This window comes from Mesorhizobium sp. M0909, assembly GCF_040319515.1.
Taxonomy (GTDB): domain Bacteria; phylum Pseudomonadota; class Alphaproteobacteria; order Rhizobiales; family Rhizobiaceae; genus Mesorhizobium.
In genome coordinates this window covers 1-174,274 of the sequence record NZ_JAMYOA010000015.1, presented here as the reverse complement: position 1 = coordinate 174,274, position 174,274 = coordinate 1, and the positions used below count along the sequence as shown (strand labels likewise).

Sequence of the window (174,274 nt, the reverse complement as noted above, 5' to 3'; positions counted from 1 at the left end):
ATAACCGCCCTGGTGTTTTGGGGGGGGTGTTGAGCACCTGGTGAACTTGCCGCGGGCGGGGGGGGGGGGGTTTCTTTGGTGGGGGGCGGTCGCCCGCCCCCCCCCCCCCCCCACGCCGACATCCGCTATGTGTTGGAAGCCGCTGCGGATTCGGATGCACAAACTCCTGGGCAGCGTATCGTCCCAGACGCAGCACATGCCCGGCCGGCGCAGATGGGCCTGGCACTGGGGCTGAACCATATTCCGGGAAAGCCCTGAGATGAGGGTCGCGATCATCGACTACGGGTCGGGCAATCTGCGCTCGGCCACCAAGGCCTTCGAGCGTGCCGCGCATGAAGCCGGCATTGCCGCCGCGATTGAACTCACCGCCGATGCCGAGCGGGTCAGGACCGCCGACCGCATCGTCCTGCCCGGCGTCGGCGCCTATGCCGATTGCGCCGCTGGACTGCGTGCGGTCGCCGGCATGTGGGAGGCGGTCGAGGAGGTGGCGATCGCCAAGGCTCGGCCGTTCCTCGGCATCTGCGTCGGCATGCAGCTGATGTCGGAGCGAGGCCTGGAAAAGACCGTCACAAAGGGCTTTGGCTGGATCGCCGGCGACGTCAAGGAGATCACGCCGGCCGATCCGACGCTGAAGATCCCGCAGATCGGCTGGAACACGATTGACCTGAAGCGCAAGCATCCGCTGTTTTCCGGCATTGCGACGGGCGGCAAGGGACTGCACGCCTATTTCGTCCACTCCTACCATCTGGATGCACGGGAAGAGGATGAGGTGCTGGCGGTTGCCGACTATGGCGGCCCGATAACGGCCGCTGTCGTCCGCGACAACCTGGCCGGAACGCAATTCCACCCCGAGAAGAGCCAGGCGCTGGGCCTGGCGCTGATCACCAATTTCCTAGGCTGGAGGCCCTGAACCATGAGCAAGAAGGGCTATTGGATGGCATTGGTCGATGTCCACGATCCCGAGATCTACAAGCAGTACATCGAGGCCAATGCCGCGGCTTTCGCGAAATACGGCGCGAAGTTCCCGGTGCGCGCCGGGCGGTATACCAGCCCGGAAGGACCGACCGGCAATCGCCACGTGCTGGTGGAATTCGAATCCTATGAAATGGCGCTGGAATGCTACGGCTCGCCTGAATACCAGGAGGCCTTGAAGTACAGGCTCGCCGGCTCGACCGGGCACTTTGTCATCGTCGAAGGCGCCTGAAGGTGATCCTGTTTCCGGCCATAGACCTCAAGGACGGCAAATGCGTGCGCCTCCGGCACGGCGACATGGCGACCGCGACGATCTACAATGACGATCCGGCGGCCCAGGCGCGCGCCTTCGAAGAGCAGGGCTTCGAATGGCTGCACGTCGTCGACCTCAACGGCGCCTTCAAGGGCCAGAGCGTCAACAGCGCGGCGGTCGGCGGCATCCTAAAGGCGACGAGCAATCCGGTGCAGCTCGGCGGCGGCATCCGCACCCTGGCGCAGATCGAGGACTGGCTCGACCGTGGGCTTGCCCGCGTCATTCTTGGCACCGTAGCGGTGCGCGATCCGGATCTGGTCAGGCAGGCTTGCAAGGCATTCCCGGGCAAGATCGCCGTCGGCATCGATGCCAAGGGCGGCAAGGTCGCGGTCGAAGGCTGGGCCGAGGCCTCGAGTCTCGGCGTGATCGAACTGGCGAGGAAATTCGAGGGTGCCGGCGTCGCCGCCATCATCTACACCGATATCGACCGCGACGGTGTGCTGACCGGCATCAACTGGGACGCCACCATCGATCTCGCCGACGCGGTGTCGATCCCGGTCATCGCTTCGGGCGGGCTCGCCTCGATCGCCGACATCGTGCGCATGACCATGCCCGATGCCCGCAAGCTCGAAGGCGCGATCTCCGGCCGCGCGCTTTATGACGGCCGCATCGATCCGGCCGAGGCGCTGGCGATCCTGCGCGGCAAGCCCACGGCAGGGGCGTCATCATGAAAGTCTCGATTATCGTCGCCCCTTATGACAGCGGGCACCATCATGAAGGGTGCGGCCAGGGGCCGGACGCTATCATCGGCGGTGGGCTCGTCGAAGCCCTGACCGTGGCTGGCCATGACGTCACCGTCGAAGATATCGGCAAGGTGGGAGACGAGCAGGGGCGCGAAATCGCAACCGGCTTTGCCGTCTGCAACGCTGTCGCGACCAAGGTTAGCCTCGCCCGCGATGGAGGACGCTTCCCCATTATCCTTGCTGGAAATTGTCTGACCGCCGCCGGAGCGGTTGCCGGTGAAGCCGCGGATTCGATCATCTGGATCGACCAGCATGGCGATCTCAACACGTCGGAGACGTCGGCCTACGGCTTTCTCGACGGCATGGCGCTGGCGGCGACTCTCGGGCTCTGCTGGCGTCCGATGGCGGCAGCGATTCCGGGGTTCCGGCCGATAAACCCGGCGCGCTGCATGCTGGTCGATGCCCGCGACCTCGATCCCGACGAAAAGCGCCTGCTGGAAACCTTGCCAATCGTGCGCACCGAATGTGCCGGCGCACTCGATATGATCGGAAAGCTCACGGCGACAGGGACTGTGCGGGCGCATCTGCATCTCGACCTGGATGTTCTCGATCCGAATATGCTGCAGGTGAACCGCTACACGCACCCGGGCGGTCCGAGCCCGGAACAGTTACGGCAGCTTGCCTGCGGACTGGCCAGGTCCATCCCGATCGTGGGCGTTACGCTCTCGGCATACGACCCGGCCTTTGATTCCCAGTCCGAGGTTCCGCCCGTCGTCGGCCAGCTGCTCGTCGACTTTCTTGCGGCGATCGAGAGGATCTGATGCTGAAAGCCCGCGTCATCCCCTGTCTCGACGTCAAGAACGGTCGTGTCGTCAAGGGCGTCAATTTCGTCGACCTGGTCGATGCCGGCGATCCCGTCGAAGCGGCAAAAGCCTATGACGCGGCCGGCGCCGACGAGCTCTGCTTTCTCGACATCACCGCCTCGTCGGAAAACCGCGAGACCATTTTCGATGTCGTCGCCCGCACCGCCGAACAATGTTTCATGCCGCTGACCGTTGGCGGTGGCGTCCGTCAGGTCGCCGACATCAGAAAGCTGCTATTGGCCGGCGCCGACAAGGTGTCGATCAACACGGCGGCGGTGAAGACCCCAAATTTTGTCGCCGAAGCAGCGGACAAATTCGGCAACCAGTGCATCGTCGTCGCCATCGATGCCAAGAAAGTGTCCGCTGCGGGCGAGGCTGATCGCTGGGAGATATTCACCCATGGCGGCCGCGAGAAGACCGGCATCGACGCTGTCGAGTTCGCTCGGCGAGTGGTCGATCTCGGCGCCGGCGAGATCCTGCTGACATCGATGGACCGCGACGGCACCAAGGCCGGCTACGACATAGCACTTACCCGCGCCGTCGCCGACGCCGTACGCGTGCCGGTCATCGCTTCCGGCGGCGTCGGCACGCTCGACCACCTTGTCGAAGGCATTCGCGACGGCCATGCCGGCGCGGTGCTGGCGGCATCGATCTTCCATTTCGGCACCTACAGCATCGCCGAGGCCAAGCTGCATATGGCTCAGGCCGGACTGCCGATGCGGCTGGACTCGCCGGGTAATCGGTCCTAGAGCCTTTCCGGCTAAGAAGAGGCTGTGAACGCCGTCATGACCGAGTTCTCGCTCTCCGATCTGGAGAAGATTATTGGCGAACGCGCGCGTTCCGGCGATCCGGATTCGTGGACGGCCAAGCTCTTTCAGCGCGGCATGAGCAAGGCAGCGCAGAAACTCGGCGAAGAGGCGGTCGAAACGGTGATCGCAGCCGTCAGCGCCGACCGGGACGCGCTTGTTTCGGAAAGCGCCGATCTCATCTATCATTGGCTTGTCGTTCTCGGCATAGCGGAAATTCCGCTGAGCGATGTGCTCAACGAGCTTGAACGCCGCACCGGTCGTTCGGGCATCGCCGAAAAGGCGTCTCGGCTGGACCGGGGCTGATCGCTGCGGAGGAACTCGATGGACCAGCTCGCTCCTACCGAGAAGTATTCACCCTATCGTTTCTTCTCGGCCGAGCAATGGTCGCGGTTCCGCGCCGATACGCCGATGACGCTCACCGAGGACGAGATCCGTCGTCTGCGGTCGCTGAACGATCCGGTCGATCTCCACGAGGTCGAGCGCATCTATCTTTCGATGTCGCGGCTGTTGTCGGCTCATGTCGAAGCCAGTCAACTCCTGTTCAGGCAGCGCCAGGCCTTCTTCAACGCGCTGGACGCGGCCAAGACACCGTTCATCATCGGCATTGCCGGTTCCGTCGCGGTCGGCAAATCGACCACGGCGCGCGTGCTAAAGGAGCTGCTGGCGCGCTGGCCGTCGAGTCCCAAGGTCGACTTGGTCACCACCGACGGCTTCCTGCTGCCGAACGAAGTCCTGCGCCGCAACAATCTGATGGAACGCAAGGGCTTTCCCGACAGCTACGACGTCGGCGCGCTGCTGCGTTTCCTGTCCGGCATCAAATCGGCGCAGCGCAACGTCCGCGCGCCGGTCTATTCGCACCTGACCTATGACGTCATCCCGGGCGCGTTCCAGACCATCGACCGGCCCGACATCCTGATCTTCGAAGGCATTAACGTCCTGCAGCCGGGCAAGCTGCCGAAGGACGGCAAGATCGTGCCTTTCCTGTCGGATTTCTTCGACTTTGCCATCTACATCGATGCCGAGGAGGCGCTGATCCATCACTGGTATATCGCCCGCTTCATGCGGTTGCGCGAAACCGCCTTCCGCGACCCGGCCTCCTTCTTTCACCGCTATTCGCAACTTTCCGAGGATGCGGCCCGCGCCATCGCCGAGGGCCTGTGGACCAACATCAACCTGAAGAATCTGCGCGAGAATATATTGCCGACCCGCGCCCGAGCCGATCTCATCCTGCGCAAGGGCGCCAACCATCTGGTCGAGGAAGTGGCGCTCAGGAAACTGTAACGGCGCGGTTAACGGCGCCTTAGGCTATCCCGCCTAGTGTTCGATGGGCAATTCCAACGGATCTGTCGGGAGCAGTCTGTGATCAACGCGAGCAGTACCGGAGTTCGTGCGACGCAGCTCCGCTATTCCCTGGTCATTCCGATCTTCAACGAGGAGGCGGTTCTTCCACTCCTTATCCGGCGAATAGTCGCCCTGCTCGACGTGCTGGACGCACCGGCAGAGGCTATTTTCGTCGACGACGGCAGTACCGACACGAGTGTGATCTACCTGCGTGGGATGGTTGCCGAGGAGCCACGCTTCCGGCTGATCGAACTGTCGCGCAATTTCGGGCACCAGATTGCAATTACGGCCGGCATGGATGCGGCTGCCGGGGAAGCCGTGGTGGTCATGGATGCCGACCTCCAGGATCCCCCTGAAGTCGTTCTCCAACTGGTGGAAAAGTGGAAGGAGGGCTATGAAATCGTCTACGCGAGGCGTATGCGGCGCGAAGGCGAAACCTGGTTCAAACGGCTGACAGCCAGCATCTTCTACCGGCTGATGGAGAAGATGACTTCGGTCGACATTCCCCGCGACGTTGGCGATTTCCGACTAATCGGCCGCAAGGCTCTCGATACGTTCAAGCAGATGCCGGAGCGCAACCGTTTCGTGCGCGGCATGTTCGGTTGGATGGGATTCAAGCAGACGGCGGTTTCATTCGAGCGACCGGCGCGCGCCGCAGGTGAAACAAAGTATCCTTTCTGGAAGATGCTCCGCCTGGCTGTCCACGGGGTCATCGGCTTTTCGGAAAAACCATTGCGTATGGCGCTCTGGGCCGGGCTCGCTATCTCGGGGGTAGCCGCGCTGCTCGGGCTCTTCGCCGTGGCTTCCTGGGCATTCAGTTTCGGTGTTGTCCAAGGCTGGACGTCGACAGTTGTGATTGTTTCCTTCTTGTCCGGGATCAACCTGTTCATGACCGGTATCGTCGGCCTCTATGTCGGCGGGATCCACTCCGAGATCAAGCGCCGGCCGCTCTATGTCATTGATCGCCTTACTGGCTTCGAGGACGTGCTCCGGGCGGAAGTCGACAATCGAAACACCGAGGCGACGTTGTCGGCGTCACGCGACAGAAGGTTTGGTTGATGGCCGAACTCTTCGATCAATATCGCACCACCTATAACAGGACTGTCGACGACTCGATCAGCTTCTCCGGGCTGAAGCATGACTTCTTCCTGCACGCCAAGTTGGCCCCTCTCGCCGACCTGATCGCGACACGCGGTATCGCGAGGCGCGACGGCAGCGTTCGGGCGCTTGATGTCGGCTGCGGGATCGGCGCGCTGCATCCTTACGTGAAGCCGCTTTTTCCAGACCTTCACGGCTGCGACATTTCGAGGGAATCCATCGCCCGGGCGCGTCAGGAAAACCCCTGGGTCACCTATGCCGACTACACGGCTCCCGTGCTGCCTTACGCGGATGGCACATTCGACCTCGCATTCGCCGTTTGCGTCGTCCATCATGTGCCGCCTGAACATTGGCCGAGCTTTGTTTCCGAGATGCGACGCGTCGTCCGACCCGGTGGCGTTGTCTCGGTGATCGAGCACAACCCGTTCAATCCATTGACACGCCTGGCCGTCTTCCGCTGCCCCTTCGATGAAGATGCTGTCCTGATCAGTCGCCGCAAAGCCGGCCGTCTCCTGGAGGCGGCCGGCCTCACACAGGTTGCAGGCAGGCATTTCCTGATGTTTCCCTTCGCGAATTCCGTCGCGCGCAAGGTCGAGGGCTGGGTCTCGCACCTGCCGCTCGGGGCGCAATATGTGTGCAGCGGCCGTGTTTAGCGCCGGCTTCGGGTCCCGAATTGCTAGACGGCCGGCACGTTTCCTGATTATCGGCCTTGCCGCCACGCTGCTCTACGCACTGCTTGCCGCGGTATTTTCGATGGGGGACGCGGTGTCGATGCGGCCGGCTTCGGCCTCGGTGCTCGCGTATGCCATCGCCGCCGTCTTCTCCTATGCCGGGCACAAGTATTTTACCTTCGCGTCCAGCGGGGCGCACCGTTTCGAGGCGCCTCGCTTTTTCGTGCTGACATTGGTTGGTCTGGCGGTGTCATTTCTTCTGCCCGCCGTGTTGTCCGGGATTCTGGGCCTGCAGGCGCAGATTCCGATTGTGCTGACATGCCTCGTGGTCCCGCTCGTCAACTATGTGATGCTTCGCCACTGGGTATTCGCCAGTGGCTGCCTCGGCTTGCACGGTGGTTCAGGATGAGCGCGATCCAGGTCGGCTCCACATTGGCTGGCCGCTTCGTCAACGGCTGGGCTGAACGGCTTTGGCCGCTCGTCCTCTCGATGGCTATTCTGGCGGTGGCCGTCCCCTGGCAAGCCCGATGGGGCGTCATTCCCGACACCAGCTGGACCATCGCGCTGTGCGAGCGGCTGCTGTCGGGAAAGCGGCTTTACGTCGATCTGATCGAGGTCAATCCGCCGTTCAGCGCGTGGCTCTACCTGCCTCCCGTAGCGGCCGCCAGATTGCTGGGCATCGCTCCGGAAATCCTGGTTCGGGCGTGAACCTATCTTGCCGCCCTCGTTGGGCTGTCGTTTGCAGGTCTCGTCGTAAAGCGTGCGGGTTTTGCCGAAGCGATCTCGCTCTTTGCGCTGGCTCCCGCCTTTTGCGCGATGCTGGTGATCTTTCCCGGCAACGCCTTCAGCGAGCGGGAGCACATCGGCGTCGCGCTTTTCATGCCGCTGCTGGCGCTTCATGCCTGGCGTGCGCGCAAGGATCCAACGGCACAGCCGGGCTTCCGTCTTGCAGCCCTGGCCGGCCTTTCGGGCAGTGTGCTGCTGCTGGTCAAGCCCTATTACGCGGGCATGGTGCTGGCACCGGCGCTGGTCGTCGCGGCGCGCCGCCGCAGCCTGAAGTCGCTCTTTGCCGTGGAACACTGGATTATCGGCGGCCTCTGCATCGCTTATCTCGGTGCCGTGATGCTGATCCACCCGGAATTCCTGCGCGACGTCTACCCGCTGCTGGTAGACGTCTATGGGCGGATCCGCATCTTTCTGCCCATCGTGATCTGCTACGGCATTCCGTGGTGCTTTCTGCTGTTCCTGATATGGCGGTTGTGGCCGGCCGGCCACTTTCCGGACCTGGCGGCGGTGGCGCTTGCCGCATCGGTCGCAGGCCTGTTTCCGCTGTTCTATCAGGGCAAGGGCTGGGCCTATCATGCCTATCCCACCATCTTCTGTGCCGTGGCAGCCATTTTGTGCCTGCTGGCGCTGCCCAGGGCCGGGCGACGGTCGACAGAACCCCTTGCCGCCCTGGCAGCGGTCGTTTTTGCTTTTCTGCCCTACTGGAGCACCCAGAAACCGGACCCGGCGGTGGTTGCCGCCATCCGGGCCGCGACCGATCGGCCGACCGTCGCGCTGATCAGTCCGGATATCGCGACCGGACATCCGCTTAGCCGGATGATCGGCGGCCAGTTTGTTTCGACCACCGCCAGCGATTGGCTGGGAGCGTTCTCGTTCGTTCTTTCCGAGCGGGCAGCCCAGTCCGGCGATGCCGCCGAAGCCGCACGCTACCAGGCCCTCATGGTTGAATACATCGAAAGCAAGCGCGAAGAATTTACACGATTGCGCCCCGACGTCATCATCCTGGGGAAAGATGACTGGGCGAACCGGCTGAAGGAGCACTTTGGCTTTGACGCCATCCTGGCCCGTTACCGCGTTCTCGTCGAGGACGACGCCCAGCGCATCTACCTGCGCGACGACTATGCCCGCCCGGAGCGCGAAACGGCCGGGCAGCCACTGCCGGCTGAATAGCCCCAGGCTTGTGAAGCGACTATGTCGGCGTCGTCACCCGCCTCAGCGTCAGATTGATCCGCCCGCCGTTCTTCAACAAGGCTGAGGTCGAGGGGTAGATACGGTCGACGCCGTGAAAGCAGAGCCGCCCTTCGCCGCCGAGCACTACGACGTCGCCGCTTTTCAGCCTGAACGATTTGGTGGCGCCGTCGCGCGTCGTCTGGCCGACCCTGAACAGGCAATCGTCGCCGAGTGAGACGGAGACGACCGGCGCGGAGAAATCGCTCTCGTCGCGGTCCTGGTGAAGACCCATCTTGGCATCCTGCGAATAGAAATTGACCAGGCAGGCCTCCGGCGGGTGCCCATAGGCAGATACGTCCCGCCACAGATCGAGCAGCATCTCCGGGATCGGCGGCCAAGGCCTTCCGGTCACCGGGTGGGTCGGCTGGTAGCGATAGCCGTGCTCCTTGTCGGTGACCCAGCCCAGCGGGCCGCAATTGGTCATGCGCACGCTCATCTCCTTGCCGGTACGCGGCATTGCCGGCACGAACAGCGGGGCTTCCTCCACGACTTTCCTGATATCTTCCACCAGCACTTCCTGCATGGCGCGCGACAGGTGGCCGGGCATATGGCGGACGCCTTTGGGCAGTACGAGCATCGCGTCGCTTGATCCGTTGGTCTGGAAAATCAGAATGCCACCGTCAAACGAAAACGGCGACCCGAAAGCCGCCTCCGACAGTAGCTGCGCACTTTACGCCGGCGATCTGAGATCCGAAGCCGCTTCGGCTGTCACTCATCCTCAACCCGGCCGCGCATTTTCTTGATCGAGCCGCGCCCGGCCTTGCTCTTGAGCCGTCTTTCGACCGCGCCTTTGGATGGCCTGGTCTTTTTGCGCGGCGGTGGCGGTGGTTCGGCGGCCTTGGCAACCAGTGCCGTCAGCCGCGCCCGGGCGTCCGCCCGGTTCTGCTCCTGGGTGCGGAAGCGTCCGGCTTCGATGACGATGACGCCGTCCTTGGTGGCGCGCTGGCCGGCAAGCTTGATGGTCCGTTCGCGCACCCGCTCCGACAGGCCAGCCGCATTGGCGGCATCGAAGCGCAATTGCACTGCCGTCGCCACCTTGTTGACGTTCTGGCCGCCCGGGCCGGACGAACGGATGAAGTCCTCGTGCAGGTCGCCCGGATTAATCACCGCATCGTCGGTGATGATGATCTTGTCGTCGGCGTTCATGCCGCAGTCATGGCGCGGCAGGCGGAAAAAGAAAAGGCCCGATCGAAGCCGGGCCTTGAAGCATCACCAGGGGCGACGGCTATTCAGCCGCTACCTGCATGCGTGGTGCGGCGCCGAGCACGGTGGCGTCGACATGGGCTTCGAACTTTTCGAAATTGTCGACGAACATGCCGACCAGCCTTGCCGCCTGCCGGTCGTAGGCGGGCTTGTCGACCCAGGTCGATCTCGGGTCGAGAATGGCGCGGTCGACGCCGGCAACCGTCACCGGTACGTCAAAACCGAAATTGGCGTCGGTGCGGAAGTCGGCCGCTTTCAGCGAGCCGTCGAGCGCCGCCGCAAGCAGCGCCCGCGTTGCCTTGATCGGCATCCGCTTGCCGGTGCCGTAGGCGCCGCCGGTCCAGCCGGTGTTGACCAGCCAGCAATCGACACCGTGGCGGGCGATGAGCTCGCGCAGCAGATTGCCGTATTCCGACGGATGCCGCGGCATGAACGGTGCGCCGAAGCATGTCGAAAATGTCGCTTCGGGTTCGGTAACGCCCTTCTCGGTCCCCGCCACCTTGGCGGTATAGCCGGAGAGGAAATGATACATCGCCTGCGCCGGGGTCAGGCGCGCGATCGGCGGCATCACGCCGAATGCGTCGGCGGTCAGCATGATGATGTTCTTCGGGTGGCTGGCGCGCCCCGTCTTGCTGGCGTTGGGGATGAAATGGAGCGGGTAGGCGCAGCGCGTGTTTTCGGTCAGCCCGCCGTCGTCGAAATCCGGCACGCGGCCGGCGTCGAGCGCCACATTCTCTAGCACCGTGCCGAAGCGCTGGGTGGTGGCGAAGATCTCCGGCTCGGCTTCGGCCGAAAGCTTGATCGTCTTGGCATAACAGCCGCCTTCGAAATTGAAGATGCCGTGCGGTCCCCAGCCATGCTCGTCGTCGCCGACCAGCGTTCGCGACGGGTCGGCCGACAGCGTCGTCTTGCCGGTCCCGGAAAGGCCGAAGAAAACGGCCGCGTCGCCGGCGGGCCCTTCATTGGCCGAGCAATGCATCGGCATCACGCCTTTTGCCGGCAGCAGATAGTTGAGCACGGTGAACACCGACTTCTTCATCTCGCCGGCATAGGAGGTACCGCCAATCAACACGATCATGCGCGAAAGATCGACCGCGATCACCGTTTCGCCGCGCGTGCCGTGGCGGGCGGGATCGGCGCGGAACGACGGCAGGTCGATTATCGTCAAATCGGGCACGAAATGCTCGAGTTCGGCGGCTGCAGGCCGGATGAGCAGATTGCGGATGAACAAGGAGTGCCAGGCAAGCTCCGTGATCACCCTGGTCGGCAGCTTCAGTTCCTCGTCGGCACCGCCGACCAGGTCCTGCACGTAAAGGTCCTTTCCAGCCGCATGGGCGCGAAAATCGGCAAGCAGCCTATCGAACTGGATCGGCGAAATCGCCTTGTTGTTGTCCCACCATACATGCGGCGCGGTGCTTTCGTCGCGCACCACGAATTTGTCCCTGGGCGAGCGGCCGGTGTGTTGCCCGGTCTCGGCGGCAAGCGCGCCATGCGCGGTGAGTCGGGCCTCGCCACGGCGGATTGCCTCCTCATAGAGCGCGGCCGCGCCGAAATTATAGCGCACCACGCCAGTGGTTCTCAGGCCGATCCGATCGATTGCACATGCAGGATTGCGTTTGCCGGCTTCCGACATGGGTGTCCCTTCTTCGATTTACCGCGTCTTTACCGGCGAATTCCGGAAACCCCATTGCAGGAGCTAATAACGTCAAAACCAGAAAAGGCGAATGATATCAAATCATTAATCGATTTAAATATTTTGAAAGTTGTTTAAATCGTTTATATGTGCAAAAACACTGATGGTTGCCCAAAGGATTGGCGATGTTCATTCGTCCAATCCATATCGAGGTACAATTGTGGCCGCCGGCGTGCCGCGCGTGACAGCGGATAAAGCCTATGCCACATTTTGTACCTAATTTGTCCTGCAAAAGCCCCTTCTCGACGAAAGAAGGGACAGCTCATGAGGGAGCCGCTTGAAATGGCAACAATCGCGCTTGTCGACGACGATCGCAACATTCTGACTTCGGTTTCGATCGCCCTCGAATCCGAGGGTTATCGGGTCGAAACCTACACGGATGGGGCATCGGCGCTGGAGGGACTGGCGGCGCGCCCGCCGAACCTCGCCATCCTCGACATCAAGATGCCGCGCATGGACGGCATGGAGTTGCTGCGCCGGATGCGTCAGAAATCCGACCTGCCGGTGATCTTCCTGACCTCCAAGGACGATGAGATCGATGAACTGTTCGGCCTCAAGATGGGCGCCGACGACTTCATCCGCAAACCCTTCTCGCAGCGTCTTCTGGTCGAACGCGTCCGCGCCGTGCTGCGCCGCGCCAGCACCCGCGAGGCGGCGGCCAAGGCGCCCAACCAGCAGGCTCGGTCGCTTGAGCGCGGCCAGCTTGTCATGGATCAGGAGCGCCACACCTGCACCTGGAAGGGCGAGCCGGTGACGCTGACCGTCACCGAGTTCCTCATCCTGCATTCCCTGGCACAGCGACCGGGCGTCGTAAAAAGCCGTGATGCGCTGATGGATTCCGCTTATGATGAGCAGGTCTATGTCGATGACCGCACCATTGACAGCCACATCAAGCGGCTGCGCAAGAAGTTCAAGGCCGTCGATGATGACTTCGAAATGATCGAAACCCTTTACGGAGTCGGGTATCGGTTCCGCGAAGCATGAATAGGCAGTAGGCAGTAGGGAATAGTCGGTAGTCAGTTTTGAATGATGCGAGCGGCCACTCATGCATCGCCGCGATCTCAGCCAACCATTTCTCTATTCCTGCTGCCTACTCACTACTCACTAATTACCGAGCGGGAGCTGCTATTCGATGGCAGTGGAAGTAGAGCGAGTGAGACGGTCGGGCGCCGCCAGGCGCCCGCCGCGGATTCTGCCCGCCTTCGTGTCGAAAATTACGGTGCCGATGCGCCGGTTTCTCGGCCATCACATCTTTTCCAGCCTGACGCGGCGTATTCTCTTTCTCAATCTCGCCGGCCTTGCCGTCCTGGTCACCGGCATTCTCTACCTCAATACCTTTCGCGACGGGCTGATCGACGCCCGTGTCGAGAGCCTGATGACCCAAGGCGAGATCATCGCCGGCGCAATCGCCGCGTCGGCGACGGTCGAAACCGATTCGATCAGCATCGATCCGGAAAAGCTGCTTGAGTTGCAGGCCGGCGAAAGCCTCGGCCCGGGCTCCGACCAGCTCGACAATCTTGATTTCCCGATCAATCCGGAGCGCGTGGCGCCGGTGCTCAGGCGGCTGATCTCGCCGACGCGCACGCGCGCCCGCATCTACGACCGCGACGCCAACCTGCTGCTCGATTCCCGCCATCTCTATTCGCGCGGCCAGATCCTTCGCTACGACCTGCCGCCGGTCGAAGAGGAACAGCCGGACCTTCTGGAGCGCATCCAGAAATTCGTCTTTGATTTCTTCCGCAACAAGCAGTTGCCTGTCTATCGCGAGCAGCCGGGCGGCAACGGCGCTGCGTTTCCGGAAGTGGTCAAGGCGCTTACCGGCAGTCCGTCGACGATCGTGCGGATCTCGGAGCAGGGCGAGCAGATCGTTTCAGTGGCGGTGCCGATCCAGCGCTTCCGTGCCGTTCTCGGCGTGCTGATGCTGTCGACCGAAGGCGGCGACATCGACAAGATCGTCGCGGCCGAGCGCAAGGCGATCCTGCGTGTGTTCGGCATCGCCGCCCTGGTTACTGCCATCCTGTCGATGCTGCTGGCCTCCACCATCGCCAACCCGCTTCGCCGGCTTTCCGCGGCGGCGGTCAGGGTTCGCCGCGGCGTCAAGAACCGGGAGGAAATCCCCGACTTCTCCGACCGCCAGGACGAGATCGGCAATCTCTCGATCGCCGTGCGCGACATGACCAATGCGCTCTACGCCCGTATCGAGGCGATCGAAAGTTTTGCCGCGGATGTCTCGCACGAGCTGAAGAACCCGCTTACCTCGCTGCGCAGCGCTGTGGAGACATTGCCGCTGGCCAAGAACGACAATTCGCGGAGCCGGCTGATGGATATCATCCAGCACGATGTGAGGCGGCTGGACCGCCTGATCACCGATATTTCCGATGCCTCCCGTCTTGATGCCGAGCTGGCGCGGGAAGACGCGGGAACCGTCGACCTGAAGAAGTTCATCACCGATCTGGTCGCCGTCTCGCGCGAGGCCACGCGCAACAAGAAGGCGGTTGAGATCGAGTTCAAGGTCGCCAAACTGCCGCAGGGCGTGAAAGGCTACTTCGTCGTCGGCCATGATCTGAGGATCGGCCAGGTGATCACCAACCTGATCGAGAATGCCCGCTCGTTCGTTCCCGAAGATCGTGGCCACATCACCATATCGCTGGCACGCGCCGGCAAGTTCAACATCGTCACCGTCGACGACAATGGCCCCGGCATCCGGGCCGATAACATCGATCGCATTTTCGAGCGGTTCTATACCGATCGGCCGGCCGGCGAGGCGTTCGGCCAGAACTCGGGCCTTGGCCTGTCGATATCCAGGCAGATCGTTGAAGCCCATGGCGGCACGCTGAGCGCCGAGAACATCCCGGGCACCAAGCCTGGCGAGATCAAGGGCGCGCGCTTCGTGGTGACGCTGCCGGCGGAAGGCTGAGGGATGAATTCCAATCACACCTGGTCCTATTGTGCAGCCTGAACACATTCACGGCACCGCGATCCTGATAGGTGATCGCGGCATTCTCATCACCGGACCGTCCGGTTTGGGCAAGACGACGCTGGCGCTCGCCTTGATCGATCATTGCAGCCAACGTGGGCTGTTTTCCCGGCTGATCGGCGATGACCAGCTCTTTGCGGCCGATTGCGAGGGGCGGCTGGTCTGCCGCGCACCAGCCAGTATAGCCGGCCTCGTGGAGGTGCCGGGATTCGGCCCCAAACCGATACAGTTCGAGCCAAGCTGCGTGATCGACCTCATTATCCGGCTGGTGCCAGCCGGCAAAATGGCCCGTTTCCAGGAAGACTGCAGCGAACCCGTTGTCGGCGTGACAGTGCCGCGCATCGATCTTGCCGGGCGCAATGTCGCGGCCGCCTTGCCGGCAGTGATGTCGCGTCTGTCGATTGCGCCTTTCCTGTGATCCGATTTCGATTTTTTGCTGCAATGCGTCAAATTGGCTTGGGCCGGCGCAATTTTGGGCTTGTCAACGGGCCTTGCGTCGACAAGATAGCGCTCCCGCCGCCTGGAACGGTCGGCGAGCATAAAATGCGCCTGTGAAGCGGCGATGACGGGAGCCACCAAAGAATGATCGGACTCGTGCTTGTAACGCACGGTCAACTGGCCGCCGAGTTCCGCAATGCCGTGGAACACGTCGTTGGGCCACAAGACAATTTCGAGACCGTGGCGATCGGTGCCGACGATGATATGGAACAGCGCCGCCGCGACATTATCGACGCAGTCGGCCGCGTCGATACGGGATCAGGCGTCATCGTTTTGACCGACATGTTCGGCGGCACGCCCTCCAACCTCGCCATTTCCGTGATGGAATCCGGCCGCATCGAGGTCATTGCCGGCATGAACCTGCCGATGCTGATCAAGCTGTCCAGCGTTCGCAAAGGCGACAACATGACGGCAGCGCTGGATGAAGCGCAGGCTGCCGGCCGCAAATACATCAATGTCGCCAGTCAACTCCTGAGCAGCAAATGAGCGCGCTGTTGCCGGAAAAGGACAAGATCGTGCGCGACTTTCCGATCGTCAACCAGCGCGGCCTGCATGCGCGCGCCTCGGCCAAGTTCGTTCAAATTGCCAGCGGCTTCAATGCCACGGTCCAGGTCGAGAAGGACGGCGTCAAGGTCGGCGGCACCTCGATCATGGGCCTGATGATGCTGGCGGCGAGTCCCGGTTATTCGATCCGCGTCACCGCCACCGGCCCGGAGGCCGAAGAGGTCATCGATGCGCTGGAGCAACTGGTTGCTTCCCGTTTTGGCGAGGAATGCTGACGTGCTGATCGCTTCCGAAGACATGCACGGATAAAGATTTCTTTATATCCCATTGTCGTCCAACTCTCGATCTGCTAGTCAGGCCGGCAACTCGCGCCCTCCGACACGCTTTCGGGGCGGGCGCGTCCCGCAATCAATTCGCATCGGAGCACTGCCATGACGGGTAGCAAGGACTATGTGGTCGCAGACATCGCGCTTGCCGGCTGGGGCCGCAAGGAGATCGAGATCGCCGAAACCGAAATGCCGGGCCTGATGGCCTGCCGCGAGGAATTCGGCGACAAGAAGCCGCTCAAGGGCGCGCGCATCACCGGCTCGCTGCACATGACCATCCAGACGGCGGTGCTGATCGAAACGCTGAAGGCGCTCGGCGCCGATATCCGCTGGGCTTCCTGCAACATCTTCTCGACCCAGGACCACGCCGCCGCGGCCATTGCCGAGGCCGGAATTCCGGTGTTTGCCGTCAAGGGTGAGACGCTGGAGGATTATTGGGTCTACACCGACAAGATCTTCCAGTGGGCCGATGGCGGCACCTCCAACATGATCCTCGACGACGGTGGCGATGCCACCATGTACATCCTGATCGGCGCCCGCGCCGAGGCCGGCGAGGATGTGCTGTCCAATCCGGGCAGCGAAGAGGAAGAGATCCTGTTTGCCCAGATCAAGAAGCGCATGCAGGCATCACCCGGCTTCTTCACCAGGCAGAAGGAAGCGATCCGCGGCGTCACCGAAGAGACGACGACCGGCGTCAACCGGCTCTATCAGTTGCAGAAAAAAGGCCTGCTGCCGTTCCCGGCAATCAACGTCAATGATTCCGTCACCAAGTCGAAATTCGACAACAAATATGGCTGCAAGGAATCGCTTGTCGACGGCATTCGCCGCGGCACCGACACGATGATGGCCGGCAAGGTCGCGGTCGTCTGCGGCTATGGCGACGTCGGCAAGGGCTCGTCGGCTTCGCTCAAGGGCGCTGGCGCCCGCGTCAAGGTCACGGAGGTCGATCCGATCTGCGCGCTGCAGGCGGCGATGGACGGTTTCGAGGTGGTCACGCTCGAAGACGCGGCGCCGACGGCCGACATCGTCATCACCACCACCGGCAACAAGGACGTCGTTACCCTCGACCACATGCGCCTGATGAAGGACATGGTGATCGTCGGCAACATCGGTCACTTCGACAACGAGATCCAGGTTGCCTCGCTGCGCAACCTGAAATGGACCAACATCAAGCCTCAGGTCGATATGATCACCTTCCCGGACGGCAAGCGGATGATCCTTTTGTCGGAAGGCCGCCTGCTCAACCTCGGCAACGCCACCGGCCACCCGAGCTTCGTCATGTCGGCGTCCTTCACCAACCAGGTGTTGGCCCAGATCGAGCTGTACACCAAGCCCGGCCAGTACGAGAACCGGGTCTATGTCCTGCCGAAGCATCTCGACGAAAAGGTCGCGCGCCTGCATCTCGACAAGCTCGGTGCCCGCCTGACCGAACTGTCTGGCGAACAGGCCGCCTACATCGGCGTCACTCCGCAGGGACCGTTCAAGCCGGAACACTACCGCTATTAACCACGGCGAAACTTGCCACTAGATATTGAAGCCGGGCGATTGACTTTTCGCCCGGCTTTATTTTTGCGCTGATTGATTCTTCACGCCGATTCGCGCAAGCGCTATGGTGCTGATTCGCGGTCCGGGGACGAGGCCCGGGCGCACGCATCAGGGCGGTCTTGCATTCAGGCGGCGAAGAGGACCAAGACATGCCGGGGGATAACCCGCCTTGCGCGGGACAGGCCGTTTCCGGCGGCCATAACGATTCGATCACGGGCTCCGCTGCCAGAGGCGGCAGCCTTTTGTGGCGTGCCGGCACCCGTGTCGGGGTGCTGCTTGCTTCTTCCGCGCTGGTTGGTCCGCTGCTTGGCTTTGCTGCACATGCGCAAACCCGCGTGGCGCAAAAGGCCGGGCTGTCAGTCAGCACGGTCGAGGTCATGCAACTCGCCATGTTCGTCGGCGTCATGGGGGCGGCATTGCTGTCGGCCATCTTTCTGATCCGCGAACGGGCGCGCACCGCGGCGGAAAATGCCGAGCTCAGGACCCGTATCGCCGACGTCAATGCCGCGCTGCAGCGCTCCGAGGCGCTGCTCCATTCCCGCGATCAGCGCGTGGTCGTATGGGCGGCCGAAAACAAGAAGCCCGAGCTTGTCGGGACATTGCCGCTCGAGAGCGGCGCGCCGGAGGACCGGGCGGCCTTCCTGGCTTTCGGCCGCTGGCTTATGCCGCGTTCGGCGGCCGCACTCGAACATGCCGTCGCATCACTGCGGGACAAGGCAAAGCCGTTCGATCTGGTCATCGAATCGCAGGCCGGCCAGCCGCTCGAGGTTCACGGCCGCAAGAGTGCGGCGCATGTGCTGGTTCGCTTCGTCTCGCTTTCGGAGACACAGCGAAGCCAGGCCAGGCTGAAGATCGAGAACCAGCGCTTGGCCGCCGACCATGAGACGCTGATCGGTCTTCTGGATGCGCTCAAGATGCCGTCATGGCTGCGTACTGTCGACGGGCGGCTGAAATGGGTCAACCGCGCCTATGCCGAAGCGGTCGAGGCCGAGAATGCCGAAGCGGCGGTTCGTGACGGCAAGGAATTCCTCGGAGGCCAGGCGCGCGACACGATCGCTGAGCAGCACAAGTCGCACCCCGTCTTCGAACAGACGCTCTCCACGGTGATCGAAGGCGACCGCCGTATGTTTGCCGTGACCGATTTTGCCGGGGCGGATGGTTCGGCTGGTCTTGCCTGCGACATCAGCGCCATCGAGGCCATTCGCGCCGAATATGAGCGGACCGTGCAGAGCCACGCCGACACGCTCGATCAGCTCAACACCGCCGTGGCGATTTTCGATACCGACGAGAAATTGCGGTTTTTCAATCAGGCGTTCCAGAAACTATGGGGCCTCGACAGCGGCTTCCTGCACAGCGCGCCGGATAACGCCTTGCTGCTCGACCGCCTGCGCAGCGAAGGCAAGATCGCCGAGCAGCCCGAATGGCGGCGCTGGAAAGAGAGCCTGCTCGGCGCCTACCGCGCGGTTGAATCGCAGGAGCATTGGTGGCATCTGCCGGACGGCAAAACCATTCGCGTCGTCGCCAATCCGCAGCCCAAGGGCGGCGTCACCTGGGTGTTTGAGAACCTGACCGAGAAGATGGACCTTGAAAGCCGCTATCAGACCGCTGTGCGGGTCCAGGGTGAGACGCTCGACAACCTTGCCGAAGGCGTCGCTGTGTTCGGCCCCGACGGCAGGCTGAGATTGTCCAACCCGGCCTTCGCGGCACTGTGGGGGCTGGATGCCGATGCCTCAAAACCCAACGTCCATGTCTCGACGATCCGCGAACTTTGCGACCGCCGTGCCGTCGACAGTCCGTGGGGCGGGTTCGTTGCCGCCATCACAGGCTTCGACGACGAGCGCCGCGACCGCCACGGCCAGACCGAATTGAACAACGGCACCGTTTTGCGCTACGCCGTCATCCCTTTGCCCAACGGCCAGGTGATGATGACCTTCGTCGACGTTACCGACAGCGTCAATGTCGAGCGGGCGCTGAAGGACAAGAATGAGGCGCTGCAAAAGTCCGACCAAATCAAGAACGAATTCGTGCAGCACGTCTCCTATGAGCTGCGCTCGCCACTCACCAACATCATCGGCTTTACCGAGCTTCTTTCACTGCCGTCGACTGGTCCGTTGAACCAGAAGCAACGCGAATATATCGGGCATGTCGGCTCGTCCTCCTCGGTCCTGCTCACCATCGTCAACGACATCCTCGATCTGGCGACGGTGGATGCCGGCATCATGGAACTCGACATTTCCGAAGTTCACATCAATCGAACCATCACAGCCGCCGCCGAACTGGTCGCCGATCGGCTGGAGGAACATGCGATCAAGCTTAGGATCGACGCGGCTGCCGCGCCGAAGACCTTCCACGGCGACGAGATCCGCGTCCGCCAGATACTCTACAATCTGCTCAGCAATGCCGCCAATTACGCGCCGGAGGCGAGTACCATAACGCTCGCCTGCCGCCAGCTTGCCGACGGCGTGGAATTTTCCGTTCACGATGACGGCCCCGGCATGCCGCCGGACCTGCTTGAGTCAGTGTTCCGGCGCTTCGAGCCGCGCACCAATGGCGGCCGCCGCCGTGGCGCCGGGCTCGGCCTGTCGATCGTCAAGAGCTTTGTCGAACTCCATGGCGGCAGCGTCCGCATCGAGACCGGCAGGGATAAGGGCACGACAGTTGTTTGCGCCTTTCCCGACACGCCGTCGGGCATCCGTGCGGCGGCCGAGTAGCGCGGTCGATGGCGGTATTGGTGCTGGAGCGTTTTCTCGCCGACGAGGCTGCGACGGCAAGGCTCGGCGAGGATCTTGCCATGTCGCTGCGCATTGGCGACGTGCTCGCTCTCAAGGGCGATCTCGGCGCCGGCAAATCGACCTTGGCACGGGCGCTGATCAGGGCGCTGGCCGACGATGCCGGCCTAGACGTGCCGAGCCCGACCTTCACGCTGGTCCAGAGCTACGACACGCGTGTGCCGGTCCATCATTTCGATCTCTACCGCTTGGGCACGGCATCCGAGCTGGACGAGCTGGGCTTCGACGAGGCGCTGACGCAAGCGGCTGCGCTGGTTGAATGGCCGGAGCGGGCAGAGGCATATTTGCCGAAAACCTCGGTGCTGGTCGAACTTCTCCAGCAGGGCGACGGCCGACTGGCGAGACTGTCGGGGGAGGGCGCCGCCTTCGAGCGCGCGGCGCGATCGCTGGCAATGCGCGATTTTCTCGGGCAGGCCGGTTGGGGCGAAGCGCAGCGGCGATATTTCATTGGTGATGCCTCGGCTCGCTCCTACGAGATCGTCACGCTCGCCGGATTTCCGCCGCGCGTGCTGATGAACTCGCCAAGACTGGTGCTCGGACCGCCAATCCGCGACGGCAAACCCTATGCCGAGATCGCCCACACGGCGCAATCCGTTTCGGCATTCGTCGCCATCGACCGGGCCTTGCGGGCCGGCGGTGTCAGCGTCCCGGAAATCCATGCCCAGGATCTCGAGCAGGGTTTTCTTCTGCTGGAGCATCTCGGTTCCCAAGGCTTCCTCGACAAGCGCGGCCAGCCGGTGGCCGCGCGTTATGCGGCGGCGGCCGAACTGCTTGCCATGATGCACGGCAAAACATGGCCGGCCCGCATACAGGCCGGCCCCGGCGTCTTCCACGAGGTGCCGCCTTTCGACCGCGACGCCATGATGATCGAGGCCGAATTGCTGGTCGACTGGTATGTCCCGGCGATTTCAGGCGCTCCGCCAAGCGAGGCGCTGCGCGCCGGCTACCGCAGCGAATGGAATGCGGTGCTCGATCGGCTCGAGGGGCGCGAATACACGCTTATGTTGCGCGACTTCCATTCGCCCAACCTGATCTGGCGCGCTGACCGTTCCGGTCATGACCGCCTCGGCGTCGTCGATGTCCAGGATGCGCTGATCGGACCGTCCGCCTACGACGTCGCCTCGCTCGCCATGGACGCGCGCGTCACCATTTCACCTGAAATCGAAAAGCACACGCTCGCCGCCTATATCGCCGCGCGGCGCGCTGCCGGCGTCTTCGACGAGGACGAATTCCTCGAAACCTATGCAATCATGGCCGCACAGCGCAATTCCAAGGTACTCGGCATCTTCGTGCGGCTCGAAAAACGCGACGGCAAGCCTTATTATCTGAAGCATCTGCCGCGCATCCGCGACTATCTTCGCCGGGCGCTGGCGCATCCGGCGCTGGCCGGGCTGCAGGATTTCTACATCGCCCACGGCTTGCTGGAGGAACGCTCGATTTGACGGCTAAGGATTCAGGCCTGGCGGTGTCGGACGAGGGACCGATGCCAACGACCGCCATGGTGCTCGCCGCCGGGCTCGGCAAGCGCATGCGGCCGATCACCGACACCATGCCGAAGCCGCTGGTCAAGATCGCCGGCAAGACATTGCTCGACTGGGGGCTGGATTGCCTGGCCGAAGCCGGCGTCGCCAAGGCCGTCGTCAACGTCCACTACCTGCCGAAACAGATCGTGGACCATGTAGCCCGCCGCAATGCGCCGAGAATCGTCATTTCGGATGAGAGCAGCGGCTTGCTCGACTCTGCCGGCGGCATCGTCAAGGCATTGCCCTGGTTAGGGGCGCCCTTCTATGTGCTTAACGCGGACACCTTCTGGATAGACAGCGGCTTTTCCAATCTCAGGCGTCTTGCCCTTGCATGGGAGGGCGCGACAAGGGACATTCTGCTGATGCTTGCGGATCTCCAGTCGGCAACCGGACATAGCGGCGGCACCGATTTCCTGATGGCGCCGGATGGCGCCTTGCGGCGTGCGAACAACGATCCGGCCGGCCTGATCTATGCCGGCGCCGCAATCGTCCATCCGCGCATCTTCAAGAATGCGCCGGCCGGCCCGCTGTCGCTCAACGCCTATTTCGATGCGGCAATCGCCGCCGGCCGCCTGTTCGGCATGAAGATGCAGGGTCACTGGATCACTGTCGGCACACCTGACGCGATCCCGCGGGCGGAAGCAGCGGTCGCCGCCGCGCTTGCCGGCACGCCCAATGCTGTTGCTGAGGCACCCGGCGCTCTTACCGAGTCGAAATGAGCGGCTCCCGCCGCGTTTTCTCGATTCCGCCCGGAGCGCCGTTCCTGCCGACGCTGGCCGAGGCGCTGCTTGCAGGGCGCCTGGTTCCCGGCTTTGCCTATGATGGCGATCCGCTGATGCTGGCCGATCTCACCATCTATGTGCCGACGCGCCGTGCGGCGCGGGCGCTTCGCGGCGTCTTCGTCGATGCTCTCTCGCGCTCCGGAAGTCGCTCGGCGATCCTGCCGGTCATCCGCCCGCTTGGCGAGTTCGACGAAGATGAAGCGGCCTTCGAGGCAGGAGCTTCGGCCGCCATCGACCTTGCGCCGCCGATCGCCGCGGTAGAGCGCCTGCTGCTGCTTGCGCCGCTGGTGCGAGCGTGGAAACGCCGCCTGCCGGCACATGTCGCCGCATTGTTCGACGAGGAGATCGTCATCCCGGCCTCCGCCGCCGACGCCCTCTGGCTGGCGCGCGACCTGGCGCGGCTGATGGACGAGATCGAGACCGAGGGCACGGATTGGGCGAGGCTCGCCGACCTTGTGACCGGCAATCTCGCAGGCTGGTGGCAGGTGACGCTCGATTTCCTGAGCATCGTGACCGAGAACTGGCCGAAGCTGCTCGAGGAACGCCATCGCTCCAATCCCGCCGCGCATCGCAATGCCCTGATAAGGCTGGAGGCAGCGCGGCTCAGGCGCAATCCGCCGGCCGGGCCGGTGATCGCCGCCGGCTCCACAGGATCGATCCCAGCCACGGCCGAGCTGCTTGCCGTGATCGCCGGTCTGCCCAATGGCGCCGTTGTGCTGCCTGGGCTCGACCGGACACTGGACGAGCCGTCCTTTGCCGCCATCAGTGCACTCGGTGCGCGCCCGGCCCTGCTTGGCCACCCGCAATACGGCCTGGCAAAGTTGATCGGCAAGATCGGCGTGCGGCGCGCCGACGTCGAGGACCTTGCTGTTGCGCCGCGGCCGCTTGCATTGCGCGCCGCACTCGGCGGCGAAGCGCTTCGCCCGGCGGAGACTACCGAGCTCTGGGCCGAGACGCGCGCCCGCTTTACGGCCGGTGATGTTGCCGAGGCCTTCGCTGACGTGACGCTTCTCGAAGCCGCCAGCGAACGCGATGAGGCCGTGGCGATCGCCGTCGCGCTCAAACAGGCCGTCGAACGGCCCGGCCAGCGCGCCGCGCTGGTCACCGGCGATCGCGCGCTGGCGCGGCGCGTCTCGGTCGAGCTGTTGCGCTTCGGCGTCGCCGCCGACGATTCCGGGGGCACGCCGCTCATCAACACGCCAGCCGCCAGCCTGCTCAGGCTGGCGCTTCAGGCAGCCTTCCGGCCGGGCGACCCGGTCGCCTTGCTGTCGCTGCTCAAGCATCCGCTGCTTGGCCTCGGCCGAGAGCGGGCAAGCGTGCGCCATGCGGCCGAAATCGTCGAACTCGTGGCGCTGCGCGGTGGCACCGGGCGTCCGGACGTCGCGTCGCTGCCGCAGCTCTTCGGCACGCGGCTCCTCGAATTCGACGGCGGCGGCAATCGCCGCCCGCCTTTCTGGCGATCGCGCCTCTCGGTCAGGCGCATCGAACAGGCGCGCGAGCTGCTGATCCGGCTAGCGGCTGCGCTGGCGCCGCTGGTTGCTTTTCGCGGCGAGGAAAATGCCGATCTTGCCACGCTTGTGCGTGCCAGCGTCGTTGCGCTCGAAAGCCTCGGACGCGCCGCCGACGGCAGCCTGAGCGAACTCTATGCCGGCGATGCCGGCGAAAAGCTTGCCGAGCTCTTGCGCGGGCTGGTCGCGGCCTCGGTGTCGTTCTCCTTCGCGGCTGACGAATGGCCTGACGTGATGGAGGCGCTGATCGCGCCCGAGATGGTCAAGCCGGCGCAAGGCACCGACAGGAACATCGCCATCTGGGGTGTGCTGGAAGCGCGGCTTCAGGATGTCGACACGCTGGTCGTCGGCGGGCTCAACGAAGGCGTGTGGCCGCGCAAGCCGGAGAGCGACCGCTTCATGTCGCGGCTGATGAAGACCGGCATCGATCTTGAACCGCCGGAGCGGCGCATCGGCCTTGCCGCCCATGATTTCCAGATGGCCATGGGCGCCAAGAAATTGGTGCTGGCCCGCTCCGCCCGTTCCGGCGACGCACCGTCGGTGCCCTCGCGCTGGCTGCAGCGTATCCTTACCTTCGTCGGCGAGGACCATGCTACGGGACTTCGCCGGCGCGGCGATGAACTGCTTGCCTGGGCGCGTGTGCTCGATGCCGGCGAAAAGCAGGACTTTGCGCCGCGGCCGCAGCCGAAACCGCCGCTCACCGTACGGCCGCACCACTTCTCGGTCACGGAGATCGAAACGCTGCGTCGCGATCCTTATGCGGTCTATGCCAGAAGGATACTCGGCCTGATGCCGCTCGATCCGGTCATTCGCGATCCGGGCGCTGCCGAGCGTGGCACGCTGTTTCACGCAATTCTGCACCTCTTCTCAGCGAGGGTGGCCGACCCGCGCGCGCCGGAGGCGCTGGACGGGCTTATCGCCGCAGGCCGCTCCTGCTTTGCCGAGGCTGCGCTGCCCGCCGATGTCGAGGCGGTGTGGTGGCCACGCTTCGAAAAGCTTGCCGCCGGCATCATCGAATGGGAGCGCGGCCGGGCCGCAGCCGTGGCACGGCGGCACGCCGAGGAACGCGCCGAAAAGACCGGGGTCGGCCGATCCGGCGTAACCCTGTCCGGCTATGCCGATCGCATCGATCTGCTGGCTGGCGGAATGGCCGACATCCTCGACTACAAGACCGGCTCGTCGCCATCCAAAGCACAGGCGCACACGCTGCTCGCGCCGCAACTGGCGCTGGAGGGCGCGCTGCTCAGGCGCGGCGCTTTCAAGGAGCTTGGCGCATGCGAGCCGTCGCAACTGGCCTTCGTGCGGCTGAGGCCGAATGGTGAAGTGTTCGAGGAATCCATCCTCGAATACAACCGCAAGCCGCGAACCGCCGCCGATCTCGCCGAAGAAGCGTGGGCGCGGCTGGAAAAACTGCTGATCCACTACGCCGACCCCGCGACCGGCTATCTGTCGCGGGCGCTGCCGTTCCGCGAGGGCGAGACCGACGGCGACTATGACCATCTCGCCCGCGTGCTCGAATGGTCCGCCGGCGGCGACGCCGACGACGAGGGAGGGGAGGCATGAAAAAGGCCTACCCCATTCCAAGCGACACTGCCGCGAGCCAGGCAAGCGCGTCCGACCCGCGCAATTCCGCCTGGGTGTCGGCCAACGCCGGATCCGGCAAGACCCATGTACTCGCCCAGCGCGTTATCCGGCTTTTGCTGCGTGGCACCGATCCGTCCAAGATCCTGTGCCTGACCTATACGCGTGCCGCAGCCGCCAACATGTCGAACCGTGTGTTTTCCACCCTGTCGCAATGGACGACCTTGGGCGATGCCGAGCTCTCGACACGGATAGAGGCGCTGGACGGCCGCCAGCCCGACCGCGAAACCATGCGCCGGGCGCGGCGGTTGTTTGCGGAGGCGCTGGAAACACCGGGCGGGCTGAAGATCCAGACCATCCACGCCTTCTGCGAATCGGTGCTGCATCAGTTCCCGCTGGAAGCCAATATCCCGGCGCATTTCGAAATGCTCGATCCGCAAATGGAGGCTTCGCTGTTCGCCGCCGCCCGCCGCGACATGATTTCGGGCGGCGTTGCAGGCGATGCGGCATTGGCCGAGGCCTTCGCCACCGTGCTTGAGCGCGGCGGCGAACATGGGCTCGACGCACTGCTGGCCGAGATCGTGCGCAAGCGCGATGGTTTGCGTGCGTTCATCGCCGCGGCCGGCGGCGATGGTTTTCAGGCGCTGTTCGACGAGTTTCAGTTCCGCGCCGGCCAGACGCCCGAAGGCATAGCCGCCTCCGTCTGGCCGCTGCCCGGCTTCCTGCCGGATTATCTCGTCACCTTTTCGCGGGCGGCCGAGGCCGCCGATGCGCGCGTGGCGCTGAACAATATGCTGCCATACGCCCGTCTCGCCTTCGCCGAGGAGCATCCGGTCCGTCGCCTGAATTTGCTCTCCAAGGCTTTCCTGAGGGCCGACGGCGAGCCTTACGATCCGGCAAAGACGTTCAAAAGGGCATTGCTGGACCGGTTGCCCGATCTTGCTGAACGATATCTGGCGGCGGTCGACGCCATTCTCGAAATCTCCGACCGGCTGGCCTTGTTCAGGATGCTGGAGGGCACGCGTGCGGCGCTGACCATCGCCGACTGGCTGATCGCCCGCTACGAGCAATTGAAGCGCGCCCGCGGCTTCCTCGACTTCAACGACCTGATCACCCGCACGGTCCATCTACTGGCGCGGCCCGACGCCGGCCCATGGGTGCAATACAAGCTCGACCAGGGTATCGACCACATCCTCCTCGACGAGGCGCAGGACACCAGTCCCGACCAGTGGGAGGTGGTCAAGCGGCTGGCGGAGGAGTTCTTTGCCGGACTCGGCGCACGCGACGCCGTCCACCGCACCATCTTTGCGGTCGGCGACGAAAAGCAGTCGATCTATTCCTTCCAGGGAGCCGCCCCGGACTCCTTTGCCGACAGCCGGATTTTGTTTGCCGGCAAAGTAAGATCCGCCGCCGCCGCCTTCGCCGATCTCAAGCTGACCTGGTCGTTTCGCTCGACCGACGACGTGCTTGCGGCGGTGGATCGTGTCTTTGCCGACCCGGACGTGCGGCGCGGCATCAGCCACGATCCCGATCCGCTCGACCACAAGGCGATCCGCAACGATGCGCCGGGCTATGTCGAGGTCTGGCCCTCGCTCGGCGCCGACACCGTCGACGAACCGGACGACTGGACGCAAGCGGTGGATCACGCCCACGCACCGGCGGTGCGCGTTGCCGAAACCGTTGCAGCGACCATTGCCGGCTGGATCGGCGGCGGCGAGGTCATCGAAGGGCGTGGCAAGAAACTCCGGCCCGGCGACGTGCTGGTGTTGGTGCGCAAGCGCGACCGCTTCGTCCATGCCCTGACACGGGCGTTGAAGCGCCGCGACATCCCCGTGGCCGGCGCCGACCGGCTCAGCCTGCCTGGCCATATCGCGGTGAAGGACCTGATCGCACTCGGTCATTTCCTCATCCAGCCCGAGGACGATCTGTCGCTGGCCGCCGTGCTGCGCAGCCCGATCTTCGATGTCTCGGAAGAGCAGCTTTTCGCGTTTGCTGCGGAGAGGCCGTCGGGCGTCTCGCTGATCGCCTCGCTGCGCCGGCATGCCGGCGAAAGCGAGGCGTTGGCCGCCGTCGTCAGCCGGCTCGACACATGGTCGAACGAGGCCGCATTCAAGCCGGTGTTCGAATTCTATGCTGCAGCTCTCGCCCGCGACGGCCTGCGCAAGAAGATGATCGCGCGGCTCGGGCCGGAGGCCGGCGACATCCTCGACGAATTCCTGAATTTCTGCCTGGCCGAGGAGCGGACCGGCCTGCCGGGACTGGAATCCTTCCTGTCGACGTTGGAAAACGCCGGCCCCGAGATCAAGCGCGAAATGGACCAGACCCGCGACGAGGTTCGCGTCATGACCGTGCATGCCGCCAAAGGCCTGGAGGCGCCGGTGGTATTCCTTGTCGATGGCGGCTCCGCGCCGTTCAGCGACCAGCATCTGCCGAGATTGATGCCGTTCGAAGGCTCGGGCGACTGCTGGGAAGGCAAGGGTTATCTCTGGCGTTCAGCCAGCGATGTCGCCAATGGGTTTTCACGCGCCGCATCGGCCCGCGCCCGCGAGCTCGCCGACGATGAATATCGCCGGCTGCTCTATGTCGGCATGACCCGCGCCGAGGATCGGCTGATCGTCTGCGGCTACCATGGCAAACGGGCGCCGAATACCGGCACCTGGCATTCGATCGTCAGCCGCGCACTGGTAGGTGCCACGGAGAGCGAAGAACGCCGGCATCCCGCCACTGGCGAGACCGTGCATCGTTTCCAGGTGACGAAACTGCCGCCCATGCCACTGGCGTCCCTGGATGAGGCACGACAGGCTGAACGCTTTGCGCCATTGCCGGAAACCCTGTTCCAGCCTCTGCCGCCCTTCGAGGAATTGCCGCGGCCGCTCTCGCCGTCCGGCGCCTCGGTGCTGATCGACGAGGCGCGGCAAGCGGTAGCCGACAGGCGTTCGCCGGTGCTGGATGCCGACGCCGAGCCCGGCTTTGCCGTCGTGCGCGGGCTGGCGCTGCACAAATTGCTGCAGATGTTGCCCGGCATCGCCGAGGGGACACGCCAGGATGCCGCCGAACGCTATCTGGCAGCCGGCGCGGCATGGCCCGACGGCGAGCGCGACAAGGCCCTGGCTGGCGTTTTCAGAATTCTTGCCGACAGCCGCTTCGCGCCGCTGTTTGCGCCAGACTCGCGCGCTGAAATCGCCATCATGGGCAGCCTGGAGGTGAGGGGCAAACTGCGCTCGATTTCCGGCAAGATCGACCGGCTGGCAGTAACGCCGGACAAGGTTTCGATCGTCGACTACAAGACCAATCGGCCAGCGCCAGCTACGCTCGCCGAAGTGCCGCAAGCCTATGTTCTGCAGCTCGCACTCTATCGCGCGCTGCTTCAGCCGCTCTATCCGGGACGGGAGGTCTCGGCGGCGCTGCTGTTCACCGAGGCGCCGCGGCTGATCGATCTGCCGGCAGCGGCCATGGACGACGCGCTTGCTAGACTCACGGCAGCGTGACACAACACTTGCTTGAAGACGGACGCGATCACCACCACATTTGGTGCGACGAACAAATCGAAAGGATCTCAGCATGGCCACCGTCAAGGTCGACAAGAGCAATTTCCAAGCCGACGTGCTCAACGCCAAGGAGCCGGTCGTGGTCGATTTCTGGGCGGAATGGTGCGGCCCGTGCAAGATGATCGCCCCGGCGCTCGAGGACATCGCCATCGAACTCGGCAGCAAGATAAAGATCGCCAAGCTCAACATAGACGAGAATCCTGAGCTGGCCGCGCGGTTCGGCGTGCGCTCGATCCCGACGCTGATGATCTTCAAGGGCGGCGAAGTCGCCGACATGAAGGTCGGTGCTGCGCCGAAAACGGCATTGTCGCATTGGATCAACGGCAGCCTCGCCTGATCCGATCAAAATTTTGCAGAAAAGCCCGGCCTCGCGCCGGGCTTTCTTGTGGCGCCACCGATCCGCAGATCTGGCACTCGCCACTTGCCGTCTCATGCTCTTGTCTGGCTTAAAGCAGGAGGAGCGATATGACCGGATCCGCCAAGGCCACCGTCTTCATCGACAATGAGCGAGTCATTGTCACCGAATACCGCTTCGCCCCGGGCGACAACACCGGCTGGCACCGCCATGGCCACGACTATGTGATCGTGCCGTTGACCGACGGCAAGGTGAAGCTCCTGACCAAGGATGGCGAATCCTTTGCCGAAATGAAGAAGGGCGCGCCGTATTTCCGCAATGAGGGCGTCGAACATGACGTCATCAGCGCAAACGATGGCGAATTCGCCTTCATCGAGGTCGAACTGAAGTAGTCCACCAACCACCGGCTGCGCCGCTACAATTGTCCGGCGCGGCGCTATTCACCAATCCGCGATACGATCGCCGCCGAGGAATTGTGCGCTTTTCTCAGTGTATTCGAACAGTTCGATCTTCACGCCGTTGGGGTCGCGGATCCAGGCCTGGTAGGTGTCATCGCACGCGCGTTTCTTGGAAGTGACATCAACCCCCTTTGACCTCAGATGGGCGATCGCGGCGTCGATGTTTTCCACTTCGAGGCAGAAGTGGTTGATCTGGTTCAAGTCGCTATAGCTTGCGCCGTCTTTCTGGAACACCTCGACGTGGCTGCGGCTGCCGCAATTGAGGTAGAAGCCGAAAATCTTCCCGTCGCGCAGGAAATTGAACTGAGTGTCCATGCGGAGGACGTCCCGATAGAAGCTTCGCGTCATCTCCAGGTCATTCGCGAAAATGCAAACGTGTGCGAGCTGCTTTACCTTGATCATGACTGGCTCCTCGCGGTGATCTGACAGGTGTGGCGTCATCGCGGCCCGGGCGAACGCACGCCTCAGGTTGGCGGCGTGCCGTTTTCGGCCAGTACCGCGCCGGCCAGGTAAAGCGATCCGCCGATCAGGATGCGCGGCGGCGGTCCGTCCCATGTGTCGCGCAGCAGCATCAGTGCGCTTGCAACGGAACTAACCGGTTCGGCCGACAAGCCTGCCTCAATGGCGCGGGTCGCCAGTTCGTCGTTCGGCACGCCGGCGTCGCTCAGGCTCACCGGCACGGTGTAGACGTGCCGCACCAGCCCTTTGAAGGCCCGGAAATAGCCGCTCTGGTCCTTGGTGTTGATCATGCCCGAGATCAGGAACAGCGGCCGCGGGTTCTTTTCCTCCTGCTCGGCCAGCGCCTCAGCGACGACCACGCCGGCGCCGGGATTATGGCCGCCGTCGAGCCAGATGTCGGCGCCCTTCGGCGCCAGTTCGGCCAGCCGGCCTTGCGGCAGCTTCTGCATGCGGCCCGGCCAGGCGACATTCGCCATCGCCTTCTCGGCAGCGCGGTGGCTGATCTCGAAGCCGGCCGCCTTGACCGCCGCGATCGCCGCCGCTGCATTGGCGAATTGATGGCGCCCCGGCAGGCGCGGCGGCGGCAGGTCCATCAATCCATCTTCGTCCTGATAGACCATGCGGCCGTTTTCCTCAAAGGCAAGGAAATCCTGGCCATAGACGAAGGCGGGGCAGTCGAGCCGTTCGGCGGTTTCGATGAGCACCTGCTGGGCCGTCTCGCTTTCCTGCGCGCCGATGACGACCGGGCACCCGCGCTTGATGATGCCGGCCTTTTCGGCGGCGATCAGCTCGACGCGGTCGCCGAGATAGGCTTCGTGGTCGAGCGAGACCGGCATGATCACCGACACGGCCGGCTCGGCGATGACATTGGTGGCGTCGAAGCGGCCGCCGAGGCCGACCTCAAGGATGACGGCATCGGCCGGATGTTCGGAAAACAGGAGGAAGGTGACGGCGGTGAGGATTTCGAAGACGGTGATCTTCTGGCCTTGATTGGCCTCGGCGACCCGGGCGATGGCTTCGGCGAAGACCTTGTCGTCAACCAGCCTGCCGCCGCCATCGGCGGCCAGCCGGTAGCGCTCGTGCCAGTTCACTAAGTGTGGCGAAGTGTGGACGTGGACGCGGTAGTCGGCTGCTTCGAGCAGCGCCCGTGAAAAGGCGGCACAGGAGCCCTTGCCGTTGGTGCCGGCGATGTGGATGACCGGCGGCAGCTGGTCCTGCGGATTGCCGAGGCGTTCGAGCAGCCGCGAAATGCGGTCGAGCGAAAGGTCGAAGCCCTTCGGATGAAGCGCCATCAGGCTCTCGATTTCGCGGTCGGCGGCAAGCGTGGTCATGGGAGAATCCTAGGCGCGTGCGCAACGGCACACAACAGCCGCTCGCGCCGCGTGATGTCGCGTCAGGCGTGCGGCCGGGCTTCGGCCGGAATCAACGACGGCGGCAGGATCTCCGGCTCCTGCGGTTTTTGCTCCTCCGGCAGCTTGAGCAGCATTCTCAGCAGCCGCGCAATCGTCTGGCGCATCTCCAGCCGTGACACCACCATGTCGACCATGCCGTGTTCCATCAGATATTCGGCGCGCTGGAAGCCTTCGGGCAGTTTTTCCCTGATCGTCTGCTCGATGACACGCGGTCCGGCAAAGCCGATCAGCGCGCCTGGTTCGGCAATGTGCACGTCGCCCAGCATGGCGTAGGAGGCGGTGACGCCACCGGTCGTCGGGTTGGTCAGGACGACGATGTAGGGCAGGCCGGCCTCCTTCAGCCTGTCGACGCCGACCGTGGTCCGCGGCAACTGCATCAGCGACAGGATGCCTTCCTGCATACGCGCGCCGCCGGAGGCCGCAAACAGGATCAGCGGCCGCTTGCGCTGCAAGGCGACCTCGAAACCATGCACGATGGCGTCACCGGCCGCCATGCCGAGCGAGCCGCCCATGAAGGCAAAATCCTGCACCGTCACCACCACCGGAACGCCTTCGACCGTGCCCAGCGCATTGATGATGGCGTCTTCCATGCCGGTCTTGGCCTTGGCATCCTTCAGCCGGTCTACGTAGCGCTTCTCGTCGCGGAACTTGAGCGGATCCTGAACGACCTTGGGGTTTTCCAGCGTCTCGTATTTGCCGTCGTCGAGGAAGAATTTCAGCCGTTCCTTAGCCGATATCTTCATATGGTGGCCGGAGGACGGGATGACGAACTGGTTCTGCTCCAGATCCTTATGGAACACCATTTCGCCGGTCTCGGGATCCTTGATCCACAGGTTTTCCGGCATGTCGGTGCGGCGGCCGAGCATCGAATTGATCTTCGGGCGGACGTAATTGGTGATCCAGTTCATCGCTTCGGCTCCTGTCCCTTAAGAAGACGTAGGAAGATTATTCGGCGGCAGCAAGGCGAGCCGCGCGAACCCCTTGCGAAAGCCCGCTGACCAGCGTGGCGACGGCCTCGGCCGGATCGGCGGTCTTTTCGCCCTTCGGCCCGAGCACGTTGGCGACGGCATTGACAATCGCGGTGCCGACAACGACGCCGTCGGCCGACGCGCCGATGATGCGCGCCTGCTCTGCTGTCTTGACGCCGAAGCCGACGCAGACCGGCAGGTCGGTATGGCTCTTGATGCGCTTGACAGCTGCCGCCACCTTGCCGGTGTCGGCCAGCGCCGAACCGGTGATACCGGTCATCGACACATAATAGACGAAGCCGGAGGTGTTCTGCAGCACCTTGGGCAGGCGCTTGTCGTCGGTGGTCGGCGTCGCCAGCCGGATGAAATTGATGCCGGCCTTGAGTGCCGGGATACAAAGTTCCTCATCCATCTCCGGCGGCAGGTCGACGACGATCAGCCCGTCTATGCCGCTGGCCAGCGCGTCGCTCAGGAAGCGCTCGACGCCGTAGATGTAGATCGGATTGTAATAGCCCATCAAGACGATCGGCGTTTCACTGTCGCCGGCGCGGAATTCCGAGGCCATCTTCAGTGTCTTGACCAGTGTCTGGCCGCCCTTCAGCGCCCGCAGGCCGGCCGCCTGGATCGCCGGGCCGTCGGCCATCGGATCGGAAAACGGCATGCCGAGCTCGATGATGTCGCTGCCGGCGCCGGGCAGCGCCTTCATGATCGAGAGCGACGTGTCATAGTCAGGGTCGCCACCCATGAAATAGGTTACGAGTGCCGGTCGGCCCTCGGCCTTCAGCTTTGCCATGCGGCGGTCGATACGGGTGGCCATGATCAGATCTCCATGCCCAGCATATTGGCCACCGTATGCACGTCCTTGTCGCCGCGGCCGGACAGGTTGACGATGACGATCTGGTCCTTGTCCATGTCAGGCACGATCTTCACCGCCTGTGCGATGGCATGGGCCGATTCAAGCGCAGGAATGATGCCCTCGACGCGTGTCGTCAACTGGAACGCCTCCAGCGCCTCGCTGTCGAGGATCGGCACGTAGTCGACGCGGCCGGAATCGCGCAGCCATGAGTGCTCCGGCCCGACGCCGGGATAGTCGAGGCCGGCCGAGATCGAGTGGCCGTCCATGATCTGGCCGTCGGCGTTCTGCAGGAGGTAGGTACGGTTGCCATGCAGCACGCCGGGCGCGCCGGCACTCATCGAGGCGCAATGCTCGATGCCGTCGAGGCCGCGGCCTCCGGCTTCTACGCCGATGATGCGCACCCCACTGTCGTCGAGGAAGGGATGGAACAGGCCGATAGCGTTGGAACCGCCGCCGACGCAAGCGATGATGGTGTCAGGCAGCCGGCCTTCCTGCTCGAGGATCTGGGCGCGCGCCTCGGTGCCGATCACCGACTGGAAGTCGCGCACCAGCTCCGGATAGGGGTGCGGGCCGGCGGCGGTGCCGATCAGGTAATAGGTATCCTCGACGTTGGTCACCCAGTCGCGCAGCGCCTCGTTCATGGCGTCCTTCAGCGTGCCGTGGCCGGCCGTCACCGGCCGCACCTCGGCGCCCAGAAGCTTCATGCGAAAGACGTTGGGGCTTTGCCGGGCGACATCGGTCGCGCCCATATAGACGATACAAGGAAGCCCGAAGCGCGCCGCGACCGTGGCGGAAGCGACGCCATGCTGGCCGGCACCGGTCTCTGCGATGATCCTCGTCTTGCCCATGCGCTTGGCGAGCAGGATCTGGCCGAGGCAGTTGTTGATCTTGTGCGAGCCGGTGTGGTTCAGGTCCTCGCGCTTGAAATAGACCTTTGCGCCGCCCCCGAGGCCCTTTGCCAAGGAGACCTCACGAAGATGCCTGGTCAGGCCTTCGGCGAAATAGAGCTTCGACGGCCGCCCGGCGTAATGCGTCGAGAGATCGGTCAGTTCGGCCTTGAAATCCGGGTCGTTCTTGACCTCGTTCCAGTGCCGCTCCAGCTCGAGGATCAGCGGCATCAGCGTTTCGGCAACGAAACGACCGCCAAAAATGCCGAACATGCCCTGCTCATCGGGGCCGGTGCGGAAGGAATTCGGTATCGCCGGCTTGTCCATCGCCGATCTCCTGGTCTGAGGTTTGAAGCGTGGTCAGGCGGCGCGGTTGTCGCGTGCTGCCCCGACGGCGCGGAAAAATTGTTCGATCAGCGCCGGTTCCTTGACGCCGGGCGCGCTCTCCACGCCCGAGGAAACATCTATTCCGGGCGGGTTCGCCAGCCGAAGGGCGTCGCCGATATTGCCGGCATTGAGCCCACCGGAAAGCATGTAATCGACGCCAGCGTCAAGGCCGGCCAGAACGCGCCAGTCGAAGGCAAGGCCGTTGCCGCCCGGCAATTCCGAACCCTTAGGCGGCTTGGCGTCGAACAGGAAGCGGTCGGCAGTGCCGATGAAGGGTTTGACCCGCGCGAGATCGGCAGCCTCGCCGACCGGCAGCGCCTTCATCACCGGCAAGCCGTAGCGCGCTTTCACTTCGGCCACCCGCCCAGGGGTTTCGGCGCCGTGAAGCTGCAGCATGTCGGGCTGCATGTTGTCGACGATCTCATCCAGGAACACGTCGCTGGCGTCGACCGTCACCGCAACCGCCTTGGCCTTGCCGCGCGCCGCTTCGCGCAGGCGGCCGGCTTCCGCCGGCTCGACATAGCGCGGGCTTTTGGCAAAGAAAATGAAGCCGACATGGCTGGCGCCGCCGGCCAATGCCGCAGCCAGAGCCTTGTCGGTCTTCAACCCGCATATCTTGATGTCGAGCGCCATGGCGCGGGATTGGCACGAAACGGCCAAAGAGTCGAGAAAAAGCATCCTGTTTGCCGCCAGCGCGGAACGCGCTACCTTGCTAATGTAAGAGCGGAACGCGCTACCTTGCTGATATAAGAGCGCAACGCTACTTGCTCAGGCACAAAGGCGGGAGAACAAAGATCATGCCGGAAAAGACCGTCGCGGAACTCAGGCAAAAGCTGGCGCAGGCCCATGAAGTCATCGCTCATTTGATGGACAAGGCGGCTTTCAACGGAGCCGAGGCGCACCGGGCGCTGGCTTATTTCAGCAACGAGACCTTCGAGAAGGATTTTCTGCCCTGGCCCCGCCATGTCGATGAGGGGTTGCGGCCGGAGGAGTTGAACGCGGCAAATGACGATTGATCGGACAACTACTCGAACGCGATCGCCTGCAGCGCGCCGCCATTGCGCTTGAGCCAATCCTTGCAGCGCTCGGTATCCGGGCAAAGCTGCTCGCATAACTTCCAGAATTTAGGGCCGTGGTTCATCTCCTTGAGATGCGCCACCTCGTGCGCGACGAGGTAGTTTATCACCGGCCGTGGCGCCATCATGATGCGCCAGGAAAACGACAGATTGCCGTCCGACGTGCACGACCCCCAGCGGCTCGACGTATCCTTGAAGCGGATCGCCTTGGCCCGTTTGCCGATCGCCGCGCTATGCTTGGTCACCAGCGCCTCGATCTCGCGCTTGGCTTCGCGCTTGAGGAAATCAGCGATGCGGCGCGGCAGATGCACGCGCTCGCCATGCACGATCATCAGCGGCCCGCGCTCGTCACGCGACAGCGTGACGGTGCCGCGCTTCGACGGTTCGTGGACGATGCGATGCGGCACGCCGCGCACCGGTATCTTGATGCCGGGCCGCACCTGCGGCCGGTTGGGCACTTTGGCCAGCCTTTGCTCCAGCCAGTCCTGATGGCGGTCGAGGAATTTTTCCACCTCGCCGCGCCGCAGCCCCGGCGGCACGGTGATGCGCAGACCACGGCCGCCCGAATCGATGCGCAGCGTCAGGCGCCGCGCCCGGTCGTTCTCGACGATCTTGAGCGGCAGCGTGCGGCCGGCAACGCAATGCTCGCGCTCCACGACGGGCGTGGGCTTGGGTTTCGTCGGGGTGCGAAAGAAGCCGAAGGACATTCCGGGACGATACGTGATTCGAGGGAAACGACTAGAACAAAAAAGAAACGGCGCCGCTGACGCGACGCCGTTGGATTATCTATCCGCGCACGGGACCTTACTCGTCGAGCAGGCCTGGCGTCGAGTTGCCGCTGGGTTTGTTGTTCGTCGCCGACCCGGTCGTGGGGGACGTCGACTTGTTGCGATTGGCCATGAAGCGATCGAACTCTTCCTGATCCTTGGCGCGGCGCAACTCGCGGGCATATTCGTCGAACTCGCTCAGCATCTCGTCGAGCTTGCGGCGTTCCTCGGCAAGCCGCTCGAGTTCCTTTTCGCGCCAGTCATCGAAAGCGACGTTGCCGGTGCGGGCGGAGCCATGACCCCAGCGCGCGGCCTTGTCGGAACCGCGGCGGCAGCCGGCGAAGATGCCGTCGGTGGCGCGGTTGACGTCACGCTTGAAGCCGTCGAGCCGGTCGCCCCAGATGATGTAGGCGAGCATGGCCAAGCCGAGCGGCCAGAACACCATGAACCCGATCACCATCAACGCGATGGTCGCCGGCGTCCAGGCCGGACGGATCAATGCAGATGTGTTCATTTCTCCCAATCCTTCAGTTGGAGACAGCCAAATCCGGCTGCGTTGAATCGAAATGGGATGGAGAAAACGGCGATTCAAGACAGCGATAGCCAAAACCGGACAAGCGGCTGAAATGATTATCGCTTTTTGAGATTTTCGAGGAAAAGCACGACTAATCCGGCAATCAGCCCCCAGAACGCCGCGCCGACGCCGAACAGCGTCAGCCCCGATGCGGTGACGGCGAAGGTGACCGTGGCGGCCATCCGCTCGTCCTCGTCTTTCAAGGCGATCGACAATGCATTGGCGAGCGGCGCCATCAGCGCTAGGCCGGCGACCAGCGCGATCAGGCTCTGCGGCAATACGGCGAAGATCGCCACCAGCGAGGCGCCGAACAGGGCAAAGACGAGATAGGCCAACGCATAGAACGGTCCGGTCTTCCAGCGCTCGGCCGGATCGGGATGCACGTCGGGCCCGGTGCAGATCGCCGCCGAGATTGCCGCCAGATTGGTGGTCGAGGCGCCGAACGGCGCCGTCAGCAGCGAAAACAGGCCCGTGACGCCGATCAGCGGCCCGGGTTCGGGATGATAGCCGGCTGCCCTCAGCACGGCGAGGCCGGACAGGTTCTGCGAGGCCATGGTGACGAGGTAGAGCGGCAAGGCGAGGCCGATGATTGCAGTGGCGGTGAACTGCGGCATCACCAGCGTCAAGCTCGAGAGTTCCGGTGCCGGCAGACCGCCGACCCGGCCGGTGAGGAAGGCGGCGAGACCGCCGCCGATCAGCACCAGCAGCACCGACAGCGCCGGGTTGAACAGGCGGATGACGAAGAACGCCGCAACCAGCGGCAGGATCAGCCAGGGGTCGACGGGAACGGTCTTGACCGCATTGATGGCGAAGGTGACGACGATGCCGGCCAGCATTCCGGACGCGACGGACGCCGGTATTCTGGCGATCAGCTTGGTCAAGGGCCCGAACAGGCCTGTGGCGATCAGCAGGACCGCGGTGACGACGAAGGCGCCAACCGCCTCACCCATCGAAAAGCCGGTCGACGCGGCGATCAGCGCCACGCCTGGCGTCGACCATGCGGTGATGACTGGCATTTTTGTGCGCCAGGACAGCCACAGGCTCTCGATCGCCATCGCCAGGCAAAGCGCCGTCACCCAGCTTGCGGTCTCGACCTGCGTTGCGCCGACCGCCTTGGCGGCGGCAATGACGATGGCCAGCGTACCGCCGAAGCCGACGATCGCCGCGACGAAGGCGGACACCGGAATGGAAATGCGCATGCCTCTATCCCGCCTGCCGCACCATAGCGTCCACCGCCCGCACCAGCATGTCGAGATCCTGCGGTCGCGACAGGCGGTGGTCGCCGTCGGGGATGAGCGACAGCGTGACGTCGTCGGCCGGCAGCAGGCTGACCAGCTTCAACGCATGGCTCGACGGCACGTCGGGATCGGCCAGGCCTTGCAGGATGTGGACCGGACAGTGCGTGTCGATCGGCCCGGTCATCACCCGGTTGTTGCGGCCGTCCTCGATCAGTGCGCGCGTGTAGATGTACGGTTCGGCGGAATAGTCCGACGGCTCTTCGAAGAAGCCCTTTTTCCTGAGGTCGCGCTTCTGCGCCCCGGTCAGCACCGGCTCCACCAGTTCGAACGTGAAATCGGGCGCCGGCGCCAGCAGCACAAGGCCGGCGACGCTGTTCTCGCCCGCCTTGCGCAACTCCTGCATCATGCGCAGCGCGATCCAGGCGCCCATCGACGAACCGACCAGGATTTGCCTGCCCCGGGTGAAACGGCGGAAAACCGCCAGGCTCTCGCCCAGCCATTTCGAGATGGTGCCGTCGGCAAAGGCACCACTCGATTCGCCGTGGCCGGAATAATCGTGCCGCAGGAAGGCGAGGTCTTCTTTGCGCGTCCATTCCGACAACGTTTCAGCCTTGGTGCCCAGCATGTCGGACTTGTAGCCGCCAAGCCAGACGATGCCGGGCTCGGCACCTGCCGCATGCCTGACGGCGATGCTCGTCCCGTCGACGTCCAGGAAGATCGGGGTGGTGCTCATCGTGTATTCCCTCACGCCGGTCTTTTGGCACAAGCGGGGGTTCAACGAAAAGTGCTCTGCTACTTTCTTCGCTTGGTGCAGAGGAGCATTCATCGGGCAGGTGATTTCCTGAGAATGCTGTGCTATTGACTCCGACCGCGCGCTCACCACATTGCGCGTTCGCAATTCTGAATTGAAGAACCCCTTAACGAAACGGCTCAAGGAGACCACGACCATTCGCAGACCTTTCAAAGCAGCGGCGCCCACCAAGGAAGGCCCGCGCTCCAACCGTGACATCCGGGTTCCCCGGGTCCAGCTAATCGACGCCGAAGGCCAGAACCGCGGCGATGTCTCCATCAACGACGCATTGCTGCTCGCCGAAGAGGCTGGGCTCGACCTGGTCGAGATATCGCCCAATGCAGTGCCGCCCGTCGTAAAGATCCTTGATCTCGGCAAGCTGAAATACGCCAACCAGAAGAAGGCGGCCGAGGCGCGCAAGAACCAGAAGGTCATCGAGATCAAGGAGATCAAGATGCGCCCGAACATCGACAGCCACGACTACGAGACCAAGATGAAGGCTGTCCGGCGCTTTTTCGAGGAAGGCGACAAGGTCAAGCTGACATTGCGCTTCCGCGGTCGCGAGATGGCGCATATGGAACTCGGCATGCAGCTTCTGAACAAGGTTCGCGAGGAAGTGGCGCCCATCGCCAAGGTCGAAGCCGAACCGAAGCTCGAAGGCCGCCAGATGATGATGGTGCTGGCGCCCCGCTAAAGCGCGTTGCGCTTTGGTTCTGTTTTGTGCATGTCGTTGTCGCAAAACCGCTGCGCACTTTTGGGCGACGTGCATAAAATCCGCCTGAATCATGTTGCAAGGCGTCCCGGCGATCGGCGGGGCGCCTGTTTTCTTGGCCAGACGCTGCGATCGCCGGCGAGAACAAAGACGCTCTGGTTCCCTCGACGATCGGATTCCCGACATGGTCAATGACGTCAAGCATTCGGAAGCCAAATATGGGCTGGGCAGCTACCAGCACACGCGCAGGGTGGTGCTTGCCGTCGTCGTCGTCGTCCTGTTCGCGATGCTTTTGTTCGGGCAGTCGGTTTTTCCGCCCGATACGCCTGTGCATGAAACGATCGAAATGGTTGGCGTCGTGCTGATCTTTCTCGGCATCGTCGGACGCTTGTGGTCGACGCTCTATATCGGCGGTCGCAAATCCTCCGAAGTGGTGACCGGCGGCCCCTATTCGATCACCCGCAACCCGCTCTATGTCTTCTCTACTTTAGCTGCCGCCGGTGTCGGCGCACAGATCGGCTCGATCACCGCCACGATCGGCTTTGCAGCGCTCTGCGCTGGTGCCTTTTACATCGTTATCCTGCGCGAGGAGAAATTCCTCAAGGAGGTTCTCGGCGCGCCATACCAGGCCTACCTGGCGCAAGTGCCGCGCTTTTTTCCGAAGCTGTCGCTGTACCAGGAAGGCGACACCGGCGGCTTCAAGCCGCGCCTGTTGCGAACCACGCTGCTGGACGGTCTGGTCTTCCTGGTTGCCTTGCCGGCTTTCGAACTGATCGACGGCGCCCAGCAGTCCGGCATATTGCCGGTGCTGTTCCGTCTCCCCTGAGTGCAGTGTTGCTGAGTACAGTGTTGCTCGGTACGGGGTGTTGCGCGCCAGCCCGCTTTGACGTATAGGACCGCCGTTCCCAAAAAACCGCCCGGCAGGGCATGCCGTGGCGGTTTCATTTGCTTTTCGGGCTTTGGTCGGCCTGAAGCGAACAAGAAGCGCATTGGTGCGCATATAAACGGAGTAGCAAAATGCCCAAGATGAAGACCAAGTCGGCCGCTAAGAAGCGGTTCAAGATCACAGGTACGGGTAAAGTTCTGTCGGCTGCGGCCGGCAAACGTCACGGCATGATCAAGCGTTCCAACAAGTTCATTCGAAATGCCCGCGGCACGATGGTTCTGGCTGAACCGGACGGCAAGAAGGTCATCAAGAATTTTCTGCCGAACGGCCTTTAGAGCATTCGGCCTGGACAACGTTTAAGGAGATCATGACATGGCACGCGTAAAGAGAGGCGTCACCTCGCACGCCAAGCACAAGAAGGTCCTGAAAGCCGCCAAGGGTTTTTACGGCCGTCGCAAGAACACCATCCGGATCGCCAAGCAGGCGGTGGAAAAGTCGCTACAGTACGCCTATCGCGACCGCAAGAATCGCAAGCGTTCGTTCCGCGCGCTGTGGATCCAGCGCATCAATGCGGCGACGCATGAGCATGGCCTGACCTACGGCCGCTTCATCGACGGTCTCAACAAGGCCGGCATCGAGATCGACCGCAAGATCCTGTCGGATATGGCCATCCACGAGCCGCAGGCCTTCGCCGCACTCGTGGCCAAGGCCAAGGTCGCGCTCGAATATCTCAAGAACACCACGCCGAATGCTTTTGAAAGCGCTGTCGCTTAAGACCAGCGCTTCCCAAGCTATTCGACACTTGATTTGGGAAACCCGCGCTGGCAGGGCTGGCGCGGGTTTTTCTTTGCTTCCAATCGGATCTGGAACATGAGTGACATGGAAACTCTCGAACATTCCCTGATGGCCGAGATTGCCTCGGCCGCCGACGAGCAGGCGATCGAGGCGGTGCGTGTCTCGGCCCTCGGCAAGAAGGGCTCGGTGTCCGAGATGCTGAAGACGCTCGGCTCGATGAGCGCCGAGGAGCGCCAGGTCAAGGGCCCGGCGATCAACGGCCTCAAGAACCGCGTCACCGAGGCGCTTTCTGCTCGCCGCGCCGAGCTGAAGGACGCGGCGATTACGGCCCGTCTCGCCGCCGAGAAGGTTGACGTGACGCTGCCGGTCAGGCAATCGCCGGCCGAGCGCGGCCGCATCCATCCTATCAGCCAGGTCATCGACGAGATCGCGGCGATCTTCGGCGATCTCGGCTTTGCCATCGCCGAAGGCCCCGACATCGAGACCGACTATTACAATTTCACCTCGCTGAACTTCCCGGAAGGCCACCCGGCGCGCGAGATGCACGACACCTTCTTTTTCCAGCCGGACGCGCAGGGCGAACGCAAGCTTTTGCGCACCCACACCTCGCCGGTGCAGATCCGCACCATGGAGATGCAGAAGCCGCCAATCCGCATCGTCATTCCTGGCAAGACCTACCGGCAGGATTCCGATGCCACCCACTCGCCGATGTTCCATCAGGTCGAGGGGCTGGTGATCGACAAATCGGCCAATGTCGCCAACATGAAGTGGGTGCTAGAGGAGTTCTGCAAGGCCTTCTTCGAGGTGCCGAGCGTGAAGATGCGCTTCCGGCCGTCCTTCTTCCCGTTCACCGAGCCCAGCCTCGAGGTCGACATCCAGTGCGATCGTTCGCGGCCGGGCGAGGTGCGCTTCGGCGAAGGTTCCGACTGGATGGAGATTCTCGGCTGCGGCATGGTGCACCCCAATGTGCTCCGTTACGGTGGCCTCGATCCCGACGAATACCAGGGCTTCGCCTGGGGCATGGGCATCGACCGCATCGCCATGCTGAAATACGGCATGCCGGATCTGCGCGCCTTCTTCGACGCCGATGTCCGCTGGCTTTCGCATTACGGTTTTAGGCCGCTCGACATGCCAACGCTGTTCGGTGGCCTGAGCGCGTGACGAGCGGGCTGCAGCAGCAAATCCGCGGACAGCTCGCCTTCCTGCACATGTCGGACGCGCGGCCGCATAGCTTCAAGTGCAACGTGCCCAGACCAGACGGAACACAGTCATGAAACTCACCCTCTCCTGGCTCAAAGACCATCTCGAGACCGACGCCTCGCTGGCGGAAATCGTCGAGCGTCTCACCTCGATCGGCCTTGAAGTCGAGCATGTCGACGACCGGGCGAGCCTAGCCCCCTTCGTCATCGCCAAGGTGGTGACGGCGGTGCAGCACCCAGATGCCGACCGGCTTCGCGTGCTGACCGTCGACACCGGCGACGGCAAGCCGCCGGTGCAGGTCGTGTGTGGAGCGCCGAACGCCCGCGCCGGCCTGATCGGCGCCTTTGCAGCACCCGGCACCTATATCCCCGGCATCGACGTGACGCTGACCGTCGGCAAGATCCGCGGCGTTGAAAGCCACGGCATGATGTGCTCCGAACGTGAGCTCGAATTATCCGAAGAGCATGACGGCATCATCGACCTGCCGGCCGATGCGCCGGTCGGGACCAGTTTCGCCGCCTATGCCCATCTCGACGACCCGCTGATCGAGATCAATCTGACGCCGAACCGGCCGGATGCCACCAGTGTCCATGGTATCGCCCGCGATCTGGCGGCGAGCGGGCTCGGTACGCTGAAGAGCGCGCCGATAGAGCCGATCCCCGGCAAAGGCGCGACGCCGGTCAAGGTGACGATCGAAGCGCCGGAGCTCTGCCCCGGCTTTGCGCTGCGCCTGGTGCGCGGCGTCAAGAACGGACCGTCGCCGAAATGGCTGCAGCAAAGGCTTCTCGCCATCGGCTTGAGGCCGATCAGCGCGCTCGTCGATATCACCAATTACGTCACCTTCGATCGCGGTCGGCCGCTGCATGTTTTTGACGCTGGGAAGGTCACCGGCAATCTCACCGTGCGCCGGGCGCGTGACGGCGAAAAGGTGCTGGCGCTCGACGGCCGCGAATACACGCTGACGCCTGAGATGTGCGTGATCGCAGACCAGGACGGCATCGAATCGATCGCCGGCATCATGGGCGGCGAGCATTCCGGGTGTGACGAGAACACCACCGACGTGCTGATCGAGTCGGCGCTTTGGGACCCGATCGCCACCGCCCGCACCGGCCGCACGCTCGGCATCATCAGCGATGCACGCTACCGCTTCGAGCGTGGCGTCGACCCGGAAATGATGGTTCCGGGCGTGGAGCTGGCAACGAAGCTGGTGCTCGATTTCTGCGGCGGCACGCCGGCGCAAACCGAGGTCGTCGGCTATGCCGGCCATCGGCCGAAGATCGTCTCGTTCCCTTTGTCGGAAGTGAAGCGGCTGACCGGCATCGAAGTGCCGCGCTCGACGAGCTTCGACATTCTTGCCCGCCTCGGCTTCAGGCCGGAGGGCACGGGCGACGTCGTCAATGTAGCGGTCCCTTCCTGGCGGCCGGATGTCGACGGCAAGGCCGACCTGGTCGAGGAGGTCATGCGCATCCACGGCGTCGACAATATCGCGCCGCAGCCGCTTGGTTCGCACGATGCGGTCAACGGCAAAATCCTGACTGTGCTGCAGATCCGCACCCGCGCCGCCAAGCGGGCGCTTGCCGTGCGCGGCATGATGGAGGCCGTCACCTGGTCGTTCATTCCGGCAAAACACGCCGAATTGTTCGGCGGCGGCCAGCAGGCGCTGAAGCTTGCCAACCCGATCGCCGCCGATATGTCGGATATGCGGCCGTCGCTGCTGCCGGGGCTGATCGCGGCAGCGCAACGCAATGCCGACAAGGGCATCGGCGATGTCGCGCTGTTCGAAGTGTCTGGCACTTATGAGGGCGACGGCGCCGACCAGCAGCGGCGCGTTGCCGCCGGTGTGCGGCGCGGCACCGCCAAGCTCGAGGGCTCCGGCCGCCATTGGGCCGGCAACGCCGGCGCCGTCGGCGTCTTCGATGCCAAGGCCGATGCGATCGCAGCACTCGAAGCCTGCGGCGCGCCGGTCGAGCGGCTGCAGATCGAGGCCGGCGGCCCGGCCTGGTATCATCCCGGCCGCTCCGGCACGATCAAGCTCGGGCCGAAGGTCGTGCTCGGCACATTCGGCGAATTCCACCCGAAGACGCTGGAAGGGCTTGACGTCTCCGGCCCGCTCTGCGGCTTCGAAGTGTTCATTGATGCGGTGCCCGAGCCGAAGGCCAAGCCGACGCGGACAAAGCCAAGGCTCGATCTGTCCGCCTTCCAGGCGGTCAAGCGCGACTTCGCCTTCGTCGTCGACAAGGCGGTCGAAGCCGGCACACTCGTTCGCGCCGCCCTAGCCGCCGACAGGAAGCTGATTTCCGGCGTCTCGGTGTTCGATGTTTTCGAGGGTGCAGCCCTCGGCGCGGCGAAGAAATCGATCGCCATCGAGGTGTCGATCCAGCCGGTCGAAAAGACGCTGACCGATGAGGATTTCGAGGCGCTGGCCAAGCGCATCGTCGAGAATGTGCACAAGCAGACCGGCGGCGTGCTGCGCGGCTGAGGGGGTTGCGAGCGCCTGGCGAATCGCCCTCCAAAGGGCGATGAACCATCTGCGCTATTCAGGGCTGCCCTTCGAGGAACAGCGTGCAGTCTTTCTCGATATCGTCTCAGCCGATCCGATGGTCAGTGAGACGCTGTCGCGGGTGCGCACGCTCGACCTCCCCGACTGGCTGGTCGTCTCCGGCGCGCTTTACAACAGCGTCTGGAACCATCTGACCGGAAGACCTTCCGGGTACGGCATCAAAGATGTCGACCTGTTTTATTTTGACGAGAGCGATCTGTCCTATGAGGCCGAGGATTTGGTCATTCGCCGTGCGGCGAGGCATTTCGAAGGGCTGAAGCTGCCGGTCGAGGTGCGCAATCAGGCGCGGGTGCATCTGTGGTATCCGAGCAAGTTCGGGCAGGAATGCCCGCGCTATATGAGCGCTAGCGAATCGGTCAGCTATTTTGCGTCGAAGACGCATGCAGTCGGCGTGCGCTACGATGCCGAGGGGCGCCTCGATCTGGTGGCGCCGTTCGGGCTCGACGACATTTTTTCGTTCCGCATCACGCCGAATAGGGTGCTGGATAATCAGCGGACCCATGAGATGAAGGGCAGGCGGGCACAGGAGTGCTGGCCGGAGATTACTGTCGTGCCTTGGTAGAATGTCGGCGCGAGGCACCTGCCCTGCCGGGCATTTCCCCGCAAGGGGGAAGATCGGCAGTTCCAGCGCCCTGCCCGCCCTTCCGGCGCCGGTGATTGGCGAAAGCCGAGGTGACGTCCAATTTCCCTCCTTGAGGGGGAGATGTCCGGCAGGACGGAGGTCGCGCCAATTTCTCGCAATTATTTTGCACCGCTGCGGCATTCGAAACGGGGTGCCGAAACGCCCCGTTTCGATTGCGCTGTCGATTGCCGTTCACCCGTCGACCAGGGCCAGCAGCTCCTCGGTATAGCGCTTGCCCATCACCTTTTCCGGCGACAGGGCGTCGCCAATAGATGCCACTTCGGCCGGGGTCAGCACGATATCGGCTGCCGCCGTATTCTGTTCGAGATGTCGGATCTTGCGGGCACCGGGGATCGGCACAATGAAGTCGCCCTGATGCAGCACCCAGGCGAGCGCCAGCTGCGCCGGCGTCACGCCCTTCTCGGCTGCCATCTTTTCCAGCACGGCGACGACCGCCGCATTGGCCGCCATGGCGTCGGCCTGGAAGCGCGGCAAACCCCGGCGCCAGTCGTCGGGGCCGAGAACATCGGGCCTGGCGATCGTGCCGGTGAGCAGGCCGCGGCCGAGCGGGCTATAGGGGACAAAGCCGATGCCGAGCTCGCGGCAGACGGCAAACACCTCCTCCTCCGGATCGCGGCTCCACAACGAATATTCGCTCTGCACCGCGGCGATCGGATGCACGGCATGCGCCCGGCGGATGGTCGCCGCACTCGCCTCCGACAGGCCGAGCGCCCGCACCTTGCCCTCGCGTACCAGCTCGGCCATTGCGCCGACCGTATCCTCGATCGGCACGCTTGGGTCGACGCGGTGCTGGTAGTAAAGATCGATGATCTCGGTATCCAGCCGCTTCAATGACGCTTCGGCCACCGCCTTGACATGCTCCGGGCGGCTGTCGACGCCGGCCATGCGCTCGGTGCCGCTGCCTTCTTCGAGGATCTTGAAGCCAAATTTGGTCGCGATCGTCACACGATCACGCACCGGCTTCAGCGCCTTGCCGACCAGGATCTCGTTCTCGTAGGGGCCATAGACCTCGGCGGTGTCGAAGAAATTGACCCCGATCTCAACGGCGTGGCGCAGCGTGGCAATCGCCTCCGCCTCCGGCTGGCCACCATAGGCAAAGCTCATCCCCATGCAGCCGAGGCCGACTGGGTAGACGTCGAGTTCATTGCCGAGCTTGCGGGTTTGCATCACGTGTCTCCTTGTTGTGATGGTTGTGATGCCACAGAGATACCGTCTTGCGCAGCGTTCGATAATCGCCTCTTATTTGCACGGGCTGTTCCCAAAAATAGATCAATGAAGCGAACACATCTTTCACAGCTTGCCGTGCTGGCAACGGTCGCCCAATGCGGCAGTTTTCGCGGCGCCGCCAAGGAGCTGGCAATCGCGCCGTCGGCGGTCAGCCACGCGGTGTCCAGCCTGGAAGCGCGCCTCGGCGTGCGCCTTCTGGCGCGCAGCACGCGCAGCGTCGCTCCGACCGAGGAGGGCGCGCAGCTGCTCGAGCGCCTCAGGCCGGCGCTGTCGGAAATCGACCTGGCGCTGGAATCGGCGATCGAGGCGCGCGACCGGCCGGCGGGCAATCTCAGGCTGACCGTGCCGCGCACCGCCGCCCACCTGGCGCTGACGCCAAGGCTCGGCGCCTTTGCGGCTGCCTATCCCGACATCGTGCTGGAGATCGTCATCGATGACCGCTTCACCGATGTGGTCGAGGGCGGCTTCGATGCCGGTGTGCGGCTGGGCGAGAGCCTGCAGCGCGACATGATCGCAGTGCGCATCGGGCCGAACCTTCGGGGCGCGGTGGTCGGCACGCCATCCTACTTCGAGACCAGGCCCAAGCCGCAGCATCCGCGTGATCTCGCCGCTCACCGCTGCATCCGCTTCCGCTTCTCCAGCGGCATCATCTATCGCTGGGAATTCGAGAAAAACGGCGAGGAGATCGAAATCCCGGTGCAAGGGCCATTGATCCTCGACGAGGACCATCTGATTGCCAATGCTGCGGTTGACGGCGCCGGGCTCGCCTTCGTGTTCGAGGACTATGTCCGCGACCCGCTCGCCGCCGGCAAGCTCGTTCGCGTGCTCGAGGACTGGTGCCCGCCCTTTGATGGTTTCTTCGTCTATTATCCGAGCCGACGCCAGATGCGGCCGGCGCTCAGGGCCTTTGTCGATTTCTTCAAAGTGAGTACATAGCGGCACCGTCGGAACAGCGGAGGGCAATCTATTTCGGCGTGAATGCTCGTCTTACGGCCCTTGGCACCGGCAATTGGTCGTCTCCAAACATAAGTGGAAACCGCCTTTCCGGGATGGAAGAAAGCCGACCTGGCATTCGTTCACAGACCATGTCAGCACTGCCCAAACACCAGCCGACCGGCTACGGCTGGACAGCGATCATCCTTCACTGGCTGATCGCGGCGCTCTTTATCGGCCAGTTCGTGCTCGGCTTCGTCATGGTGCGGCTGTCCAGCCAGCGCACCGCCTTCGAGCTGATTCAGCTGCATAAATCCTTCGGTTTCCTGCTGCTTGGGCTGGTCATCCTGCGCATCGCCTGGCGCCTTGGCAGACCGGCCCCGCCGCTGCCGCGCTCAGTCGGCCCTTTCGAGCGCCGCATGGCGCCGCTTGTCCATCTTGCGCTTTATGCTTTTCAGCTCGCTCTGCCGCTGTCCGGCTGGGCGCTGGTCTCGGTCTCGGTGCTGGAGATCCCGAGCGTGCCGTTCAATCTGTTCGTCATGCCCAAACTGCCGCTTGGTGAATCGGACATGGCAGAAAGCTTCTGGGCAGCGACGCACTGGTATCTCGCTTATGCCGGCATCGGTCTTGTCGCTTTGCATCTCGCTGCTGCGCTGCGTCATCATTTCTGGCTGAGGGATACCGTGCTGACGCGCATGATCACGGCTTCGTCACATCGCGAGACGGAATAGAGCGGGCGGCTCATTCGTTCATGGGGCGAGGACGCAAGAAAGCGTTGCCTGCCAAGAGGACCATTTCCATGTACGCGCGCATCTTCGGATTTGCGGCAGCCGCCGCTTGTTTTGCCATGCCTGTTTTCGCCGCCGTTGCCCTTGGCGAGGCGGCCGGCAGCTATACGATCAGCCCAGGGAGTTCCAGCATCCACTTCTCCATCGCCAAGCTCGGCGGCGGCGGGCTCGACGGTGCCTTCTCCCGCTTCAAGGGCAATATCCTTATCGACAACAGCGATGTCGGCCGGTCCCAGGTCAATTTCACCATCTTCCCCGAAAGCGTCGGTACCGGCCAAAGCCGCATCGATGCCTTTCTCCGCTCGGACGCGGTTTTCGACGCGACCGACAATCCGGAGATCCAGTTCCGTTCGACCAGCGTCAAACGCACCGGCGACACGTCGGCCCTTGTCACCGGCCAGCTGACGGCGCGCGGCAAGACCTTTCAGGAAAAGTTCACGGCCGAGCTCGGCGGCTTCAAGGCGGGCACGATAAAGTTTCACGTCACAGGCAAGGTGTTGCGGTCGCGCTATGGCATGGATGTCGGCACGCCGATTTATTCCAACGTCGTCGAGTTCGACATGACGCTGACGGGTAGAAGGGGTTGAGCGGTTCTCCCTGCGGTTTCACCGTCGCTGCAGGACCTGGGTTCCTCTCCCCACTTCGCCCACTTCGTGGGGCGAGGAACCACGCTCCCGCATTGGCTTTTCCGTCGATTTCAGGCAAACCTCCAGGCCTGCAATCGAGAGGAGAAATCTGATGTTCCGATGGGGTGTTTTGTCGACGGCCAAAATCGGCCGCGAGCAGCTTTTGCCGGCAATCGTCGAGGCGGAGAACGGCGTGCTGTCGGCGATCGCCAGCCGCGATCTGTCGAAAGCTCGGGCGCTGGGCGAACGCTTCGGCGCGCGCCATGCTTTCGGCTCCTATGAGGAGTTGCTCGCCTCCAGCGACATCGACGGCGTCTACATTCCGCTGCCGACCTCGCAGCATGTCGAATGGACAGCCAAGGCGATCGAGGCCGGCAAGCATGTTCTGGTCGAAAAGCCACTGGCTCTCGACGCCAAGGACATTCCGCCACTGATCAAGCTGCGCGATGCCAGGAAGGTGCTGGTCTGCGAAGCCTTCATGGTCGTCTACCACCCGCAATGGATCAAGGTGCGCGAGCTGATCGCCAACGGCGCCATCGGCCGGCTGCGCCATGTCCAAGGCGCGTTCTCCTACTACAATGTCGACCCCAACAACATGCGCAACAAGCTCGATCTCGGCGGCGGCGCGCTGCCCGACATCGGCGTCTATCCGACGGTATCGACGCGCTTTTCGACCGGCAAGGAGCCGCTGCGCGTCCAGGCGACGATCGAGCGCGACAAGACATTCGGCACCGACATCTATTCCTCGATCCGCGCCGATTTCGGCGACTTCGAGTTGTCGTTTTACCTGTCGACACAGATGGCGGCACGCCAGGTGATGGTCTTCCACGGCGAGAAGGGCTTCATCGAGGTGTTCTCACCGTTCAACGCCGGACTCTACGACCATCACCGCGTCGAACTGCACAACCAGAACCACAGCGAGGCGCAGGTCTTCCGCTTTCCCGGCACGCAACAGTACCGGCTGGAAGTCGAGGCCTTCGCGCGGGCGGCACAGGGCGGCAAGGATCGTGTCTTCACCCTGGAAGAATCGGTGCTCAACCAGAGGGTCATCGATGCCATCTTCCGCGCCGGCGAGAAGGAAGGCTGGGAGGCAGTCTAGGCCGGCCGTGATCCTACAACGGGCCGGTTTTTGGACGAGATCATGGCGAAATAGATGCCCGACGATGCGGATGTGATCATTGTCGGCGCCGGCCTTGCCGGCTTTGTCGCGGCCGCCGAACTGACTGCGGCCGGCAAGAAGGCCATCATTGTCGAGCAGGAGCCGGAGCAGTCGCTTGGCGGCCAGGCACCCTGGTCGCTCGGCGGCCTCTTCCTCGGTGGGGTGAAACAAGCCCCGCCGGCGGCCGTTGCGCCAAGGTGGCGGTCGCACCGAACGGCCAACTTTCCCTGGAGCATTTTGCAGCCAAATGGAATCATTCGGCGCCCGCATAAATGCGGCAAAACAGATAGTTAGAGCGGGTTACCGGTTCCAGGAGAACCGCTCTAGGCGAAGGGCTGCAAATTGACGTCCTGAAGCTTGGAACCGGCAAGCAAAGCCTCGAGCACCTGCTTCTTGAGAAACAGGCACTGCGAACGGGCAAGTTTGACGATGCCGGAAACGTCGCCTGCCTCGCAGGCAAGAACCAGTTCCTTTTGCTGGGCGATGATCAACTGGGTGAAGTCGCGGGACTTGAACCCAAGGTGGAGAACCCGCGCCGACTGATCGAGTATCTGGTCCAGTAGATGCGCCAGTCGTAAATTTCCGGAGAGCTCCGCAAGGACCAGACGAAACGCACGATCAGCCGCCAGGAATGCAACGTGACTACGCAACGTCTCCGGCTTCAGCACTTTTTTCGCTGCCAGCCCGATGTCCTCCAGCCCGCGCTCGGTAATGTTCGATGCCGCCACCCTGAACACTTCCGGTTCGATCAAGCTGCGGACATCGAAGATCTCGTTGACGTCCCGCAGGCTGAGCGTTGCAACGACGTAGCCGCGGCGCGGCTCGCTCCTGACCAGACCTTCCTGCATCAGGCGGGCCAACGCCGCGCGGATGGTCGCCTTTTTGATCTGGTATCGATCGCCGATCTGTTTCTCGGTCAGCGCTTCGCCGGGGCGCAGCACGCAGACAATGATGTCGTTCCTCAGCTGCTCATATGCCTGTTCCCTGCGAAGGACGTCGGCGGCTGACAGTGCTGTCGCCTCGACCGTGGCCGGCCTTGCCGGTTCGGCGGTCAACTTCGTCGTTTTCATATTTTGTCCGTTTGGCTGTCCGGTTGACGCTGGCATCGGCAGTCGCTAGCGTGAGCACCTCAGGTTGAAAATCTGAGCATCTCAGGGAGGATAACTGATATGCCTTTGCCCGCCAACTCGCCTCTCTACGCTGTTGCCGATGATATCGTCAATGCCGCGAAGGGACCAGATCCCCTCGAAGCGGTAAGGACGGTCCTGGGCGACTACACCAACCGTTTTCACGCATCGGGAACACTCGCCCACGAAGAAGACGACGACGAGGTTCTTTTGCATGCGAGCCCGAACCTGACGATCTATCACATCACGCTGTCGCCCGGCCTGCAGTACCCGCCCCACAACCACCTGATGGATGCCTTGATCGGCATCTACAAGGGCAGCGAGACGAACTTCATCTATCCCGTTGCCGGCAGCGAACTCGATGTTCCCGAAAGGCAGGACATCGCAGCGCCTGCCGTCGTGCACATGGCGTCAAATACCGTGCATGCGGTTGCGAATACGGGCAGCGCGCGATCCGGTGCGCTGCATGTCTATCTCGGCGATCTCACACGAACCCACCGGCAGCTGTGGGGCCCGGACAGCAACCAGGCCGAGCCGTTTGACAATGATCGCTACCTGGCCGGCGCACGGCCCATTCAGCAGTCCGGGCACGAATGAGCAGAGGCGTCGCGGGCGGCGAATTTGGCCGTGATCAGCGAACCCGTCGGAATCGCGTCACACTTGTCACTCTCGCCAATCCGCTATCGCCCCTATCCTGGCTCATGACCAATCAGCAACACGTCGCGCCGGAAATGGTGCGACAACAGACCAGCAAGGGAGATGCACAATGACGGCACATCAGAATGGCACAGGCGAGCAGACGACGCGGCTCGCGATGAAGACACCACCGGTCGTTTCGCCTGATGCGTGGGAGGCCGCGCGCCAGCAGTTGCTCGTGAAGGAGAAAACCGTGACCCGGGCTCGCGACGCCTTGGCCGCCGAGCGTCGGCGGATGCCGTGGATGGCGGTGGAGAAGGCCTATACGTTCGAGGGCCCCAACGGAAAGGTGAGCCTGCTCGACCTGTTCGAAGGCCGCCGTCAGCTGATCGTCTACCGCGCTTTCTTCGAGCCCGGCGTATTCGGCTGGCCCGATCACGCTTGCCGCGGCTGCTCGCTGGGGGCAGACCAGGTCGGCAATCTTGCCCATCTGAACGCCCGCGACACCACGCTTGCCTACGCCTCGCGCGCACCGCAGGCCGACATTGCGCGGCTGAAGGCGCGGATGGACTGGAAGATGCCGTGGTACACCATCACCGACAGCTTCGATGCCGATTTCGGCGTTGACGAGTGGCACGGCCATAACGTGTTCATCCGCGATGGTGATCGCGTGTTCCGTACCTACTTCATCAACAACCGCGGCGACGAGGCGATGGGGACCGTATGGAGCTATCTCGACCTGTCGCCGCTCGGCCGCCAGGAGGTTTGGGAGGATTCGCCCGAAGGCTATCCGCAGACGCCGACGTACAAGTGGTGGAACTGGCACGACAATTACGGCGCCGAAACCGTTCCCGACAAAAAGTGGGTCGAGGTGTCGGACGCCGGAGAGGCCGCGTTCCGGAACCGCACCGAATAGAACGTTTGGCGTCGCGGAAATGCGGCTAGGACATTGGAGGAGCGGGATGCACGTTCATTCGACCGCATCCCGCTCCTTATGCAGGACTATGGCCATGAGCGAGATTCATGCAGGCGGATCCACCGGCGATGCGAGCCCGGCCGGCCTTGGCGCAGCCGATTGGCTGTCCTTTGCGGCCGCGCCGACCTTCGCAACCATGGCGCTGCTGACGTTTCTCGGCGGAGCGCCGGATATGATGTGCTCGACCGGGCAAGATGCGTCGCCGCTGGGCGGCATGGTCCCGATGTACTTGCTGATGAGCGCCTTTCATTTGGGACCTTGGTTGAGGCGGGTCTCCGGCCGCCGACGCCGCCGCAAGTAGAGCTCTAGCGGCCGATAAGGGCCCTTCGGGGCGAGGGCAGCCCTCACCAGATCCATTCGCCTTTCCCAAGTACCGTCACGGCATCGACAATCCGGGTAAAGCTCGAGCGGGCGCGGCCGGCCGTGTGCCTGGCTCTGAGATAGCCGTGCACCAGCCCCGGCTCCTCGAGCCACCAGGCACGTCCACCTGCGGCAACGACGCGGTCGCGGTAGGCTTCGCCGTCCGACGACAACGGGTCGCATTCGGCGGTGATCACGACGGTAGGCGGCAGATAGGCGAAATCGGCGTCCGCAAGCGGAGACAAAGTGATGTCGCCTGTGGCGTCCACTCCGCCCGTCCGGATGTTTTTATAGAACTCCAGATCGCGCATCGTCAGCATTGGCGCTTCGGCATGCGTGACATAGGAACCGCGTGAACGGTCGCCGCCAAGGCCAGGATAGATCAGCACCTGGCCGACCGGCTTTGTCACGTGGCCACGCGTCGCATGACTGACGGCACAGGCGAGATTGCCGCCGGCGCTGTCGCCGCAGAGCAGAACGGGGCATTCGTAAGTGGCGGTGGCCCATTCGAAGACGCCCATCACATCGTCGAAGGCGGCCGGGTGCAGATGTTCCGGCGCCAGCCGGTAGTCGACCGAGACCACCTCATAGCCGGTGCGGGCGCAAAGCTCGGCGCAGACATCATCATGGCTGTCGAGTCCACCGAGGATGTAGCCGCCGCCATGGACATAGAGCACCATCGCAGAGGCGTTCGGCGCCGCGCTGCGATAAATGCGGATCGGGACGTCCTGCGCTGGCGCGGCAATGACGGTGGTTTCAGCCGTCACGCCATCCGGATAGCCGGCAGAGAATTCGCGGCACATCCGGTCGTAGATCGCGCGCTGCTCGGTGATCGTGTAGTCGATCGTATCCGGCGGATAATACGAATTGGTCCGTTCGATGAAGGCCCAGGTCTCGGCGTCGATGAGTTTCTTGTAGTTGGTCATGGGAACGGAACGGATGGTAACGAATCCGCCTGAACACCCCCCTCTGGTACGGAACGCCGTCGTTCCAGGGACACTCACTATCTGCCCTTCCACACCGGATCGCGCTTTTCGGCAAAGGCGCGAAAGCCCTCGAGATTGTCCTCCGAGCCGTAGAGCGCGTCAACCGTCGGCAGTTGCCGGCGCGTCACCCGGTTCATGGCGTCCTGGAAGGTCAGCGATTCTGCGACCCGGGCCGTTTCCTTGATCGCGGCGAAGACCAGCGGCGGGCCGCTGGCGAGCAGCCGGGCGATCTCCCAGACGCGGTCCTCCAGTCTTTCCTTGGGCAGCACCTCGTTGACCAGGCCCCAGCGATGCGCCTCGGCGACATCCATCCAGCGGCCGGTGAACAAAAGGTCCATGGCGACGTGATAAGGGATGCGCTTCGGCAGCTTGATCGTTGCCGCATCGGCCAGCGTACCGGCGCGGATTTCGGGCAGCGCGAAGGAGGAGTGGTCCGACGCATAGATGAGGTCGCAGGACAGCGCCAGCTCGAAGCCGCCGCCGACCGCCATGCCGTTGACGCAGGCGATCACCGGCTTGTTGAGATCGCGCAATTCCTGCAGCCCGCCGAAGCCACCGACGCCATAGTCGCCGTCGACGGCATCGCCGCCAGCCGCTGCCTTCAGGTCCCAGCCGGCGCTGAAAAACTTGTCGCCGGCGGTCTTGACGATGGCGACGCGCAGGTCGGGGTCGTCGCGAAACCCCTTGAACGTCTCGCCCATCAGCCGCGACGTCTTCAGGTCGATGGCATTGGCCTTGGGCCGGTCGAGCATGACTTCGAGGATCGTGCCCTCGCGGCGGGTGGTGATGACGTCAGACATTTTTGTTCTCTCCCAGCACCAGCAGCGCGTCGGCGATCCAGGCGCCCTTGCCCTCGGTGCAGACGATCAGAGGATTGATGTCGAGCTCCTCGATCTCGCCGGCATTTTGCTGCACGAAAGCGGCAATGCCCGATATCGCATCGATTGCAGCTGCGACATCGGCCTTGGGCCGACCGCGATAACCGTCGAGCAGCGGGAACAGCTTCAACCCGCGCAAAGCGGCCTCGATGTCGTCACGGGTCGCCGGCAGCATCAGTGTGACGCTGTCGCGCAACAGCTCGACCAGCACGCCGCCGGTGCCTAGCGTCATTACCGCGCCAAACATCGGGTCGCGGGTGAAGCCGACCAGCAGCTCGGCGACGCCGTCGCGCACCATGCGCTCGACATAAAGGCCGGTGCCGAGGGGGCCGAGATCATGGGCGGCGGTGCTGACCGATTCGGCATCCCTGAGGTTGAGCCGGACCGCGTCGAGCTCGGACTTGTGGATGACGCCAAGAGCCTTCAGCGCCACCGGGAAGCCGAGCGCCATCGAGGAGATCACAGCTTCGACCGCGTTGCCGGCGCGCTCGCCCTTCGGCACGGGGAGCCCGGCCTCGATGAGCCGCGCCTTCGCCTCGGCCTCGTCCGGCGTGACATGGTCGCCGGCCGGCGCGCCGGACGCCGAAGTGTCGATCGGCTGCGCCTGCGGCTCGCGCCACGCCCAGCCGATGAAGGCTGCCGCCTGGGCGGCGTCCATGGCCTCGGAAATGCCGAACAGCGGCACCATGCCCCGCGCCATCAGGCCGGCAGTGTATTCCTCGGGGAGGTTTTCCGGCAGCGAGGAGACGATCGCGCCCTGCGCGCTGTTGGTCTTCAGCGCCGATTCGAAGGCGCGCAGCGTCGCCCACCAGTCCGTGTCCGAGCAGCGGTCGGGACGCGGAAAGTCGAGCACCAGCATATTGAGGTCGAAGCCGCCAGACACCATGGCGGTGAAGGTGGCGGTCATCGCCGGCTCGTTGTTCCAGATGAAGGTGTGGTAGTCGAGCGGATTGGCCACCGCGACCAGCGGCCCGAGCGTCGATTTGACCCGCGCGCGGTGCTCGGGGGTGAGTGGCGGAAACGTCACCCAGCGGCCTTCGGCGCTGTCGGCCATGACCGACGCCTCGCCGCCCGAGCAGCTCATCGAGGACAGCCGATAGCCGGGCAGGGGGCCGGTGACGTGCAATAGCTTGAGCGCCTCGATGAAGGCGGGAATTGAATCGATCCGGGCGATGCCGAGCCGCCTCAGGAAGGCGCCGGACGCCGCGTCCGAGCCGGCCAGCGACGCGGTATGCGAGACGGTCGCCTGCCGTGCCTGCTCGGAGCGGCCGACCTTCATGGCGATAACAGGCTTCTTCAACTCGCGTGCCCGTGCCGCCAGCCTTTCGAAGCCGGCTACCGAATCGAAGGCCTCGATATGCAGGCCGAGCGCGGTGACGCGGTCGTCCTCGATCAGGCCGAGCGCCATTTCGGAAAGCCCGGTCTGTGCCTGGTTGCCGGCGGTCATCAGGAAGGCGATCGGCAGGCCGCGTTTCTGCATCGTCATGTTGATGGCGATGTTCGACGACTGGGTGATGATGGCAACGCCGCGACCGCCTTCCGGCAGCCTGATGCCGCCATGCTGGTCGGGCCACAAAAGCGCGCCGTCGGCGTAATTGATCAGCCCATAGCAGTTCGGCCCGATGATCGGCATTTGGCCGGCCGCCTCGACCAGTTCGGCCTGCAGCCGCTCGCCGTCTTCGTCATAGGCCTCGGTTTCGAGAAAGCCGGCGGCGAAGCAGACCGCACCGCCGGCGCCGCGCTCCGCCAGCCCCTTGACCACTTCGATGGTCAAGTGCCGGTTGACGCCGACGAAAGCGGCATCCGGCGCACTGGGCAATTCGGCCACCGAGCGATAGGCCTTGCGGCCGGCGACCTCGTCCTTGCTCGGATGCACCGGCCAGATCTCGCCGGCAAAGCCCATTTTGATCGATTGCGCGACGACGGCCGCCGCCTGCGCACCACCGAAGACGGCGATCGATTTCGGCCGTAAAAGACGTTCAAGCCTGTGCATTGTCATCTTTTCGTCTGAGCATGATCTTTTCCAAAGACCGGATTCCACTTTTTGGGGTCATGCTTAGGCCTCGAACGGGCGCAGCAGCGCGCGCGAGATGATGTGGCGCTGGATTTCCGAAGTGCCTTCCCAGATGCGCTCGACGCGGGCGTCGCGCCAGATGCGCTCCAGCGGCAAATCGTCCATCAGCCCCATGCCGCCATGGATCTGGATCGCCTCGTCGGCGACGAAGGCAAGCATTTCGGTGGCCTTCAGTTTGGCCATGGCCATGTCCTGGTCGGTGACGGTGCCCTGATCGTACTTCCAGCCGGCTTCGAACACCATCAGGTCGGCGGCTTTCAACTCGGTCGCCATGTCAGCGAGCTTGAACGACACGCCCTGGAATTTGCCGATCGGCTGGCCGAATTGCTGGCGCTGCGCGGCGTATTCGATGGCATGGCCAAGCGCCCGCTCGGCACGGCCAAGGCAGGTGGCGCCGACTTGCAGGCGCGTTGCGCCGAGCCAGGAATTGGCGACCTCGAAGCCCTTCTGGACCTCGCCGAGTACCTGGCTCGCCGGCAGCCGGCAATCGTCGAATTCGAGAATGGCATTGGTGTAGCCGCGATGCGAGACATTGCGGTAGCCGTCGCGCACGGTAAAGCCCTTGGTGCCCTTGTCGACGAAAAAGGCGGTGATCTTCTTGCGTTTTCCACGCGAAGACTCTTCCTCCCCTGAGGCCATGAAGACGATGGCGAAATCGGCGAGGTCGGCGTGGCTGATGAAATGCTTGGTGCCGTTCAGCACCCAGTCGTCGCCGTCTTGCACGGCGGTTGCCTTCATGCCGCGCAAATCGGAGCCGGCGCCCGGCTCGGTCATTGCCAGGCAATCCCATTTCTCGCCGCGAATGCACGGGAACAGATACTTCTCGCGCTGCTCCGGCGTGCCGGCAAGGAGGATGTTGGAAGGTCGCGCCACGCAGGTCCAGTGCAGCGCGTAATTGGCGCGGCCGAGCTCCTTTTCATAGAGTAGCCAGGTCACCGTATCGAGCCCGGCGCCGCCGACTTCCGTTGGCATGTTGGCGGCATAGAGGCCGGCTTCGATCGCCTTGGCCTTGATCTCCTCGATCAGCTCGCGACGCAGCACACCGGTGCGTTCAACCTCGCGCTCATGCGGGTAAAGTTCGTTCTCGACGAAGGCCCGCGTCGTCTCGACGATGAGCTTCTGCTCCTCCGAAAGACCAAAATCCATGGTCTCAGCCTTTCTTCTTTTTCTTCGGCTTTTCAGCCTTGGCCTTTTCGGCCGCCCTGGAGGCGCTGGGCTTCTTCGTCGCAAGCTTGGCCAACTGCCTGGTGTAGTCCCTATGCAAGGCGCCGGCACCCCAGCCTTTGCCTTTGTTCTGCTTCGACAGTGCCTCCATGATGGCGACCAGATTGTCGTCGCGGATCTTTTCGAGATCGCGGATCGACAGACCGTGCGCCTGGTCGTCCGACTGGGTCGCGATCAGCTCGACCAGCTCGTCGTTGAACTCCGGCACGTCCATCAGCTTGGTCCAGGGCCATTTCAGGCACGGGCCGAACTGCGCCATGAAGTGGCGCATGCCGGCCTCGCCGCCGGCGACGCGATAGACCTGGAACATGCCCATCTGCGCCCAGCGCAGGCCGAAGCCATAGCGCATGATGTCGTCGAGCTCCTCGACCGTGCAGATGCCGTCCTTGACCAGCCACAGCGCCTCGCGCCAGGCGGCTTCGAGCAGGCGGTCGCCGACGAATGCCTCGATCTCCTTGCGGATCACCACCGGCTTCATGCCGATCGAGGCATACATCTCCTTGGCGACCTCGATCGCCTCGGGAAAGGTCTGTTCGCCGCCGACGATCTCGACCAGCGGCAGCAGATAGACGGGGTTGAACGGATGGCCGACGACCAGCCGCTCCGGATGCTTCTTCATCGCCACCTGCATGTCGGTCGGCTTGATGCCGGAAGTGGAGGAGCCGACAATTGCGTTGGCCGGCGCATAAAGGTCGATTTCGGCCAGCACGCGGTGCTTCAGGTCGAGCCGCTCCGGCACGCTTTCCTGGATTAAATCGGCATCGGCCACCGCCTCGGCGAGCGTCTTGGCGAAGGTGAGCTTGCCCTCTTTCGGCAAGCCGCCGGGCAGCATCTGCTTGTAGGCGCGTCGCGCTCCCTTCATCACCTCGCCGACCTTGCGTGATGCCTCGGGGTCGGGATCGAAGATCGATACGTCGATGCCGTTGAGCAGCAGCCGCGCGACCCAGCCGGCGCCGATCACGCCACCACCGATGGCGGCCGCCTTGTTGATGATGCTCATGCGGAAGCTCCGGTTCTTGTGCTGGCTGTTGCGGGGTCCGTGAGGGCAACGCGTTCGCCGGCACGGATCACGGACGCGTCATAGGCCTTGCGCGCGAACACTTCGAGCACGAAGGGCCGGAAGAAATCGATCGGCAATGTCTCGTAGTCGGGATCGAAGCTCGACTGATCCCAGCGTTCGCAAAACTCATCGCAATCGTCGAAGTAGATGTGCCCGGCGAAACGGTCGCGGGCGTGCCGATTGCCGCCGAGGTGATGGGCGTAATAGAGGCGCTGGAAATCGCCGTGCTTTTCCACCACCCAGGTGCATTGCTCGCGAACGAAGGGTTTCAGGATCGACGCCGCATACTCGTCGTGATTATAGGGCGCGTAGATGTCGCCGATGTCGTGCAGCAAGGCGCAGGCAATCCAGTCGGTGTCGGCGCCGTCGCGCCAGGCCCGCGTTGCCGCTTGCAGCGAATGACCGAGCCGGGTGATCTTGTAGCCCGAGAGACCCGCATCAAGCTGGACGAGCGCGTCGAGCAGCCGTTCGCCGGTCTTTGCCGCGTAGTCGATCCCGTGCTCGGTGAGGAAGGCGTAATCCTCGCGGTCGCCGTCCTTCATGGCGGTGAATTTCACGGTCTTCATCGGCGGCTCCTCCCAACCGATTCCCCGTTCAAAGCGGTGCGCGCTTCGTCAGGTTGAGCTTCTTGCGGACTTCGTCCGGGCCGATGACCCTGGCGCCCATATTCGACACGATGCTGACCGCCCGCTCGACCAGCTGCGCATTGGTCGCCAGCACGCCCTTGTCGAGCCAGAGATTGTCCTCCAGCCCGACGCGGACATTGCCGCCGGCGAGCACCGCGGCAGCGACGTAGGCCATCTGGTTGCGGCCGATGGCAAAAGCCGACCAGTTCCAGGTCGCCGGCACATTGTTGACCATCGCCATGAAGGTGTTGAGGTCGTCCGGCGCCCCCCACGGCACTCCCATGCATAATTGCACCAAGGCGTCCGGCTTCAGCACTTCTTCCTCGACCAATTGTTTGGCGAACCACAGATGCCCGGTGTCGAAAGCCTCGATTTCCGGCTTGACGCCGAGCGCCGTCATCATGCCGCCCATGGCACGCAGCATGCCGGGCGTATTGGTCATGACATAGTCGGCCTCGGCGAAATTCATCGTGCCGCAGTCGAGCGTGCAGATTTCCGGCAGGCACTGGCGGACGTGCTCCATGCGGTTGCTGGCACCTCCCATGTCGGTGGCTTTTTCGTTCAGCGGCAGCGGGTTTTCCGGCGGGCCGAACACCATGTCGCCGCCCATGCCGGCGGTCAGGTTCAAAACCACATCGACATCCGCCGCGCGGATGCGCTCCGTTACTTCGCGATAAAGGTGTACGTCGCGCCTGGGCTTGCCAGTTTCGGGATCGCGCACATGGCAGTGGACGATCGCCGCACCTGCCTTTGCCGCCTCGATGGCCGAATCGGCGATCTGCTTGGGCGAACGCGGCACATGCGGGCTGCGATCCTGCGAACTGCCGGACCCGGTCACGGCACAGGTAATGAAGACCTCACGGTTCATCGCTAACGGCATCGGACTCTCTCCCAATAGGACGTAGGGCAAGAATGCCTGACTTGCCGGAAACTGTTTTGCGTTTTACGAAGATCGTGTGACCAAAAACGAAAAACCGACGATCTTTCAGGCCGAGCGTTTGCCGCTCAAGGTAACGCTGCTGGTATTCTCCGGCTCATCGATCATGTGCGTCGCCTCAGCCGTCGATCCATTGCGCGCCGCAAACCGCATTGCCGGTGAGACGCTGTTCGATTTCAGGCTGGTCTCGGTGACGGGCGAGGCGCCGGTTACCACATGCGGCCTGCCGGTGGCGGTCAGCGGCCGCTTCGATGCGGCTGACCCAACCGACATGCTGGTCGTCGTCGCCGGATTCGGCACGCAGAACTATGCCACATCGGCCCTGCTGTCCGGACTGCGCCGGGCGGCGCGCGCGGCACGCGCCTGCGGCGGCGTCGAGGCGGGTACGTGGCTGGTGGCGCGCGCGGGCTTGCTGGAAGGGCGCAGCGCCACCACCCACTGGGAGGACATGGAGGATTTCTCGTCGGCCTTTCCCGGCGTCGACGTGCGCCCCGATCGCTACGTCATCGACGGCCCGGTGTTCACCTCCGGCGGCGCCTCGCCGACCTTCGACCTGATGCTGCATCTGATTCGCACGCGGCTCGGCATGGCCGTGGCGCTCGATGTCGCGAGCGTCTTCATCTACGACCAGGCGCGCGCCGCGACCGACGCGCAGCCGCTGGTCTCGCTCGGCCGTCTCGACGGCTACGATCCCAGGTTGGCGCAAGCCATCCGGCTGATGGAAGCGCATATCGACCAGCCGCTGACCATAGCCGCGGTGGCCAAGCGCGCCGGGGTGACGGCACGAACGCTGGAAAGTATCTTTCGCAAGTCGATCGGCGAAACGCCCGGCGCCTATTATCTCAGGCTGCGCCTCGGCGCCGCGCGCCGGCTGGTGGTCGACACGCGCGTGGCCATGGCCGATATTGCCGGGCGAACGGGGTTTTCGTCCGCCGCGGCATTTTCCAGAGCGTTTTCAAGAGCGTTCGGCGAAGCGCCGGTCAGGCTGCGTCGGGGATAATGCATGTCGCCCAAAAGTCCGTAGCGGTTTTGGGACAACGGCATGCATACACAAAGGTAGATCAGGCAGCGTCCTGGCGGTCGCTGTTGCCGTCGATCTGCGAGCGCATTTGTCTCGCAAGATGGGTCTCGAAGCGGCTGGCGACCGCGCGATCCCATTCGTTCGCACTCAGCGCACCCTGCTTCGGATGCGGCAGCGCCATCAGCCGGTCGATGATCGATCCGGCCTCGCCAGATGAGAGCAGGGCGTCGATTTCGCGTTCGTGCTGCATATCGTTTCGCCTCCTTCTTTCCGTTCCCGCCACGAACCACACTATAGGAGGTTCGTGACGGCTGTTTGAAGGCAAGAGCGAGGCGATTGATGGGCGGCGCCGGGCAAAGTTTTATCCGCCGCCGCCCATCTTGGGCACTATCGTACCAGTAGTCAGGCAGTGCTTCAGCCAAGCCGCATCGACAGCTCGACATCCTCGCTGAACGACGTGGACATGTAGCCGCTTCCGGTCGAGCGCACCCGCTCGAGGTATTCGGGGCAAAGATCGGCGTTGTCGGCAACGACGAAGGCGCCCGGCCTGAGGCGGCTTTCGACCAGACTCAAGATCTCTGGATAGAGCGCTTTGGCGCCGTCGAGCAGAAGCAGGTCGATGGTTTCGGGAAGATCGACGCTTAATGTTTGCACCGCATCTCCTTCTCGGATTTCCACCAGGTCGATGAGACCGCCTGCCGTCAGATTGTTCCTGGCGCGCGCCACCTTGGATGGCTCGAACTCACTGGTGATGAGGCGGCCACCGCCATTGTCCCGCAAGGCTGCGGCAAGGTGTAGGGTCGAGATGCCGAACGAGGTTCCAAATTCAACGATCGTCCTTGCGCTGCTGCCCCGTGCCAGCATGTAGAGCAGCGTGCCGGTCTCTCGCGAAACGGGAAGCCAGAGGTCCTTTAGCCGCCCATAGAAATCGAGGTATTCGGTCTTGCTTCGAACGAGGCGGCTCCGCTCCTCGGCGGAGAATTCCGCCACTGCAGGGCTCGTTGCCGCAGCGGCTTCCTCGAACAGGCGGTCCAGCAGGGGCGCAAGCGGCGGCGTCGTCAGTGTGGTCATATCGGTCTCCAGTCAGAATGGAATGTGTTCTTGTGCGGCATTCAAAATACGACTAATCATTCGCATTTACTAATCGCATTGGCGCGCCTCTCAATGAGCGATCACCGCAGTCCGCGGATTTCCTCGCGAAAACAGCCCAAGCAGGCCCGCTCGGGGGAGCTCGTTGCTGCGATTTTGCAGGCTGCTGTTCAGGTTTTGGCGAGGGAAGGCGCGCAGCGCTTCACCACGGCGCGGGTGGCCGAGAAGGCCGGTGTCAGTGTCGGATCGCTGTATCAGTATTTTCCGAACAAGGCGGCGATCCTGTTCCGGCTCCAGAGCGACGAATGGCGGCAGACGACCGATTTGCTGCGCGACATCCTCGAGGATGTCAGGAAACCGCCACTTGAACGGCTGCGCGCCTTGGTCCACGCCTTCCTCCGCTCGGAGTGTGACGAGGCCGCGGTGCGCGTGGCGCTCGACGACGCCGCACCGCTTTACCGCGACGCGCCCGAGGCGCAGGCGGCAAGGGCGTCCGGAGACCGCACCATCCAGCTCTTCATGCAGGAGGCGTTGCCCAACGCCGCGCAAGCGACTCGCGAATTGGCCGGCGACCTGGTCATGACGACGCTCAGCACGGTGGGGAAGCAGTTCTCGGAGTTGCCCCGAACCCCCGCGGAGATCGAAGCCTACGCCGACGCCATGGCCGACATGTTCTGCGCCTACCTGAGAGGCCTCGATCACGGCTAAGGCAAATGCCAGGCCCGGTCAGCAAGCAGACCGAAAGTTTCGCACGGGGCAAACCTTGTCGGTGTCAGCCCCGCGGAAAGTCGTCTTTATCCCGCGGCCGCTGAACAATGCGGCCGCGGGATGGTACGCCTCAGACGTACCGGTTGACGATGTTTTCGAGTAGTTCCTGGCGACCGGATCTGGGCTGCGGCTCGATCTTCTCCTTGACGACGCGCTCGGCGATTTCCTCCAGCGTGCGCTTGCCGGCAAGCATCGCCTTGGCCTCGGCCGAATCCCAGCCGGCATAGCGCTCGGCGAGCGGGGCGGACAGCGCCTTGTCCTCGACCATGCGCGCTGCCGCCTTGAGGCCGCGAGCGCAGCAATCCATGCCGCCGATATGGCCGATCAGCAGATCCTGCGGATCGAGCGACTGGCGCCTGAGCTTGGCGTCGAAATTGGTGCCGCCGGTCTTGAAGCCGCCGGCCTGCAGCACCTGATAGTAGGCGAGAGCCATCTCCGGCACATTGTTGGGGAACTGGTCGGTGTCCCAGCCCGACTGGTAGTCGTTGCGGTTCATGTCGATCGAGCCGAAGATTCCCAGCGCATTGGCCAGCGCCAGTTCATGCTCGAACGAATGGCCGGCCAGGATGGCGTGGCCCTGCTCGATGTTGAGCTTGACCTCATTCTCCAGTCCGAAACGCTTGAGGAAGCCATAGACGGTGGCGACGTCGTAATCATACTGGTGCTTGGTTGGCTCCTGAGGCTTCGGCTCGATCAGGATGGTGCCTTCGAAGCCGATCCTGTGCTTGTAATCGACGACCAGATTGAGAAAACGGCCGGCCTGTTCCTGCTCGCGGGCAAGGTCGGTGTTGAGCAGCGTCTCATAGCCCTCGCGGCCGCCCCACAGCACGTAATTCTCGCCGTTCAGACGCTTGGTGACGTCGATGCAGTGTTTCACCGTCGCCGCCGAATAGGCAAAGACGTCCGGATCGGGGTTGGTGGCGGCGCCCGACATGAAGCGGCGGTTGGAGAACAGGTTGGCCGTGCCCCACAACAGCTTGACGCCGGTCTGCTTCATCTTTTCCGAGAAATAATCGGCGATCTCATCGAGCCGCGCCTTACTTTCGGAAAAGTCCCGGCCCTCCGGCCGCACGTCGGCATCGTGGAAGCAGAAATAAGGCGCGCCCAGCAACGAAAACATCTCGAAGGCGACGTCGGCCTTGAGTTTGGCCAACTCCATGGTGTCGGTGCTGCCGGCCTTCGGAAACCACGGCCGGTCAAATGTCTGGCCGCCGAACGGATCGCCGCCCGGCCAGGCAAAGGAATGCCAATAGGCGACGGCAAAGCGCAGATGGTCTTCGAGCCGCTTGCCGGCGACGATCTCGTCGGGATTGTAGAACCGGTAGGCCAGCGGATTGGTCGAATCCGGTCCCTCGTATTTAATCTGTTGGATGTCGCCGAAAAAACCGCTGCTCATGTTCTTTTCCTCTCGCATGGTTCGGCCTGATTACCTCAGGCGTAATTGGTTTCGCGCTGGCGCTGGTCGAAAAGGCTCATGTCAAAGCCACCCAGCGAAGGAGACAGAACCATGACCGACCTCAACACCATTGCCGAAAACTACATCGCCGCCTGGAACGAGAGCGACGCCGCACGCAGGAAAGCCTTGCTCGAGGCGACCTTCACCGAGGACGTCGGCTACCGCGATCCGATCATGCAGGGCGACGGCCATGACGGCATCGCCGCGCTGATCGAAGGCGTGCAGCAGCGCTTTGCCGGCTTCAGGTTCTCGCTGAAAGGCAAGCCGGACGGCTTCGCCGATACCGTCCGTTTCTCCTGGAATCTCGGGCCGGAAGGCGTCGAGTCCGTCATCGAAGGCACCGATATCGGCGTCATCGAGAATGGCCGGCTGAAAAGTGTTACCGGCTTTCTCGACAAGGTGCCGGCACAGTGAGGCCTTCTCGGCAGGCCACGGCGAGGGCGGGAAACCGCTCACGCCGTGGCGCTCCTGATCGCCGGGTAAAGCTGGCGGTAGCGCTGATAGGCATCTGCATAGGCACCGCCGAGGGCGGCGACCGGCTCGACCGTGGCGTCCGTCGCCGGCGCCGTGCACACGGCGCGCGGATCGGCGCCGGTCGCCGCGATCAGGCCAAGCCGGGCGGCGCCAAAGGCGGCGCCGAAATCGCCCTCGGCTGGAATATCGACTGGCAGGCCAAGCGCTGTGGCGATGGCCTTCAGCCAGTAGCGCGAACGCGAGCCGCCGCCGATCGCCGTCACCCGGGTCAGCGTCGTGCCGGCTTTGGCCAGGGCTTCGAGGCTGTCGCGGAAGGCGAAGGCGACGCCTTCGAGCACGGCCCGGGTCAGCGCCGCGCGGCCGGACTCGTGGGCAAGCCCGCTAAAGGCGCCCCGAATGACGGAATCATTGTGAGGCGTCCGCTCGCCTGACAGGTACGGCAGGAAGGAGACACCGGTCGGCGCCTGCAGCGCATCACCGAGTTCGGCGGTCAACTCGACGGCGCTTTTTCCCGCAATTGCCGACAGCCAGTTGAGTGAATCGGTTGCCGACAGGATGACGCCCATCTGGTGCCAGGTGCCGGGCAGTGCGTGGCAGAAGGTGTGCACCGCACTTTCCGGATTGGGCAGATAGGACGCGTTGGCGGCAAAAAGCACGCCCGATGTGCCGAGCGAGACGAAAGCCTGGCCGGCGCCGACCGTGCCCATGCCGCAGGCCGAGGCCGCGTTGTCGCCGGCGCCGCCGGCGATCGGGATGCCCGTCTGGATGCCCCATTTCGCAGCCAGTTCGCCGCGCAAGGCACCGGCCTTGGCCGTGCCTTCGACCAATGACGGCATCTGCCTTTCGTCCAGCGACGTCGCTGCTAGCAGTTCGGAGGACCAGGCGCGTTTGCCGACGTCGAGCCACGACGTGCCAGCCGAATCCGACATTTCCGAAATATGGTCGCCGGCGAGCCAGAGCCGCAAAAAGTCCTTCGGCAGCAGGACCTTTGCCACCTTGGCAAAAACAGCCGGTTCGTTGTTTTTCACCCAGGCGAGCTTTGGCGCGGTGAAGCCGGGAAAGACGATGTTGCCGGTCAGCTTGCGAAAGCGTGGGTCGGCATCGAGTGCAGCCGCCTCGGCGTGGCTGCGTGTGTCGTTCCACAGGATGCAGGGGCGCAGCACCTGGTCGGCGGCATCGAGCAGGGTGGCGCCATGCATATGGCCGGAAAGGCCGATGCCTTTAACCGCCGCGAGCTCCTTCGCATGCATGGACCTCAGCTCGGCGATCGCCGCTTCGCAGGCGCGAATCCAGTCGGCCGGGTTCTGCTCGGACCAGCCGGGATGCGGGCGCGACACATCGAGCGGCGCATGGCCGGAGCCGACGATGCCCTGCCTTGCATCGATCAGCAGCGCCTTGACGCCCGACGTGCCGAGATCGAGGCCGAGATACATGCTTCCTCCCATATCCGTCAGGCCTGGCGGCGACGGTCTTTCTTGCTCCCCGGCCCAGTCCTGCGACACGGACGGCGAAGATATCCCGGCAATCGTGCTGCCGGAAAAACGCTCCAGTCAACACGCGAAGATTTTTTCGACACTCGAAAAAATCTGGCCGGGGCAGTTTTTAAGGCAAGATTTAATCTTGGTCAATTCGCCGTGAGAGCGATTGCGCGCCGTGAAAACAGTGCCGACAACGGGCTGTCCGGCCGTGCCAGCGCGCGTTCCGCCGCCAGCGCCCTTGCCAGCGCGCCATCACCGGAACGCAATGCCGCCTCGATCAGCGTCAGGTCGATGACGTCGCGTTGGGCGTGGCTGCCGCCGAAGCGGTGGGCGATCGCCCGGATCGGCCGGATCAGGCGTATCGTCCCGGCATAATTGCCCTCGCCGAATGCCTTGATGGCGAGCGTCAGGGGATGGCCGACATCCCGGGTGAAAGCGGCGTTGTCGTCTTTGCCGCGCATCGCCTCGCGCTGCGCCTCGAGCAAGCCGCTGGCCGGCGCGTCGAGGCCGGCACCGACAAACGCCATCATTGCGTGGGCGTCGTTGAAGGCATAATGGCCGGCGCTGGCCTTGGGCAACCAGTTGGCGGCGAGCGCCGCCCAGCGGCTGCCGACATCGACGCCGCCGAGATGCAGCCGCCACAGGATCGCCGAGGCATCGACCATGTTGAGCGCCAGCGTCGAGCGCTCGCCATAGATCGGCCCGTCATAGAGCGCCAGCACCTCGTCGATTTCGCCAAGATCGTAGTGGAACAGCGCCAGGTGCCACCAATTGTGCACCTGCAGGAAACTTTCCCGCGTCCACGCTTCGGGATTGGCGCGCATCCACAGAATGCCGTCCTTTTGCCGGCTCTGCATCTCCATGACATGGGCCACCGCATGCTGAGCCCAGCCATCGCGCGGCTCGAGATCGACCGCCGTGCGGCCAAGTTTTTCGGCGCGCGCGTAATCGCCCATTTCCTCCAGGCCAAAGGCCTGCATGCCGAGTATGGCGTGATAGCCCGGCATGCCGCTCTGCCAGGACGGCAGCGCGCGGCCGATGCGGTCGCGCAGCATGCGCGCATTGCCGGTGAAGAAGTCGATCTGGTGCCCGGTCTGCAGCGCCAGCGCATCGAGCGGAAACTCGATGGCGATATCCTCCAGCACGCGGGCGGCCTCATGCCAGCGTCCCTCCGCAAGGTGGCCAAGGGCGGCGACATGCGCCTGCTCGCGTGTCGTCGCGGCAAGCGGCAGCGCCGCCTCGTGACATGCCTTGGCCACCGCCGTCGCCTCACGCTCGGTGGCGAGGCCAAAGAGATAACCCTTGAACACCTGCGCCATGACGAAGCCGGGATCGTCGGCGATTGCCCGGTCAATGGAACCGACCGGATCGCCGATGAAGCACTGCAATTCGCGCACGGCCCGGCTGTAGGACAAAAACCCGGCCTCCGTCGCACCAGACAGTGTCAGGCCCAATGCATCCCTGACCGCCATGGCGTGTCCTCAGTTACCCGATCGCATCGCCACCGTGGCGATGCCTGCGCCGACCAGCAGCGTGCCGCCGGTGCGGTTGAAGATGCGGATCGCCTTTGGATTGCGCACGACGTTGCGCGCCCTTGCGGCGATCAGCGCATAACCGAAGGCGTTGGCGAAGGCGAGCGTCAGGAAGGTCGTCTCGAAGATCAGCATCTGTGTCCAGAAATCCGCATGCCGGTCGAGGAACTGCGGCAGGAAGGCGACGAAGAAGGTGATGCTTTTCGGATTGAGCGCAGTAACCAGCCAGGCATGCGCCGCCATTTTCGCCGATGACACCGCATCGGTGCGCGGTTCGGCCCGGAGCGCGCCGCCGGCGCGAAACAGCTTGATGCCGAGATAGATCAGATAGCCGGCGCCGATCACCTTCAGCACCGTGAATACGGTGGCCGACGCCGCCAGCAGCGCGCCGATGCCCAGCATCGACAGTGTCATCGCGGTGAAGTCGCCGAGCGCCACGCCGACTGCCATCGGCAGCGCGGTGCGCCAGCCTTGGCCGAGTGCATAGGAAACCACCAGCAGGATGGTCGGGCCTGGAATGACCAGAAGGACTGCCGAGGCGGCGGCAAACGCGGCCCAGTTTTCGAAGGACATTTTCTTCTCCTTGAGCTTAAAGAAGAGGATAAATCCTTGGCCTCGCGCAGATGTAAAGAGGCAAGAATCGAAAAAGCCCCTCGTTAACGCCAGGCGGCTGGCCTTCACGCTTTTTCAACCATGATTGGTGAAAATGCCTGCTATCCGGCCGGACCGTGTTTCCCGCCGACAGCGTAGGGTTTGGGTAAATGCGTGACTTGCCGCACGGTCTGTCGCTGCCGCATAATGGCGACGCAATCGAAACCGAACTACAGCTTTCCCGCCGCACGGTGCTGTCCGGCGCCGGCGCGCTGGCGCTGCTCGGCATTGCCGGCTGCAGCCAGACGCTGGATCTGCCGTCGCTCCAGCTCGACGACGTCACTACCGGCTCGATCCGGCCGGTCCGTCCGAGCATCAGCGTCGACAAGAACATCACCAGCCCCGACGTGATGTACGCTTCGCTCACCGACGGTGGCTTCAACGTGCCGGAAGTGCCCTATCTGAAGGTCAAGCCGGAGTTTCGCCGCCAGATCGTCGTCGATCCGACCGGCGAGCAGCCCGGTACCATTGTCGTTCACTCGCAGGAACGGCTGCTCTATCTGGTGCAGCCCGGCGGCGAGGCGATCCGCTACGGCGTCGGTATCGGCAAGGACGGATTCCGCTGGTCCGGCCGCGCCAACATCCAGTACGGCAAGGAATGGCCGGTCTGGACCCCGCCGCCCGAGATGATCGCCCGCAGGCCGGAACTGGTGAAGTGGCAAGGCGGACAGCCGGGCGGCCTCGACAATCCGCTCGGCGCGCGTGCCCTCTACATCTATCAGAACGGCAGCGACACCGGTTATCGCATCCACGGCTCGCCCGAATGGTGGAGCATCGGACAGGCGATGTCGTCGGGTTGCGTGCGCCTGATCAACCAGGACATCATCGACCTCTACAGCCGCGTCTCCAAGAAAAACCCGGTCGTCGTCGTCTGAACGGCGGCTTCGCCTTCAGCGATCACTCTGCCGTTGCGCGATGCCGCAAGACAGGCGAATGTGCCTGCGATTTCATCGCCCGGGAGACGTGAACAATGGCCGGAACTTTTGTCATCGCGCAGGGCGGCGGCCCGACCGCCGTCATCAACCAGACCGTGGTGGGTGCTGCGCTCGAAATCCGCAAGCGGCATCCCGGCGCCAAGGTGCTGGGATCCATCCACGGCGTGCGCGGCATTCGTGACGGCAATTACGTCGATCTTTCCGCCATCCCCGAGGACCGCCTGCGGCTGATCGCGGCGACGCCGAGCGCCGCGCTTGGTTCGACGCGCGACAAGCCGGATGCCGCCTATTGCGACCTCATCCTCAATGGCTTGAAGAAAGCCGGCGCCGACGCCTTCATCTATATCGGCGGCAACGACACCTCGGGCACGCAGCAGATCCTCACCGACGCCGCCGGCGGCAAGATCGCCTTCGTGCATGCGCCGAAAACCATCGACAACGATCTCGAGGAGAACGATCACACGCCCGGCTTCATGTCGGCGGCCGAGTTCGTCGCTGGAGCATTCCTTTCGGTCGATCTCGATTTCCGCGCTCTGCCGGGCATCTATGTCGGTATCGTCATGGGGCGGCATGCCGGTTTCCTGACGGCCGCATCCGCGGCCTGGCAGCTCGACCAGGACAGCGGCCCGCATCTCGTCTACGTGCCGGAGCGGCCGTTCTCGGCGGCCGGTTTCATCGACGACGTGCGCGCCACGCTCGACCGCCACAAGCGCTGCATCGTTGCCGTCTCCGAAGGCGTCAGCACCGCCGACGGCAAGGCGCTGGTCGAAAGCCTGGTGCCGCCGGAAAGGCTGGAGCGCGACCAGCACGGCAACGTCAAGCTGTCGGGCAGCGACCTGCCGGCAGCCTTGGAGCGCGCGCTCGCCGAAGGATTGCCGGGCAAGCGGGCGCGCGTCGATGCGCTCGGCTACATGCCGCGCGGCTATGTCGGCGCCATCAGCGCGGTGGACGCGCAGGAGGCCTTCGATGCCGGCGCCTTCGCCGTCACCGTGGCCGACGAGGGCGGCGGTTCGGTGGCGCTGCAATATGACGGCAAAAAAACCGTGCTGAAGAAGGTGCCGCTGAAGAACGTCGCCGGCAAGACGCGCCATATGCCGGATGATTTCATGCTGCCCGACGTCAACCGGCTGTCCGATGCGGGCATGGCCTATCTGAAGCGGCTGGTTCCGCGAAAGTACAAGGTCGGCAAGCCGTTCGTCTGATGCCGGCCTTGATCTGATGGACAGCTGGTTCAGCAAAACCATCGTCGACGCCAAGACGATGATGCTGACCGAGCCCTTCGTGCATGATTTCGTGCGCGCCAACATCTGGCATGTGCGCGGCCGCGATGTCGACCTGCTGGTCGACACCGGCATGGGGATCTGCCCGCTGGCGCCGCAGATCGACACGCCGGCCGGCAAGCCGCTGCTCGTCGTCGCCACGCATATCCATCTCGATCATGTCGGCTCGCTGCACGAGTTTCCGTTGCGGGCAGGTCCGCGCCACAGCGCCACGCAGTTCGACAGCATGGACGAAGCGGTGACCTACGCCTACATGTTCCATGATCTGGAGGGCGCCGTCTCCAGACTGCCGGCAAAGGGCTGGAAAGCGGCCGATTACAGGATTCCACCGGCGCCGCTGGACCGGACCCTGGACGAGGGCGATAGGATCGACCTCGGCGACCGGCAATTCCGTGTCCTGCACCTGCCCGGCCACTCTCCGGATTCGATCTCGCTGTTCGATGAGACAGACGGCCTGTTCTTCGCCGGCGACGCCATCTATGACGCCACGCTGATCGACGACCTGCCGGATTCCGATCGTGCCGCCTATCGCCGCACCATGCAGCGGCTGCTCGACCTGCCGATCCGGATCGGCCATGGCGGTCATGGACCGAGCTTCGACGGCAGGCGGATGCGCGAGATCGCCTCGGCGTATCTCAGGCGAACGGACGGGACAGCGGCATAGAAGCCTTGGCGGGGCAGTGAGGGGCGGCCTGAAGCGATTTGGCTTGGGCAGCTATTTTGTTCTTGCTTTGTGCCGGCAGCTATGCTAGTAATTTGGCTATGGTGCTGATTTGCCCCAACGACCCGCCGCAAGGCGGGTTTTTGTTTTCGGGTTTCGGCGCCAGCCCGGCACGGCGGTTGCCAGCCGAAAATTAAATCTTCGTAACATTATCTGGAAACCATGATCGGCGCCCTAGATGCGGGGCTGTCGATCCGGTCGGCTGCCTGACAGGCGAGACAGGCAAGGCCGACGACCGACGCGCCGATGAATTGTTCCGGTGACGGAACGTTAGGGCGCTTCACCAATCTCTCGCCCGGACAACGGCCATGTCACCAATCCAGACCCTTCGCAGACATCGCGTCGCCGCTCTGCTGGGCGCAGCGCTGATCGTCAGCCCTTTCGCCCTGCCTCTCGCTCCCAGGCTGAATGATGTCCTGGCGGCAACGGTCACCCCTCCCGTCACCGGCATGACGGCGCCGAGCGGCTCGTTCGCGCCGGTCGTGGCGGCCGATAAACCGGCGGTGGTGACCATCACGACGGTCATGAAAGTACAACAGCCCGACACCATGAGCGACGCCTCTCCCTTTGGCGGAACCTCCCCTTTCGACGACTATTTCCGCCATTTCTTCGGTGACCAGGGATTGCCCGCTCCCAAAACACCGCCGGAACAGGCGCCGCGCACCGAGGCGCTCGGTTCAGGCTTCATCGTCGCCAGCGACGGCACCATCGTCACCAACAATCACGTTGTCGATGGCGCCCAATCGATCAAGGTGACGCTCGACGACGGCACCGAGCTTCCCGCCAAATTGATCGGCCATGACGCCAAGAACGATCTTGCCGTGCTCAAGGTCAAAGCCGGCAAGCCCTTGCCGACCGTCAGATGGGGCGATTCCGACAAGCTCATGCCGGGTGACCAGGTGCTCGCCTTCGGCAATCCGTTCGGCCTTGGCACCACGGTCACGGCCGGCATCGTCTCGGCGCGCGGCCGCGACCTGCACAGCGGGCCGTTTGACGACTTCATCCAGATCGACGCACCGATCAACCGGGGCAATTCCGGCGGCCCGCTGACGGATGTGAACGGCAATGTCGTCGGCATCAACACGGCGATCTTTTCGCCGAATGGCGGCAGCGTCGGCGTCGGCTTCGCCATCCCCTCGGACCAGGCGCAAAAGGTCGTCGCCAAGCTGATGAAGGGCGGCTCCATCCAGTACGGCTACCTCGGCGTCCAGATCCAGCCGGTGACGCCTGATATGGCGAGCGCCATCGGCCTCGATCACCCCGCCGGCGTGCTCGTCGCGCAGGTCAGCGACGGATCGCCGGCCGCCAAGGCCGGCATCGAGACCGGCGACGTCATCACCAGCTTCGCCGATCGCGACATAAAGGACCCAAGGGACCTGTCGCGCGCTGTCGCCGACGTTGCGCCCGGCACGAGGGAAACCCTCAATGTCTGGCGCAAGGGCCAAAGCCTGCAGATCTCCGTCGAGATCGGGCGCAACGAAGACGACATGGCAACGGGATCGGTGACCGGCGATCAGGGTCAGCCGTCGACGGAGCAGGGCCTCCGTTCACCGGCGCTCGGTCTCCGCCTGATGGATGTCACCCCGGATGTACGCCAGGCAATGAACCTGGCAGGCAACCAGCACGGCGCACTGGTCGAGCGCGTCGACCCGAACAAGGCGGCATCGGCTTCCGGCATCCAGCCCGGCGATATCATCGTCGCCGTCGACCAGCATCCGGTGAGAAGCGCCAGGCAGGCTAACCAGGCGATTGTGCAGGCTGCCAAATCCGGCAAGAAATCGGTGCTGCTGCTTGTCCAGCGCGGCGACGCCCAGATGTTTGTCGCCGTCCCCTTCGCCAGTGGCTGAGGCAGGCGCCGCGCTGCCAAGATCGATGGAGGGCATTGCCGGCCGAGCCAAGATTTCGGTTGCCCGCGCGCGCGTCTTCGAGAAAACTGACAAAGGTCGATTGGACCTTGCGCAAACGGATATTCTCGATGGCTACCCGAGGTTTCTCTTCCGGACGAAAGCCGCCGACAGATACGGGTGCACGTATCCCGCCGGGGCAATATCTCGAGCAAGGTTTCCCGGTCCTGTCGGCCGGCCCGACGCCGCATGTGCGCACCGAGGATTGGTCGTTCACGCTTAAGCACGGGCCGCGGCCGATCAAGAAGTGGAACTGGGCCGAGTTCAACGCGCTGCCCCTGACCAAGATGACGCGCGACATCCATTGCGTCACCGCATGGACCAAGTTCGACACGGCCTGGCAGGGCGTGCTGGTCGACGACATCCTTGCCGACGCCGGCATCGAGCCGCCCACCGCCTTCACGCTGGCGTTGGGTTTCGACGGCTATTCCACCAACGTGCCAACGAAGGATCTTACCGGCGGCAAGGCGATGGTGGCGCTGCTTTACGAGGGCAAGCCGATCACCCCCGACCATGGCGGCCCGGCGCGGCTGCTCGTTCCGCATCTCTATTTCTGGAAATCGGCCAAATGGCTGAACGGGCTGCAGTTCACCGAGCGTGACGAGCCGGGTTTCTGGGAGTTGCGAGGCTATCATATCTATGGCGACCCGTGGCGCGAGCAGCGCTACACGAACGATCCATGAGCGACGCACCGGCGGCGCAGTCGCCCTGGCAGATAGTCACCATCACCCGCATCCAAAAGCGCACGCCGCGCGTCACCCGCTTTTTCCTGCAGCCGTCGCGGCCCTTCGCCTACCGTGCCGGACAGCATGTCGATGTCAGGCTGACGGCGCCTGACGGTTATCAGGCGCGGCGCTCCTACTCCATCGCCTCGGCACCGGAGACCGGCGAGACCATCGAGCTGGCGATTGAAAAACTCGAGGACGGCGAGGTCTCGCCGTTCTTTCACGAGATCGCGGCGGTGGGCGACGAGTTCGAATTGCGCGGGCCGCTCGGCGGCCATTTCGTCTGGTCCGACGGCGATGGCGGACCGCTCCTGCTCGTCGGCGGTGGGTCGGGCGTGGTGCCGTTGATGTCGATGGTCCGTCACCGGGCGATGCGGGGGTCGCTGGTTGCCGCCGCCCTGGTGGTTTCGGCGCGGGTCTGGGACGAGGTGATCTTTCGCGATGAGCTGATCGACCTCGCCGAGCGCCGGGATGGCTTCGACCTGGTGCTGACGCTGACGCGCGAGCCGGCCCGCCGTCCGGCGGATTATGCGCGGCGGGTCGACGCCGCGATGATGGTGCAAGCCATGACCAGGTTGCCCGCGCCGCCGAAGCTGGCCTTTGTCTGCGGCTCGAACGCATTCGTGACGGCCGCCGCCGAGGCACTGATCGATGCCGGGGTGCCTGCGGCTCTCATCCGCACCGAACGCTACGGGGTCTGACCCGGTTCTGCTTGCCCGGTTGCTGCCTTTGCCGGCCGGCCTAAACGGGCCGAAAACCGGCAGAACGGCGAGGCCGCGCTTGGCTGAAATGGTTAACGATTCGACAAACAACCCCGGCTGCGACTTTTATCGGTTTAAAAAATCGAACCGAACGGTTCGTTTCTGTTGACAATGCGTGCAGGACGCTGTGAACGCTGCCTTCCAAGTCCCCTTGCAGTCAGACCGAGGCGATGGGCTATCTTGTTGACATTAAACGGTAAAAATGTGGCGGAGGGAGTCCGTGGCACAATTTCAAGGTGTAGATTCTTGGTCCACACCAAACAACTTCGTGATTGGAAACTGGCCATTGGCTTTCCCACATCGGGGCGGTCCGAACGACGCGAACTCCTCCCAAGACACGCCGCTAGACGGACTGAGACTAAGATACTGGAGTACTAAAAATGAAAAAGATCGCTCTTGCCGCCGTCGCCGTTTTGGCCATCACCGGCAGCGCCTTCGCCGGCAGCGACAATTATGGTTCCAATGGTGCGAACCAGCCTGCCGCCTCGGGCGACAGCTCGTACACGGCTTCCATTCAGAAGCCGGCTGATGCTGACAAGCAGCCTGTCCAGGGCGCCGACCGGAACCTCTTCGGCAATAACTAACAGCCGATCCCAGCATCAGGGCGGCGGGCATATCCGCCGCCCGGGATCTGAAAAAATTCAGGAGTATTGAAATGAAAAAGATCTTTCTTGCCGCCGTCGCCGTTTTGGCCATCACCGGCAGCGCCTTCGCCGGCAGCGACAATTATGGTTCCAACGGAGCCAACCAGCCGGCTGTCGCGGTCGACAGCTCGTACACGGCCTCCCTCAAGAAGTCAGATCAGGCTGAAAAGCAGCCGGTCGGCCAGGGCGCCGATCGCAACCTCTTCGGCAACAACTAACAGCCGATCCCACCATCAAGGCGGGCGGGCATGCCCGCCGCTTTGATCCGAAAATCCAGGAGTATCCAAATGAAAAAGATTGTTCTTACTGCCGCCGCTCTCTTGATTGCCGCCGGCGGCGCCTATGCCCAAAACGACAATGTCGGCGGGACCGACATCAATAAGCAGTCGACCGTCAATGTCGACAAGACGCAGACATATTCGGTGCGTAACAGCAACTCGCCGATCTACAAGTTGCTGAATTCGTCTGGCGATGGGCCCAAGTCCGCGCCTCAGGGCGCCGACCGCAACCTCTTCGGCAACAACTAACAGCCGAACCGGAATTAGAAACAAGAGCGGCGGGCCATGCCCGCCGCTCTTGTCTTTTGCGTGGCGGAAAAACGCCTGCCTCAAGCCGCCTTTGCTTCTGCTTCATGGAGCGCGAAGGAGTGTCCGTCCGCGTCGAAAATATGCAGGTCGCCGGCATCCGCCGTCAGCCGCATCGACGCCCCGCGCTTGACCTCGACATTGCCCGGCAGCTTGGTCACCAGCGGCAGGTCGGCGCGGCCGATGTCGACATAGACGAGTTGGACCTCGCCGAGCTGCTCGACATAATCGACCGTCCCTTCGAACAAATAGTCGGCGCCGGCTGCGATCATCAGATCCTCCGGCCGCACCCCGAAGCTCACCGCAGCGCCTTTCGCTGAGGCAGGCGTTGCGATCGGCACCGTTGCCTTGCGGCCGCCGACATGGCTGACGACCGTCGGGTTGCCGGTCCTGTCGATCGTCGCCGGCAGGATGTTCATCGCCGGCGAGCCGATGAACTGGGCGACGAACAGATTGCCGGGCCGCTTGTAGAGCTCCATCGGCGTGCCGACCTGTTCGATATGGCCTTCCTTCAGCACCACGATGCGGTCGGCCAGCGTCATGGCCTCGACCTGGTCGTGGGTGACATAGATCATCGTTGTGGCCGGCATCGATTCCTTGAGCTTGGCGATCTCGATGCGAGTGGCGACGCGCAGCGCCGCATCGAGGTTGGATAGCGGCTCGTCGAACAAGAAGACCTTGGGATTGCGCACGATGGCGCGGCCGATGGCGACACGCTGGCGCTGGCCGCCCGACATCGCCTTGGGCAGGCGGTCGAGATATTTGGTCAGCTGCAGGATCTCGGCCGCCTGGCGCACCCGCTTGTCGATCTCGGCCTTGCTTTCCTTGCCGATCTTCATCGAGAACGCCATGTTGTCGTAGACGGTCATGTGCGGATAGAGCGCATAGGACTGGAACACCATCGCGATGCCGCGCTTTGACGGCGGCACGTCGTTGACAATCTCGCCGTCGATCTTGAGCTCGCCTGAGGTGATCTCCTCCAGCCCGGCGATGCAGCGCAGCAAGGTGGACTTGCCGCAACCAGACGGACCGACGAAGACGATGAATTCGCCCGACTTTATGTCGAGGTCGACGCCGTGCAGAATGTTGAGATTGCCATATGATTTCCTCACTTGCCTTAGCGTGACATCGGCCATGGTACTCTCCAGTTCTTCCTTGAATTCAGTCGATACGCCCGAACCAGGCGCCATAGCCGCCGAGGCGGATAGTGCCGGCGCCAGTCTGTCCCGAAAACCCGTGTCCCGGCAAGGGCTGCAGTGAGCGGCCGCCAAGATCGACCTTGGCCGGCTTTGCGCCGAGATTGAAGGCGCAGACGATCTGCTCGTTGCCTTCGCGGCGTGTGAAGGCGACGGTGTCGCCGTCGCTTTCGATGAACTCGATATCGCCCTTGGCCAGTGCCGGATGAGCACGGCGGAAAGCCAGGAAGCGCCGGTAGTGCTCGAGCAGCGAGCCGTCGTCGCCCTGCTGCACATTGACCGCTTGCGCAAGATGCTTGGCCGGCACCGGCAGCCAGGGCTTTGCCGTCGAGAAGCCGCCATTGCGGGCAGCGCCGTCCCAAACCATTGGCGTGCGGCAGCCGTCGCGGCCCTTGAATTCGGGCCAGAAGCGGATGCCGTATGGGTCCTGCAGATCCTCGAAGCTGAGTTCGGCCTCGCTGAGCCCGAGCTCCTCGCCCTGATAGATACAGACCGAGCCGCGCAACGACATCAGCAGCGCCGAGATGACCTTGAGGTACGCGGTCGGGTCCGGCTCGGCGGCTGCCCAGCGCGAGGCAGGGCGCATCACGTCATGGTTGGAGAAGGCCCAGCACGACCAGCCATCGCTGGCCACCTTGCCGAACGTTTCCAGCACCGAGCGCACCTTTGCCGCGCTGATCTTCTCCGGCGCCAGGAAGTCGAAGGAGTAGCACATATGGACGCGCTTGCCGCCGGCCGTATAGGCCGCCACGACTTCCAGCCCACGCTGCGAATCGCCGACTTCGCCAACCGCGGCCGTCGCCGGATATTCATCGAGCAGGGCGCGGAAGCGTTCGAGGAAGCCCAGGTTTTCAGGCCGGCTCTTGTCGTAGAGATGGTCCTGGTAGTTGTAGGGGTTGACGGCCGGCGCCGTCTGGTCGTTGCGCTGCTCGGGCGGCAGCGGCGGATTGTCTTCCAGGCCTTGGCTGTGGAAGTAGAAATTGATGGTATCGAGGCGGAAACCATCGACGCCGCGCTCCAGCCAGAAGCGGGTGACATCGAGCAGCGCGTCCTGGACCGCGCGGCTGTGGAAATTGAGGTCGGGCTGCTCGGCCAGGAAATTATGCAGGTAATATTGCTGGCGGCTGGTGTCCCACTGCCAGGCCGAGCCACCGAAGATCGACAGCCAGTTGTTGGGCGGCGTGCCGTCCGGCTTGGCGTCCGCCCAGACATACCAGTCGGCCTTTGGATTGCTGCGGCTGGAGCGGCTCTCCTTGAACCAGGGATGGACGTCGGCGGTATGCGAGAGCACCTCGTCGATCATCACCTTGAGGCCAAGCCGGTGCGCCTCGGCGGTCAGCGCGTCGAAGTCCGCCAGCGTGCCGAACATCGGATCGACACCGCAATAGTCCGACACGTCGTAGCCAAAGTCCTTCATCGGCGATTTGAAGAACGGCGAGATCCAGATGGCGTCGACGCCGAGCGAGGCGATATAGGGCAGCCGGCCGATAATGCCTCTGAGGTCGCCGATACCGTCGCCGTTCGAATCCTGGTAGCTGCGCGGGTAAATCTGGTAGATCACGGCACCTCGCCACCAGTCGCGATCGATAGCGAGATCGGGCTTCGGTGTGGCCTTCAAAGCGGATTGCATGAACTCAACCTCCTTTCACCGAGCCGGCAAGCAGCCCGCGGACGAAATAGCGCTGCAGCGAGAAGAACACGATCAGCGGCACGATGATGGTAACGAAGGCCGACGTCGTCAGGATCTCCCAGTCGCCGCCGCGCGAGCCGAGCAACGCATTAAGCTTGGCGGTCAGCACGATCTGGTCGCCCTCGGTACCAAGGAAAACCATTGCCACCAGCAGATCGTTCCACACCCAGAGAAACTGGAAGATGGCGAACGAGGCCAGCACCGGGAACGACAAGGGCAGCACGATCTTGACGAAGATCTCGAAATCGCTGGCCCCGTCGATGCGCGCCGACTCCATGATCTCGCGCGGCAGGCCGGCAATATAGCTCCTCAACAGATAGATGGCGAAAGGCAGGCCGAAGCCGGTATGCGCCAGCCAGATGCCGAGATAGGTCTTCGACGGCACGCCGAAGAAGCTGCCGACGCCGTTATAGAGCTTCAACAGCGGGATCAGCGACATCTGCAGCGGCACGACCAGGAGGCCGATGATGACGGCGATGAGCAGAGCCCGGCCGGGAAAGCGCATCCAGGCCAAAGCGTAAGCGGCGAACGCGGCGATCAGGATCGGGATGACGGTCGCCGGAATGGTGACGGTCAGCGAGTTCATGAAGGAGCGGCCGATGCCTTCCGAAAACAGCACCGTGTCGTAATTGTCGGTGGTGAATTTCGGCGGCGCCGAGGAGGCGTAATAGACGCGCTGGCCGCGTTCGCTTTCAAAAGCCTTCGGCGAGGTCATGACGAAACTGCCGTCGGCATTGAGCTGCAGGGTCACGCCGTCGCCGAGATCGGCTGTCGTGCCGGCGGGATATTGCGTCGGCGCTGCCGACTTGACGCCGAAGGCGCTGATGTTGCGGGCAGGGCCGTCGCCGAAGATATTGCCTTGCAGAACGAACTTGCCGTCCTTCTCGACCTGCGCCGACGCGGGCGGCAGCCGTCCGGCTTCCGTCTGGCTGGAACTGGTGAACGAGTTCCACCAGCCCGAAGCGATGATCTGGTCCTTGTCGCGCAGCGACGAGACCAGAATGCCGAGCGTCGGGATCGTCCAGATCGCAACGAATATGAAGACGGCGATATGGACGCCGAAACGGCTGACAAAGGACTTTCCGGTCGAGACAGTCATCTCAATGCCCTTCCGTCTCTTTGTTCGCCTGGCGGATGTTCCAGACCATGATCGGAATGACCGCTATCATGATGATGATGGCGATGGTGGCGCCGCGGCCGAAATCGCCACCGCCGCGGAACATCCAGTCGAACATCAGATTGGCCAGCACCTGGCTGTTCCACTGGCCGTTGGTCATGGTCAGCACGATGTCGAAAACCTTCAGCACCAGGATGGTGATGGTGGTCCAGACGACGGCGATGGTGCCCCAGATCTGCGGCACCATGATCTTCCAGAAGATCTGGAAAGGGTTGGCGCCGTCGATGACGGCGGCTTCCAGCGTCTCTTCCGGAATGCCGCGCAAGGCCGACGACAGGATGACCATGGCAAAGCCGGTCTGGATCCAGATCAGGATGACCATCAGGAAGAAGTTGTTCCAGAACGGCAGCGATATCCAGACCTGCGGCTGGCCGCCGAAATACTGGATGATGGCGTTGAGCAGGCCGATCTGTGTCTGGCCCTCGCCGCGATATTCATAGATGAATTTCCAGATGACGCTGGCGCCGACGAAGGAGATGGCGAGCGGCAGGAAGATCAGGCTCTTGGCGATGGTGCCCCACCAGATCTTGTCGGTGAGCACGGCGATGATCAGGCCGAGGAAGGTGCAGGCGGCTGGCACCACCGCCAGCCACAGGATGTTGTTGAGGATCGAATTGCGGAACTCACGGTCGCCGAACGCCCATTGATAGTTGGCCAAGCCGACGAAATGGGCGCCGCCGCGATCGAGGAACGACAGCCTCAGCGTCTCCACCACCGGGTAGATCAGATAAATGGTCAGGATGATCATCGCCGGGCCGACGAACAGCCAGGGCCGGATCACCCCCTGCCGGCGCAGATTGTCGATCGCCGCCTTGCCCGAAACGCCGCGTGCCGGAAAGATCGTGTCGAGTGCCTTGTTGGCACCCCAGAAATAGGCGACGCAGCCGCCCACGCCGATGATGATGACGAATATCGCCGAAAAAATCTGAGCCGCCATGGGTCCCTCCCCCTGCGCACGGATCCGCCAGTCGAGAATGGCTTTGGCGACGGGATCATGCGCCGATTCAGTTGTCTGGAGCGCGACCAGCCGAAAAGCAGGTCACTGGGCGCGCGTCATGCCGGAATGCGTCGTGCTCACGACAATCGACGCGACGCCGAGCACCGAAGAAGGTCCGGGCAGTTTGAGGCCCGGACCGCATCACATGGGACTCGAGCCGGCCGCTTACTTGATCGCGTCCCAGCTTTTCTGGATGTCGGTGGCGACGTCCTGGGCGGACTTGCCACCGACCAGGTCGATCATGCCGGTCCAGAACGCGCCGGCGCCGATCTTGCCCGGCATCAGGTCGGACCCATCGAAGCGGAAGGTCGAGGCGTTGGCCAGGATCTCGCCCTGCTTCTTCAGCGCGTCGCTGGCATAGGCGTCCTTGTTGACCGACTTGAACGGCGTCACGAAGCCGCCCTGTGCCATCCAGATCTCATGAGCGAGCGGCAGCTTCAGGAATTCGATGAAGGCGCGGGCACTCTTGCTATCTTTGGTGATCATGGCAAGCGTGCCGGCGCCGAGCACCGGAGTGCCGAGCTCGGGCTTGGAGGCGTAGGGCGGGTAATAGAAGAAGTCGGCATCCTCGCCGATCTTGGTGCCTTGCGGGAAGAAGGTCGGGATGAACGATGCCTGGTGGTGCAGATAGCATTTCGGCGGCACCGAGAAGAGGCCCTTCGGGCTGTCGCGGAAATCGGTCGCCGCAACCGCCTTGGCGCCACCCTCGACCATCTTGTCGTCGGTCGCGATTTTGCCGAAAATGTCGATGGCGTTGACCACGGCCGGATCGTTGAACGGAATTTCGTTCTTCACCCATTTGTCGTAGGTCTCGGGCGTCTGGGTGCGCAGCATGATGTCTTCGACCCAGTCGGTCGCCGGCCAGCCAGTGGCGCCGCCCGAACCAAGCCCGATGCACCATGGCGTGCCGCCGTCGGCGATGATCTTTTTTTCGAGCTCGGCAAGCTCTTCCTGCGTCTTCGGCACCTTGTAGCCGGCTTCCTCGAAATTGTCCGGCGAGTACCAGACCAGCGATTTCACGTCGGCCTTATAAGGAAAGGCGAAGAAGCCGGGCTTGCCGTCCTTGTCCTTGAAGGTGCCGAGGTCGACCCAGGATTGGCCGGCGCCGTAATTGTCCTTGACCCAGTTGGCTGTGTCGTCGCCGAGCGGCGTCAATAGGCCCTTCGATGCCAGATCCTGGATCAGGCCCGGCTGCGGCAGCACGGCGATGTTGGGCGGGCTGCCAGCCTGCGTGTCGATGACGATCTGCTGCTCGTAATTCTCCGACGAGGAATACTTGATCTCGGCGCCGGTGGCTTCGGAGAAATAATCGAGAACGGTGCGGATCAGCCCTTCGTCCTCGCCGCGCCACGGCCCGAAGATTGTCAGTGTCTCGCCCTTGAGGTCGACCTTCTTGAGCTCTTCGTAGTTGGCCCAGTTGAAACGTGGATCTTCGCCCGGCTTGAACTTCAGTTCGGCTTGCGCGGGCATGGCCAGGGCGAGCGTGGCAAACGCAGCGCCCAGCAGAAGCATTTTTTTCATCGGTATTCCCTCCCAGTGGTGACAAACACCGAACGAAACCTCCATTCCGTCCGCCGGCGCCGCAGGACTGTGACTCAGTCGGAAAGGAACTGCAACCTTTCGTGGAGTCTTCCAAAGCGCTTTGGTCATTTTGATCTCGCCACTGAATTGAGCACGAGTCAATAGGAAGCCAGGCTAATCGATTTAATTTTTGCGACTGGGTGCTGGTAAAAGTGCGTTGCAGCACAGTTTTCTGGCGGTGCAGCAGCAAATTCGGCTTCAAACCGGTCCGAACCGTGCGTATGGTCACTGCGCTCGGCAACGCGGTTCGTAGGGCCAGATCGTTTCAGATTAAAAGCGCTTTGAGGTTTGGAGGCCTCCGGTGAACCTCAAGCAGCTCTCCCACATGCTGGCGCTTTCGCAGACCACGGTGAGCCGCGCATTGAACGGCTACCCGGAAGTCAACGAGGAAACGCGCCGGCGGGTGGTCGATGCCGCCAAGCGTCATGGCTATCGCCCCAATCCGAGCGCCCGCCGGCTGGCGACCGGCAAGACCGGCATGATCGGCTATGTGCTGCCGACGGGAGCGACCGTCGATATCGACCCGCATTTCGTCGAGTTCCTGTCCGGCCTCGGCGACTATGCGCGTTCGCACGAACTCGACCTGGTGCTGTCACCGGCCGATGCCGACGACCAGGAGACGACCTACCGCCGCATTGTCGCCAACCGGCAGGTGGACGCGGTCTATATCTCCTCCCCGAGACCGGCCGACCGGCGGGTGGCGCTGGTCAACACGCTCGGCATTCCCTTCATCGTCCATGGCCGCAGCGAAGGCTTCGATTTCGACTACCCCTTCACCGACATCGACAATGAGGGCGCCTTCCACGAGGCGGCGCGGCTTCTCGTGCAGCTCGGTCACAGGCGTCTGGCGCTTATCAATGGCGACGATCGCGAGACCTTCGCCATACATCGCGAGCGCGGCGTGCGGCGCGCGCTTGCGGCAAGCGGCCTGGTGCTTCGTGATCAGCATGTCTGTTCCCTGACAATGACCGAGGAGAACGGTTATCGCGCCGCCAGGCGTCTGCTGGAACAAAGCGACGCGCCGACGGCGATCGCCTGCTCCAGCCTGATTATGGCGCTCGGCGTGGTGCGCGCGGTGCGCGACCTCGGCCTGACCATTCCGGGCGACCTGTCGCTGATCGCCCATGACGACGTCTTTCCCTGGCTGAAGCCGGAAAATTTTTCGGTGCCGCTGTCGACGACACGTTCGTCGATCCGCCTGGCGGGCGCACGCATCGCGGAACGGCTGGCGGCGCGGATTTCCGGCCTGGAGGAGGGCGCTCGCGGCGAGGTCTGGCCGGTCGACCTGGTGGTCAGGGGATCGGTCGCCGGCGCCCCGGCCTAGGGATCAAAACTTAATTACCCTGAGCGACCGAGTTCGAACCCATATCGGTTATTTGAGGTAAACCGGCCGATTGAGTTTTGCCCCCAATATCTGATGCCCAACATTATGCAGCGGCTTCGGGAGACCGGCATGCACAAATGCAGAAGCGTTAGAGCTTTGGACTTATTCCTTGGCCGCCTCGGCCGCTTTGGTGTCCAGCAGGCCAAAACCGAAATCATTTATCGCGGCCCTTGGGGCCGAGGTCCCTTGCCGTGGCGGCCAGTGCTTTCTCGACCCAGTCGGCGGAGCGATCGGGCGCCGCATGCAACAGATTGCCGGCGATCAGTCCGTCGACCGAAGTGCCGTGGTCGCGCGCCTTGATCGGCACGTCGGGCATGGCATTGAACTGCCTGATACCGGAGAGCGCCGGATTCTTATCGTCGATGCCGGTGTCGATGACGCCAACGCGCACATTCTCGCCGCTGGCTTCGTTGGCGTCGAGCGCGATGCGTTCGAACGCATAATTGACGGTGCTGGCCGCCTGCTGCAGCGAGTAGACATGGTTGGCCTCACGCCGCAAAATGCGGCCGTCGGCGGCAAGCTGTGCCTCCATGACGCCGACCGGGCAGCCATCCGGAATGCCCAAGCGTCAAGCCCGGAAGAACACCGCGCCGGTCGTTCCATGAGCCGGCGCTTTTCCGCCATCCTTCACGCCGCCGCCATCCTTGGCGCAGTCGGCGTTGGCGGCACTTCCCCGGTTCAGGCAGTAGATCTCCGCCTGGGTGAGGTTAGGATCGTTGGTTTGTGCGACGGCAGACGTGGCGAAAATTGTCATCGCCGCCGTCAATCGAATGACCGCCTTAGCCGCCATCAGCCGGTTTCCTTCCCTCCAGGGCAGCTTCGGTGAAAGGCTGGGCGGCAATAAGGCCAAGCAGTTTCTGATAGTCGGCGGCGGTCTTGGCCGGAACGCCGAGCCGGAAAACGCCGTCGGCGGTAGGCCCGCCGGCGATCGTCAACTGGTTCTGGTCGAGAAAAGCGACGATGTCGGACAGCTTCGCATCCGGTTTGAACTTCACAAGGGCAAACGGCATTTTGGCCAGATCGTCGTCCGATCCGGCAATCTCGAAATCGCCATCTCTGTTGCCGGTCTGCACAAAGGATTGCGCGACGACCAGGGCCAGCAGCACCGCGGCCGCGGCCCAGGCAATGCCGGCGGGCACCGCCAGGAAGCGGCTCCAGGCCTGCGCCAGCCAGGACGATGCCGCCGGCCCGCGGGCGGGGCCGGCCTCGGCATCGAGCGCCTTGGCAAAGCGGCTGAGCGCATCGGCAGGCGGGCGGATTGCCTCGTTTGCGGCAGCGGTGCCGGAGAATTCGGCCTCGGCCTCGCCTAGTGCGGCCATCGCCGCCGGATCGCTTGCCAGCCATTCCTCGATGGCTTCGAGCTCGGTGCCCTCCAGCGAGCCGTTCAGATAAAACGGCAGCAGCATTTCCATTTCGTCGCGGCGCGACATCTTTTCAGCGGCGCTCATGGCCACCCCCTGTCGTAACCGGCGGCCTTGGGGGCTTCGCCGAGTTCCTTGCGGGCGTAGAACATCCTGGTCTTGACCTGGCGACCGGGATGCCGAGTACCTCGCCGATCTCGCTCACCGATTGCCCGTGATAATAGGCAAGGTCGGTGCTCTTCCGGCATGGCATCGATGAAGCATCGCAAGGCAGCGCCCTTGTCTTCTTTCATCGTCACGACTTCCGGCGTGTCGGCGCCGTCGGCGACCTGGGCCGCGTCATCGTCGTCGATCCAGTCTTCCTTCTTCTTGCGCAGCAGGGACAGCGCCTTGAAGCGGGCTATGCCGAGCAGCCATATCGAGACCTCCGAGCGGCCCTCGAAGGCCGGCGCCTGCCGCCAGAGTTCAAGGAATACCTCGTTCGCAATATCGTCGGCCATCAGTTCCGATCCCGTCTGGCGTGCCGCGAAGCGGTAGAGCCGCGCGTGGTGGCGCATGAACAGGAGCCGCACGGCGGCACGGTCGCCCTTCGCGACGCGCTCGACGAGCGCGCGATCGGTCTCCGCGGCAGTCATCGCCGGTCGAGCCGCCTGGCTCCTGCCTGCTCTGTCGCTGATCGGCCCAAAAAGGTTCACCGGCATCCGCCGTATATTTGCGGAGGCTAACTGAAGAGCGGGAGCGTTGCCAGAGGGAGAAGAGGGCGCGCTCAACTCAGGAACGGCTTTGCCTTCATGGTGACCGGCACCGGCACGCCGAGGCGCGCAAGCACTGTCGGCGCGAGCTGCAGCTGATCGAGCAGCGTATTGGCCTCCGGGCCTTCGCCGGATCCGAAGTAATAAAGTGCGAAATCCTGCATCTCTTCGTCGTGGCCGCCATGATGGCCGCGATCGGTCTGGCCATGATCGGCGGTGACGATCACCTCGTAGCCGGCCTCCCGCCAGCGCGGCAGGAAGCCGGCGAGCATGGCGTCGATTGCATAGACGGCATGATCCATCTCGCGGCAGTCATGGCCGAAGCGGTGGCCCATGGAGTCCAGCGTGCAGCTGTGCAGGATGCCGTAGTCGATGCCGTAGCGCCTGGTCAGCATGGTCAACGTCGCGAACAGGTCGACATCGCTCGGCGTCATCTGGTTGCTGGCGTTGTAGCCGGTCATGGTGTGGAACCGGCCATGGCTGATCGGCCTGCCCGGCTGGTCGAACTCTATGTCCTCGACCAGGTCGAACGGATAGGCCCGGAAGAATTCGGACCAGTAGGAATGGGTGACCGCACCCGTCTTACCGCCGGCCCTGCTGACTTCGGAAAAGATGTCCGGCTGTTCGACGCGAAACCGGTTCTCGTTGGACAGGATGCCGTGCACTTGAGGCGGCACGCCGGTGTGGATCGAGGCATAGCAGGATGCCGAGGTCGACGGCAGCACGGAGCGCATCTTCCACACGCGCGCGTCGCCGGATTGCACCCAGCCTTCGAGATTGCCCATCAGCCGTCGCCAGTTCCGGTAAGGCACGCCGTCTAGGATGATGAGCAGAAGTTTTGTGTTGAGCGCCAAGGGCGCCTCCATGCGGCTTGATCGGAAAAGTCAGGGCGGGCCTGCCGTTCAATCCACGCCCGGACAGGATCGTCGGGCGCAAGGGGCAGCCCGCTAGTTCCCCGCGCTGGCCATGCGCCGTCCCTTGATCGCTTTCTCTAACCAGCCAATCTCCATTTCGGGCACCGACGACAGCAAAAGGTCTGTGTAGGCGTCGAACGGCGGCGTCAGAACCTTGCTCTTGGGGCCGTAGCGCACCACCTCGCCGCGATACATCACCGCGATCGAATCGGCGATCGACTTCACTGTTGCGAGATCATGAGTGATGAACAGATAAGCGACGTTTTCCTCTTTCTGCAGCTCGAGCAGCAGCTCCAGTATGCCGTGGGCCACCAGCGGGTCGAGCGCCGATGTCACCTCGTCGCAGATGATCAGCTTCGGCTTGGCGGCGAGCGAACGAGCGATGCAGACGCGCTGCTTCTGGCCGCCCGAAAGCTCGGCCGGATAGCGGTCGACATAGCCCTTACCCATCTCGATCTTGTCGAGCAGTTCGGCGACCCGTTTGTCGCGCTCGCGCCCGCGCATACCAAAATAGAATTCCAGCGGCCGGCCGATGATGGTGCCGACCGTCTGGCGCGGATTCATCGCTACATCGGCCATCTGGTAGATCATCTGCAGCTGGCGCAGATCCTCCTTCGGCCGGTCGGCAAGCCGGTTGGCGAGCGGCCGTCCGTCGAAGGTGACGGTGCCTTGTTCGGGCGGCAGGAGGCCGGTGATGGCGCGCGCCAGCGTCGATTTGCCGGAGCCGGACTCGCCGACCACCGCCAGCGTCTGGCCCGGGAAAATATCGACCGAGACGTTCTTCAGCACCTTGATGTGGCTGCGGCCATAGGCGGCGGTGATGTTCTTGACCGACAGGAACGGGCTCGTGCCGGGCTTCTGCTCCTGATGTTCGATCTCATGCACCGAAACCAGCGCGTTGGTGTATTCCTGGCGCGGCTCCTTGATGATCTGGCGCGTGCCGCCCCATTCGACCAGCCGGCCGTGGCGCAGCACCATGATCTCGTCCGAGACCTGGGCGACGACGGCTAGGTCATGGGTGATGTAGAGTGCCGCCACATGCGTGTCGCGGATGGCATCCTTGATCGCCGCTAAGACGTCGATCTGCGTCGTCACGTCGAGCGCCGTGGTCGGCTCGTCGAAGACGATCAGGTCGGGTTCCGAGCACAGCGCCATTGCCGTCATCACGCGCTGCAGCTGACCGCCCGACACCTGGTGGGGGAAGCGCTCGCCGATGGTTTCGGGGTTCGGCAGGCTGAGCTTCTTGAACAGCGCCACGGCGCGCTTTTCGGCTTCGGCCCGCGTCGCGATGCCGTGCAGCAGTGCTGCCTCGACCACCTGGTCCATCAGCCTGTGCGCCGGATTGAAGGCAGCTGCCGCCGATTGCGCGACATAGCAGACCTCGCGGCCGCGCAATTTGCGAAATCCCTCCTTGCCGCTTTTCAGGATGTCGCGGCCATTGAGGATGACCTCGCCGCCGGTGATGCGCACGCCGCCGCGGCCGTAGCCCATCGACGACAGGCCGATGGTCGATTTGCCGGCGCCGGACTCGCCGATCAATCCGAGCACCTTGCCTTTTTCGAGCGTCAGCGAGACATCGTGCACCAGCACGATGTTCTTCGGCGCCTCGCCCGGCGGATATACCGTGGCCTCGATGCGCAGATTGCGGATGTCGAGCAGCACGCCGGACTTCGGTTGCCCGGGCTTCGGTTGCCCAGACTTCGGTTGCCCGGGCTTTGGTTGCTTGTCAGCCATTACCCGCGTCCTCCCTTCAGGCTTGTCGTGCGGTTGAGCACCCAGTCGGCGACCAGATTGACGGAAATCGCCAGCGCGGCGATCGCTGCTGCCGGGATCAGTGCCGCCGCTATGCCGAAGACGATGCCGTCCTTGTTTTCCTTGACCATGCCGCCCCAATCGGCGCTAGGCGGCTGCACGCCAAGGCCGAGGAAGGAAAGCGTCGACAGGAACAGCACGGCATAGATGAAACGCAGCCCAAGTTCGGAAACCAGCGGCGACAGCGCGTTGGGCAGGATCTCGCGGAAGATGATCCAGATGCTGCCTTCGCCGCGCAATTTGGCCGCCTCGACGTAATCCATGACGTTGATGTCCACGGCGACCGCCCGCGACAGGCGGTAGACGCGGGTCGAATCGAGAATGCCCATCACCAGGATCAGCGTCACCAGATTGGTTGGCAGCACCGAGAGCACGACGAGGCCCATGATCAGCGTCGGGATCGACATCAGGAGATCGACGAGGCGCGAAATCAGCGTGTCGAACCAGCCGCCGAAAACCGCCGCCGAGAAGCCAAGGATAGCCCCAAGCGAGAAGGACAGCGCGGTGGCCAGCACCGCGATGAACAGCGTGACGCGGGCGCCGTAGATCATGCGCGAAAGGAGGTCGCGGCCGAGATTGTCGGTGCCCAGCAAATGTGTCGCCGACATCGGTTCCCAAACGTCGCCAACGATCTCGCCATTGCCGTGCGGTGCAATCCAGGGCGCAAAGATCGCCGCCAGCACGAACAGCGCCGTCAGCACCAGTCCGATCAGCGCCGGGATGGGGATGCGTTTCATGACGAGCATACCCGCCCCCTCACTTCGGATGTCTGAGCCGCGGATTGGCGATGATCGCCGCTATGTCCGCAATGATGTTCAGGCTGATATAAACGGCGGCGAAGATCAGCCCGACCGCCTGCACCACCGGCACGTCGCGCTTGGTGACGTGGTCGACGAGATATTGCCCCATGCCGGGGTAGACGAAGATCACCTCGACGACGACGACGCCGACGATGAGATAGGCGAGATTAAGCATGACGACGTTGATGATCGGCGCAATCGCATTGGGGAAGGCATGCCTGCGTATGACCGCGAATGCCGAAAGCCCCTTGAGCTCCGCGGTCTCGACATAGGCCGACTGCATGACGTTGAGGATTGCGGCGCGCGTCATGCGCATCATGTGGGCGAGCACCACCAGGGTCAGCGCCGCCGTCGGCAGCGCGATCGCCTGCATGCGCTCGCCGAAAGGCATTCCGTCATAGACGGTCGAGATGCCCGGGAAGATCTGGTATTTCACGGCAAAGAAATAGACGAGCACATAGCCGATGAAGAATTCCGGAAACGATGTCGAGGCGAGCGCCAGTCCAGAGATCAGTTTGTCGACCCAGCCATTGCGATAACGCACCGCAATCAGCCCAAGGATAATCGCGAGCGGCACCGCCACGACCGCCGCCCAGAAGGCCAGGAACAGCGTGTTCCACAACCGCCCCTTGATCGAGGTCGCAATATCCTGTCCGCTCGACATCGCGGTGCCGAGATTGCCAGTGAGCACGCCGCCGAGCCAGCGAAAATACCTGATATAGGCCGGGTCGTTGAGACCGAGCTGCTCGCGCAGATTGGCGAGCGACTCCGGCGTCGCCGATTGTCCGAGGATGGCTTGCGCGACGTCGCCGGGCAGGATCTGGGTGCCGGCGAAGATCAGAACCGATACGGCCAACAGCAGGAGAATGCCCAGCGCAATGCGCTGGGCCACCAGTTTCACGATGGGTGAGGACATATCCGCAAGGCCGGGCTCAGGCTTCGAGCCAGCACTTTGCCAGAGCGTATCCGTTCATCAGTTCCTGATGCGGATCGTCCACCCAGCCGGCAACCTTGGCGCCCGTCGCGTCGATGAACTGGTTGAACATCGGCAGGATGAGGCCGCCCTCGTCGCGAACGAGCATCGCCATGTCGCGATACATCGCCTTGCGCTTGGTGTTGTCGAGCTCGGCGCGTGCCGCCAGCACCATCTTGTCGAAATCCGGACGCAGGAAACGCGTGTCGTTCCAGTCGGCCGTCGACAGGTAGGCGGTCGAATACATCTGGTCCTGGGTCGAGCGTCCGCCCCAGTAGGAAGCGCAGAAGGGCTGCTTGTTCCAGACTTCGTTCCAGTAGCCGTCGCCCGGCTCGCGCTTGATCTCCAGCGTGATGCCGGCCTTGGCCGCGCTCTGCTGATAGAGCTGCGCGGCGTCGACGGCGCCCGGGAAGGCGACGTCCGATGTTCTGAGCAAGATTGAACCGTCATGGCCCGACTTCTTGAAGTGGAACTTTGCCTTGTCGGGATCGTATTTGCGCTGCTCGATATCGTCGGAAAACAGCGGGTATGCCGCATTGATCGGGAAGTCGTTGCCGAGCGAACCGTAGCCTCTGAGGATCTTGTCGAGCATCTCCTCGCGGTCGATCGCCAGCTTCAGCGCCATGCGCAGATCGTTGTTGTCGAACGGGGCCGTGTTGCAGTGCATGATGAAGACGTAGTGGCCAGGGCCGGCATGGTTGCGGATGGTGACGCCGGGTAGGCGCTTGATCAGGTCGACGATCTTCGGCTCGACGCGGTTGATCATGTTGACCTGTCCGCCCTGCAGGGCCGCCGTCCGCGCCGTGGCGTCGTTGATGACGATGACCTCGACCTGATCGGCATGGCCCATCTTGTCGCCCTGCCAGTAATTGGCGAAACGCTCGCCGCCATGACGCACGCCAGGCTCGTTGGTAGTGACCTTGTAAGGACCCGCCGAGATACCGGCATCGGCCTTGTCCTTGCCGCCGTTCGGCTGGACGATCAGGTGGTAGTCGCTGAGCAGATAGGGCAGGTCGGCATTCGGCTCCTTCAGCGTCAGCACGACTTCCTTGCCGCTGGCCTTGATGGTCTCAATGCCTTTCATATAGCCGAGCGCGCCGGATTTCGACTTCTCGTCCGAATGGCGTTCGAGGGTGGCGGCCACATCCTCTGCGGTCACCTTCTTACCATTGTGGAATTCGACGCCGTCACGGATCTTCAGCGTCCAGGTCTTGGCGTCGTCCGACGAGCCGATCTCCTCGGCGATGCGGTTCTCGAGAGTGCCTTCCGGGGAAAGCTCGACGATCAGTTCGCCCCACATCTTGCCGAAGGCGAACGGCACCTGCGTCAGGAACAGCGCCGGATCGAGGCTGTCGGCCGAAGAGCCGCCGACCAGGCCGGCCTTCAGCGTGCCGCCCTTGACCGGGCCTGCGGCACGCGCCGCGCTTGAAAGCAGCGAATTGGCGAAGGTTGCGGTGACGCCGAGCGCTGCTGCCCGGCCGAGAAAATCGCGACGGCTCAGCTTGCCGGACGCAACGCGCCGGCTCAGATATTCCAGTTCGTTCGACATGTTAAGTTCCTCACTCTGTTGGTCCGACCTTATGGTCGTTTTTTCTCATTTCGATCGGGAGAATAATGACCGTAAGGGAAAGCGGTAAGCAAGACCGAATGCGACATGCCGTGGCGTAAATTGTGCGTCGCAATTGGACCAATCGCTATAAGCGCTCAAAGCAGTACGCGCGGGATTTTCTCCTTGAAGTTGCGCTCGAAGACCAGTTTTTCGCCTTCATAGGCTTCGATTCTGGCGCTAACCACGAAGCTTTGCGCGTCGGAGCGCATTTCGGCGAAGGTTTCGGTGCGCACCGACCATTCATTTCGCGACAGCGTCTGGGTCCAATGCGTCTTGCCCGACGCTGACAACGGATTGTCGGGATGGATCGCCCATGTCTCTCTGGCGATGCTCCCGTGGGCGAGGCCATGCTCCAGGTCGCGCACTTCGCCGAAATCGTCGACGATGGAAAGCGTGATCAGTCCGGTCTTTTCGTCGCGATCGACATGACGTTCGGAATTGGCGGGCCGAAGTGTCTCCGTTGCCCAGGGCGTCGCGCCTTCGGAGGCGGGGAAGGTGACCTCATCGCCTGTCGCCGGCGGGCGCAGCGGCAGCATCAATGTCGCGGCCGACAATTCCAGCCGGACCGGCTCCGGCGACGGCCAGATCATCGGCCAATAGCTGTTGGAGATGGCAACGCGCAAGCGGTGGCCGGCCGGCGCCCGATAGGCGCATTGGTCGAGCACCACCCGGGCGCTGACGGTTTCCCCTGGCACCAGCGCTTCGGGAAATTCGTGCGAGTTGCGATGCGTCAGGTTAAGCACGCCGTACGAGATCAGCTCCGACGCCCCGTCCGGATGGACGTCGCACAGCCGTACCGCGATGTTCGCCTGGCGGCGGTCCGACGAGACCCTGACCACAACTTCGGGAGCACCGACAATGTCGACCGTTTCGGTCAGCACCGGCTGGTCGAAGCACACCGACAGCGCATCGTCGGGGCGTTGGTCACCAGGCAGTTCCGGACCGAAGGTGAAGGGGAAATATTCGCCACCGGCAAGGCCGCAGTTTTGCGGCGAAGCGACGATAGCGTGATTGCCTTCAGCGATAAGCTCAACCTCTTGCGTCTTGATGTTGGGTGACGGCCATTCCGATTCAGCGACCCAGCGGCCCGGCCGCGCGGGATGCCAGCGCGCCGGACGCACGCTGTCCATGAGATAGGCGCGGTAGGCGGGGTCGGCCTCGACGCCGGTGTCGATGTCCTTGAGCCAGCGGTCCCACCAGCGCAAGGCCTCCTGCAGGAAGCCGATGCGGGGTTCGGGCGCGGCGTAATGCGGGTATTTGTGGATCCACGGGCCGACGATGCCCTTGACCGGCGCCTCGATGTTGGCGGCGAGGTGGGAAATCGTATTGCGATAGCCGTCATGCCAGCCACCGATCGACAGCACCGCGGCATGGATGGCGGAATAGTCCTCGCAGATCGAGCCGCGCTTCCAATAGGCATCGCGATGCTGGTGCTTCAGCCACAGCGGCGCCAGGAAGGGCTGGTTCTCCAGCCGGGTCAGCCACAGGTCGCGCCATCTGTTGTCACCGGCCAGCAACGGATCCGGCGGCCTTGAGGAATAGGACAGCATGGTCGAGGCCCAGCCGAAATTCTCGATCAGCAGGCAGCCGCCCTTGTAATGGATGTCGTCGGCATAGCGGTCGACCGTCGAACAGAGACTGATAACCGCCTTCAGCGCCGGCGGCTGCTTAGACGCTACCTGCAGGCAGTTGAAGCCGCCCCACGAAATGCCCATCATGCCGACATTGCCGTTGCACCAGGGCTGGTCCGCCGCCCAGGCGATGACGTCGCAAGCGTCCTGCAATTCCTGCTCGGAATATTCGTCGTCCATCAGCCCTTCGGAATCGCCATTGCCGCGCATGTCGACGCGGATCGAGGCGTAGCCGTGGCCGGCAAAATAGGGATGCGTCAGCTGATCACGATAGATCGTGCCGTCGCGCTTGCGATAGGGCAGGTGTTCGAGGATTGCCGGCACCGGATCGTCGGCAGCATCGGCCGGCATCCACACCCGCGCCGACAGCCGGCAGCCGTCCGGCATGATGATCCCCATATCCGGAAATTCGACGATCTTTCGTGGGAATTCAGTGACGATTTTCATGCGGGCGAACTCCAGGAGCGCCAGATGATGGAGTCCGTGAGAGCGCGTCGTGGGCCAGTCAACGAATTCGGCTGGTCAATCCGCGTCAATTCAGCGGAATGTCGTTTTCGTCCTTGCCGGCCTGATAGGCGGCGGACAATTCGTCATAGCGCGCTGATATTGTGCCGATCCGCGCTTCCAGCCGCTCGCGTTCGGTCTCAGGCAGCGATCGCACCAATTTGCGGATCGAAAAGCTCCTCCAGTAGGCATTCTCGGCATTGTAGCCGCCGGGATCGAGGGTGAAGACCTCCTTCAGGATCTTCAGATCGTGCGGGATATCGAAGCTGTCGCGCGAATCCTCATGGCTGAAAAGATAGTAGAAATTGTCGAAGCCGGTCCAGGTGATCGCCGACAGGCAGAGCGAGCAGGGTTCGTGCGTGGCAAGAAAGATCGCGTCCTTGGTATCGACGCGTTCGGCCTTAGGCATTTCGTAGAAGCGCTTCAGGCAGTGCATCTCGCCGTGCCAGAGCGGATTTTCGATCTCGTTGTTGGTTTCGGCAAGCACCAGCGAACGGTCGTCCTTGCGCAGGATCGCCGCGCCGAACAGTTTGTTGCCGTGCGCGACGCCTTCGACGGTCTTCGGCACGATGTCGTGCTCGATGACATCGAGCAGGCGATCGATCAGCGAAATGTCGGTCATCACCGGCTCCCGTCGGGAAGATGGATTTCGTAAGGGTGTGAGAAATGACACTCTTCGACGTTGGAGCCGTCGCCGCCGCGGTCGACGACCACAAAATCCTGGACATCGCCGATCGGCGTCAGCACGCCGTGCCACAGATTGCGCGGGTAGTTGACGCCTTGCCCGGGCGCCGTGATGAAGGCGTGCGGCTCGCCAGGTCCTTCCTCGCCATCATGGCAGACGACGACCAGGAACGGCCGTGGTGACAGCGGGATGAAGGCCTGGCTGCCGAACGGATGACGCTCCACCATGGTCAGCTTCAACGGCAGCTCATAGGGGGTGCCACGCACCATGGAGATCAGCACGCGCGCATTCGGTCCTCGTGCTTCCGCGGTGGCGAGGTCGTGGTAGCGCTCGGCCTTGCCGCCATTGATCGGATAATGGTTGTCGCCGCCCATGTCGATGACGTCGCCGAATTCGGCGAAATTCTCGCGGGTCAGCGGCCGCGCGACGATCCGCGTCATGGTGAAGGTCTCGCGACGCCGGCGCTGCCAAGCTTGGCGTGGCGGTTGACGTCCTTATAGAGGAGGTAGCGGAATTTGCCCGGCCCGCCGGCATAACAAGCCTGCGGGCAGAAGGCGCGCAGCCACATATAGTCGCCGGCTTCGACTTCGACCCAGTCCTGGTTGAGACGGTAGACCGCCTTGCCTTCCAGCACGTAGAGCCCGTGCTCCATCACATGAGTCTCGGCGAACGGGATGACCGCACCAGGCTCGAGCGTGACGATGGTGACATGCATGTCGTGGCGCATGTCGGCCGGATCAACGAAGCGCGTCGTCGCCCATCGGCCTTCGGTACCCGGCATCGGCGTCGGCGCGATGTCCTGTTCGTTGGCGAAGAACGCTTGCGGCTGGTCGATGCCGTCGACTGCGTCGTAAGTCTTGCGGATCCAGTGGAAGCGGACGGCGGCACCGCTTTCATTGCGCACCGTCCACCCGCTCGCCGGCGGCAGGAAGGCAAAGCCGCCCGGCCTTAAGCTATGTTTCTTGCCGGCAAGCGAAACGCATAGCTCGCCTTCGACCACGAACAGCGCACCTTCGGCGGCGGCGTCAAGCTCAGGGCGGTCGCTACCGCCGCCGGGCGCGAGCTCGACGATGTATTGCGAAAACGTCTCGGCAAAACCCGACAGCGGCCGCGACAGCACCCAGACCCGTGTCCCATCCCAGAACGGCAAAGCGCTGGTGACGATGTCCTGCATCACGCCCTTGGGGATCACGGCATAGGCCTGTGTGAACACAGCGCGGCCGGTCAGCAATTCACTCTGGCCGGGATGTCCGCCTTGCGGCGCATAATAGGTTCGTTCGGCCATTTTCATCATATCCATAAATTCAAGCCTGTTGCGGAAGCCAGGGCCTATCGCGGCAGCCAAAGCCCTATTGCGGAAGCATGTCCTTGAGACGGAGCAGCGCGATGCGCTCGACCTGTCTGCAGGCGGTTTCGAATTCGACGTCGTGGCTGTTGCCGATACGCGCTTCGAACTCGGCCAGGATCTCCGCCTTGGTCCTGCCTTTCACCGCGATGATGAAGGGGAAACCGAAGCTGGTGACGTAGGCGGCATTGAGTTTTGCGAACAGCTCGCGCTCCTTCTCGGTCAGCGCGTCGAGCCCTGCCGAAGCTTGCTCCTTGGCCGATTCGTCCGTCAACCTTCTAGCCTGCGCCAGTTTTCCGGCAAGATCGGGGTGGGCATTGAGCACGGAAAGCCGCTCGGCCTCGCTTGCTGCGCGAAACACGCGGCAGAGCGCATTGTGCAGGCCGCCGGCACTGTCATGGGCCGGGCCGAGCTCCAGCCCATAAGCGCGCTCGGCAACCCACGGCGAATGCTCGAACACGCCGCCGAATGTGTGGACAAAGGCCTCGAATTCCATTTTCGACGGGCGCAGCGCCGGCAACCGGAACGGATGCGTCTCCTGCCAATGTTTTGCAATGTCGATGCGCCGTGCCAGCCAGACCTTGTCGTGTGATTTGACGTAGTCGATGAAGCGCTTCAGTGCCGCGACCCGGCCCGGCCGTCCAACCAGACGGCAGTGCAGGCCGATATTCATCATGCGCGGCCGGCCTGCCTTGCCCTCGGCATAAAGCGTATCGAAACTATCCCTGAGATAGGCAAAGAACTGGTCGCCCGAATTGAAGCCCTGCGGCGTGGCAAAGCGCATGTCGTTGGCGTCGAGCGTGTAGGGGATGACCAACTGCGGCTTCGCCGACCCGTCCGGTGTCACATGCTCGAACCAGTAGGGCAGTTCGTCGTCATATGTGTCCGACACATAGTCGAAGCCGCCCTCTTCCGCCGCCAGCCGCACCGTATTGATCGAGGTGCGGCCGGTATACCAGCCGGTCGGCCGCGCCCCTGTGACCTCATAATGCAGCCGGATCGCCGCCTCCATGTCGCGGCGCTCGTCTTCCGGGGTATGGTCGCGGTAGTCGATCCATTTCAGCCCGTGCGAAGCGATCTCCCAGCCGGCCTCCTGCATCGCCGCAACCTGATCGGGCGAACGCGCCAGGGCCGCGGCCACGCCATAGCAGGTGATCGGCACCTGTGCCTCGCTGAACAGGCGCAGCAATCGCCAGAAGCCGGCTCGGGCGCCGTATTCGTAGATCGATTCCATGTTCCAGTGGCGCTGGCCGGGCCAGGGCGCGGCGCCGACGATCTCGGACAGGAAGGCTTCCGAAGCCTTGTCGCCGTGCAGGACGCAATTCTCGCCGCCCTCTTCGTAATTGACGACGAACTGCACCGCGACATGCGCCCCGCCGGGCCATTTCGGATCCGGCGGATTGGCTCCGTAGCCGCGCATGTCTCGTTCGTAACGCATTCTCGCTCCTGCCGGAAATTGTGATCAGGATAGTCCAAAGGAGTGCCTGCGCATTCCCCCGAAATTTTTGAAAGTGTTTTTGTCGCGCTCCGCTCGACCGGGACTTATGCATCGCCTTTAATTGGCGCACAATTCATGAATAGTGTTCGACCGTTCAGGGAATGGAGCAGCCAGTGGCGGAAACGTCGAAAGCCGAAGGCGGGCGCCTGACGACCCATGTCCTCGACACGGCGGCCGGCAAACCGGCGGCCGGTCTGTCGATCGAGCTCTATCATCTTGACGGGCAGGCCCGGACGCATCTGAAAACGGTTGTCACCAATGATGACGGCCGCTGCGATGCTCCACTGCTTGCCGGCGCGGAATTCCGCACCGGCGAATACGAGCTGGTCTTTGCGGCCGGCGATTATCTGCGCGGGCAAGGGACAAAACTGGCGGAACCGGCCTTCCTCGACCATGTGCCGATCCGCTTCGGTATGGCCGAGCCGATGCACTATCATGTGCCGCTGCTTCTGTCGCCGTACGGCTATTCGACCTACCGGGGAAGCTGAGATGGCCGGGATCAAGACACGCAACGAAATCCGCTTCATCCTCAATGGCGAGGACGTCGCGCTCGGCACGGTTGCACCCGACCAGACCCTGCTCGACTGGCTGCGGCTCGACCGCTCGCTGCGCGGCACCAAGGAAGGCTGCGCCGAGGGCGACTGCGGCGCCTGCACGGTGCTGGTCGGCAGGCTCTCGGCCGGCAGACTGGTCTATGAAAGCGTCAATGCCTGCATCCGTTTCCTTGGCTCGCTAGACGGCACGCATGTCGTGACCGTCGAGCATCTGCGCGGCGGCGCAGGAAAGCTGCACCCCGTGCAGCAGGCGATGGTTGATTTCCACGGCTCGCAATGCGGCTTCTGCACGCCGGGATTCGTCATGTCGCTTTATGCGCTGTGGATGCGGTCGCCGGAGCCGTCGGACGCGGCAATAGAAAAGGCGCTGCAGGGCAATCTCTGCCGCTGCACCGGCTACGAGGCGATCATGCGCGCCGCACGTGCCATCTCAAGCTACGGCAAGGCGGCAAAGGATCCGCTGGCGGCGGAGCGCAAGGCAGTTACGGCCAAGCTCGAAGCGATGAAGGACGGTTCGCGCATCGAGATCGGCTCCGGCAACAAGCGGCTGATCGTGCCGGCCAATGCCGACGATCTGGCCAGCGTGCTGGTCAAGGAGCCGGGCGCCACCATCGTCGCGGGTTCGACCGATGTCGGCCTTTGGGTGACCAAGCACATGCGCGATATTGCGCCGGCGATTTTCATCGGCAATCTCGATGGCCTGTGCGGGATTTCCGAGGACAAGGGCGTCATCTCGATCGGCGCCGGTGTCACCTATAGCGAGGCCTCCTCGACGCTGGCGAAACGCATCCCGGCGCTGGGCCCGCTGTTCGATCGCATCGGCGGCGATCAGGTGCGCAACATGGGCACCATCGGCGGCAATATCGCCAACGGTTCGCCGATCGGCGACACGCCGCCGCCGCTGATCGCACTCGGTGCCCGCCTGACGCTGCGCCGCGGCGACAAGCGGCGGACGATCCCGCTCGAGGATTTCTTCATCGCTTATGGCCGACAGGACCGGCAGCCCGGCGAATTCGTCGAGGCCGTGCATGTCCCGGTGCCGGCCGGCGAGACGAAATTTGCCGTCTACAAGATCACCAAGCGCCGCGACGAAGACATCACAGCAGCGCTGGGCGCGTTTTTCCTGAAGCTCGCCGAGGATGGCACGGTGGCGGATGTGCGCATCGCCTATGGCGGCATGGCGGCAACGCCGAAGCGCGCCTTTGGCGTCGAAAAGGCATTGCTGGGCAGGCCCTGGACGGAAGCGACCGTCGAGGCGGCGATGGCCGCGTACGCCGGCGATTTCACCCCGCTGACCGACATGCGGGCAAGCGCCGAATACCGGGCGCTGGCGGCACGCAACCTGCTGCTGCGCTTCTTTGCCGAAACCACCGGCACCCGGGCGCCGATCCAGCTATCACGGCACGAGGCGGCATGATGAACAAACACGCCACGCCAAACCTGAAGGCGCAAAAAATCGCCGGCGGCGTCGCCACTGACCAGCGCCACGATTCCGCGCACAAGCATGTCAGCGGCACGGCCGTTTACATCGACGACATGCCGGAACCGGCCGGCACGCTGCACGGCTGCCTTGGGCTTTCGACGGCGACGCATGCCACCATCACCAGCATGGATCTTTCGGCGGTACGCGCCGCACCCGGCGTCGTCGATGTGCTGACGGCGAGCGACGTGCCAGGCGAGAACGACATTTCGCCGACCGGCCGTCACGACGAGCCGGTGCTGGCCGACGGCAAGGTGCAATTTTTCGGTCAGCCGATCTTCTGCGTCATCGCTGAAACCCGCGAGCAGGCGCGCCGCGCGACAAGGCTGGCCAAGGTCGAACACGAGGAATTGCCGTTCGTCGCCGATATCGGCGAGCTCAATCCCGGGAAAGACAAGCTGGTCACGCCGCCGCTGACGCTGAAGCGCGGTGATGCAGCGGCTGCGATCAATGCGGCGCCGCGCCGGCTGAAGGGAAAAATGCGCATCGGCGGCCAGGAGCATTTCTATCTCGAAGGCCATATCGCCTTGGCCATCCCTGGCGAGGACCACGACGTCACCATCTATTCCTCGACCCAGCACCCGAGTGAAATCCAGCACATGGTCAGCCATGCGCTCGGTGTTCCGAGCCACGCCGTGACGGTGGAAATCCGCCGGATGGGCGGCGCTTTCGGCGGTAAGGAAACGCAAGGCAATCAGTTTGCGGCATTGGCCGCTATCGCCGCGAAGAAACATCATCGGGCCGTAAAAATCCGGCCCGACCGCGACGACGACATGATCGCCACCGGCAAACGCCACGATTTCCTCGTCGACTACGAGGTCGGCTTCGACGACGAGGGCAATATTCTGGGCGTAGATTTCATGTTCGCGGCGCGCTGCGGCTTCTCGGCCGACCTCTCCGGCCCGGTCACCGATCGCGCGCTGTTCCATTGCGACAACACCTATTTCTGGCCGGCGGTGCACGCGCAGTCGGCGCCGCTCTACACCAATACGGTATCGAACACCGCCTTTCGCGGCTTCGGCGGCCCGCAAGGCATGGTCGGCGCCGAGCGCGTCATCGACGAAGTCGCGTTTGCCGTCGGCAAGGACCCGCTCGAAATCCGCAAGAAGAATTTCTACGGCACCTCAGACCGCAACATCACGCCCTACCACCAGACGGTCGAGGACAACATCATCCACCGCATAGTCGCCGAGCTGGAGGCGAGTTCCAACTATGCGAGGCGCCGCCGCACCATCGATGCTTTCAATGCCAACAGCCGCTTCATCAAGCGCGGACTGGCGCTGACGCCGGTCAAGTTCGGCATCTCGTTCACCGCCACCCATTACAACCAGGCCGGCGCGCTGGTGCATGTCTATACCGACGGTTCGGTGCATCTGAACCACGGCGGGACCGAGATGGGGCAGGGCCTCTATGTCAAGGTGGCGCAGGTTGTGGCGGAAGAGTTCCAGATCGACCTCGATCAGGTCAAGATCACCGCGACGACAACCGGCAAGGTGCCGAATACCTCGGCCACCGCCGCGTCTTCCGGCTCCGATCTCAACGGCATGGCGGCGCAGAATGCCGCCCGCCAGATCAAGGACCGGTTGACCAATTTTGCCGTCGAGAAATACCAGGTGCCGCGCGACCAGGTGCTGTTCCTGCCCAACCGCGTGCGCATCGGCAACCAGGAAATCGCCTTCGCCGATCTCGTGAGGCAGGCCTATATGGCGCGCATCCAGCTTTCGGCGGCGGGTTTCTACAAGACGCCGAAAATCCATTGGGACCGCGACAAGGGCGAGGGTCGTCCCTTCTACTATTTCGCCTATGGCGCCGCGTGCTCGGAAGTCTCTGTCGACACGCTGACCGGCGAATATATCGTCGAGCGCACCGACATTCTGCACGAAACCGGTCGCTCGCTGAACCGCGCCATCGACCTCGGCCAGATCGAGGGCGGCTTCATCCAGGGCATGGGCTGGCTTACAACGGAGGAACTGTGGTGGGACGACAAGGGGCGGCTGCGCACCCATGCGCCATCGACCTACAAGATCCCGCTCGCGTCGGACCGGCCGAAGATTTTTAATGTGACTTTGGCCGACTGGGCGCAAGCAGCAGAACCGACGGTGTACCGCTCCAAGGCGGTCGGCGAGCCGCCATTTCCGCTCGCAATGTCGGTGCTGCATGCGCTGTCGGACGCAGTGGCGAGCGTTGCCGGCCACAAGATCTGCCCACGCCTCGACCCGCCGGCCACGCCTGAGCGTGTGCTGATGGCGATCGAACGGCTGAAGCGGGAAGCCAGGACCGGCGTTTGAATCCCGGAAACGTGCAATTCAGGCCGAAAAACTCTATATTTCCCGATAGGGAACACGAAATTATGAACGCGAAAGTGCAGAGCCTGAAAGCCTTTCTTGCCGGCGCCGGCCGGGTCGCCTTAGTTGAGGTGGCCGGGACAAAAGGTTCGACGCCGCGCGAGACGGGTGCCTTCATGCTCGTCTCAGGATCGGCCACTTTCGGCACGATCGGCGGCGGCCAGCTCGAATACATGGCGATCGATAAAGCGCGGCAGATGCTTTTCTCCCCCCTTGTGGGGGAGATGGCCGCGGAGCGGCCAGAGGGGGTCGTCTCAGAAGGCACCGCCGGTGCGTCGAGCACTACCGCAGCGACCCCACCCGGCGGCTTCGCCGCCACCCTCCCCTCAAGGGGGAGGGATACCCTCGACATCGCGCTCGGCCCGGAGATCGGGCAGTGCTGCGGCGGCAGGGTCGAACTGCTGATCCAGCTGGTCGACCCCGCGCTTGAAGCCAAGCTGGTTGCGGCGGCGGAAGCCGAGGAAGCGCAGCTACCGCATGTCTACATCCTCGGCGGCGGCCATGTCGGCCAAGCGCTGGCCTCGGCGATAGCCTTGCTGCCGGTGCATATCGTCGTTGTCGAGACACGAGCCGAGGCGCTCAAAGGCATGCCGGAAGCAGTCGAAGCCAAGCTGACGCCGATGCCTGAGGCGATGGTGCGCGAAGCCCCTGCTGGATCGGCCTTCGTCGTCCTCACCCATGACCATGCGCTGGACTTCCTGATCGTTGCCGAGGCTCTGAAACGCCGGGATGCCGCCTATGTCGGCATGATCGGCTCCAGAACCAAGAAGGCGACGTTCCGGAACTGGTTCCTGAAATCGGCGGACGGAAGCGAGGCGGAATTTGCCCGCCTCGTCTCGCCGATCGGCGGCGATGCCGTTAAGGACAAGCGCCCGCAGGTGATCGCCGCACTCGCCGTAGCCGAGATTATGACGGCGTTGGCCGGCCATGCGGCGGCACCGTCCGCTCAGTCCAAAGCCCCTCGCCGCAAGGCGATGGCCGGCTGACGTTTTGGCTATTCCTTCTCCTGCGTGTGCGCCTCAAGGAACCACAGCAATTTGTCGAGCGAGCGTGAATAGGCGGTGAAGATGTCGGCGGTGTCGGCATCGCCCGCGCCAGCCGCCTCGTCGATCGCCGCGCGTGCCCGCTTGGCGGTTGCGGCATAGCGGTCGATCAGCGCCGCCAGATGATCCCGGGTCTTGTGGATGTCGGTCGGATAGGCCTCGAGCATAGTCGCCTTCGACACCTCTTGCGATGTGCCGAGCGCCGTCCCGCCGAGTTGTACGGCGCGCTCGGCAATGGTGTCGACATGGCCGTCGATCTCCTCGCGGAACGTGTCGAGCATCTCGTGGATGGCGATGAATTGCGGTCCCTTGACGTTCCAGTGCGCCTGCTTGGTGATCAAGGCCAGATCGATGGCGTCGGCGAGGCGGGCATTGAGAAGATCGATACACTCTTTCTTGGCATTGGATTGCAGGTCGTTGCGGGTGGCGATGGCATCCATGATCGGCTCCTGTGGCGGTTGCGTCCGCTTGGTTTAAAAAGGGCGAAGTTTGTGGAAGGTCAATCGAACATGCGCGCAGACGCCCTCATCGCCGCGCGGCACAGCATGCCAAAACGGCGATCTCCGACTTTCGTTCCGCTCGTCGTTTACGCCGGCCTTTTCAAGCCCAGATGGTCGCGCAGCGTGCTGCCTTCATAATCCGTACGGAACAGCCCGCGCCGCTGCAGCTCCGGCACGACTAGTGTGGCAAAGGCATCGAGTTGGCCGGGAAAATAGGATGGCATGACGTTGAAACCGTCTGCCGCGCCGCCCTCGAAGCGTGCCTCGAGCTCGTCGGCGATCTGGGCGGGCGTTCCGATGACGCGCCAATGGCCGCGCGCGCCTGCGAAATGACGGGCAAGCTGGCGAATGGACAGCTTGTCGCGGCGTGATTGCTCGATGACAAGCGCCTGCCGGCTCTGCATGCCTTCGCTGGCCGGCAGCTCGGGCAGCAGTCCGTCGATGGGATAGCGCGCGAGATCGGATATGCTGAGATAGCTGGAAAGCAGCGCGACACCGACATCGTCCGGTATCAGCTCCTGCAGTTCATCATGTTTTGCCCGGGCTTCCGCTTCGCTTGCCGCGACGACCGGCGCGACGCCGGGCATGATCTTGACGTCCTCCGGCTCGCGCCCATGGGCCGCCAGCCGTCCCTTGAGGTCGTCGTAGAAGGCCTTTGCCTCCTCGAATGTTTGCGCCGCAGTGAACACCACATCGGCGGTCCGGGCGGCGAGATCGCGGCCCTCATCCGACGCTCCCGCCTGGACCATAACCGGTGCACCTTGTGGCGAGCGCGGCAGATCGAGCGGGTCACGCGCCGAAAAACTTCTGCCTTCGTGTCCACCCTGGCCTTGCCAAAGGCCAGCAACCACGGCAGCGAATTCGCGCGCGCGTTCGTAGCGGTCCGCATGTGGGCGCAGTCCGGTCGAGCCGAAATTGGCGGCCTCGATCTGGCTGGCCGAAGTGACAAGGTTCCAGCCGGCTCGGCCGCCGCTCAGATGGTCGAGCGACAGGAAGGTTCGCGCCAGCCCGTAAGGCTCGTTATAGCTCGTCGACGCCGTTGAGACGAGGCCGATGCGCTCCGTCTGCACCGCGAGCGCCGCAAGCAGGCTGATCGGCTCGAAGCCGATCGAGCGCGACGTTTGGCTGGCGATGTTGACATTGGCCTCGCGCACGCCGGCGGCGTCCTCGCAGAAGATCATGTCGAACTTTGCCGCTTCCGCCGTCCGCGCCAGCTGGATGTAATGATCGATGTCGATACCGGCCGTGACATGCGCCTGCGGATGGCGCCAGGCGGCGATGTGGTGGCCTGTCGCCCACAGGAAGGCGCCGAGCTTCATCTGGCCCCGACCGGCGCTCATTGCCGATCCTCCCCTGCAAGCCCGAGCTGGGCGCGCAGTGTCGCGGCGCTGTAGCCGGACCGGACAAGGCCGCGGCGGCGAAGCTCCGGCAGCACGAGACCGACGAAATCGTCGAGCGACGATGTGAACGGAATGGCGATGTTGAAACCGTCGCAGGCTTTCGAGCGAAAGCACTCTTCGAGCCTGTCCGCAAACAGGTCCGGCGCGGCGGTTGTTTCGGCGCTGCCGGTAACGTTCATCAGCACTTTCAGCGCCTCCGGCCTGCGCCCGAAGGCAAGCGCACGGTGCGTCAGATCGCCAGCCTTCGCCGGCTCGACCGATGGCTCATCCAGCAGGACGACATCAGCGGTGCGGGCGGCAATATCCATGGCGGGCTCGGACAGGCCGGACATGACCAGCACCGGCGTGTCCTGCGGCGACCGCGCTACGTTGAGCGGCCCGCGCACGGAAAAATATTCCCCCTTGTGGTCGAGAAGGTGCATCTTCTCGGGATCGAAGAAGCGGCCGGCAACTTTGTCGAACAGCAGCGCGTCTGCGTCCCAGCCTTTCCACAAACCTTGCACGATGCCGATGAATTCCTCTGCGCGCAGGCGGAAATCGTCGCCGGAAAAGCCTTCCGGCCGACTGAAATTGGCCGCCTCGCGCGGTTCGGGCATCATGCTCGCGTTCCAGCCGGCGCGACCATGGCTGATAATATCGAGCGAGGCGAAACGACGCGCGAGATTGTAGGGCTGGTGGGCGACCGTCGACGCTGCCGCGACGAGGCCGATCCTGCTTGTCACCGTAGCCAGCGCTGCCAGCAAGGTCGTCGCTTCGAAGCGCATTTGCCGGTTCGGCCCACTTGCAACCGGCGCGGAATCGCCGAGCAACACCATGTCCAGGCCGGCCGCTTCGGCTTCTTGCACGAACCGCGCCAGCAGACTGAAGTCCGGGCCGGCGCCGGGCAGATGGGAAGGGGCGGCTTCCGGAGACAGTGAAACGGCGAGACACATTGTGGCGCCGTTGGCCATCGCTTTTCCCTGTTGAGCGAGATTCCTTGGGAATTATCTCGTCGGCTGGACGGAAAGCAACCGGCCAGCCGGCGATCATTTGCCGGCCAGAATATCCCGGATCAGCCGCTGGCAGCGCTCGGCCATGAAATCGAGCAGCAGCCGCACCTTCGGATCCTGCAGCTTTTTGTGTGGGTAGACGGCGGCAAACTGCACCGGCGTCGGCGGCGTGTTGCTCAGGATCACCTTCAGCCGCTGGTCGCGGATAAACGGCTCGACCTCGAAGCGCGGTTTGTTGATGATGCCGCGGCCGGACAGCGCCCAGCCGGTCAGCACGTCGCCATCATCGGTATCGTAGGGGCCGTGCACCTCGAACTTTTGCGGCCCGTTCGGCGTCTGCAGCGTCCAGACATATTCACGCGCGCCGGAATAGCGCAGCATCAGGCAATCGTGCTTCTTGCCGATCAGTTCCTGTGGCTCTCTCGGTTCGCCGCGCGCCTCCAGATATTGTGGGGCCGCCACCAGCACGCGCTCGCATTCCATGATGCCGCGCATCCTCAGGCTGGAATCCTCGATGATGCCCAGCCGGAAGGCAACGTCGATGCCTTCCTTCATGATATCGACATTGTGATCGGAAAGCCGGAGTCGTACCTCGATATCGGGGTACCTGTCGTGGAAATCCGGGATGCCGGATGCTACCAGCCGCCGCCCGAGGCCGAGCGGCGCTGTCACCTTTATGGTGCCGCGCGGCTGGCCGGATAATGCGCTGACCGCCGCTTCCGCCTCGGTGACCGCCTCCAGCACCTGCTTGGCGCCGGAGTAGAACACCGTGCCGTGCTCGGTCGGCATCAACTGCCGCGTCGTACGGTTGAACAGCCTGACGCCCAGGTGCTTCTCGAGCTCCTTGATCCGGTTGGAAGCGACCGCCGGCGAAATGCGCATGTCGCGTCCAGCCGCCGACAAATTGCCGAGCTCGACGACACGGACGAAAACGGCGATGTTATCGAGATAGGCCATGCGGCTTTCGTGGCTCTCATGTGGCTGCGTATGATCAGCCTAGTATTTTCCAATTTTTTTTGAAAGTCATCGTGCGTCTCGGCCCTTTCCGTTTGCGCTCCAACCCGTAAAGTCAGCCGATCGGCAGGGACGATTTTTCATGATGGATTTCGCGATATTCTGGGATTGGCTGAGTTTCGCCGTGCGCTGGCTGCACGTCGTCACCGGCATCGCCTGGATTGGATCGTCCTTTTATTTCGTCGCGCTCGACCTTGGCCTGCGCCAGCGTCCGGGCATGCCTGCCGGAGCCTTCGGTGAGGAATGGCAGGTGCATGGCGGCGGCTTCTACCACGTGCAGAAATATCTGGTGGCACCGGCCGAAATGCCCGAGCACCTGACCTGGTTCAAATGGGAATCCTACGCCACCTGGCTGTCGGGTTTCGCCATGCTGTGCGTCGTCTACTATGCCGGGGCGGACCTGTTCCTGATCGATCCCAATGTGCTCGCCATGTCGGTGCCTACAGGCATCTTGCTGTCGCTGGCGACGATCGGCGTAGGCTGGGTGGTCTACGATCTCTTGTGCCGTTCACCGCTTGGCAACAGCGACACCGGCCTGATGCTGGTGCTCTACGGCGTGCTGGTGTTCATCGCCTGGGGGCTGACCCACCTGTTCACCGGCCGCGCCGCCTTTCTGCATCTCGGCGCAATCACCGCGACGATCATGTCGGCCAACGTTTTCATGGTCATCATCCCCAACCAGAAGATCGTTGTCGCCGATCTGATCGCCGGCCGTAAGCCCGATCCGAAATACGGCAAGATCGCCAAACAGCGCTCGCTGCACAACAACTACCTGACGCTGCCGGTTTTGTTCCTGATGCTGTCGAACCATTATCCGCTGGCGTTCGGCACAGAGTTCAACTGGGTCATTGCCTCGCTTGTGTTCATCATCGGCGTGCTGATCCGGCACTATTTCAACACCAGGCATGCGCGCAAAGGTAATCCAACCTGGACCTGGCTGGCCGCCGCCGTCCTATTCGTCGTCATCATCTGGCTGTCGACGGCACCGAAGCTGCTGACCGGCGAGGTCAAAACGTCCTCGGCGGCACAGGTCTACGTCGCCTCGGCGCATTTCCCCGCCGTGCGTGATACGGTGCTTGGCCGCTGTTCGATGTGCCATGCGGCGGAGCCGTCCTACGAGGGCATTTACCACGCGCCCAAGGGCGTGATGCTCGATACCGATGCCGGCATCGCCGAGCACGCCGGCGAGATCTACCTGCAGGCCGGACGCAGCCACGCCATGCCGCCCGCCAACGTCACCCAGATCACCGACAAGGAACGGGCACTGCTGGTAGCCTGGTTCGAAGGCGCGGGGAAATAGCATGACCAGCACGCTCCTGCGCGGCCGCACGCTGTCGTTTTTGCGCTGGCCAGAAACTATCGACGACCATTCCGCCTGGCGCTACGAGCAAGATGGCGGCTTGCTGATGCGCGACGGAAGGATCGTTGCCGCTGGCGCCTATGCCGAAGTCGAGAGAAAGGCGGGCGAGGGAACAAAAAAGATCGACCATAGGCCACATCTGCTGCTGCCCGGGTTCATCGATGCGCACGCGCATTTTCCGCAGATGCAGGTCATCGCTTCCTTCGGCGCCGAGCTGCTCGACTGGCTGAACACCTACACCTTTCCGGAAGAGACCAAGTTCCAGAACGCCCAGCATGGCCGCCGTATCGCCAGGCTGTTCCTGGATGAAGTGTTGCGCCACGGCACGACGACTGTCGCAGCCTATTGCTCGGTGCACAAGGAATCTGCCGAAGCGTTCTTTGCCGAGTCGCATGACCGCAACATGCTCAATATCGCCGGCAAGGTGATGATGGACCGCAACGCGCCGGAAGGCGTGCTCGACACGCCGCAATCGGGTTATGACGACAGCAAGGCGTTGATCGAGGAGTGGCACGGCAAGGGGCGCCAGCACTATGCCATCACCCCGCGCTTCGCCATCACCTCGTCGCCCGAGCAATTGGAGATGGCGGGCGCGCTCTGCCGCGAATATCCTGATCTGCACATGCAGACGCATTTGTCGGAAAACCATGCCGAGATCGCCTTCACGCAGCAGCTTCATCCGCAGGCGCGCGACTATACCGATGTCTATGAGCATTACGGGCTGCTCGGCCGCAGAAGCATGTTCGGCCATTGCATCCATCTCTCGGAACGCGAGGCGGACGCGCTTTCCGATAGCGGCTCGGTGGCGGTGTTCTGCCCGACTTCCAACCTGTTTCTCGGCTCGGGCCTTTTCGATTATCAGCGCTATCGCCGCCGCGAGAAGCCGCTTCGCATCGCCGCCGCCACCGACGTCGGCGGTGGCACCAACTATTCGATGCTGCGCACCATGGACGAGGGCTACAAGGTGATCGCGCTGAACGGCGAGAAGCTCAATCCGTTCCAGTCGTTCTGGCAATTGACCCGCGGCAATGCCGAGGCGCTGTCGCTTGCGGAAAAGATCGGCACTCTGGAGGAAGGCAGCGACGCAGATATCGTCGTGCTCGACGCCCGCGCCACGCCGGCGATGCGGCTGCGGGTCGAGACGGCGGACACGCTCGCCGAGGAATTGTTTCTGCTGCAGACGCTCGGCGACGACCGCGCCGTGCGCGAGGTCTATGTCGCCGGCCGCGCGGCCAAGACCGACATGGCGGTTTAGCTGTCGCATGCGACCGGCTTGACCGTGCGGCAGCCATCCGGCAAAGCGTGCGGCGAAGTTGACAGGGGAACGACATGGCCGTTGCGGACGACATCGCTCTGATCAAGAAACAGGAAGCCACGCTTGTCTTTTCGGCCTTCGATGAAGCCGTCGCTTTCGAGATCGGCTCGGCGATCCGCGACCGGGCTCTCAAGGAAAACCTGCCGATCATCGTCGATATCAGAACCTTCGACCGGCCGCTGTTCTATGCGGCAATGCCCGGCTCGAATGCTTCCAATCCGGATTGGGCGCGGCGCAAGATCAACGTGGTGCGACGGTTCTTGAAAAGCACCTACCGCATGGTGCTGGAGCAGCAGCGCCCCGACCGCAGCTTCAAGCCTGGCGAGGGACTGGATATTGCCGACTATGTGCTGGCCGGCGGCGGCTTTCCCATCACTGTCAAGGGCGCCGGCGTCATCGGCGTGATCGCCGTCTCGGGCCTGCCGGAGGGTGAGGACCACGGCGTGGTGGTCGATGCGCTGTGTGAGCATCTCCGCATCGACGCGCGCGAGCTGGCATTGCCGGCGGAAGCAAAATGACAGAGGTAGACCCCAAGCCCTTCCTCACCGCCATCTTCAACGCCGCCGTTGCCGCCGCCGATCCCCAGAGGACGATCAAAGATCATTTGCCGGCAAGGCCGAAGGGCCGCACGATCGTCATCGGTGCAGGAAAAGGCTCGGCGCAGATGGCGGCGGCTTTCGAGAAAGTGTGGGACCGGCCGATCGAAGGTTTGGTCGTCACCCGCTACGGCTATGGCGCGGCCTGCCGGCGCATCGAGATCATCGAGGCGGCGCATCCGGTGCCGGATGCCGCGGGGCTCGCAGCTTCCCGGCGGCTGCTCGAAAAAGTCCAGGGACTGACTGCGGACGACCTCGTCGTGGCGCTCATTTCGGGCGGCGGCTCGGCGCTGCTGCCGTCACCTGCCGAAGGTCTGACGCTGGCCGACGAGATCGCCGTCAGCGAGGCGCTGCTCGCCTCCGGCGCGCCGATCGCCGCGATGAACACCATCCGCAAACATCTTTCCACAATCAAGGGCGGCAGGCTGGCGGCCGCCGCATATCCAGCCAAGGTGGTCTCGCTGGTTGTTTCTGACATTCCGGGCGACGATCCGGCTCTGGTCGCTTCTGGTCCGACCGTACCGGATATAGGCAGTCGTAAGGACGCATTGGCGTCGATCGCTGCCTATGGCATGAACCTGCCGGCTTCGGTCATGGCGCATATCAATTCGCCGGCGGCCGATGCGCCACGACCGGACGACCCGCGTTTTATCCGCAACGAGGTGCATCTGATCGCTTCCGCCGGCGTCTCGCTGGAAGCCGCAGCGGCCGAAGCAAAGCGCCAAGGCATTCAGGCGGTCATTCTCTCCGATTCCATCGAGGGCGAAGCGCGTGAGGTCGGCGGCGTCCACGCCGCGATCGCGCGCGAAGTGGCGACGCGCAACCGGCCGTTTGCAAAACCGGTTCTGATCCTGTCCGGCGGCGAGACGACGGTGACCTTGCGCGCAAAAGGCAAAGGCGGTCGCAACTCGGAATTCCTGCTCGCCTTCGCCATTGGCATCAGCGGCATGGCGGGCGTGCACGCACTGGCCGCCGACACCGACGGCATAGACGGTTCGGAAGACAATGCCGGCGCCTTCGCCGACGGCTCGACGGTGTCGCGGATGCGTAAGGCGGGCGTCGATGCCAAGGCCATGCTTGCCGGCAACAACGCCTGGACGGCATTCAATGCCGTAGATGACCTTTTCGTATCCGGTCCGACCGGCACAAACGTCAACGATTTCCGGGCGATATTGATCAAATAGCTCAGGCGGCCATCAGCTTTTTCACCGCTCTCATATCCTGCAGGAACCGTTCGCGTTCGGCCTGCTTGTCCATCGGCTCGCGAATGCGCAGGATGAAGGACGGGTGGATGGTGACGAAGACACGCAAGCCATCGTCGCGCTCCACCACCGCCCCGCGCATCTTCATGATCGGCACCACCTTGCCGAGCAGCGCCTGCGCCGCCGTCGCGCCGAGCGCTACCGCCAGATTGGGCTTGATCAGATCGATCTCCTTGTCGAGCCACCAGCGGCAAGCCTGCACCTCGCCGGCATTGGGCTTCGAGTGGATGCGCCGCTTGCCGCGCGGCTCGAACTTGAAATGCTTGACCGCGTTGGTGACGTAGACTTTCAGCCGATCGACGCCCGCATCGTCCAGGATCGCGTCGAACACCTTGCCGGCCGGGCCGACGAAAGGCTTGCCCGCCAGATCCTCCTGGTCGCCCGGCTGTTCGCCGACGAAGATCACCTTGGCTTTATCAGGGCCTTCACCGAACACCGTCTGCGTGGCGTCGTGCCATAGCGGACAGCGGCGGCAGATCTTGGCCGTTTCGCGCAGTTCAGGAATCGTTCTGGCGTCGATTTCTGTCGTTTCCGGAGACTTGCTTGCAGGCAAGCTTCTTGCCTGCACCTTGGCATGGTGCGGCGTCGGGGTTGTCTGCATCCTGGCGATCATGACTAAGGCGGCCTTGTTCGCTCCTGCAATCAGACACGCAATGAGCAAAGCCCGCCGAAGGTTCCGCTGAAATTATTCCGCATGGGCCTTCGACGGCGGATGGCCGACGATGTGATGCCCTACACCTCGTGCAGATAGAGGTGATAATCCAGTTCGCTGACCGTGCGCGCCACGCGCAGATATTCCGATTGCTTGATCGCCACGAACGTCCGGTGCAGGTCTTCGCCCAATGCGCCCTTGAGGAAACTCGACGCCCTTGCCGCCTCGATCGCGGCACGCCAGTCGACCGGCATCGTCGTGCGCGTGACGGCCGATTCGTAGCCATTGCCGGTGGTTTCGGGACCGGGATCGAGGCCTTCGTCAAGGCCTTTGACGATGCCTGCCAGCACCGTTGCTGCCACAAGGTAAGGATTCGCGTCGACGCCCGATGGCCGGTGCTCGATGCGCCGATTTTTTGCGTCGCCGGCCGGCACACGCAATGCCACCGAACGGTTGTTGACGCCCCAGGTCGGCGCCACCGGCGCATAGGATTGCGAGACGAAGCGCCGCCACGAGTTGGCGTGCGGCGCAAAGACCAGCATCGATTCCGCCATCGTCTGGATCAGTCCGCCGAGGCCGCGCAGCAGCGGCAGCGACCAGCTTTCACCGCCGGTTTCGGCAAAGACATTCTTGCCGGCATCGTCCAGCAGCGAGACATGAAAATGCATGCCCGAGCCGGCATATTTCTCGATCGGCTTGGCCATGAAGCAAGCGGTGACACCATGACGGCGCGCCTGCGCCCGCACCAGACGCTTGAGCATGACGAGATCATCAGCCGCCCGCATCACATCCTTGCGGTAGTTGAGAGTCAATTCGTACTGGCCCGGCGCATATTCGGAAATGACCGTCTCGGCCGGGATGCCTTGCACCTTGGCTGCAGCATAGATGTCGGAAAACAGTGGCTCCATGCCGTGCAGATGGTCTACGGAATAGACCTCGGTCTTGGCCGAGCGGCGTCCGTCGAGCACCGCGTGCGCCGGCTGCACCTTGCCTTCGGCATCGCGCTCGTTGGCGAGCAGGAAGAATTCGAGCTCGAAGGCGCCGGCCGGATGCAGGCCCTTGGCCGCAAGGATATCTACCTGGCGGGCGAGCGCCAGCCGCGGGTCGGACGACATCGGCTGGCCGTCGAGATGGTACATCGCCATCAGCACCTGGCCGCGCGGCGGCTGTGTGCCGAACAGCGGCACCAGCGTGCCAGGGATCGGCCATGCCCGGAGATCGCCGTCGCCAGTCGTCCAGATCAGCCCGGTCTCGTGCACGTCCTCGCCGGTGATATCGAGGCCGAGGATCGAGATTGGCATGTGCCGGCCGTTCTCGAAGATGCTCGTCAGTTCGTGCCGGCGCACGATCTTGCCGCGCCCGACACCGTTGGCGTCGGTCAGCACGATATCGAAGGCTTCGATCTCGGGATGGGCCTCGAGAAAGGCTCGCGCCTCTGCCGGCGTGGAACCCGAAGGTGACGTCACTATGGAACTCAAATCTGGCTTGCGTGCTTCTCTCATGTCGCAAGCTTGTCTCACGCCGTGAGCCTGGCCGCAACCGCCGCGAAGGCGCTGATCAGCCGGTTCACCTGGGCCGCACTCGTGGCCGGGGAGATCAGCATCATGTTGTGGAAGGGCGCGATCAACACGCCGCGATTGACCAGCGCGACATGGATCGCCGCTTCGAGTTCGGGCGCATGGGCTGCTTCCGCTTGGCCGCCATTCCTCAGCGGGCCGGGCGCGCAGATGAACTCGACGCGGGCGCCGACACGTGAGACATGCCAAGGCAGCCGGTAGCGGTCGATGACGGCGGTCAGTCCGGCGTCGAGCCGCCGCGCCAAATGATCCGTCTGGCCGTAGGCCTCGTCGGTCATCACCTCTTCCAATGTGGCGCGCATCGCCGCGAATTGCAGCGGATTGCCCGACAGTGTCGTGCCCATGCCCGAATAGCCCGGCTCCTTTACCCTGTTATAGGCGGCATAGCGGGTCGCGACGTCCTCGCTCATCCCCCACACACTGGCCGGCACGCCGCCGGCGATCGGCTTGCCGAGCACGAACAGATCAGGCTCCAGCCCGAATTTCCTCGTATAGCCACCGGGTCCGGTCGAGATGGTATGCGTCTCGTCGATTAGCAGCAGCGTGCCGGTCGCACGAGTAAGACGCCGCAAGCCATCATGAAAGCCGGCTTCAGGCAGCACCATGCAGGAATTGGTCAGCACCGGCTCGGCGATGACGCAGGCGACATCGTTGCCCCGGAGTGCCGCGTCGAGCGCCGGCAGGTCGTTGAACTCGACGATCTCGGTCGCCCGCGTCAGGTCGCGGAACTCGCCGGTCAGTCCCGGTCGGTTCACCGCTTTCCCGGCGACCAGCCGCACCATCGTCTCGTCGACCGAGCCATGATAGCAGCCGTTGAAGACCAGTATCTTCTCCCGGCCGGTAACGGCGCGGGCAACCCGCAGCGCGAAGCGGTTGGCATCGGTCGCCGTCGTCGCGATCTGCCACAACGGCAAACCGAAACGCTGCTGCAGTAGCGGCCCGATGGCGAGCGCGTCCTCGGCAGGCAGCATGTAGGTCAGGCCGCGTCCGGCCTGCCGGCGGATAGCGCGGGCGACCGGCGGCGGCGAATGGCCGAACATCGAGCCGGTGTCGCCAAGACAGAAATCGTCCAGTCGGTTGCCGTCGATGTCGGTGATCGTGGCGCCCCTGGCGCTGTCGACCAGAATCGGGAAAGGCGTCGGCCAGTCGTTCATCCAGTGCATCGGCACGCCGCCGAAGAAGCCGGGCAAGCCATTGCCGATTATGGCCATCGATTTCGGCCGCGCCTGGCGGAAGACTTCTGCCTCGGTCTCGTACAACTCGGCGATCCGGGCCGGGCCGATGCCGCCGATAGAAGTCTTTGCATGGTCGATGACGTTCATGGCGGCCCCTCTCAGTTGCAGTTTAGACAATCGGCATCCGCCACCGCAATTGGCCGGGCGGCTGCCCTGTGTTGGGTCAGCGGTCATTTAAATGGAAACAGGCGCTTGACCGCGAGCCGCCTTCGGGCGCCAATGGTACTTCGGCCGGAGGGGACAAGATGGTGCGGGCGATCGTCTGCGCAGCAACGCTGCTGTCGTCGGTTGGTGCGGCTCTGGCATCGGGCGGCATCTGGTGTTCCGCCGAGGATGCAGCCGTCAAATTTCAGGTCGGTGCCGGGGTCACCAGAGGCATGGGCGGGCCGACCTTCAATTTTAGCGGCGAGCTCGAAATTCTGGGCAGGCCGGCTGCCGACAGTCTGCGCAAGACGGTGTTCGGGGATCAGAACCTCACGCAATATTGGCTCGACAACAAGGAACTGCGGCTGCTTGTCTACCACGAACGGCAGGTCGAAAATGCCTACGGCTATGTCGAACTGGCGATCCTGACCAAGGCCAGCGACGAAGGCGTCTATGACGGCCGCTATTTGCTCTCAATCTATGATGTTACGGCTGATGCCGAAAAGGACGGCAAACCGGATGAATTGACCGGCAAAGTATCTTGCGGAGCCGAGTAAGTAACAGGCTACGCCGAAATATCGATGACGCCGCAGTCGCCGGCAGCACTGCCGAAGACGACGCGGCGCTCTTGCCTGTCCCACATCATCGAGGTGACGGCGCCCTTGCCCGGCCGGCGCAAAAGCACTTCCCTGGCGTCGGCGAAACGCACCGCCATCACCATGCCGTCATCATAGCCGACAGCAACGACGTCCTGGCTCGGGTGACAGGCGACGGAGGTGACCATCGCATTGCCGCGCGTGCCGAGTTCCAGCGGCGCCTTGCCCATCGGCCCGTCCTTGCCTGAAAACGGCCAGACGATCGCCGCCGGCGCGCCGGAACTCGCCAGCCATTTGCCCTTGGCGCTCCACGACAGGCTTTTGACCTTGCCGGGGTAGCCGGACATCCGCATGTGCTTGCCGTCGGCGAGCTTCCAGCCATGCAGCGCGTTTTCCTGCATGGTGGTGACGACGAAGCCGCCGTCCGGCGAGAAGGTGATGCCGGTGTGGGCACCGGCCCATTCGAGTTCGACCGGCTTGCCGTCGGCGGCCGGGAAATGCAGCGTCGCGCCATTGTAGCGGGCAACGCCGAAGCGCATGCCCTTGGGCGAGAAGGCCAGCCCCTCGACCGAGCGCGGATGCGAGAATTCCCTGGTTTTGCCGTCGGCAAAGCGCACATAGGCAATCTTGCCCGAAGCATAGGCAGCAGCGCCTTGCGGCCCGGCGGCGACGCTGGTGATCCATTTTTTGCCTGCGGTCGCCAATTCCGCGGTATTGCCGCCAGCGGTCACGGCAAAGATCCTGCCGTCCTCACCACCGGTGATCAGCCGGTCGTTCGCCGCATCATGGAAGGCGGCGAGCATCCCGTCATTGGCCTGCACCGTCTTGTGGCCGTGGTCGAGCCGATGGATTGTGCCGTCAGCCAGCGCAAAGTGCGGCACGTCGCCGAGGAACACGGCGGCGAGGCAGTGGCCTTCGAGATCGAGCGGGGCGACTGTGGGCATGAGAGATAATTCCGTCCGAGGTTTCTGCTGCCTCACCCTTAAGGGGTTGAGCCGCCCGTCTCAACCCGTGCTTCGGATCGTCGTGAGTAGAGAGCGCCAGCGTTGCGGCTGCCCCTCCTCCCACAAGGGGGAAAAGGAAGAAGGTAGCTAAAATCAAGCGGCCTGGCAGGCCTCGAAGCTTGTCTTCAGCCGCTCGGCATCGAGTTCGCGTCCGATGAACACCAGCCGGCTCTCGTGTTTCTCGCCGTCCTTCCAGGCGCGCTGGTGGTCGCCCTCGATGATCATGTGCACGCCCTGGATGACATAGCGCTCGTCATCGCCTTTCAGCGCGATGATCCCTTTCAGCCGCAGGATGTTCGGGCCTTCCATCTGGGTGACCTTCTCGATCCACGGGAAGAACTTTTTCGGGTCCATCTCGCCACCGCGCAGCGACACCGACTGCACGGTCACGTCATGGATGTCGGAAGGGTGCGCATGATGATGGCCGTCATGATCGTGGTGATAATGGCCGTCGTGATCGTGGTGGTGGTGATCATGATCATGATGGTCGTGATCGTCATGCGCCTCGAGGAAGTGCGGATCGTTCTCCAGCGCCCGGGACAGGTCGAAGGCACCGCGATCCAGCACCTCGGACAGCGCCACGCTGGCGCGCGTGGTGCGATGGATTCGTGCCGCCGGGTTGATGGCGCGGATCGTTGCCTCCACCTTGCTCAGCTCTTCGGGGGTGACGAGATCGGTCTTGTTGAGCACGACGACATCGGCAAAGGCGATCTGGTCCTCGGCCTCGCGGGAATCCTTGAGGCGCAGCGGCAGGTGCTTGGCGTCGACCAGCGCCACCACCGCATCGAGCCTGGTCTTGGAACGCACGTCGTCGTCCATGAAGAAGGTTTGTGCTACCGGCACGGGATCGGCGAGGCCTGTGGTCTCGACGACGATGGCGTCGAAGCGGCCGGGCCGGCGCATCAGGCCTTCGACGACGCGGATCAGGTCGCCGCGCACGGTGCAGCAGACGCAGCCATTGTTCATCTCGTAGATTTCCTCGTCGGATTCCACGATCAGCTCGTTGTCGATGCCGATCTCGCCGAATTCATTGACGATGACCGCGTAGCGCTTGCCATGGTTTTCCGAAAGGATGCGGTTGAGCAGTGTCGTCTTGCCGGCGCCAAGATAGCCGGTGAGGACGGTTACGGGGATCTGCGTCTGTGCGTCGCTCATATTGTGCCTCGAATAGGGATTGTCGGCTCCATATAGGATGTGTGCTCGGCTTTTGCACCAGCCAAACCGGTGGACCAAAGAGAGGCTGGTATTGCCGAACTTTCCTCACATTGCCGAACTTTCATTGGCGCGGGTTGGCGGTGGGCTTAGATAGGCAAAAGGTCATTTCACGAGGGCTGTTCGCATTGAAGAGACGCCAGATGTCCGACAAGTCCTTGCCACTAAGCCGCCGGCAGGCGCTCCGTCTCGTTGCGGTTACCGCTGGCGGCATATTCCTGCCCGCCGGTGCAAGGGCCGGGAAGGTCTCGCCCTATGCCGGGCTTGCTTTGTTCGAAGCCGGTGCCGGCGTCTGCGCCATCACGCCTGAGGTCACCGAAGGGCCGTTCTATTTCGACCCGAAGCTCGAACGCGCCGATATCACCGAGGGCAAGAAGGGCATCGCCCTCAATGTGCGGCTGCAAATCGTCGACGCCGCCTGCCGGCCGCTTCCCGGCGCACGCGTCGACATCTGGCATTGCGACGCCCAGGGCGCCTATTCCGGCTATCCCGGACAGGGCGACGGGCAGGATATCGACACGTCCGGCCAGAGCTTTCTGCGGGGCTGGCAGAGAACCGATGAAAGCGGCATCGCTTCTTTCGCCACCATCTATCCCGGCTGGTATCGCGGCCGCACCACCCACATCCATTTCAAGATTTTCCCTGACGACCGCTCGGTATGACCGGCCAGATGTTCTTCCCCGACAGCCTCAGCGAGCAGATATTCGCCACCGTCGCGCCCTATAAAGATCGCCCCGGAAAACGCGATACATCGAACGCGCGGGACGGCATTGCGCGGCAGGCCGGGCTGCTGTCGCAGGCAGCGCTGCGGGAAATGGCGGACGCCTTTCAGGCCTTGATGGTGGTCGCGGTGAAGGCCGGTTGAGAACGCCTCGTCACGTCCCCATCCAGCCATTGCGGAAAGTCGTTTGTCATCTAACTGAAATAAACATCTGGCATTAGCCACGGCGAACACCGCGAAGCTTGCCGGCAAAGCTATTTTCCGAGCCGGAATGTTTTCGATGGTCATTGCCAACCGGCGGGCTGCTTTTATGCTGTCCGCACCGGTTCGGCCGAGGAGGGATGCGCATGGCCAAGGCGGACAAGACTGCAACAATGAGCCGGCTGCATTCGGCGGCGCGGCTGGCTCGCACGGCGCTCGCCGCCCGGCTTCTGGCGCATGGTTTCTATGCCGGCCAGGACCAGATCATGCTGGCGCTCGACCGCGAGGACGGGCAGACGCCCGGCAACCTTGCCGGCCGCCTCGGCGTGCGTCCGCCGACCATCACCAAGACCATCAACCGGCTGCAGGCGCAGGGTTTTCTGGAAAAGCGCGCCTCCTCCGCCGATGCCCGCCAGGCGCATATTTTCCTCACCGACACCGGCCGCGAAATCATCCACGCCATCGAGAAATCGGTGAAGAAGACCGAAAAGCAGGCATTGAAGGGTCTCGACAAGAAGGATCAGAAAGCGCTGTTCAAGCTGCTTGCCCGCGTCGAGGCGAACCTGTCGAACGGCGAAATGGTGCTCCCGGACGACGAACTGGATATCGAAGACAAGATGCTTGAATAGCTCACGCGTTCGCCGCTGACGGCCGCCGCGTCAGTGCCGACCAACGTCCCGGTGTGACGCCGAACGCCTTCTTGAAATGCCGATTGAAATGGCTTTGATCACTGAAGCCGGCGGCGATTGCGATTTGCGCCAGCGGCTCGTCGGCTTCGATCATCCGACGGGCTCGCTGAAGCCGGCGCATCAACAGGAACCGGTGCGGGCTGGTCGAGAAGGTCGCGCGAAAATGCCGCGACAGGGCATAACGGTCCAATCCGGTTATCGCCTCCAATTCGTCTGAACGTACAATCCGCGCGACATTTTCCTCCAGGTAGTCGCGCGCCAGGTTGGCGGCGCGCCACGCCGTTTTCGCTACCGGTTTCGCCGGCTGACCGGCGTGCCGGGCCAGGCTTTGCATAAGCTGCGTCATGAAATCGACGACAAACAGCTCGTCCAGTTGCTGATCCAGCGGCCCGAGCGCCGAAAGCAGCGTCGCGCGGAGATCGCGGTCTGTCACCACGGCATTCCTCACGAACGGCAGTGATCCGCCGCCGAGACAATCGAGCATCAGGGACGGCTCCAAATAGAGCATTCTGTATCGCAAGCCGTCTTCGGTGCCGGCACCGCCATCGTGCAGTTCGTCGGGATGAAGGATAATGATCTGGCCAGGCAGGCTCAGATGCATTTGGCCGCGATAGCGGAAGCGCTGCACGCCATAAAGCGTCACCCCGATCGCATAGGTGTCGTGGCGATGGAGATCGAAGGCGTTGCCGTGGAACCGGGCCTCGATGCGTTCCATGCCGGCAGCACGGGGTGCCGGTACGATGCAGTTTTCGGCTGCATCCACGCACAAACGTCCAAGACCCTGAAAGGCTTCCCCGTCTAGACCGTGCGGCATCGCTTTTCTCGCAGCCTCGGATTGGCCCCTTTCGGATTGGAAACTGTCGCATGTTCGATACGAAATTTGCAATCGTGCTCAAGGATGATCTTCCCGTCTGGCAAAAGCTCAATGTCACCGCCTTTCTGACCAGCGGCATCGTCGCGCAATTTCCCGACATTATCGGCGACCCCTACCGTGATCGCGCCGGCAATATCTACAACCCGCTGTCGATCCAGCCGGTCATCGTGCTTTCGGCGGACGGCCAGACGCTCGGCGCGATCCAGCGGCGGGCGCTGGAGCGTGGTGTGACGGTATCGCTCTATGTCGAGGAAATGTTTTCGACTGGTTATGATCTGGCCAACCGTGCCGTCTTTGCCGAATTTGCGCCGGAGGATGCCAAGGTGGTCGGCATCGCGCTTCGCGCCGAAAAGAAACTCGTCGACAGGATCACCAAGGGTGCCCGCATGCACGCTTGACTCGTCGGCCACCAGCAACAAAACCTTAGCCTGTCGTTGTGCCAGCCTCTTTTGGCTTGCCCGCAGGCGACAATTCCCGCATGGGTGAAGGACTGCCTTGCTTCCCGTCCGGCCTGAAATTGAATGCTTCCCCAAGACATGACGAAAGCGCGACATCGCCGGCGGCGATCCTGTGCATGCTTTCCGTCTATGTGTTTTTCACCTTCCTCGACACCAGCAGCAAGTACCTTGTCCTGGCCGGCGTCTCGGCGCTGATCGTCGCCTGGACCCGCTTCGCGGTCCATGTGCTGATCGTCGGCGTTTTTCTGCGCGGATGGCGTGAGCCGCTGCGCTTTCGTCCCGCCAACCTGCCGGCGCACATCACGCGCGGTCTGCTCCTGTTCGGATCGACGATGTTCAACATTCTGGCGCTGCGGACGCTGCAACTGGCGGAAACCACCTCGATCTACTTCTTCGGCCCGATGGTGATCACCGCGCTTGCCGGTCCGTTGCTCGGCGAATGGGCCGGCTGGCGGCGCTGGCTGGCGATCATGAGCGGCTTTGTCGGCGTCCTCATCATCACCCGGCCGGGTGTCGGCGTTTTTGGCGTCGGCCATCTCTTTGCGCTCGGCTCGATGCTGTCGAACAGTTTCTACGTCATCATGACGCGCCGCATGTCGGCTACGGAAACCTCCGAAAGCCTCATCCTGTTTTCGGCGCTGGCGCCGGCCGTGCTGCTTTTGCCGACACTGCCGTTTTCGCCTTCGCTGCCGCAGGATGGCTGGCACTGGTTCATATTGCTGATGCTTGGCGTCTTCGGCGCCATCGGTCATTGGCTTCTTGTGCAGGCCTATCGCCTTGCCACCACCACGGCCCTGGCTCCCTATCCCTATTCGCAGATGATCTGGATGATCATCTCCGGCCTGATCGTCTTCAACCAGTTTCCCGATCGGTGGACGCTGGTCGGTGCCACAGTCATCGTCGCCAGCGGCCTCTACATCGTTCACCGTGAGCACCGGCTTCGTTTGCGCAACCGCGCGACGCTGGACGCGGAGGCGGAAGCGCTGGCAAAAAAACTTTGATTTGCTCGGAATCGATGGCATAAGAGCCGGCCTTTAAACAGTTTAAATTGCTTCGGGAGCGCAGGGCGCTGGCACAGAAGATCAAGCTTTCGACCATCGCGGATGCGCTCGGCGTGTCCACGGCCACGGTCTCGCTGGCCTTGCGCGACAGCCCGCTGGTCGCCGGCGGCACCCGCGACCGCATCAAGGAACATGCCCGCGCCATCGGCTATATCTACAACCGCCGCGCCGCCAGCCTGCGCACCTCGCGCTCGGGCATAGTCGGCGTCGTCGTCCACGACATCATGAACCCGTTCTTTGCCGAGATATTGCGTTCGATAGAGAGCGAGCTTGACCGCAGCCGGCAAACCTTCATCCTGTCGAACCACTACGACCAGCTCGAGAAACAACGCACTTTCATCGACACGCTTCTGCAGCTCGGCGCTGACGGGGTCATCATGTCGCCGGCCATCGGCACGCCTCCCGAAGACATATTCATGGCCGAGGAGAACGGTCTCCCGGCAGTGCTGATTGCACGCACCGTCGAAGGTGCCGACGTGCCGGTGTTTCGCGGCGACGATGCCTATGGCACCGGGCTTGCCACCAACCATCTGATCTCGCTTGGCCACAAGCGCATCGCAATGATCGGCGGTACCGATCAGACGTCGACCGGCCGCGACCGCTATCAGGGATATGTCAACGCCATGGAGGCGGCGGGGCTTGAGGTCAGGCCGTCCTGGCGCATCGCCGGCCCGCGCACCAAGCAGGCCGGCTTCGAGGCTGCCGGGCAGTTCCTGGCGCTAAAGGACAGGCCGACCGCGGCCTGCTGCTGGAATGACCTCGTCGCCATCGGCCTGATGAACGGCATTGCCCGCGCTGGTCTGGTGCCGGGCATCGACATTTCGGTCACTGGTTATGACGACCTCGAGGAGGCGGCGATCGCGACGCCGGCGCTAACCACGGTCTGGAACGGCCAGCGTGAGGTTGGCCGCCGCGCTGCCAGCGCGCTGCTCGACAAACTCAACGGACAGACGGTGCGGCCGTCGCAGGAACTGATCAAGCCGGAACTGCATGTGCGCCAGTCGACCGGCAAACCGGTGGAACGTGCATGACAAAAACCGACCAGCAAGCTGTCACCATTCTGGTGCCGGGCCAGTTCAACGACCATGCGGTCGGCCGCATCGACGGGGCGTTCAGCCGCGTCCTGATCGAACGCGCCGATCCGTCGCTGGTCACCGACGAGATGCGCCTTACGGTGCGCGGCATAGCCGCCTTTGGCGGCATAAGCGCCGCGTTGATGGACGCGCTGCCAAAGCTCGAGATTATCGCCAATTTCGGCGTCGGCTATGATTCGGTAGATGTCCACCACGCCGCACGGCGCGGCATCATGGTCACCAACACACCGGATGTGCTGACCGAAGAGGTCGCCGACACGGCGCTCGGCCTGTTGATCAATACCATCCGCGAACTGCCGCGCGCCGAGGCCTGGCTGCGCGACGGAAGTTGGTTGCGCAACGGCAACTATCCGCTGAGCCGTCTGACTTTGCGCGGTCGCCATGTCGGCATCTTCGGCATGGGCCGCATCGGCCTCGCCATTGCCCGCCGGCTCGATGCTTTCGGACTGCCCATCGCCTATCACAACCGGCGCCGCGTCGAAGGCCTGTCCTATGACTATCACCCGACGCTGAAAGGTCTCGCCGAGGCGGTCGACACGCTGATCTCGGTGGCGCCCGGCGGGGCCTCGACGGACAAGGCCGTCAATGCCGAAATCCTCTCGGCTCTGGGGCCGAACGGCGTCTACGTCAATATCGGCCGGGGCAGCACGGTCGACGAACCAGCTCTTGCCGCCGCACTTGCCAGCGGCAGCATCGCCGCTGCCGGGCTAGACGTTTTTGCCGACGAGCCGAACGTGCCTGCGGCGTTGCTTGCCGCGCCCAACACCTCGCTTTTGCCTCATGTCGGCTCGGCCTCGCAGCACACCCGCCGCGCCATGGCGGACCTGTGCGTCGACAATCTGGTCTCGTGGTTTTCGCAGCGCAAGGCGCTGACGCCGGTGCCGGAGACGGCAAACGTCAAGGCGAGGCCGTGACCGCCCTATGTTAACTTCAGCTTAACCCTTCGGAATCATTCTGCCTCCTTGGCTAGTGTATGTCCCCTTGACAGCACATGGCAGCAAGATGAAGCGCGCCTCCTCCTGATGACATCGAACACGGCGCGCTTGAAATGCGCGGAGAAACAGGATGAAAACGCTTCCCGCATTGATGGCGATTGCTGCGCTGTTAGGCAGCGTCCAGCTGTTTTACGCCGGTAGCGGTCAAAGCCGCGCAGCCAGTGAACCAGCACCTTCGTCCAGCACCTACAGGCTGGTAGCCCATGGTGACGAGGCGTCTTGTGCGGTCACCCGTGGCGCCGAGATTTCGCAAGGCCTGTCGCTGTTGACGGTCGCCGCGAATTGCCGCCGGGTGTTGCCCGGTGTCGAGCAGGCGAAGTTCTGGCGAGAGCAGGATGACGGCACGGTCACATTCAGCGCCAACGGCAGCGATCCGATCGTCATGTTCTCGGTCGCCGATGGCGACGGTTACGAATCCTACGCGCCGGCGCTACCGCTACTGACCCTGGCGTCGGCCGGCAACTGACGAGCGCTATTCTGCCGCAGCGCGCGCACCCGATTTCGCCGCCTGATGCAGCCGCACCGCGTCGCCGAAAGCGCGAAATATCTTTACCGAGATGCTGTCCGATTTGACCCAGTATTCGGGATGCCACTGGACGCCGACGGCGAAAGCCCGTGCATCGCGCACCGAGACCGCCTCGACAGTGCCGTCGGCGGCGACCGCTTCGACCTGCAGCTTTGAGCCAAGCCGGTCGACAGCCTGGCGATGCACCGAATTGACCATGATGTCGCCGGCGCCGAAGACCCCGGCCAGGCAGCTGCCGGGTTTTATCGACACGCTCTGGCGGATGGCGAAGCGTTCGTCCTGATTGTCGCTTGCAGGCGCACGATGATCGAGCGAACCGGCGCGTTCCTGGATTTCAGTGGCCAGCGTGCCACCCAGCGCCACATTCATCTCCTGGATGCCGCGGCAGATCGCGAGCAGCGGTACTCCGCGCTCCACCGCCCTGCGGATCAGCGGCAGCGTGGTGGCGTCGCGGGCGGGGTCGTAGGGACCATTGGCTTCACTGGCGTCACCGCCGTAGAGCGAGGGATGAACGTTGGACTTCGAACCGGTGACCATGACGCCGTCGACGGCGGAAAGCAGTTCATCGAAGTCGAGCCGGTCGCCGAAGGACGGTACCAGCAGCGGGAACACGCCTGCCCCTGAAAGCGCCGCTTCAAGATATTGCTGCGGCGCGGCATGCCAGGTGTAATTGTCGAACTGGCGGACGTCGGTCGATATGGCGACGAGCGGCTGGTGCATTTGGTCCGGATCCCATCGGGTGCAACGAATTATCTGCCTGCAAAATAGGCGATCCGAAGGCGCATTTCCATGGCAAGTTTCGGCGTGTCGCGTAGACCAGTTAATCGACGTTAGACTATAGTTGCAAGATCTGGCCCAACGCCGTGAATTTCTCCGAAATGCGCCACTCAAACCGGGCTGCCGCGCTGGACTCGACTCCTTGCCTGTGTATTGTCGGCTCGAAGCCGATGCGGGCGCCGAAGCGTCCCGAACGTCGGTCAGTTGATCCAAACGGGAGGAACTTCATGGATCGTCGTTCGTTCATCCGCAAGGCCGGCACCACCGGTTTCGGCGCTGCGGCCGCTGCCGCGACACTTGCTGCGCCGGCCATCGCCCAGTCCAATCCGAAAGTAACCTGGCGGCTGGCGTCGTCCTTCCCGAAGTCGCTCGATACGATCTACGGCGGTGCCGAAGTGTTTTCCAAGATGCTTTCGGAGGCGACCGACGGCAACTTCCAGGTCCAGGTCTTCGCCTCCGGCGAACTCGTTCCCGGCCTGCAGGCCGCCGATGCCACCACAGCCGGCACGGTCGAGGCCTGCCATACTGTGGCATACTATTACTGGGGCAAGGACCCGACCTGGGCGCTGGGAGCGGCGGTTCCGTTTTCGCTCAACGCGCGCGGCATCAACGCCTGGCACTATCATGGCGGGGGCATCGATCTGTTCAACGAGTTCCTGGCGACGCAGGGTCTGTTCGGGCTGCCGGGCGGCAATACCGGCGTGCAGATGGGCGGCTGGTTTCGCAAGGAGATCAAAACGGTTGCCGACCTTTCCGGCCTCAAGATGCGCATCGGCGGTTTTGCCGGCAAAGTGGTGCAAAGGCTCGGCGTGGTTCCGCAGCAGATCGCCGGTGGCGACATTTATCCGGCGCTGGAAAAGGGCACGATCGATGCCGCCGAATGGGTTGGCCCTTATGATGACGAGAAGCTCGGCTTCTACAAGGTTGCGCCCTATTACTACTATCCCGGCTGGTGGGAAGGTGGACCGACCGTCCATCTGATGTTCAACAAGGCGAAATACGACGAACTTTCGCCGGCTTACAAGTCGCTGGTGCACACTGCCGCCCAAGCGGCCGATGCCAACATGCTGCAGAAATACGACTACCTCAACCCGGCGGCGGTGAAGCGGCTGGTTGCCGGCGGCGCCAAGTTGAGTCCGTTCAGCCAGGAGATCATGGCCGCCTGCTTCGAAAAGGCCAACGAGGTCTATGCCGAGATGGAAGCCTCGAACGCGCCGTTCAAGAAGATCTGGGACTCGATCAAGGCGTTCCGCAAGGAGCATTATCTCTGGGCGCAGGTGGCCGAGTACAACTACGACACCTTCATGATGGTCCAGCAGCGCAACAGCAAGCTCTGAACCTTGCTGCTCTGCGGCGCCGGCGTTCCTTCGGGACGCTGGCGCCGCAGCGCATTCCGTTTGCGATCAGCCGGGCACCACCAGAACCTTGACCTCGCCTGGCGCAGGCGGATTGGCGATCACTGCAGCTGACTCTTCAAGCGTGACCTGCCGCGATATCAGCCGGTCTACCTCCATTGCCCCCGAGGCGATAAGATCGGCGGCCCGGCGATGGGTAAAGGGATTGAGGAAGGAGCCCAGGACCTTCAACTCGCGGAACAGCAGGTCGAACGGTTCGAACGCCGCTTTCATGCCTTGCGGCATAACGCCGACGACGACAATTGTGCCGCCCGCTTTGGCCAGCCGCATCGCCTGCTCAACAGTGTCTTTCACGCCGGCGCATTCGAACACCACGTCGACGCCGCCCGGCATCAAACCCGACTGGCCGACGATCGCATCGGTGACATCGAAGGCGCTCGGATCGAGCGTCGCCGTTGCGCCAAGTTGCTCGGCAAGAGCCCGTCGCGAGGCCTGACGCGTCGACAGGATGATGGTGGTCGCACCGGCGAGCTTTGCCAGCTGAACGGTGAGCAGGCCGATCACGCCGCCGCCGAGCACCGCGACCGACGAGCCTGGTTTGATCGCGGCAAGGTCCACGCCATGCAGGCAGCAACCGAGCGGCTCGCAGAAAGCACCATGCGTAGGCTTCAGATCGCCTGGCAAGGCGAAGGCCTGTTTCTGCGGCAAGGGAAGATATTCGGCAAAGCCGCCGTCGCGATGGATGCCGATGGCACGCAGATTGCTGCAGAGATTGACTCGGCCCGCCTGACAATGCGCACAGCGCCCGCAGGCAATATTGGGATCGCCGGTGACGCGGTCGCCGACCGAAAAGCCGGATACCTCAGGTCCGATCGCCTCGACGATGCCGGAGAATTCATGCCCGAGCGTCACCGGCGGCGTGCACGGGAATTCACCGTGGAAAAGATGCCTGTCGGTGCCGCAGACGCCGCACGCCTCGATCCGCACCAGCAGCTCGTCTGGCCCGGCGGTCGGTTTCTCGACCTCGCACACGGCGAGGCCGCCCACTCGCTCCAACCGAACCGCCTTCATAGCTGCAGGGCCTTCCTCAGTTGAAACTCGCCTCAGTTGAAACTCGGGGGTTGCGACAGATCGATTGCCGGTGCCGCCGGCTTCGCGGGCGGCTTTTCGTCGAAGCTCGGCGGCTGCGACAAATCCGGTGTGGAAGGTGAGGCCGGGGCAGTGCCGCCGTTGGCCGGCGGCGTGCCAAGCGGCGACAAGCCGATGCCAGGCGTTTCCGGCACCTGGTAGTTGATGGTGCCTGGATCGACGACGGTGCCTTTGTAGTGCATCACCATCTGCGGGAAGGCGATGGTCAGGCCGATCATGATCACCTGGATACAGACGAAGGGCACTGCGCCCCAATAGATCTGCCCTGTGGTGACCGGCGCGATCTGCTTGCCGGTGAGCCGGTCGAGATAGGGCACGCGCGCGGCGACCGAGCGCAGATAAAACAGCGCGAAGCCGAAGGGCGGATGCATGAAGGAGGTCTGCATGTTGACGCCTAAAAGCACGCCGAACCAGATCAGGTCGATGCCGAGCTTGTCGGCCGCCGGCGCCAAAAGCGGCACGATAATGAAGGCAAGCTCGAAAAAGTCGAGGAAGAAGGCGAGCACGAAGACGAGGATGTTGACGCCAATCAGGAAACCGACTTCACCGCCCGGCAGCGAGGTCAACAGGTGCTCGACCCAGATGTGGCCATTGACCCCGTAAAAGGTAAGCGAGAACACCCGCGCGCCGATCAGAATGAACAGAACGAAGGACGACAGCCTGGTCGTCGAGGCCAGCGCCTGCTTGACCACGTCGAGCGACAGCCGCCCCTTCATCGCCGCCATTGCCAGCGCGCCGACGGCGCCCATGGCGCCGCCTTCCGTCGGCGTGGCAATGCCGAGGAAGATGGTGCCCAGCACCAGGAAGATCAGCGCCAGCGGCGGGATCAGGACGATGATCACCTGCTGCGCCAACCTCGACATCAGGTTGATCTTCAGGCGCTGGTCGACGATCGCCACGACATAGATGAAGATGACGCCAATAGTGGCGCCGAGGATATCGGCGTTGCCGCCATGGTTCGGCGCAAGGTAGCGATACGCCGCATAGGAAACCACCACCGCCGCCAGCACCGCCGCCAGCAGCGACAGCACGCCGTGGCCGAGCGTGCGGGCCTCCAGCGGCAGGGCCGGCATCGACTTCGGCCGGAAGATCGACATGAGCAGGATGTAGAGCATGTAGATGCCGGTCAAAATGAGCCCGGGGATCAGCGCTCCCTTGTACATATCGCCGACCGAGCGGCCGAGCTGGTCGGCCAGGACGATCAGCACCAGCGACGGCGGGATGATCTGGGCGAGGGTCCCGGACGCGGCAATGACGCCGGATGCCAGCCGCCGGTCGTAGCCGTAGCGCAGCATGATCGGCAGCGAAATCAGACCCATGGCAATGACGGAGGCCGCCACCACGCCGGTCGTCGCGGCGAGCAGCGCGCCGACGAAAATCACGGCATAGGCAAGGCCACCACGAACCGGTCCGAACAGCTGGCCGATCGTGTCGAGCAGGTCTTCGGCCATGCCGGATCGTTCGAGCACGATGCCCATGAAGGTGAAAAACGGGATCGCCAGCAGCGTATCGTTCGACATCACCCGGCTGCCATAGAAATTATCCGGCAACGCGTGCAGCAACGGCCAGGCAAGATTGATGGAGCCGCCCGAATAGGGCGACAGCAGCACGCCGATGAAGAAGAACATCAGGCCGTTGGCGGCAAGCGAGAAGGCGACGGGGTAGCCGATCAGCAGGAAGACGACCAGCGAGGCGAACATGATCGGCGCCATGTTCTGGGCGATGAACTCGATCACGAGCGCACCTCTTCCACGAGCGCCTTGGCTTCTAGCTCGGCCTGCTCATGCACCGATATGAACGGAGTGGGATCGTCCATCTGACCGCGCATGATGGCGATCTTCTTGATGATCTCGGAAATGCCCTGCAGCGCGAGCAGAAAAAAGCCGACCAGCAGAATCGCCTTCGCCGGCCAGATGATCAGCCCGCCGGAATTGTTCGACATCTCGCCGCTGCGATACGACAGCGACACATAGGGAACGAAATAGACGACCATCAACGTCACGAACGGCATCAGGAAGAAGACGTGACCGAAAAGGTCGATCCAGTGCTGCACGCGGCGCGAGAACATGCCGTAGACGATATCGATGCGGATATGGTCGTTCTGTTTCAGAGTGTAGGCGGCGGCCAGCATGAAGGCGGCGCCGAACAGATACCATTGCAATTCCAGCCAGGCGTTCGAGGACATGTCGAACACCTTGCGGATCACGGCGTTGGCGGCGCTTACCAGGATCGCCAGCAGGATCAGCCACGAAACCCATTTGCCGATGAATTCGTTCAAACGGTCAATGGCTCTGGAAAGAGCGAGAAGCCCTGCCATGCATTCCTCCCTTGTGTCGGAGCGCGCCGGTTCCCTGTCCGTCGCGTCGCTGTGGACCAACGGTATGCAGTGCGTGGTTCGGCGGGTCAACATCGGACAGCCCGCATAAACACAGTTGTGAGGTGGCCGCCGGCAAAATGCTGCCGCGTCCTTTGCATGTCCAAGGGGACATGTGGTTCATTCATCCAACCAAAGTCGGATGCGGCTCAGGCGATCTTTTGTTGGTCGCGGCCGGAGCCGATCAGCACAAGCATAGCGACGAGGAACAGGTACATCCAGCCGTCCCGCCATTCGAGCGGGAAATAGCCGGACCATAGCGATTCGGCCATGCCGAAAGCGGCGGCGCCTAGTGCCGCCCGCAAAGGCGAGAGATAGCCGCCCACTGCGGTCACGAACAGGATTTTCAACCCGTAGACCAACCCTGTGCCGAAGCTGATGTTGCCGTAGTAGAAGGCGGCGAGCACGCCAGCCATTGCCGCGCAAAGGCCGCCGAAAAGCACCGCACGCCGAAACACCGCGCGGACATCGACGCCGCACATCGCAGCGGCGTTTGGATCGTCGGATACGGCACGCCAGCTTCGGCCGAAGCTGGAATGTGTGAACCCCCACGCAGCCAGCGAAATAGCCGCCAGGACGGCGGCGCAATCGAGCAACTGAATCAGTGTCAACGTCGCCTTGAAGCTGGCATTCTGCGCGAAGACGATGGTCTGGGCCAGCATTGGCGGCAACCATAGGTCATGGGTATCGGCGGCGATGCGGCTGGCTTCCGACAAGACCAGCAATATGCCGAGCGTGGTCACCACGATGGCGTTGGGCGAGCGGGCGGCCAGCGGTTCGAAGATGCTTCGCGACAGGACATGGCTGAGCAGCGCCGCATAAAGGAATGCCGCCACTACGCCGAGCGCGACCGATGCAAACAGCGTCAACCACAGCGCCTGATAGCCGAACGCCGCGGTGAGGATCATCGTATGCCCGCAAAAGGCGAACAGCGCGCCATAGGCAAGATTGGTGCGGTGCAGGATGCCGTTGGTCAGCACGTAGCCGAAGGCAAGCAATGCGTAGAGCGCGCCCGAATGCAGCCCGTTCAGAACCTGCTGGAAGAAATAGAGCATGCAAGACCCTCGATGCATGCCCCACAATCGGGGCGGGGCTTGAGACGACGACATTCTCGATACGGCGATCGCCTCACTGACGAGCGTTGCACCCGGAATCTAACTTGTCAAACGCGATTTATCGGTTAGATTCGCGATATGACAGTATCCTGGACTCCGCACCGCTTCACCGGTGGCATGCTGGCGCTCGACACGGCGAATACCGTCGTTTTGCGGAACGATCCGGAGGAAACTTTCGACCGTTTCGACGATCCGGCCGAGATCGCTCGCTTTGCCGAAGCCGCGAGTGGCTTTCGCGCCACCGAGCTCGGCGGCAGGCGGCTCGTAGCGCCGGCGCCTGAAAAGATCGCACCGGTGGTGCTGTCGATTCGCGAGACGACCGATCGGCTGTTTCGCGGCGCGGTATCGAAAGGTGCGATCGACACCGCCGACATGCCTGAATTCCTGGAAGCCTGCGCCGATGGCCTCGCCCATGGCCACACCGAAATCGGCATGCCCGGAAAACCGTTCGGCGATCCGGCAACGCCGATCGCCTTCGAGGCGGCGCTTGCGGTCTCGGCGCTGTCGCTGCTGCGCAGCGACACCATCGCCAGGCTGAGGATATGTCCGAACTGCAGCTGGCTGTTTGTCGACAAAAGCCGCAATTCCAGCCGCCTCTGGTGCGATATGGCGGTGTGCGGCAACCGCCAGAAGGCAAACCGATACTATCGCCGCCGGACTGCGGCCAGAGAGGTCACCAATGCCTAAGAAATATTCGCGCGCGATGATTGTCGTCGCGGCGTTGTTCGCGGCGACCGCGCTCGGCGCCTGCCGTGATTCCGGCAAGGACCAGCTGTTCGCCATTTCCGGGAAGCTGTTCGAGTTCAACTACCGGCTGGGTATCGCCACCTACGTCATCACCCTTAATCCGCTGCGGCCGGTGGGTGAGGGGCAGGTCGCCGTGGTCTCCTTCCAGAACCCGGCCGGTGGTGATCCGATCATCGTCACCCAGAAAATATGGCCGAAGCTGCCGCATGTGACGCTCACCAGCCCGCCGCTCACCTGCGTTGTCAAGGACAAGCCCTATGCCGTGTCGATCCGCATCGAGGATTCCAGCGGCAAGTTGCTGCAGAGTTTCGAGACCACTCTGACGTCCTCGCTCGACCAGTCGGTCCTGCCCGACCGGCCCCTGGTGGTCGGGCCAGTCTACGAGCTCAACAAGGACTTGGCCGGCCATGTCGACGGCAAGCTGCCCGGTGAACCGAAGCCCAGTTGCCCAAAGGCTGCATGATGCATCACCAGCGGCACCGACCGCCGCCGGAGTTTTCGTGCTCGGCCATCCTCCCCGACAGGCGTTTCGTGGCGCCACACCGCCGCGCACCGATCGTTTGTTGCGGACCGCCTGGCACCTTCGATTTTGTTTGACCTCTCCGGCAAGGGAAGAAAGACTGTAGGCACTCGACTCCGACGTTGGCCGTGCACCTCCTGGCACGGTCTCCGCACAGGAAACGCCTGATGACGCTGCACAACGTCGCGCTCGACGATAAGTTCGACCTGGCAAAGGAGCGCATTTTCCTGTCGGGTGCCCAGGCAGTCATCCGCATGCTTCTGATGCAGCGCGAGCGCGACCGCCGGGCTGGCCTGAACACCGCCGGTTTCGTCTCCGGCTATCGTGGCTCGCCGCTCGGCGGCCTCGACATGCAGCTGTGGAAGGCCAGGAACCAGCTCGCGCAGTCGGACATCGTCTTCCAGCCCGGTCTCAACGAGGAGCTCGCCGCCACCGCGTGCTGGGGCTCGCAGCAGGCGGAATTGCTGGGCGAGGGTACCCACGACGGCGTTTTTTCGGTCTGGTACGGCAAGGGTCCGGGCGTCGACCGCTCCGGCGACGTGTTCCGCCACGCCAATCTCGCCGGGTCGTCGAAACATGGCGGCGTGTTAGCCCTGATGGGTGACGACCACATGGCCGAATCCTCGACCAACGCGCATGCCACCGAGTTCCTGTTCGTCGACACCATGGTGCCGATCCTCAATCCGGCCGGCGTCCAGGAGATCATCGACTACGGCCTCTACGGCTTTGCCATGTCGCGTTTTGCCGGCACCTGGGCGGCGATCAAATGCGTCAAGGACAACATCGAATCGACGGCCTCGGTCGATGCCGCGCTCGACCGGCTAGATATCGTCGTCCCGGACTTCGACATGCCGCCCGGCGGCCTCAACATCCGTAACGAGATCGACATGCTCGGCCAGGAGGAGCGGTTGCATGAATACAAGCGCGCCGCAGCTTCCGCCTTCATCCACGCCAATGGGCTGAACCGGATCGTCTATTCGGGCGGCACCAGCGCCAGGCTTGGCATCGTCACCATCGGCAAGAGTTATCTCGACGTTCGCCAGGCGCTGGAGGATATCGGCATCGACGAAGCGGCCGCCAATCGTATCGGCATCAGGCTGTTCAAGGTCGGCTGCCCGTGGCCGCTCGACCTGCAGCACGTCGCCGACTTTGCTCGCGGCCTCGATACCATCGTCGTCGTCGAGGAGAAACGCTCGCTGATCGAGGTGCAACTGCGCGAGAACCTTTACGGCACCGCGACGCAGCCGGTCATCGTCGGCAAGAAGGACGAGCGCGGCGACTGGCTGTTCCCGGCCAAGGGCGCGCTCGACCCCAACGACATTGCCATCGCGCTCGGCGAGAGGATTTTGCGAACGATCGGCCCGTCGGAGGAAATCGCCGCGCGGGTGGCGAAGTTGCGCCAGTTCCAGGCGATGCTGGCCGACACGTCAGACATCGCCTCGCGCACGCCGTTCTTCTGCTCCGGCTGCCCACACAATTCCTCGACCAAGGTGCCGGACGGCTCGCTCGCCGCCGCCGGGATCGGCTGTCATTTCATGGCGTTATGGATGGACCGCAATACGGTAGGCTTCACCGCCATGGGCGGCGAGGGCGCGCAGTGGGTCGGCCAGGCGCCGTTCTCGAAGCGCGAGCACATCTTCCAGAATCTGGGCGATGGCACCTACAACCATTCGGGCGTGCTGGCGATCCGCTTCGCGCTGTCGACCGACGCCAACATCACCTATAAGATCCTCTACAATGACGCCGTCGCGATGACCGGCGGGCAGCCGCACGAGGGCGGGCTGACGGTGGACATGATCGCAAGGCAGGTGCGCGCCGAGGGCGTCCAGCGCATCGCCATCGTCACCGACGAACCGGACAAATATACCGGCAAGGTGGAATTTCCCCCCGGCGCCACTGTCCATCACCGCGACGACCTCGATCTCGTCCAGCGCGAGTTGCGCTCGGTCAAAGGCGTCTCGGTGCTGCTCTACGACCAGACTTGCGCTGCCGAGAAGCGCCGTCGGCGCAAGCGCGGCACCTTCCCCGATCCCGACAAGCGTATCTTCATCAACGAGCTGGTCTGCGAAGGCTGCGGCGATTGCGGCGTGCAGTCGAATTGCGTCTCGATCCAGCCGGTCGAGACGGAATTCGGCCGCAAGCGCAAGATCGACCAGTCGAGCTGCAACAAGGACTTCTCTTGCGTCAACGGTTTCTGCCCGTCCTTCGTCACCGTCCACGGCGCCAAAATCAGGAAAGCCGAAGGCATAGCCGGCGCGGCCGACCCGCTCGCGGGTGTGCCGGCGCCGGCGCAATTTGCGCTCGGTGAACAAGGCTGGGCGGCGATCATCGACGGTGTCGGCGGCACTGGCGTCGTCACCATAGGCGCGGTGCTAGGCATGGCCGCACATCTGGAAGGCAAGGGCTGCGGCATGATCGACATGGCCGGCCTCGCCCAGAAGGGCGGCTCCGTGTTCACCCATGTCCGCATCGCCCGCACGCCGGACGACATCCACGCCATTCGGGTATCGGCCGGCAAGGCCGACCTCGTGCTTGGCTGCGATCTCGTCGTTTCGGGTGCCAAGAAGGTGCTGGCCGCGGTGCGCGAAGGCCATACCATCTTCCTCGCCAACACCGCCGAGATCATGCCGGGCGAGTTCGCCCGTTCGGCCGATTTCTCGCTGCCCGTCGAGCGGCTGAAGAAAGCGATAAGAACGGCCGCAGGCGACGACAAGGCGCATTTCTTCGACGCCACCCGCACCGCCACCGCGCTGTTCGGCAGCTCGCTTGGCGCCAACATGTTCATGCTCGGCTTCGCCTTCCAGCATGGCGGCCTGCCGCTGTCGGCGGAGGCGGTCGAGAAGGCGATCGAACTCAACGGCGAGGCGGTGGCGATGAATGTCGCGGCATTTCGCTGGGGCCGCCGCGCCGCCCACCAGCCGGATTTCGTGCGTGGCCTTCTCGCCCAGCCGGGCAAGGCCACGCAGCCTGCCGCCATTGCCGAGACGCTGGACGACATCATTGCCCGCCGCGTCGCCTTGCTGACCGCCTATCAGAACGCCGCCTATGGCAAGCGCTATGCCAACAGACTGGCGGCGCTGCGCAAGGCCGAAACCAATGCTGTGCCCGGGTCGACCGTGGTGACCGAAGCTGCCGCGAAGAACCTGTTCAAGCTGATGGCGATCAAGGACGAATACGAGGTGGCGCGGCTTTATACGGACGGCTCCTTTGCCGCAGAGCTCGCAAAGCAGTTCCAGAGCTACGGCAAGCTTGAATTCCATCTCGCACCGCCGATCATGGGCAGGCGCGGCAGTGACGGCAAGCCGAAGAAATCGAGCTTTGGCCCGTGGATGATGAACGGGCTCCGCCTGCTGGCGGCGATGAGGGGGCTGCGCGGCACCGCTTTCGACCTGTTCGGCTACAGCGCCGAGAGGCGCATGGAGCGGCAGCTTCTTGCCCTCTATGAAGCCGACCTGGAGCTTGTCGCCGGCGCGCTGGCGCCGGGCAAGATCGAGGCCGCTGCCGCGCTTGTTTCGGTACCGGCGCTCATCCGCGGCTTTGGCCACGTCAAGCAGGCCAGTGCCGAAAAAGCCGCCGGCGAACGCCAGCGTCTACTCGACCGCCTCTCGAGGGCGCCGCTGCGGCCGCAACTTCAAGCCGCCGAATGATTCCGCGCTCTGATACCCCTTGTTTACCTGAACTGTAGTTTCCCTACTTCCGCAGCGTCACCAATGGATGACGGCAGGGCTCGAAACGCCGCTCTAAACCTTTCTTAAGGCCAATGTGACACTGCTGGGTTCCCCAGGGTTGGGATCCAGGCGTGAATCTGAGACGAAAAAACGAGATTCCGGTCGACGTTTACATTCCGTTCGTGGAAACGCTGTTTCGCGACGGGTTCACGCTGTCGATCGGCCTTGTTGCGCAGACACTCCTCGTCATCCTGGTCTATTGGAAGACCATGGACTTGGCGTATCTTCTAGTTGCTGCTGGGCTCATCATTGTCGGTACTCTGCGCCTTCGCAACATCCGGAAATACGGGCGACTTCCTTCCCCGACGACGTGGGAAGAAGCCCATGATCGCGAAAATGATTACATAATTTTCGGTTCGATGCATGGTTTCATGCTTGGCGCGTTCTGTTTCGTTAGCATTTATCTGGCAAATGACAGCCACGACAACTATGCCGAAATAGCCTCTGTCTGCGTCACTCTTGCATCGGTCACGTCGATTGCCGGCCGCAATTATGGGTCGCCGCGCATGGTCATGATTTTTATCATTACCACCACATGGCCCATATCGCTTGGCTTTATCCTGCGCGGCGATATCTACCACATTATCCTCGGTCTGATGTCGGCCCCTTTTCTGTTTGCGATCAAGCGGTTCGCCGACATCGTCCGCGAAGTCCTGTTTACCGCCCTGTCGGAGGAAAAGAAGGCGAACCGCATCGCGCAGCGGTTCAACCGCGCGCTCAATACCATGTCGCATGGCCTTGTCATGCTTGGTCCCGACGGCCGGGTGGCGGTGGCCAATGCCGAAGCCGCGCACCTGATGTCGCTCAAATCGGCCGATGCGCTGCTAGGCCGCTCGATCCACGGTCTGCTGATGCGCGGCGCTGCAGGTGGCATGCTGGCGCCGAAAGATTGCCGTTACATCGAAGCCCAGCTGACGCGTGCGTTGCGCGAGGGCCGCGACCGCAAGGTCCTGGTCTCGCTCACCAACGGCCAGCACTATGAATTTTCGGCGCGCGAAGGCAGCCAGGAACTGGGCGTCGTCACTTTCGAGGATGTGACCGCCCGGGTCGAGGCGGAAGACAAGATCCGCTTCATGGCGCGCTACGACAGTCTCACCGGCCTGCCCAACCGCGCCTACTTCCACGAGTTGGTGGTGGAAGCCATGGCCTCAGGGGATCCCGCGCGTCTCTGCGGGCTGGTGGTGCTCGACCTCGACGATTTCAAGAGCGTCAATGACACGCTCGGCCATCCGGTCGGCGACGGATTGATCTACGCCGTTGCCGAGCGGCTGGCCGCGGTCGCTGGGCCAGGCATCACCGTCAGCCGCTTCGGCGGCGACGAGTTCATGATCTTCTTCGAGCGCATCGAGGATGAAAGCCACCTGATCGGCCAGGTTGATGAGATCTTTGTCAATCTACAGGGCGAGGTCGATGTCGCCGGCCACGGATTACGCATCCAGGCCAGCGGCGGCGCGGTGCTGTCGCGGGTCAAGGATACCGACGTCGACGCCATGATCGTCAAGGCCGACCTTGCACTCTACAAGGCCAAGGAGCTTGGCAAGAACGGTTGGCGGCTGTTCGAGGCCTCCATGGATGCTGCCTTCCGCAGCCGTCAGCTGATGAAGGCGGACCTGCGCAGCGCCGTGGAAAATAACGAATTGCGGGTGGTCTATCAGCCGATCGTGGCGATGAGCACGATGCGTATCGCCAGTTGCGAAGCGCTGTGCCGCTGGGATCATCCCGATCTCGGGCCGATTTCCCCCGGTATCTTTATTCCGCTGGCGGAGGAAATGGGGATTATTTCCGACATCAGCACCTTCGTCCTGCATGCGGCCTGCACGGAATGCGCGAAATGGCCGGCCCAGACCAGCGTGTCGGTCAATCTCTCGGCCAAGGATTTCCGCAACCGTGATGTCATCCAGAAGGTTCGCGACGCGCTAGCTGAATCCGGTCTTTCCGCCGGACGTCTGGAGATCGAGGTCACCGAAACGGCGCTGCTCGACGACAAGTCGCTGACACGCCAATATATCGAGGAGTTGAAGCGGCTCGGCGTGCGCATTGCGCTCGACGATTTTGGTACCGGCTATTCGAGCCTGAGCTATCTCCACAAGCTGCCGCTCGACAAGATCAAGATCGATCGCTCGTTCCTGATCGACGTCACCCAGAACAGCCGGTCGCTCGAATTGCTGAAGGGCATCGTCAACCTGTCGCGACCGCTGGGACTTTCAGTCACTGTCGAAGGTGTCGAGACCTTCGAACAGCTCAAGATCCTGGCATTGCAGGTCAAGCCGGACCTGGTCCAGGGCTTTCTGTTCGGATCTGCGCTCAGCGCGTCCGGCATCGAGACCATGTCGAGCACCGTCTGGCCTTTCGCCAAGGACATCCAGACGGCAAGGAAGGCGCCGCGGCGCTGACTTCGCGCTGAAAACCGCGTATTTTAGTATAATTTTATTAATTATTAACCTTAACGGGCGGTAAACGACCTCCTACTTATTTTCATCTTTACATCTCATGACCCGTCCGTAGTGTCGGCTGGTGGCGGCAATCGCGGGGAATAGAGTTCATGTGTGCCCAGTTGAGTTCGCTCGGCCATGCGGCGGGCGCTGGTGGGAAAGATGCGTCCGAGACCATGTCCAGCTTCGCGCAACATGTCTATGCGCTGCTTGACCGGACGGAGTACCGACGCTGTGAAAGCGGCGAGGATTTCGAAAGCATTTACAGGCTGCGCTACAATTCCTATCGGATGAACGATCTGGTGCCCGAGAATGCGTCCCGTCAGGTCCATGACGAGTTTGACGAACTGCCCAATTGCCATACGTTTGGAATCTACATCGAGGGGCGGCTGGTCAGCACGATGCGCCTGCATGACGTGTCTGCTGATAACGCCACATCACCAGCGCTCAGCGTATACAAGGACTTGTTGATGCCTCGTCTGGCGGCCGGCGAAGTCTTTATCGACCCGAGCCGTTTTGCCGTGGACGCCGAATGGTCACGGCTTTACCCTCAGATCCCGTATGTGACGCTGCGCCTTGCCGGCATGGCGTGCTTCCATTTCGGCGCGCCTTATTGCATATCCATGATCCGTGAGGACCATGCGGCTTTCTACAAGCGCATCTATCGGGCGCGACCGATCGGTGATGCGCGGCCCTATGCCGGCGTGATCAACTGTTTTGCGCTGCTTTATCAGGCCGATGTCCTGGCGATCAAGAATGAAACCTACGCTCGCTTTCCGTTCTTCCGTTCGACGCCGATGGAGCAGCGCATGTTGTTCGATAAGCCCGGTGCCGGCGAACTCGCGCCGCTGACCATCCTGCCCACCGCCAAGTATTTTCGCGAAGCCGCCTGAACGAGCCCATGGAGCCTTCCGATCGCTTCGGCGTTCTGGGCAAGGGTGCTGGTGGTAAGTCGGCATGGCCGACATCCATCACGCACGGCTTCGATAGCGATCCGATCAAAGGAACCGATATGACCATTTCCACGCTCGCCCTTACCCCGCTTATCTCGCTGATTGCAGGCGTGCTGATCCTGGTGATCCCGCGGCTGCTCAATTATATCGTCGCCCTTTATCTGATCGTTGTCGGCCTGCTCGGGCTGTTCCCGCATCTCGCCGGCTAACGACTTCGGCAATAGCGGACCTGCCATCCATTGGGATTGGTATCGCCGCGCTTCACGAAGCGATTTCAAGTTTTGCTTGAGATTGTTGGCTGCGGCGATGCGGCAATAGCGCCATTGCCCTTAACGCGGCTTTTCGCTATGTGCCTGAAAGATGTCTTCGAAGGGGTATTCCAATGGCTGAACATACGCCGACCGGTCCTGTCGAACTGGGCGCGAAGATGGACTATGCCGAGCACGACCGCACCTATGCCGGCTTTGTGATGCTGGCCAAATATGGGTCGCTATTTTGCGCCGCCGTGCTTCTTGCCATGGCGTTCGGCTTCTTTGTGGGCGGCTTCTTCTCGGCGACTATCCTGTTCGTGCTGATCCTGGCCATCGGCGCTTTTATTCTCCGATAACTCCTCCAACCTTTGTCGAAAGCGCCGCCGCGGACGGTCGGTGTCTTGCGGTAACAGGGTTCCGGCCGAAAGGATCGTGCGGTGGGACAGACGGTTTTCATCCCTCGTGAGCTCGACGCAAACGAGCCTCGCGTCGCGGCCTCGCCCGATACGGTGAAGCGGCTGGCAGCGCTGGGTTTGGACGTAATCGTGGAAACCGGCGCCGGCACGGCGTCGCGCATTCCCGACGAGGAGTTTGCCAAGGCGGGCGCCGCGATCGGCAAAGCCGGCGATGCTGCCAAGGCCGACGTGGTGCTAAAGGTGCGCCGCCCCATGGACGCCGAGCTGAAGGGCTACAAGTCCGGCGCCGCTGTCATCGCGATCATGGATCCCTACGGCAACGATGCTGCCGTCGCAGCCCTTGCCAGGGCCGGTGTTACTGCCTTCTCCATGGAGTTCATGCCGCGCATCACCCGGGCGCAATCGATGGACGTTCTATCCAGCCAGGCCAACCTCGCCGGCTACCAGGCGGTGATCGATGCGGCTGCCGAATATGACCGGGCGTTGCCGATGATGATGACGGCGGCTGGCACGGTGCCGGCTGCGAAGGCGTTCGTCATGGGCGTCGGCGTCGCCGGTCTGCAGGCCATCGCCACCGCGCGCCGCCTCGGCGCCGTGGTCACCGCCACCGACGTGCGCCCGGCCGCCAAGGAGCAGGTCGCCTCGCTCGGCGCAAAATTCCTGGCCGTCGAGGACGAGGAGTTCAAGGCGGCTGAGACGGCTGGCGGCTACGCCAAGGAAATGTCGAAGGAGTACCAGGCCAAGCAGGCGGCGCTGACCGCCGAGCACATCGCCAAGCAGGACATCGTCATCACCACGGCGCTCATCCCCGGCCGGCCAGCGCCGAAGCTGGTTTCGGCGGCGATGGTCGCCTCGATGAAACCCGGCTCCGTGATCGTCGACCTCGCGGTGGAGCGCGGCGGCAATGTCGAGGGCGCCGTGCCCGGGAAGGTGGTGACCGCCGCCAACGGGGTAAAGATCGTCGGCCATGTCAACGTTCCCGGTCGCGTCGCCGCCTCGGCCTCGCTTCTCTATGCCAGGAACCTCTATGCCTTCCTCGAGACGCTGGTCGACAAGGCGACGAAGACGCTTGCCATCAACCGCGACGACGAGCTGGTCAAGGCAACCATGCTGACCGATGCCGGCAAGGTCGTGCATCCCGCGTTCGTCAGGGCTGAACAGGAGCCACCAAAGGGCCAACATGTCGAACCACCGGCCATTCCGGCGAGGACGATGGTTGCCGAGGCTTCGGCGAAGCCGGCTGCGAAGAGACCAGCCACTTCGAGGAAGCCCAAGACCACCGGAGGGATCGCGTGATGGATCAGACTCTGCAGAAAGCCCTCGACCAGCTCGACCAGGCGACAGCTGCCGTGCGGCTCGCGGTTCAGAACCTGGCCGCCGCGCCCGGCACCGAAGCGGCGGGTGACGCCGCTCACGCGCTGTCCGGCGGTGCCATCGATCCCTTCGTCTTCCGCTTCGCCATCTTCGTGCTGGCGATCTTCGTCGGCTACTACGTCGTCTGGTCGGTGACGCCGGCGCTGCACACGCCATTGATGGCCGTCACCAACGCCATTTCCTCCGTCATCGTCGTCGGCGCGTTGCTGGCCGTCGGCATCTCGGCCTCGGGCATCGCCACCGGCTTCGGCTTCGTTGCGCTGATGCTGGTATCGGTCAACATCTTCGGCGGCTTCCTCGTCACCCAGCGCATGCTGGCTATGTACAAGAAGAAGGAAAAGTAGGCCGCTATGAACGCCAACTTCGCTTCCTTCCTCTATCTGGTCTCCGGCATCCTGTTCATCCTGGCATTGCGCGGCCTGTCGCATCCGACCACCAGCCGCCAGGGCAACATGTACGGCATGATCGGCATGGGCATTGCCATCGCCACGACGCTGGCTCTGGCCACCCCTTCCGCCGGCCGCTTCGCGCTGATCGTGCTCGGGCTGCTGATCGGCGGCTCGGTCGGTGCGGTCACGGCACGGCGCATCGCCATGACCTCGATGCCGCAGCTGGTCGCCGCCTTTCACTCGCTGGTCGGTCTTGCTGCGGTCATGGTGGCGGCCGCCGCCATCTATGCACCGGAAAGCTTCGGCATCGGCACCGTCGCCGATATTCATGCCCAGGCGCTGATCGAGATGAGCCTCGGCGTTGCCATTGGCGCGATCACCTTCACCGGCTCGGTCATCGCTTTCTTGAAGCTCGACGGCCGCATGTCGGGCAAGCCGATCATGATCGGTGGCCGCCACTTCATCAACGCGGCGCTGGGCATTGCGCTGATCGTGCTGATTGTGCTGCTCGTCACCACCGAGTCCAAGCTGGTGTTCTGGCTGATCGTTGCCGGCTCGCTGGTGCTGGGCGTCCTTCTCATCATCCCGATCGGCGGCGCCGATATGCCGGTGGTGGTGTCGATGCTGAATTCCTATTCCGGCTGGGCCGCCGCCGCACTCGGTTTCACGCTCGGCAATCTGGCGCTGATCATCACCGGCGCTCTGGTCGGTTCATCGGGCGCCATCCTGTCCTACATCATGTGCAAAGGCATGAACCGGAGCTTCATCTCGGTCATCCTCGGCGGCTTCGGCGGGGAGACATCAGCCATTGCCAACGACGGCATCGAGCGCACGGTCAAGCAGGGCTCGGCCGAGGATGCCGCCTATCTGATGATGAATGCGCAAAAGGTCATCATCGTGCCCGGCTACGGCATGGCCGTCGCCCAGGCGCAGCACGCGCTGCGCGAGATGGCCGATAAGCTCAAGGCCAACGGCGTCGACGTCAAATACGCCATCCACCCCGTCGCCGGCCGCATGCCCGGCCACATGAACGTGCTCTTGGCCGAAGCCAACGTGCCTTATGACGAAGTGTTCGAGCTGGAGGACATCAACTCTGAGTTCGCACAGGCCGACGTTGCCTATGTCATCGGCGCCAACGACGTCACCAATCCCTCGGCTCGTGACGACAAGTCGTCGCCGATCTACGGCATGCCGATCCTCGATGTCGACAAGGCGCGCACCTGCCTGTTCGTCAAGCGCTCGCTTGGCTCCGGCTATGCCGGCATCGACAACACGCTGTTCTACAAGGACGGCACCATGATGCTGCTCGGCGACGCCAAGAAGATGACCGAGGAGATCGTCAAGGCTATGGATCACTGAAAAGGCGTCGCTGCCAACTCACTGCCGATCGTCGAATACAGCCCGGCTCCGCGCCGGGCTTTTTCTTGGCTGTTACCGGTTCTGAAGCTACGATGCCGACCGTCGTCTTGCAAACGGCGTCATCGTGGAGGTGCTGGTGCCCGACCCTGGTTCTGCTGCATCGCCGGCCGCCGATCTGACCGCAGCAGAGAAGGCGCCGCGCAAGCGCAGCCAGGCGGTAGTGGTCGTGCACGGCATGGGCGAGCAGCGGCCCATGGACACGTTGAGGGAGTTTGTCCAGGCCGTATGGAGCCACGATCCGGCCCGTGCACCGTTCTATGCCCACGTCGCCGATCCGGCCGACCCGATGGGTGCGAAGATCAACCAGAGCTGGATCACGCCCGACAGCCGGACCAATTCGCACGAACTCCGCCGGATCACCACGCCCTATGATGTCGATGGCCGCCGCACCGATTTCTACGAGCTTTACTGGGCCGACATCACCCAGGGCACGACCCGAAGCCGCCTTGCTGCCTGGGTGACGACCCTGCTCTGGCGCAAGCCCGTCGATATTCCGCGCGATGTGCGCAAACTCTACGTCGTCACGCTGTTGGCCACCATCGTCGTCCTCGGCGCGGCGCTGGCGCTCGCAACGTCGACCTGGCAAGGCTACATCTCCTGGACGACCGGTGTGCTTGTCACGGTTCTGGCGTCGTTCGTCATCTGGTCGGTGGACCAGTTTGGCTTGCCTTATTTCGGCGACGTCGCCGCCTATGTGCGGGCCGAAGCGGCAACGGTCGAGAAACGGGCGCTGGTCCGCGAGCGTGGCCTCAAGCTGCTGAAGCGTCTCATGATGGACGATGCCTATGATCGCATCGTGCTGGTCTCGCACAGCCTCGGGTCGATCATCGCCTATGATCTGTTGCAGATCTTGTGGGCTGATTTCAGGCCTAGAAAGCTGGAAGCCATTCGCGACAAAGCGCGGCTGAAGGCGATCCACGCCGTCGACAAAGCGACGCTGGCCGCCGATGCCTCCGCCTGGCCCGACAGCCTCAATGATCTCCCCGCATTCCGGCGCCACCAATGGGAGCTCTACCGGCAGCTTCGCGTCGGCGACGCCGATCATCCGCTGCCGTGGAAGATCAGCGATTTCGTCACGCTCGGCAGTCCGCTGACCCACAGCGAGTTCCTGGTGACCTACAACCTCGCCGAATTCAGGCGCGGCATCGCCGAGCGCCTGTTTTCGGCATGCCCGCCGATCGCCGACAGGGCGGCGGGCGGGACCATGCTCTACCAGGGAGGGCGCAGCCATTCCGGCAAGCCGCAGCGGGCGGTGCATCATGGCGCGGTGTTTGCCGCAACGCGCTGGACCAATATTTTCGACAGGGGCAATGGCTGGCTGACCGGCGACCCGATCTCAGGGCGGATGACGGAAAACTTCGGTCCCGGCGTGGAAAACATCCAGGTCGAGCTGCGCGGCTCGCTTGGCCGCGTCTTCACGCACAGGCTCTATTGGTCGCTGACGGCGAGCGGCGTCGAAGTCAATGCGCCGGTCGGCGCACGGCCGCGCTCGCACCTTGCCGTGCTGCGCGATGCGGTCGATCTCGGCCGCAAACTGGAAGCTGAGCTGTAGGCGGTGAGCACGACAATGCCGCGGCGGCACTTCAAGGCAAGGGTCCGCTTCGGGCGTAATCTTCCCGAAGCGGACCGAGTTCGCCTAGTCACCGATCAACGATTGGTCAGGAAAATTGCTTCCTCGTCGTCGCGCTGCCTGCCGCCAAGTGCTGCGGCCGCACTGGCAATGAAGGCGCCGATGACCAGCGACAGCGCGCCAATCAGCGAGAAGGTGGCGCCTGCCTTTCTGGCGGTGTCGGCCGCCTGCTGCGCCTTGACCTTGGCCTCCTGCGCTCTGGCGATTACTGCATCGACGCGAGCGGTGGCATCCGCTTCGGACAGGCCTGTGCGGGCGGCCACCAGCCGCGACAGATAGGTCTTGTCGTCGGCCGATATTTCGCCTGCTGCGGCACTCGCGATCAGAATGCGCGATGCCTGCGCCGATGCCGCGGCGTCGCTCTCCGGATTGGCGGCAGCGAGCCTTGCCGGATCGGCCGGGCGAAACAGCGTATCGACGAAATACGACGTGGCGTCGTTAGTCGAGGCGCCACCAGCGTTTGCGGCAGCACCTGCCGAAGCGCCCATTGCCGCGCCCGATGCCACAGTCGAAGCAGCCTGGACACCGCTGCCTATTGCGGCCGAAAGCGCCGTGCCGAGCACGCCGGCGACGAGCAACGTCGCCAGCGCCCAGGCCAGGAAACCGTGAGCGGTATCGCGGAAGAAGACTTCATCGGTGTGGATGCCGACCCATTTGGTGCGCAGGCGTCCGGCGAGGTAGCCGCCCAGCGCCGACGACAACCACTGCACGACGATCAGCCAGACGGCAGTGGAAACTGCGAAAGTGGTGACTGACGCACCCGAGCCGGACCATGGCGACACCATGCTCAGCCCAAGCCCGGAGCCGAGCAGCATCAAGATGAAGGTAAGCGTCGACGCAGCAAAGGCGCCGGCGACGATTGGCCCCCAGCTGACAGCGGGGGAAGCGGATTCCGTCGGTGCGGAAACGTCGGCAGTCGTTAGGGTGGACGGCATCGAAGCCCCCTACCTTGCAAACAGCATGATCAGAATAATGATCGGAATCGGGACTCCGAGAAGCCAGAGCAAAATGCCACGTCCCATGGATGCCTCCTGCGGCGATTGTGATCAACTACAATGCCTTGAAAGCCTTTCCGTTCCGGCGGTCCTGCTGATCTCTGTTGCTTGCAACAGTCGGCATCGGTGCGCCAAGGCGCACCAATGCACTTCATGCCTGCTGGCTGGGTATCTGAGATCGTGGCTCAGATGTCCAGATTGGCGACCGACAGCGCGTTTTCCTGGATGAATTCGCGCCTGGGCTCGACCTCGTCGCCCATCAGCCGCGAAAACAAGCTGTCCGCATCCGTTGCGTCATTGACCTTGACCTGCAAGAGCGAGCGCACATTCGGGTCAAGCGTCGTTTCCCAGAGCTGCTCGGCGTTCATTTCGCCAAGGCCCTTGTAGCGCTGCATGGTGAGGCCCTTGCGGCCGGTGGCAAACACGGCATTGAGCAGTGCCAGCGGCCCCGAAATGGTTTCCGAGACATCCTTGCGGCGCAGCACCGGCGGCTCGCCATAGATTTCCGCCAGACGCGGCGCATAGCGGTCGAGCTGGCGTGCGTCGGCGGAATTGATCAGCGCCAGGTCGAGATGTGCGAACTCCTTGACGCTGCGCACCGTTCGCTCGAAGACATAGCCGCCAATGCCCTCGTTCGAGGTCGACATGCGGCCGATCCAGCCGCGCTCGGTGTCCTCGGCGATAATGTCGAGACGGCGGGCAACACGCTCGGCCGTCTCATTGGCGCGGCCGAGGTCGGTGAAGATCTCCGGGTTGAGCGCGCCGGCAATCGCTGCCTGCTCGACCACGCCTCTGTTATAGCGGGTGTGCAATCCGTTGATGAGCTGGCGGACAGCCAAGGCGTCGTCGATGGCACTGCGCAGGTCCTGCCCGGCCCGCACCTCGCCCGTGCTGAGCGCAAGCGACGCTTCTTCCAGCCCGGAGCCGATCAGGAATTCCTCGAAGGCGGCTTCGTCCTTGATGTATTGCGAGCTCTTCCCGCGCGTCACCTTATAGAGCGGCGGCTGCGCGATGTAGAGATGACCGCGTTCGATCAGTTCCGGCATCTGGCGAAAGAAGAAGGTCAGCAGCAAGGTGCGGATGTGGGCGCCGTCGACATCGGCGTCGGTCATCAGGATGATCTTGTGGTATCGCAGCTTGTCGGCATTGAACTCGTCCTTGCCGATCGAGGTGCCGAGCGCAGTGATCAGCGTGCCGATCATGTCGGAGCCGAGCATACGGTCGAAGCGGGCGCGCTCGACATTGAGGATCTTGCCGCGCAGCGGAAGAATAGCCTGGTTCTGGCGCGAACGGCCGCCCTTGGCCGAGCCGCCGGCGCTGTCGCCCTCGACGATGAAGATCTCCGATTTTGCCGGATCGCGCTCCTGGCAATCGGCCAGCTTGCCGGGCAGCGAGGTGACGCCGAGCGAACTCTTGCGGGTAATGTCGCGTGCCTTGCGCGCGGCTTCACGCGCGGCCGCGGCCTGGATGACCTTCTCGATGACCGCCTTGCCCTCGGTCGGGTGCTCTTCGAGCCAGGTGCCGAGCGCTTCGTTGACCAGTCCTTCGACCACCGGACGGACCTCGGACGACACCAGCTTGTCCTTGGTCTGCGAGGAGAATTTCGGGTCGGGAACCTTGACCGACAGCACCGCCGTCAGCCCTTCACGGCAATCGTCGCCGATCAGCGCCACCTTTTCCTTCTTGGTCAGGCCCGAAGAGTCGCCATAGCCGGTTATCTGGCGTGTCAGCGCACCGCGAAAGCCTGCCAGATGCGTGCCGCCGTCGCGTTGCGGGATGTTATTGGTGAAGGCCAGCACGTTCTCGTGGTAGCTGTCGTTCCACCACATAGCGACTTCGACCGTGATGCCGTCGCGCTCGGCGCGGATCGATATCGGCTTGTCGAGCAACGGCTTTTTCGTCCGGTCGAGATATCGGACGAACTCTTCGAGGCCGCCATCGTAGTGCAATTCATGGCGCACGATGTCGGCATGGCGGGCATCGGTCAAAACGATGCGCACGCCGGAGTTCAGGAAGGCGAGTTCGCGCAGCCGATGCTCCAGCGTACCGTAGTCGAATTCGACCATGGTGAAGGTTTCGGACGACGGCAAAAACATGATTTCGCTGCCGCTGCGGCCTTCATAGGTGCCGGGGACCTTGTCTTGTTCATAACTGCCGGTGACGCGCAGCGGCGCGTCGGCATTGCCATGCGTGAAGCTCATCTCGTAGATCTGGCCGTTGCGGCGGATCTTCAGTTTCAGCCAGGCCGACAGCGCGTTGACGACCGACACGCCGACGCCGTGCAGGCCGCCCGACACCTTGTAGGAGTTCTGGTCGAACTTGCCGCCGGCATGCAGCTGCGTCATGATCACTTCGGCCGCCGAAATGCCTTCGCCGGTGTGGATATCGGTCGGAATGCCGCGGCCATTGTCGATGACCGTCACCGATCCGTCCGGATTGAGCGTCACCGTCACCAGGTCGGCATGGCCGGCCAGGGCTTCGTCGATGGCGTTGTCGACGACTTCATAAACCATGTGGTGCAGGCCCGAGCCGTCGTCGGTATCGCCGATATACATGCCCGGCCGCTTGCGAACGGCATCCAAGCCCTTCAAAACCTTGATGGAATCGGCGCCGTATTCGGCTTCAACGCCGTTGGCGATGTCGGTCTGTTCGCTCATGAAAACCTGTCTGATTGATGCCGTGTGCAGAGCGCGAAAAATCGGCTTCGAATCGCGCATTTCTAATGTCGTAGATATAGGCGCAAAAGGCGGTTTTTCCAAGGTTTGCAGGCATTTCCGGACGGAATGACAGTCACGTCGGCCGGCTACTGGCGCTTGGCTTCGATCCTGGCCAGCCGCTGACGCAGGAACTTGATCATGAATTTGTATCGCGGCGCCAACCGCCCGCTTCGGTCGAGCTCGAGCGTCATGTCGAGCGCCTTGGAAAGCACGGCTTTCGGATCCTTAGCGACTTGCGCGTAGTCGATATAGGCGACCACCAGGTCGCGCTGCCAGGTGGCGTTGTCCGGATCGGACCGGGCAAGTTTCTCGCGAATGGCCAGGCTGTCCTGATAGGCTTGCCGGGCTCCGCTGACGTCGCGCTGCTTTAGGCGCAGGGTGGCGACTTCGGACAGCGTTATCGACAAGTCACGCTGCCAGTCGGAATTGGCCGGATCGAGCTTGGCCAGCCGCTGCGCAATCGCGTAACTGTCCAGATAGGCTTTCAGCGCGCCTTTGTGGTCGCCCTGTATCGCCAGGACGCCGGCGACCTTCTCGAGGCAGACGGACAGGTCGCGCTGCCATTCGGTGTTGTTCGGGTCGCCGACGGCGAGCGCGCTGGCCTGCGAAAGTGCCTCACGATAAGCCGAAAGTGCCGCAGGCCAATTCTGCTGGTCGCTCAGCGCATTGCCGATCTTGGCGTTGCCGACCGACAGGTCGCGTTTCAGCTCGGTGTCGTCCGGATCGCGTTTCGCCAGGTGCTTGACGATCGCGAGGCCTTCCCTGTAAGCCGCCAGCGCCCCGGCGGCGTCGCCGCGTTCGCGCAGCAGGTCGCCTATCGTATCGTGGCTGACCGAGACGTCACGCTGCCGGTCGGCGTCTCCCGGTTTGTCCGCCGCCAGCGCCAGCCGCACCTTCAGGCTCTCTTCATAGGCCGCCTGTGCGTTGTCCAGTTGGCCTGCGACATGGGCAAGGTGACCGATCTCATCGTAGGTGATGGTCAGGTCGCGCTGCAGTTCGGCACGGTCGGGCTCTCCGGCGGCGAGCTGTTTCTTGATCGACAGACTTTCCTGGTAGACCTCTGCGGCGCCGGCCAGATCGCCTTGCGTCGCCAGTACGTTGCCGATCTTGTCGTCGGCCATGGCGAGGTCGCCGAACCACTCCAGATTGTCCGGTTCTGCCTCGGTCAGGCCCTGCAGAATGGTCTTGGCGGTCTCATAATTCTGCAGCGCTGTCGGCAGATTGCCTTGCGCCATCCGCACATTGCCGAGCTTGACGTGGCTGACGGCGAAGTCGCGCTTCACGTTGAGATCGGTTTCATGATGCAACCGCCGTTCGAGATCGGCTTGCAGCGCTTCGAAGGCGCGGCCGGCCGCATCGATATTGCCGACCGTGGTATAGAGCTTGCCGAGTTCGTCCAGCGTGCGGATCAAGCGGTCGGCATCGTCGAGCGACAGCACCACCTGTCCGGCTTCGCCATAAAGCGCGAGCACCGACTCATAGTCCCTGATGGCTGTGGCGTAGTCGAGGTCGGCGCGCGCCGCCCCGCCGGACAGATAGCGCGTTGCGGCCTCGGAGAGCGTGCGGCTGACGAAATTGGCCTTCAAAGCGTTGCGCGAGACATTATCGATCTCGGCTGCCTCGGCGAGCTTTTTGCGCGCCGCATCGAACGCTCCCAGCGAAAGCTGCTCTTCGGCCTGCCGGCGCAACGCTGCCACCCGCAGATCGTCGGATCCAAGCGTCTGCATTTCGCGTCGCACCTTGACGAAGGCGTCGGCTGCCTCACGCAGCCTGGCGTTCAGACTGTCAGCGGAAAGGTGGCCGGAATCGGAACTGATCAACGCGCCATAGAGCGGTGCCAGCGGCATGTCGGCGTCGCTGGCGATCTTCTCCACCTCGCCGCGCATCTGAGGCGTCACCTCGGCCATGGCGAGCAACAAGCGTTCGCGCTCGGGCAGTTTCTCCTTGGCTGTCGTGGCAAAGAACAGCTGCGGCAGGCCGCTCTCGACATAGGGCAATTGCTTGCCGCGCGAGAGGTCGTAGACCTCCTGCTGCACGAGCGTCAGCACGGAGCGGATCTCGAGTCCATCGGTGCCGAGATATTTCGTCAATGCTGCGGTGAACGGCGAATTCTGGCCGGTCCCATCCGCGGCCGTCTCGCCGGGTGCCGCCGAGAAGGCAAACAGAATGTTTTCTGCCCGCCCGACGCGGCCAAGACCCGGCCGGACCTTGACGCCGACCTCTTTTGCCAGCGCCGTTGCGCCGCGGCCTTCGCCGCCCGTAGCCGCAAACGGATCGCTGCGGCAGGCATCAAGCACGATCAGTCCGACCTTGCTGGTGGCGGCGACGGTCGTGCGGATCTCCTCCAGCGGCAGGCTGGTCTTTTCCAGCGCATCGAGCGACGACGCGTCTGCATCGACCGGCAGGAGCCGATTCTCGCCGGCGATCTCGACGCCATGGCCGGAAAAGAACACTACTACCACGTCGGCGCCTTTGGCATCCTCGCGGAAATCGTCGAGCGCCCGGCGCATGCGCCGCAGGTCGCGGTTGGTTTCGAGGAAGACCTCGAAGCCGAGTTTCCTCAGCACCGTTTCCATCACCTCGCCGTCGTTGACGGGATTGGCGAGCGGCCGGATCAGCCGGTAGTCGTTCTCGGCGATGACCAGCGCAACGCGCCGCTCCGCCATGGCAGCGGAGGCCGTCGAGAGGATCAGCAGCAAGGCAAACAGAAGACGCAAATCGAACCGCCCCGGCCCGGTCGTTTGCCGGAGCATTCCATCTCTTTATGGCATGAGCAAGTTATGGCATCGGCAAGCTCGGCCGTTCGCGTTGTCAGCCGACCCGCATCGGCTTCAGCGCTTCGCTCCAGCGGAACAACTCGTCCAGCATGGTCCTGGCCCCGCCGAGCACCTGCTCGCTGGGCAGGAAGGCGCCGGTCTCGTCGAGCAGCTTCTGGTACATCGGCAGCGCTACGCCCTCCGGGATCGGCATGACGCCGACCGCGGTCAGCAACGGTTTGACCGCCTGCGCCGCTCGCAAGCCGCCGGAGACACCGCCATAGCTGAGGATGGCGGCCGGCTTGTATCGCCATTCCCTGAGCAGGTAGTCGACCGCGTTGACGATCGCCGGAGCGGCGAAATAATTGTATTCCGGCGCTACGAAGACGAATGCGTCGGCGGCGTCGATTGCTTTCGACCAGGCTTTCGTGTGGCTGTTTTCGTATTTGCCGAGTCTCGGATGATGCGGCTCGTCCAACACCGGCAGGTTGAAGGCGGCGATATCGGTGAGCACCGGCTCGAATTTCCCGTGTTCGCGCGCAAAGCTCTCCAGCCACTTTGCGAAAACCGGTCCGGCGCGGCCCGGCCGCGTGCTGCCGATGATGACGTTCAACTGGTGCTTCAAGGCAGGCTCCCGCCGGTTTCTGACATCTGTGGTGCTGCCACCTAAGACACGCAGCCGGACACAGCAAGCAGGCACTTTCCGGTGCCCTGGTCACATTCCAGAGAGCGGATGCTTCGCCTTGTCGTCCAGTCACATGGACGCCTGCCTTGCCCGCCACTACATTGAGGTGTCAGCGGAGTAAGCCATGGACAGTCAGCCCGTCCCCTTCGTCCCGCCGGCGCCGAAGCCGCGCACAGCGCCGCCCTCGACGCTGGAGATGATCCGCATCGTCTACCGCAATCCGCTCGAGCTGTGGGGCGAGCCGACCTATAACGAGCCCTGGATTTCGGTGACCGGTATCGGTGGGCCGCTGGTCATCGCCAACGATCCCGGTCTCATTCGCCACGTGCTGGTCGATAACGCCAAGAACTACAAGATGGCGACGGTTCGCCAGCTGATCCTGCGGCCGATCCTGCGCGACGGCTTGCTGACCGCCGAGGGCGAGGTGTGGAGGCGTTCACGCAAGGCGATGGCGCCGGTGTTCACGCCGCGCCATATCTTCGGTTTTGCCGAGCCGATGCTGAGGCGCACGCGGGAGTTCGTCATGCGCTACGAGGGCGGCGGTACGTTCGACATCGCTCACGACATGACGCTGCTTACCTTTGACATCCTGGCCGAGACGCTGTTTTCCGGTGAGATTTCAGGCGAGCCGGGCAGCTTTGCCAAGGAGATCGACCGCCTGTTCGAGACCATGGGTCGGGTCGATCCGCTCGACCTTTTGCGTGCGCCCGACTGGCTGCCGCGCCTGACCCGCATCAGCGGCCGCAAGACCATGGCCTACTTCCGCAAGATCGTCACCGACACGGTGCAGATGCGCGAGGCGCGGTTGAGGCGTGCTCCGGACACGGTGCCGCAGGATTTTCTCACGCTGCTGTTGCGGGCGGAGGGACCGGGCGGGCTAACCCGGTCCGAGGTCGAGGACAACATCATCACCTTCATCGGCGCTGGCCACGAGACTACGGCCAGGGCCCTCGGCTGGACGCTCTACTGCCTTGCCGAAGCGCCGTGGGAGCGCGAAAAGATCGAGCACGAGATCGATGCGGTGCTGGCGCGTGAGCCCGACCCGACGAAATGGCTCGACGCCATGCCGCTGACACGCGCCGCCTTCGACGAGGCGCTCAGGCTCTATCCGCCGGCGCCGTCGATCAACCGCGAACCGATCGAGCCCGAAACCTGGAACGGCCTCTACATACCGCGGCGTGCCGCGGTGCTGGTGATGCCGTGGGTCGTCCACCGCCATCGGAAATTGTGGGACCGGCCGGACGCTTTCATGCCGGAACGCTTCCATCCGGGGAATCGCGAAAAGATCGACCGTTTCCAGTATTTGCCGTTCGGCGCCGGGCCTCGCGTCTGCATCGGCGCCAGCTTCGCCATGCAGGAGGCAATCATCGCGTTGGCGATCATGCTTTCGCGCTATCGTTTCGATACCACCGCGCAAACCCGACCCTGGCCGGTGCAGAAGCTGACGACGCAGCCGCAAGGCGGGCTGCCGATGCAGGTCACCAGGCGCGCGCCGTAGGCAACCGGACGTCCGTTCGTGTTACACGGCGGACTTGCGCTGGAACTGGCCGGCGGCGCGGTAGCGCCAGAGATAGCTTGGCAGGATGGTTCCGATCGAACGCGGCTGGATACCGAGGCCGGCAAGCGTCCTGTTGTCCTTGACGGCGTCATCCGACACGACATTGTGCTGGCGCAACAGCAGGACCTGGTCCTTGGTCAACAATGGATTGGGCAGCAGCCCGAGAATTGATGCCTGGAGGTTCGCCAGCCACCATGGCACGGGCAGCAAAAAACGCTTGCGTTCGATGATGACAAGCAGCTCTTGCATGCACTCCCTGAAGGTAAGCACCTGCGGCCCGCCGAGTTCATAGATCCGGCCGCCCTGGACCTTGCCGTCGACCGAGTGCGCCACCGCCTCGGCGACGTCGCCGACATAGACCGGCTGGAATTTCGTCTGCCCGCCGCCGATCAGCGGCAGCACTGGGGAAAAGCGGGCCATGTTGGCAAAGCGGTTGAAGAAACCGTCCTCCGGCCCGAAATTGATCGATGGCCGCAAGATCACGGCGTCTTGGACCGTCTCAAGAACGGCCTTTTCGCCGAGCGCCTTGGTACGCGCGTAGTCCGATTGCGCGTGGAGGTCCGCTCCCAGAGCCGAGATGTGGGTGAGGCCGGCGCCGACGGCGCGCGCCGCTTCGGCAATAGCGCGCGCGCCGAACTCGTGGACGGCAGTAAATTTCTGCCGGCCGGCCTCATGCGCGATCGCCACCAGATTGACGACATGGTCGGCGCCTTGCACGGCGCGGTCGACCGACCAGCGCACCCGGACATTGGCCTGCACCGGCTGGATCTGCCCGACATTGCCAAGCGGTTGCAAATGACCGGCGAGATCGGGCCGGCGGCAGGCGACCCGGATGCGGTAGCCGCGCTTGGCCAGCGCCCGCACGACATGACGACCGACAAAGCCGGAGCCGCCGAAAACGACGACGAGCTTTGGGGTCTGAAGGATTTCGGTCATGGCTGGCTCCGGCGGGCTATCCAGATGGCTTGATTGAAGCCGTTTCATAGTCGGTTTCGCGCCAAAGGCAAAGGGCGACCATAGGTCGCCCGGCACTGTTGAAGCATGATTTTCCGGATCCGTTCGAAATGGCAGAAACGCCGTCGAGGCCCGGCTTTACGGCAACTCCATTAGGAACAGGAACCTTTGTTCGGTAGGCGATTTTAGATGTATGATTTGATTCCGAATGGAGGATATTGCCGATGACGACAAAACGCGTTGCGATCTTCGCTCTGGCTTTCGCAACAGGCTGCAGCATTGGTGCCTCGGCATTCGCGGCAAACCGGCATCACCACCAAGCGCAACCCGATCGCTACGTTCCCGCCAACGGCGACATCATCGACATTCTGTTCGGTGGCCCGCGCTACTATGACAACCACCTGTTCACGACGGCCGCCGAACCCTGCTCCTACAACAGGGTAGGACCGGACGCGAATGCGGTGAACGTCATCAACGATCATCATTGCGGGAAGTAGGCTCGCGCTCCCGGATCGGCCGGCCTCCTCAGCCGCTCATCCGACAAATGAATTCCTTCAGGACGAATAGCGCGCGGCGAATTCGGAAATGCGTTGCACCACGGCTTTCGGCGCGCTTATGCCGCGCGCCGCCGCCTTCTCTGCCGCTTCTGCCCGGGCACGCCCCGGCACATGCACGCCATAGCGCCGCCGCAACCTGTCGAGTTGGTCCTTCATCCGTTTCTCGAAGTCCGGATCGAGCAGCTTGGGCTCGACGGCGAGCACGAACAGGCCGGTCCCCGGACTGTCCGGCCCGCCGCTGAACCATGGCGCATCGAGCGACCAGTTGGCGCCCGACAGGCCCGCAGCCAGCACCTCGACCATCAGCGCGATGTTGGCGCCGCGCTGGCCGCCGAAGGCAAGCATGGCGCCTTTCATGGCGGCTGCCGGGTCCGTGGTTGGATTGCCGCTGGCGTCCAGCGCCCAGCCTTCGGGGATCTTCTTGCCGTCCTCGGCCGCCTTGCGGATGTTGACGAAGGCGGTGGCGCTCGACGACTGGTCGATGACCAGCGGCGCCCCGTCCGTGGCGGGTGCGGCAAAGGACATCGGGTTGGTGCAGTAGACCGGCTTGACCGAGCCTGAGCCGGCAAGCACGGCCGGGCCGTTGGTGGCGGCGAACGACACCAATCCCTGCGCGGCCAGCCGTCCGGTGAAATAGCCGAGCGCGCCGCAGGTGTAAGCATTCTTCTGCGAAAAGATGGCGACGCCGAACAGCCGCGCCGCCTTGGCGAGGTCATCGATCGTGCGGTCGAAACCGGTATGCGCTAAGCCGCCGCGCGCATCGGAAAGATAGACCGCGAGTGCCGGCCTGGTGATCACCGGATCGGCGTTGCCGTCGATACGGCCAGCTTCCAGTGCTTCGAGATAATCGATGAAGTGCGACAGCCCGACGGTCGACAGTCCTTCAGCCTCGGCCGCGACGATCGAGGCAGCCAGCGACTGCGCCGCCTCTTCGTTGGCGCCGGCGCCAAGTGCGGCCATCCGGCACAGCCCTGTCGCCTGGTCGAGACTGAGTTGCATGGCAGCTGCCCTGAATTCGCGACTTTAACAGCCTTAGCCTAGCTTGCTCGGGATCCGCGCCTCGAGCCTGCGGAAACCGAACACCAGGATACCGGTGATGGACATATAGACCAACGCCAGAAGCAGCAAGGGTTCGTAGGTGATGAATAGATCCTGGCGCACCCGCGAGGCTACGGCGTAGATGTCGACCATGGTTATCGTTGCCACCAGCGGTGTTGCTTTCAGCTGGAGAACAGTTTCACCCGCCAGCGTCGGCAGTGCCCGGCTGATCGCCTGCGGGAGCCATATGCGCCTGAAGATTTTCCAACGGCTCATGCCGAAAGCGCGGGCCGCTTCGAGTTGGCCATGCGGTACCCCGGCGAAGGCGCCACGCATCACTTCGCCTTCATAGCCGGCACACGAGATCGTCAGAGAAAGAACGGCGTAGGGCCATGCCTGCCTTAGAATGGGCCAGAGGAACGACTCGCGTATCCAAGGAAATTGCGGAAACAGCGAACCCAGTCCGTAGTAGAGCAGCCAGAGCTGGAGCAGCAGCGGCGTGCCGCGAATAATCGTGCAGAACACCTTGGCCGGCACACTCAAGATCGGCGGGCCGATCACCTGCGCAAGGCCGAGGGGAATGGCCAGCGCGATGCCCAGCACCGACGTTACCACAAGCAGCCAGATGGTCCGCCATATGCCTTGCAAGGCCAGCGGCAGATAGGCGGGCAGCCAATCCCAGCGCATGAGGAAAATCGATGCCACTACGACAACCAGCGCGATCAGGATCAGCGCTATGCGGTGCGGCTGCATCCACAGCGAGGCCCGTGCGGCGGCGTCAATGACCGGAGTTTCGGCGGCCATCAATGCGATCCCGCGATCGAGGGCATGCCGCGTCGTGCCCAGCGCTCAACGCGCCCGATAGCGATGTTGGAGACGAGGGTCAGGACGAGATAAAGCGCGCCCGCCGCCATGAAGAAGGTGAAATAAGCCTTCGTCGCGCCGGCTGCCGTCCGTGTGGTTTGGGTCAGTTCATTAACGCCGACGATCGCGAGAAGCGCGGTGTCCTTGGTGGCGATCAGCCACAGATTTGCCAGGCCCGGAATGGCGAAGGGCAGCATCGCCGGCAGCGTTATGCGCCTGAGAAGCAGGCCGGGAGGCATTCCATACGCCCGGGCGGCTTCGATCTGGCCTTGCGGAATGGCGCGGATCGCGCCGCGCAAGACTTCGGTGGAGTAGGCGCCCTGCACGACCCCGAGCACACCTATGCCGGCGACAACCCCGTTGATATCGATCGCGGCATAGCCGAGCGCGGTAAGCAACTGGTTGATGAGGTCGGTACCAGCGAAATAAAGCAGCAGGATCAGGACCAACTCGGGCACGGCGCGGACCACTGTGGTGTAGACTTCCAGCAGGTCACGGACCACCGGCCCGCCATAGAGCTTGCCATAGGCGCCGCCGACGCCGATCACAAGACCGACCCCAAAGGAACCGAAGGCAATTCCGACCGAGTTTGCCAGCCCGTGCAGAAGGTTGAGACCCCTGCCGTTCGGCGGTTCGAAGGACAGCAATTCCAGCGAACTGGCTCCGAACATGGTGGCGAGAACGTCGCTCAGCTTATGTCCCCCTGGACTTCCGGGTTGAGGCGCCAATGATGTATCAAGCCGGACGTGCCATCGCGACGATGGCGGCTAGGCCTGCCCGGCTTGATGCCGCTGCCGTCAGTTGGACTGCGACTCGCCGCCGTAGATGTCGAAGTCGAAGTACTTCTTGGTGATTTCGGCATACTTGCCATTGGCTCGGATCGCCTTGATTGCGGCATTGAGCTTATCCTTGAGCTCGGTGTCGCCTTGGCGTACGCCGGCGCCGACGCCAGGCCCGAGCACTTCCAGGTCCGGTGCGACATAACCCTTGAGGTCGCAGCACGCTTTGCCTTGATCCGACTTCAAAAATGCGTCGAGCGCGATCGAATCGGCCTGGGTGGCATCGATCCGGCCGGCGGCGAGATCCTGATTTGCCTCGTCCTGCGTCTGGTATTCCTTGATTTCCGCAGCGTCGGTGAAGTGCTTCTTGGCGTAGGCGGCGTGCACCGTGGAGGCCTGAACGCCGACTATCTTGCCCTTCAGCCCCTCTGGCGTCGCATCGAATTTCTGATCCTTGGCGCCGATCACCGCGGTCGGCGTGTTATAATATTTGTCGGAGAAGTCGATTTCCTTCTTGCGTTCGTCGGTAATGGACATCGAATTCATGATTGCATCGATCTTCTTGGTTTTAAGCGCCGGGATAAGGCCGTCCCATGGGACTGGCGTCAATACGCAATCCAGCTTGGCTTCGCCGCAGATGGCGTTGACGATGTCGACTTCCCAGCCGCCCCACTTGCCGGAGGCATCCTGCGAGTAAAACGGCGGATAGGCTTCAGGCGAAAATCCCACCTTGATCTGTTCGGCGCTTGCCGAAAATGCACCCGACAATGCGATCAGCGTGGCCGCGAGCACCGTTTTGAGAAAAGGTTTCATTTCTTTCAGTTCTCCCATTTTTGCTTTGACGTTCCCGTCTGCTTTCTCGCAAGTCATCCAACATTGCGCAGAAACTGCTTCAGCCTTTCGGATTTTGGTGCGCCGAAGATCTGTTCCGGCGGCCCTTCTTCCTCGACCAGCCCGTTATGGAGGTAGACGACGTGCGTCGCGACCTCGCGGGCAAACTTCATCTCATGGGTGACCAGCACCATGGTGCGACCTTCGCGCGCCAGGTCGCCGATCACCTTCAGCACCTCACCGACCAGCTCCGGGTCGAGCGCCGAGGTCGGCTCATCGAACAGCATGACGCGCGGATTAATGGCCAGGGCCCTGGCGATCGCGGCGCGCTGTTGTTGGCCGCCCGACAGATAGGCGGGATAGACGTCGCGTTTTTCGGCAAGGCCGACGCGGGCGAGCAGCTTTTCCGCCTCGCCGATCGCCACATCGCGCTTGACGCCGAGCACATGCACGGGAACCTCGATGACGTTCTCGATCAACGTCATGTGGCTCCACAGATTGAAGTTCTGGAAGACCATGCCGAGCTTGGAGCGGATGCGTTCGATCTGCTTGCGGTCGGCGGGCACGGTGTGGCCGTGGCTGTCGGCCTTCAACCGGATCTGCTCGCCATTGACCCGGATGATGCCGCTGGTCGGGTTCTCCAAGCAGTTGATGCAGCGCAGCAGCGTGGATTTGCCCGAGCCTGAGCCGCCGATGATGGCGATCACCTCGCCGTCGCGCGCCGACAGCGAAACGCCCTTCAGTACGTGCAGGTTGCCGAAATTCTTGTGCAGGTTCTCGACGTGGATGGCTTCGGCAGCGCCGTTTTGCGCCGGATGCTTCAGGGCGGTGACGGGCGCTGTCATCGTCGCGGCGCCCCGCGGAGCAACCGAGGCAGTCCTTGCTGGAATTTTTTACCCATTACCCGTCACTGGACAGCGTTCCGATTCTCAAGATGGACCGTTCCCCTTGTCTCCGTCAACCGCAGTTTTTTGGACCATTGATCACCGCCTGCCGAGTGGCTATTGGCAGGAGGGGCGCGTTTCAGGAGAATTTAGTGGGCAAAGCATACGGGTCGCAGTCGATGGCCGGGACGCTGCAGCGCGTGCTGATGCGCTCCGCCGCCAGCGCTATGCGTCGGGCCGAAGCGCTGGATTGGCACTATGGCCCCGGCTTTGATCCGCAAAAAGCGGCGGCCCAGCATGATGCGCTGGCCAGGCTGATTTCTGTCTCAGGCGCCGAAATCGAATGGCTGAGCGACGCCGATGACGGGCTTGCCGATTCGGTCTTCACCCACGATCCCTCGCTGATGACCGACCACGGCGCGGTTATCCTCGCTATGGGCAAGGCGCTGCGCCGGCCCGAGCCAGGCTTGCACGAGGCAGCCTATGTGCGCATGGGCATCCCTATCCTCGGTCGCATCGAGGCTCCCGGCCAGGTCGAGGGCGGCGACTGCGTGTGGGTGGATGCAAACACGCTGGCCGTCGGCCGCGGCGTGCGCACCAATCAGCTCGGCATCCAGCAGCTCTCCAACCTGCTTTCGCCCAAGGGTATCCAGGTCTACGGCTTCGACCTGCCGCTCTGGCAAGGCGAGGAGGCCTGCCTGCACCTGATGTCGGTGATCAGCCCGCTCGCCGACGATCTGGCGCTGGTCTATGCGCCCCTCCTGCCGGTCGCCTTCCACCAGATGCTGCGCGAACGCGGCATTCGGCTGGTCGAGGGCGACGCCGACGAATTCTTCGCCTCGAATGGGCTCAGCCTCAACGTCCTGCCGACCGCGCCGCGCCAGGTTATCGCCGTTGCCGGTTTTCCGAAGACGGCGGCTGCCATGCAGGCCGCTGGCTGTACGGTCTCGACATTCGAGGCCGATGCGCTGTGCATTGCCTGCGAGGGCGGCCCGACCTGCCTCACACGCCCGGTGCTAAGACAATGACGACCATCGGCGAAGCGCTCATCACCTTGCTCGAAGCGCACGGCGTCGACACAGTCTTCGGCATTCCCGGCGTACACACGGTCGAGCTCTATCGCGGGCTTGCGCGATCGAAGATCCGTCACGTCACGCCGCGCCACGAGCAGGGCGCCGGTTTCATGGCTGATGGCTATGCGCGCGCCAGCGGCAGGCCGGGCATCGTCTTCGTCATCACCGGGCCGGGGCTGACCAACACCATCACCGCCATGGGCCAGGCGCGCGCCGATTCGGTGCCGATGCTGGTAATCTCGGGCGTCAACGCCACACCGACGCTGGGCAAAGGCCTTGGCCATCTGCATGAACTGCCAGACCAGCGCGGCATGATGGAGAAGGTGGCGCTGTTTTCGCACCGTGTCACCGACGCCGGCGAGCTGCCCGGCGTGCTCGCCCGCGCCTTTGCGCTGTTTTCATCCTCGCGTCCGGGTCCGGTGCATATCGAGATCCCGACCGATGTCATGAGCCTGCCTGCCAACGGCATCGTGCCGCTGCTGCGGAATTCAGCGCCGCCCGAGCCGGATGTGGCGGCAATTGCCCGGGCGGCAAGGCTGTGCGCGTCTGCCCGCCGGCCGCTTATCCTGGCCGGCGGCGGCGCCAAAGCGGCCGAAGCGCCGTTGCAGCGCCTTGCCGAGAGGTTGGGAGCGACGGTCGTCCAGACCGCCAATGCGCGCGGCCTGCTCTATCGCCATCCGCTTGGCGTGCCGGCCAGCCCCAGCCTGAAGGCGGTGCGTGCGCTGATGGCCGACGCCGATCTGGTCATTGCCGCCGGCACCGAATTCGGTCCGACCGACTATGATGGCTATGGCGACGGCGGTTTTGTCCTGCCTGCCAACCTGATCCGCATCGACATCGGCGCCGACCAGCTTGCCCGCCGGCCGGCCCGGATTTCGATCCAGGCCGATTGCGGTGCAGCGCTCGAGGCGCTGGGTGCCGAACTCGGCACGGGCCAGGCGCAATCGGTCGACGGCGCCGCTCGCGCCGCCGCGACGCGGCAAGCGGCCTTTGCCGAGATCGGCCCGGCTATGCAGGCGCAACTGCGCGCCGTCGAGACGATCCGCGATGCGCTGCCTGGCGCGATCATCGTCGGCGATTCGACCCAGCCGGTCTACGCCGCCAACCTCTATTACGATCATGACCGGCCGGCCGGCTGGTTCAACGCGGCCACCGGCTTCGGCGCGCTCGGCTATGGGCCGGCGGCGGCGATCGGCGCCGTCCTTGCCAGGCCTGAGGCGCCGGTCGTTTGCCTCACCGGCGACGGCGGCTTCCAGTTCACCCTGCCGGAACTGGGCGCCGCGCTCGACGCTGCGGCGCCGGTGATCTTCGCCGTCTGGAACAATCGCGGCTACCGCGAGATCGAAACCTCGATGCTCGACGTCGGCGTCGAGCCGGTCGGCGTCTCCCCGGCACCGCCGGATTTCTGCAAATTGGCCGAAGCCTACGGCATTGCCGCCGAGCGGATTTCCGGCGCCGGCGGCTTGGCGGACGCGCTTGGGCGCGCGCGGGCGACTGGACGACCTTACGTCATAGAGATTTCGGTTGAGTGATCGCGCGAAAGGCGCGACCTTCCGGATCGGCGGCGCGCAATGACGGAGCGGTCGAATATGACGGAAACACTGGACGGCAGACATATCGTGGTGACCGGCGGCACCGGGGCCCTTGGCGGCGCGGTCGTAGGGAAACTGCTGGAGCAGGGCGCGATCTGCCATGTGCCCAACGCTCACGCTGCCGCGCCTGCACATTTCCCCTTCCCGGCGCATGACCGCGTCAGGCTGGCGCATAACGTCGACCTCGCCGACCCTGCCAAGGTCGACGCCTTCTATGCCAGCGTTCCGAATTTATGGGCATCGGTGCATCTGGCCGGCGGCTTCACCGCCGCGCCGGTCGAGAAGATCGAGCCCGCCTCCTTCGCCGAGATGATGGACACCAACGCCCGCACCACCTTCCTGTGCTGCCGCGCGGCGATACGCTCGATGCTGGAATCTTCCGTGCCGGGCCGCATCGTCAATGTCACCGCGCGAGCCGGGCTCGACCCGCGGCGCGGCTCCGGCAAGGTGGCCTACGCCGCCGCCAAGGCGGCAGTCGCCGCGATGACCGTGGCAATGGCCGAAGAGCTGAAGGGCAACGGCATCCTGGTCAACGCCGTGGCGCCCTCGACGCTCGACACGCCGGCCAACCGGGCTGACATGCCGAACGCAGATTTCAGCAGATGGGTCAGCCTTGAAGCGGCCGCCGAGGCCATTGCCTATCTCGCCTCGCCGGCCAACATGGCCATCAGCGGCACGCTGGTGCCGCTTTACGGCAGGGCCTGAGCCTGCGGCTCGTCACAAGCAAAAGGTCACAAGCAAAAGCCCCGCCGGATTGTTCCGGCGGGGCTCTTTTGTTTCGTTTATAACCCACGCGAAGCGCGGTGTTGGCTTAGCTGCCCTGCTTCTTCAGCGCGGCGCCAAGGATGTCGCCCAGCGAAGCACCTGAGTCGGTCGAACCGTATTGGGCGACCGCTTCCTTCTCTTCGGCGATTTCCAGCGCCTTGATGGAGACCTGCAGTTTGCGGGTCTTCTTGTCGAAGGCGATGACGCGGGCGTCGACCTTCTGGCCGACGGTGAAGCGCTCGGGGCGCTGCTCGTCGCGGTCACGGCTGAGATCGGAGCGCTTGATGAAGGTCTCGATGCCGCTGTCGACCAGCCGCACTTCCAGACCGCCATCTTTCACGCCGATAACCTCGCAGGTGACGACTGCGTTCTTGCGCAGTTCGCCTGACGTCGCGGCTTCGCCGACCGTGTCCTTGGCCAGCTGCTTGATGCCGAGCGAGATGCGCTCCTTGTCGATGTCGACGTCGAGCACCTGCGCCTTGACCATGTCGCCGCGATTGTACTCCTCGATCACCTGCTCGCCCGGACGGGTCCAGTCGAGGTCGGAAAGGTGGACCATGCCGTCGACGTCGCCTTCGAGGCCGATAAACAGGCCGAACTCGGTCTTGTTCTTGACCTCGCCCTCAACCTGGCTGCCGACCGGATGGCTGCGCGCGAAGGCTTCCCACGGGTTTTCCAGCGTCTGCTTGAGGCCGAGCGAGATGCGGCGCTTGGCCGGATCGACTTCGAGCACCACAACGTCGACTTCCTGCGTTGTCGACAGGATCTTGCCGGGATGCACGTTCTTCTTGGTCCACGACATTTCCGAAACGTGGATGAGGCCTTCGATGCCCGGCTCCAGCTCGACGAACGCGCCGTAGTCGGTGATGTTGGTGACGGTACCCTTGATCTTCTTGCCGATCGGGAACTTGGTGCCGATCTCGGACCACGGATCGCTCTCGAGCTGCTTCATGCCGAGCGAGATGCGGTGGGTTTCCTGGTTGATGCGGATGATCTGCACCTTGACCGTCTGGCCGATATTGAGGATTTCGGTCGGATGGTTGACGCGGCGCCATGCCATGTCGGTGACGTGCAGCAGCCCATCGATGCCGCCGAGGTCGACGAACGCACCATAGTCGGTGATGTTCTTGACGACGCCTTCGACCACCTGGCCTTCTTCGAGGTTCTGCACGATTTCCGAACGCTGTTCGGCGCGGCTTTCCTCGAGCACGGTGCGGCGCGACACTACGATGTTGCCGCGGCGGCGATCCATCTTGAGGATCTCGAAGGGCTGCGGGTTGTGCATCAGCGGCGAGACGTCGCGGATCGGGCGGATGTCGACCTGGCTGCGCGGCAGGAAGGCCACGGCGCCGTCGAGGTCGACGGTGAAGCCGCCCTTGACCTGGTTGAAGATGACGCCTTCGACGCGTTCGCCCTTGGTGAACTTCTCTTCGAGACGGACCCAGCTCTCTTCGCGGCGGGCCTTCTCACGCGACAGCATGGCTTCGCCAAGCGCATTTTCGATACGCTCGACATAGACCTCGACCGTGTCGCCGACCTTGAGCGTCGTGTCCTTGCCCTTGACGCCGAATTCCTTCAGCGGCACGCGGCCTTCGACCTTGAGGCCGACATCGATGATAGCCATGTCCTTCTCAATGGCGGTGATGATGCCCTTGACGACCTGGCCTTCGCCGGAATGGCCGGCGGAAAATGATTCTTCGAGCAGGCTCGCGAAATCATCGCGAGTGGGGTTTGCAACTGACATAGTTTCTCCTGGAATGCCTCGCATCTGTCGCGGGACGGGCGCCGTGGGTTAGCGTTGCGTTGGCCTGCCGGCGTTCCGGGCAAAAAGCCCTTGGCCGCCCTTGAGCGGCAATTCCGGCGCATGAAGAATGCTGGCAGGCTGGTTCACGCCCGATATGGGAATTCTTTTTGTCGCCGGCAATCGGCGGCGGCAGGAAAACCCAGGCTCAGGCTTTGTTTCTCTTGGCCAGGACGTCGTCGATGATCGCCCGTGCTGCCAGAAACGCGGCTTCTATAGCCATTTCCGACGTGTCGAGCAAGTGCGCGTCGACAGCCGGCTTCAATGGCGAGTCCACGCGGCCCATGTCGCGGTCGTCGCGGCGCACGATATCGGCAAGGATTTCGTCGAAATTGGCAGTGCCGCCGATGCTCTCGATTTCATCCAGCCGCCGCTTTGCCCGCACCTCGGCACTGGCCGTGACATAGAGTTTTACGTCGGCATCGGGACAGACGACGGTGCCGATGTCGCGGCCGTCGAGCACCGCGCCAGGCGGTGTTCTTGCGAAGTCACGCTGTTTCTCGACCAGGATGCGCCGCACCGACGGGATCACTGCCACTTTCGAAGCCGCCTCGCCAACGGCGTGTGCCGAAAGCACTGCGCGGTCGAGCTTTGCCGGATCGACCTGCCGGGCCGCGGTTTCAGCGGCCGAAACATTGTCGAGCGGCAGGCCGAGCCGGAGCAGCGCATGCGCCACCGCGCGATAGGTAAGGCCGGTGTCGAGCAGGTTCAGCCGGTAGTGGTCGGCCAGCCGTCGGGCCAGCGTGCCCTTGCCGGCGCCGGCCGGGCCGTCAATGGCGATGCTGAAGGGGGTGCTCATCGGCTGCCTGCCGCCTTTGTCCGCTTGGCAACAGGCCACCGCGCCTTCGTCATCCCAGGGCGCAGCGATCGCGTAGCGGAGCGAAGACCCTGGGATCCATGCCGTAACATCAGACGAAGAATGCTGCGAACCAGAATTCTGCACCGTTGCGATGTTCTGACGTCACGGCATGGATCCTGGGGGCTTCGCCGCGTCGCTTCGCTCTTTGCTTCGCCCCAGGATGACGAAGGGAAGGATGTTGGCGCCCAATCTCCAAGGTTTGCGATTGCCATCAACTGTCACTCGATCTCCGCCCCCAGCCCCTTCATCAGCCCCATGAATTCCGGAAAGCTCGTAGCAATCATCGCCTGGTCGTCGATGGTCACAGGTTTTTCCGTCGCCAGCCCCATCACCAGAAAACTCATGGCGATGCGGTGGTCGAGATGGGTCTGGACGATGGTGCCCTTCCCGTTGGGGTGTTGGCCGAGGCCCTTGCCGCCGGGTTTTCCGCGCACCGCGAGCGAAGCCTCGCCCTCGGTGCAGTCGACGCCGTTGAGCGTTAGCCCGTTGGCAACCGCCGACAGCCGGTCGGATTCCTTCACCCGAAGCTCTTCCAGCCCGAGCATCAGCGTTTCGCCCTCGGCGAAGCTGGCCGCCACGGCAAGCACCGGATACTCGTCGATCATGGTCGGCGCTCGTTCGGGCGGCACGGTGACGCCCTTCAGCTCGGAATAGCGCACGCGCAGGTCGGCGACGTCCTCGCCGCCTTCGTTGCGCGGGTCGATTATATCGATGCGCGCGCCCATTTCCTGCAGCGTCAACAGAAGTCCGGTGCGGGTCGGGTTCATCAGCACGTTTTCGATTGTAATGTCCGAGCCCGGCACGATCAGCGCCGCCACCAGTGGAAAGCCCGCCGAGGAGGGGTCGCCTGGCACCGCGATGGTCTGCCCGGTGAGCTTGCCCTGGCCTTCGATGAAAATGTGGCGCACGCCGCGCTCGTCGGTCTCGACCGACAGATTGGCGCCGAATCCCTTGAGCATCTTTTCGGTGTGATCGCGCGTCATCACCGGCTCGATGACGGTGGTGATGCCCGGCGTGTTCAGCCCAGCCAGCAGCACCGCCGACTTGACTTGTGCCGATGCCATCGGCACGCGGTAGGTGATCGGCGCGGCGTGTTTGGGCCCGTGCAGCGTGATCGGCATGCGGTCGCCAGGCGTCGCCTTCAGCACCTGCACGCCCATCTGGCGCAGCGGCTCGAGCACGCGGCCCATCGGCCGGCCGGACAGCGAGGCGTCGCCGATGAAGGTGGTTTCCATGTCATAGGTGCCGACCAGGCCCATGGTGAGGCGGGAGCCCGTGCCGGCATTGCCGAAATCGAGTGGGCCTTCCGGCTGCAGCAGCGCGCCATTGCCGGTGCCGCGGATCACCCACTCGGTGCCATGCTTCTCGATATGAGCGCCCATCGCCTTCATGGCAGCGCCCGTACGCATTACGTCCTCGCCTTCCAGCAGCCCGGTGATGCGGGTTTCGCCAGAGGCCAGGCCACCGAACATGAACGAGCGGTGCGAGATCGACTTGTCGCCCGGCACCCGTGCCGCACCTGAAAGGCCAGATGATTTGCGGGCGGTGGCCTGTTTCGGGGCAGCAGCGTGCGACATGGTTCTTTCCTGGAAACGCCGGCGCCCGGCTATTTTCTTCTGGTTTGCGCGGTCTCCTATCATGGCGGACCGAAATGGTCATCCCCTTGGTACGCAGGCCTTCGAATTCACGCTTTTTGGGACGCCGGCTTTTCGCTTTGACAGCGCCGTAAACTCTGGTTAAGGGGACCAAACTTTCATCGACGAGGCTTGCTGTGGCAAAACCCGAACTTGGCACCAAACGCATCGACCCGGAGACAGGTCGAAAATTCTATGACTTGAACAAGGACCCGATCGTCTCGCCTTACACGGGCAAGAGCTATCCGCGCTCCTATTTCGAAGAGGGCAAGATCGCCGCCCTCGAGGAAGAAGAGGAAGTTGCCGAAAAGGAAGTGGACGCCGAGGAGGAAGAGGGCGTCGAGGTCGTCTCGCTCGAAGAGGCGGACGAGGACGCCAAGGCCGACGAGCTTCCCGATCTCGCCGATGACGAGGACGACGTCGACCTTGGCGATGATGAGGATGACACGTTCCTTGCCGACGAGGAGGAAGAAGACGACGACGTTGCCGACATGATCGGCGTCGGCGACGACGACGACGAAGTCTGAGCGAACCGCATTCGCCGGCTTTCGCCGCGCCGCCTAGAAAAAGCGGTCGTTGAAGGCTTGATATTGACTTAAGGCGGGGTTAGAAGCCGCCTGCACGAACGGCGCGGTCTAGAAACCGCGCCGGATCTCTTCGCCGGAAACGGCGCCGGCGAACTGCCGGAGTGGGGCCATAGCTCAGTTGGGAGAGCGCTTGAATGGCATTCAAGAGGTCGTCGGTTCGATTCCGATTGGCTCCACCAGTTCTCTTCGCGAAAATCAGCAGAACGGCCGCCGGTCCCGGGCTGGCCGCCATCTGTCGCGGACCTAGCTGAGACAAAATGTATGGCTAGCCGACCTCGGCTCGCCGTCCATCTAAAATGGTGAGCCCGTGCCCGGTCTGGACCAGGCAGCGGGCTGAAACGACCGCTGAGCAAAACTCCGTTACTTGTTGCAGTTCTGCATATCTGACGTCATGGCGCCGCTTGGGGTGTTGTTGTCGGTGTCGTTGCCTGCCGTATCCTTGCAGCGGTCCCCCATACCGTTTGTCTGCGGCGTGGTGGCGTTCGTTGCATTCGGATCGATCTGGTTCGGCGTAGTGGTACTGGTCCCGTTGTTGCCGCTGTTGCCGGCGGTGCCCGTGTCGACGCCGGTATTGCCGTTCATACCAGTTCCGCCAGTTCCCGAACCGGTTGATTGTGCCATGGCAGATGTGGCCAGGCCGATAGCAAGTAGGGATGCAGAGAGAATTTTCATCATCTTAGTGTCTCCATCGAGTTGCATCGCTGGATCGCGATCTATACCCAACGAGAGTTTTTCCAGGATGTTCCGTTCGACAGAAATAGTGATCGATACAGTCATTATGAGAGCTTTGTTGTTCGTCGTTTCGTGAATGGCGCCACGACAGTGGGTAAAAGGCGTGCCGCAAGCCGGTGTGTTGCCGGAAGCGCCAGCACCAGCGGCTCGTCGGGCAGGCCATGGACGATCAGCTCCGGGGTCGAGAGCGGGGATGCAGCACGCCGAGGTCGATCTCGCTGGCGGCGAGTGCTCTTTCCAGCAATGGCGAATTCATCCCGATGAGATCCACCTCGATCTCCGGATAACGGCTGCGAAACATCCGCACCGCCTCCTTATCGAATCGAAACGGCCCGTTTCATTCCAATCCTGTGCGATCCCCTGATCGTCAGCAGCATCCAGCCTGTGCGCAACACGGAGCGTCGGCCATGGCGCGCTCGACGGGCTGTGATGCGGTTGATAAGCCCTCTCCTTAAGGAGAGTCGAAGACATGACGGTTGCGATCGAGATGGGCCACACGAGCGCAGGCGCCCCGGCGGCGCTGGATCTTGAAGAACTGCTGGCGACGCGCCTTTTGGTGCAGGGCAATTCGGGCTCCGGCAAGTCCCACCTGCTGCGCCGGCTCTTGGAGCAGAGTGCGCCCTGGGTGCAGCAGACGATCATCGATCCCGAAGGCGACTTCGTGACACTGGGCGACCGTTTTGGCCATCTGGTGATCGACGCCGAGGAGCATACCGAGCGCGGCCTGCAGAGCGCCGGCGAGCGGGCGCGCATCCACCGCGTCTCCACGGTGCTTAATCTCGAGGGGCTCGACGCCGAGAACCAGATGCGGCGCGCCGCCGCCTTCCTCGGCGGACTTTTCGAGGTCGCCCGCGATCACTGGTATCCGATGCTGGTGGTGGTGGACGAGGCGCAGCTGTTCGCGCCGGCGGTTGCCGGCGAGGTTTCGGACGAGGCGCGCAAGCTCTCTCTCGGCGCCATGACCAACCTGATGTGCCGTGGCCGCAAACGCGGGCTGGCCGGGATCATCGCCACCCAGCGGCTGGCCAAGCTTGCCAAGAACGTCGCCGCCGAGGCTTCCAATTTCCTCATGGGCCGGACCTTTCTCGATATCGACATGGCGCGCGCCGCCGACCTGCTCGGCATGGAGCGGCGCCAGGCGGAAGCCTTTCGCGACCTCGAGCGCGGGCAGTTCATGGCGCTCGGCCCGGCGCTGTCGCGCCGTCCGCTCGGCTTGCGCATCGGCCCGACCGATACAAGCCCGCGCAACGCGACGCCGCGCCTGATGCCGCTGCCGGAATCGGGACTGGAGGACGCGCGCGCGATCATCCTGGCGGCCCCGCCGCCCGAAACCGTCCGGCCGCAGCGCCGGTCGTCGCCGGACCTGCTCGATCAGCTGATGGCGGCAAAATCGGCGGCGCTGGAAATCCGCCCCGAAGCGGTGGAGCCGCCGATCAGCGCCGAGGACTTGGCGGAGCGGCGCGAGCGTGTCGACCGGGTGCTGCGCGCTGTGCTGGCGCAACCCGACGCGGGCTTCCGTGTCATCGGCGTGCTCTATCAGGAGTTCGTGGTCCGCTGCCGCATAGAGGGCCTCGCCTCGGTCGTGCCGGACCTGCCCGCGTTCCGCCGCATGCTGACGCGCGCCCGCGCCGGCCTCGGCTCCGACATGGCCGACGATGACGCCTGGCAAGATGTCTCGGCGCGCGCCTCGCTGCTGCCCGAGGATATGCAGGGCGTGTTCATGATGATCGCCCGCGCGGCCAAGGAGGGGTGGCCCTGCCCGAGCGACGCGGCGATCGCCCGCGCCTATGGCTCGCACTCGCTGCGCCGCGCCCGGCGCCTGCTGACCTATATCGAGGAGCAGGGGCTGATCGTCTGCCAGCTGGATGGGGTTGGCCGGCGGACGGTGACGCTGGTGGAGCTCGCCTGGGCGACGGCGCCGGGCGATCCGAATGCCGAGGAGGCGGAGCAGGGGAGGGTGGTGGGATGATGGGGAGGGCGATTTGGGCGAAAGCTGGCGTCGCTCAACAGCAGCAAAGCCAAAAGCGGTCATCGCCGAAGCATTATTCAGACGTCGCGTTTGGGCCGAAAGTGGACCGGCGGCTTCTTGGTGCGAGATGTGAGTGAGCCGGCGGTCTGCACGGCAAAGGGTTTGTCCTGATGTCAATTAGTGCTGCCAATATCTGGCGGTGGATGTTTTCTTTGCTCACGATGAGCGACGAATGTTCGGTAGGGCAGAGGAGGTGGGGAGGTATCGCAACGTCCCGTTAGCACGGCCGCCCGCTAGACTAACTCGCTGCCATCAGGACGGTACTCTCCGGCGACCACCGCAGCACCACTTCCTGGCCCTCCGCCAGCTTGTCAGCACCGGTGTTCTGCACGATGACTTTCAGCATCTGTCCGCCACGTTCGACGAAGTAGGTGCTGCTATTGCCGGCAAAGATGCGTTTCGACACTTCCCCCCGCAGCACGTTCGCATTGGCCGTATCCGGAGCCGCAGCATCGGTGAAGATGCGGATCCGTTCGGGCCGTACGGCGCAACTGGCCTTTGCACCAGGGGCAAGGTTGGCGCCAGATCCAGCGAAAATCGCCGTGCCGTCCGGCAGCCGGATGCCGTTGCCTGTGCTCTCGCCACGAAAAATGTTGGCATCGCCGAGGAAGGTGGCGGCGAACTCGCTCTTCGGCCGATTGTAGATCTCCTCGGGCGGGCCTTCCTGCACCAGCTTGCCGTCTCGCAGAATGCCGACGCGGTCGCTCATCGTCAGCGCTTCTTCCTGGTCGTGGGTGACGAAGATTGTGGTAATGCCGATCTCGCGTTGGATGCGCTTGAGCTCGAGCTGCATTCCGACGCGCAGCGCTTTGTCGAGAGCGCCGAGCGGCTCGTCGAGCAGAAGTACACGCGGCTTGGTGATGATGGCGCGAGCGAGCGCCACCCGTTGGCGCTGGCCGCCGGAGAGCTGGTGTGGCCGGCGACCACCGAGCTTGCCGAGTTGCACGAGGTCGAGCGCCCCCTGCACCTCGGCAGCAATCACTGCCTTGGGCTCGCCGCGCACGGACAAGCCGAAGGCGACATTGTCGGCGACGCTCATATTGGGAAACAGCGCGTAGTTCTGGAACACCATGCCGATGCGCCGTTTTTCGACCGGCACCCGCTCGACGCTCTCGCCTCCGATCGCAATGCGGCCAGAGTCGGGAAAGTCGAAGCCGGCGATCTGGCGCAGCAGCGTGGTCTTGCCGCTGCCGGAGGGACCGAGCAGGGCGTAGAAGCCGCCGTCGGCAAAATCGATGGAGAC

The 174,274-nt window shown here is 63.3% G+C and carries 169 protein-coding genes, 1 tRNA gene and 1 pseudogene; 93 read left to right on the top strand and 78 right to left on the bottom strand.

Going from position 1 to position 174,274, the window contains the following annotated elements; genetic code table 11:
• Nucleotides 1–114: 114 nt before the first annotated feature.
• From NKH83_RS31690 to NKH83_RS22600, 13 genes and pseudogenes are all read left to right on the top strand, one after another.
• Nucleotides 115–258: pseudogene (locus NKH83_RS31690) on the top strand (DUF2628 domain-containing protein); the annotation flags it as partial.
• A gap of 1 nt (nt 259) precedes the next feature.
• The gene (hisH, locus tag NKH83_RS22655) at nt 260–910 is read left to right on the top strand and encodes an imidazole glycerol phosphate synthase subunit HisH (RefSeq protein WP_352480180.1); all 651 of its coding nucleotides are present in this window, start codon (nt 260–262) and stop codon (nt 908–910) included.
• A gap of 3 nt (nt 911–913) precedes the next feature.
• Nucleotides 914–1,204: a DUF1330 domain-containing protein gene (locus NKH83_RS22650; RefSeq protein ID WP_352480181.1), complete on the top strand. Its 291-nt coding sequence runs from the start codon at nt 914–916 to the stop codon at nt 1,202–1,204.
• 2 nt (nt 1,205–1,206) lie between these two features.
• Complete coding sequence (hisA, locus tag NKH83_RS22645; protein ID WP_352480182.1) at nt 1,207–1,956, top strand: 1-(5-phosphoribosyl)-5-[(5-phosphoribosylamino)methylideneamino]imidazole-4-carboxamide isomerase; 750 nt, start codon at nt 1,207–1,209, stop codon at nt 1,954–1,956.
• Entirely contained in the window at nt 1,953–2,789 is an 837-nt protein-coding gene (locus NKH83_RS22640) for an arginase family protein (protein ID WP_352807564.1), read from the top strand. The genes hisA and NKH83_RS22640 overlap by 4 nt, the downstream gene beginning before the upstream one ends.
• A complete protein-coding gene (gene hisF / locus NKH83_RS22635; RefSeq protein WP_254816374.1) occupies nt 2,786–3,580 on the top strand; it encodes an imidazole glycerol phosphate synthase subunit HisF in 795 nt (264 codons plus the stop codon). The genes NKH83_RS22640 and hisF overlap by 4 nt, the downstream gene beginning before the upstream one ends.
• A gap of 36 nt (nt 3,581–3,616) precedes the next feature.
• A complete protein-coding gene (locus NKH83_RS22630; RefSeq protein ID WP_352807576.1) occupies nt 3,617–3,943 on the top strand; it encodes a phosphoribosyl-ATP diphosphatase in 327 nt (108 codons plus the stop codon).
• An 18-nt stretch (nt 3,944–3,961) separates the two neighbouring features.
• The gene (gene coaA, locus NKH83_RS22625; RefSeq protein WP_352480184.1) at nt 3,962–4,921 is read left to right on the top strand and encodes a type I pantothenate kinase; all 960 of its coding nucleotides are present in this window, start codon (nt 3,962–3,964) and stop codon (nt 4,919–4,921) included.
• A 78-nt stretch (nt 4,922–4,999) separates the two neighbouring features.
• A complete protein-coding gene (locus NKH83_RS22620; RefSeq protein WP_502895603.1) occupies nt 5,000–6,040 on the top strand; it encodes a glycosyltransferase family 2 protein in 1,041 nt (346 codons plus the stop codon).
• Nucleotides 6,040–6,732, top strand: a complete 693-nt coding sequence (locus NKH83_RS22615; protein ID WP_352807562.1) for a class I SAM-dependent methyltransferase — start codon at nt 6,040–6,042, stop codon at nt 6,730–6,732. Before NKH83_RS22620 ends, NKH83_RS22615 begins: the two co-directional genes overlap by 1 nt.
• Entirely contained in the window at nt 6,710–7,159 is a 450-nt protein-coding gene (locus NKH83_RS22610; protein ID WP_352807561.1) for a GtrA family protein, read from the top strand. The genes NKH83_RS22615 and NKH83_RS22610 overlap by 23 nt, the downstream gene beginning before the upstream one ends.
• Entirely contained in the window at nt 7,156–7,458 is a 303-nt protein-coding gene (locus NKH83_RS22605) for a hypothetical protein (protein ID WP_352807559.1), read from the top strand. Before NKH83_RS22610 ends, NKH83_RS22605 begins: the two co-directional genes overlap by 4 nt.
• 108 nt (nt 7,459–7,566) lie before the next feature.
• Nucleotides 7,567–8,706, top strand: coding sequence for a hypothetical protein (locus NKH83_RS22600; RefSeq protein WP_352807557.1), 1,140 nt, complete (start codon nt 7,567–7,569; stop codon nt 8,704–8,706).
• A 19-nt stretch (nt 8,707–8,725) separates the two neighbouring features.
• Here the strand turns inward: NKH83_RS22600 and NKH83_RS22595 are convergent, their stop codons facing one another.
• The 3 genes from NKH83_RS22595 to NKH83_RS22585 form a co-directional block, all read right to left on the bottom strand.
• On the bottom strand, nt 8,726–9,343 hold the full coding sequence (locus NKH83_RS22595) for an alpha-ketoglutarate-dependent dioxygenase AlkB family protein (protein ID WP_352807555.1): 618 nt from the start codon (nt 9,341–9,343) through the stop codon (nt 8,726–8,728).
• A 131-nt stretch (nt 9,344–9,474) separates the two neighbouring features.
• On the bottom strand, nt 9,475–9,912 hold the full coding sequence (gene arfB, locus NKH83_RS22590) for an alternative ribosome rescue aminoacyl-tRNA hydrolase ArfB (protein ID WP_352480188.1): 438 nt from the start codon (nt 9,910–9,912) through the stop codon (nt 9,475–9,477).
• Nucleotides 9,913–9,991: 79 nt separating this feature from the next.
• A complete protein-coding gene (locus tag NKH83_RS22585; protein WP_352807552.1) occupies nt 9,992–11,602 on the bottom strand; it encodes a phosphoenolpyruvate carboxykinase in 1,611 nt (536 codons plus the stop codon).
• A 342-nt stretch (nt 11,603–11,944) separates the two neighbouring features.
• Here NKH83_RS22585 and NKH83_RS22580 point away from each other — a divergent pair, with 342 nt between their 5' ends.
• The 13 genes from NKH83_RS22580 (at nt 11,945) to NKH83_RS22520 (ending at nt 29,990) form a co-directional block, all read left to right on the top strand.
• Nucleotides 11,945–12,646 (top strand): response regulator transcription factor, encoded by a 702-nt coding sequence (locus NKH83_RS22580; protein WP_023677547.1) that lies wholly within the window; start codon nt 11,945–11,947, stop codon nt 12,644–12,646.
• A gap of 148 nt (nt 12,647–12,794) precedes the next feature.
• On the top strand, nt 12,795–14,579 hold the full coding sequence (locus NKH83_RS22575) for a sensor histidine kinase (protein WP_302893519.1): 1,785 nt from the start codon (nt 12,795–12,797) through the stop codon (nt 14,577–14,579).
• A gap of 31 nt (nt 14,580–14,610) precedes the next feature.
• A complete protein-coding gene (locus tag NKH83_RS22570; RefSeq protein WP_352807550.1) occupies nt 14,611–15,057 on the top strand; it encodes an HPr kinase/phosphorylase in 447 nt (148 codons plus the stop codon).
• A 164-nt stretch (nt 15,058–15,221) separates the two neighbouring features.
• A complete protein-coding gene (locus tag NKH83_RS22565; protein ID WP_254815942.1) occupies nt 15,222–15,623 on the top strand; it encodes a PTS sugar transporter subunit IIA in 402 nt (133 codons plus the stop codon).
• Nucleotides 15,620–15,916, top strand: a complete 297-nt coding sequence (locus NKH83_RS22560; protein WP_023677551.1) for an HPr family phosphocarrier protein — start codon at nt 15,620–15,622, stop codon at nt 15,914–15,916. The genes NKH83_RS22565 and NKH83_RS22560 overlap by 4 nt, the downstream gene beginning before the upstream one ends.
• A gap of 156 nt (nt 15,917–16,072) precedes the next feature.
• Nucleotides 16,073–17,473, top strand: a complete 1,401-nt coding sequence (gene ahcY / locus NKH83_RS22555) for an adenosylhomocysteinase (RefSeq protein ID WP_352480192.1) — start codon at nt 16,073–16,075, stop codon at nt 17,471–17,473.
• A 188-nt stretch (nt 17,474–17,661) separates the two neighbouring features.
• A complete protein-coding gene (locus NKH83_RS22550; protein ID WP_352480193.1) occupies nt 17,662–20,223 on the top strand; it encodes a sensor histidine kinase in 2,562 nt (853 codons plus the stop codon).
• Between the two features lie 8 nt (nt 20,224–20,231).
• On the top strand, nt 20,232–21,743 hold the full coding sequence (tsaE, locus tag NKH83_RS22545) for a tRNA (adenosine(37)-N6)-threonylcarbamoyltransferase complex ATPase subunit type 1 TsaE (RefSeq protein WP_352480194.1): 1,512 nt from the start codon (nt 20,232–20,234) through the stop codon (nt 21,741–21,743).
• A 41-nt stretch (nt 21,744–21,784) separates the two neighbouring features.
• Nucleotides 21,785–22,543, top strand: a complete 759-nt coding sequence (locus NKH83_RS22540; RefSeq protein WP_352480195.1) for a nucleotidyltransferase family protein — start codon at nt 21,785–21,787, stop codon at nt 22,541–22,543.
• Nucleotides 22,540–25,677 (top strand): double-strand break repair protein AddB, encoded by a 3,138-nt coding sequence (gene addB, locus NKH83_RS22535; RefSeq protein WP_352807548.1) that lies wholly within the window; start codon nt 22,540–22,542, stop codon nt 25,675–25,677. Before NKH83_RS22540 ends, addB begins: the two co-directional genes overlap by 4 nt.
• Nucleotides 25,674–29,183 (top strand): double-strand break repair helicase AddA, encoded by a 3,510-nt coding sequence (gene addA, locus NKH83_RS22530; RefSeq protein WP_352807546.1) that lies wholly within the window; start codon nt 25,674–25,676, stop codon nt 29,181–29,183. The genes addB and addA overlap by 4 nt, the downstream gene beginning before the upstream one ends.
• A 73-nt stretch (nt 29,184–29,256) precedes the next feature.
• Nucleotides 29,257–29,580: a thioredoxin gene (gene trxA, locus NKH83_RS22525; RefSeq protein WP_352663466.1), complete on the top strand. Its 324-nt coding sequence runs from the start codon at nt 29,257–29,259 to the stop codon at nt 29,578–29,580.
• A gap of 128 nt (nt 29,581–29,708) precedes the next feature.
• The gene (locus NKH83_RS22520; RefSeq protein ID WP_023718287.1) at nt 29,709–29,990 is read left to right on the top strand and encodes a cupin domain-containing protein; all 282 of its coding nucleotides are present in this window, start codon (nt 29,709–29,711) and stop codon (nt 29,988–29,990) included.
• A 48-nt stretch (nt 29,991–30,038) separates the two neighbouring features.
• On the opposite strand, the gene NKH83_RS22515 is transcribed toward NKH83_RS22520, so the two are convergent.
• The 6 genes from NKH83_RS22515 to NKH83_RS22490 all read right to left on the bottom strand — a co-directional run bounded on the left by NKH83_RS22515 (nt 30,039) and on the right by NKH83_RS22490 (nt 35,658).
• A complete protein-coding gene (locus NKH83_RS22515) occupies nt 30,039–30,458 on the bottom strand; it encodes a VOC family protein (RefSeq protein ID WP_352807543.1) in 420 nt (139 codons plus the stop codon).
• Nucleotides 30,459–30,520: 62 nt separating this feature from the next.
• The gene (locus NKH83_RS22510) at nt 30,521–31,846 is read right to left on the bottom strand and encodes a bifunctional folylpolyglutamate synthase/dihydrofolate synthase (protein WP_352807542.1); all 1,326 of its coding nucleotides are present in this window, start codon (nt 31,844–31,846) and stop codon (nt 30,521–30,523) included.
• Between the two features lie 62 nt (nt 31,847–31,908).
• Nucleotides 31,909–32,835: an acetyl-CoA carboxylase, carboxyltransferase subunit beta gene (gene accD / locus NKH83_RS22505; protein WP_352650188.1), complete on the bottom strand. Its 927-nt coding sequence runs from the start codon at nt 32,833–32,835 to the stop codon at nt 31,909–31,911.
• A 37-nt stretch (nt 32,836–32,872) separates the two neighbouring features.
• Entirely contained in the window at nt 32,873–33,712 is an 840-nt protein-coding gene (gene trpA / locus NKH83_RS22500; protein ID WP_352480201.1) for a tryptophan synthase subunit alpha, read from the bottom strand.
• Between the two features lie 2 nt (nt 33,713–33,714).
• Nucleotides 33,715–34,965: a tryptophan synthase subunit beta gene (trpB, locus tag NKH83_RS22495; RefSeq protein ID WP_254815954.1), complete on the bottom strand. Its 1,251-nt coding sequence runs from the start codon at nt 34,963–34,965 to the stop codon at nt 33,715–33,717.
• 33 nt (nt 34,966–34,998) lie between these two features.
• A complete protein-coding gene (locus NKH83_RS22490) occupies nt 34,999–35,658 on the bottom strand; it encodes a phosphoribosylanthranilate isomerase (protein ID WP_352807574.1) in 660 nt (219 codons plus the stop codon).
• A 164-nt stretch (nt 35,659–35,822) separates the two neighbouring features.
• Here NKH83_RS22490 and NKH83_RS22485 point away from each other — a divergent pair, with 164 nt between their 5' ends.
• Nucleotides 35,823–36,041: a hypothetical protein gene (locus tag NKH83_RS22485; protein ID WP_254815955.1), complete on the top strand. Its 219-nt coding sequence runs from the start codon at nt 35,823–35,825 to the stop codon at nt 36,039–36,041.
• Between the two features lie 8 nt (nt 36,042–36,049).
• Here NKH83_RS22485 and NKH83_RS22480 read toward each other — a convergent pair whose 3' ends face one another.
• The 4 genes from NKH83_RS22480 to NKH83_RS22465 form a co-directional block, all read right to left on the bottom strand.
• Nucleotides 36,050–36,808, bottom strand: coding sequence for a M48 family metallopeptidase (locus tag NKH83_RS22480; protein WP_254815956.1), 759 nt, complete (start codon nt 36,806–36,808; stop codon nt 36,050–36,052).
• Between the two features lie 97 nt (nt 36,809–36,905).
• Nucleotides 36,906–37,382: a DUF2852 domain-containing protein gene (locus tag NKH83_RS22475; protein ID WP_352800744.1), complete on the bottom strand. Its 477-nt coding sequence runs from the start codon at nt 37,380–37,382 to the stop codon at nt 36,906–36,908.
• A 116-nt stretch (nt 37,383–37,498) separates the two neighbouring features.
• A complete protein-coding gene (locus NKH83_RS22470; RefSeq protein WP_352480205.1) occupies nt 37,499–38,641 on the bottom strand; it encodes a benzoate/H(+) symporter BenE family transporter in 1,143 nt (380 codons plus the stop codon).
• 4 nt (nt 38,642–38,645) lie between these two features.
• Complete coding sequence (locus NKH83_RS22465; RefSeq protein WP_352807538.1) at nt 38,646–39,413, bottom strand: alpha/beta hydrolase; 768 nt, start codon at nt 39,411–39,413, stop codon at nt 38,646–38,648.
• Nucleotides 39,414–39,627: 214 nt separating this feature from the next.
• Here NKH83_RS22465 and infC point away from each other — a divergent pair, with 214 nt between their 5' ends.
• The 7 genes from infC to NKH83_RS22430 all read left to right on the top strand — a co-directional run bounded on the left by infC (nt 39,628) and on the right by NKH83_RS22430 (nt 46,185).
• The gene (gene infC, locus NKH83_RS22460) at nt 39,628–40,164 is read left to right on the top strand and encodes a translation initiation factor IF-3 (RefSeq protein WP_023677573.1); all 537 of its coding nucleotides are present in this window, start codon (nt 39,628–39,630) and stop codon (nt 40,162–40,164) included.
• Nucleotides 40,165–40,366: 202 nt separating this feature from the next.
• Nucleotides 40,367–41,008 carry a methyltransferase family protein gene (locus NKH83_RS22455; protein ID WP_352807537.1) on the top strand — a complete coding sequence of 214 codons (642 nt, stop codon included), beginning with the start codon at nt 40,367–40,369 and terminating at the stop codon, nt 41,006–41,008.
• A 191-nt stretch (nt 41,009–41,199) separates the two neighbouring features.
• On the top strand, nt 41,200–41,403 hold the full coding sequence (gene rpmI / locus NKH83_RS22450) for a 50S ribosomal protein L35 (protein ID WP_006201248.1): 204 nt from the start codon (nt 41,200–41,202) through the stop codon (nt 41,401–41,403).
• A gap of 37 nt (nt 41,404–41,440) precedes the next feature.
• Entirely contained in the window at nt 41,441–41,842 is a 402-nt protein-coding gene (rplT, locus tag NKH83_RS22445) for a 50S ribosomal protein L20 (RefSeq protein WP_006201247.1), read from the top strand.
• Between the two features lie 96 nt (nt 41,843–41,938).
• Nucleotides 41,939–43,024 carry a phenylalanine--tRNA ligase subunit alpha gene (gene pheS, locus NKH83_RS22440; protein WP_352480208.1) on the top strand — a complete coding sequence of 362 codons (1,086 nt, stop codon included), beginning with the start codon at nt 41,939–41,941 and terminating at the stop codon, nt 43,022–43,024.
• A 109-nt stretch (nt 43,025–43,133) separates the two neighbouring features.
• Nucleotides 43,134–45,542: a phenylalanine--tRNA ligase subunit beta gene (gene pheT, locus NKH83_RS22435; protein ID WP_352807535.1), complete on the top strand. Its 2,409-nt coding sequence runs from the start codon at nt 43,134–43,136 to the stop codon at nt 45,540–45,542.
• A 40-nt stretch (nt 45,543–45,582) separates the two neighbouring features.
• Entirely contained in the window at nt 45,583–46,185 is a 603-nt protein-coding gene (locus NKH83_RS22430) for a nucleotidyltransferase family protein (protein WP_352807533.1), read from the top strand.
• A 252-nt stretch (nt 46,186–46,437) separates the two neighbouring features.
• Here the strand turns inward: NKH83_RS22430 and NKH83_RS22425 are convergent, their stop codons facing one another.
• On the bottom strand, nt 46,438–47,433 hold the full coding sequence (locus tag NKH83_RS22425; protein ID WP_352807531.1) for an aldo/keto reductase: 996 nt from the start codon (nt 47,431–47,433) through the stop codon (nt 46,438–46,440).
• 105 nt (nt 47,434–47,538) lie between these two features.
• Between NKH83_RS22425 and NKH83_RS22420 the strand changes: the two genes are divergently transcribed.
• The 5 genes from NKH83_RS22420 (at nt 47,539) to NKH83_RS22400 (ending at nt 51,293) form a co-directional block, all read left to right on the top strand.
• Nucleotides 47,539–48,429, top strand: a complete 891-nt coding sequence (locus NKH83_RS22420; RefSeq protein WP_352650171.1) for a LysR family transcriptional regulator — start codon at nt 47,539–47,541, stop codon at nt 48,427–48,429.
• A gap of 149 nt (nt 48,430–48,578) precedes the next feature.
• On the top strand, nt 48,579–49,157 hold the full coding sequence (locus NKH83_RS22415; protein ID WP_352807528.1) for a cytochrome b: 579 nt from the start codon (nt 48,579–48,581) through the stop codon (nt 49,155–49,157).
• A gap of 68 nt (nt 49,158–49,225) precedes the next feature.
• Complete coding sequence (locus NKH83_RS22410) at nt 49,226–49,801, top strand: YceI family protein (RefSeq protein ID WP_352807526.1); 576 nt, start codon at nt 49,226–49,228, stop codon at nt 49,799–49,801.
• A gap of 151 nt (nt 49,802–49,952) precedes the next feature.
• Nucleotides 49,953–50,939: a Gfo/Idh/MocA family protein gene (locus tag NKH83_RS22405; RefSeq protein ID WP_352807524.1), complete on the top strand. Its 987-nt coding sequence runs from the start codon at nt 49,953–49,955 to the stop codon at nt 50,937–50,939.
• A 54-nt stretch (nt 50,940–50,993) separates the two neighbouring features.
• Complete coding sequence (locus NKH83_RS22400; RefSeq protein ID WP_352807521.1) at nt 50,994–51,293, top strand: FAD-dependent oxidoreductase; 300 nt, start codon at nt 50,994–50,996, stop codon at nt 51,291–51,293.
• A 29-nt stretch (nt 51,294–51,322) separates the two neighbouring features.
• Here the strand turns inward: NKH83_RS22400 and NKH83_RS22395 are convergent, their stop codons facing one another.
• Nucleotides 51,323–52,069, bottom strand: coding sequence for a GntR family transcriptional regulator (locus NKH83_RS22395; protein ID WP_352807519.1), 747 nt, complete (start codon nt 52,067–52,069; stop codon nt 51,323–51,325).
• A gap of 99 nt (nt 52,070–52,168) precedes the next feature.
• Here NKH83_RS22395 and NKH83_RS22390 point away from each other — a divergent pair, with 99 nt between their 5' ends.
• The 3 genes from NKH83_RS22390 (at nt 52,169) to NKH83_RS22380 (ending at nt 54,039) form a co-directional block, all read left to right on the top strand.
• Nucleotides 52,169–52,723 carry an autotransporter gene (locus tag NKH83_RS22390; RefSeq protein ID WP_352807516.1) on the top strand — a complete coding sequence of 185 codons (555 nt, stop codon included), beginning with the start codon at nt 52,169–52,171 and terminating at the stop codon, nt 52,721–52,723.
• A gap of 169 nt (nt 52,724–52,892) precedes the next feature.
• A complete protein-coding gene (locus NKH83_RS22385) occupies nt 52,893–53,678 on the top strand; it encodes a DUF899 domain-containing protein (RefSeq protein ID WP_352480219.1) in 786 nt (261 codons plus the stop codon).
• A gap of 88 nt (nt 53,679–53,766) precedes the next feature.
• The gene (locus NKH83_RS22380) at nt 53,767–54,039 is read left to right on the top strand and encodes a hypothetical protein (protein WP_502895602.1); all 273 of its coding nucleotides are present in this window, start codon (nt 53,767–53,769) and stop codon (nt 54,037–54,039) included.
• Between the two features lie 43 nt (nt 54,040–54,082).
• Here NKH83_RS22380 and NKH83_RS22375 read toward each other — a convergent pair whose 3' ends face one another.
• From NKH83_RS22375 to bcoG, 7 genes are all read right to left on the bottom strand, one after another.
• Entirely contained in the window at nt 54,083–55,024 is a 942-nt protein-coding gene (locus tag NKH83_RS22375) for an alpha/beta hydrolase (RefSeq protein ID WP_352807512.1), read from the bottom strand.
• Nucleotides 55,025–55,101: 77 nt separating this feature from the next.
• Complete coding sequence (locus NKH83_RS22370; protein WP_352505940.1) at nt 55,102–55,884, bottom strand: carnitinyl-CoA dehydratase; 783 nt, start codon at nt 55,882–55,884, stop codon at nt 55,102–55,104.
• Nucleotides 55,877–57,955 (bottom strand): acetate--CoA ligase family protein, encoded by a 2,079-nt coding sequence (locus tag NKH83_RS22365; protein ID WP_352807509.1) that lies wholly within the window; start codon nt 57,953–57,955, stop codon nt 55,877–55,879. The genes NKH83_RS22370 and NKH83_RS22365 overlap by 8 nt, the downstream gene beginning before the upstream one ends.
• Before the next feature lie 63 nt (nt 57,956–58,018).
• Nucleotides 58,019–59,182 carry an acyl-CoA dehydrogenase family protein gene (locus NKH83_RS22360; RefSeq protein WP_352807506.1) on the bottom strand — a complete coding sequence of 388 codons (1,164 nt, stop codon included), beginning with the start codon at nt 59,180–59,182 and terminating at the stop codon, nt 58,019–58,021.
• A gap of 4 nt (nt 59,183–59,186) precedes the next feature.
• Nucleotides 59,187–60,260, bottom strand: coding sequence for a 3-hydroxyacyl-CoA dehydrogenase NAD-binding domain-containing protein (locus NKH83_RS22355; RefSeq protein WP_352650157.1), 1,074 nt, complete (start codon nt 60,258–60,260; stop codon nt 59,187–59,189).
• The gene (locus NKH83_RS22350) at nt 60,257–60,886 is read right to left on the bottom strand and encodes an HD domain-containing protein (RefSeq protein ID WP_352807501.1); all 630 of its coding nucleotides are present in this window, start codon (nt 60,884–60,886) and stop codon (nt 60,257–60,259) included. Before NKH83_RS22350 ends, NKH83_RS22355 begins: the two co-directional genes overlap by 4 nt.
• 28 nt (nt 60,887–60,914) lie before the next feature.
• The gene (bcoG, locus tag NKH83_RS22345; protein WP_352480227.1) at nt 60,915–61,826 is read right to left on the bottom strand and encodes a 3-dehydrocarnitine:acetyl-CoA trimethylamine transferase BcoG; all 912 of its coding nucleotides are present in this window, start codon (nt 61,824–61,826) and stop codon (nt 60,915–60,917) included.
• Between the two features lie 76 nt (nt 61,827–61,902).
• On the opposite strand from bcoG, the gene NKH83_RS22340 reads away from it, so the two are divergent.
• A complete protein-coding gene (locus NKH83_RS22340) occupies nt 61,903–62,883 on the top strand; it encodes a GlxA family transcriptional regulator (RefSeq protein WP_352807498.1) in 981 nt (326 codons plus the stop codon).
• 61 nt (nt 62,884–62,944) lie between these two features.
• On the opposite strand, the gene NKH83_RS22335 is transcribed toward NKH83_RS22340, so the two are convergent.
• Both NKH83_RS22335 and NKH83_RS22330 read right to left on the bottom strand, forming a co-directional pair.
• Nucleotides 62,945–63,154 carry a hypothetical protein gene (locus tag NKH83_RS22335; protein ID WP_254815980.1) on the bottom strand — a complete coding sequence of 70 codons (210 nt, stop codon included), beginning with the start codon at nt 63,152–63,154 and terminating at the stop codon, nt 62,945–62,947.
• A gap of 164 nt (nt 63,155–63,318) precedes the next feature.
• Nucleotides 63,319–63,975: an O-methyltransferase gene (locus NKH83_RS22330; RefSeq protein ID WP_352650149.1), complete on the bottom strand. Its 657-nt coding sequence runs from the start codon at nt 63,973–63,975 to the stop codon at nt 63,319–63,321.
• Nucleotides 63,976–64,068: 93 nt separating this feature from the next.
• Here NKH83_RS22330 and NKH83_RS22325 point away from each other — a divergent pair, with 93 nt between their 5' ends.
• A complete protein-coding gene (locus NKH83_RS22325) occupies nt 64,069–64,701 on the top strand; it encodes a TetR/AcrR family transcriptional regulator (RefSeq protein WP_352480230.1) in 633 nt (210 codons plus the stop codon).
• 130 nt (nt 64,702–64,831) lie between these two features.
• Here NKH83_RS22325 and xylA read toward each other — a convergent pair whose 3' ends face one another.
• Nucleotides 64,832–66,157 (bottom strand): xylose isomerase, encoded by a 1,326-nt coding sequence (gene xylA / locus NKH83_RS22320; protein ID WP_352807494.1) that lies wholly within the window; start codon nt 66,155–66,157, stop codon nt 64,832–64,834.
• A 111-nt stretch (nt 66,158–66,268) separates the two neighbouring features.
• Here xylA and NKH83_RS22315 point away from each other — a divergent pair, with 111 nt between their 5' ends.
• The gene (locus NKH83_RS22315; RefSeq protein WP_352480232.1) at nt 66,269–66,631 is read left to right on the top strand and encodes a nuclear transport factor 2 family protein; all 363 of its coding nucleotides are present in this window, start codon (nt 66,269–66,271) and stop codon (nt 66,629–66,631) included.
• 38 nt (nt 66,632–66,669) lie between these two features.
• Here NKH83_RS22315 and xylB read toward each other — a convergent pair whose 3' ends face one another.
• The 3 genes from xylB to NKH83_RS22300 all read right to left on the bottom strand — a co-directional run bounded on the left by xylB (nt 66,670) and on the right by NKH83_RS22300 (nt 70,274).
• Nucleotides 66,670–68,124, bottom strand: coding sequence for a xylulokinase (gene xylB / locus NKH83_RS22310; protein WP_352480233.1), 1,455 nt, complete (start codon nt 68,122–68,124; stop codon nt 66,670–66,672).
• A gap of 191 nt (nt 68,125–68,315) precedes the next feature.
• Nucleotides 68,316–69,641 carry a tetratricopeptide repeat protein gene (locus tag NKH83_RS22305; RefSeq protein ID WP_352807489.1) on the bottom strand — a complete coding sequence of 442 codons (1,326 nt, stop codon included), beginning with the start codon at nt 69,639–69,641 and terminating at the stop codon, nt 68,316–68,318.
• Nucleotides 69,642–69,650: 9 nt separating this feature from the next.
• Nucleotides 69,651–70,274 (bottom strand): LysE family translocator, encoded by a 624-nt coding sequence (locus tag NKH83_RS22300; protein ID WP_352736816.1) that lies wholly within the window; start codon nt 70,272–70,274, stop codon nt 69,651–69,653.
• A 188-nt stretch (nt 70,275–70,462) separates the two neighbouring features.
• Here NKH83_RS22300 and NKH83_RS22295 point away from each other — a divergent pair, with 188 nt between their 5' ends.
• The 9 genes from NKH83_RS22295 (at nt 70,463) to NKH83_RS22255 (ending at nt 77,849) form a co-directional block, all read left to right on the top strand.
• Nucleotides 70,463–71,227 (top strand): L,D-transpeptidase, encoded by a 765-nt coding sequence (locus NKH83_RS22295; RefSeq protein ID WP_352807486.1) that lies wholly within the window; start codon nt 70,463–70,465, stop codon nt 71,225–71,227.
• A gap of 95 nt (nt 71,228–71,322) precedes the next feature.
• A complete protein-coding gene (locus NKH83_RS22290) occupies nt 71,323–72,489 on the top strand; it encodes a diphosphate--fructose-6-phosphate 1-phosphotransferase (protein WP_352800695.1) in 1,167 nt (388 codons plus the stop codon).
• Between the two features lie 16 nt (nt 72,490–72,505).
• A complete protein-coding gene (locus NKH83_RS22285) occupies nt 72,506–73,231 on the top strand; it encodes an MBL fold metallo-hydrolase (protein WP_352807483.1) in 726 nt (241 codons plus the stop codon).
• Nucleotides 73,232–73,596: 365 nt separating this feature from the next.
• Nucleotides 73,597–75,135: a DegQ family serine endoprotease gene (locus tag NKH83_RS22280; protein WP_352807480.1), complete on the top strand. Its 1,539-nt coding sequence runs from the start codon at nt 73,597–73,599 to the stop codon at nt 75,133–75,135.
• A gap of 128 nt (nt 75,136–75,263) precedes the next feature.
• Nucleotides 75,264–75,875: a molybdopterin-dependent oxidoreductase gene (locus tag NKH83_RS22275; RefSeq protein WP_352480239.1), complete on the top strand. Its 612-nt coding sequence runs from the start codon at nt 75,264–75,266 to the stop codon at nt 75,873–75,875.
• Entirely contained in the window at nt 75,872–76,618 is a 747-nt protein-coding gene (locus NKH83_RS22270; protein WP_352807477.1) for an FAD-binding oxidoreductase, read from the top strand. Before NKH83_RS22275 ends, NKH83_RS22270 begins: the two co-directional genes overlap by 4 nt.
• 440 nt (nt 76,619–77,058) lie before the next feature.
• A complete protein-coding gene (locus NKH83_RS22265) occupies nt 77,059–77,262 on the top strand; it encodes a DUF680 domain-containing protein (protein WP_352480241.1) in 204 nt (67 codons plus the stop codon).
• A 71-nt stretch (nt 77,263–77,333) separates the two neighbouring features.
• Nucleotides 77,334–77,540 (top strand): DUF680 domain-containing protein, encoded by a 207-nt coding sequence (locus NKH83_RS22260; protein WP_254815995.1) that lies wholly within the window; start codon nt 77,334–77,336, stop codon nt 77,538–77,540.
• A gap of 69 nt (nt 77,541–77,609) precedes the next feature.
• A complete protein-coding gene (locus tag NKH83_RS22255) occupies nt 77,610–77,849 on the top strand; it encodes a DUF680 domain-containing protein (RefSeq protein WP_352807474.1) in 240 nt (79 codons plus the stop codon).
• A gap of 80 nt (nt 77,850–77,929) precedes the next feature.
• Here NKH83_RS22255 and NKH83_RS22250 read toward each other — a convergent pair whose 3' ends face one another.
• The 5 genes from NKH83_RS22250 to NKH83_RS22230 all read right to left on the bottom strand — a co-directional run bounded on the left by NKH83_RS22250 (nt 77,930) and on the right by NKH83_RS22230 (nt 84,487).
• Nucleotides 77,930–79,042 (bottom strand): ABC transporter ATP-binding protein, encoded by a 1,113-nt coding sequence (locus NKH83_RS22250; protein ID WP_352480043.1) that lies wholly within the window; start codon nt 79,040–79,042, stop codon nt 77,930–77,932.
• Between the two features lie 25 nt (nt 79,043–79,067).
• Nucleotides 79,068–80,732 (bottom strand): beta-galactosidase BglA, encoded by a 1,665-nt coding sequence (bglA, locus tag NKH83_RS22245; RefSeq protein ID WP_352807471.1) that lies wholly within the window; start codon nt 80,730–80,732, stop codon nt 79,068–79,070.
• Nucleotides 80,733–80,736: 4 nt separating this feature from the next.
• Nucleotides 80,737–81,891 (bottom strand): carbohydrate ABC transporter permease, encoded by a 1,155-nt coding sequence (locus NKH83_RS22240; protein WP_352667393.1) that lies wholly within the window; start codon nt 81,889–81,891, stop codon nt 80,737–80,739.
• A gap of 1 nt (nt 81,892) precedes the next feature.
• On the bottom strand, nt 81,893–82,906 hold the full coding sequence (locus tag NKH83_RS22235; protein WP_352807467.1) for a carbohydrate ABC transporter permease: 1,014 nt from the start codon (nt 82,904–82,906) through the stop codon (nt 81,893–81,895).
• A 225-nt stretch (nt 82,907–83,131) separates the two neighbouring features.
• On the bottom strand, nt 83,132–84,487 hold the full coding sequence (locus tag NKH83_RS22230; protein WP_352452249.1) for an ABC transporter substrate-binding protein: 1,356 nt from the start codon (nt 84,485–84,487) through the stop codon (nt 83,132–83,134).
• Nucleotides 84,488–84,848: 361 nt separating this feature from the next.
• Between NKH83_RS22230 and NKH83_RS22225 the strand changes: the two genes are divergently transcribed.
• A complete protein-coding gene (locus tag NKH83_RS22225) occupies nt 84,849–85,871 on the top strand; it encodes a substrate-binding domain-containing protein (RefSeq protein ID WP_352480048.1) in 1,023 nt (340 codons plus the stop codon).
• Between the two features lie 214 nt (nt 85,872–86,085).
• Here NKH83_RS22225 and NKH83_RS22220 read toward each other — a convergent pair whose 3' ends face one another.
• From NKH83_RS22220 to puuE, 14 genes are all read right to left on the bottom strand, one after another.
• Complete coding sequence (locus NKH83_RS22220; RefSeq protein ID WP_352480049.1) at nt 86,086–86,496, bottom strand: hypothetical protein; 411 nt, start codon at nt 86,494–86,496, stop codon at nt 86,086–86,088.
• A gap of 3 nt (nt 86,497–86,499) precedes the next feature.
• The gene (locus NKH83_RS22215) at nt 86,500–86,721 is read right to left on the bottom strand and encodes a hypothetical protein (protein WP_352480050.1); all 222 of its coding nucleotides are present in this window, start codon (nt 86,719–86,721) and stop codon (nt 86,500–86,502) included.
• Nucleotides 86,711–87,379 carry an anti-sigma factor gene (locus NKH83_RS22210; protein WP_352480051.1) on the bottom strand — a complete coding sequence of 223 codons (669 nt, stop codon included), beginning with the start codon at nt 87,377–87,379 and terminating at the stop codon, nt 86,711–86,713. The genes NKH83_RS22215 and NKH83_RS22210 overlap by 11 nt, the downstream gene beginning before the upstream one ends.
• The gene (locus NKH83_RS22205; RefSeq protein WP_352807460.1) at nt 87,376–87,927 is read right to left on the bottom strand and encodes a sigma-70 family RNA polymerase sigma factor; all 552 of its coding nucleotides are present in this window, start codon (nt 87,925–87,927) and stop codon (nt 87,376–87,378) included. Before NKH83_RS22205 ends, NKH83_RS22210 begins: the two co-directional genes overlap by 4 nt.
• A gap of 131 nt (nt 87,928–88,058) precedes the next feature.
• Nucleotides 88,059–88,898, bottom strand: a complete 840-nt coding sequence (locus tag NKH83_RS22200; protein ID WP_352480053.1) for an alkaline phosphatase family protein — start codon at nt 88,896–88,898, stop codon at nt 88,059–88,061.
• A gap of 93 nt (nt 88,899–88,991) precedes the next feature.
• Nucleotides 88,992–90,692: an ABC transporter ATP-binding protein gene (locus NKH83_RS22195; protein WP_352480054.1), complete on the bottom strand. Its 1,701-nt coding sequence runs from the start codon at nt 90,690–90,692 to the stop codon at nt 88,992–88,994.
• Nucleotides 90,692–91,516, bottom strand: a complete 825-nt coding sequence (locus NKH83_RS22190; protein WP_352480055.1) for an ABC transporter permease — start codon at nt 91,514–91,516, stop codon at nt 90,692–90,694. The genes NKH83_RS22195 and NKH83_RS22190 overlap by 1 nt, the downstream gene beginning before the upstream one ends.
• Before the next feature lie 10 nt (nt 91,517–91,526).
• Nucleotides 91,527–92,486, bottom strand: a complete 960-nt coding sequence (locus NKH83_RS22185) for an ABC transporter permease (RefSeq protein ID WP_352480056.1) — start codon at nt 92,484–92,486, stop codon at nt 91,527–91,529.
• Nucleotides 92,487–92,502: 16 nt separating this feature from the next.
• Nucleotides 92,503–94,092 carry an ABC transporter substrate-binding protein gene (locus NKH83_RS22180; RefSeq protein ID WP_352480057.1) on the bottom strand — a complete coding sequence of 530 codons (1,590 nt, stop codon included), beginning with the start codon at nt 94,090–94,092 and terminating at the stop codon, nt 92,503–92,505.
• 155 nt (nt 94,093–94,247) lie between these two features.
• Nucleotides 94,248–96,230: a CocE/NonD family hydrolase gene (locus NKH83_RS22175; protein WP_352800676.1), complete on the bottom strand. Its 1,983-nt coding sequence runs from the start codon at nt 96,228–96,230 to the stop codon at nt 94,248–94,250.
• A gap of 85 nt (nt 96,231–96,315) precedes the next feature.
• On the bottom strand, nt 96,316–96,909 hold the full coding sequence (locus NKH83_RS22170; protein WP_352480059.1) for a nucleoside deaminase: 594 nt from the start codon (nt 96,907–96,909) through the stop codon (nt 96,316–96,318).
• On the bottom strand, nt 96,909–97,412 hold the full coding sequence (locus NKH83_RS22165) for an ureidoglycolate lyase (protein ID WP_352480060.1): 504 nt from the start codon (nt 97,410–97,412) through the stop codon (nt 96,909–96,911). The genes NKH83_RS22170 and NKH83_RS22165 overlap by 1 nt, the downstream gene beginning before the upstream one ends.
• Entirely contained in the window at nt 97,409–98,257 is an 849-nt protein-coding gene (locus NKH83_RS22160) for a bifunctional allantoicase/(S)-ureidoglycine aminohydrolase (protein WP_502895601.1), read from the bottom strand. The genes NKH83_RS22165 and NKH83_RS22160 overlap by 4 nt, the downstream gene beginning before the upstream one ends.
• Before the next feature lie 64 nt (nt 98,258–98,321).
• Nucleotides 98,322–99,755, bottom strand: a complete 1,434-nt coding sequence (gene puuE, locus NKH83_RS22155; RefSeq protein WP_352807451.1) for an allantoinase PuuE — start codon at nt 99,753–99,755, stop codon at nt 98,322–98,324.
• 173 nt (nt 99,756–99,928) lie between these two features.
• Here puuE and uraH point away from each other — a divergent pair, with 173 nt between their 5' ends.
• The 4 genes from uraH to xdhC all read left to right on the top strand — a co-directional run bounded on the left by uraH (nt 99,929) and on the right by xdhC (nt 105,180).
• Nucleotides 99,929–100,303, top strand: coding sequence for a hydroxyisourate hydrolase (uraH, locus tag NKH83_RS22150; RefSeq protein WP_254816013.1), 375 nt, complete (start codon nt 99,929–99,931; stop codon nt 100,301–100,303).
• 1 nt (nt 100,304) lies between these two features.
• The gene (gene xdhA, locus NKH83_RS22145; RefSeq protein WP_352807448.1) at nt 100,305–101,786 is read left to right on the top strand and encodes a xanthine dehydrogenase small subunit; all 1,482 of its coding nucleotides are present in this window, start codon (nt 100,305–100,307) and stop codon (nt 101,784–101,786) included.
• Complete coding sequence (xdhB, locus tag NKH83_RS22140; RefSeq protein ID WP_352807572.1) at nt 101,786–104,137, top strand: xanthine dehydrogenase molybdopterin binding subunit; 2,352 nt, start codon at nt 101,786–101,788, stop codon at nt 104,135–104,137. Before xdhA ends, xdhB begins: the two co-directional genes overlap by 1 nt.
• A gap of 62 nt (nt 104,138–104,199) precedes the next feature.
• On the top strand, nt 104,200–105,180 hold the full coding sequence (gene xdhC, locus NKH83_RS22135) for a xanthine dehydrogenase accessory protein XdhC (RefSeq protein ID WP_352807446.1): 981 nt from the start codon (nt 104,200–104,202) through the stop codon (nt 105,178–105,180).
• Between the two features lie 8 nt (nt 105,181–105,188).
• Here xdhC and dps read toward each other — a convergent pair whose 3' ends face one another.
• The 4 genes from dps to NKH83_RS22115 form a co-directional block, all read right to left on the bottom strand.
• The gene (dps, locus tag NKH83_RS22130) at nt 105,189–105,677 is read right to left on the bottom strand and encodes a DNA starvation/stationary phase protection protein Dps (RefSeq protein ID WP_023676226.1); all 489 of its coding nucleotides are present in this window, start codon (nt 105,675–105,677) and stop codon (nt 105,189–105,191) included.
• Nucleotides 105,678–105,823: 146 nt separating this feature from the next.
• Nucleotides 105,824–107,077, bottom strand: coding sequence for an LLM class flavin-dependent oxidoreductase (locus NKH83_RS22125; RefSeq protein WP_352807443.1), 1,254 nt, complete (start codon nt 107,075–107,077; stop codon nt 105,824–105,826).
• Entirely contained in the window at nt 107,074–108,087 is a 1,014-nt protein-coding gene (locus tag NKH83_RS22120) for an LLM class flavin-dependent oxidoreductase (protein WP_352807440.1), read from the bottom strand. Before NKH83_RS22120 ends, NKH83_RS22125 begins: the two co-directional genes overlap by 4 nt.
• A gap of 75 nt (nt 108,088–108,162) precedes the next feature.
• Nucleotides 108,163–109,083, bottom strand: coding sequence for a LysR family transcriptional regulator (locus NKH83_RS22115; RefSeq protein ID WP_352807437.1), 921 nt, complete (start codon nt 109,081–109,083; stop codon nt 108,163–108,165).
• Nucleotides 109,084–109,222: 139 nt separating this feature from the next.
• Between NKH83_RS22115 and NKH83_RS22110 the strand changes: the two genes are divergently transcribed.
• The 4 genes from NKH83_RS22110 to NKH83_RS22095 all read left to right on the top strand — a co-directional run bounded on the left by NKH83_RS22110 (nt 109,223) and on the right by NKH83_RS22095 (nt 113,595).
• On the top strand, nt 109,223–110,440 hold the full coding sequence (locus NKH83_RS22110) for a urate hydroxylase PuuD (RefSeq protein WP_352568396.1): 1,218 nt from the start codon (nt 109,223–109,225) through the stop codon (nt 110,438–110,440).
• Between the two features lies 1 nt (nt 110,441).
• The gene (gene guaD / locus NKH83_RS22105; RefSeq protein WP_352807432.1) at nt 110,442–111,755 is read left to right on the top strand and encodes a guanine deaminase; all 1,314 of its coding nucleotides are present in this window, start codon (nt 110,442–110,444) and stop codon (nt 111,753–111,755) included.
• A 74-nt stretch (nt 111,756–111,829) separates the two neighbouring features.
• Nucleotides 111,830–112,333 (top strand): heme-degrading domain-containing protein, encoded by a 504-nt coding sequence (locus NKH83_RS22100; RefSeq protein ID WP_352480071.1) that lies wholly within the window; start codon nt 111,830–111,832, stop codon nt 112,331–112,333.
• A complete protein-coding gene (locus NKH83_RS22095) occupies nt 112,330–113,595 on the top strand; it encodes a glycerate kinase type-2 family protein (RefSeq protein ID WP_352807428.1) in 1,266 nt (421 codons plus the stop codon). Before NKH83_RS22100 ends, NKH83_RS22095 begins: the two co-directional genes overlap by 4 nt.
• Before the next feature lies 1 nt (nt 113,596).
• Here the strand turns inward: NKH83_RS22095 and NKH83_RS22090 are convergent, their stop codons facing one another.
• The 3 genes from NKH83_RS22090 to NKH83_RS22080 form a co-directional block, all read right to left on the bottom strand.
• Entirely contained in the window at nt 113,597–114,319 is a 723-nt protein-coding gene (locus NKH83_RS22090; protein WP_352807570.1) for a UdgX family uracil-DNA binding protein, read from the bottom strand.
• A gap of 86 nt (nt 114,320–114,405) precedes the next feature.
• The gene (locus tag NKH83_RS22085; protein WP_352807425.1) at nt 114,406–115,827 is read right to left on the bottom strand and encodes a glutamine synthetase family protein; all 1,422 of its coding nucleotides are present in this window, start codon (nt 115,825–115,827) and stop codon (nt 114,406–114,408) included.
• A 14-nt stretch (nt 115,828–115,841) separates the two neighbouring features.
• Nucleotides 115,842–117,224 (bottom strand): aspartate aminotransferase family protein, encoded by a 1,383-nt coding sequence (locus NKH83_RS22080; protein WP_352807423.1) that lies wholly within the window; start codon nt 117,222–117,224, stop codon nt 115,842–115,844.
• Between the two features lie 158 nt (nt 117,225–117,382).
• On the opposite strand from NKH83_RS22080, the gene NKH83_RS22075 reads away from it, so the two are divergent.
• Nucleotides 117,383–117,838: a hypothetical protein gene (locus NKH83_RS22075; protein ID WP_302893581.1), complete on the top strand. Its 456-nt coding sequence runs from the start codon at nt 117,383–117,385 to the stop codon at nt 117,836–117,838.
• An 8-nt stretch (nt 117,839–117,846) separates the two neighbouring features.
• On the opposite strand, the gene NKH83_RS22070 is transcribed toward NKH83_RS22075, so the two are convergent.
• Nucleotides 117,847–118,821, bottom strand: a complete 975-nt coding sequence (locus NKH83_RS22070; RefSeq protein ID WP_352807420.1) for a WD40 repeat domain-containing protein — start codon at nt 118,819–118,821, stop codon at nt 117,847–117,849.
• A 153-nt stretch (nt 118,822–118,974) separates the two neighbouring features.
• A complete protein-coding gene (locus NKH83_RS22065) occupies nt 118,975–120,036 on the bottom strand; it encodes a CobW family GTP-binding protein (protein WP_352807417.1) in 1,062 nt (353 codons plus the stop codon).
• Between the two features lie 200 nt (nt 120,037–120,236).
• Here NKH83_RS22065 and NKH83_RS22060 point away from each other — a divergent pair, with 200 nt between their 5' ends.
• The 3 genes from NKH83_RS22060 (at nt 120,237) to NKH83_RS22050 (ending at nt 121,644) form a co-directional block, all read left to right on the top strand.
• Nucleotides 120,237–120,755, top strand: a complete 519-nt coding sequence (locus tag NKH83_RS22060; RefSeq protein WP_352807414.1) for a dioxygenase family protein — start codon at nt 120,237–120,239, stop codon at nt 120,753–120,755.
• Nucleotides 120,752–120,958: a peptidase associated/transthyretin-like domain-containing protein gene (locus tag NKH83_RS22055; RefSeq protein ID WP_352807411.1), complete on the top strand. Its 207-nt coding sequence runs from the start codon at nt 120,752–120,754 to the stop codon at nt 120,956–120,958. Before NKH83_RS22060 ends, NKH83_RS22055 begins: the two co-directional genes overlap by 4 nt.
• 203 nt (nt 120,959–121,161) lie before the next feature.
• A complete protein-coding gene (locus tag NKH83_RS22050) occupies nt 121,162–121,644 on the top strand; it encodes a MarR family winged helix-turn-helix transcriptional regulator (protein ID WP_254816029.1) in 483 nt (160 codons plus the stop codon).
• A gap of 1 nt (nt 121,645) precedes the next feature.
• Here the strand turns inward: NKH83_RS22050 and NKH83_RS22045 are convergent, their stop codons facing one another.
• Nucleotides 121,646–122,419: an AraC family transcriptional regulator gene (locus NKH83_RS22045; RefSeq protein WP_352807568.1), complete on the bottom strand. Its 774-nt coding sequence runs from the start codon at nt 122,417–122,419 to the stop codon at nt 121,646–121,648.
• Here NKH83_RS22045 and NKH83_RS22040 point away from each other — a divergent pair.
• From NKH83_RS22040 to NKH83_RS22015, 6 genes are all read left to right on the top strand, one after another.
• A complete protein-coding gene (locus NKH83_RS22040) occupies nt 122,372–122,506 on the top strand; it encodes a hypothetical protein (RefSeq protein WP_352751874.1) in 135 nt (44 codons plus the stop codon). The two genes, NKH83_RS22045 and NKH83_RS22040, sit on opposite strands and share 48 nt — an antisense overlap.
• 62 nt (nt 122,507–122,568) lie before the next feature.
• The gene (locus tag NKH83_RS22035) at nt 122,569–122,976 is read left to right on the top strand and encodes a DUF2000 family protein (RefSeq protein ID WP_352505890.1); all 408 of its coding nucleotides are present in this window, start codon (nt 122,569–122,571) and stop codon (nt 122,974–122,976) included.
• Nucleotides 122,977–123,152: 176 nt separating this feature from the next.
• On the top strand, nt 123,153–124,037 hold the full coding sequence (locus tag NKH83_RS22030) for a DMT family transporter (RefSeq protein ID WP_352767319.1): 885 nt from the start codon (nt 123,153–123,155) through the stop codon (nt 124,035–124,037).
• A 68-nt stretch (nt 124,038–124,105) separates the two neighbouring features.
• Nucleotides 124,106–125,128 carry a LacI family DNA-binding transcriptional regulator gene (locus NKH83_RS22025; protein ID WP_254816382.1) on the top strand — a complete coding sequence of 341 codons (1,023 nt, stop codon included), beginning with the start codon at nt 124,106–124,108 and terminating at the stop codon, nt 125,126–125,128.
• Nucleotides 125,125–126,105 (top strand): 2-hydroxyacid dehydrogenase, encoded by a 981-nt coding sequence (locus tag NKH83_RS22020; RefSeq protein WP_352807408.1) that lies wholly within the window; start codon nt 125,125–125,127, stop codon nt 126,103–126,105. The genes NKH83_RS22025 and NKH83_RS22020 overlap by 4 nt, the downstream gene beginning before the upstream one ends.
• Nucleotides 126,106–126,256: 151 nt before the next feature.
• On the top strand, nt 126,257–126,652 hold the full coding sequence (locus NKH83_RS22015; protein ID WP_352700894.1) for a hypothetical protein: 396 nt from the start codon (nt 126,257–126,259) through the stop codon (nt 126,650–126,652).
• A 6-nt stretch (nt 126,653–126,658) separates the two neighbouring features.
• Here the strand turns inward: NKH83_RS22015 and NKH83_RS22010 are convergent, their stop codons facing one another.
• On the bottom strand, nt 126,659–127,432 hold the full coding sequence (locus NKH83_RS22010) for a gamma-glutamyl-gamma-aminobutyrate hydrolase family protein (protein WP_352807403.1): 774 nt from the start codon (nt 127,430–127,432) through the stop codon (nt 126,659–126,661).
• A gap of 284 nt (nt 127,433–127,716) precedes the next feature.
• Between NKH83_RS22010 and NKH83_RS22005 the strand changes: the two genes are divergently transcribed.
• Nucleotides 127,717–128,826: a TRAP transporter substrate-binding protein gene (locus NKH83_RS22005; protein ID WP_352469878.1), complete on the top strand. Its 1,110-nt coding sequence runs from the start codon at nt 127,717–127,719 to the stop codon at nt 128,824–128,826.
• Between the two features lie 66 nt (nt 128,827–128,892).
• Here NKH83_RS22005 and NKH83_RS22000 read toward each other — a convergent pair whose 3' ends face one another.
• The 4 genes from NKH83_RS22000 to NKH83_RS21985 form a co-directional block, all read right to left on the bottom strand.
• On the bottom strand, nt 128,893–129,915 hold the full coding sequence (locus NKH83_RS22000; protein ID WP_352807401.1) for a zinc-dependent alcohol dehydrogenase family protein: 1,023 nt from the start codon (nt 129,913–129,915) through the stop codon (nt 128,893–128,895).
• Between the two features lie 32 nt (nt 129,916–129,947).
• Nucleotides 129,948–131,726, bottom strand: a complete 1,779-nt coding sequence (locus NKH83_RS21995; protein ID WP_352480106.1) for a TRAP transporter large permease — start codon at nt 131,724–131,726, stop codon at nt 129,948–129,950.
• On the bottom strand, nt 131,726–132,310 hold the full coding sequence (locus tag NKH83_RS21990) for a TRAP transporter small permease subunit (RefSeq protein WP_292658329.1): 585 nt from the start codon (nt 132,308–132,310) through the stop codon (nt 131,726–131,728). The genes NKH83_RS21995 and NKH83_RS21990 overlap by 1 nt, the downstream gene beginning before the upstream one ends.
• A gap of 206 nt (nt 132,311–132,516) precedes the next feature.
• A complete protein-coding gene (locus tag NKH83_RS21985) occupies nt 132,517–133,422 on the bottom strand; it encodes a branched-chain amino acid ABC transporter permease (protein WP_352480085.1) in 906 nt (301 codons plus the stop codon).
• Nucleotides 133,423–133,560: 138 nt separating this feature from the next.
• Between NKH83_RS21985 and NKH83_RS21980 the strand changes: the two genes are divergently transcribed.
• From NKH83_RS21980 to NKH83_RS21930, 11 genes are all read left to right on the top strand, one after another.
• Nucleotides 133,561–134,169: a CGNR zinc finger domain-containing protein gene (locus NKH83_RS21980; protein ID WP_352480086.1), complete on the top strand. Its 609-nt coding sequence runs from the start codon at nt 133,561–133,563 to the stop codon at nt 134,167–134,169.
• On the top strand, nt 134,162–134,692 hold the full coding sequence (locus NKH83_RS21975) for a hypothetical protein (protein WP_352480087.1): 531 nt from the start codon (nt 134,162–134,164) through the stop codon (nt 134,690–134,692). Before NKH83_RS21980 ends, NKH83_RS21975 begins: the two co-directional genes overlap by 8 nt.
• Before the next feature lie 224 nt (nt 134,693–134,916).
• On the top strand, nt 134,917–138,396 hold the full coding sequence (locus NKH83_RS21970) for an indolepyruvate ferredoxin oxidoreductase family protein (RefSeq protein ID WP_352480088.1): 3,480 nt from the start codon (nt 134,917–134,919) through the stop codon (nt 138,394–138,396).
• Between the two features lie 152 nt (nt 138,397–138,548).
• On the top strand, nt 138,549–140,870 hold the full coding sequence (locus tag NKH83_RS21965; protein WP_352480089.1) for a putative bifunctional diguanylate cyclase/phosphodiesterase: 2,322 nt from the start codon (nt 138,549–138,551) through the stop codon (nt 140,868–140,870).
• A 149-nt stretch (nt 140,871–141,019) separates the two neighbouring features.
• A complete protein-coding gene (locus NKH83_RS21960) occupies nt 141,020–141,802 on the top strand; it encodes an N-acyl amino acid synthase FeeM domain-containing protein (RefSeq protein ID WP_352480090.1) in 783 nt (260 codons plus the stop codon).
• A gap of 119 nt (nt 141,803–141,921) precedes the next feature.
• Nucleotides 141,922–142,071: a DUF3096 domain-containing protein gene (locus NKH83_RS21955; RefSeq protein WP_352480107.1), complete on the top strand. Its 150-nt coding sequence runs from the start codon at nt 141,922–141,924 to the stop codon at nt 142,069–142,071.
• A gap of 173 nt (nt 142,072–142,244) precedes the next feature.
• Entirely contained in the window at nt 142,245–142,469 is a 225-nt protein-coding gene (locus NKH83_RS21950) for an aa3-type cytochrome c oxidase subunit IV (RefSeq protein WP_254816044.1), read from the top strand.
• Nucleotides 142,470–142,550: 81 nt separating this feature from the next.
• Complete coding sequence (locus tag NKH83_RS21945) at nt 142,551–143,825, top strand: Re/Si-specific NAD(P)(+) transhydrogenase subunit alpha (protein ID WP_352480091.1); 1,275 nt, start codon at nt 142,551–142,553, stop codon at nt 143,823–143,825.
• Nucleotides 143,825–144,247, top strand: a complete 423-nt coding sequence (locus NKH83_RS21940) for an NAD(P) transhydrogenase subunit alpha part 2 (RefSeq protein WP_302893582.1) — start codon at nt 143,825–143,827, stop codon at nt 144,245–144,247. The genes NKH83_RS21945 and NKH83_RS21940 overlap by 1 nt, the downstream gene beginning before the upstream one ends.
• Nucleotides 144,248–144,253: 6 nt before the next feature.
• Nucleotides 144,254–145,651, top strand: a complete 1,398-nt coding sequence (locus NKH83_RS21935) for an NAD(P)(+) transhydrogenase (Re/Si-specific) subunit beta (RefSeq protein WP_352480092.1) — start codon at nt 144,254–144,256, stop codon at nt 145,649–145,651.
• A 136-nt stretch (nt 145,652–145,787) separates the two neighbouring features.
• Complete coding sequence (locus NKH83_RS21930) at nt 145,788–147,263, top strand: hypothetical protein (protein WP_352807396.1); 1,476 nt, start codon at nt 145,788–145,790, stop codon at nt 147,261–147,263.
• A gap of 95 nt (nt 147,264–147,358) precedes the next feature.
• Here NKH83_RS21930 and NKH83_RS21925 read toward each other — a convergent pair whose 3' ends face one another.
• The 4 genes from NKH83_RS21925 to NKH83_RS21910 form a co-directional block, all read right to left on the bottom strand.
• The gene (locus NKH83_RS21925; protein ID WP_352480094.1) at nt 147,359–148,276 is read right to left on the bottom strand and encodes a hypothetical protein; all 918 of its coding nucleotides are present in this window, start codon (nt 148,274–148,276) and stop codon (nt 147,359–147,361) included.
• 245 nt (nt 148,277–148,521) lie between these two features.
• The gene (gene gyrB, locus NKH83_RS21920; RefSeq protein ID WP_352480095.1) at nt 148,522–150,993 is read right to left on the bottom strand and encodes a DNA topoisomerase (ATP-hydrolyzing) subunit B; all 2,472 of its coding nucleotides are present in this window, start codon (nt 150,991–150,993) and stop codon (nt 148,522–148,524) included.
• A 146-nt stretch (nt 150,994–151,139) separates the two neighbouring features.
• Entirely contained in the window at nt 151,140–153,806 is a 2,667-nt protein-coding gene (locus tag NKH83_RS21915; protein WP_352480096.1) for a caspase family protein, read from the bottom strand.
• A gap of 58 nt (nt 153,807–153,864) precedes the next feature.
• Complete coding sequence (locus NKH83_RS21910; RefSeq protein WP_352800622.1) at nt 153,865–154,434, bottom strand: NADPH-dependent FMN reductase; 570 nt, start codon at nt 154,432–154,434, stop codon at nt 153,865–153,867.
• Between the two features lie 184 nt (nt 154,435–154,618).
• Here NKH83_RS21910 and NKH83_RS21905 point away from each other — a divergent pair, with 184 nt between their 5' ends.
• On the top strand, nt 154,619–155,992 hold the full coding sequence (locus tag NKH83_RS21905) for a cytochrome P450 (protein ID WP_352807391.1): 1,374 nt from the start codon (nt 154,619–154,621) through the stop codon (nt 155,990–155,992).
• Between the two features lie 21 nt (nt 155,993–156,013).
• On the opposite strand, the gene NKH83_RS21900 is transcribed toward NKH83_RS21905, so the two are convergent.
• A complete protein-coding gene (locus tag NKH83_RS21900) occupies nt 156,014–156,988 on the bottom strand; it encodes a complex I NDUFA9 subunit family protein (protein ID WP_352700878.1) in 975 nt (324 codons plus the stop codon).
• A 242-nt stretch (nt 156,989–157,230) separates the two neighbouring features.
• Here NKH83_RS21900 and NKH83_RS21895 point away from each other — a divergent pair, with 242 nt between their 5' ends.
• On the top strand, nt 157,231–157,503 hold the full coding sequence (locus NKH83_RS21895) for a hypothetical protein (protein WP_352650046.1): 273 nt from the start codon (nt 157,231–157,233) through the stop codon (nt 157,501–157,503).
• Between the two features lie 57 nt (nt 157,504–157,560).
• Here NKH83_RS21895 and NKH83_RS21890 read toward each other — a convergent pair whose 3' ends face one another.
• The 5 genes from NKH83_RS21890 to NKH83_RS21870 all read right to left on the bottom strand — a co-directional run bounded on the left by NKH83_RS21890 (nt 157,561) and on the right by NKH83_RS21870 (nt 161,920).
• Nucleotides 157,561–158,562, bottom strand: a complete 1,002-nt coding sequence (locus tag NKH83_RS21890) for an Ldh family oxidoreductase (protein WP_352807387.1) — start codon at nt 158,560–158,562, stop codon at nt 157,561–157,563.
• Nucleotides 158,563–158,595: 33 nt separating this feature from the next.
• Nucleotides 158,596–159,405 carry an ABC transporter permease gene (locus tag NKH83_RS21885; protein ID WP_352807385.1) on the bottom strand — a complete coding sequence of 270 codons (810 nt, stop codon included), beginning with the start codon at nt 159,403–159,405 and terminating at the stop codon, nt 158,596–158,598.
• Nucleotides 159,405–160,136, bottom strand: a complete 732-nt coding sequence (locus NKH83_RS21880) for an ABC transporter permease (protein ID WP_254816058.1) — start codon at nt 160,134–160,136, stop codon at nt 159,405–159,407. The genes NKH83_RS21885 and NKH83_RS21880 overlap by 1 nt, the downstream gene beginning before the upstream one ends.
• Before the next feature lie 126 nt (nt 160,137–160,262).
• Nucleotides 160,263–161,057 carry a transporter substrate-binding domain-containing protein gene (locus NKH83_RS21875; protein ID WP_254816059.1) on the bottom strand — a complete coding sequence of 265 codons (795 nt, stop codon included), beginning with the start codon at nt 161,055–161,057 and terminating at the stop codon, nt 160,263–160,265.
• A gap of 53 nt (nt 161,058–161,110) precedes the next feature.
• Nucleotides 161,111–161,920, bottom strand: a complete 810-nt coding sequence (locus NKH83_RS21870; RefSeq protein ID WP_352807382.1) for an ABC transporter ATP-binding protein — start codon at nt 161,918–161,920, stop codon at nt 161,111–161,113.
• A gap of 218 nt (nt 161,921–162,138) precedes the next feature.
• Between NKH83_RS21870 and NKH83_RS21865 the strand changes: the two genes are divergently transcribed.
• From NKH83_RS21865 to NKH83_RS21855, 3 genes are read left to right on the top strand one after another with little or no spacing between them, the layout of a single operon-like run.
• Nucleotides 162,139–162,987 carry a dimethylarginine dimethylaminohydrolase family protein gene (locus NKH83_RS21865; RefSeq protein WP_352807567.1) on the top strand — a complete coding sequence of 283 codons (849 nt, stop codon included), beginning with the start codon at nt 162,139–162,141 and terminating at the stop codon, nt 162,985–162,987.
• Entirely contained in the window at nt 162,984–164,564 is a 1,581-nt protein-coding gene (locus NKH83_RS21860; protein WP_352807379.1) for a 5-guanidino-2-oxopentanoate decarboxylase, read from the top strand. The genes NKH83_RS21865 and NKH83_RS21860 overlap by 4 nt, the downstream gene beginning before the upstream one ends.
• A 57-nt stretch (nt 164,565–164,621) precedes the next feature.
• A complete protein-coding gene (locus tag NKH83_RS21855) occupies nt 164,622–165,329 on the top strand; it encodes an SDR family NAD(P)-dependent oxidoreductase (RefSeq protein ID WP_352800196.1) in 708 nt (235 codons plus the stop codon).
• A gap of 106 nt (nt 165,330–165,435) precedes the next feature.
• Here the strand turns inward: NKH83_RS21855 and rpsA are convergent, their stop codons facing one another.
• The 3 genes from rpsA to aroA all read right to left on the bottom strand — a co-directional run bounded on the left by rpsA (nt 165,436) and on the right by aroA (nt 169,626).
• Nucleotides 165,436–167,133, bottom strand: coding sequence for a 30S ribosomal protein S1 (gene rpsA / locus NKH83_RS21850; protein WP_023676278.1), 1,698 nt, complete (start codon nt 167,131–167,133; stop codon nt 165,436–165,438).
• A gap of 205 nt (nt 167,134–167,338) precedes the next feature.
• Nucleotides 167,339–167,989 carry a (d)CMP kinase gene (cmk, locus tag NKH83_RS21845; protein WP_352807376.1) on the bottom strand — a complete coding sequence of 217 codons (651 nt, stop codon included), beginning with the start codon at nt 167,987–167,989 and terminating at the stop codon, nt 167,339–167,341.
• Nucleotides 167,990–168,267: 278 nt separating this feature from the next.
• Entirely contained in the window at nt 168,268–169,626 is a 1,359-nt protein-coding gene (gene aroA / locus NKH83_RS21840; RefSeq protein ID WP_352649809.1) for a 3-phosphoshikimate 1-carboxyvinyltransferase, read from the bottom strand.
• Nucleotides 169,627–169,820: 194 nt separating this feature from the next.
• On the opposite strand from aroA, the gene NKH83_RS21835 reads away from it, so the two are divergent.
• Both NKH83_RS21835 and NKH83_RS21830 read left to right on the top strand, forming a co-directional pair.
• Complete coding sequence (locus NKH83_RS21835; protein ID WP_254816066.1) at nt 169,821–170,210, top strand: TIGR02300 family protein; 390 nt, start codon at nt 169,821–169,823, stop codon at nt 170,208–170,210.
• Between the two features lie 163 nt (nt 170,211–170,373).
• Nucleotides 170,374–170,449, top strand: a tRNA-Ala gene (locus tag NKH83_RS21830).
• Nucleotides 170,450–170,630: 181 nt separating this feature from the next.
• On the opposite strand, the gene NKH83_RS21825 is transcribed toward NKH83_RS21830, so the two are convergent.
• A complete protein-coding gene (locus NKH83_RS21825; protein ID WP_352480699.1) occupies nt 170,631–171,047 on the bottom strand; it encodes a hypothetical protein in 417 nt (138 codons plus the stop codon).
• Nucleotides 171,048–171,171: 124 nt separating this feature from the next.
• Nucleotides 171,172–171,303, bottom strand: coding sequence for a type 2 periplasmic-binding domain-containing protein (locus NKH83_RS21820; protein ID WP_352649808.1), 132 nt, complete (start codon nt 171,301–171,303; stop codon nt 171,172–171,174).
• A gap of 168 nt (nt 171,304–171,471) precedes the next feature.
• Between NKH83_RS21820 and NKH83_RS21815 the strand changes: the two genes are divergently transcribed.
• Complete coding sequence (locus NKH83_RS21815; protein ID WP_352691798.1) at nt 171,472–172,971, top strand: helicase HerA domain-containing protein; 1,500 nt, start codon at nt 171,472–171,474, stop codon at nt 172,969–172,971.
• A gap of 298 nt (nt 172,972–173,269) precedes the next feature.
• Here the strand turns inward: NKH83_RS21815 and NKH83_RS21810 are convergent.
• Nucleotides 173,270–174,274, bottom strand: a 1,005-nt coding sequence (locus NKH83_RS21810; RefSeq protein ID WP_352807372.1) for an ABC transporter ATP-binding protein, incomplete at its 5' end; no start/stop codon positions are given.

Bases quoted from the DNA above. Each gene is read 5' to 3' on its own strand.
- NKH83_RS22280 (WP_352807480.1), top strand. From the start codon at position 73,597: ATGTCACCAATCCAGACCCTTCGCAGACATCGCGTCGCCGCTCTGCTG.
- NKH83_RS21955 (WP_352480107.1), top strand. From the start codon at position 141,922: ATGACCATTTCCACGCTCGCCCTTACCCCGCTTATCTCGCTGATTGCA.
- NKH83_RS22365 (WP_352807509.1), bottom strand. From the start codon at position 57,955: ATGCACAGGCTTGAACGTCTTTTACGGCCGAAATCGATCGCCGTCTTC.
- cmk (WP_352807376.1), bottom strand. From the start codon at position 167,989: ATGAGCACCCCCTTCAGCATCGCCATTGACGGCCCGGCCGGCGCCGGC.
- NKH83_RS22165 (WP_352480060.1), bottom strand. From the start codon at position 97,412: ATGACGCGGATCGTCGCGCGGCCGCTGACCCGCGAGAATTTCGCCGAA.
- NKH83_RS22075 (WP_302893581.1), top strand. From the start codon at position 117,383: ATGGTGCGGGCGATCGTCTGCGCAGCAACGCTGCTGTCGTCGGTTGGT.
- NKH83_RS21985 (WP_352480085.1), bottom strand. From the start codon at position 133,422: ATGCTCTATTTCTTCCAGCAGGTTCTGAACGGGCTGCATTCGGGCGCG.
- NKH83_RS22015 (WP_352700894.1), top strand. From the start codon at position 126,257: ATGAAAACGCTTCCCGCATTGATGGCGATTGCTGCGCTGTTAGGCAGC.
- xylA (WP_352807494.1), bottom strand. From the start codon at position 66,157: ATGAGCAGCGGTTTTTTCGGCGACATCCAACAGATTAAATACGAGGGA.
- NKH83_RS22430 (WP_352807533.1), top strand. From the start codon at position 45,583: ATGAACCATCTGCGCTATTCAGGGCTGCCCTTCGAGGAACAGCGTGCA.
- bglA (WP_352807471.1), bottom strand. From the start codon at position 80,732: ATGCAATCCGCTTTGAAGGCCACACCGAAGCCCGATCTCGCTATCGAT.
- NKH83_RS22255 (WP_352807474.1), top strand. From the start codon at position 77,610: ATGAAAAAGATTGTTCTTACTGCCGCCGCTCTCTTGATTGCCGCCGGC.
- NKH83_RS22080 (WP_352807423.1), bottom strand. From the start codon at position 117,224: ATGAACGTCATCGACCATGCAAAGACTTCTATCGGCGGCATCGGCCCG.
- NKH83_RS22630 (WP_352807576.1), top strand. From the start codon at position 3,617: ATGACCGAGTTCTCGCTCTCCGATCTGGAGAAGATTATTGGCGAACGC.
- NKH83_RS22020 (WP_352807408.1), top strand. From the start codon at position 125,125: ATGACAAAAACCGACCAGCAAGCTGTCACCATTCTGGTGCCGGGCCAG.
- rpmI (WP_006201248.1), top strand. From the start codon at position 41,200: ATGCCCAAGATGAAGACCAAGTCGGCCGCTAAGAAGCGGTTCAAGATC.
- rplT (WP_006201247.1), top strand. From the start codon at position 41,441: ATGGCACGCGTAAAGAGAGGCGTCACCTCGCACGCCAAGCACAAGAAG.
- NKH83_RS22585 (WP_352807552.1), bottom strand. From the start codon at position 11,602: ATGTCGGAAGCCGGCAAACGCAATCCTGCATGTGCAATCGATCGGATC.
- NKH83_RS22005 (WP_352469878.1), top strand. From the start codon at position 127,717: ATGGATCGTCGTTCGTTCATCCGCAAGGCCGGCACCACCGGTTTCGGC.
- NKH83_RS22195 (WP_352480054.1), bottom strand. From the start codon at position 90,692: ATGGCTGACAAGCAACCAAAGCCCGGGCAACCGAAGTCTGGGCAACCG.
- NKH83_RS22480 (WP_254815956.1), bottom strand. From the start codon at position 36,808: ATGTCCTTCGGCTTCTTTCGCACCCCGACGAAACCCAAGCCCACGCCC.
- NKH83_RS22240 (WP_352667393.1), bottom strand. From the start codon at position 81,891: ATGACTGTCTCGACCGGAAAGTCCTTTGTCAGCCGTTTCGGCGTCCAT.
- NKH83_RS22375 (WP_352807512.1), bottom strand. From the start codon at position 55,024: ATGACCAACTACAAGAAACTCATCGACGCCGAGACCTGGGCCTTCATC.
- NKH83_RS22540 (WP_352480195.1), top strand. From the start codon at position 21,785: ATGCCAACGACCGCCATGGTGCTCGCCGCCGGGCTCGGCAAGCGCATG.
- ahcY (WP_352480192.1), top strand. From the start codon at position 16,073: ATGACGGGTAGCAAGGACTATGTGGTCGCAGACATCGCGCTTGCCGGC.
- NKH83_RS21950 (WP_254816044.1), top strand. From the start codon at position 142,245: ATGGCTGAACATACGCCGACCGGTCCTGTCGAACTGGGCGCGAAGATG.
- trpB (WP_254815954.1), bottom strand. From the start codon at position 34,965: ATGGACAAGCCGGCGATACCGAATTCCTTCCGCACCGGCCCCGATGAG.
- NKH83_RS21890 (WP_352807387.1), bottom strand. From the start codon at position 158,562: ATGCAACTCAGTCTCGACCAGGCGACAGGGCTGTGCCGGATGGCCGCA.
- NKH83_RS21915 (WP_352480096.1), bottom strand. From the start codon at position 153,806: ATGCTCCGGCAAACGACCGGGCCGGGGCGGTTCGATTTGCGTCTTCTG.
- NKH83_RS22520 (WP_023718287.1), top strand. From the start codon at position 29,709: ATGACCGGATCCGCCAAGGCCACCGTCTTCATCGACAATGAGCGAGTC.
- NKH83_RS21825 (WP_352480699.1), bottom strand. From the start codon at position 171,047: ATGACTGTATCGATCACTATTTCTGTCGAACGGAACATCCTGGAAAAA.
- NKH83_RS22045 (WP_352807568.1), bottom strand. From the start codon at position 122,419: ATGGAACGCATCGAGGCCCGGTTCCACGGCAACGCCTTCGATCTCCAT.
- NKH83_RS22050 (WP_254816029.1), top strand. From the start codon at position 121,162: ATGGCCAAGGCGGACAAGACTGCAACAATGAGCCGGCTGCATTCGGCG.
- NKH83_RS22285 (WP_352807483.1), top strand. From the start codon at position 72,506: ATGGACAGCTGGTTCAGCAAAACCATCGTCGACGCCAAGACGATGATG.
- NKH83_RS21855 (WP_352800196.1), top strand. From the start codon at position 164,622: ATGACGGAAACACTGGACGGCAGACATATCGTGGTGACCGGCGGCACC.
- dps (WP_023676226.1), bottom strand. From the start codon at position 105,677: ATGGATGCCATCGCCACCCGCAACGACCTGCAATCCAATGCCAAGAAA.
- NKH83_RS21820 (WP_352649808.1), bottom strand. From the start codon at position 171,303: ATGTTTCGCAGCCGTTATCCGGAGATCGAGGTGGATCTCATCGGGATG.
- NKH83_RS22330 (WP_352650149.1), bottom strand. From the start codon at position 63,975: ATGACCACACTGACGACGCCGCCGCTTGCGCCCCTGCTGGACCGCCTG.
- NKH83_RS21935 (WP_352480092.1), top strand. From the start codon at position 144,254: ATGAACGCCAACTTCGCTTCCTTCCTCTATCTGGTCTCCGGCATCCTG.
- NKH83_RS22110 (WP_352568396.1), top strand. From the start codon at position 109,223: ATGATGGATTTCGCGATATTCTGGGATTGGCTGAGTTTCGCCGTGCGC.
- NKH83_RS22405 (WP_352807524.1), top strand. From the start codon at position 49,953: ATGTTCCGATGGGGTGTTTTGTCGACGGCCAAAATCGGCCGCGAGCAG.
- NKH83_RS22035 (WP_352505890.1), top strand. From the start codon at position 122,569: ATGTTCGATACGAAATTTGCAATCGTGCTCAAGGATGATCTTCCCGTC.
- xdhC (WP_352807446.1), top strand. From the start codon at position 104,200: ATGAACGCGAAAGTGCAGAGCCTGAAAGCCTTTCTTGCCGGCGCCGGC.
- NKH83_RS21895 (WP_352650046.1), top strand. From the start codon at position 157,231: ATGACGACAAAACGCGTTGCGATCTTCGCTCTGGCTTTCGCAACAGGC.
- NKH83_RS22295 (WP_352807486.1), top strand. From the start codon at position 70,463: ATGCGTGACTTGCCGCACGGTCTGTCGCTGCCGCATAATGGCGACGCA.
- NKH83_RS22595 (WP_352807555.1), bottom strand. From the start codon at position 9,343: ATGCTCGTACTGCCCAAAGGCGTCCGCCATATGCCCGGCCACCTGTCG.
- NKH83_RS22185 (WP_352480056.1), bottom strand. From the start codon at position 92,486: ATGTCCTCACCCATCGTGAAACTGGTGGCCCAGCGCATTGCGCTGGGC.
- rpsA (WP_023676278.1), bottom strand. From the start codon at position 167,133: ATGTCAGTTGCAAACCCCACTCGCGATGATTTCGCGAGCCTGCTCGAA.
- NKH83_RS22395 (WP_352807519.1), bottom strand. From the start codon at position 52,069: ATGAAAACGACGAAGTTGACCGCCGAACCGGCAAGGCCGGCCACGGTC.
- NKH83_RS22065 (WP_352807417.1), bottom strand. From the start codon at position 120,036: ATGAGCGACGCACAGACGCAGATCCCCGTAACCGTCCTCACCGGCTAT.
- NKH83_RS22055 (WP_352807411.1), top strand. From the start codon at position 120,752: ATGACCGGCCAGATGTTCTTCCCCGACAGCCTCAGCGAGCAGATATTC.
- NKH83_RS22325 (WP_352480230.1), top strand. From the start codon at position 64,069: ATGAGCGATCACCGCAGTCCGCGGATTTCCTCGCGAAAACAGCCCAAG.
- NKH83_RS22040 (WP_352751874.1), top strand. From the start codon at position 122,372: ATGGAGATCGAAGGCGTTGCCGTGGAACCGGGCCTCGATGCGTTCCAT.
- NKH83_RS21870 (WP_352807382.1), bottom strand. From the start codon at position 161,920: ATGACAGCGCCCGTCACCGCCCTGAAGCATCCGGCGCAAAACGGCGCT.
- xdhA (WP_352807448.1), top strand. From the start codon at position 100,305: ATGGCCGGGATCAAGACACGCAACGAAATCCGCTTCATCCTCAATGGC.
- gyrB (WP_352480095.1), bottom strand. From the start codon at position 150,993: ATGAGCGAACAGACCGACATCGCCAACGGCGTTGAAGCCGAATACGGC.
- NKH83_RS22275 (WP_352480239.1), top strand. From the start codon at position 75,264: ATGGCTACCCGAGGTTTCTCTTCCGGACGAAAGCCGCCGACAGATACG.
- NKH83_RS22550 (WP_352480193.1), top strand. From the start codon at position 17,662: ATGCCGGGGGATAACCCGCCTTGCGCGGGACAGGCCGTTTCCGGCGGC.
- NKH83_RS22560 (WP_023677551.1), top strand. From the start codon at position 15,620: ATGAGCGCGCTGTTGCCGGAAAAGGACAAGATCGTGCGCGACTTTCCG.
- NKH83_RS21975 (WP_352480087.1), top strand. From the start codon at position 134,162: ATGCCTAAGAAATATTCGCGCGCGATGATTGTCGTCGCGGCGTTGTTC.
- xylB (WP_352480233.1), bottom strand. From the start codon at position 68,124: ATGTATCTCGGCCTCGATCTCGGCACGTCGGGCGTCAAGGCGCTGCTG.
- NKH83_RS22615 (WP_352807562.1), top strand. From the start codon at position 6,040: ATGGCCGAACTCTTCGATCAATATCGCACCACCTATAACAGGACTGTC.
- NKH83_RS22390 (WP_352807516.1), top strand. From the start codon at position 52,169: ATGCCTTTGCCCGCCAACTCGCCTCTCTACGCTGTTGCCGATGATATC.
- NKH83_RS22205 (WP_352807460.1), bottom strand. From the start codon at position 87,927: ATGACTGCCGCGGAGACCGATCGCGCGCTCGTCGAGCGCGTCGCGAAG.
- NKH83_RS22465 (WP_352807538.1), bottom strand. From the start codon at position 39,413: ATGAGCACCACCCCGATCTTCCTGGACGTCGACGGGACGAGCATCGCC.
- NKH83_RS22640 (WP_352807564.1), top strand. From the start codon at position 1,953: ATGAAAGTCTCGATTATCGTCGCCCCTTATGACAGCGGGCACCATCAT.
- NKH83_RS22000 (WP_352807401.1), bottom strand. From the start codon at position 129,915: ATGAAGGCGGTTCGGTTGGAGCGAGTGGGCGGCCTCGCCGTGTGCGAG.
- accD (WP_352650188.1), bottom strand. From the start codon at position 32,835: ATGAACTGGATCACCAATTACGTCCGCCCGAAGATCAATTCGATGCTC.
- NKH83_RS22115 (WP_352807437.1), bottom strand. From the start codon at position 109,083: ATGGCCTATCTCGATAACATCGCCGTTTTCGTCCGTGTCGTCGAGCTC.
- NKH83_RS22125 (WP_352807443.1), bottom strand. From the start codon at position 107,077: ATGAGCGCCGGTCGGGGCCAGATGAAGCTCGGCGCCTTCCTGTGGGCG.
- NKH83_RS22190 (WP_352480055.1), bottom strand. From the start codon at position 91,516: ATGCTCGTCATGAAACGCATCCCCATCCCGGCGCTGATCGGACTGGTG.
- NKH83_RS22565 (WP_254815942.1), top strand. From the start codon at position 15,222: ATGATCGGACTCGTGCTTGTAACGCACGGTCAACTGGCCGCCGAGTTC.
- NKH83_RS22600 (WP_352807557.1), top strand. From the start codon at position 7,567: ATGCTGGTGATCTTTCCCGGCAACGCCTTCAGCGAGCGGGAGCACATC.
- NKH83_RS22360 (WP_352807506.1), bottom strand. From the start codon at position 59,182: ATGGATTTTGGTCTTTCGGAGGAGCAGAAGCTCATCGTCGAGACGACG.
- pheS (WP_352480208.1), top strand. From the start codon at position 41,939: ATGAGTGACATGGAAACTCTCGAACATTCCCTGATGGCCGAGATTGCC.
- NKH83_RS21860 (WP_352807379.1), top strand. From the start codon at position 162,984: ATGACGACCATCGGCGAAGCGCTCATCACCTTGCTCGAAGCGCACGGC.
- NKH83_RS22215 (WP_352480050.1), bottom strand. From the start codon at position 86,721: ATGGCGGCTAAGGCGGTCATTCGATTGACGGCGGCGATGACAATTTTC.
- NKH83_RS22415 (WP_352807528.1), top strand. From the start codon at position 48,579: ATGTCAGCACTGCCCAAACACCAGCCGACCGGCTACGGCTGGACAGCG.
- NKH83_RS22180 (WP_352480057.1), bottom strand. From the start codon at position 94,092: ATGTCGAACGAACTGGAATATCTGAGCCGGCGCGTTGCGTCCGGCAAG.
- hisH (WP_352480180.1), top strand. From the start codon at position 260: ATGAGGGTCGCGATCATCGACTACGGGTCGGGCAATCTGCGCTCGGCC.
- NKH83_RS21980 (WP_352480086.1), top strand. From the start codon at position 133,561: ATGACAGTATCCTGGACTCCGCACCGCTTCACCGGTGGCATGCTGGCG.
- NKH83_RS22300 (WP_352736816.1), bottom strand. From the start codon at position 70,274: ATGTCCTTCGAAAACTGGGCCGCGTTTGCCGCCGCCTCGGCAGTCCTT.
- NKH83_RS22265 (WP_352480241.1), top strand. From the start codon at position 77,059: ATGAAAAAGATCGCTCTTGCCGCCGTCGCCGTTTTGGCCATCACCGGC.
- NKH83_RS22085 (WP_352807425.1), bottom strand. From the start codon at position 115,827: ATGAGAGAAGCACGCAAGCCAGATTTGAGTTCCATAGTGACGTCACCT.
- NKH83_RS22490 (WP_352807574.1), bottom strand. From the start codon at position 35,658: ATGGCGCTCGACATCAAGATATGCGGGTTGAAGACCGACAAGGCTCTG.
- tsaE (WP_352480194.1), top strand. From the start codon at position 20,232: ATGGCGGTATTGGTGCTGGAGCGTTTTCTCGCCGACGAGGCTGCGACG.
- NKH83_RS21900 (WP_352700878.1), bottom strand. From the start codon at position 156,988: ATGACCGAAATCCTTCAGACCCCAAAGCTCGTCGTCGTTTTCGGCGGC.
- NKH83_RS22160 (WP_502895601.1), bottom strand. From the start codon at position 98,257: ATGGCCGAACGAACCTATTATGCGCCGCAAGGCGGACATCCCGGCCAG.
- NKH83_RS22370 (WP_352505940.1), bottom strand. From the start codon at position 55,884: ATGTCTGACGTCATCACCACCCGCCGCGAGGGCACGATCCTCGAAGTC.
- NKH83_RS22070 (WP_352807420.1), bottom strand. From the start codon at position 118,821: ATGCCCACAGTCGCCCCGCTCGATCTCGAAGGCCACTGCCTCGCCGCC.
- NKH83_RS22305 (WP_352807489.1), bottom strand. From the start codon at position 69,641: ATGGCGGTCAGGGATGCATTGGGCCTGACACTGTCTGGTGCGACGGAG.
- NKH83_RS22425 (WP_352807531.1), bottom strand. From the start codon at position 47,433: ATGCAAACCCGCAAGCTCGGCAATGAACTCGACGTCTACCCAGTCGGC.
- bcoG (WP_352480227.1), bottom strand. From the start codon at position 61,826: ATGCCGTTAGCGATGAACCGTGAGGTCTTCATTACCTGTGCCGTGACC.
- NKH83_RS22030 (WP_352767319.1), top strand. From the start codon at position 123,153: ATGCTTTCCGTCTATGTGTTTTTCACCTTCCTCGACACCAGCAGCAAG.
- NKH83_RS22575 (WP_302893519.1), top strand. From the start codon at position 12,795: ATGGCAGTGGAAGTAGAGCGAGTGAGACGGTCGGGCGCCGCCAGGCGC.
- NKH83_RS22610 (WP_352807561.1), top strand. From the start codon at position 6,710: ATGTGTGCAGCGGCCGTGTTTAGCGCCGGCTTCGGGTCCCGAATTGCT.
- NKH83_RS21875 (WP_254816059.1), bottom strand. From the start codon at position 161,057: ATGAAACCTTTTCTCAAAACGGTGCTCGCGGCCACGCTGATCGCATTG.
- addA (WP_352807546.1), top strand. From the start codon at position 25,674: ATGAAAAAGGCCTACCCCATTCCAAGCGACACTGCCGCGAGCCAGGCA.
- trpA (WP_352480201.1), bottom strand. From the start codon at position 33,712: ATGGCCACCCGTATCGACCGCCGCATGGCAAAGCTGAAGGCCGAGGGC.
- aroA (WP_352649809.1), bottom strand. From the start codon at position 169,626: ATGTCGCACGCTGCTGCCCCGAAACAGGCCACCGCCCGCAAATCATCT.
- NKH83_RS22210 (WP_352480051.1), bottom strand. From the start codon at position 87,379: ATGAGCGCCGCTGAAAAGATGTCGCGCCGCGACGAAATGGAAATGCTG.
- trxA (WP_352663466.1), top strand. From the start codon at position 29,257: ATGGCCACCGTCAAGGTCGACAAGAGCAATTTCCAAGCCGACGTGCTC.
- NKH83_RS22380 (WP_502895602.1), top strand. From the start codon at position 53,767: ATGGCCATGAGCGAGATTCATGCAGGCGGATCCACCGGCGATGCGAGC.
- NKH83_RS22410 (WP_352807526.1), top strand. From the start codon at position 49,226: ATGTACGCGCGCATCTTCGGATTTGCGGCAGCCGCCGCTTGTTTTGCC.
- NKH83_RS22260 (WP_254815995.1), top strand. From the start codon at position 77,334: ATGAAAAAGATCTTTCTTGCCGCCGTCGCCGTTTTGGCCATCACCGGC.
- pheT (WP_352807535.1), top strand. From the start codon at position 43,134: ATGAAACTCACCCTCTCCTGGCTCAAAGACCATCTCGAGACCGACGCC.
- NKH83_RS22335 (WP_254815980.1), bottom strand. From the start codon at position 63,154: ATGCAGCACGAACGCGAAATCGACGCCCTGCTCTCATCTGGCGAGGCC.
- NKH83_RS22455 (WP_352807537.1), top strand. From the start codon at position 40,367: ATGGTCAATGACGTCAAGCATTCGGAAGCCAAATATGGGCTGGGCAGC.
- NKH83_RS22170 (WP_352480059.1), bottom strand. From the start codon at position 96,909: ATGACCGACATTTCGCTGATCGATCGCCTGCTCGATGTCATCGAGCAC.
- NKH83_RS22510 (WP_352807542.1), bottom strand. From the start codon at position 31,846: ATGACCACGCTTGCCGCCGACCGCGAAATCGAGAGCCTGATGGCGCTT.
- NKH83_RS21905 (WP_352807391.1), top strand. From the start codon at position 154,619: ATGGACAGTCAGCCCGTCCCCTTCGTCCCGCCGGCGCCGAAGCCGCGC.
- NKH83_RS22650 (WP_352480181.1), top strand. From the start codon at position 914: ATGAGCAAGAAGGGCTATTGGATGGCATTGGTCGATGTCCACGATCCC.
- NKH83_RS22060 (WP_352807414.1), top strand. From the start codon at position 120,237: ATGTCCGACAAGTCCTTGCCACTAAGCCGCCGGCAGGCGCTCCGTCTC.
- NKH83_RS22315 (WP_352480232.1), top strand. From the start codon at position 66,269: ATGACCGACCTCAACACCATTGCCGAAAACTACATCGCCGCCTGGAAC.
- NKH83_RS22515 (WP_352807543.1), bottom strand. From the start codon at position 30,458: ATGATCAAGGTAAAGCAGCTCGCACACGTTTGCATTTTCGCGAATGAC.
- NKH83_RS22230 (WP_352452249.1), bottom strand. From the start codon at position 84,487: ATGAAAAAAATGCTTCTGCTGGGCGCTGCGTTTGCCACGCTCGCCCTG.
- NKH83_RS21865 (WP_352807567.1), top strand. From the start codon at position 162,139: ATGGCCGGGACGCTGCAGCGCGTGCTGATGCGCTCCGCCGCCAGCGCT.
- NKH83_RS21970 (WP_352480088.1), top strand. From the start codon at position 134,917: ATGACGCTGCACAACGTCGCGCTCGACGATAAGTTCGACCTGGCAAAG.
- puuE (WP_352807451.1), bottom strand. From the start codon at position 99,755: ATGCGTTACGAACGAGACATGCGCGGCTACGGAGCCAATCCGCCGGAT.
- guaD (WP_352807432.1), top strand. From the start codon at position 110,442: ATGACCAGCACGCTCCTGCGCGGCCGCACGCTGTCGTTTTTGCGCTGG.
- NKH83_RS22385 (WP_352480219.1), top strand. From the start codon at position 52,893: ATGACGGCACATCAGAATGGCACAGGCGAGCAGACGACGCGGCTCGCG.
- NKH83_RS22175 (WP_352800676.1), bottom strand. From the start codon at position 96,230: ATGAAAATCGTCACTGAATTCCCACGAAAGATCGTCGAATTTCCGGAT.
- NKH83_RS21940 (WP_302893582.1), top strand. From the start codon at position 143,825: ATGGATCAGACTCTGCAGAAAGCCCTCGACCAGCTCGACCAGGCGACA.
- NKH83_RS22475 (WP_352800744.1), bottom strand. From the start codon at position 37,382: ATGAACACATCTGCATTGATCCGTCCGGCCTGGACGCCGGCGACCATC.
- coaA (WP_352480184.1), top strand. From the start codon at position 3,962: ATGGACCAGCTCGCTCCTACCGAGAAGTATTCACCCTATCGTTTCTTC.
- NKH83_RS22270 (WP_352807477.1), top strand. From the start codon at position 75,872: ATGAGCGACGCACCGGCGGCGCAGTCGCCCTGGCAGATAGTCACCATC.
- NKH83_RS22580 (WP_023677547.1), top strand. From the start codon at position 11,945: ATGGCAACAATCGCGCTTGTCGACGACGATCGCAACATTCTGACTTCG.
- NKH83_RS21990 (WP_292658329.1), bottom strand. From the start codon at position 132,310: ATGGCAGGGCTTCTCGCTCTTTCCAGAGCCATTGACCGTTTGAACGAA.
- NKH83_RS22290 (WP_352800695.1), top strand. From the start codon at position 71,323: ATGGCCGGAACTTTTGTCATCGCGCAGGGCGGCGGCCCGACCGCCGTC.
- NKH83_RS22095 (WP_352807428.1), top strand. From the start codon at position 112,330: ATGACAGAGGTAGACCCCAAGCCCTTCCTCACCGCCATCTTCAACGCC.
- NKH83_RS21925 (WP_352480094.1), bottom strand. From the start codon at position 148,276: ATGCCGTCCACCCTAACGACTGCCGACGTTTCCGCACCGACGGAATCC.
- NKH83_RS22400 (WP_352807521.1), top strand. From the start codon at position 50,994: ATGCCCGACGATGCGGATGTGATCATTGTCGGCGCCGGCCTTGCCGGC.
- NKH83_RS22485 (WP_254815955.1), top strand. From the start codon at position 35,823: ATGCCGGAAAAGACCGTCGCGGAACTCAGGCAAAAGCTGGCGCAGGCC.
- NKH83_RS21960 (WP_352480090.1), top strand. From the start codon at position 141,020: ATGTGTGCCCAGTTGAGTTCGCTCGGCCATGCGGCGGGCGCTGGTGGG.
- NKH83_RS22120 (WP_352807440.1), bottom strand. From the start codon at position 108,087: ATGGCCAACGGCGCCACAATGTGTCTCGCCGTTTCACTGTCTCCGGAA.
- NKH83_RS21880 (WP_254816058.1), bottom strand. From the start codon at position 160,136: ATGTTCGGAGCCAGTTCGCTGGAATTGCTGTCCTTCGAACCGCCGAAC.
- addB (WP_352807548.1), top strand. From the start codon at position 22,540: ATGAGCGGCTCCCGCCGCGTTTTCTCGATTCCGCCCGGAGCGCCGTTC.
- NKH83_RS21815 (WP_352691798.1), top strand. From the start codon at position 171,472: ATGACGGTTGCGATCGAGATGGGCCACACGAGCGCAGGCGCCCCGGCG.
- NKH83_RS22470 (WP_352480205.1), bottom strand. From the start codon at position 38,641: ATGCGCATTTCCATTCCGGTGTCCGCCTTCGTCGCGGCGATCGTCGGC.
- NKH83_RS22420 (WP_352650171.1), top strand. From the start codon at position 47,539: ATGAAGCGAACACATCTTTCACAGCTTGCCGTGCTGGCAACGGTCGCC.
- arfB (WP_352480188.1), bottom strand. From the start codon at position 9,912: ATGAACGCCGACGACAAGATCATCATCACCGACGATGCGGTGATTAAT.
- NKH83_RS22250 (WP_352480043.1), bottom strand. From the start codon at position 79,042: ATGGCCGATGTCACGCTAAGGCAAGTGAGGAAATCATATGGCAATCTC.
- NKH83_RS22235 (WP_352807467.1), bottom strand. From the start codon at position 82,906: ATGGCGGCTCAGATTTTTTCGGCGATATTCGTCATCATCATCGGCGTG.
- NKH83_RS22100 (WP_352480071.1), top strand. From the start codon at position 111,830: ATGGCCGTTGCGGACGACATCGCTCTGATCAAGAAACAGGAAGCCACG.
- NKH83_RS21885 (WP_352807385.1), bottom strand. From the start codon at position 159,405: ATGGCCGCCGAAACTCCGGTCATTGACGCCGCCGCACGGGCCTCGCTG.
- NKH83_RS22010 (WP_352807403.1), bottom strand. From the start codon at position 127,432: ATGCACCAGCCGCTCGTCGCCATATCGACCGACGTCCGCCAGTTCGAC.
- xdhB (WP_352807572.1), top strand. From the start codon at position 101,786: ATGAACAAACACGCCACGCCAAACCTGAAGGCGCAAAAAATCGCCGGC.
- NKH83_RS22355 (WP_352650157.1), bottom strand. From the start codon at position 60,260: ATGAGCATCATCAACAAGGCGGCCGCCATCGGTGGTGGCGTGATCGGC.
- NKH83_RS22605 (WP_352807559.1), top strand. From the start codon at position 7,156: ATGAGCGCGATCCAGGTCGGCTCCACATTGGCTGGCCGCTTCGTCAAC.
- NKH83_RS22350 (WP_352807501.1), bottom strand. From the start codon at position 60,886: ATGAAGACCGTGAAATTCACCGCCATGAAGGACGGCGACCGCGAGGAT.